We start from the raw sequence: 193310 nt of genomic DNA, 5'->3' as shown, positions 1-193310 counted from the left end.
CTGAAAAGAAATAATCAGATCATATTTTTCCAGTGCAGTATAGGCACTTTTCGCCATAGAAAAAACCCCCAATAGAGTAAACAGATTTTTTATTATTTCATCTGTCTACTTTATTGGGAGCATATCAAAATGGTATCAAACCGGCTTTTCATTATTTCTATTCCTATGTGTTACCACTTCTAGCCATTGCCCTATTTAACTTAAATAAAGCCATTTCTTTTGCAGCCACTGGAGTACTGCCATAACAATTGACAACGGTTATTATTCCATTTGAGGCTATTGCATGGTATGTATCCCCGACATCGAATATATGAAATTTAATCTTGCCTCTTCGATAATACCAAAACTGATCCCATAACTGAGTAAGCCAAAAGGTAGAATAGAGGTAAAAATAAAATCACCCTCCTCAATCATGATTCGGAACGCTTTATTTCTTTGCCTTTTGTTCATTTCGGTGCCTGTCACTCCTCGGATTTCGTTGAGGAATGACAGGTTTTATTTTTTGCTAGTTATAGTAGAGGTTTACGTAAGTTTTCATTGTATTAATTGGGTACCCGTCAAATAGGATCCAGCTATTATATAGGTAGTATGTAAGTCAATTAGAATTTTGGAAAGTTGCACAAAGAATCAAGGTGGGATACCACTAATCTTCCTCTATGACTTCAATCGTAAGAATCTTACGTATATCATCGATTTCGAGTGCATCAGCTATCTTTTCGAGATGAGCAAGGTGTACATTCTCCCTCTTTTGGTTGGCAAATTCACTCAAAGCAGAATGACGAACATCACTCTTGCGGGATAATCCACGAAGTGTGATACTTTCTTCTACTAGTAAATCTTTTATTTTAAATACAAATCTTCACATAGCGATCTCTACAATCCTATTGACTATAAGGGGAAATTAACATATACATATTTTTAAGGTGGTACGCATAGAGGTACCGTTTGTTTGTTCTTTTGATAAAAGTAGAAAAAAACACTACTTGGATGGAAGCAGCGGGCCGTATCAAGAAAAATATGAGAAAAAACCTCAATATGTGCTATATAGAGGATAAAGAAACGTATTTTTATTTAGAGAATTTCAAGTTACTATCGTAATTTCCTTAAAGCCTTACCAATGTTTCACAGGAGATACAGTTACATTCTCTATTTTTGCTATGTCTCTTAATAAAAGTGCACTCCTTGATGGATAGCAAGGAGTGCACTTTTGTTGAGCAGTTTAAGTAGTACTATAATGTATCAACAACTTCGAATTGATTTTTGATGTTAGTCTAATAAAACAAAAGGAAAAATACATTTATGTTACAATATGGGAAATAATCTATTTGGTGGGAGAAGACAATGGATAGAATTATTATTGATTTTGAGTACCATCTGCCTTTATTTATGTATTTGCCAAAAGGACAAGATAAAGAACTTAGTAAGAATGGAAGACTGCGTAAAGGAAAGAAAATTGTTCAATCGGTTACAAAAAAATATTTTGATAAGGGCCCGTTTAAAGATGAAGATGCATTAAATATTGTAACGGAAATACAAGATAAGTTAGAGGCCGCAATGAAGGAGATTATTTCAAAAAAAAGCATCTATTACTGGTTTCATTTATATCGAAGAATTGGACCGATAACCTCATTCAATGAAACGCGTCAAACCTTATGGTTATATAGAAATATAATGGAAGTTGCATTTTTAAAGCATGGGAAATTTGAAGTCTCTAATGAATTGATTTGGAGCACCGAGGATTCGCCTGTTCCTCGAGAGAAAATTGCATCTGGAAATTATCTTAAAGCAATGGAAAGATTTGAAAAGGATAAAAGTATATCAGTAAAAAATTATGGTATTTTTTTAGGAGAGTTTGGAGTTAAGGATTTTATAGAAATATATCATCTCGAGGGTCTTGCATATGAGTATTGGCGGACAACCGTTTGTATAAGAAGAATCCATAAAGGCGGCAACTTGATAGTAAAATTCCATGAGTATTATGTAGAAAATGATGAAGAAAGTAATCTTTTGATGAAAATATATGATAAGAGAGAAAATGGGGTAATTTCAACAACAACGGGGATAGCAGTATCAAAAATACTGGATAAACCTATGCTATTATCTCAATACAATATTGAAAGAGTATCCACCAAAGATTATCCCTATCAAATAATGTTTGGTTTACCTTTAGAAATAGAGGACCTAATTATGGATAAACCTGTTCCAAATTTTATTTGGCAACCATTTGATTTTACTTATTATTATTTATCACACAAGTGTTTGGAGGATGAATTTGAAGAGAAATTTGGCTTTACTCTTAAAGGATTCGTATATACATGCTATTTAATTACCTCACAGGCTATTTTTTCTTCAATCGAACAACCAAATGCTGCTTTAGAATTAATGAAGAGATCTTATAGGCACTACACTTCAATTGATGAATATGTTGATGAATTGCTTGATATGTCTCAAAATAAGGATTTCCAAGAAATTATTCCTGATGGAATAAATATTAATAGAGAAGAAATTTATACTATTTTAAATGAATTGACACTTAAAGAGGATAGGGAACATTTGTCGTTGAGGACGTTGGGGCCAAGAGCTTTAATTTTGCCTTCGTACAAAAGAGGAAATAACTTTATTATTGATTATGCAGCACTTTTGCCAATATTATTAACAATTACTCATTTCTTAAATTTTAACGAGACCAAGAAAGGGACACTGTTTGAAGATTACGTTGAAGGAGAATTAGAGGATAAAGATTTTAAATTATGGGTATGTCAAAAAGAATTAAAACAAGAAGATGAAACTTCCAAAGAAATTGATGTTAGTTTTATCTATAAAAACGTGTTGTTTATTTGTGAATGTAAGGCAAATAAAATGTCATTAGTTTATAACACAATTGGGGATAAAAAGGCACTTAACCATCGTAAAAAGAAAATGGTAAAGGCTTTAAATGAAGTTGATAGCAAAGCCGACTGGCTTATTAAGGACATTAAAGGTACTAATTATTCGATTCCAGAAGAGGTCGAGTATATTATTCCAATTGTTGTGTCCCCTTTTGAGGAGTATATTTGGGAATACTCGGAAGAACTTTGGCTTACATCAAATGTACCAAGAATTTTGCTTCCTAGCGAAATATTAGATTTAAATTATGAAGCTAAAATAGAAGACATTATTAAGAGGCCTTTTGTAAGAAAGTTATAATTCGATGCATGTTAGTCCACGATTGTTGGTGAAGATGACAGGTTATACAGAAAGAAAACTTTAGATTAGAGTTGCAACTGAAAATTAGATTGTTGATCCTTTTTTCCTTAATTAAACAGGGAAGGAGCTGATGCTCCTGATATCTTTTCTTGAAATTTTGTGAGAAGTTCTTAAGACCATGGTGACTGTTCTGCGGGCTTTTTCGCAAGGTCTTCCGTATTTGCCAAAAACAGGAGATCCATCCCTGTGGTTCCAAAAAATGAAATAATAGAAACGCGGGGACGGTTCCCGCGTTTCACTCTAGTATAGGTGCCTAGTAACTCCCCGAGTTCGGTTTATCAAAAAAATGCAGTTTTTAACACTTGAATTATTGTTTCATAATGTTTCCAATAGCTTGAATAGCAGCTTTGGTTGGATCATCGTTATCTCGACCGCTGCCAATTGGAAACTCTTCTGATAGATGTTGAACTTTACCAGGTTTTTTATTGGCAAACGCTTGGATGGTACCGTCTATAAAATGGAAAACTTCTATATAGTACAATTGGCCTTGGTACTCAAATTTTCTCCAAATGTCCATTTTAACAATTTCACTATTCTTCTTGTTCATCTGCCAAACCTCATTTACCTAAGAATAATCTCAGCCATTTACTTTAAGGATATCATTCTAGTGGAATTTTTCATTTTGGGTGATTACTCAACTTGCATGGTATGTAATGTTGAACCGCTACCAGAGTGATTCATTTGGCAACGGCTATATCATTCGAATTATATGGAATTAGGACTCGGAATGCTTAATTTCTTTGTCTTTTATTTGCGAGGTTTGTATATAATTTCATCCTTAATGTCCTTAAGTAATTCCCAGGGCTCCATCTTAAAAGCTTTTGCGAGCTTACAAATAGTGGTTCCGGAGGGAGATGTTCGATTATATTCGAGATTTTGGATCGCTCGGTAACTAAGCTCACTCATTTCAGAAAGTTTCTCTTGTGTCCAATCTCTCTCTTCCCGGATTCTTCCTAACCCAATACCAATATACATTTCTTCGCCGGCCTGTATCAAGGAAACTCTCCTTTTTAGACCATTACATAATGCCAGAAGAAAATGTAACACGCACTGCAGTGCGTGTTTTGCTGATAATGAGAATAATAGTAAGATATTTAGCTAAATAGACACCAATTAATATGTCAATGGTAGAAACGAGTATAAAGCAAGAGAATATCTAGTTAGTTCTCTGTTACTTCCAGGCTTTTGGTATCGTAGATTACGATCCCTTACAGCCCGCAATACTTGCTAAAGCATCCCCCAAAAACATCTCTCCTAAATTCGGTGCCTGTCACTCCCCGGTTTTTGTCGGAGATTGATAGGTTTTTTGAGTGTTAGTTAGTGATTGAATGGAGATGCAGTGGGGGGGACAAGCATTACTGTCAATAGACTAATTTCTCCATTGTAAAAGGACATTCCTAAACAGGAAATGTCCTTTTTGCTATGCACTGCTCTTTGTATAGGCAGGTTGACATATTTAATCTATTGTTTACCTTTTTGATGTTCAAAACAATAAATATTGCCTTGAAATTTTTTATTAGACAAACAAAATTCTTTTATTCTATCAGATACTTCAATACCGCATGTTGCACATTTTGACTTTGCATTTTTATGTGTTTTTATTGCTATTTTATGATTTTCTCTTATTTGCTTGTCGGTAATATTTGCAGCATTTAAAGTATTGAACATCTTCTCTATTTGTTTTTCAGAATAAACATGAGTTGGTGTTTGCAACTTTGAAAAACGTATTTTTCTGGTGATAAACTCAGTTAGTTCAGTATCATAGACACATAGTTCGTTTGATTTTATTTCCCTTAACTCTGGATCAACACGGAAAATTGCACTTCGAGTGAAAGAAATAACCGAAATGATACAACTATCTTCGGATAATTGAAGCTCTCTTTTAATAGTTTGAACATGACCATAGTTTTGGAGAAAGGGATTCATCATTTTGTACCTTTTGTTAACTACCCATTGTTTATTAGATTTGCTTCCTACTATTTCTCCAGCATAATTCTTCGTTTCAATTACAAATATTCCATATGGAGTTAACAATATATGATCAATTTGAGAAAATCCTGACTTAGAATTTTTATTTACTAACATAATGTCCTTTAAGTGCTTGTAATTTGAAGGAAATTGATCCAATTGGATATTAATCTTATATTCACCTAAATCACCAATGCGTTCAGGCGTAATCTTTGGAGTGACTTTCGATTTATTAATGATGACCTTTTTTTCTTTTTCCTTTTTACCAAATATCTTGGCTATAAAACCCATGAATAAATACCTCGTTCCTTATCCTCATTTTAGCACAAAACTAGGGGTGCTTGTGATTAAGGCTAAGTTTTTAACCCTTTCCAATGTCTACTTTTGGTATATCCATTCTTCCTAAGAAAGACATTTCTTCATCGGTCTGTATCAAGGGGACTCTCCTTTTTAGACCAATACATAATGCCTGAAGAAAATGTAACACGCAGAGCAGTGTGTGTTTTGCTGATAATGAGGATAATCATATGGTATTTAGTTGAAAAGACACCAATGAACATGTTTTTATGGTGCAAACGAGTATCCGGCAAGGAATTTCAAGTTAGTTGTCTGGTTACTTCCTAGCTTTATGCAAAATAAAAAACTCTTCCATTTAGAAGAGTCTCGAACGTCCACACTTTTGTTAAAGAAAATGGCTGAGTGTGTGCTACTTTACCAATTTCGTTTTTATTACCCAAGTATTTGCTAAGTCTTGTCGACTAATACTCGGAGTATTAAACTTTCCGCCTTCAGCCCCAGCGATTAATCCACTTTTGATGGCTGCTTCAACATATTTTGCTGCGTAATCATTTGCTGGAACATCAGAAAATGTTGCAGTGCTATTCGCAATTTTCGTATCAAGATTTAACGCTTTTGCCATAATAATGGCAAAGTCCTGTCGTGCAATCTTACTAGTGGGATTAACCTTTCCATCAACATTTTCATTGATGACTCCCTGTTCAACCAATTTCGTAATGGCATCCTTAGCATACGTGTTTTCAATGTCAGTTGAAGAAACTCCGTTTGCATAAGCCTTTGATGAAATGGAAGAAATGATTAAAACAGAAGAGCAAATAATTAATTTACTAAAAAACTTCATCTTGTTCATGACTTTTCTCCTCCTCTTTACTTTGTCCTATTAACACTAGACTAATAGAGTCTACCATAAATTTCTTGTGAGTATATATACCTATTTAAAAAAGATCGCCTATAGCTTTACGAATTGAGAAATGCTGAAAGGATTTGGCCCTAAGTTATCCAACATTCTTATACAATATAAAAAGCTAAAATAGAAAGACAGATGGAGGTAATCCCCATCGCGATTAACGGTTTTAGGGCTTTCGTACGGAGATCCCGAAGACTTACATTTAATCCGAGTCCGACCATTGCTGCTGTTAAACACCAAGTAGTAAAATTGGAAACACCATTCAGAAATTCACTTGAAACGGGAATAGATGCACCAAGTACATAACTTCCAAAGATGCTCATAAAAATGAAACCTACTAAAAACCATGGAAATTCAATCTTCGTTCCAGAATTTTCGTCACCAGAGCTTTTCCTTTTCATGATAAAGATGAAAAGAAAGCATAGAGGAACGAGTAAAAACACTCGCCCTAATTTTGCAAGCAGGCCAATAGCAAGTGCATCTTGCCCTCCAGGTGCCGCAGCTAAAGCTACATGAGCAATTTCATGTAAGCTAATTCCGGACCAAATGCCATATTCTATTTCTGACAATGGTAAGAAGGGCCGTAATATCGTATAAGAAATCGCAAAAATAGTCCCAACCAATGCAATAATCCCAACACCAATGGCGGTATCTTCCTCTTTTGACTTTAGGATTGGGGCAATGGCAGCAATGGCTGCTGCACCGCACACCCCTGTACCCACTCCAAGAAGTAGTGAAATATTTTTATCTGCTTTCAGCAATCGAGCTAGACAGACTGTTACCAAGATTGAAAAGATGATAACCCCAGTATCACGCACGAGTAATCCTATACCATCCTTTAAAACCATACCTATATTGAGCTTAAGTCCATACAAAATAATCGCAAACCGCAATAATCTTTTCGAAGAAAATCCTATGCCTGAGCGAAGAAGTTCAGGGTAACCAAAAAATTGCCGAAACAAGACTGCAATGACAATCGCGGATGCTAACTGACCAACATGATCAAATCCAGGTGTTTTTGCCAATAGGTAGCCCAGTAAGGCAATCATGAAGGTAAAGCCAATTCCACCAATCCATTTTCCAAAAGATAAGGCTCCTTTTTGTGGTTGGATAGGTATGTTATTTTCTTTAGAGTATTGCGCTTCCATCTCAACACCACCTTTATCTCAGACTAAACCTTTTCTAGTCATAAGGAAAATAAATATATATAATACTTATCATAAGTAAAACTATATAATGAAAATAACCCGAGAAAGGTTCGATAACCATGGATCAACAGTTACATGTCTTTGTAACGGTAGCAGAGATGGAAAATTTCTCACGTGCGGCAGAAAAGTTACATATGACTCAACCTGCAGTAAGTCAATATATTCAATCTTTTGAGCGTACCATGGGGTCGAAATTATTGGATCGCAGTAATAAATTTGTTCGCTTAAATAAAGCGGGGGTAATTGTCTATCATCACGCAAAGGAGATATTAGGTCTCTATGCAAAAATGCATTACTTAGTAGATGATCTTACGAATAAGGCGAGTGGATCTCTCTCCATTGGTGCCAGTTATACATTTGGGGAATATATTTTGCCGCATGTTATTGCAAAAATGCATGAAAAATATCCTTTGATCACCCCCACTATAGCGATTGGGAACACAAAAGAAATAGCAAAATTAGTTTTGGGGCACCAATTAGATGTTGGAATTGTGGAAGGGAATTTCAGTGATAAACATTTAGTAATCGAGCCCTTCGCAGAAGATTCCATGTATCTGGTGGCTTCATCTACACATAGATTGGCTCAAAATAATGGGGAAATGAACATAACAGATTTAGAGGAAGAAACATGGATTGTCAGGGAAAGTGGTTCTGGAACGAGAGAAGTAACGGAGAAACTGTTCAGATTATATGGAATGATTCCCCAAAAAACATTGGTGTTTGGAAGCACACAGCTCATTAAGGAATCCGTAGAAGCAGGTCTTGGTGTGAGTCTGCTTTCTTACTGGGCGGTTCGTAAGGAATGTTCAATGGGCACATTAAAAATCTTAGACGTTAAACAACTTCCAATTACTCGGGATTTTTCAGTTGTCTTACGTTCCCCATTCCAGACTAAAGCGTTAAACGTGTTTTTAGAACTATTAAGAGAAAGTAAGGACCTACCTAGTTTTTGAATCTGAACAAGATACTTACTAAATAATGAATCCAGACGGTTATTCCATTAATGGCCCGACTGTTGAAGATTATTAGCCTAATTCCTCGCTAAAAGTAATTAACATTTCTAAGAAATAAACATTACATCCACTTTTAGAATAGTTCTCATTGATGAACACCCCGTTTGGTAATATTCAATTATTCGCTAGTTTAATAAATTATGACAAAAATGTTTAAGAAAAACGTCGTATAATAATATATAAGGTCGATCATTCGACATTTATGGTTTATTGATAAAATTTTGGAGTACAGGTAAACATTGATTATAGTTACAAAAATCCCCGTAATTTAGGAAAAGGAGCCGCATATGGAAGTAGAGAAGGAGAGGGCTGTATCTAACCTGAAACAGGTATTTCAAAGATATTTGTTCCCTATTACAATTGTTTCAACAATGTTAATTTCAGGTTCAATCGGATATACCATTAATCAAATAGTAGTCAACAATAGTGTTGGTAACACAGCAGAGTTAAATACTATGAATAAGCAAGTAAATGAAGCTAGAAATAATTCGTTAAAAGTAATAGAAACAGAACTACCAAAAATAATTAGCGATCTAGATAAATACAATCAGGATATAAACTTTTTAGTTAAAAAAGTTGAGTGGCTAAAAGGAAATTTGGCTCCTATAAGGGATGCAATAGGCAAATTTGGCACAGCCATTACCGTCGTTAATGGAGTCAACACTTTTGTTAAGCTTCCTATTGTAAATGATTATTTAGATTATTTAGATTTTGCACAGAGTCAACTTAATGAAATTGATAGCATATTATTTGGTTTGGAGAAATTAACAGTTATTAAAAACGAGATGAGTGATTCTCATCAAAAGTTAAGTTTATTATTCGAAGAATATCAAAAAGAAAAAAGCATGGAACAGTTATTTCAAATTGAACAAGAGTTAAACTCAAACTTAATTTATCAGATTGAAGACTTAAGGAATACTACTATAGAAGCTCAAAAAGTTCTTGAACTATCTTCAAGTATTTTAATTACAGTAAATAAAACTAAATCTCTTTATCATTCAATAAAGGAAAAGGGAACAGATACGATAAATGCAATTCAGTTTTGGAACGAAAATGAAGGCAGTTCTGAAATTGGGGCAGATATAAAGGAAAATTTAGAAAAAGATTTAGATGCTTCTATAGAGAAGATTCAAAAGCTACCTAATGAAGTAACTCAACGATCCAGGAGTAGTATTACGTCTATAAGCAATGTTCAAAAAGAGCTACAGACTATAAAGATAGCACAAATGATTAGTAGTGAGTAAAGGGGGGATAACCCTCTTTTTATTTTTTCGCAATAGATAGTTTACAGTGAAATATATTATTCAATAGAAAATGATATTCCACAATCGGCATGATTGCGGATGACCAAAAAACCTAAGTCCTCGGAAAAATTAAAAAGAGGATTTAGGCTTTTTTACTTCAAAATCGTTAACGATTTTCTATTTCTTTGACAGCAAGTGATTGATTTTGCCTCTTCCTAGTTTCTATAGGGAATTTATGATCGGTTTCTTTTTTGTCCACAATTAATGCACTCGTCCGTATAATAGCTGTATTTATGATATTTACGAATAAAACAAAGTATCGCTTTTAATTTTGCCATCAGGTAATCTCCTCTAGTTGTTTAAATGGAATACAGCTAATCATACAGAATCAACATTAAACAACGATTACAAACAAATTAAGAACGATGACAATGCAATTAAATTAGAGTTGCAGCAATATTGAATTATTGGAAACGTGAGTTATTTGAATGACTATTTTCAAAGTCAAACTTTTGAACAAAATTACATTTCTTACATGCTCTGCCGAGGCTTTCTTTTGTTTCAGGATGTATGTAGTAAATTTCATCTGAACCACAAATTGAGCATTCCATTTCATGGAGAATTTCACGATTGCCAAAAATGGCATCTAGTAATAATTCAAAGTACATTAGATAGCACCTCTGTTATTATTTTTCTTTCTTTATAGCAGACCCAGTGAGTGAAAGTGGTCGAATCATGTGCCTTATCATGAAATGTTTTCGACAAGGAGGGTTACTACATCAAATGCGACTTATAACAGGATATCAAACCTACATCTCTCCTTGTTCACAAAAAGATTCATATAAACTTCGGATTTTCTGGTTTTGGATCGACTCCAAAACATATTGAATAAGAGAGGGATCCTCGACATCCCTTAATTCGGAGAAAATACAATCCATCACTGGTTTACTCTCGTTATAAAGGTTATGTTTCCCCCAATTCTGAATCGCAAGTTCTCTTACTTCTGGATTGTAACGAATCATCTTGTGACGTAGAGTAAATTGTTCCATTAATGACTGAACAACTTCAATGGAATAATCCAAATCAAAAGCTATTTGTTTTTTTGAAATTTGATAGATTCCTATATGATTTGTATGATCATTCGTAAGAAGATAGATGTAAAAATACTTTTCCTGCGGGGTCATCATCATCCCTTCTAAACCACTCCAAAAATCAGTATCTATCATTGTATACCTTTCCATCTTCAACCACTGCCTTTCTTCTATTAAATTCCTTTCATAGTTTATATAGTATTTAACGAAGAAAAAGGTCATATGTTTTCTAGTAGGATGTGGAGGAATTATGACAAAAGATACCCAGTGAATACAGATAAAAATTATTCAAGAAAAGGGATCAAGGTTTGTTTGTCAAAGGGGTTTATACTGAATCTCATATCGAATGTAAGAACTCATTCTTCGACAGGATTCTTCGAAGAAATAGGACGGGTTCGTTCTAACAAAAGGGTTTTCAGTGCTTTTAATCAAATGATTGATTAGTTGAGGAAATGGTTAATCAAACGTTTGATTAAAAATGCTGTTTTTCCTGTTATTAAGCACTTCCGTCCATTAAAAATAGAAAAACATTGTTGGAATTTCGGCAGGTGGACGACCGGATTCGCTTAGATTTAATCGTTGTAATCAGAATAATCGGTATAGGTCTTTTTTTGGCTTGGTGATAGGATGACGGCGATAAAAAATAAGGGGAGGATCATATTCAATTTCGGATAGATGAAGAGTAACAAGACAATACTTAAAAAAATGATGATCGAAATCATTTTTCTTATTTTTTTTATTGCCCCTCCATTGTAAAAACGATCCCACTTCTCGTTTCGTTTCATTTTGCCGGGTGCAAATATAAAAGCGGATAAAAATAACAGTGCGAAACCGGTTATTAAATAATTCATGAACATCAGAATAAAACTAACACACACGAAAAAATAAAATAACGCTTTTTTGAAGGTCATCACGTCCGGCCCCCTATGTTAAGGAAATGATGTTCCTTTATGAGTATTCGGTAAATGGGGAATTTATACTTTAGTATCGGTGCTATCACCCTCCGACTTTTGATGAGGATTAATAGGTTTTTAGATAGATAGAAAATGTTAGAATGGAGTTGCAATTGAATATTGTGAGGGTGGCTAGGTTGTTGATCTTCTTTTTCTTTATTAATTAGGAAGGAGGGGAAACTCCTGGGAGCTTTTCTTGTTATTCTACGAGAAATTCTTGTGTGAAGTAAGTGCATATTTCTTTCGGAAGACGTTCTAGACAACAAGAAAACCACCCGACGCCACACAAGCATATGAACCGTCCCTGCGGATTTTAGACAAACTTCCCGTACCTAATAACACCAAAAATTAATAACAACACTAATGCAAAGATGAATATTGTTCCGATTGATGCTAAAACATTTAGGATCGTATTTGCTTTTGTACGAAACAGCTTACAAAATACAATATAAACTCCAACTCCAATTATTCCACCTAATGTATTTCCCATAAGGTCCGTTATATCGCTGCCGCCAATAGCAAAGATGAATTGCACTACTTCAAATAACAAACTAGCTCCCGCTATGGGTACAATCTTTTTCAAGAAAGACCCACTTGGTTTTAGCATACTGATATAAATTCCAAATGGGATAAAGGCAATTACGTTATAGATTATTTCACCAATCTCTATTTGATTGTTTTTAACAACGGAACCAGCGAAAGGGATCAAGTTGATTTCCCTAAAATCCGTGAAATGACGCAGGTCTTGAAATGAAAATTGCATTTTAAAGAGTATAATCCATGTTAATACAAATAAATATACGGCCAACAAGACAGCAGTTATCTTATCTTGAATTTTTTTTGATTTTTTCATATAACTCTCCAATTTCTACTCTAGCTTGGAATATTACCCGATTCTGGACCACTTATAAATGTAGAAACGGTCTTATATAAGACGGTTCTCCAAGGATTCGATTGCTAGTTTAAGTGAAGTTAAGCGACGCTCATTTAATGTTTTTTGAGAACTGCCTTCTTTTGCTTTTGCTATCTGTCTTTCGATAGATGGAAGGACATCTTGTAGAACTTCTTTAGAAGTTAATATGATTTCTTCGTCATAACAAAAGTCTGCCCCGTTCCAAATAGCTTTAAGGCTTTCTAAACCAATTTTTACTGCGTTTCTTCTCTTATTGACAAGGGTTGTGTTTGATCCTTTTTCTGTCATGCTTTTATAAGCATTTGAAAGTTTATTAAAAGTTGACTCCAAGGATTTAATGGACAACTCTTGAATTTCTTGGCTAATAGTCTTCATTTACAGTCCTCCCTATTTTCTGCCTTTCACTCCTCGAATTTTGTCGAAGATTGATAGGTTTCAACCTAAAAGTTTAATGATAGAATTGTGTTGCAACTGAATATTGTAAGGGTGGCAAGGATGTTGATCTTCTTTTCTTTAATTATTTAGGGAAGGGGATGATACTCCTGGAAACTTTTCTTGAAATTCTACGAGAAATTCTTAAAGGAATCTTGCGTGAAGTAAGCGCATATTTCTTTCGGAAGAACGTTCTAGACAACAAGAAAACCACCCGACGCCGTCACAAGCAAAAGGGTGGTTCTCATAAAAATTAAACTTAGACAAGGTTGAGGTTGCAGGGAGAAGTGTTAGCAGCACTTCTCTTTTTTATTATATGTCCATTATACACAAATAAATTCCATATTAAAAGTGAAAGCGTTGGACCATGGGGACGGTCGGTTCTGTTGGCTTTTTTAGGAGTAAAGGTGAATGAAAAAAATCCATGTGAACCGTCCCCTGCGGTTTTATAATCGGAAACTGTCTAATAATAAACGCATGGCCTTCAAACCGATTTCAGATATGGAGTCTTCTTCTTCTAGTAAACACCATCTCATAAATACTCCACTGTAATGTTGTAGTAGTGCAAGCACTACTATTCTTCGACAGGATTCTTCGAGGAAATAGCACGGGTTCGTTTTAACAAAAGGGTTTTCAGTGCTTTTAATCAAATAATTGATTAGTTGATGTTAGATTTAATTAATCGTTAGATTAAAAATGCTGTTTTTGCTGTTATTTAGGGCTTCTATCCTTTTAGGAGGGGAGAGATTCCTCTAGTATGACAATCAGGACTCCGAGTAAAGCATTTATGCTTACTGATAAAGAATTGGTAAGAAAGAATTGCATCACGGTGGATTAGTCATAGGAATTAGATGTGGTGCCTATCGCCCTTTTAATTATGGGCGAATCTTACATTTAGCTCACCGAATGCTAAGCTAGTTCTCCTAGATCGCGATTTAATAAATTTTTTGTTAAAAACCTCCGGTTGTCTTCGTAAAATGAAGACCATCGGAGGTGAAGAAAATGAAAAAATTTAAAAAATGGTTTACAGAGTCTTGGGAAGCATACCAGGTGATAAGAGCATTAGATGACGAATCGAGCATTAAGGATTTCTTTACTATCTTGAAAAACTCGATCAAGAACGAGAGGGAGTAATCCCTCTTTTTATATGTGGAAAAGTTAAGCTGGATTTTTTTGAGAAGGTAAAAGTGAATGAAAAAAGACCATGAGAACCGTCCTGTGGTTTTTGGTTTTTTTTTGTTCTATTTAAAATAAGTGTATATTTGTTTATAATTTTCGTATTAGCTTGGAAAGGGAATTTAGACATGATTAATAACGCAGATGTTATAGAGAGATTGGGTTCACTGGTGGGGATGGAACTGACAAATGTTACTCTTCACGAAGTGATTTTTTGTGAAGAAAAACATAAGAAAATTCTCGTTCGATTTAACCTTGGTAAGCATACTTATATTCATTATAAGATTAATCAACAAAACTCAGATACATATGCCGACATTTTGATTTCAGGTAATCCAAATACTTTTCGAATTGGGGTAGAAGAGAAGGATGGAAGTATCATTGTGATTTCCGCCCCGAGGGTCTCTTATCAATACTTATAGCTGCCAAAAGCCGTTTTTCCTTATAGAAGAGCGGTTTTTCATTATTATTACTAGGCCCCCTCATTAGGATTAAGCGGAAATCCTCCGGCTAATAGGATCATCAACCATAAATACATGTAGAATTGAAAAAAGCTGAATCCCTCAACTTGGAATTCAGCTTAAAGTATTAACTATTTCGTTGTCTACGCTTTTGTACAAGTACCATGGCCGCTCCAAGGATGATGGAAATCATTCCTGTAACTAGCCAATTGTACATATTTGATGCCGTATCCGGAAGGGCGGAATCCCCTGCAGCTTGATCAGCCGCAAGTTCCTTGGGATTAAAGAGTGCAAACGTACTAAAATGGTCGGTCATTGCTTTAATTTTGCCGTCCTCAAACTTACCCCCAACCAATTCCCATTCCTGACTTGTTTCGTTCCAGTAGAAAACCCTTAATTCCTCCGGATGCGCAACCTTAAGTTGATCCGTTGGGAACACCAATTCAATTGGATGATCAAAATGATGAATGGTTTTGTCTCCTAATTTAATAGTGAAATCATACATAGAACTCACTGCTAAATTATAGGAAGGAAGCTTGCTAGAATTTTTATTGATACGCTCAAGTAGGATGCTGAAATCTTCCCCGTTAGCAAAGTTGGTTGCTGGGATAAGTAGCTCGACATCCTCTTTCACAACATTGATCTTCGCCTGTCTCTCGATTAATGTTTGTAATTGCTCAGCGGAAAAATCTACTTTTTCAATCTTATCCAAACTCTTTAAAAGTTCAACAATTAATAGTCCTTGCTGATCAAGTATATTCACCTGATTATCCGAAACGGATACACTTTCACCTTTTTTTACTTGGACAGTTGTTACCACCTTTTTTAAAAGAAGCCCATTTTCGGATTCCCCTGGTTGGGTACTGCCAGTTCCGGGATGATTATCTTGAGGAACTGGTTTTACCGGGGGCTTAACAATACTAAGTTTCCCTGTATCGACTTCGACAGAAAGAGCTTGATTTGATGGATCAGTGAAGGATAGTTTTTCTAAATCTCCTACCTGAATTTCCAAACGCTTGTCCCCAGTAAAATTAGTATCCTTTACTTGTACTTGAACCGTGAATAGGGTTAATGCCGTATCAATCGGGTGATCTCCAGCGGTTGGATCTGCCCATGCCGCTCTCAAAAATCCTTTTTCATTGTCATATTTTGACCAGAAGCAGCCTGCTGTTTCTTCCGTGCAAGTCGTGGCGTTACTTCCAAATCCTGATTTGATGCCAACTACCTTTAAGTGATTTTGATCAAAATTGATTTCTATCCCATAAGCAGCAATATCCTTCTTTGGTTGAGTGATTTTTACTGGTATATCCAATACTTCTCCAACAGAGCCTTTTGCACTATCAACCGAAATCAAGGCGTCATATTCTACTTTTTCTTCAGCAGCATTTGATTGAATCGGCAGGGCAAGTAAGGTGATGAAAAAGATAAGACTAGCAAGTCTTAAATTATTAAAATTGATTTTCATCTATGAATCTCCCTTTACTGAATAGATTTCTATTTGTCGTACCGACCGAAATTCGCTAAATAGTCGGTAGGGTAAGCAATCCATTGTTTGTTGTTATACGTGGATAATCCATCGTTTGTTCCTGGCTTCCGAACCATTGTACCTCCGTTTGGTAAAATTGGTTTCGGCCCATTATAGAGTGGATCACCAACGGTATCAATGACATTCCCATTTTGTTTTAAAACGTAAGCGTTGGTGATACGTCCGAATATTCCTATAAACAATTCGTCATTGTTGTAATACGTATTGTTAGTTATATCGAAATAATCATAGAATGCTGCACCGATCAGGATATACAGAGAATTATTAGGATTTGGAATAATAGTTGCAGTCGAAATTATTTTCTTATTGGTTGCTGGATCCCATTGATGTAAATCCACCGTTAATCCGGCTGCCATTGAATATGGTGCATAAAGTTCAAGCCCAGATCTAGTTGGATCGCTTCCCTGCAAAAACTCAGAAATAAACGGCGTTGGTGCATCGATACTTGCTTTTATTTCCAGTGGCCCAGACGTAACACCTAAGCCTTTGACCGTCGCGGTTGGCTTGGCCGTAACCGTAAAGTCAGGAATGTCTATATCGAAATCTGTTTTATCATAGTCTAGTAATAAAGTCACCGATTCTTCGTTGTTCCTTATAACCATTACAATAGTTGATTGAGCAGGAGCATTATTTAGAATAAAATCATCAGGTGAAACGGTCTCTTTAAATTTATCATTCGATAGATTCAAATCTACCATAAATCCCCCTTCGACCTTTATTGCCTTTTCTGTCATTTCTGCAGGCCAATTCGGTATTAACGTCATCTCAGGAGCTAAGACAGCTACTTTCTTATCAGCCTTGCTCACAAAGACTTGGTTATTTTGCTCACCGCTAACAGCTACCGGTGTAACTTCGAAGAATAAATAATATCCTTCATCTGTGTCTTTAATGAGATAGGATGAAGTAGTGGCATCTTGAATCATCTGTTTGTCGCTACCATCTGCTTTTGTTCCTAAATACCATTGATAGGTTGATGTACCTTCTAGGTCATTCTCAACATCTTCATAATGATATTTACCTTCAACGGTTTTGCCTGGTGCAAGTTCTCCTTCGATTTTCACATCAGAAATAACGGGAGCGTCATTCACTGCCGAAATTATAACTTCCACGGTAATAATCTCGGAATCTAGCTTTCCATCATTCACTTTATACTTAAACGAGTCTGTGCCATTTACATTCGCATTTGGCTGATACGTGTAAGCCCCAGTTGTTGGATTGATCGTTACATTGCCTTTTTTACCATCTTCAACCAGACTGAAGGTTAATGTATCTTCGTCCACATCACTAGCTGAAAGGTTGCCACTCGCAGCAACATCTTCCGTTACATCTAAGCTAGCCGGCCTCGCAACTGGCTGGTCATTGACCGCATTCACTTGAATGTTTACCGTTTGAACCAGTGAGTTTACTTTTCCATCATTGACTTTATAAGTAAAATAGGTCTGAACCATTGAAGTTAGCGGTTGGTACATACGTAAAGCTGCCATTTGAATTCAAGGTTAAGGAACCATGGGCAGGGCCACTTACTAAGGAGGCACTAAGTTCATCACCATCGACGTCCACGTCATTTGCAAGGATTCCCGCATTCGCAGCCACAACCAGCTGTTGATCCTCATCTGTTGAAAAACTGTCTGCAGTCGCGACTGGTGCATCATTTACGGCTGTAATCGTTATTTCCACGCTAATAATCTCGGAATCTACCTTGCCATCGTTCACTTTAAATTTGAAGGAGTCTTTGCCAATTTCATTTGCCTTTGGCTGATACGTATAAGCCCCAGTTGTTGGATTAATCGTTACATTGCCCTTTTTTCCATCTTCGACAAGACTAAAGGTAAACGTATCTCCATCCACATCACTAGCAGTAAGAGTACCATTCGTTGCCTTATCTTCGGTTACATTTACACTAGAGGCATCTGCAACCGGCTGATCATTGATAGATTGAACCTGAATGTTTACCGTTTGTACAGCTGAGTCCACTTTTCCATCATTCACTTTATAAGTAAATTGATCAGTACCGTTGAAATTAGCATCAGGTACATACGTAAAGGTGCCATCTGGATTCAAGGTTAAGGAACCATGGGCAGGGCCGCTCACTTTGACTGTGCTAAGTTCATCACCATCGACGTCCACGTCATTCACTAGGATTCTCGTATTCGCAGCGACAACCAGCTGTTGATCTTCATCTGTAGAATAACTGTCTGCAGTCGCGATTGGTGCATCATTCACTGCTGAGATCGCCACTTCAACCGTTACAATCTCGGAATCTTCCGTGCCATCATTCACTTTAAACTTGAAGGAATCTTGGCCATTTTCATTTGCCCTTGGTTGATACGTGTAAGCACCAGTTGTTGGATTCAGAGTGACATTGCCTTTTTTACCATCTTCAACCAGACTGAAGGTTAACGTATCTCCGTCCACATCATTAGCGATAAGAGTACCTTCAGCATCTTCGTCTTCTGTTACATCTAAGCTTGTAGCATTTGCTAATGGTTGATCGTTGACTGCTTGAACATGTATCTTCACGGTTTGTTCTTCAGAATCTGCTTTACCATCATTCACTTTATAGGTAAATTGGTCGGTTCCATTGAAATTATTCTCTGGAACATATGTAAAGGTTCCATCAGGATTTAAGGTTAATAAACCATGAGTAGTGCTACTCACTTTGGTTGTTTTCAATTGATCGCCATCAATATCCATGTCATTTGCTAGAATACTAGTTTCTGCATCCGCATCTAACGTATTGTCCTCGTCAATTGAGTATGTATCTTCCTTGACTAACGGCAAATCATTCACTTCGCGCATTTGGATAAAATAATCTTGGTTGGTTGCGGTAGTTGGCTTTTTCCCGACATAATTCGTCATTAGCGCACTAGCATCCGCATTTGTTACTTTTCCATCACCGTTCACATCCAACAGCTTCAATTGTTCGGGACTCAATGTTAATTTTCCACTGGTAACCTGATAGATTTGAAGGACATCTGCAGGATTCACGATTCCATCCCCATTGATATCGCCTTTTTGACTAATGGTTAAATGAAATTGATCAGTAATGGTTTTTCCATTTTGGTCCTTGGCTGTCACTTTAATAATAGAACTGCCGAACCCCTTTACGTCGATATTTATAGCCACTCCATGTACCGAAACGGAAACGATGTTGCTTGTAGAAATGGATTCTAATTGAATCGATCCTTCTTTTATGTAAGTGCTAAAACGCTTGCTAAAGTCGATATTTATTGTATCTCCACTCATGGAAACCTGAGATTTCATCCACTCTAAATCTTCACTAATTACGATTTTCTGATTATCAAGTTCAGCTGCTTTTACGAGATTTGAACTCGCAATTGCTGATGATGTAATTGCGACAGCGCTAAAAACGGATAAGAATCCCTTTTTACTCACCGAAAAAAGGTGATTATTTGCGTCTTTCAAGGAAAGTCCTCCTTCAATATAAGTAATAATGCTTAGATAATATATCACAAATAACATAAACAATGTCGAAATAGTAATAAAAAATACCTATGAAATTATAAATACTCACTAGTAGTAAAGTAACACGAAAGTTATTGCTGAAAAATGGTAGTTTCAACTTATAAAAAGAAGGGTACTTCAAGTCTAAGGAGTGGATGACATGGAGAAAAAAATTGCAGTTTTACTTACGAATGAGTTTGAGGATTCCGAATATGTCACACTTGTACAGGCTTTTAAGGAAGATGGGCATGAGATCACGTTAATTGAGATGGAAAAGGGAATAACGGTCAAAGGAAAGCAGGGGAAAATTGAAGTGGTCATTGATGAAAGTATCGATGATGTCTCTTCGGAGGCGTTCGATGCCCTCTTCATTCCAGGCGGATTTTCACCGGATATTCTTCGGGCAGATGAGCGTTTCGTCCGTTTCACCAAAGCCTTTATGGAAGCGGAAAAACCTGTATTTGCTATATGTCACGGACCCCAACTGCTGATTACCGCGAAAACGCTGGAAGGACGAGATGTTACCGGCTATAAATCGATTCATGTTGATTTAGAAAATGCTGGTGCTCATTTATATGACAAAGAAGTGGTGGTTTGCCAGAATCAGCTGGTGACAAGCCGACAGCCGGAGGACTTGCCGGCTTTTGTAGAAGCGTCGTTGCGATTATTAGGGTAATGAAAAGGCAGAAGGGAGTCCTTCTGCCTTTTTAAAGCTCGGTGGGGGAATTAAAATTATTTTTATAAAATATCCCTAAATGCCTTAGCATGGGCGTCCTTCGTTTCATCCCTAATTCTGCACGGTTTAGTCATTCTGTCGCGATTTCTCCCACTTGATACTCCATCGTTTTGGCAAAGTGTGATTGATGCTCCCACAAAACCTTGTGTAAAAATGTAGCTGATAAATAAGCGGAAGAATTCCGTTTAATTTATAATTTTGATAAAAAAAGGGATCAATAGACGGAGAGATTCCGCCTATTGATCGCAAAAACATGAAAATGAGGGTTTATGCCAAGCGTAGTCGGAAATTCTCCCCTTAATTACTCCAAAATGAGCTCCATCCTACATTTAACGGGAAAGTCTCCGCTTATTATGTTTGTTATTGAAAAACACGACCAAATCTATCATTCATTTTGTGATAAAAAAATTGTAGTTTATTACCAAAAATTGTAGAAATTACTAATATGCGATTGTATAATAAAAATGTTATTATTTGGATTTTTACTATGTTAATAGGGGGAAATTGAATGGAATGGTTTTTGAAGGGGTTAAAGAATTATGCAACATTTGAAGGAAGGGCTCGCCGTAAGGAGTATTGGATGTATACCTTGTTTTATGTGATTTTTGGCGTGGCACTTATGGTGATCGAACAGCTAACGGGGATTCTTTTTCTTTATGCCGTGTATTCGTTGGCTTTGCTATTACCGTCATTGGCCATCTCGGTTAGAAGATTACATGATACGGGCAGAAGTGGCTGGTGGGTTTGGATCGGCCTCATTCCGATAATTGGCAGCATAATCTTACTTGTCTTCTTATGTCAGGATAGCAAAGAAAATCAAAATAAATTTGGCGAAAATCCAAAAGCCATTTCAGCTTGATCAAATTTATCAATTGCAAGAGAAGTGTTTATTGGGCGCTTCTCTTTTTTTGTGCCGTCAATCAGACAAGTTTTACAGGAATTTTGTCTATCCTTGTCGAAATTTTTAAACTATCAATATTTCTAAAGACTATTCAATGATTTTACAAATCCAGTAAAATAGACACGAATACGATCCTAGCAGTCAAGGAGTAGATGACATGTACCCGCCAATGGAAGATTTGCTAAATTTGCTTAACAGTCCCAGTCTGGCTGATCGAAAAAAAGCCATTGATGCCCTGCAAGGTTGGAATGAACAGCTTGTCATGGAGGATGCAATTGCTTTACTAGAAGAGGCTGGGAAGATTTGGCCACTGAGTAACGAAGAATGGGATGATCCCTCACTGGCCTTAGTGAGGGCTGCTTGTGTTTTTATACACGAAGACATGGTTGGGGCATTAGAGAAAAATATGTTCCGCTTTTCATATAACGCTATCAACTTTGCATTAAGTGTATTGGTGATCCTTGGCACAGAAGAAGCCAAGCAATTATACAAGAATACTTTTCGCGAGCTTTACTTTCAGGCACCGATGATTCCCTTAAACAAAGAGCTCTATGTTATTTTTGAACAAAAAGAAAGAACCTTAACGGCGATGGAAGTATTAATCGAAAACGAGCTTTTCCTTCATCCATGGTATGATGCCTATTATCATTACCTTGCTGCCGTCGCGGTCGAGAAAAAATACATCACGAGTACGGAGGTCCCACTCAACCAGGAATTTATACGGGACCAACTCCAACAATTTATGGATCAATACTTAGAATATCATCCAGAATACACGCGAGCTTTTGTGTATGAGGCTTGGAAAAGTCCGTATTACGACTTACGGTTTTTCTTAAAGATTTATCTTAGTCTGTATAATAGTTTTTCTTCAGAGGAAGAACTCTTGAATTTGCAGACCATCTTGAAATGGAAGGATCCTGAGATCAAGCTGTATTACATTGAGCTTTTGTGGAAACGAAACATCCATCATGATGATTCCATTCAAACGGTTCAAGACATTCTGATTTCGAATGACGGAACTCATCAAGCGTATCATCTGCTTGAAACCTATAAACCAGAATTATTACCGAAGGACCCTTCTTTTCAAAGTTATTTTGTCAAGGAGGAGGCAGAAAATCTGTTTTATAATAGCAGCGGGATTGAGAAATTTCCAACGGAAGTGGAAATTATGGGGAGTTTTCAAGAAAAAGATGTGATATACGAAGGTGATTTGACTTACTATGTCCTTCGCTTCAGATCAACGGATCCTTCTTTTGCCCAGAAAGGCTGGATGCGGATGCTGATAGGTGCTTATTATACTCTCAATCTACCAAGGCCTTGGCATCCACACGAACTGGACGATGGAAATACCGATTTTCTCCCGTGGAACAGCAAATCCTATGAAGAACATGTGGTGGATTTCCGTGCTCATCTTGCGGAGAAACATGGCACAGGTGAAAAGGAGGAGGTTTTTTATCAATCAAGACCCTCTTACAAGCGTGTGAACAATACGATCGCGCTTCTCGCCTTTATTGGGTTTTTCGCCCTGATTTGGGTTAATGACTGGTTTCTATTTGGCCTGCTTATACCGCCAATTTGGCTCTTACTCAAGTATCTGCATGACAAAAGGCTTGAGAAGAATGTTTTGGTTCAAATTCGCGGCTATTCTCTCGATTATTTTTGTTTCAATGAAGGTACCTACATACCACTGAACGAAATTTCTAAAATTCATTATGAAAAAAGAAAGATTGCCAAACGCGAAAGATTCTTATCTCTCCCTATCAAAACCGGACATTATATTATATACGACCACGGGGGCCAGGAAATTTACATCATTCCTGATAAATATTTAATTGAAGAATATTTTATTCCGATCTTAAAATCTCGAATGAATCATCTATCCCAACCGGCTGTGATAACTTGGGAGGAAAAGGAAGGAGCCTGAATATAATATCAGGGCCTTTCACTCCCAAGTGAGAGCTTTCCATCTAAACCAACCCTTTTCGGAACCAGAATACAAATTTTTTTACTATATATAAGATAATAAAATTACTAATGAATCCACTATAGATATTCCAATTCTTCCAATCGGAAAGAGAACTATATTTTTCAAGTAAATAGGCATAAGTGGTTAAACCAATAGTAAAAATCAAATAATGCATGATGATTCTTAGGTTCCCTTTATTTGTGGGATAAAGCAAAATAAATAAAACTCCAAATGTAGGATAGGTAAGATAATATAAAGAAAAACTCATTTTTGTGGCATAGTCAAATTCTCTATATGGAAACTCTATAAAACCAAATAGCAATTGAAGATATTGATAGATCCATGCAATACTTTGTCCAAATATAAATGTGATGTGTGCCGTTCTTTTTCGATCGATTGGTACAAACTTTATCAATAAAATGATGGATAGGAGTGCTGAGAAGAATAGGATAAAAATTTCTTTGTTCATCGGTCATCAACCTTTATCAAACGTTTTCTAAACCAAAGATAGTAGTTATGATTGATATATAAGGAAAGAATGACGCTTATTAATGTCCAATACCACTTCCACTCGTCATATTCCACCAGTGTTGTAAACTTTTCAAGGAGTACCTCAAAACACGTAAAAAAACCAGCAAAACACACGTAATATAAAAGCGTTTTCAATCTACTTAACTTATTTGGATAATATAAACTAAAAAAAATTGCAACGATCGGAAATAAGAAAAACTCAAAAGAGAAACTTGTCCTGTTATAGCTATTTGCAACTGGAAGTAATTGAGTTGGATAATCAATCCATCCCTTTTCAACAGCAAATAAACCTGCAGGCCAAGTAATCACTTGAAGAAACAAGAATAAAACCCATGCGTCCCTTGATTTATTCTTTGGAACTAATTTTATTAACGCAAAAATACATAACAAAGAAAAGCCTATTAAAAACCCTCTTTCAAAATTCATTTGAAGAAACACCCTTAAAGTTATTTGTATTTTTTACCATCTCCTTTTTTCAAATACATATACATTTGTAAATCTGTAGATCATAGGGATGGTCTGCCGGTTCCTGAATTTATTCAGGGAATATCTTTGGGTGATAAAAATCTGGAAGAAAAATGGATGAAGAAGCTTTTGAACGGATAAAAAATTGCTCCAAAAACCTGGTGAACCGTCCCTTTGGTTTTCACCTTTGGTTTTCAAAAAGCCCACTGTAAGAAGCAGGCATGCACGAGTTTTGTCAAAAAAAAATCCGGCAAGTTGCCGGATCAAAGAAAAAGATATTTAAAAGGGGGTTATGAAAAAGTATGTTTTCCATGCTCTTATCTTACCCTCTAATGATGAATAAACTATGAATAAACGATTAAGAATGTATAAATATCTTGGCTATTTTTTTCTTCTTCTTAGGATTTTTTTGAAACATAACTTTGATTAATCCCAAGACACCACCGGACGAAACAAGATATCATCCAGCGGTGGTGCAAAGTCTTATTATGCTAACAATCTCCTAGTATGCTCTTCTTTTTAGAGCAATTAAATACATTAATACACCAATTAACAGCACAAGGGTTCCAGCCATAATCCAGTTATATTGATTGGTTGATGTATCTGGAAGTATACTGTTCTTCTTTTGAGCAACTTTCACTTCTCCATTGTCATTATGGTTTGGTGTCGTCGTTACCACTTGCTTGGCTTTCACCTTTACGAAACGTATTATTTCCGCTTTATTACCAGCAAGATCGGAGAAGATGTGTCCCATTTTCCCTAAAAACAATGTTACACCCTGAAAGAATAGCTAGCAAAACAATAAAAACACTGAATAAACTCATAAACTTCTTTCTTTGTTTCCCCTTCACGCACAAACTCCTCCAAAAAATTTAAGATTAATATTTACCAAATTGATGTTAAATTGCTAAATCTATCAAATAATACCTTTCATTAGTTTATACAAGGTTACGAATATTGTATATAAACACTATGACAATATTACTAATTCTTTTTAACTACAATATTTGGTGTGGAAGTTGGCGACGATATGGAGAAGAGTGTATCGCTAATCATAGAATGTTTATATTGCTGGTATTTATGGCAAACCAAAGACATATTGATTATTTTAGGACACTTTTCCTGAGATAGATAAGTAGGTTCAATCTAGTGCTTTAGATATAGAAATTTGTCGAAAGTTCGTGTTTTTTAGCACAAACAGTAATATAATTGAAAAGCGGCATTAGTGAGGGCTCCAGTGGTTGAAAGTAAGGGAGAAAACCTACCAAATACAGCTAATGATACGTATAACCGGTTCCTGTTCGGGACTGCCGTTCTCGTATTCGGTGTTGTCATGTTTATACGACGAAGACGTCGAGCCTAGTAATGATAGGAAAAAAATAAAAAACTGCTTCCCAAGAAATTGGGGAGCAGTTTTTTTGAATTAAATAGTAGATTATGGGGGGACGCAATAGTCAATGGATGTCATTTTGTGCATAGTCAGAAACATTGTGTACAGTTCTAAGTAAATAAGAAGATTAAAAGACTTATTATATAGCATTAATAAAATATAAACATTTTCTACTAGATTCCCAGTTATCTTCTAAGAACTTTAATACAAATGCCAGATTGATAAAATTAGAATTATAATGTGGATCGTCTAATACTGCATGAAAATGATTAATCTTTTTCCTTGGGGGATTTCGTTTTATTATTTCCCTGTCGTATCTAAAAAAATAGGTTTCTTTGTTTTTATCATAGTCCCAAACTCCATAATGGTAACTATATTCAAAACTGTAGAGTTCTTTTGTATCGACATCGTATAAAAGTATTTCTTTAACTTGCAAATAACTATAGTCTTCTAGAATAAGCCCATTAGGCTTGTCTTTCTTTTGTTTAGGATGTGGTTGGCTTATTAGGACTGGAATAAATTCTCTGTTGGAATTTGATTGTTCATCATAAACCTGTATACTTTTCTGTTTATTATATTGAAGAATGGGGTATGCCTGATCGTATTGTTCCATAGAGAGGGGGGAGCTGCTTATTTGCATACATAAACCTCTATAGTAAAGGTCAGGATGAATCTTTCCAATGAGTTGTAATTCTTCTAATACTACATCCTCTGCCTTAATAAAAAAGTCAATTTTTTTCATTCATGATCTCCTGTATTAAGTGAAAACATATACCACATTTGTAATTCAACGTTTCCTTCGTTCCCTTTGGCTTCAAACCACTGTTTGAATTTGCTAGTCTTCATTTGATATTTATTTTCACAGTATTCAATGAACTCTTCAAAATTAACTTCACTGATATCCTCAGCACCTATGGAGTCATATACTTCTTGGACATGTTTTTCTCTAGCTTTATTCTTATCCATTCGAATTTCAACCCCAAACTCCATGTATTCAGGATTAGGTTGGTCAAGTTGAGTGGAATGTATACCTTCAAACTCGTAGTATTCCTCTGTAAGGAATGACGTATCAACGGCTTGATATATAGCAAAAGTTATTGGAAGAAGACCATCCTCCACGTCTGTACTTAATCTATATTCAATGGGAGGATTGTATATGCTTTGCCGCTCAAACATCTCAATAATTTCGTGAGAACCTAAGTCAAACATTTAATTTTCCTCCAGACCGATAATTTTACTTACTTTTGGAATAACTTTTTCCATTAATAAATGCATTATAAACTGCATATCTTCACCAATATTAATAGGAATATCATTATTGTTTTTTATATTGATAGATAAATTCAATCGTTGATTTTTGTTCATTGCGGAAACATAGAAATAATAGTGATCTAGTTGAATCTTAAAACCTAACATTTCCGTTTTTACGTCCTCATGTAGATCCGAACGAAAGAGCATATTAAATCCATCTTTATAATGAATAGGTTTAAATGAGAATCTAACACTACTTAACTCAGGAGAAAAATCATTAAATAGAGGGTTTGCGGTAAAGTTTTTTATTAAATCAAAGCTATCCAAATCTTTAATATCAAAGTCTATGTTGCCGCTTCCCTTAAGAATGACCTTAATTGATTTTTCCGAGTTCTCCAACAATGTAATTAACTGGTCTGAATAGAATTTTTGTACTTCAAACAAGGATTTAAGGTTATCTATTAGTATATTTCTACTACCCTCTAAATTTTGTAATTTGAATGTAGTAACTATTCTTGTAATCTCCATATCGTATCATCCTTTTAGGTCATTATTACTTACAATTTACCATAAAAACCAATTATTAGCGATAAGGAGAAGCTCTTTAAAAGGTTGTGCAGAGTTACTGGATGATCTTTTCTCGGAATCAAAGACTACAAGCCGAAGTTTATTACTACAAATGGTGTAAATTGTACTAACCAGTAAGGAAAATAATACACATAACAAATTTCATGATAGAAAGGAAAAACCCGCTGCTAGATTGAAGCAACGGGTCGAGCATCATTATTTGTGTAGAATAAGTCCCAATCTAAGAGTTATATGTACGAAATCTATATTAAATCACTGTACCTTTTTTTCCTTTTTGCGGGATTTGGTACAGCGCCTTTTTTTCGGTTCGACGAAGTATGATGATACTGGGTTTTGTGCATTTTCGACGGTTATTTTCCGTAGCTGTTCTGCCGATTTCCATTTATGATTAAAGGCATAAAGTTTCGAATCAACGATCAGGGAGAGCCCATTTCGGAACTCCACATGGGTCTTCCGTTTTAGGCTGAGGGTCCTTAGAATTTGATTCGGGTTAAACCAAATCGTATCAACATGTTTATAGGATTTATCAGGAAAGACACAAATACTATGAATGTGATTGATCATTACCGGGCACATCACATTGTTACCAATGATTAACTTGGAGGAGTCCAGCGCTCCCTTCAAGTCAAATCCGATACAGCGAATACTATCATCTAAAATCTCTAGGGGAGACCGCTCGACGATGAATACGCGGTTAAATTCCATTACTAGGGTACACTTTTTTCCACGTCGATCATTAAAGCCAAACATGTACGTCAAATCTTGATTAATAAAGTAGTTCTTCTCGATTGTCAAATATACCACTCCTGAATCAAATAATTTTAGCACGGCCTATCAGTCTAGTTGAAAGCTTTTGGCGGTTTTTTACACGGGACTCACCTCCTTAAAAGGCATTCAGAGTTGTGTTTTATAGCGCTTACATTAAATACATTACTTTGAATAGGTATGATTGTTCAATGGTGAGCAAGAGAGAATATGGCAAAGCATTTGTCAGACGATGAAGTAATCGATGATGTTTGTCCATATGTTGAAGGTCTTAGATGAGGGAAGATAAAACTATTTTGAAATATCTTTATCAAAATAATAACATAAATAATAACAAAATTGTTATTAAAAGGAATCTAATATCGTAACTTTTTGTGTCAGACCTTCATTGTTTATGTCGAACGATTGTATGTTTTCTTTGGAGGCTACTCCCTTTAAAACCATTAAATAAGAAGGGGGAGAATGATACCACGCAGTTTACTTCCCATTTTGCTATAAAATGAAAATATTTTCTATTTTCCCCTGTCTATGTCATTCCCTATTCGAAAAAGTGATCCTGCAGCCATGACCGGATAAGAAACAGGACTCCACCATAGTGGGTCCTGTTTTAACCTTTCGTGGAAAACGACTTTTTTCTGCATTTTCCAACAATCCTAGACATGCATAAAGAACTATCTATACTGTTAATTAGACCTAAGTCGAACTTTAACGGAATATTGCAAAAATAAAGGCCGTCTCTTTAGGAGATAACCCTATCCTTTGTGCTTTTCTTGCCGCATCTTATACAAACACTGGTGTAATAGTTATATTTATGGTAGCCGCGTATAAGACAAATAAGAGCTTTCAGTTTCATTTGTCTCACCTCCAAGGTTAGGTCTATTTTACCATAATTTAACTTGTAAATAATATAAATATTGTTAAAAAATTCAAAATAACTATTTTGTTAGAAATGAGTCAGTAAACAATGTGTCAAAGAAACCATGGGAAGGTTCTCCTGGCTTTCCTCTACGATTACTGGAAGTGAGGAAAATCAGGGCACCTCTTTCAATACAGAATCAAAAACCAAAACCTTCGTCCCTGCGGTTTTCAACCTGTTCCCTTAGCTTCCGCAATGCCCCAACACGCCACTGCTTCACAGCGGATACTGACACTTTCTCTCTCTTTGCAATCTCACTGATTGGAATACAGTCCCTGCAGCTGGCGATCACCCATTTTCCCTCTTTATCTGTTAGACCTTCGCAATAGATTCCGAGCGTTTCCATCTCTAGCAAACTCGCTGGGTTCTCATCTTCAATCAATGACCAGAACTCTTCCTTTTGATAGACGCTCCGTTCCTCATGTTTATGCGATTGTTTGATGGTATCGAGCATTTTGCCCTTGATCGTTGTATAGGCATAATTGGTGAATTTCCCCTTGCTAGGATCGAAGCTCAAGCTTGCCTCCCAAAGCCCAATTAACCCAGTTTGATAGAACTCCTCGTGATTTTTATAAATGTGCAGCGTGTGGATAATCTTATAAATCATTGGTGTGTATTGGTCTACTAACTCCTCAAAATGTTCCACTTGCAGTCCCTTTTGGACAGCGCGCTTCCGGTTTATTCCTAGGTAGCTCAACCATAACGCGATTCGTAATTTTCATATAATCTGCGAAAATTTATTTTCAAGTAGAATTTGAGCTTAAAAAGTTAGATTTGCGATCGAATTGGAACAAAAAAATCAATTTTCAACCATTGTCAGAAAAATAGTAGGAAATTCAAATTTAAAGAAATTTTTTAGCTTGTTTCCCTGTGGTGGTGAAAATTGAGGGTGGTCACAAGAGGGGTTCATGTGACCAAAACTAGGGAGGAAAAGGTGAAAAGTGGTCACAAGAGGGGTTCATGTGACCAAAACGATGAAGGAAAAGTAGAAAAGTGGTCACGAGAGTGGTTCATGTGACCAAAACTACGAAGGGAAAATAGAAAAGTGGTCACGAGAGTGGTTCATGTGACCAAAACAATGTAGAAAAAATAGAGAAGTGGTTCACAAGAAAAGGTCCACTGACCACCAATAAGGAAGATTGGGGTGTTAATCACATGCTTGATTTACCTCAATGGCTAGCCCAAGAACATTATCAAAGGTTACGGAAATATAACTGAATTTTTAAAAGTGTTTGACAAATCAAAATACAGGGATTATTATTCTAAATAAGACATCATATGATGTTATATTATCTAGGAGGTATCATAATGAAAACAGAACACGTGAATCAAATTGCGGCTGCCGTTAATGCGGTGAAGGCAACGGATGTAAAAAACATTTATTTCGTGGCATGTGGGGGATCGATGGCCTCTCTTGGAACGGGGGATTATTTTTTAAACCGAGAAATTTCTATTCCTAGCCGGGTCTATACATCGAATGAATTTCTCCATGTGAATCCAAAGGGTCTTGGCAAAGGCAGTGTGGTCATTCTTCGTTCGCATTCCGGAACGACTCCAGAAACCGTGGCTGCAGCTAAATTTGCAAGAGAAAATGGAGCGGTAACGATTGCGATTTCAATGGAGGTAGAATCACCACTTTGTAAGGAAGCCGAGTATACGGTTCATTACAATTACAAAGATGGCTCAGATGTGATTGATGGAGAAGTCGGTGTTTTTTACAGTTTGATCTTCGGTATTCTGAATGTCCTTGCACCAAATGAAAAATATGATCGTGTGTTAAGCCAGTTGAATAATTTGGAAGCGCTTTTTGAAGCTAATAAGAAAGCGACCTATGACAGAGCCTTCGAATTCGGTAGTGAGAATAAGCGCGAGAAGCTTATTTATACAATGGGAAGCGGTGCTTATTACCATCAAGCCTATTCCTTTACAAGCTGTCTCTTAATGGAAATGTTATGGATTCATTCCAATGCGATTCATACTGGTGAATTCTTCCATGGTCCATTTGAGGTCACCGATTTCGATGTTCCGTTCCTAATTATTAAAGGAGAAGGAGCAACCCGTCCATTAGATGAAAGAGCGATTACCTTTGCTCAGAAATTTAGTAAGAAGGTAGAAGTCGTCGATGTGGCGGAGCTTGATTATACTGGAATTGATGAGGATTTGAAGGAATACTTTGGTCCGGCAGTAGCAGGTGTGGTGTTAAGACAATACGCTGATGGCTTAGCGGAACATACAGGTCATCCATTATCTGTAAGACGTTATATGTGGAAAATGGAATATTAATTTTTCACTGCTAGATTCGTAGACTAATAGATTTCAGCTTTTATAAAAAACAAACGGTTTTTGAAGTGGACATAGTTCAGTTGAAAGTGAATCTATTCTGCGTGGTTTCGTCCTCTAAATTGAACTCACTCCATTTATTTTCAGGTAAAATTAGAAGGATAAAAAAAGGAGTGAAATACGTGAAAAGATTAATCGCGATCGTGATGACGATTCTATTATTGGCATTAACTGCCTGTTCTTCTTCAGGTGGCAGTGAGAAAAGCAGTTCATCAAATGGAGATGTCGTTGAAATCAATTTCTTCCATCGCTGGCCGAATGAACCACGGAAATCCTTTTATGATCAAAAGATTAAAGAATTTATGGATGCTCATCCAAATGTCAAAATCAATGTCGATTCGGTTTTGAACGATTCTTACAAAGAGAAGATCAGGGTATTGGTTTCCAATGACGATCTTCCTGATATTTTCTCATCATGGTCTGACTCCTTTGCGTTAAATCTTGTATCCTCCGACCGAATTATGCCCCTAGATGATCTATTAGCAGAAGATAAAGAGTGGTCAGAGAAATTTATTGAATCTCAGTTTTCTGGCTTTACCTTTGATGATGTAACATATGGTGTTCCGTTTACGGTAGACGGAAAAGCTTTCTTCTATAATAAAGAAATTTTCAAAAAACATAATATTGAAATTCCAAAAACCTATAAAGAATTTATTGCCGTTCTCGATAAGCTTAAGGATGAGGGCTATGAGACGCCATTAGTAGAAGGGTTAACGAATGGCTGGGCGATTTCCCATTACTTAGGGACGATTTTCCAACGTGTAGTAGATCCTGCGGTAACTGCGAAGGACTATAATGAAAAAACAGGTGAGTTCACGGATGCTGGTTATATTAAAGGCTTAGAAGTCTTTAAAGAGTTAACGAAATACATGGGCGAAGTCTCCACTGCGATTGACCATGAAGCAGCAAGAAATATGTTTGCTAGCGGTGAAGCTCCGATTGTGTACATGCAATTTGCCGAAGTTAAGATGGTAGAAGATCAGAAAAAAGTTGAATTTGGATTCTTCGATTTCCCTGAAATTGAGGGCGGAAAAGGTGATGCAGGAGCACTAACTGGTGCGCCAGAAGGCTGGATGCTAAGCAAGAATGCCCCGAAAGAAGCGGTTGAGTTCTTGAAGTTCCTTACTTCCGAAGAAACGGCTTATGACTTCACCAAAACAGATGGTCAATTGAATGCTGTCAAGGGTGCAGTTGATGAAGAAAATACTTCACCTGCCCGTTTGGAAGCGTACCAAATTGTAACCGAAGCATCGGCGACCACTCCTTGGTTTGATAATGCTGTGAATATCACGATTGCCGATATTTTCATGAGAGGCGGACAGTCATTAGCCAATGGCCAGATGACGCCGAAAGAAGTCATGGAGGAAGTTCAAGCAGAAGCTAAACGTTTGAGTAAATAGGATGTGACTCCTTCCCTAAGATTCTAGCAATTAGGCCAGGGTCTTAGGGAATGGATATAATCAGTTTAATGGATGAGGGGCGGGGTCAATGCGTAGAAAGAAAGTTAAGATGATGCCTATTTTGTTTTTGCTGCCGAGTGTCGTGTTTCTGCTCGTGTTTGTCTATTTACCACTAATACAAAACTTTTACAATAGCTTCTTTGACTTCTCTGTTTTTTCAAACGAGAAAGTGTTTGTCGGCCTGGAGAATTTTAAGGTGCTTTTAACGGACAAGGTTGTTAGCGTTTCCCTTTTAAATAACGTGAAATACGCCGTTGTTTCCGTCATTTTACAAGTGGGTTTTGCTTTAATTTTAGCTTATATTTTAGAAGATAAAGTATTTAGTAGAGTGGCCCCATTCTTTCGAGTGGTTTATTTCATACCGGTTATGATTTCCATTTCCGTTATTGCATTACTATTTGGTTTTATTTACAACCCACAGATGGGTATTCTCAATAGTTTTTTAGAATTAGTGGGTCTAGAGAGCTTGGCGAAGATTTGGCTGGGCAATTCGACTACAGCCATTTATGCGGTGATCGCAATGTCGCAATGGCAAAGTATAGGATTTATTACGATGTTATTCATCGTTGCAATTCAGAAAATTCCAAAAGACCTCTATGAGGCTGCTGATATAGATGGTGCGGGGAAAATTAGAAAATTCTTTAGTATCACAGTACCGCAAGTAAGAGAGGCTATTTTTGTTAATACATTAGTGACCATTACCGGATCGATGCTGGTCTTCAACGAACCCTATATTCTGACAAATGGAGGACCAGGTTTCAGCTCCATGACGATGTCGGTACATATGTATCAGACGGGGTTTGTGAAGGATAATATGGGCTATGCGTCGACATTGGCAATGATTATCTTTCTGATAACGGCCGTGTTGGCCTTGGTTCAAATTCGACTGTCGCGTACGGGAAAGGATGATTAGAAATGGCGATCGTTAGCAAATCACCGAAAAAAATCCGCAAGTTTGGTGCCGGCGAGTCTTTCACGATGCTGATGCTCGTTGCCTTTGCCATCACCATCCTTTATCCGCTTATTTGGATGGTCATCTCCTCGATGAAAAGCTATGATGAGATTTATAATGATGTCTGGGGACTACCGAGTATTTGGCATACTGAAAACTATACCCTTGCTTGGTCGAAAGGGATTTCTAGCTATTTTCTCAACAGCGTCTTTGTCACAGGTGTGACGATTATCATGGTGTTAATTATCGGGTCGATGGCAGCGTTTGCCTTGGCGAGATATCGGACGAGACTGATTGACCTGTCCCTTATCTTCATCATCGGCGGAATGATGATGAATCCGCAAGTGGCGTTAATCCCGTTGTTTAATATTCTCAGTGCGCTTGATTTAGTGAATACCAGATGGGCGTTAATCTTGACCTACATTGCTTATCGATTACCGCTCGCGATCTTGTTGTTGCGCGGCTATTTTTTAAGTATCCCCAAAGAACTGGAAGAGTCGGCGATCATTGATGGCTGCAGCGAATTCGGGATCTATCGAAGAATCTATCTTCCGATGTCTGTTCCGATCCTCCTGACAACGCTTGTCTTAACCGCCTTTCATGCTTGGAATGAGTTCTTATTTGCCACGATCTTTATTGACTCGGAAGCGCTGAAGACGATTCCATCAGGGCTGATGAACTTTCGAGATGCACTAAGGACGGATTGGGGAGTTCTGCTGGCAGGAATGGTAATTGCCTCCTTACCGATGGTGGCCCTGCTCATTTTTCTACAAAAATATTTGGTCAGAGGATTATCTGAAGGCTCTGTGAAAGGGTGATGATGTTGAAAATCATTACGATTGGCGACAATGTCGTAGATTGTTATTTGGACCAGGGAAAGTATTATCCTGGTGGAAATTGTGTGAATGTGGCCGTCAACTGTAAGCGGTCGGGAGCAGAGGAAGTTCGCTATATTGGGATTTTCGCTACCGATGATAAAGCGGCTCATTTAAAAAATGTCCTCGATCTAGAGGGAATCTCGTATCAGGGCTCAAGGATAGTTGAGGGAATCAGCGGTCAGCCGCGCGTGAATCTGACGGAGGATGGTGACCGGGTCTTTGTCGGCGGTCCGAGGAATACGGTGCAGCATTCCATGAAGTTAAAGCTGATTGATGAGGACTTCGAAGTTTTAAAAGGATTTGATGTGTGCCATACGAGCTGCTACTCATCGCTGGAGGAAGAGCTGCCTCGTTTGTCGCAAGCCATTCCGGTGTCCTTTGATTTTTCCGATAAAAGAGATTCTGATTATCTGGAAAAGGTTTGTCCATATATTCGGCATGGATTCTTTTCAGGGGCAGATTTAAGTGAAGATGAATTAGAGGCATTAATCGATAAGGTATCCAAGTATCAACTGGAATCAGTGGGGATCACCCGTGGTTCAAAGCCTGCGCTGTTTCTCTATCAAGGTGCTCGGTATGAACAGGAAGTGCTGGAAACAGAGGTTGTGGATACGATGGGGGCAGGAGATAGTTTTATCGGCGGCTTCTTGACGGCTTACTATAATGGCCGGAATCTGCTGGAGGCGTTAGCATTTGCGGCCGAAAGAGCCAGTCTTACCTGTGGGTTTTATGGCGGCTTTGGATATCCAAAGGAGTTAGAATAGGCGAAGAACAATAGCCATGCACAATACGTGTTGTGGCTATTATTTTCTAAAAAATGAGTGGTCATTCATTTAATTCCGCTTCAAAGTAAGGTATAGTTAAAGTAAGTAAATCTTTTAAAAGAGGTAAATTATGACGAAGGAAAAGTCGGTAAAAGTGGAGAGCCCGGTGTTTCTATATGATCAAGTAAAACGTGGCATTATGGAGATGATTCAAAAAGGCGAGATTGTTTCAGGCCAGAAATTACCCAATGAGAATGAACTATGTGAGACCTTTGCGGCTAGTAGAATAACGATTCGAAGAGCGTTGAAGGAACTGGCAGCAGAAGGGGTTATTGAGATTATCCATGGCAAAGGCACCTTTGTGAAAAGTCTCAAACAGAAGCTTCATATTCTCAATTTATTAGGTTATACAGAGGGATTATCAACAGGAGAGAATGCTTTTACGAAAGAAGTACTGGAGAGTTCAATTGTAAGCGCTGACGAAGAACTAATGGAGCAATTTAACCGTCAAGAGCCATTTGATGTGGTCAAATTGGTTCGGTTAATTCGGGATGGAAACAGTGTATTTAGTGTGGACTATGCTTATTTTCCTTGTGATTTATATCCTGGCATATCGGAAAAAATCAAGGATAATGTCTCAACCTTTCAGATTATTCGTCAAGATTATGGCATCAAGTTCGGAAATGCGCGAAAGGAAATGGAGATTGTCCACCCTTCACTGGAAATGAGCAAGCTCCTTGAAATCCCGAGAATGGAAGCTATCATCCAAATTAAAAAGCTGATTAAAAATGAGAAAGGCACCCCTGTCCATTACTCGAGGTACTATCTGTTAGCAAACAAGGTGAATTTTTATATTGATGTGGATATGGATACTTGAGTTCGTTTGTTGAATAAGTTGGGCTAGTGGTGAACCACTGGCCCTTTTTTCTATGTGCATTGATAGTGGGAGATTTTCCGGCTACTTTTTCGAGAGGAAGTTTAAGAAGCGGAAATATTCCGGTTCACGTAACGAGAGGAAGCGTAATAAGCGGAAAAATTCCTGTTAATCTAAAATAGGAAGCCAAATAATTCGAAATAAGCGGAGGTATTCCGCCTAACTTCCCTAAATAAGTCAAAATCCAGGGGTTCCGGAGACTTAAGCGGAAAAACTCCCCTTATTCCTAGGGAAATAGGGGTATTTCCCAATTTAGCCGGAATTTATCCGTTTATTTTTTAAACACAGTAAAATCAACACTCCTATATAACACACATAAAAAATAATTTAGGGTGAAAATGTAAAGGGCAGGTAAGGTTTATGAATGGAAAGATATTATTGCCTTTAAATAGGTGAGTAAAACATATAGACATTCTATGTATGTTTTTACTTGTATTGGTAGATAAAGTGCATAGAAAAATAATTGTTACTCTTTTTATTTATAGGTTCAGATATATTTATAAACCTTCCTTCTCTCATTCATACCATCATTTTATTACATCATGTACAAATATCTCAAAATCAACACGAACAGCAAGATTAGGAAATTATACCTTAATCCGGATTTGTGAAATTATGACATAAGTCTTAGAAACCGCTCGGTTATCAGAGCGTATTAGAAATAATGGTATTTTTTAAAAAAGGGGAGTGGGGCAAATGGCGATAAAACTAGAAAAAGAGAAAACTAGGCCAGAGAAGCAAAAGATGCCCAGGAAGAAGAAAAAACAAGAGAAGGAAAATCTAGCGAAACAAAAAAGGTCTGGGAAAGAAATAGAGTTGGAAAAGAAAATAGTGCCAGTGGGCAATCAAAAGAAGGCAAGGCGCCGTCTTAACCTGGGTGGCAATAAGATGGAAATCATAGGTGGTATATTTGCTATGATTGGCGTTGTTTTTTTGATAATTGCGTCCATCTTATGGGGTGTTTCTGAGTTCATTGAGGAGAATTTCATTTGGTCGGAGATCGTTGGTGCGTATTGTTCTGCGAGCATGTGTCTTTGCTTCGGCCTGATTTTTATCGGATTAATTATTGGTATTCGAAACTGGCTTGGCAAGATTGTTTTTTTATTGTTCGCCGGTGTGATGATGTCTGTTAGCTATGACTTTATCGAAGTCTCGGTGCTTCTCTATGAGGATAAGGAAGTCTATGAGAATAAGCAGTTTGAAAAGTTGGTCGCGACGCCAATCGGCGAAGAATACGATGATCCCGACTATGGACCTGTGTATCTCATGGAATTGGAATTTAAGGATCTCACTATCGACGTCTATAACCTGAACATTTCAAGGAACTATTACAAAGAAAACCTATCCGGAAAACCGCTGGAAATTGCCTATCTGCCGAACAGTCGATATGCGGTGAGTGTGAATGTTGTGAATGCGAGGGATTAAGAGGTTGTAGAGAGTGAAGAAAAGCGCTTGAATGAATTAGGTTCAAGCGTTTTTCTATCTATTTCTACTTATGAGAATCCGGCTAATCTTTGACTCCCTGTAAGGCTATTATTCCGTACCTTTAACCATAACCTCACCCAATGTTGTTTGATGAAGGGCCGATATTCTATTTGCCATTTCTTCAGGTGAACTTTTAAAGTTTTCTTTTATCCAGTAGATCATCAGGCCTAAAAAGGCGTATGTATAATAGGAGTTGAAAGCTTCGATATCAAATAACACATCCTCTTTCAACTTCAAATCGTTTCGGCTGATCGTGGAAATGGAGTCACAAAAGATATTTTGCGAACCTGGAATCACCTCTCCCATTAACATGAGCGAAAATACAAATTGATTTTGATAGACAAATTCAAAGATGGGAATGTTGCGCGAGGGATCAGCTAAAGAGAAGGACTTTTTCCCCTTAAAACTCTCCCGATAATATTGGACAAGTTCATGTAAATAATCTTGAAAAATATCCGCCAATAACTCCGAATGGCTTTTATAATGCGAATAAAAGGTCACTCGATTGCAATTGGCGACTTTTGCAATTTCTGTAATCGAGATTTCTGCAAAATCCTTCTTTTTTAAAAGCTCCAACATCGCTTTCTTTAAATTGCCCCGGGTTCTGATGAAACGACGGTCTTCATTTGCCACTTGATTAAACCACCTTGCCTGAAACATTATTTCCAAAAGTATACCATGAAACATGACGAACCGCTTTTGAGTTCTCTTTCTTTGACAACTTTAAATTTATCTGTTAATTTACATTTGTAGTATAATTATATTGTAAATATATTTTACTAGTTTTTGAAACGATTTAGGGGAGGAAGTCATTTATGGCTCGTTTAGTAGGTAAGGTAGCAATTATCACTGGTGCGGCACAAGGGATGGGGGCAGCTCACGCCCGCCGTTTTGTTTCAGAAGGGGCGAAAGTGGTCATCACGGATTTAAATGAAGAAAAAGGTGCAGCATTAGCAAGTGAATTAGGTGAAAATGCTTTATTTATCAAGCAAAACGTGACAAACGCAGAAGAGTGGCAGGCGGTTGTGGCGAAAGCGGAAGAAGCATTTGGACCCGTTAACGTATTAGTAAACAATGCAGGTATTACGATGGCGAAGTCGATCCTACAAACAACAGAGGAAGAATACCGTCGTATCGTTGATATCAACCAAGTATCTGTTTTTTTAGGGATGAAAACCGTGATTCCATCGATGCAAAAAGCAGGTGGCGGTTCGATTGTGAACATTTCTTCGATCAATGGTATTGTTGGCGGCGCGGTTGGATATACCGATACGAAATTCGCGGTACGCGGCATTACAAAAGCTGCGGCAATGGAATGCTCCCACTACGGCATCCGAGTTAACTCCGTACACCCAGGCGTAATCGCGACGCCAATGGTCGTCCAAGAAGATACAAAAGCAGCGGTAGAGGAATTTGCGAAGCATATTCCGTTAAAACGAGTAGCCCAACCTGAAGAAGTGACCAACATCGTACTTTACCTAGCGTCGGATGAGTCAAGCTATTCAACAGGAGCGGAATTCATCGTTGATGGTGGAATAACGGCAATGTAATCATGTAAAAACAACTTAGGGAGAAGTCCTAAGTTGTTTTTTTTATAGAAAAAACTATTTTTATCTATCTTTATTAAGAGACTCAATACCTTATTTCGACCAAGCAAATTCCACGCAAGGTTAATCCGTTGGTAATTAATTCTATTCGTAATTGAGAAATTTTAGTAAAATAATATCAGGAATAATTTACTAGGAGTATTTTAAGATGATAAGTTTAAGGATCTGTTGTACTCATAACCAAAGAGACTCATACATTCCTTGCGTAGTTTCTTATAATAATCGGAGTAATCAAATGCCATCGCCTTGGGGGAATTTTTAATTATGTATAGTGATTTTGATGAGTTATGTATAAAGGATAACCAAGCTAAGACGGGACTTGGAGAGAAAAAAGTTAAAGAATATTATAAAACAAACGGGTATGATATTGAAAAAACTTTAAAAGATATCCAAAATAAGATCGATCTAGGAATAATTGAAATAGTAGGTTCTAATACAAGTGGGATTATTTATGGAAATGTAAGTAATGCAAGTACGTTATATGGTATGGATAAATTTAATACTCCAAGAGGACACGGGTTTGCGGCAGAAAGGGCAAACCATCTTTTTGATAAAATGACGGAAAAAAATGTCCAACTAATGGGGGAGGATTTAGATACTGCAACGGGTAAGATTATTAAAAACGGCGCAGACCGATCTGTAAATGGAGTCAATATCCAAACGAAATATTGTAACAGTGGAAGTAAATGTATCTCCGAATGCTTTGAAAGTGGAAAGTTTAGATATTTAAATCCAGATGGTACACCCATGCAAATTGAGGTTCCATCTGATAAATATGAAGCTGCTGTTCAAGCTATGAAAAATCGCATTGAAAAGGGTGAAGTTCCAGGGGTTACTGACCCCCTTGAGGCAGAGAATATTGTTCGAAAGGGTCACTTTACCTATGAACAAGCTAAAAATATTGCTAAGGCTGGAACAGTAGAGTCTATTATCTTTGATGCCGTTAATGGTGCCATTATCGCAACCACGGCCTTTGGGATAAGTACAGTATTAACCTTTGCTACATGTATTTGGAATGGGGAAGATTTTAATACAGCTATTAAATCTGCAACCTATTCAGGGCTAAAAGTAGGTGGAACCACTTTTGTAACTGCCGTATTATCCAGCCAATTATCGAAGGTTGGATTAAATAGCGCTTTGGTAGGGAGTTCAGAAGCTATCGTAAATATTATGGGGCCTAAAGCTTCAGCATTATTGGTTAATGCATTTAGAAGTGGTAGTAATATCTATGGTGCTGCTGCTATGAAAAGTGCTGCCAAAATGTTGCGAGGCAATGCCATAACTGGTGCTGTATCTGTAGTGGTTTTATCATCAGTGGACGTAGTAAATATATTTAGAGGAAGAATATCAGGAGCGCAATTGTTTAAAAATGTAGCCAATACAGCATCTACTGTAGCTGGAGGTACTGCCGGTTGGGTTGGAGGCGCAGCAGCAGGTGCAGCAATAGGTTCAGCTGTTCCAATTATCGGGACTGCCGTTGGAGGAATTGTTGGGGGATTACTTGGGTCATTTGCTGGTGGAACTGCTGCGAATAAGGTTTCAAATGTGGTTCTTAGTGAATTTATTGAAGATGATGCAAATGAAATGGTACGAACAATAGAAAAGGTTTTTACTAAACTTGCAGAAGATTATTTGTTAAATCAGAGGGAAGCGGAAAGGATTATTGATCATTTAAAAAATGACTTGACTGGATCTACTTTAAAGGAAATGTTCGCTAGTCCTGATCGGATTGAATTTGCGAGAAATCTATTAATAAAACATGTTGAAAGTGAAGTTAGTAAACGGAAAAAAATAATTATTCCTTCACAAGATGAAATGGGATCAGCCTTGAAAAGCGTTCTTGAGGAGATGTCAGATAATTTGGCTTTAGAATAGTTATTCCTAATATAAAGCTATATTATGGAAAGGATATGGTCTTGATCCTTGACTTTCCTAGTATTCAATCTCCATTATATTTATAATGGAAGTAGTTTGGAAAGAATAAGGGGTTCGTATGAAGGAATTTAATAATTATTTCAATAAAAAAAAATACTATATTGTGATTTTAGTTGTATTAGGAATGATGATTTTGGGTTTATTCATCAATAACCCACGTTTTGGTGAATGGGATACTGGTTATATCATACATAGTATATTGGTGTTTCTATTGTCAATCTTCTTAGTGCTTTATGCTAGGAATCAAGCAGATTTTTTAAGAATCTCTATCATCATTATAGCGGCTATTTACTTTTATATGCTTTTCTTCTTATATCCAGATACGTGGACTACGTTTATTTTTTTATGTTTTATTCCTACCCTTTCGATCTTGTTTTTTGATTCAAAGGCTTTTTACCTATCTTTAATTTTAAACTGTATCGTAATATCATCTTTATTTGGTTATATAGTGTTTATTGATCAAGGGCGGCTATATCCTTATATCGAACAAGATATCATGGGAAATTTGATAAACTTTATTGGCACACAAATGATTATTTATTTTATCTTTTATTTAACAGATAGGCGCGTCAAACAACAAAAACAATATTACGAACAAATTCAACAGGCAGAACGTTTAAAGATCACGGGTCAATTAGCAGCAGCTGTTGCTCATGAAATTCGAAATCCACTAACGGTTGTGAAAGGCTTCCTGCAATTATATGAGCAAGAGCCGTTATTTAATGAGAATGGAAAAAAACATTTTACGTTAATGATTGATGAATTAAATATAGCTGAACAGGTCATCAATCAATTTTTATCCATTGCTAAACCTGAAAAAGATAAAGTCTATGAAACGGTGGATGTTAACGTTATTCTCCAGAGTGTGACAGATTTGCTTCATTCCTATGGACATTTTAATGATAATCGGATCGAATTAAAGGTAATAGGTGATTGTTATACCGTTGCGAACAGCATCGAGCTAAAACAATTATTTATAAATATTATTAAAAATGCCATTGAGGCTTCCAATAAGGGTGATTTAGTTCTTGTGACTGCTGAAAGGGAAAAGCAATGTGTTGTCATTCAAGTCATTGACCATGGACGAGGAATGTCTGAATCAGAAGTAAATTCTTTAGGTACTCCTTTTTACTCATTAAAAAGTAAGGGAACGGGTTTAGGAATGATGATTTGCTTTAATATTGTTGAAAAATATAAAGGTCAGATTGATTTTCAAACTTCTGAAGGCCAAGGAACGACTGTGACGATACGGTTTCCGGCGTTGTAATTTTATAATGTTTTCTGAATTAGTCCCTTGCTTTCCACAGTGAGGGATTGCTTAATTTTGCGGGGTACCTTATATAAAAACAGTTTTTTGCACTAAGCTATAGTTGTTGGGAGGGGAACACGAGAAGAGATCAGAGAGGTTGTAAAAAGGAAAACTGGCTTCTTGAGCTAAGTGACTCAAAGAGGTGCAAAATTAAGGTTCATATAAGTCTTATTTTTTCACTAGATTACATAGAATATTTTTTGTACTTAATAGGGGGAAGAGTTGTGAGTTTTGAGGTAGTTGCAACGGTAGGTTTGTCATTAAGGATTTTGAAAGGAATTGCTTCGTTAGCTTTTTTGATATTCTTAATTTTACTTATCTTTAAGAAGAATAGAAAGAAATCACTTAAACGCCTATTGATAACCGTTCTGGTTTTGAGTTTTAGTACCTGGGGGGAAGAGAAGATGGGCCACTATATTTTTGAAAGTGGCCTTAGGCCAAAAAATGATGAGCTAGCAAAATATTTAAAAGATTATATTCAGGAAAAGCAAGATAAGCAAGACCAAAAATTTACAGTTGCACAACCACCACGTCAATTAAATCCTACGGAAGAGTTGGGAAAGGTTGCAAATATTCTTTCAGTAGAAGAGGAAACATCTTCTGAACCAACTGAAAAAATCGAGCGGAAAGAAATGATGGATCAAATTGTCGATTATAATGGAAAATATTTATCATTGGGTGCTGATTTAGATGAAATTTTGGATCTCCTTGGTCAGCCTTTGGGGGATAACCCTAATGGAAATGGTTTTGATATTGAATATGACGGTCTAATTCTTCATTTTACTTTTAATGATAGTAGTAATTACGATTACCATGATTCTGTACTTACAGAAATAATCCGTTGTGACATTTTTAAAACGAAGCAAGAGGTGTTGTCCTATTTAGGTGAACCAGATGAGGTGGGATTTGATCAAGATTTAAATATGGAGGTCATAAAGTACATTATTGATCATCATATCATTAGAGCATTTGTAACAACCGATAACGAGCTTTTTTTTAATGGAATAGGTTTATCTATGCCAGGTGAATAAGATGGATAGCTAAGGGGTGGGATATGGTTATTACCTACCCCTTCACTATAATTTTCTCCTATCTAACCTTATGTATTTTATAGAATGGTTTTAGTAATGCCGGCTGGTAAACTTCCTGTCTAGGAGAGGAATAATTATCCGAAAATGAAAACCTACTTCTCATAATCAAATCCATAACCATGGGGACGGTTTCTACTGGCTTTTCCCTACTGGCTTTTTTCATGATAGCTGAATAACCACAATGTAAAATAAACAAAAACAACTTAGGGTGGAAATCCTAGGTTGTTTTTTTGTAATAGAAAAATCTATTTGGTATCTAGTTTTCTTTCAAGCAATTCAACACGTTCTTTTAAAGAATATATTTCCCTCATTAACTCTGTATCAACGTTCCTTTTTGACTTTTGCATAGCTTTATAGATTAGGCTAACTCCCCAGTACATCATAAAAAAGCAGATTCCCAGTATAGACAAAATAATTAAGATAGCTAATATAGTTCCTAAAATAATTCGACACTCCTTATTCCTCTTCCAACTGCGGAAGTAAATAATAATCAATCCAATAGTTTTTTGTCCCTCTTATTATACCATTTTTCTCCAACTGCCTATTGTGTGTAATTCACTTACTGGGTATTAAAAAAGGATATTATTTTCTTTTATGGTATTCATTCCCTATAACATCTATAATGGAATTAGTTTGGAAAAATAAGGGGTAAGTATGAAGGAAATTAATCATCGTTTAAACAAAAAAATATATTATATTGTGGTTTTGATTGTAATAGTGATCATGATTTTGGGTTTTTTCAATAAAAACCCGCGTTTTGATGAATGGAATATCAGTTCTATCTTACATATTTTATTGGTGTTTTTCTTGTCGATCTGTTTATTGCTTTATCCTAAGAAACCTGTGGACCTATTAAGGGAACTTATTATTCTTATCGTATCCATTTACTTTTATCTGCTTTTCTTTTTATATCCAGACACATGGACAACGTTTATTTTTCTATGCTTTATTCCAACTCTTTCAATATTGTTCTTTGATACGAAGAGCTTTTACCTATCATTATGGATAAACGGTGTAACTATCCTATCTTTATTTGGTTATATACAGTTCATTGATAAGGGGCTGAAATATCCCTATATCAAACAAGATATCATGGGGAATTTGATAAACTTTACTGGTACACAAGTCATTATTTATTTTATCTTTTATTTAACGCATAGGCGCATACAAAAACAAAAGCAATATTACGAACAAATTCAACAGGCGGAGCGCTTGAAAATTACCGGGCAATTAGCAGCTGCTGTAGCACACGAAATTCGAAATCCATTAACGGTCGTGAAGGGCTTTTTGCAATTTTATGAGCAAGATAAATTATTTAGCGAGAAGCAAAGGAAAAATTTTTCCTTAATGATTGATGAATTAAATATTGCGGAACAGGTAATCAATCAATTTTTAACGATTGCTAAACCTGATAAAGATAAAGTCAATGAAACGGTGGATGTTAACGGTATTCTTCAGAGTGTAACAGATTTGCTTCATTCATATGGACATTTAAATGATAATCAGATCGAATTAAAGGTTACTGGTGATTGTTATATTGTTGCGAATCACATCGAGCTTAAACAATTATTTATTAATATTATTAAAAATGCCATTGAGGCTTCCAATGCGGGTGATGTAGTTCTTGTTAAAGCAGAAAGGGAAAAACAATCTGTCGTCATCAAAGTCATTGACGAAGGACGAGGAATGTCTGAAACGGAGGTACAATCTCTAGGGACTCCTTTTTACTCGTTAAAAAGCAAAGGGACGGGATTAGGGATGATGATTTGCTTTCAAATTGTTGAAAAATATAGAGGAAAGATTGATTTTCAAACTGCTGAAGGCCGGGGGACGACTGTTACGATACGCTTTCCGTCGTTGTAGGGGGGACGGTTCTACTGGCTTTTTTGTAAATGAAAAGTGAATGAAATGAAAAAGCCATGAGAACCGTCCCGGTGACAAGACGGTTTGCTGGCTTTTTTTGTGCCATGAGAACCGTCCCTGTGGTTCACAAGGAAAAAATAAGCCAAATTCTGTATGTAACAGAAACATAATTTGTTTAAGTTGAAACATACTAATATTGGTTGGTTTTACAATATTTTGGGAAATTGGTGGAAGCAATGTTCAAAAGGAGAAATAAACGAATAAGTGCTAGCAAGTATGAGACACAGTCGAAAACGATCGATGAGGTTTTTGAAAAGGCGAAACGATCAAGTGACTTTACTTGTTTTTCACCGATTGAGTCCAATAATCGAGTGACCATTAGTTTTTACCAGACGCTCATTAATATAGATTTATTTCATCAAACTTTCCTCCCATGCCTTTTGGAAAACATTGAATCCATCCGCAAGCTTGAGGATATCAAGCGTTATATACCCATTGAAGAAGTGAAGATATCGAACGATGGAAAAGAGGTAGAAAAGAGTCTTCATGATGGCCATGTCATGATCCAACTCAATGATGATTCACATGCTTGTGCCCTTGCTAGTTTGGTGAATTCCCGCTATGGCAAGCGGGAAACCAATGAAACAGAAAGTGAATTTAGTGTCATTGGTCCAAAAACGGGTTTTATCGAGGATCTCGCTACGAATCTTCACTTATTAAGAAGTGAGCTCGTGACAGCTGATCTTATCTTTAAAGAGTTTGAAGTTGGAACGAGAACGAAAACAAAGGTAGTGGTTTCTTATTTAGAGGGTGTCACAAATCCGGAATATGTGAAGACTGTAAGTCAGCGGATTACAGATCTTGATCTTGATATTCTATTGGATAACACTCAATTGGAACAAGTGATTTCGGATCATAGTTACACGCCTTTTCCTTTATATGTGACAACCGAGAGAGTCGATAGAGCTATTTATGCATTAGTACAGGGGAATGTAGCGCTCATAAGTGATCGATCTTGCTATGTAGTGACAGGACCATCCACTATCATGGATTTTTTTATATCTCCAGAAGATTATTATTTGCCCTGGATTGTCGCCACTTTTTTTAAACTCATCCGAATTATCGGGATGTTGTTTTCAATTTTTTCGACCTCCTTTTATGTAGCGGTCTTAACCTACCATTTTGAGGTCGTACCAAAGGATTTAATGGGACCTATTATATATTCAAGGGCCAATGTTCCGTTTCCGCCCGTTTTGGAAGTTTTGTTTCTGGAATTAACGATTGAGTTTCTGCGGGAAGCGGGAGCCAGACTGCCAACGAAAATTGGTCAAACACTCGGGATTGTGGGGGGGATTGTCATTGGGCAGGCAACCGTTGAGGCAGCATTAACCAGTAATATCCTATTAATTATTGTGGCATTATCTGCGTTGTCTTCCTTTACGACACCCATCTATAAAATGTCCAATGCGGTAAGAATCCTTCGATATCCTTTTATACTACTAGCGGCTTTATATGGGGGATTCGGAATATATATTGGAATCATCCTTTTAATTGGACATTTGATACGGTTAAAATCATTGGGTAATCCCTATATGTTACCTTTATACCCGTATCGTAAAGGTGGAATCATTCATTCCTTTAGCAGGCCGCGGTATCCTAATCTGAAAAAACGTCCCTCTTTTTTAAGACCCCTTACTCAGAAAAGGTATGAGCCCAAGGACAATCAAGATCCTGAGGAAGGTCTAAATTCTGAATAATTCCCAAAAGAAGGTTGAGATAAAGGTGAACAAAAGAACGCTTTTGTTGATTTCCATCTGTATCATCTGTCTACTCGGATGTACGAGACTGAGAATGATTGATAAGGTAAGCATGATTCATGTAATCGAGCTTGATAAGGAGAAGAATCAGTTAGTTGGGACGGGGCTTTATCCCAATTATACGAAAAGTAAAGATACGGATAATATTCAATTAATAAATGAAAAAGCAGCTTCCGGTCACTTATTTTACCAAAAATTTGATAAACATTCAGAAATGCCGATTAAGCTGGCAAAGATCAGAGTGATTGTGTTAGGGAAGAAGTATGCTGAATCCGGTATTGAGGAGATGGTACAACGGTTTATTATTAATCCAGAACTTGGAACGAACATTCAAATCGCTATTTCTGAACAATCAGCGGAGTATACAGTAAAGGAATTTAGTAAGGGTGATTCGCTTCATTTGCTTGATAGTATTCAACACAACATGACGAGGGAGCATTTACCTGAAACGAATCTGCATTTTTTTTTAAATCAATTTTACGGACAAGGGATGGACGCTTATGCCCCAGTGATTGCCCTAGATGACCAAAAAGAAGTGATGGTTAAAGGAATAGGAATATTTAAGGATGAAAAGCTGAAAAGTATGTTAAATGACGAACAAACGTTTATTTTTTCGACACTCGTTAATAGACGGAGTGAAGGCATCTTGAAAATGGATGTAGAACATAAGGGGAAAAAAGGGATAATTGTGACTCGTGCTCATAAAAATGGTCATAAATGGGAATTGAGGAATTCGGAATCGAAACGACCAGAGTTAAATCTAGCCTTAAATCTACAATGGACAGTAAGTCAGTATCCTGATTGGATCAAACCAACGCGTGCCAAGGATTATGAACTTTTAAATCAATTTATCACTGCCGAGGTAAAAAAAAGAGTAGAAGAGCTTTTGCGGACTTTAAAGGGAAATGAATTAGATCCCATCGGAATAGGCAATATTGTTCGGTCCAAAATGAGAGTATGGGATGAAAAGGAATTTTATGAGATGTATCCTCAATTACCCATTAACGTAGATGTTCAGTTAGAAATTATTAATGCAGGATTAGATGTTTAAAGAATAAGGATGATTCTTATGCAAGTTATAGTTAAGGAAAAGGCAATGGTTTCACCTTTTTTCCTGTTTTTCCTCATTCATGCGTCACAAACGGGGATTGGAGTATTAAGGTTTCAATCCGATATCATCAAGGGAGCCGAACAAGATGCATGGGTTTCAGTTTTGGCGGTCGGCCTAAGTTTACACATTATTTTCTTCATGATGCTGCATATTATGAGGAATTCCAGTCAAGGGGATCTTATCTCGTTCCATAAGGATGTATTCGGTAAATATGCTGGAGGCTTTCTAAACCTTTTGGTGGCCATTTATTTTTTTATGGTAGGACTAGCAGCTGTCCAGTCCTATATTAATATTCTTCAGATTTGGGTGTTTGATGGGATCGGTTCTTGGGAATTTTCTCTACTGATTTGTTTGGGTATTTACTATATTGTTTCTGGGGGCTTCCGGTTAATTGCAGGTATGGCGTTCTGGGGGGTGATCATACCCAGCACATTATTGCTATCGATTGTCTACTTATTTAGATATATAGACTTTACCTACATCATGCCTTTCTTTACTCATGACTGGAAGGAGTACCTGCTCTCAGCAAAAGAGAGTGGTTTTATGTATTTTGGTTTAGAGACCGTTCTTGTGTTTCTTCCTTTTATCAAAAACGGCATGAAGTCCAGCAAGTGGGGGCATTTCGGTTTACTCTACACAACCCTCTTATACTTTATCGTCACGGTATTGACTTTTACTTACTACACACAAGGTAAACTTCAGCGTTTATCATGGCCCACCTTATCGATGATAAAAAGTATCCAAATGCCTTTTCTAGAAAGGTTTGAGTTTATTTTTATCTTTACCTGGCTACTCGTTTTTTTTCCAGTTGTGTGCACCTACTTATGGTCATCCGTAAGGATCATAAAAATGACCTTTATGAGACTGACTCCAACCTTTATCCTTTTTTTTCTGCTTATAAGTTACTTTTTGATAACAAGTAACGTAGAGGATATCCTTATAAAGGAAATGGTAGAAAACGTTGCTAGTTACTCAGGCCTGTTTTTTTTATATGGTTATATTCCCCTTTTGTTTTTGATCAGCTTAATCAAGTCCATAAAAGCGAAGCGGAAGCCGGAGCGCCAGGGGAATGAATCAGCGTTGTAGAGTGGGATACCATGGGGACGGTTCCATGGGCTTTTTTGCAAAGAAAAAGTGTATGAAAAGGCCATGTGAACCTCCCCTGTGGTTTTTCTTAATGTTAAGCTCTGTTATTATTCATTGTTGATTTTCCTGTAGGGAAGAGGATTCTTAGGCGGAGAAATTCCGGTTAATGTTTGTAAAGGGAGCTAAGAAGCAGATATAAGCGGAGAAATTCCGACTAACTGCTCTAAATAAGCCAAAATCCAAAGATTTTTATATTATAAACGGAAAAACTCCCCTTATTATTAAGGAAATATAGGTATTTCCCAATTTAAACGGAATTTTTCCGTTTATTTTTCAAACACAGGAAAATCAACACTCAGTTATAACATCGCCTAATGCTAAAAAGTAAAGCGGGAAACTTGTTCGCCCCCAATAATCAGGCCCTCCATTTCTTGGAAACCCGTTTTTTCGTAGACGCGTTTTGCGTGTTCACTCGTTGGTTCATAAGATAGTGTGTGATGGTTTTTCTTCCTTTCATTAGAGCTATGAATCTATTGATATTTTCATTGTACTAGAATGCAGAACTTCATGAACTAGAATATTGATCAGTTTGTGTAATGGAGAACCGCACCACGTTTGGTAGCAATAGTAGTGCGAAATGTTATGATGAAATAGGAATAGATTTTGTATAGGAAATAAGGTGACAGGTATTGGAGATTCAGAAAAATATAGTGAAATACAACGAACTGTTAGAAGGTATGAAGAAGTTTGTACGACCGAAAAAGGAGAAAACTGTGTTCTCGATTGGGGGACGAGGACATTACGAAAATCCTATTAGTGATGTGCTATCTTTCTTCCTGGACCCAAGGGAGGAGCACCAATTTGAAACCCTATTTTTATCATCTTTTCTTAAGATTTTAGGAAAGGAAATAGATGATATTGAAGAAAATCCAATTGAAGTGATCGAGCGTGAGGCGATTACTGACGCGGGGAACAGGATCGATCTTGTTTTGGCTTCTGAAAATTGGGTGCTTCTCATTGAGAATAAAATCTATCATTCATTGCTTAATCCATTAGATGACTATGAGTTTTATGTAAAAGAGAAATATCCCGATAAAGAACCGATATTAGTCATCTTGTCCATTTTTGAATTAACCAATATTCCGTTGAATTGGCATGGTGTTTTATACCAGGAATTGATTTCTGAAATTAAAAAACAATCTGGGCCCTATATGTTTAACTCGGGAAATGCTAAATGGTCTTTCTTCTTAAAGGATTACCTAATAAATTTAGAACAATTGATTGGAGAGCAGAAAGTGGACAAGGAATTAATGGGTTTTGCACAGGATAATTATAGTAAAATTCTTGAACTTATAGAGGTAAAAGAACAGTATATTGATTCATTAAGAAAAGTATTTTCGACTGTTTTATCTGAGACGACTGGTAATAGAGTCGTAGAGAAGATTCATAATTGGTCTAGAAGAGTAGCGATCCGCTTCTACTGCCCAGATCATTGGGGCGAGAAAACAAATCTTGTTTTGGTCGCTTTACCGGAAGGGGACTTCAAAATTTATTATTATGTTTACGGAATTGACGAGCTGCAGCAAGAAGTTGAAAATAAGAAACTATTACTCGGTGATTTTTACCATTGGAAGGAAAACAAAGGAACGATTATGTGCTATAAGTCAGAAAAAAGGTTTGATTTAGAGGGGGCAAAAATTGCTTTTGCTTCTACTACTCTGCACCTTGATCAGTATTTTTTAGCTTAGGGTCAGTATAAGGAACTTCGTGTGTCTGATGCCCGTCAACATCAATTTTCATCGAATGAAAAGATAGCTCTTAATTGTAAAAGGATGATTCCTAGATTTGTGAAAATAGGAAACATCCTTTTTGTGTTGAAAAGGGGGTAAAGTTGTTGACAAAAATATCCATGCATAATTATAATGTAAAAGAATACGATAGTGTTTAACTTTGTTATATATGTTCAAGGTGATAAATGACCTTTGAAAAGAACCCCTACATTATAAAAACTTAAAGTAAATCGAGCTTTCGGGTATCAGGCGTTTTATTTTTTCAGAGGCGTGAGACAAGGTCGAAAGGACATGTGTGCCCATCCAGTTCCCTGGTAGAAACTCTGGAGGAAGCATAGGGTCTTTTTCCAGTAATTCGTTTTTCAAAGTATCGACTTTTAAATAACAAATAAATAGTTGCAGATAATCCTGTGATTTCTTGCTAACAAATTCAGCAATATGAGGCTCTGATGTTGTTTTGTAAAACTCTAGCTTTTCTTGATAGAGATCGTTTACCTCTCGAAGGTTCCAGATCCTAGATGCTTGATTGTTAGCATTGGACCCATCACGACTGATTTTATTCATAATAAAGTCATCACTGGAAAGAATCGTTACATACTCTTCGATTTCAAGCGAATCGATGATAGATAGGACAACCCTAGTTCGATCCCAAGGATATATATATACACTTTTATATAACGAGCCAAATCCTACCTCAATTAAAGACTTACGAAAGGCATCTCTTTTTTTTCGAAGGGTTTCGGGAATTTCAGAAAGTACCATGAACCATTTGTTGTCCCAAATATGGTTGTAAAAATTCTCCTTCTCGTAACGGGAGGTTATGAATTCCTTACCGGCCTCTGTTATTTGGTAAATAGAACGCCCGGTACTATGGATATAATGATCCTTTTTAAGCTTTGAAAAAATATTACGAACGGATTGCGGGGTATAGCCCATCGCCTCGTAAATTTTAATGACTTCTTTTCCTTCTATCTCCTGCACTTTGGATAGCAAATATAAGGTTTGATTTTCAATCGTCATACTCTTCACCTCATTTATAAATATCATTAGAAGTTACACTTTAGTTTAAAAGGTTATTATATTGTATCATAACAATCCCTGCAATGTTTGATGGATACCGTATTAAAGGGAGAAACGTCGATAATCGATGAACTTCTTGTCACAATCGCAAGCGAATAAAATGAACAATAAAAGGGGGAAATATTATCATGAATGAAACGATAAGTAATGTGGAGAAATTGATTTACTTAGATTCCTATCAAAATAGTCTTAAACTTTGGCCAGTCGATTATAATGCTTATTTTGTAGAAACCTCCCATGGCAAGACCCATCTAATCGAAAGTGGGCAAAAGGATGCGCCTCCGTTAGTTTTATTGCATGGTGCGCAGATGAGTTCGACGATGTGGTACGCGAATATTTTAGAGTGGAGTAAACATTACCGTGTATTTGCGATAGATATTTTGGGAGATAAAAACAAGAGTATACCTGAAAAATCGTTTACCGATAGAGCTAGTTATGCCAAATGGTTGGAAGAGGTATTGGATCAATTGGGGATTGAACAGGCCGATCTGGTTTCACTCTCCTACGGAGCATTACATACTGTAAACTTCCTGCAGTTTGCTCCTAAAAGGGTAAATAGAGCCGTGGTCATGAGCCCGGCGGAAACCTTCGTCCATTTTGACAAGGCTTTTTATGCCTATGCTTTTGGAATGGTGAAAAATCCAGAAGGTGTGGAAGCTTTTTTAGATTGGATTTTTCAAGATCGTAATCAAGTACATCCCTTTATTAAGGAACAGCTCGTGGCAGGAATGATGTGGGTGGATTCTGAGAGAAATAGTGCACCACAAAAAAATGGTTTTCCTTATGTTTTTACAGATGAGGAGTTGTCATCTATTCAAACTCCGATCCTTTTGTTGTTAGGCGATAAAGAAGTTATGTATGATCCAAAAGTGGCTTTGGAACGCGCTCGAAAATTCCTTCCTCATTTGCAATCCGAAATGGTTCAAGGTGTTGGTCATCTAATGTCGCTGGAAAATCCCGATTATATCAATGCGCGTGTATTGGATTTTTTGATGGATGAAAAATAGTCATGATAAATAAAAAGAGTTTGTCTCATTACATCGGGACAAACTCTTTTTTTTCTAAAAGAAAAATTCTTAATAGTTTGATATGATAGTTATATTGCTATTTCAAAAATGAAAGGAAAGCGGATATGTTTGGTTTAGTTATTATTCTATTATTAGTCTTACTATTGCCCTTTCTTGTGAAAAAAGTGGAACACAATTTGGAGATCTTTTTGTTTATTATGGGGATTGCGGCTTCTATCATCAGCGGCATGATGGATGGTCATCTTATTAAAAAGGCGCTGATTGATCCTATCCATATTACACTTGCGGTTTTTATTGCCGGCTTGGTTTGTAAATGGTTCCAGTCGCAAATCGAAAAATCGATCCTCTGGGGCAGTAAAAAACTGACGCCAAGAATATTTTTTGCCTTAACAGTCATTTTTCTAGGGCTTCTCTCCAGTATCATTACAGCGATTATTGCTGCCATTGTTCTTGTCATTATCGTGAATGTTCTGCCGCTGGATCGAAAATCTGAGGTGCGTTTCACGGTGCTGGCATGTTTTTCTATTGGTCTTGGTGCGGCGTTGACCCCGATTGGCGAACCGTTAGCTACCATCGCGATCAGCAAGCTTAATGAAGACTTTTTTTATTTAATGGAACTGATCGGTAAGGAGGTCATTCCTGCTGTCATCCTGTTCGGGCTCTTGTCATACTTCTTGGTAGTACCTTATGAGAATCAGGGAGGGCTTCACTCCGATAATAAAGAGGAGAGTTACAAAGAAATCGTCATTCGTTCTTTGAAAATTTACTTATTCGTGATGGGCCTAACCTTTCTCGGACATGGTTTTGAGCCTTTTATCAATGAGTATGTCATCGGTCTTTCACCTAGTCTTTTGTATTGGATTAATATGATTTCCGCTATCCTGGACAATGCTACACTGGTTGCAGCTGAAGTGAGTCCGCTCATGGATACGGAAACCATCCGTGCCGTCTTGTTAGGTCTTATCATCAGTGGTGGCATGCTGATCCCTGGTAACATTCCCAACATCATTGCCGCTGGTAAATTGAACATCACCAGCAAAGAGTGGGCTGCCTTCGGTGTTCCAGTTGGACTGGCTACGATGTTATTGTATTTTATCGTTCTGTTTATTTTTTAAACAAATCTTTTGAAAAAGCGTAAGTGGCGGTGACCAATTACGCTTTTTTATTTTTTTACCGACTTTTTACAAATCGGAGTCTGTCTGGTAATCCATTTTCGAATAATATTGGTAAATTTTCTACCGTATCCCAAACTATTCCATGTTAAAATAGAACTATTAGGAAGGTACTATTTTTATAGGAATATATGGTCATAGTGGAAGAAGGTTACAACGTAGATGAGTGAACAATTTCTAATTGGTTTCTTAATCGCTTGTATTATGTGGATATTGATGATCGTTTTAATTTGTCTAAGCTGGAAAATGCAGAGGGATATTCTTATTAATGGTCATAATCGTTTTGTTCATGTCGTAGAAAATACGAATGATTTTATTTATTATGCTCAAGTTTATCCAACGGTAAAGTTTAAGTATCTTAGTCCCTCAGCAGAAGCCTTTTTTGGGGAAGGCACGAACAAAGAGGCATACATAAATGCTGAAGTTGCCTTCAGAGACATTCATCCAGATGATTTTGAAATACTTTTTCGAAAAATCAAGGGAGAAGTAGATTTTAGCAAAGGAATCATCCAGCGTTGGAAGGACAAAGATGGCAAATATAGATGGTTTGAAGAATACGCAACGCCAATATATGAAAACGAAAAATTAGTTGCCCTTCAGGGGGTTCTTAGGTGTATTGATGAAAGAATAGAATTACAGAATCAATTAGAATATCAGCTTTATCATGATAATCTAACTGATCTCTATAATCGTGAATATTTCGAGATCGTCTTTGAGAAATATGATCAACAGATCAATACTCCGATTTCCATCATTATTTGTGATTTAGATGAGCTTAAATATGTCAATGATCATTATGGACATAAGGCCGGTGATCGTTTAATAAAAGAAACAGCGACATTCCTCAAGCAATTTACCAGCGAGAAGGTAATGGCTGCGCGATTAGGCGGAGATGAATTTGCGATTATTTTGATTGAAACCACAATCGAAGAGGTAGAGGAACTGGTTTATCAAATTTCAATACAGATGGAAAAACATAATGAAAATGCTATAAATTTAAGAATCAGTTTGTCCATTGGTCATGCATTTGCCAATCACTCAAAGGGCATCATGGAAGAATTGTTTTCTCAGGCTGATAATAATATGTACAAGAATAAGGCCGAAAGAAAGAAGTTACTTGTTTAAGGCATGATCGGATTTAGGCTGGAAGCGATTTTTTCCGCCTCATGGAATGAATCATTTCGTTTCATTCCGGTTGGCTCATTTTTTCTCACTTCATGGGAATGAATCACCTCGTTTCATTCCGGTGAAGTCATTTTTTCTGGCTTCATGGGAATGAAGTACCGCGTCCCAATGAGTACTATTTTTCCTGCTTTTTTGATTTTGATGCACGTTATCATTTTTTTTAAAAATAGCTGTTCTATTTGAATGATAATGGGGTATGTAAAACGTATAGAACCTGATAGTGGGTAAAATAATAAAACCCAAAGAGGGGATGGAAAAATGGATAATAACCAGGAAGAACTTGAAAAAGAAATGGATAAAGCCAGTAAGAATTATTCGGATGAAAAGTTTTGGGACAAGTTAAAGAAGTTTGCCAAAAAAGCGGGGGCGTCCGTCGTTTATGCGGTATTGTTGCTATACTTCACTCTGCAAAAGCCACAAGTGCCTGCAAAGGCCAAGGCGATTATTATTGGAGCTTTAGGATATTTCATTCTCCCATTTGATTTGATTCCTGATATTGCGGTTGGCTTGGGTTATACGGATGATTTAGGCGCCTTAGGCGTTGCACTGCTTCAGGTAGCCATGTATATCGATGATGATATTAAGCAAAAGGCGAAGGAAAAACTTAAGGATTGGTTTGGGGATACGGTGGATATCTCAGATATTGATGGGAAAATTGGATAGGGATTAACCCAAAAGTCGGTTTCTGCTTCTTGCAGGAAACCGACTTTTTCCTTCTATTAAGCCGTTCTCTTTTGGAGTACCCGCATAGGAAAAAGCATATATTAAAACAAGTATAAAAGCAGTGGATTTAACAACTGAAATAGAAATAGCTCTGCTTTTAGCACGTTTATAGGAAGATAATGTTGAAATTATTTATCCTGGCTTGTTCAACTGAACGGAGCAGGTTTCTTGTAGAAGGAATCCATTCAAGATACGTTGAATTATATATCAATCATATTTTAGACCGAGGTGTAACTGGTGGGAAGCGACCGATATGCGGGCAGCTGGACTGAATCAAATTTTATTGAAATCAATTGCTCGTATAGTAAGGAAAACCTTGTTGAATTGTTAAAGATTGTGGTAAATAAAACAAATCAATATACTCATCAACAAATTTGTAATTGGTGTGATATGCATTATATGAATGAGAATGGATTAAATGATGAAAAGCTATACGACATATTAGAGGATATTTCTGCACAGTGGGATTTATATTTAGCTAACACGTACTCGCTTAAAGAACTACAACAGTTGGACTTTTCTAAAGTAAAACTGCCCACCGAATGGTTCGAGGGGTGGTTAAAGGAATTAACTTAACAACTTTTTGATTAGAAGTTTGTGAAGTATTGTACTTGCGCTAACGGGTAGCATTACTTGAATAATGGTAATGCTTTTTCTTATTGAAGTACCCTGGCAGGATAGTTGAAGAAAGATTGATATAAGTCTTGAAGTTATGAATGTTAGGGTGATTAATTTGCAGTATATAAAATTGTATTTTATAGGTACACTTTTTAGTTCCATCTTTTTTCTTATTTTCTTTTGCTTGTATGCTGTGTTTCTTGGTGAAGAGATTGACTACTTATCATTACCGTTTATGTTTGTTTTTGTCTTTTCTATTTACTTGTTAATAGCTAATCCTATTACTGTCCTGGTTCAAATTTTATTGAAAAAATACTTTTGGTATCACATTATTCTTCTCACTATTATTGTGTCGATTGTGTCGCTTCTTATTAATTATGGCATGGCAGTAAATATAAATATGGATTTGTCTTTGCCAACATCTAATATTTTGGCTGGTAATTATATTCATTTTATTATCTATTCTTTTATAACAGCACTTCCTTCCGTTTTTGGAGTTGAATTTTTCAACCGAAGTTAGAAACTTTAAAATATAATGTTGAGTTTATTCTATGACAGTTTCTTCACAAACTGTGGCTTGAGAAAAGGAACAGCTGCCATTTTCGGCGGCTTTTCTTATTGAAGTAACGGTGCAGGTTAGTTGAGTAATGAATATTTTAATCCGAAATGGGTATACTTTCACCTAAATAAATATATTATTCGGAATAATAGGAATAAATTTTGACTTAGCACTCGTGTCTATGATAATTTGAAGAGGAGGCGAATAAAATGGCATTTAAATCTAAGAATATCTTTATCAATTTACCAGTAAAAGATGTAAAGAAGTCCACCAACTTTTTGACGGAGATCGGTTTTGAGTTAAACTCACAATTCAGCGATGAGAACACATCTAGTATAATCATCAATGACAATATCTTTGCTTTAATCATGAATGAAGAACGTTTCAAAGAGTTTAGTAAGAAGGAAATTGTGGATACTACTACTGCCTCAGAAGCGATTTTTTGCTTATCGGCTGAAAGTCGAGAGCAAGTGGACGAGTTGGTAAATAAGGCACTTTCAGCTGGCGGCAAAACCGATAGCGAGCCTCAAGATCATGGATTTATGTATGGATGGGGTTTTCAGGACTTAGATGGTCATTTATGGGAAGTCGTTTATATGGATGAAAATGCATTTTAATCAGGGGTAAACTTTTGGTAAAGAGTTAGATTTTTTTAGGTTTGATATTATAATGGATGATACCTTAACAGGTATCATTTTTTAATTTATTTTTTATAAGATTAGAAATATGTGAAGTAATGTACTTAAAGTAACGGGGTGCTTATGTTTAATAAGAAATTTTAATGACGACAGGCTAACTGTCGTTTTTTTGTTATCAAATTATCAAGTCTATTCGCATTGCAATTAGCAAAGGCATAATTTTTATTATGCTCGTGCTAATTTACCTGCTATTTATAATGTTAATTTTGGTATAAGAATTGTCATAAACCCCAATAAATCAACAAAATAGCAGAGCGAATTCATATGCGAATAACTCTGCTATTTTAGCTGCTTTTATATGTGTTTTTATACCTGTGGATACTCCAAAAGAGAACGGCCTATCCTTCTATTGCTGTCGCTTTTTTTCTTTTTTAAAAGTGTAAAATAGATAGAGCCCAATTAGTATATAGGCGATGGCTATACCAGCGATGGCCTGTGTCACTTCATCGAAAGAGGTATAAGATAGCAAAAAGGTCGGCAGATGAAAGGCGACTAGGATGACAGGCAAAACGGCTGTCTTCCCCCAAATGGAAAAATAGATGACAAAGCATAGAAAAAAGATGCCAATGATGGCGCTGCCGATCCAACCAAAATCAATGATTGGGGTGGTAACCATCGAATCAACGATGAGCAAACCGACGAAAAACGCCATGTTAAGGAAAATGGGTAAGCTGATGATGAAAATTTCCTTGACTCTCGAGACTTGATTTCTAGCAATATAGCGAAACGCACCGAAAACCCCTGCAAGGAACAAAAGACAAAAGACGATCGATCCGCTGATTTTTAATACACTATACTGCAATGGGCCCTCTAGGAGGTCCCCGAAAATAGTAAAGGACATACCACCGAGGATAACGAGCGGAACATATTTTGCCCAGGCACGAAAATCCGTCTTCATTTGAGTAGATATGCTCGTCATGTATTCTTTTGGAGAGGCACCGATGATCTGATCAATTGATTTACCATTTTGTTCCGCCTCATATAGATGAACCTCGAGTTCTTCCGTGATATCCTTAATCTCTTGATCGTTTTTCCCGCTTGAAAACAAGTATAGCTTTAAGTCATCAATAAATTTCGTGCTTTTCGAGGATAGTTGAATTTCCCCCATTTTCTCCACCTCAATCTTTGATTTCTTTTCTAATAATGTTGTTCACGCTTTTTTCTAATTGGCTCCATCTGGTCATGAAATCCTCTAATGCTTGCTTGCCGTCATTGGTTAAGGAATAGTACTTCCTCTTTGGACCAGCGGTTGAATCTTTGCGCACAGAGGTGACGAGTCCTTCCCGCTGCATTCTCATTAACAGGGGATAGATGGTGCCCTCACTTATTGTGCTGAAGCCATATTCGCTTAAACGCTCGGCCATCTCATAACCATAACACTCTTTCCCGTTAATGATGGCTAAGAGGCAGCCATCCAGGATTCCCTTCATCATTTGTGTATGTGACATTTCCTTTTCCACCGTTCTTATTATCTTGTTTTACAAGGTATATACTTAGTATAGTGAGGATTACCTTGTAATGCAAGGTTTTGTGGAAAGGAATGTATGATTCGACAAAATTCTTCCAAAAAACTAAGGCTGGTTCGTTTTAACAAAAGGGTTTTGATCACTTTTAATCAATTGATTGATTAGTTGCATGAAGAAGTAATCAATCGTTTGATTAAAACTATGTTTTTACCTGAAATATGGGGATTCGGGCGGTATTTAGTGTGAGGAATTTGTAAGATTATGGATTGGTTTCAATTCATGGTGAAAGATGCTCATTTCTGACTTCTATAATGTTTAGGCTCTGTTATGACTGAATGCTGATTTCACTATGTTTAGAAAATAAACGTACAAATTTCCTTTATATCGGGAAATACCCATATTTCCTTACTAATAAAGGAAGTTTTTACGCTTATATGATCCAAATCTATGGATTTTCCTTTATTTAGAGCAGATAAGCGAAATTTCTCCGCTTATATTGGCTGTTTTAGCTTTTCAGCAACATTAGCGGAAAATTCTACCCCTATCAAATCTCGTACTCCACGAAAATCAACAATGAATTATAACAGCCATCCATATAAAAAAATTGCAGATAACCAAAAAGAGCCATCAAAGGCTCTTTTCATCCACTAATTCACTAACTTTTCGGGGTTCTTTACTTTAATAGATATAACCTCCCCGCAATCCAAACAAACGGTGAAGACTCTCTCGGAACCAATTGCCATTTTCTTATCTACTGGCCGAAGATTGATATAATCCATTGCTTGTACAAAAGAAGTGCCGCCGCAACTTTTACATTTCATTTCCAAAGCATTCATGTATTCTACCCCCTTTTAACTCTTTTTTTTATACGCACTTTATATAGGAAAAGTTTCGCGATTTCCAATATTTTACTCATTGATTTCAATTGAAAATACAAAAATACTTATCTGTCAATGACAATTTGTGGTAAGGTATAATTAACAATTTTGAAAATTATAAATAGGGAGAAAGGAATGAACTAGATTTTTTTCTCCAATAACATAGATTGGTGGAGTGATTTTGATTGAGCCAGTCACGAGCCAGGATGTGATCTCATCGTGGCCTTCTTACTATATATCCTAGGGGAAAGGATTTGATAGAGATAGATGAACAGTCCTGTTAGTAAAATTAAAAGTGAGAAGAAGCTCCTATTAAAAAAATATTTAGATGAACAGAGAAACGGGAAACTGTTTTCCCAAAACCAAGATGCTATTTTTGTTTTAGACCTGGAAGGGAAAATCGTTGCGGTAAATCCAGCTTTTGAAAGCTTATCAAGGTTTTCGGCTGATGATTTTATCGACCTGAAGCTTCAATATCTTTTTCCCATTGATAGTCTTGATAAATTATTTAATCATTTTCATAAAACGGTCTTAGGGCAGGTTCAAAACTTTGATTGCAGGATGTTTATAAAAAGTGGAAATCCATGTGATTTAAATATCACCAATATTCCAATCATTGTGGATGACCAAGTGATCGGTGTGTGTGCGGTAGTAAAGGATGTTACCCAATTAAAAAAGAATCATGAAATAGGCAGGAAAATGGAAGAGGTGCAAATGTCTTTAACGGATTATGTTTTAGATATTATTGTGTGCACAAATTTGCTGGGTAATATCCTTTATATATCCCCGTCTTGTCAACAAATCCTTGGCTATGCGCCTGATGAATTACTGAATCAAAATCTTCTATCCATGGTGCATTCTGATGATATGGGAAAAACAGAGTCGGTAATGCAAGAAGTGGTGGTGAACTTAGTCAATGGAAGGACTAGCTATCAGCTGCGCAAAAAAGATGGGAGCCATGTTTGGGTTGAAGCACTTTGCCGGGCCGTAGTCGACCCTGAGACCCGTAATATCATTGAAGTGGTCAGTGTGATACGAGATATCACCGAAAGAAAAAGGGCGGAAGAAGAATTATGGAGTCGTAAAAGGGCATTTCAAAGTCTGATTGAAAACTCGCCGGATGCCGTCATCATTGCTAGAAATGAAGAGATCCTTTTCATTAATGCAACCGGTGTCCATTTATTGGGTGGCAACAGTTCAGAGGAAATTATGGCGCAATCATTATTCGATTTTGTCCATCCAGACTACCACAGCATTGAAAGGAAAAGAATGGAATCGGTCGAGAATGGCGCTATCGCAGACTTTATGGAGTATAAGTTTATTCAAATGGATGGGACGATGATGGATGTTGAAGTGAAGGCGATCCCTACTTTTTTTCAAAATCAGCCCTGTCACCATATTATTGTCCGCGATATTTCGGAAAGAAAGAAAACCCAGGAACTATTATTGAATTCGGAAAAATTATCGATTGCGGGACAATTAGCGGCGGGTATCGCGCACGAGGTCCGCAATCCACTGACTGCGATTAAGGGGTTTCTTCAATTAATGGAGGCGCAGCTAGATAATAAAACCTATTTTCATATTATCCAAGGTGAAATGGATCGCATTGAGCTCATTCTTAGTGAACTATTGGTTTTAGCAAAGCCACAGGCTACGAAATTAGGAATTGAATGTGTCAATGATTTGATTGATGATGTCAAAGCGCTCCTGGATACCCAAGCGATTATGAAGGATATTCAAATTGAAATCATCAACGAAATTGGCGATTTACGGATGAAGTGTGATAAAAATCAATTAAAGCAGGTGTTTATTAACTTCATAAAAAATGGCTTAGAGGCGATGCCGGATGGCGGAAACATCCTCATTGAACTGAAAAAATATAGTGAAGAGAAGGCGAGAATCCTCATTAAGGATACGGGGACAGGAATTCCACATTCGATCCTAAAGCGAATTGGCCAGCCTTTTTTTACAACGAAAGAGGGCGGAACAGGTTTAGGCGTCATGATTTCAAAACAAATCATTGAAAATCACAACGGAACGGTTCATTTTTGGAGTGATGAAAAGGGAACGATGATTGAGATCATTTTACCGTTTAACCTTTAAGTTATTTTACATTGCTCGCTCCCCTTTGTGGCGGCTGGTGATAATGTCAAAAACTGAGTTTACCGAAGTTTTTCAAAAAAACTGTGAAAATTTTCAATAGTTTCATATAATAGGTAATGTACTCATGCGATTCATTTTTTAAAGGCATGCAAGGGCTCGGTGCCTGAGCTTGTTGACGGGGGGAGAAAGATTCAATGGCTAATGAGAATGAGGTTTTATTCGATAAACAGAATGAGCCAAAGATAAAGGTTGAGAGGAAAGAGGGAGAGCCGACGGCCGCTTTCAAGGGAGCTTCTTGGGGAGCGCTGTTAGTAGGGGTTTCTGCCTATCTCATCGGTTTGTTTAACGCCGCAATGCAGTTGAACGAAAAAGGATATTACTTTGCTGTGTTAATCTTCGGGCTTTATGCATCGGTCTCTTTACAAAAAGCGGTCAGAGATCGAGAAGAAGGGATCCCGGTTACCAATATTTATTACGGGATTAGCTGGTTTGCGCTGATTGTCGCGATTGCCTTAATGGCGATCGGTTTATACAATGCCGGAAGTATCGTTTTAAGCGAAAAAGGCTTTTATGGGATGTCCTTTGTGCTTAGTATCTTTGCTGCGATCACGGTTCAGAAGAATATTCGCGATACACAAAGAGCTAGAGAAAGAGATTAAGTTATTCCGAAAGAGAGTGGTCCTTGGTGATAAGGGCCGCTCTTTTGTGTTATTTGTGAGGTTGGCATCATTCGTAACTTCATTAAGGGTGACGGTTATCTCGTTTTTCAGTATAATCGATTTAAAAGTAAGAGTAGGTCGGTGAGTATAGGGTGAAGAAAATAACAGTTGAAAACTTGGTTCAGAGGTTTTCATTGAAAGTACTGGCTGGCGAAGGACATTTAGAGAAAGCGATTACACAACCAAGGGTGCATCGTCCAGGCCTGGAGTTCGTGGGCCATTTTGATTTTTTTCCAACAGAACGAGTTCAAATTTTAGGAAAAAAGGAAATTACTTATTTACATAAGTTGAGTAAAGAGGAACGGAAAATCCGAATCGGAAATATCGTCCATTATCATCCACCCTGCTTTATTGTAACGGCGGGTGAGGAGGGGCTTACCTATTTAACACAGCATTGTGTCGAACAGTGTATTCCTTTGTTAATCACTAACCAGCCGGAGATCACTTCCGAGTTTATTACCAAATTGGATGCGTACTTGGTGAAGGAATTGGCACCCGAAATTGCGGTGCATGGGGTTTGTTTGAATGTGTCGGGCATTGGGATCTTACTCCGCGGAGCCTCAGGTGTAGGGAAGAGCGAGACGGCACATACATTGATTCGCCGGGGCCACCGGCTGGTCGCAGATGATATCGTGGTCCTTAAGAAACTGAGTCCGCAGACAATTCTCGGAACACATGACGAGAAAACGAAGGAGTTTTTGGCGCTTCGCAGTATTGGTTTGTTGAATGTGGTTCGCCTTTACGGGCGCAAGGCTTTTCAGGACGAAACCCGAATTGCGTTGGATATTCATTTAACGAAATGGGAAAAAGATGCCTTGTATAATGAGTTGGATCAGGAATTTCACTATACCGAATATATGGATGTGAAAATTCCCTCGATGGAGATTCAGCTCCAGCCCGGACGTGATGTGGCGGGACTGATTGAGGCCGCGGCCAATAACTGGTATTTGAAGCAGCAAGGCTACAGCGCAGCCGAAGAGTTCATGAGCCGAATTGAGGCGGATATTTCGAAGACTGGATTGGAATAAGGGTTAAGTAATGGGTGATACGTGGGGCTGTAGTAATTGATGAAGCAACGTTTGAAAAGAAGGTATATCAATGAAATGGGCAGATATGCATTTTTCATGGTTGAAACCTAGAGGAAAAGCTTCCGTGTCAGGAAGCTTTTTTTTCTCTTCTTTTTATTAAAAATAATGCATTAATCCAGGCGGTAATCGGAATAATCAGCGCTACACCGATTCCTGCACAAAGGATGGTAATCATTTCCGCACTAAAGATTTTGGAATTGATGATTTCTCCAATCGTATAATGTAAATCTTTAAACCAGATGAGCAAGGCCAGGTAGCCCCCAAAGAAGGCAAAGAATAACGTATTTGTACTGGTTCCTAAAATATCCTTACCGATACTGATTCCAAAAGAAAATAATTCTTTCCTGCTTACGTTTGGATGATGGTGAAACATTTCTCGCATCGGAGAGGAAATGGCAATGGCCGTATCTGTAATGGCACCAATGGTACTCATAATGATAACGGAAGCTCCAATTTTCACAAAATCTATTCCAATATAAAGGGAAAAGATGCTGAGTTCCTCGACTTCTTCTTCTCCAAATCCTTGTATCATGGCCGATTCTGATATGATCAAAATAAAAAAGAGCAGAATCACAACGGTGACAATGGTAGAAAGGAAGGCTGTTTTTGTCTTGCTGTTCACTTCATTAATATAAAAGAGATTAATGCAGCTGATCACGATTGATGCAATCAACGTTAAGATAATGGGATCCGCCTGTGGGATGGTCATGATAAATACTGTAAAAAGGAGCACAGCAAAGTTTAGGAAAATCGCAAAAAAAGACCGTTTCCCTTTATTGCCGCCAATTAGGATCATCAGGATAAATAAAATGGCTCCCAGCCACAGTAATGTATTCATATTCTAGCCCTCTTTCGCTTCACGAAGAAAATCGTAATATATAGTCCTATTGGGATGGTTAATACAATTCCAATTCCGCCAGCCAGGGCCCGAGCCATTTCCAATGAAAGATTCATGGAAAGGGTAAAGAACAAGGGGGAATTGTTCTTGAAATATAAGATAAGCATGGGAATGGAACCACTTATATAGGCAAAAAACAAAATATTCGTCATTGTTCCCATAATATCTTTGCCAATCTCCATTCCGGAAGCCTTAAGAGCCTTTACGGAAATATTATGGTCCTTTTCATACAGCCCAAAGATGGAAGAGGACATGGTAATGGCTACATCCATGACCGCTCCGAGTGAACCGATAAATAACCCTGCAATAAATACAGCTTTATACGGACGAGTGAGAAATTGCATTTCTTCATAGCGAAGGCCTCTTTCGGACGTTAACCACATGACAATATAAGTGATCAGCAGCGAAAGGAAGGTCCCTAATAGTGTCGCAATAATCGCTGCGTAGGTTTTTTCATTAAAGCCGTTAACAAGCAGCAAAGAAAGGGCGGTAAATAAAATGACGCTTATGCTGCAAATCCATAACAAGCTGATAGCGGAGGTATTGATGAAAACATCCAATGCATAGGATAGGATGACGGCATTGATGGCTAAGCTGATAATCGATAACAGCCCTTGTTTCTTTCCCACGATAAGGAGAATGAAGATAAAAACCCATGCGATCATTACAAGGTATTTATCCCGCTTCACTTCTATTATGTATCCGGTTAATTCCGTATCTTTTGCGGTGTCTGTATCAATGGAAACAAATAAATCATGACCAACATGGTATTCTTGATCATAGGCTCCGGATGTGGAATATTCATTCGTTAAATGGATCGTCTGCCCTTTTTTATCGCCATTTTTTATTTCGGCTAATAGTTGCTGGGTGTATTGCCGATCTTTATTTTCATGCAGGTCCGTCGTTTCTGTTGAATCTACCAGCCTCGTTTTCGTGACTTCGGCGATTGGACGTCCATAAAAGGAATGATTGTGATATACAAAAAAGAGAGAGGCAGCAAAACATAGGACTAATAGGGAATACCAAAATATTTGTTTGTATGTCATTTTTTTATAGGCGTTTACGATTACATTCAAAAAAATACCTCCGGAAAAGATGTCATTTGGTTTCTGAGCAGAGTAAAAGCGACAGCTACACACATTTCCCTCACGTTAGAACTATGGTGGATAAATGTACACTAAGAGTATTATAAATGAGGATATGGTTAGTGGACAAACTTGCCAGTGTCACCACCACCCCGAACTTTGCCAGTGTTTGGAACGTTTTAACAGCAATACGTATCAAACACCTCCTGATAATAAAACGATTGAAATTTAGCATCGGCGATTCCGTAGAAGTAAGCAATCGGGTTCTTCACTTTAGCGGATTTCATTTTGCTAATAAGCTGCTTAAAGGAATGGATCGCGATTTCTAGCACCTCTGGTTTTTCTTCACAAACATTGCGATAAGCAGCGATTTTCGCCATTTTCCAATATTCCTCAATGGTTTTTGCATCTGAATAGAAATATTTTACCTGCTGAACAAAATCCTGTGGAACTCGATCACTTACAAAATTGTGATCTAATTCCAACGGTTCTTCTGTACGTTTATTAATCTTTTGATTATTAGTTTTAGAAGGATTAATAGTTTTATTTAGGTGGTTCAATTTTTCCTGTTGGGGTGGTTCATTGGAAGGAAAACGATTAAACACGTAAAGATTACTAGACTGAGAACCATTTTTTCGTTCCGTTTCATGCATGGTCAGAATACCAATTTCCTGTGCTTTTTGTGTCATACGCTTAAAAGTTGAGCGAGAAATTCCGTTCTCGTGATACTCCTCGTTAATCGCTTTTAGAATCTTCCCGATTTTCGCATTGCAAACTCCTGGAATTTTCGCAGCAAAACGAACCAGCCGTTTTAATCCGACTAGCTCGCCTTTTGTAAAATCCTTCTTATGTTCCAACAACCACATTTCAATATGGGTATTAAACTCCTTAAGACTGCTAAATTGTGAAAACTGCTCGAACCCCTCAATATTGCCTGATTTTAAATTCATATTTTTGCACCAGCCTCTCTACCTTCTATTTAGAAAAGGAAGGCAGAATTGGGCAGGGTGATTTGAAGGTAATTGTTACAAAATAATGAACATCTTCGTATAAAGCATTTGCAGCTCAAGAAAAATTCTTTGGAAAAATTTCAGCCTGACCCTATCCTTGTTACCTCTTTTTTTCTATATAGAAAGTGAAAGGAGGTGATCGACGATGGCACAGGCACTTTTAACAGGTTCGAAACTAAAATTGTCGTTTCAAGTTGGCATGGACGATGATGGCAAGCCGATCATGAAAGCGAAGACTTTCAGCAACATTAAAAGAGAAGCAACGGTTGACCAGCTTTGGCAGGCTGCGGAAGCGATTTTCTCTTTAACTGCTGATCAGCTTAGCAATGTAGAGCGTATTGATAGCTCTGATCTGCTAGAAAACTAATGCGCTCAAAAAAATTAATAGGATAGGAGGTGAATAGAATGGCAAAAACATTAGAATTGCAGTTTTTAACAGAAAACGGGAAAACAGCGCGTATCAGCGTGGATAATCCGAAGGAACCGATTGAGGAAGCTGTCGTGAAGGCTTCGATGGAGGCGATTGTTGCATCTGGAGTTTTCTTCACTCCCAATGGAAACCTAGCTTCAGCTGAAGGAATTCGCGTGATCGAACGTAATGTGACCGACTATGAAATTTAATCATCAATGAGGCCGGGTTCCTAAAGGTGGAAGCTGGCATTTTTTAAAAAAGGAAAGGAGTGAATCATAGTGGAACAGTTAATTCCGTTCATTAGTGATGTGGGATTCCCAATCATTGTTACGCTTTATCTGCTGTATCGCATCGAGTCAAAGCTTGATTTGGTCGTGCAATCTATTCAGAATCTTCCAGAACGAATGAAGGGGTGACAAAGATGAAAAGTCAGGCTCGGGCCTGACTTTTTCTGTTACTATTAGACGAGCCGAGGAATTTATGCAACACATCACCGTCATGAATCTTGTGTATTTTTGAATGTGAGAATGAACCCTTTCCCACGATAATTTTCAATCGTAATAATATCTTTTGTTTTTTTACGAATGCGATAAATTAACGCGTTCACTTCTTCAAGGCTGACATCTGGAGTCGGATCATCATTTGATACGATTCTTTCCTTCCACACACATCTTTTTATTTCTTCCGTCGTGATAAACTGTTCCCTTTGATTGACAAAGAGCTCAATGCATTTATATTCCTTTTCAGAAAATTCATAGATATCGTCACCGACCAGCAATTCATTCGTAAGTGGATTTAATACAGGGGTGATCGGCACTGCCCCTTTTTGTAAATATCCGCTAAGATCCGCCGTTTTTTCTAGGCTGGAAGTTGAAAAGGAAAACTTAATTAAGCCATTCGCGATCGAGATTTTATCCATGTCTTTAAGTCGTATTTCTTGATTGGGTTCTAGTTGTTTATGATTAACGAATGTTCCATGTTTGCTATGTAAATCTCTGATGTAAAATATTCCGTCTTTAAGAAAGATTTCGAGATGATTTCTAGATACAAAAATATTGTGAAAGGGAATGTCCGGATGACTATCCTTGGTTTTCCGGCCAATTACTGTTTTTGGAAGGACTAATGAAAGAAATGCCCCTTTTTCATAGGGTGAACCAGTTTCAACTATAATAAAGGAATTCATCGGGATCTCCTATTAATCTACTATGTTATCAGTGATTTATTACTCTTTTACTATTGAGTAGCTTTCTAGCATTGATTATACTCTTAACATATTTATTATTCACGTAAAACCGGGAGGATTTTTAACAGTGGAATTTAAAAAAATCATAAAGAGAACACTTTGGTTCATTCTTTTCCTGGCTCTATTTATTTTCGTCAATAATAGTTCTTTCTTTACGAAGGAACGGAGCGGAGAGCCAATTCTATTAGCCCATCGGGGAATGGCACAAACCTTTTCGATGGAGGGGATTACCGGAGAAACCTGTACCGCCGAGCGGATTTACGAACCGGAGCATCCATATCTGGAGAACACGTTACCATCGATGGAAGCGGCATTTGAGGCAGGGGCCGATATGGTAGAGTTCGATATTCAACTAACGAAGGACGGAGAATTTGCGATTTTTCATGATTGGACACTCGAGTGTCGAACGAATGGCAAGGGCGTTACTCGTGAATACACGATGGAGGAACTGAAGAAGCTGGATATTGGTTATGGCTATACAGCTGACGGTGGTAAGTCCTATCCTTTTCGCAATAAGGGTGTAGGGCTCATGCCGACCATTACTGAAGTATTGAAGGAATTTCCGAATCAGTCTTTTCTCATCCATATAAAAAGTAATGATCCTGATGAAGGCAGGCAATTAGCCCAGTATCTCTCAAACTATCCTGATGAACGGCTCGAAAAACTCACCGTATATGGGGGAGATGAGCCGATTACTGCTTTAAAAGAAGAATTACCAGCTATGCGAGTCATGTCCAAAGCGACATTAAAAAGCTGCCTCCTGCCCTACATCGCCACTGGTTGGACAGGTTATGTTCCATCATCCTGTGAGAACACGCAATTACATATACCTGAAAAATATATAACATTCATGTGGGGATACCCAGCAAAGTTTCTAAATCGAATGGAAGAAGTGAATACAAGAGTCATCATAGTTGCCGGCAACGGTGAATGGTCAGAAGGCTTTGATCAAGAACACGACCTAGACCGCCTCCCTGAAAAATATAACGGAGGAATCTGGACCAATCGCATTGATGTCATTGCTCCGCTTGTACAATAGATTTGGTAGATTCGATGCCTGTCACCGGCTTGATAGGAGATTGGATACCGAAAAATCATAAAAAATAGAAAGATGGTAGCCAAAAGGGAAGATTGGATACCGAAAAATCATAAAAAGCAGAAAAGCGGTAGTCAAAAAGGCAGATTGGCTACTCAAATAACATAAAAAACAAAAAAGGGTCGCCAATCAGCTGAATTGGCGACCCGAGCATTATAAAGGAAAGTGTATCGGTCGCTAATAAGCCTTTTTACTAGATGATTTGGGTTAAAATGGTAAAATAAAGAAAAATACAAGAGGTTGTCTATGAAACTATTTGAGTCAAATAAAGCTAGTAAGACCATTGATAGGATCAGGATTATCAATGATGTTTCGATTTGTATTTCAAAAGGGGAAAAAGTGGCAATCACGGGTTCAAATGGATCGGGGAAAAGCAGCTTACTAAAGCTGATTGGTGGTTTCTATGAAGGAACCGCGGGACAAGTCAAGCGGGCCAACATAAAGATAGGATATGTTCCCGAACACTTTCCGGAAAACATCCGTTTCAAACTAAAGGAATTTTTAATACTCACAGGCAAAATGAGTGGCGCAGCCACAGAGGAAATCGAGAGAAAAATCGAAAGCTATGCAGAGCTATTTTCGATAAAAAATTTTTTACATACCCCTTTAAACAACTGTTCGAAAGGAACTAAACAAAAGGCGGGAATTATCCAAGCGTTAATAAAAGACCCGGATTTATTATTGTTAGATGAACCACTGACAGGGCTGGACGATCGAACGCAAATGGAGCTGTTGAATCAGCTCCGGTCACTAACAGGGGAGAAAACGATTATTTTCACCGCACATGATTCATGGTTGATCAAAGAGTTGGCGGATCGTATTTTAAGAGTAGACGGAGGACAAATCGTATCCGACACTATGAAAAGTGAAAAGTCTGAAAAAATTAGAATCTTGACCGCGCAAATCCCCACTAGCGAGAGCCTCCACGGTATTCCATGTATTCGTCATCAATGGATTGGTGAAAGCACCGTGGAAATGTTGGTTTCAACTATGGAGTCAGATCAAGTTTTGAAGATGTTGCTTGAGCGGGGCTGTTCCATTATTGAATTAAAGGAGATGAGGTAGGGAAATTGTCAGCTTTTATTCGTTACCAAACAGTTAGCTTTATCCGCTCGTTAAAATTTATCCCTCCCGTCGTTGTCTTTTTAGCTTGGGTATTTATCCAATATGCCTATAAAAATGTCCCGATTCTTAGCAGCTACGGTGGCTCTTCAATTGCCCTCTACTTAGCGGCGGCATGGATGACGATGGCCATTTTTACCTTACAAAAAGTGAGTGAAAAGCATATCTTATTTACACATCTCGGGAGCAAATTAAGTTACTTGATCGGCACATGGTTGGCTGCACTGGTTATGATGCTACCGCTGCTTTTGTTTGCTATCTTTTTTCCGATTGTAACGGGCAGCTTCAAAGGGAGGATGACGGTAGAACTATATGCATTTTCCTTTTACAGCCATATTGTCTTCACTTTATTTGGCTTCATCGTAGGAACTACTTTTTCAGCCACAAAGCTGGCGGTTAAAAAATATGCTTGGTTGGCTGCTGTTTTTGTCATTGTCGTCTCGCTGGCGGCCAAATCTCTTATTGAAGCTGCTCCTGTTTTAAAGGCCATTGTTTGGATTTTCCCGCCCGTGTATCAGGTGATTGACCATATGAGTGGCGGGGAACTGCTCGTGATGGGGGAATCGATGCTGGCCCATTGTCTATTTGTCTTTGGGTATATCCTGATAGGAGGATCCATGACCATGTGGTTTTTTCGAAAAAGGCATAGCTAGGTTGTAACATCTGTTTTTTTGTCGAACTTTATTTTATTCTTTTTTTGTTAGTATGTTAGTATTGTACTTTATAAAACTATTTGGAAGTTTTGTTGAACAGGTTGTAAATTTAACATTTTAAAGTAAAAGCATTTCTTTTATTAATGAGAAATGCTTTTTATTTTTGTTAAAATTAAAAGGATATTCCGATAACAATAATAATATAATGAAAAATAATATTAATTTATTGTAAAACGATAAATCGTGTGTTAAATTTGTATTGTTATTAAATATGTGAGGTGTTTTATATGAATGTTAAACGAGGTTCTACCACTTTCTTAAAGGTCATTATTTTTCTGGTTGGAATTGCAGTGCTTGCAGTGTGTATATATTTTTTACCTGAAGCAGCAAGAAGAGATATGATAGAGCGCCCAGGTGATTATTCGCTATATCCTCTTTTGGTATGTGCATATGGAATATGTATTACGTTTTCTGTGGCGTTGTATCAAGGATTTAAACTTTTAACCTATATCGAAAAGAACAATGCTTTTTCTGAATTATCTCTTCAATCTTTAAAGGTAATTAAAAAATGCACTTTTACTGTCACTTTTTTCATTTTTTTAGCAATAGTTTATTTAAGGGTGCGTGTTCAATTCATAGGTGATGATGCAGCAGGTCCAATATCTCTAGGTCTAATGGGCATCTTGGCAACAAGTATCATCGCAGCCATTATCGACGTGCTTCAAAAACCTATAAAGAGTGTCTTGGATTCGCAGCCAAAAAACAATTAACATTTTGAAATATAAGAGAGGTGTTTTTTATGAAGATCACAACCACATTATTTTTGAAGATAGCTGTTATTCTCATTGGAATTCCGGTTCTCGCTTTGTGCATATTTCTGGTTCCTGAACTGGCTGATGAAGTAGCAGATTTCTTAAGGATCCATTCCATAAAATATATCATTTTCATCCTTTTATATGGAGGGGCATTACCTTTTTACTTCGCCCTTTATCAAGCTTTTAAACTGTTAAGTTATATAGACAAGAACATTGCTTTCTCTGAATTGTCTGTTCGAACTTTAATGAGAATCAAATACTGCGCCATTACCATCTGTAGTTTGCATGTCTTAGGTTTGCCGCTTTATTATCTCGTGGCAGATAAAGACGATGCTCCAGGTCTCATATTTGTTGGAATGGTCATTCCTTTTGCTTCGTTTGTTATCGCAGTATTTGCTGCTGTTCTCCAAAGGCTTTTGCAGGAAGTGATTAACATAAAATCAGAAAATGATTTGACGGTCTGAGGTGGAGGATATGGCAATTATTATTAATATTGATGTGATGTTAGCAAAACGAAAAATGAGTGTAACGGAGCTTTCGGAGAGGGTTGGGATTACAATGGCGAATCTTTCCATTCTAAAAAATGGCAAAGCAAAAGCGGTTCGTTTTTCAACATTAGAAGCGATATGTAAGACTTTGGATTGTCAGCCAGGTGATATTTTGGAGTACAAAAGCGACGAAGAAACCCACAAATAACAGACAACAAATTTCTTAAAACAGCATGATTAGGTAGCGAAAAAAAGATGAAGGGATAGCGATTAAGCTATCCCTTCTTTGCGTTTATTTATTGTGTAGTTCCACTACCAGTCTCGGTATCCGGGCCATTACCGTTCCCGGTACCACCACCAGTTTCAGCACGATCAACAGTAACCGAAGCTGAGGCTGGTCCACTAGTACCTGCTTCATTTGCTGCTGTTACCGAAAATACATAGGTTTGGCCTGGCTGCGGGTTTGGTAATGATGCTTGTAATTCCGATGTTGTAGTTAAGGCTTGCGTACTGCCACCAACCGTATAGGTAACGGTATATTGGACGTTTTTCGAATTTCCTTTTTCCTTCCAACTAATCGTGATCAGATTCGACTTTTTATCATATTTTGCTTGTACATTCGTTGGACTGCTAGGTGCCTCTTGTTTCTCTTCCACTGTAATTGAAGCAGACACACCATTACTTTTTATATCATCCGAAATCGCAACAATCGTAAAGGTATATGCTTTTCCTTTTTCCGGATTCGGAAGAACGGCTTGCTTCTCACTGGTAGAAGTTAATGCTGTGGTATTTCCATCTACAGTATAAGAAACATCAAAGGTTGTTTCAGTCCCATTTTCAGAAGCGTGGTCCCATGATAAAAGAATACTATTGGAAGCTTCATCATATTTAGCGGAAACGTTGGTTGGCTCAGCCGTTTTCGCAGCTTGTACCTTTTCTCCACTCTTAACATAATATTCCTTCCCTGATTTCGCCACACTATCAGGTTGTTCGAACTTATCCGTACTTGTCGATACCTTAAACATAATTGCTTTAAAAAGTAATTTAGAGAAGTGCTCCGTTTTACTATCTAAATAGTCATCCGCTGTTGTTGTTTTGCTGTATCCTGTCCATACGGCTCCCGTATATTGCGGGGTATATCCGACAAACCAGGCATCTCTAACGGCATTGTTTGGCAAACCGTATTTCGATATGGTCTGTTGATCAAAGTTCGTCGTTCCCGTTTTTCCAGCCAGGTCTAGCTTCGGAAGATTGGCCTGTGTGCCGGTGCCTGAGTCGACAACCGTACGTAACATATCGGTAATTAAGAAGGCGGTGTAATCCTCCATCACTTTTTTCTTCTCAGGGATTAAGTTTTCCTCACGTCCATCTGGATAGACCATTTTTGTCACGGTATGTGGTTCAATATAGTAACCGCCATTGCCGAACGCTGCATAGGCGCCTGCCATCACCAGTGGCGAAGCGGCATCGATGCCGCCAATGGAGTTGGATTCATTCGGTTTTTGCTCATCGGTAATTGGGAATCCGAGACTTCTGGCGAAGGAAGTCGCATCATCGACCCCTACTTCTTGAAACGCTTTTAATGCCGGGATATTCCGTGACCATGCTAAGTGTTCACGCATCGTCTTATTGCCTGCATACTTGCGATTCGCATTTCGAATTGGGGTTCCATTTGAGTATTGATATTCTTCATCTTTTAACAGATGTCCCGTCGACCATTTGAATTTTTCAATCGCTGGACCGTAGTCAAGAATCGGTTTGATCGTCGAGCCAGGCTGGCGTTTCATCATCGTTGCATAGTTATAACCGCCGTTTTGATAATTTCTTCCGCCGCCAATCGCTTTTATCGCTCCCGTTTGGGTATCGGTAATCACAATCGCAGATTGCAGGTTTTCATTATCTGGAAAGTTGACATCGACATTGGTGGAAAGGGCATTTTCCGTTATTTGTTGGATTTCTGGATCAAGGGTGGTGTAAATTTCCAATCCATCTTCAAAGATGTTCGCACCCGTTTTTTCTTGAACTTCTGTCATTACAGTATCAACAAATGCCTGATAGTTATTGGCTTTTGGCATTTGAATATTTAATGTATCTTCAATTGGTGTACTTTGTGCATTCTCCATTTCTGATTTTGAAAGGTATCCATGTCGATTCATATAATAAAGAACCATATTTCTTCTTTTTTCAGCGTTAGCAAGGTTTTCTTCGACTGTTGGTTTGTATCGATTTGGACTTTGCGGAATGCCGGCTAATAGTGCTGCCTGTTCTAGTGTTAATTGATCCAGTTCATCAGGACCTAATCCAAAGTAACGTTCAGCCGCTTTGGCAACGCCGTAGACATCGCTTCCATATGGATTTTTGTTAAAATACATTTCTAGAATTTGATCTTTGGTAAATTTTCTTTCTAATTGAACAGCGAGATACCATTCTTGTATTTTTCTTGTCGGTGTTTGCTCAAGCGATAGAAATGAATTTTTTACAAGCTGTTGCGTAATCGTACTACCACCGCCGCTCTCTAAAGAGCCTGTAGTGAGCACTTTAAAAATCGCTACAAGGGTACGTTTTACATCGATTCCATGATGCTTATAGAAACGAGAATCTTCTGTCGCGATCACGGCATCCTTTAATATATCTGGTATTTGCTTCACACTTATATCATCGCGTTTTTCAGTGCCGACCTCAGCAATGAGGGTTTTCTGGTCACTAGCATAAATTTTGGATGATAACGGATCCTTTAATAATGTTTCGTCAAACTTCGGAGCGTCTTTTATTATCCATAAAAACCCACCCACTCCAGCTAAAAGCATCACGACTCCTGCGATTAAGATAAAATATAAAACCTTTTTCCAAAGACTTTTTTTAGGTTTATTTTGTTGCTTTTGCTTTTCCTGTCCTTTTTTCCTTCGCTCTACGCGAGAACTACCATTTTCTGACATTGTAAATACTGCCTCCAACTTCGTTTTTTCATAGGATAAAATGAGTTCATTATGAAGTTTACATAATAAGCCAATAATTATTCAATAGGTATTGAATGATAGAACGATGATAATTTCATTTTAACGTATAAAACAGAGAAAGGATAATCAGAAGTCTTTCGGATTTTGTTGATTGGCAGCGAAAATGGAGACCGTTCGTCCGACAAAATTTTTATGAAAAGGAGTAGGAGTTCGTTTTTTAAAAGGGGTTGAGCGTGAATTAATCAAACGTTTGATGGGCCGAGTGAATGTTGAAAACACTCGAAAGAAGGTCCGGAAATCCTTGAGGCATCAAGGATTTTGGACGCTAGTGCGGTTATTAAGGTCGTTTTGAAACGTTACTAATTGTTCGTTTAGTACGGATATATAATTTGCCATAGCAATCCTTACGACAGAAGGGTAGTAACGACTGTGGAGTTCTAGTTCACATTCCTCTAAATCCATCTTTTTTACGGCTATGAGTTTATGTAATTCTTCTATATTCATTGGCGGTTCCTCCTAATTAAGGTCCTTTTTATTAAGGATGGTCAGGAGTTTAAAATTCTAAACTTTCAGAAAAATACTTTTCCCACCAAATGTTGATCTGAAGGTACAGGTTGTGCTTTCACGCTGATCGGTAATGTCACATAAAATACCTTATCAGAAGCGGGGTGAGCACAGTGAATAAATGGGTAAAGGCAGGTATTCTAACATACCTTTCGCTGCTATTCTTTGGAAGTTTTATTGCTGTTGGGTTTTTATGGACAGGGGCCCTTGATAAATCGCTGCCGTTTTTAGTTGATATTAAAATCTTTCTTTATTATTTCTTTGCTGGAGCGATTGGTGGGTCACTACGGCATTTATATATGTTTTGCTCCCATTATATGGCCGATGAACTCCATGATTATCGAAAATGGATTATGTATATTTTTTATCCGATTTTTGCGACAGGGACTGCTGTCGTCGCGGTCACCTTAATTCAAAGCGGGATCTTATTGGTTGAGTTTGTCGATTTTGAAGATGCCCCTTTTGCTCAAATCAGTATGGCTTTTATTATTGGCTTTGGATTCAATCGTTTTGTTAATAAACTCAATGCCGTTTCGCAAAATATGTTTAAGACTGAAAATAATCATAAGAAAAATGGTCAGTAAGCGTTGTTTGAGAAAAACATGAGGCTGAATTCAAAGTTGTTTTACATAACGGCTTTTGAATCAGCCTTTTTCATACTGGCGGAAGGCGAGAAATAGTTGCGGATGGCGAGAAATACTTGCGGATCGCGAGAAATACTCTCGGATGGCAAAAAAATTATTCGCTGCTCAAAAAAATCCCCCCTGACCCTGTCCTTTTCACCTCACTTTTTCTATATAGAAAGTGAAAGGAGGTGATCAAGGATGGCACAGGCACTTTTAACAGGGTCAAAATTAAAATTGTCGTTCCAGGTAGGCATGGACGACGAAGGTAAGCCGATCATGAAGGCGAAAACTTTCAGCAACATTAAAAGGGAAGCAACTGTTGAGCAGTTATGGCAAGCAGCAGAAGCGATTTTCTCTTTATCCGCTGACCAGCTAAGTAATGTCGAGCGGATTGACAGCTCTGATTTACTAGCTAACTAATGAGCCCAAAAAATCGAGAGGATAGGAGGTGAAATAGAATGGCAAAAACATTAGAATTGCAGTTTTTAACCGAGAACGGGAAGACCGCGCGTATTAGTATCGATAATCCGAAGGAACCAATTGAGGAGGCGGTTGTGAAGGCTTCTATGGAAGCGATTGTGGCATCAGGCGCTTTCTTTACAGCAAACGGAAATCTTGCTTCTGCACAGGGAGTCCGCGTGATCGAACGCAATGTAACTGACTATGAAATTATTTAATCGAGCAAGAGGCCGGATTCTACTTTAGGAATCCGGCCTCTTTGCAAAATAAGGATAAAATTGTATAATATTAACAATTTGATATTATTAGAGTATTCTTTGGAGGTGGTTAGTTGAAATTAAAAGGTTTTATTGTTTCCTTGCTAGCGCTTGTATTAACCACAGGGGGACTATTTCTCATTGGCCATTTGTTCACCATCCCTTGGTTAATGTTTCACTCCGAGTATATAAATAATGCTGAAAAGCTTAGCATTACAACCGGTTCAATGGTTCCTTTAATTATTGGCTTGATTGTATGTTTCTTTGTGGAAAAGATTTATATGAATAGACACCGACAAAAACTTGGTTGAGGAAACCAGGTTTTTTTTCAAAAATGGTGATTAACTTCTTTATATAATAAATAAAAAATCGAGTAAGATTGCACCCGATTTTTATTAAACTAAGTAGTTGCTATTTGATTTCTCCCTAGCCGTTTGGCATGATATAATCCCCGATCCGCTTCATCAATTTGCTGATCTAAGGACTTCTCATGAGAAATGCTGCTTAATCCAATGGAAATGGTTATTTTTTCAGATGGTTGCGTTTCTTCCCATAGAGGTGATAATTTTCTACTACTTGGATGATTCCATCTATTACAGTGGGTCCCCCAAGTTTAAAACAATACAAAGCAGGTAAGAGTGTTGAAATCCAACAACCCCATTTCCATCCCTATAAATAAGAGGTATCCTTCCTTTGGTTTAATTTTCAAAATAATGATTGTATTTTCGTTATCCATATTATAAAATTATTAAGAATGATAATCATTATCAATGAAACTAAACGTAACCAGACTTACTTAAATATATTTAGTCAAACAGTGTGATAGACCTTTTCGGGGAAGGGAGCAAGGAATGATGGAGAATGAATTATATGATGTAACGATTATTGGTGGAGGACCTGCGGGGCTTTTTTCCACTTTTTATAGTGGTTTGCGAGAAATGAAGACAAAGATCATTGAGTTCCAGGATCGCCTAGGTGGAAAGGTTCATGTCTATCCTGAAAAGATGATTTGGGATATTGGGGCGATGACCCCGACTTCCGGTGAAAAATTGATCGAGCAAATGACCGAGCAGGCCTTAACCTTTAGCCCAACCGTCGTTTTAGGCGAAAAAGTCACATCGATTTCGAAGAGTGAGGAAGGCTATTTTATTCTCCAAGCCGATTCTGGAGAAAAGCATTTTTCCAAAACGGTCATTCTTGCCATCGGTGGGGGGATATTGAATCCGCAAAAGTTAGAAATTGAGGGTGCAGAAAAATTCGAGATTGCCAATTTGAATTATACGATTAAATCACTCAAACGATTTAAAGATAAAACGGTGCTGATTTCAGGCGGAGGACATACGGCGGTTGACTGGGCGAATGAACTAGAGCCGATTGCGAAAAAGGTGTACGTAACCTATCGCAAGGACGCCTTTAATGCCCATGAAGCGCAGGTAGCACAGCTCCTGAATAGTTCAGTAGACTGTATGTTTTATACAGAGATTACGAGGTTAATTGCGGATGAAAATCGCGAAGTCATTCAACAAGTAGAATTGAAGAATCATGTGACGGGAGAGATTTCCCTTGTTGATGTGGATGAAGTAGTCGTGAATCATGGCTTTAATCGCGAAACGAAATTACTTGAGGAAAGTGATTTGTCGATTAAGATGGCCAATGAGTACTACATAGCTGGAAATTCCGTTAGTGAAACATCTGTGCCAGGTCTGTATGCCGCTGGGGATATCATCAGTTATGATGGCAAGGTTCATTTAATTGCAGGTGCCTTCCAAGATGCCGTCAATGCCGTCAATAAGGCAAAGCAATTTATCATGCCAGAGGCTGAAGGATATGGCATGGTATCATCGCATAATGAACTATTTAAGAAACGTAATCGTGAATTAGTCGCGCAATTAATCAAATAAGGAACGTAGAAGGGGGACTGGATTTTCAGGGCCCCTTCTTTTTTTTCAAAATTGCGCAGGTGAAATGCCAGATCGCGCAGGTAAACGGACAAATCATGCAGGTAAACGATCGAAAATGGCAGGTACCAAGGGCCAATCTGCAGGTAAAGGGCAATGAACCCAATCCCCGAATCTAAAAAACTAGATAAAGGAACTTACCCCAGTCCCAGACTTGTTTTTTTTAAATGAATTTGGGTGCAGCATGAAAATGTGCAGGTAAAATACTAGATTCCGCAGGTAAACCTCCCAAAAATGCAGGTGCCAAAATCTAATCTGCAGGTAAAGGCCAAAGTCACCAAGCTTCGACTCTAGAAAAAGGAACCTACCCCAGTCCCAGACTTGTCTTTCTTCACATGAAGTTGGGTGTGGCATGGAAATGTGCAGGTAAAATACTAGATTCCGCAGGTAAACCTCCCAAAAGGGCAGGTACCAAGATCTAATCTGCAGGTAAAGGCCAGAGCCCCCAGGCCCCCAAGCCTCGACTCAAGAAACCAACCCCCACCCCCTCGAATGTATAATCTCCAAAAAAACCGTCCAAACTGGAAATACTAGATAAATAGGAGGCAGGGACTATGAGGAGAGATATGAAGGATCTGTTTATGGATTTGATGAATGTGAAAACGCAGGAATTGGAGCAGTGTAACCAGGAGCTGAGTCAGGAGATTCATAATCCAGTGATTCGAAAAGCTTTAATGACCTATCGTTCCGAGTTGCTGGAATGCTTGGAGACATATGATTTTTATTTGGGGAGAGATATTTCCTAGTAAAAAAAGCTGGCGACTCGACTGAAATCGCCAGCTTTCCTATTTTTAATCAAAAGACCCCACAGTTTGGAACAATTCATTTTCCTGTGGCGTGACGTAGATCGTACGGCTCGGGAAGGCGACTTCGACTCCTTCTTCCTCTAAAATCCCCATGATCTCTAAGTTGATTTCATGTTTGATTTTCAAATGCTCGGCCCAAACGGTCGAATTGGTGAAAAAGTATAACAGGATATCGAGGCTGCTTTCATTATAATGATCGAAGGCAACCATAATCGTATCCGGATGAATATCTTGATGATTCTTTAGCATCGCTTCAGTCCGAGCGACGACTCTTTGAATCTGATCTTTCGTCGTCCGATAGTTTAGCCCCAAATGAAACGTGATTCGTCTTTTTCCCATCCGGCTCCAGTTGGTAATCGGCTCGTTGGCCAGTGTCGAGTTTGGAACGGTCACGAGCGCTTGACTAAAGGTACGGATTTTTGTGCTGCGGAAGTTAATATCCTCTACGGTTCCCTCCACGCTTGGTGTTAAAATCCAATCGCCAATTGAAAAAGGTTTTTCCGTGACAATCACGATTCCGCCGATGAGATTGCCGACCGCCTCTTTCGCCGCTAAAGCGAATGCTAGACCTCCTAACCCAAGACCCGCGACCAGCCCATTGACGTCATAATCGAATTCTTGACCAATAATACTGACACTGATGGCAATGAGGATGACCCGGATCGTTCTTGAAATAAACGGAAGGAGAATTAAATCAATCTTATTGTTCATCTTTTCATTCACACTAACGAGAATTCCAGTAGTCGGAGATGACAGGTTAAACAATCCCCATGTAATCAAAACAATCACCATCGATCGCAAAAACTTTAAAAATAAGGCGTTATGCTGCTCGATAAAAGGGAAATAATCCATTGCAACATACAACCCTATAATAATAAACGCCCATCCTAAAGGACGTTCAAAGCTTAAACAGATTTGCGTTAAAATTTCCGTTGGTGTTTTTCTAGCTAATTTTACAATCAATTGAAAGACATATTTGGTAAATAGGTTTCGAAACAGGATAAATGCAGCTAAAATTCCAAGCGAAATCCCTAAATTTTTTAACATGTCGTAGTCTGTAAAAAACGATTCAAAAGACATTCTCAAACTACCTCTCTCATACAATACTTTTTTCGAAGTAAATCATTACATATCTTAACTTTTTAGGCAAAGGATTTGAATATATCAAAAGTCTTAAATTTGATCAGTAGCTTTTTTTACAAGAAATAACGAATTTCACCATATATCGATCGTAAAATTGTTGTATGATAAAATTATCCAAATTTTTAATAAAGAGGTTATGAAGTATGATCGAGCTCTTATCCAAGCTTGAGTCAGAGAAGGATAAATGGATTTACCAGGCCATCGATGTTTTTGCGGAAGGCTTTCTTCAGAGGCAGGAGCTATTAGCGGATTTAGGCGCTGACCAAACAGCGGAGAATCAAATTATCCAAATAAAAAACCAGGTACACACCATCCGCAGGCAAAAAAACCAGGAGCTGGAAGCCATGAAAAAGGTGATCCGGCAGCTGAGTGAGACGTTGAATGATGACGAAAAGAGTTATGAAAACGACGAGAAAAACTTATTTTACCTAAGAGCGGATCTAACGTTATTAACAGACAGCCTTCATCGTTTGGATGGACTACGGATGGAAAAGTTTGATTATCGGGTGGAGGATCATTTCAGCTTTGAAAAAGGGAAAGTCATTTTCAAAGATAGGAAGACTGATAAGCTGGTTGATACATATCATTTGCTAGAATTGGCGATGCTTCAACATTATGAAAAGCAAATGAGGCAGTTGGTAAAATCGCTGGAAACGGTCATGGACAATCTGGATAGGAATCTAGATTTTGAAACCACTCCGTCAATCAGCGGGCTGGCATTAAAACATGGAAGGTTATCGAATCAGTATCTTCTCTATCGGAATTTCGAGGAGGATTTCTCGATTGTCGAAGAGACATTGGACGACAATCACAAGACCATCCACCAATATTATCAGCAGCAAATCCAGCATATGGTGAAACAGGGCAAACAAGCATTTAACGATTTATTGGAATCAAAACATAGTCTTTATCGCGTAGCAGAAGAAGAAGTGGGAGCGAAGAAACAAAAGCTAGAACTGAACAAACAGGAAATGAAGGAGCTTCAAGAAAAATTAGATCAGGCAATCTGGGAATGGAATCCGATATTGGAACGGTCACGACAATTGGAGGAAATTTTAAAAGAAGAGTTTGTGAAAGCAGTCACAGCATTGCAGACGCCAATGTTATCTCCAGATGTGTCTGATTCGGAAAAATGGGCGTACCACCAGTACAGTCAAATCTTGTTAAAACAAGCGGAAAGGATAATTGGAAATGACGACATCTAATACAACCATTGATGAAAAATATGAAGCGGCGATTCAGTCGCTGAAAAAAGTTAATGACGAGCTTTTCTATGATGAGTTAAAAGAACTGATCAACGAGCGGGAAGAGGTCATTGTCGAGAAGAATGAGGCAGTATATGACAGTATTGAGAAAATGAGTGAAATACTAAGGCACTTTCCGTCACAGTTAAGTGAACAGTTTAAAGAAGAAGTGATGGATCCTCAGTCGTTATTGTTTAACCAAGGTATGGAAAGACTGAATGAAAACCTCGTGACCCTAGAAGAAAAAGCAAGCGAGTGGCAAAAGGAATATCAGGCATACTTAAAGAAAACGGAAGCGCTGCTTGCCGACCTTAATAAACTAAAAAAAGACGACCACGACTTTATCCAAGCACAAACGGAAAAAATATTAAAAACCGTTGAAAATCAGTTAGAGTCTAAAGTTGTAGCGGGCATTAAAGAGCAAGAGTCGCTGGCTAATCAACATTTTGAAATCTTTTCCCAGCAATTTCAGTATCTCTTACATGAACTACATATTTTAAAGTCCAATCAAATTTCTTTGGATGAAGAATGGACCCAAAGGTATCTAGAAGGGAAAGAAGAGCAAAAGAAGCTTGAAAAACAGCTGGACGAAAGATTTGAGCTCGCGTTTAAGAAAGATAGAAATAAAGAAAATGTCTTGAAAAAATGGCTGCTTGGTTTGGGAATCGGCCAAGGTATCACCATGATTGTTTTGATATTGCAGTTTTTCTTATAGACGGGAGTAGGTTATAACTATAGCTTCACTCTTACAAATCTAAGAAACCCGAATCATATGATTCGGGTTTCTCTTCTTTAGTCTAATATCGTCACATTGACTTGTTTTCTACCCCATTGCACTGCTGCTTCTTGTGTTGGGATGAAGATATCAATGATGTTTCCTTTAATCGCTCCACCCGTATCTCCGGCAATCGCGTTTCCATAGCCTTCTACGTAAACCTTCGAGCCTAGTGGAATGACGTTCGGATCAACGGAAATGACCTTCGCATCTGGATTCGCTCTTAAATCGATTCCTGTGCTGGTAATTCCCGAACAGCCTGCGCAATTAGCCGTGTAAGCCGTTGCGGTAACGGTGATGGTTTTACCCGCTGCTTCGGCAGGAGCCGCCGCTTCCGATGTAGTCGTACTTGCCGCCGGTGCTTGTGCCGGAGCTGGAGCAGGCGCCGTAGCCGGAGCAGGTGCCTCGATGACGTTGTTGCTCGCCGACTCTTGTGCCGGAGCTTCTGTTGTCGTGTTGGCCGCAGCCGTTTGTGCCGGCTGACCGTTTGAATTTGGATGAATAACCAGGTTTAAGCCAGGTCTGATTAGGTCGGAACTTAAGTTGTTCCATCCTTTAAGGTCTTCTACGCTTGTCTCATTTGCAAGGGCGATGTCCCATAACGTGTCGCCAGGTTGCACTATGTATTGTTTTTCTATGAAAATAGTAAGCTTGTCATTTGGATGGATCAGATCAGTAGATAACTGGTTCCATGTTTTAATATCGTCTACGGTAACATCCTGATAATTTCTAGAGATTCCCCAAAGTGTATCTCCTTTTTTAACCACTACTTCCTCCGCTTGGGCAGTTGCACCGATAGCACCCGAGATTGTAACTGCTGCTAGCATTGAATATACGTGTTTTTTCATTCCTATTACCTCCAACTTTTTTTATTCGCCTGAGTTGTTAGAGATATGATAACACGAAATACTCTCAGAAAAAGAACAGGCAGATGTTAATTAAGTAACATCATTTACAGCTTTATCACAATAATATTTCGAGGCGTCTAACTCCCTTTTTCGCAGGGAGATGGTTTTCCTGTACTGGATAGACTTCATAAGTGTCCTATTTAAGGGGAATAATGATGTAGCAAAGTATAGAAATTTCATCTATAATTTACCTTTATTGTTTGAAAAAGTTGGTGAAATGAGATTAAACGATTTAGATTAAATATACAGTTTTTAATTCTGCTATTATTGGCCTTTACAATGGTGGGCACTTTTGTAGGAAGTGTGATTTCAGGTATTTTGGTAAGTAAGAATAACATCGAGAAAAATTATTTAAGTGAAAATGAATTTTATGCGAAGAAGCTTGCTGCTTCAACCGATTCCCTTTTTAAAGATATGATCGATCAATTAACGATGGCATCAAAAAATCAAGAATTTTTATCTACTGATCCTAATGCCATTTATAAGAAGTTAGATCAACTATTGCAAGGGCCTGACTTTTTTAATTCAACTTGGTTTGTCGATGCTTCAGGTAAAGTTATCGCATCCGCACCTAAGCTAGACTTGGAAGGAAGTATACCAAATTCGCTTGGTGTTAAGGAGGCTTTATTAGAAAGAAAGCCCTTAATTTCAGTGCCTTATACCGGAATTACAGGTCAACTCATCCTGCTCATTTCTGTTCCTATATTTAAGGAGGATGGTACATACGCAGGGTTCCTTGCGGGAACGATCCATTTATATGAGAATAATAGCCTCAAGGAAGTGCTTGGAGAACATCCGAAAAGTGAAACCAATTCCTATGTATACGTCGTTGATTCAATCGGTAATATTATTTATCACCCCAATGCAAAAAGAATTAATGACAATGTGATGGAAAACATGGCGGTGAAACATGTTCTTAACGGGGAAAGTGGAAGCCGAGAAATCGTGAATTCAAAGGGAGTTTCGATGTTAGCTGGCTATGCGCCTGCAAAAGAGACAACAAAATGGGGGATTGTTTCGCAAACACCAAAGAAAGCCGAATGGGGACCGATTATGGAATATGCAAAACAGGTCTGTCTTACAATTATCCCTTTTATGGTTTTTGGTTTTATCCTAACATATGTACTGGCTCAAAAAATAGTCAATCCCATTCGAAGTTTAGCGTCTTACGCACGCAAAATAACGAAAAAAGAATCGGTACAAATACCCAAGATTCCCGACTGGTACAACGAGTTAATAGAATTAAAACGAGCCCTCCTTATGGCCTTTGAATCGTATCAGAAAAAACTGGAGGATGTTGAATATGAATCCAATCTGGACCCGCTAACTGGATTTTATAATCGGCGATCCCTTGATAAATCTCTGCATGAGTTGGAGATGTATTCGATTATCTTATTAGATATCGATCACTTTAAAAAGGTGAATGACGAGTACGGTCACCAAAAAGGCGATGAGGTATTAAAGTTTCTTGCTGGAATCATAAAAACAGAAACCAGGGAAAGTGATTTGTGCTTTCGGATAGGGGGAGAGGAATTTTTGCTTATTCTTCCTTCGACTGATATATCTACAGCCGAATCCATTGCGGAACGATTAAGAAAGATAATAGCAGAGACGATAAGTCCGATTGGAAAAGCCACTACCGTTTCTATGGGAGTTGGTAACGTTCCTGAAACAGAAATCAATTATAAGGAACTGATGAAATGGACGGATCAAGCCTTGTATAAAGCGAAACAGATGGGGAGAAATCGAGTAGTGGTGGCGAAAAAAATGGATGATTTTCCAAAAGGGAATGGTTATTGACCATTCCTTTTTGGCGGTTTGTATTTCACGTACAAAAATTGTATATCGCTACATTCCTTATGAAAGCGGTTGCGGACTGGCTGTTATGGAAGTAAAGTGATGATAGTTGATCAACAACCACATCAAGGGGGTTTAGTGATGAATACAAAGATGAAGAAGTCTTCTAAAGGGTGGGAGTTTTTCCAGGGTCTTGGGAAGACGTTTATGCTTCCTGTAGCTTTATTAGCATTCATGGGTTTGCTTTTAGGGATCGGCAGTTCTTTTACAAGCCCGACTACGATTGAGAACTTGCCATTTTTAGACCATAACATTATCCAGATAAGTTTACGGTTCCTTTCAATGGTTGGTGGGTTTGCGTTTACGTATTTGCCACTTTTATTTGCTGTAGCGATTCCACTTGGATTAGTTCGCTATGAAAAGGGTGTTGCTGCTTTTGCAGGTCTTATCGGTTATATCATGATGCATTTATCGATTCATTTTTATCTTACCGAAACCGATCAGCTTGCCGCAGCAGATGTGATGAGACAAGAAGGACAAGGAATGGTTCTTGGAATTCAAAGTCTCGAGATGGGGGTACTAGGCGGAATTATCGCTGGTATAGCGGTTTATTTGCTTCATCAGAAGTTTCATACGATTAAGCTGCCAAATGCCTTTGCCTTCTTTGGCGGACCAAGATTTGTTCCAATTATTACTTCGATTGTACTGTCTGTTGTTGGTTTAGTGATTCCAATGATTTGGCCGTTGTTTACGATGATTATTAATGGAATTGGCTCAATGATTTCGAGCGCGGGTGCATTTGGACCATTCCTATTTGGTGCCGGGGAGAGATTACTCCTTCCATTTGGATTGCATCATATATTAGTTGCAATGATTCGTTTTACAGAAGCCGGAGGAACCATGGTTGTAAACGGCGAGACGATCTCAGGTGCGCTCAATATTTTCTATGCGCAGCTGAAAAGCGGAGAGCCGATTAGTGCATCGGCTACAGCCTTTCTTTCACAAGGAAAAATGCCAACCTTTATGTTTGGTTTGCCAGCTGTCGCTCTAGCGATTTACCACACAGCAAAACCGGAGAATCGTAGTAAAATTAAAGGTCTTTTAATCTCTGGAGTGATTGCTACGTTTGTAACAGGGATAACAGAACCGATTGAGTTTTTATTCTTATTCCTTGCACCGGCTTTATATGGAATTCATGTGGTGTTAACCGGTCTAGGGTTTATGATTATGGCCCTTTTAAATGTAAAAATAGGGAATACAGATGGGGGAATTTTAGACTTCTTCATTTTCGGAATCCTACAGGGAACTGAATCCAAATGGTATTTAGTATTAGTCGTTGGCGCGATTTGGTTTGCGATTTATTATTCGGTCTTCCGCTATGCCATTACCAAATTTAATTTAAAGACTCCTGGGCGGGAAGACCAAGTGGAGACGGATGAATCGACAGCCCCAGTCAGTAAAGATGGGAAAACTAGTCACCAGGCTAGAGAATTGTTAAATGCTTTAGGCGGATCAGCGAACATTGCCTCCCTCGATAACTGTATTACTCGATTGCGATTAGTTGTCGATGATATGAAAAAGTTAGACGAACCTGCATTGAAGAAAAATGGCGCACTTGGTGTCATCAAGTTAGATGCTCATAATGTACAAGTGGTGATTGGGCCACAGGTAAACCATGTGAGAGTGGAAATGGATAAGCTGATGGCACAAATGAAAAAGAGTGGATGAGAATTTCATCCTCTTTTTTCATCCCCCACAGACAACGTGTAATGAAACACCTAGAAAAATAGTGAAAATGAGGGATAGTATGAATCGTCATTTTGATCAAACGATTAATAGAATCGGTACGTATTGTACCCAGTGGGATTATATTGAGGATCGATTTGGATCTAACGATTTACTTCCTTTTTCCATCTCGGATATGGACTTTCAAAGTCCGACGGAAATGATGGAGGCTATCAAAAAACGTACGGAACATGGGATTTTTGGTTATACGAGGTGGAACCATGCTGACTATAAATCATCGATAAGCGGTTGGTATCAAAAAAGATTTTCTGCGGATGTTTCAATGGATTGGGTGATCTATAGTCCGAGTGTCATTTATTCGATTGCAAGATTGATAGAGATTTTATCAGTTGAAGATGATCACGTAATTATGCAGGTACCAGCCTATGATGCCTTCTTCCATGTCATCAACGAGTCGAAACGTAAGCTTGTTCCGAACCCGTTGTTTTATATGAATGGACGTTATGAGTTGGATTTTGATGATTTGGAAAAAAAGCTGTCGCATTCAAAAGCTAAGGTCTTATTGCTTTGTAATCCCCATAATCCGACGGGGAGGGTATGGACGGAGCAGGAGTTAAAAAGAATCGTCCAGCTGTGTGCCCAGAATGATGTAAAGATTATTTCGGATGATATTCATATGGATATTACCTATCCTGGCCAACCATTTATTCCGATTACCAGTGTAGCGGATGATCTCCAAAATATTTATATCTGTTCATCTGCCAGTAAAACCTTCAATACACCCGGATTGGGTGGATCCTATCTATTGATTCCTAACGAAGAGACGAGAGAAAGCTTTATGAAGCTTTTAAAATACAGGGATGGAGTTTCCAGCGCCAATATTTTTGGAGAAATTTCTATTATAGAAGGATATCGACAGGGAGATCCGTGGGTTGATGGGCTTTGTTCCTATCTGTATAATAATATGAAATTAGTGAAGGAATTCATTGATCAAGAACTGCCATCTATCCAGTTTCATATCCCTGAATCTACTTATTTAGCATGGATTGACTGTACGGAGCTTGGAAAGACCAATCAGGAGCTCCAGCAAGCCCTCGTTGAAGTAGGGAAGGTCGGAATCATGTCTGGTGAAGTCTATGGTGAGGACAGAGGAGTCTTCTTACGAATGAATGTTGGTTGTCCGCAATCAAAGGTCATTGAAGGTTTGGAAAGACTCAAACGCTCCGTTCTATTTCTTACATCGTAGCTAGATTTGGTAGGGTAACTTGATCCATGGCATTTAAAGGTGATCATATGCAATCTTTTATGAAACGGCTTATCCAGCATCGGGATCAATTGAGCCAACTGGAAAAACAAGTTCTGGACTATATCATCCGTTACCCGAAGAAGCTTATCCATTTAAAACTAGAAGAGGCGGCAAAGGAAATGTACGTTTCGACGGCCACCATCAGCCGTACATGTAAAAGGCTTGGCTTTCAGGGCTTTCAGGATTTTAAACTCCAGTTACATTTAAACATTGGCGAAGAAGCTCCAGTTGAAAACCGAGGAATTTCAGAATCCTTATCTTCCCATGTCAAACGTTATGAAAGAGATATCCAAGAAGTACTAAATAGAATCGATGAAGAGAAGCTGAACAAAGCGGCTTCGATGATTGTTAAGGCAAGACATGTAGAATGGTTCGGTATGGGCCATTCTTATTCTGTTTGCTGGGATACTTCGAAAAAACTGCTCATGTTAGGCAAAAGCAGCATGGCCCGCATGGATTGGGATGACATGCGTAGTGCTGCCTTTAACCTAAGAACGGATGACCTTGCCATTTTTGTCTCTTATAGTGGTGAAACCTTACATATTTTAGAATATGCCCATATCTTAAAGGAACGCGGAATCACCATTCTATCTCTCGTTGGAACTCCATCTAACCGTTTGGCAGAGCTATCGGATTTTGTTTTTTACACCCCTATCGAACATTGCTACCTTGATGATATTGATATGTGCTCCCGAGCACCGTTTCAACTGTTTTTGGATTTACTGCTTATAGAATATCGGAAAATGAACAGCAGAAGGAACTAAGGTCTGGGTACTAGCTTCAGTTTCTGCCACACCCCTTAATCTAGTCACAGGGAGAGGACTTCTACAAATTAGTGTTGCTAAAATGGTGCCTGCTAAGGTAACTCCTGAAAAGGAAATTATAACAATGTTGCTGGATTCTTGTATAAAAAATCCTATGACACAAAGAATATGTGTAATTAACTTCCAGATTAGGAGTGGATTACATGTTAAATATATGGGAAACTGTCATGGATGCAATGAAATCATTGACCGTTCAAGATGAAAATCAACCTCTTCATGTCGGAGAAGTGATGTCATGCTGGATTTACTTAGCAGGGCTTGAATTAGCTAAAGTATCTGTTCAAGCAGGTATAAATACCACAACGGATGAAGAACTAAAAGCAATACTTGAAGAAGATATGAAACTTGGGACCAGTCAAAGGGAACGACTACATGATTTCATGGTGAAGGAAGGAATTACTTTACCTCCTGCCCCTGAAGATTTGCCTGTAGCAGACCCTAACAGTATTCCTCTTGGTGTTAAATTAACGGATGATGTGATTGCAAACGAATTGTCTTTAAAAATCGTTAGCTTAATTATGCGTGCTGCAGGTGCAGCCTCCGAATCGATTCGTACAGATGTCGGTTTATTGTTTATTCAGTTTCAAGCTGAAAAATTTGCTTTCGCAGCTAGATTAAAACATTTAATGCGCAAACGCGGATGGATTAAAGTACCCCCGTTTTACGTTCCACCTGGTTCACAGCGTCAATAAAAGCATTTTGATGGTGTATGAACAAAATACAGGACCAACCGTAATGGTACGGTTGGTCCTAACTATGTTATTTGCAGTCCTTGAAGCTTTATCTTCTTCTCCGTTTGAAAAGCGAAGGTTACGATGTTTCCGCGGTCACTATGAGCAGTTCATAATGCCCCAAGCACGAAAAGAAGAGGCTCCGCGGTCATTATGAAAGGATTATAATGCCCGAAACACGAAAAGGAAAGGCTCCGTGGTCATTATGAAAGGTTTATAATGCCCGAAACACGAAAAGGGAAGGCTCCGTGGTCATTATGAAAGGTTTATAATGCCCGAAACACGAAAAGGAAAGGCTCCGTGGTCATTATGAAAGGTTTATAATGCCCGAAACACGAAAAAGAAAGGCTCCGTGGTCATTATGAAAGGTTTATAATGCCCGAAACACGAAAAGGAAAGGCTCCACGGTCATTATGAAAGGATTATAATGCCCGAAACACGAAAAGGAAAGGCTCCGCGGTCATTATGAAAGGATTATAATGCCCGAAACACGAAAAGGAAAGGCTCCGCGGTCATTATGAAAGATTTATAATGCCTGAAATTCGAAAAGGAAAGGCTCCGCGGTCATTATGAAAGGTTTATAATGCCCGAAACACGAAAAAAAGATTTCCGCGATTTATATGGGAGATTAACCAATCCTGTCCTAATGAGCCACTGATTCAGACTCGATCATCCTTGGAATCATCATAAACCCAAAAACATTTGAAAACATTTTATATCAATAAATAAAGCAATGAGAATTCATGTGCGAATTTGATGTGACCCCCAAAAGTTAGAGTTTTATATTATGCAGCCAATTGGCTGGTATGGATACGGTATTGAACCGGACTCATGCCAGCCAATTTTTGTTTTATTCGCTTGTTATTATAATAATTGATATATTCTTCAATTCTCTTTTTTAAGTCCTCGAATGAGCACAGTGCTTCCCCATAATACATTTCCTGTTTTATTAACCCGAAAAAGTTCTCCATAGGCGAATTATCTAAACAGTTTCCTTTTCGAGATATACTCTGGAACACCTTGTTTTCCTTGAGTGTTTTTACCCATTTCTTATGTTGATAATGCCATCCTTGATCAGAATGTAAAGTAGTTCTGAACTCTGAATCTTTTACAATTTCTAGTGCTTCCTCGAGAGGTTTGAGCGCTAATTCTAAGGTCGGACGCATACTTATCCCATATGAAAGGATTTCGCCATTGAACATATCCATGATTGGATTTAGATACAGTTTTACACTGTCTGAACACTTGAATTCTGTAATATCTGTTGTTAATTTCTGATGACATACATTTGTGTGAAAACGACGATTTATACGATTCTTGGCAACAGTTCCATTAGTTCCTTTGTAAGAACTATACTTACGTGATTTTATTCTAAACTTATCACCTTTAAGACCAAGTTCATTCATGATCCGTTGAACCTTCTTATGATTCACTTTGATTTCACGATTTTTCAATTCTAGTTTGATTCTACGGTACCCATAATTCCCATTATTCTCTTCAAAAATGGATTGAATACTTTCCTCCAACTCTTGGTCAGGATTCTCCTTCCTCATCATTTTTATATGATAATGGTAGGAGGACTCAGGAATACCGACTATTTGTAAGATATCTTTTAATTTGAAGATTTCTTTGAGTTCGAATGATAACGCTGCTTGTGCTTTTCGAGATAGCTTTCCGGATCCATCTGAAAAGCTCGCAACTTTTTTAAGTATTCCACCTCTAATCTAAGAAGCTCGTTTTCCCGTTCCAATTTTTGTTCGTAAGTCATTTCTTTTTCTTCGGTGTGTTTATTTTTTCTGTTCTTAGCTTTATCAGACATGGATGGCCGTCCTTTCGGTCTATCCAGGGCCTCAGCACCACCTTCAAGAAAAGCCTTCTTCCATGAGGCTATCGTAGGGGAGTTTGTTAGCCCAAATTTAAGGGCTGTTTCAGTTTCTGAAGCACCTGTTCTTTCCATAAAGCTTAATACATCCAGCTTGAATTGAACAGAATATGTTTTCTTATGTTTCTTCCTCATTAGACCTTCCACACCGAATTTCTCGTATACTTTTACCCATCTCAAAATTGGTGTACTATCCTTCATACCATACTTTTTAGCTAAAAGGATATATCCCAATTTCCCTTCTCGATACTCTTTGACTAACATTAACTTAAATTGTTCACTATATTTAGCCATAAAAAAACACCCCAAAAATTAGATTTCACTCTAACTTTTGGGGTGCAGTACAATTCCATTGCTTTAATTTATGTTTATTTGCTGTGAAAACACCAAGTGTGAAGTCTTAGATAAATGCCATTCCTTTCTCTCAAGGTATTATCTTAGTAGACCTAGCTCTTTCCGCCGTCCGATGAATCTTCTCGCTTAAATAAGGCTTTAAAACAATCCCAATAAGCAAGCAAATTCCCATAAAAATAAGCATGTAGATGGCATCGTGTACGACGATTGACTTAATCATTCCGCCAACTGTTTCCCGTAGCATGCTGCCAGCATAGGTAAACGGCATGAATGGGTGCAACTTTTGGAAAAAGGCAGGGGTTAGGCTTACGGGAAAGGTGGCACCGGAACTGGAAATCTGCAACACCAATAAGATAATCGACAAGCCCTTTCCAATATTGCCAAACACGGAGCATAGCGTATAAATCATGATAATAAATACCATGCTGATGAAAATACTTAGCAAAACAAACCAAAGCTTGTCTACAACATAGGTATCGATTAAAAATAAATCTCCTAATGTGACAATAACCGCTTGAAGGATACCGATGGTCAAAAACGTTAACAGTCTGCCGAAATAAACTTGGTAGTTTTTATATTGATTTTCCGCGTCCTCCACATCCACTCTCAGCGAAGACACCAGAAGTGTCCCGCCCACCCAAAGGGCCAGCATCGTATAAAACGGAGACATCGCTGAACCGTAATTTGGAATGGGGAATATCCGCTTCGTTTTTAATAGAACAGGCTCTGCTAAAAAACTGCTTTCCTTTTCCGGGTCATGCTTTAAATATTGAATTAATTCATTGATATTGACACTGCTCTTAAACTTTCGCAGTCGATCTGCGGCGGTCCGTATTTTGTCCTCGAATCCTGGTAAATCGTTTCTGGCAAAGTTGGCTGCTTTATGGATAGCCTGCTCCACCGCTGGCAGCTTAGTGCGAATGAGATCGGCCGCATTCCGAATATTAGCCTCGAGTTTCGGTAAGTCGTTCCGGACAAAATCCGCTGCCCCATGGATTTTTTGTTCTATCGTTGGTAGATCATTTTTGAAAAAATCTGCAGCCGTAGCCAACCCCGTTTTGATCCTATCTACATTTTCCTGTAAGCCTGCCCGGGCATTCTGAATGTTTCCGTGTATGGTTAATAATTCATTGTACAATGCCGTCAATTGCTCCTGATTTGTTGGTGTTTCCGATTGATTGATGCTATCCATCGCTTGTTTTATTTGAGTTTCGATTTCCGTTAATGTTGTCTCCATCTCATTCATGATGGAGGTGGTGGTGGAAAGGTCTGAGAGTCTTTCTTGAATCGAGACGATCTTTTCACCCGCATCTTTTACAAGCGGCAGGTTTTCCTCGACTTTTAAAACACTTGCCCCCGCCTGTTCGAGTTCCGGTATCCGCTGTTCCAGGGCGATAATTTGTTGACCTTTTTCACGAATTTCCGGAAGTTTCCCTTCTAATTCTATTGCTTTCCGTCCCATTTCTTCGATTAGCGGTAGGGAATTTTCAAGTTCGAAGAGTTGGTTTTCCACCGACAGAATCGAAGGTAAATCCTTTTCTAATTCAACCCCGGCTTTATAAAAAGCAGAGAAAATCGCATCGCCAACCGTTTTTGTAAAAGATTCACTAATTTGTGCGGTGACACCTGTCGCACCAGTGGTGGTAATTTTCGGAGCAACCGCATTGATTTTTTCATTAACACCAAAAATGATTTCCGGCTTTTTCGGCTCTTCTTCTAAAATACTAACCATGTTTTTTGAAAAATCCTTCGGAATGAGGAGATAGGCGAAATAGTCTCCATTTCTTACGCCGCGGATTGCTTCGTCCTTGTCAACAAACACCCAGCCAAGCTTCTTATTCTTTTTCAGATTATCAACCGTTACCTTACCAACATTGATTTTCTGCTCCGTTAAATCGACGACCGCCCCTTCATCCTCATTGGCAACGGCAACGATGATTCCGGACGTATTCCCGTACGGATCCCACATCGACTTGATGTTGAACCAGGCATACGCGGAAGGAAGTAGCGTCAGTCCAGCCACCAATAACACTACGGTTGGAACCCGAAAGATATTTTTCCAATCCGTTATATAGATTCTCAGGATTTTGCCCATTGAAAAAACACACCCATTTCACAGCATAATATTTTATATTGTTGTAATTACGAGTGTTTTTATCCAGAACAAAACTTGAAATGATTTTGTATGGTTTTGTCGAAATATTTTCTTGTTTACAATCAACTTTAAATATAGTATAAAATTTAGTAATTTCTGAATTTTTTAGAAACTAAACTTTTAAAGGGGTTTTTACATGCGAAATGAAACAGTAGAGTTGCTCCAAAGTCATCGATCGATTAGAAGGTTCAAAGACAAACCCATTCCACAAAATATACTTGATGAGGTTCTAGCAACGGCACAATGGGCACCTTCATCTCACCATGTACAGGCCTATAGCATTATTGTTGTCGATGACCAGGAGAAAAAGAATATTTTTGCTGAGATCGCTGGAGCTCAAAAGTATGTATCAGAATGTCCTATCTTTTTAGTATTTTGTGCTGATTTTTATCGACTGAGTTTAGCCAGTGAAATGTGGGATATGAATTTTGAAGTGAACGAGGTTGAGAATGTATTAGTTGCGGCGGTGGATACAGCCTTGGCAGCAGAGAATGCCTTCATCGCGGCACGCTCTTTTGGACTAGGGGGAGTCATGATTGGTGGAATACGTAATAATCCTAGTAAAGTAAAAGAACTTCTCGGACTGCCGGCGTATACGATTCCCATTATGGGAATGTGTTTAGGTTACCCAGCCCAAGAACCATGGCAAAAACCTCGAACCCCAAAGAATACGGTTGTCCATTATAATCAATATCAATCAAAAGAGGAAATTGTCGAAGGATTGTCCGTTTATGAAGAAATTTCTTCAGACTACTATAACAGAAGGACCAATGGCGCTCGTACCGAAGGCTGGACAAAGCAAATGGCGCACTATTTAAGTAAGCCTAGGCGAGTTCATTTAAAAGACTTTATTAAAGAACAGGGATTTAATTTTGAGTAAAAATAATAAATAGTATTTACAAAATCAATTCTGAAAATTTATAATAATTGTAATATTCCTGTTGATACATGTAATACTCTTAGAAAACAAGTCAGATTAGAAGGTGGTGTTCCAGTAGGTTAGTAGTTTTCCTCCATCTACGCACATAACTTCTTAGAAGAGCTTTCCATCCTGTGTCTGTCATTTAGCTGCCATTATCTAAAAATAAATATCCTAGACCAGGGGTGCAGAAAAAAATTGTTTAGCCCAACTATCGCTATAAAATGGAACTATGTTCCGCTCAGAGGAACAGTTGGGAATTTCAGTAAAGAATTTAAAGGAGGTAACTATGGAGACGAATATTCAAAAGAACTCGAGTCAGGTTGAGGTTGGTTCAGGTAAGATTACCGGTTATCAGTGGAAAACACTTTGGGCTTCGACGGTAGGGTATGCGATGGATGGCTTGGATATGATGATTCTTGCTTTCACGATGCCGCTGATCATTGCTTATTTTGGAATCAATGCTGCTCAAGCGGGTAGTGTTTCAACTATCACCCTGCTAGGTTCCGTAATAGGTGGAATTGTCTTTGGTGTTTTAGCAGATAAATATGGGCGTGTACGGGTGTTTACCTGGACGATATTGATTTTCTCCGTCTTTACGGGACTTTGTGCGCTCGCGCCAAATCTTGAAACATTAGCTGTATTCCGTTTTCTAGCTGGCCTTGGACTTGGGGGAGAGTTCGGAATCGGGATGACGCTTGTCAGTGAGGCTTGGCCAAAAAAATATCGTTCACGTGCAACAGCGGTTGTAGCGACTGGTTTCCAGTTCGGGATCGTCCTAGCAACGTTGGCTGTATTATTCATCGCTCCAAAATTCGGCTGGCAAGGAGTATTCGTTGCAGGGGTGCTGCCAGCTATTTTAGCTTTCTGGTCCCGTAAGAACTTAGAAGAGCCAGAAATCTGGGTGAAATTAAAGGATCAAAATAAAAACAAAGTCGCCGTCGGCCAATTATTTTCCTCACCAAAAGTAACAAAAACTACGATCGGCTTAATCATTGCGACCAGCGTTCAAAACTTCGGGTTTTATGGAATTATGACTTGGATGCCAACGATGCTGGCTACTGAGTTAGGTGTGAGCTTTAACAAAACAACTTTGTGGACCGTTGTCACCATTGTTGGAATGGTGATCGGCATTATGGTTTTCGGAGTCTTGGCTGACAAAATTGGCCGCCGTCCTTCTTATTTAATTTTCCTTTTCGCATCCGCGATTATTGTCTGGATTTATTTCCAACAGAGCTCGATGGCGGTTTTATTGGTACTGGGAGGAATTTTAGGATTCTTCGTAAATGGAATGATGGGCGGTTATGGTGCCCTTCTTGCTGAAAACTATCCTACAGAGGCAAGATCTTCGGCAGAGAATGTGATTTTTAATATCGGAAGAGCGGTTGCTGGCTTTGCTCCTTTCATCATTGGGTATATCTCTTTAAACCATTCCTTAAGTTATGCACTTAGTTTAATCTCAGGAATTTATCTTTTATCAGCACTTGCGTTTATCTTCTTAATCCCAGAAACAAAAGGAAAAGAACTTACGTAATAAATCCATCTTCCCTATCTCTCAATCGAGTAGGGAAGATTATTTCTCTCACAAATGGAACGTTGTCCCGCACAACAGAACACTAAATTTACTGCAAAGGAAGAACGAAGATGGAATGGTTAAATCGCTTTACAGAGGTTATGGACTGCATTAGTAAAAACCCCATTGAAGGGATTGGCATCAGTGACCTTGCAAGGAAAACCAATCTAAGTAAAAGCACGATTCATCGGATGCTCAGCAGCATGATATCGCACCAGCTGGTTACGCAAAATTATCAAACAAAGCAATATGTATTGGGACCTAAGGCCTTATTTTGGGGGAGCCAATTCTTGAGGTCACAAGACCCCTTTGGACTAATGGGGCAGTACTGTGAAGAGATTTCAAGGGAAACGGGTCTCTATTCCTATTTAAGCCGCTATCAAGGAGACCAAGTTTATTGTACCCATACTCATCAGCCCTCTCAATTGCGAAATAAATTTTTTGTTCATGTTGGTCAGCGGATGCCATTCTATTGTACGGCTGCATCTAAGGCGATTTTAGCCTATCAAGAGCCGGGAATCATTCGTTCCTGTCTTGAAAGAGAAACACTTACTGCGATTACCCCCTTTACCATCACTGAACGAGATGCGTTAGAAAAGGAGTTAGCAAAAGTAGTGGAAGAACAGGCAGCTTTCTGTCTCCAAGAATTAGAAGTAGGTGTTTCAGCTATTTCTGTTCCTATTTTTCATGAAGAAGGAAAAACAGCGATGAGCCTAAGCGTGGTCGGAGAGAGTACCTTAATTGAAGCGAATAAAGAGGCGATTGTCCATCAGTTAAAGATCGTTTCGAATCAAGCAAGTGAGCATTTAAAGTCGATGCATTCGCTTACCTCTATAAAATTATAGGAAAAGCGTAGGCTACCTGGAGCTGGACAATTCTCAAAGACAAAATTTTTACTTTCTTATCTATAGAAAGGAGTTAGATGATGACTGGTCCTTTAAAAGTAGCTGTGACGGGAGATTCTTTCATCACCCAAAGGCTGCCAAGAAATGAAAATGATTTATTAGAGATCCGCGATTTCCTTCATGATTTTGATGTGAAATTCACGAATTTTGAAGTGACGGTCCATCACTTCGACCAATCCCCGGCTGCCACGAGCGGTGGAACATGGGCTGCAGCTCGTCCTGGAGTGGTAAAGGATTTAGGATGGCTTGGATTTAATCTGCTGGCATGTGCTAACAACCACAGTCTCGACTGGCATCATGGTGGATTGCTTTCAACGATCAATGTATTGGAAAAAGAGGAATGGGTCTTTGCTGGAATTGGGAGAAATCTAGCAGAAGCCACCCAGCCCAAATACCTGGAAACAAAAAATGGCAGGGTCGCAATGATTTCGGTGACATCTTCCTTTGATGAGTGGCACCGAGCAGGGGCACAGCGGCCGGATGTTCCAGGAAGACCAGGTGTTAATCCACTTGGACATAAAAAGGTTCATAGAATCAGTAAGCAGTATCTTCAGGTTTTAAAAGAAATTGATGCGAATTCCGAAGTGAACGCCAAACGGAATTTAAATGTCAAAGAGGGGTTCTGGAAGGATTCAAACGGAGGATACATTTTTGGCAATCTTTATTTTGAAGAAGGAGATTCAGGAACTTCTACTTATATGAATCTAGCGGATGCTGAACGAATTTCCAATGCGATTCAAGAGGCATCGAGGCAGGCCGATATTGTCTTTGTGAGTCTCCATGCTCATGAAATGAAGGGGGAAGAGAAGGATAAACCGGCTGATTTCTTAAAAGAGTTTAGCAGGTTTTGTATTGATAAGGGAGTTCATGGGGTAATCGGTCATGGTCCGCATATTCTTAGAGGAATTGAAATCTACAAAAAAAGACCGATTTTTTATAGCTTAGGAGATTTTATTTTTCAAAATGATACGGTTGAAAAGCAGCCTGCGGAATTTTATAACCTTTACAATCTTGACCATCGTCATACTACAGCGGATGGAATGGATGCAAGAAGTCAACATGGAACAAGAGGGCTCGCGGCTAATCCAAAGGTATTTGAATCGGTGATTGCCTCTTTTACGATCGAAGCTGGAAATATAGCGGAGATTGAACTTACACCCATCACTTTAGGTTTTGAACAAAACCGGGCAAGAAGAGGGAAGCCTAGGTTGGCAAATGAGGAGAACGGAAACAGGATTCTTGAGGAACTGAACGATTTGTCTAAGGAGTTTGGTACCATTGTCACGATAAAAAATGGCAAGGGGTATATTGCTTTGTAGTTACTTTCACTAAAATGGAGGACACTCCTATGGAAAAAAGGGAAAGATACGAAACGTTATTAAATAAAATTAATCAATATAATTCTGGTGAGAAGGGAATCACTCGGATTGCTTATTCGAACGAAGAACAAGCTTGCACCCATGCCCTAATGAGAATGTGTAAGGATGCCAAAATGACCGTCAAACTGGACCCTGCAGGAAATTTGATTGCGAGAAGAGAAGGAAAGCGAAATGAACTTCCACCAGTCGTGATCGGGTCCCATATCGATTCGGTTTATCAGGGAGGAAAATACGATGGAGTTGTGGGCGTTACGGCCGCACTTGAGATTATCAATCGCCTCAATGAAAAAGGAATTGTGACGGAACATCCGATTGAAATCATCTCGTTTGCCTGTGAAGAATCTTCACGCTTTGGTGTTTCCACTATTGGCAGTAAAGCGATGGCAGGTCGAATCGTTAAGGAGAAATATCGCCAGCTTACCGATCGTGATGGGATATCAATGGAAAAAGCCTTTTCTCTATGCGCTCTTGACTTTAATGGGATTGATCAAGCGAGTCGCGAAAATGAAAGATTTGAGGCATTCTTCGAGCTACATATTGAACAAGGACCCGTGCTGGAAACGGAAAAGAAAAAGATTGGGATTGTGACTGGCATTGCTGCTCCTGCTCGGTTTATTGTCAAGATCTTCGGAAAAGCTTCGCATTCTGGAACCACTCCGATGTACATGAGAAAAGATGCTCTTCTTGGAGCCGCAGAAATTTCATTAGCGCTTGAAAAAGCCGCCCATCTTGAAAAGGCTTTTGGGACTGTTGCAACTGTCGGAGTGCTAGGTGTTAAGGACGGTGCCATGAACGTTGTACCAGGGGAAGTAGAAATGAAAATCGATATTCGATCTTCCTCGATTGAGTCAAGACAACGTGTCTTAAACCACTTTTATCAAGCAATTACTTCGGTTGAACAGGAAAGAGAGCTTCTGATTGATTATAGGGAGATTAGTATGGAGGAACCTGTGCTTCTTTCTTCTGACCTATGCCATTTGCTAAGCCATATTTGTGAAGAGAAACAATTACCTTACAAGCTTATGCAAAGCGGGGCAGGACATGATGCAATGAATATGACAGGTTTTGGTCCAACTGGGCTGATCTTTATCCCATCAGTAGATGGTTTAAGCCACCACCCCCATGAACATACCGAAATGGAGGATATCCTAACGGGGATCGATGTTTTAGAGGCAGCTGTCCTTCATACGGCAAAGGTAATTTTAAGGGGGGAGGATTACATTGAAATTAACAAAAGCACAAATTCTCTCAAATGAACAAATTAGCCGAAGGTATTGTCATATGAAAATCAGTATTGCTGAATGGAGTGTAACCGAGGTCAAACCGGGTCAGTTTTTTCATATACGAACAACTGATAACTACTCTCCGTTGTTGAGGCGTCCGTTTAGTATCTATCGAATAAACGAAACGGATAACACATTGGAATTTCTTTACCTTGTCAAAGGTGCAGGGACAAAGAAACTGGCTGAAAGAAAACCAGGAGAGCTTCTAAACATTCTCGGTCCTCTTGGAACTTCGTTTACAGTCCCGGAAGGAAGCAAAGGCATCCTATTGGTGGCTAGAGGAGTAGGAATTGCGACTCTATCCGCACTCGCATTTGCGGCTGGTCAATCGGGGGTACCTTGCTATGCGATCTTAAGTGCCAGATCCAAAGAGGATATTTTAGTAGAAAAAGAACTTACAGAAGCTGGTATCAAAACGTTTCTCGTCAACGACCAAGATGGCTCAAGCGACCCCGTGGCGGTTAAGCAGTTGGCGGAAGACTTGATACGCAGCGGGAAAATGGATTCCGTTTATACTTGTGGTTCTAAAAGGTTATCTATATTAATGAAGGAAATCGCTGAGAGACATGTTTTATTTGCTGAAATCGCCCTAGAGGAAAATATGGGCTGTGCGATGGGAGCATGTTTCGCATGTGTTTGTGATATTCAAGAAGGCGACGAAATCCGAACGATTCGGATTTGTCAGGATGGTCCTGTGCTGCCGCTAAAGAAGGTGGTTTTGTCATGAGGAATTTAGAAGTTTCCATTGGAAAGCTTATATTGAAGAATCCGATTATGCCGGCATCCGGAACATTTGGTGAAGAAATGGCAGGAATCCTGGATTTTAATGCCTTAGGAGCCTTGCTACCAAAAAGCATTACGAAAACGGTGCGAAAAGGAAATCCCACACCAAGGATTTGCGAAACAACAGGCGGGATGATTAATTCCATTGGGATTCAAAGTAAGGGGCTTGAGTATTACCAAAAAGTGACGGTTCCTTTCTATGGGCAATTTACGAGTCCTCTTATCGCGAGCATTTCGGCAGACAGCATTGATGAATTTGCGGAGATGAGTGAAGAAATTGCCGCCATGAAGGAAGTTGCGGCGCTCGAGCTGAATATCTCGTGCCCCAATTTGAAAAATAACGGGCTGGCATTTGGGATGGATGAAAACGTCACACGCCGCTTAGTGAATCGTGTTCGCCAAGTAACAGACAAACCGATCATTGCGAAATTATCGCCGAACGTGACAAATATCGGAACGATTGCCCTGGCTGCGGAAGAAGGAGGGGCTGATGCCCTCACAGTAGCAAATACATTCATTGCCATGTCCATTGATATCCACACGAGGAAACCGAAAATTGGCAATGTCATTGGGGGAATTTCAGGTCCTGCGATCAAACCACTCGTAGTGCGTTTGATTCATCAGGTTTATCAGGTTTCCTCACTGCCGATAATCGGCTGCGGCGGTGTGATGAATGGGGAAGATGCGATTGAGATGATGCTTGCCGGTGCCACAGCGGTTCAAGTAGGGACTGCTAATTTTATCAATCCAACAGTGATGCTGACAATTATCAAAGAAATCGAAAAGTATATGGAGCAGTACGAGATTCATAGTTTAAAAGAAATCATCGGTGCGGTGGAAATAGTGGGAAGGAGTGATCAAAATGATATGGGATCATGTCATTAAGAATGGTTATATCTATAATGGAACGGATTTTTTGAAAGGAAATTTATATATTAAGGATGGAAAAATTGCGGCCATATCCGAAAATGAACTTGGCGGCGTAGCGAAAAAAACGACGGATGCAGTTGAGAAGTACGTACTTCCGGGTTTTATTGATACACATGTCCATTCGAGGGATCCGGGTGCAACGTATAAAGAGGATTTCTACTATAGTACGCAAGCAGCTGCGGCTGGCGGAATCACGATGGTTTTTGAAATGCCTAATACCAATCCGCCAATTAATAATGTTGAAAACCTTCATAAACAAAAGGATAACCTAACTCCAAAAGCGCATGTTGATTTTGGAATCTGGGCGATTTGCCTTGGTGATTTGAACATGAAAGATATTGTCCCCCTTCATGTAGCGGGCGTCATTGGCTTTAAGTTCTTCTGGGGCTATGCGATTAATAGCAACACCTTTCAGTTGATGTACAACTACAAAGATGGTGATGAAGGAGTGATCCCGCCGCTGCCAGATGGTGAGGTTTATGATATTTTCAAGGAAGTGGAAAAAACCGGTCAGCTATTAGCTATTCATGCGGAGAACAATGAGATTATTCAGCGATTGACAAAGAAAGTTGAGGATTCTGGTCGCAGGGACTATGAAGCCTTGCTGGAAGGAAGACCGAATTTAGCTGAGGAAATGACGATTCAATCAGGGATTGCGATGGCCAAAAAACTCGGGACACGTCTGCATATTCTTCATGTCAGCACAGGTGAAGGAGTCGAATTGGTCCGTCAGGCACAGCGTGAAGGCTATCCGATTACATCCGAAACATGCCCGCATTTCCTATTCTTAAGCAATGAAGATTATGAAACGATTGGGCCGCAAATGAAAGTGTATCCTCCTGTTAAATATAAAAAGGATCAAAATGAATTGTGGCAAGGAATTCAGGATGGAACGGTGAGTATCGTTTGTTCGGACCATGCCCCACATACGGAGGAAGAAAAGGATGGAGATTTATGGTCGATTCCTGCCGGGATGTGCGGTGTGGAAACCCTTGCGCCACTTATGCTTAATGCCGTAAGTGAAGGCAAAATCACACTTCAACAAGCATGTGGACTATTAGCGGAAGGTCCAGCAAAGCAGTTTGGTATTTATCCGCAAAAAGGATCTCTTGCTCTTGGTACGGATGCGGACATTACCATCGTGGATATGAACAAAGAAATGATCATCAAAAGAGAGAATCTCCACAGTAAAAGCAAGGTAACCGCCTTTGATCAGTTTTCGATTAAAGGAGTACCGGTAAATACCATCGTTCGCGGAGTTACGGTCATGGAGGATGGGCAAATTGTTTCGGAACCAATCGGGCAAATGGTGATGCCAGAAAAGAGGAGTGAATAGGATGGATAAAGTGGAGAAAGTAAAAAAAGTATCAGAATTGTTTGATCTTATTCAATATTATTATGAGTATCGTGATCAGCCGGTGAAAGAGAACCGCAATTTCTTTGAAGAAATGGAAGGGTGCTGTCGTATACTGGATTTAGATTTTGCTGAATTGAAAAAGGAATTTAAACTGTAGAAAGTAAATTCGACGCCAGCTCATCATAATAAACAAAAGATGGAGGAACCATATATGGAAAAGAAATAAAGCGAGGAGTTTTATGAAAAAGGTTATAAAGTTTTTCGTTTGTCTTCTTATCTTAATGGTTCCTTCACAAGCTTTTGCACAACGAAAAGTACCGATTTTAGTGTATCATTTCATCGACGAGTATAAAGGACTGGGCTCTAAGGAGTTATATGTAACTCCGGAGAATTTCGAGAAACAAATGAGGTATTTGCGAGAACATGGTTTCACCCTACTAACTTTTGAACGGTGGCAAGATATTGATAAGGTAAACAAGCCAATTTTTATTACTTTTGATGATGGCTACAAAAACAATCTCAACGCCTTTGCCATCTTTAAAAAATTGAAAACGGAACGATTTCAACCAACGGGAACGATTTTTGTGATTTCAGACTTTATCGGCCGTAAAATCCGATTATCGGAATCAGATATTAAAAAATTGGTGGATTCCGGTCTCATCTCGATCCAGTCGCACACGGCGACCCATCCCGATTTAACCAAAATCAATCATTATGACTATGAACTAAAAGAGTCCAAAGCTAAAATTCAGAAGATCACGGGCAAACCCGTGATTGCCCTTTCCTATCCGTATGGCACTTGGAATGACAAGGTTGTTGAAGAAACGAAGAAATCCTATTTATATGGGCTGACGACCACACCAGAGGCATTTTCGAAGAAAGGGATAAAAGATGAGCTTTATCTTCTACCGCGGATTTATGTGAAGTATTCGACGACACTGGATGAATTTGCGAAGATCGTGGAGGGAAAACGTTGAGGAGCCTGTCACCACAGCATGGTAATACTGGCGGATAGCGAGAAATACTGGCGGATGGAGGAAAATACTGGCGGATGGCGGAAAATAATTGCGGATAGCGGAAAATACTCTCGGATGGTGGAAAATACTCTCGGATAGCCCAAAATACACAATAAAAGACCGCATGAGTGAGGCAGCTTTCCTCACAAATGCGGTCTCTACTTAACACTTCTTACATCTCAATCGGCCGTTCGACGGTTTCCGCGGCCATTCTTTGTTTCTTAGACTTTCTAAAATACAGTAACTCATACACACAAGGAATAACAATCAACGTCAATAGTGTCGCGAGCGCGAGTCCGCCAATGACGACGACCGCCAAGCTTTGGGAAACTAAGCTTCCTGTTTGCGATGCTTTAAATAACAATGGAAGCATGGCGAATATGGTGGCTACGGCCGTCATGAAGATCGGACGCATTCTCGTTGCGGCAGCTTCCACCAACGCTTCGCGAATGGTCATTTTTTCCTCGTTCTGTCTGACACGGTCGATCAACACGATCGCGTTGGTGACGACAATTCCAATCAACATCAACGCTCCAAGCAGTGCCGTAATATCCACCGAAATTCGGCTGATTAAGATGCCTAAAATTGCTCCGATCGCGGCAAGCGGAAGAGAGGTTAAAATCGCGATTGGTGCTTTGATGGATTTGAACGTGATGACCATAATTAGGAACACGATTCCGATCGAAACGAGCATCGTTAAGAATAGATCAGTAAAGTCTTCTGACTGCTGTGCACTTGCACCTCCGATGAGAACTTCTACATCCTCCGGCAACTCAATCCCTTTATTGTCTTTTTTATCACCGAAGATCTCCAGATTAATCTTGCTCGAAATTTCTGAGAGTTTTGCAGGATCGACGGCTGCTGTGACGCGAAGATACGTTTCGCCATCCTTATGGAATTGGCTCGTCGATGTCTCCTTCACATCTAAGGATGCGACCTCAGAAACTGGTACCATGCCGGCTTCCGTCATTATCGGAATGTTTTTCAAATCCTCTGGTGTCTTCGTGTCCAGCAACGGCTCGAGCACGACACTCGTTTGTTTTCCATCCAGCGTCATCGTTCCAAGCGGAGTTTGATTTAACATCACTCCAAGCTGCTGAGCGATTTGTCCGGTATTGCCTTTCGCAGGGTCTACTACTAACGAGTAAACGTTTTTCTTCTCATCCTGGTTGGTTGTTACTTTTTCCACACCGTCAATGTCGGTTACTTTATCTTTGATATTGTTTGCCACTGTTTCCAACTGCTCAATATCATCACCTACAACATCAATGGTAATATTCGTTGCCGATCCACCCATCATAAACGAAGCAGTAGCCACTTCCAATACGGCATCCGGATATTCATCCTTTTTCTCTTCCAGTACTTTTAACATCCGATCTGTGTCGTCTTTATCTTTTAATAAAATACTGAAGGAAGCTTCAGTCGGAGAGCCGATATAGCCAAACTGGGCTGAATCGGCCGAAGATCCAACGGTGTTAAAAATATATTTAACTTCCTCCCTTTCTCGAATGGACTTTTCCAGTTCGATGGCCTTTTCTTTGACGGTTTCAAAAGGTGTTTCATTTGGATACTTCAACGTGGCCATTACGTAGTCTGCCGAAGAATTGTCCACTGCGCCCTTTGGTACAACAAAATATGCACCGATTGATCCGGCAAACAACAGGATCGAAATCGTGAATACAACCCATTTATGATTGAGTGACCAAGCAACTGCTTTTGGGAATCGAACCGCCGGTTTATGCTCTGGTAGTTTCGTATTTTTCAATAAGCCTGCACTCATTAATGGAACCACAGTTAAGGCGACAAGTAGTGATGCCAACAGAGAATAGGTAACGGTTAAGGCAAATGGTAACAGGAATTCCTGAAGTCCACCGTTTAACAAGCTCATCGGCAAGAATACCGCAACGGTTGTTAACGTTGAGGCCGTGATTGCCACCCCAACTTGTTTCGTGGCATCAATGACCATCTGCATCGAAAACTTCTCTGTTTGCATTTTTCGGTAAATATTTTCAATGACGACGATACTATCGTCCACTAGCCGTCCAACAGCAACGGCAACTCCGCCAAGGGTTAAAATATTTAATGTGACGCCAGAACGTGACAGCAAGAACAGGGTGAAACACAGTGAAAGCGGGATGGAAACGATCGTAATAAATGTTGTACGGATATTCCGTAAAAAGAGCATAATGACAATCGTTGCAAATAAAGCACCAAGGAGAACTTCTTTCACCATTGTGTGAACGGATGTTTCAACCATATCTGCAGATGACACATAGGTTGTAGCTTCCTGGTCCTCGTATTTTTTGTTGATTTCCTTTGTTACTTTTTCGATTTCTTTACTAATCGCCACAGCATTGGAATTACTGTCCTTGGTAATGCTGATGTCCAACGCTTCATTGCCGTTAAAACGGTTAACATAATTGGATGGTTTGGTTTCCTGGATAGTTGAAATATCCGCTAACGTGACATTTGGCGCAACCGGAAGGCTTTTTAATTTTTCCAAATTGGATAGGTCGCCAATGACCTTAATATTACTTGTTTTGCCGTCGATCGCCTTTTCACCGACGGCAACGGCCGTGTTTTGGCCTTGAAGAATGCCCATTACCGTCTCAAGGGAAACTTGTTTTTCAGCCAGCTTTTGGTGATCGATTTTTACAGAGATAATAGGGTCAACCAATCCATAGACTTGAACTTGGGCGACTCCATCTATATCCTTGTATAACGGTTCGATTTTTTCTTTTACAAATTCTAGATTTTCTGTGGTGAGGCCATCTTTAAAGGTTACAGCGATGTTTGCGATGGGAATCATGGAGGTATTGAGCTGCGAAATGATTGGCTTGGCTATGTAAGCCGGGAGTGATACATTCGTTAATGCCTCTTGAACATCTAACTTTCCCTGTTTCATGTCTGAACCAGCTTCAAAAAATAAATCTACTTTTGAAAATCCGTCTCCTGTCGTCGAGTAGACAGATTTTTTTCCTTTTATTCCGGTAACCGCTCGCTCAATGGGCGAGGTAACTTCATCTTCCATTGTTTTTGAATCGGTTCCTTGCCCCATTGTAATGATCGTTACTTGCGGGTTATCGGCGGATGGCAGGAACTCCATCGGTAAGCGGTTATAGCTGACCACTCCGATGATTAAAATTAAAATCGTCATTAATGAGACAGCAGCTTTGTTACGAAAAGCCCATTTAGTGAAAACTGACATTGGAATCTCTCCTCCTCTTTTTCCGGACACAAAGTCCGAGTAACATCGTACCACGAATTGGTAAGTACATGGTATTATTTTCTATAAATTTACAATTTTTTAAACTTCGTCATTTTACCTTTGATCAACACCGCCTTTGGATAAAGTCCAATTTGAATTTCCTACCTAAATATGCCATATTCCCCTGATCTTGAGGAGACCGAATTTTTTCTACGACTTAAGGCTTAGTTGGTGGAGGGGAATCTACAAAGTCAGCTTGTTCAGGTCCTTCAAAGGTAATCTATCTTTCATAAAGGCTTAACAATTCTAAAACATATATTCAATATTTTGTTAACAATCATGAGGTAAAGTAGTGATTAGTGGGGATAGCATGCGTGGCTATCATCGTATTGGGCGAAGGTGGAGCCGATACTTTTTAGATGAAAATCAAACCGGTATTTCCGAGTTTGGAGGGACACGATCTCATCTCTGTCTCTGGCCAAATCATTTCGTGCCGGTAGTGGAGTACAAGAACTCAAACCATTTCTCGACAAAAAATTGCTTGAGGGAGAATAGAATTCGCTTTCTTTAAAGGAGGAACTTTTTTTAATCAAACGTTAGATCAAGGTTGGAGAATAGAAATAATTGGGGAATGATGGAGACGTTTAAGAATTTGATCATTTTCTAGGGAATAATGTACTTTTTTCTGGGAAAATCGAATGCCTTTCGACAATTATTTTTTTATGAATTTAGGAGACGACGATTAGTTGTGAGCCTGTACATATTAAGTACTTCCCCCATACCTTATAGTATGTCAAGGATAAAGGGGGATTTTTTTAATGGAATTAGATTATCAACGTGCACGTCGTTTAGAGGGGAAAATGATCAAATTTAAAAACAATCAAGGGGAATGGTCAATTGGGAGAGTCACAAAGGTAAGAAAAGATGGTCTTGAGATTGAAGAATTAACCACTTCAAGTTTTGATGAGGGATATGGTTTTGGTTTCTTTGGTCCTCGACCGTTTTTTAGAAGACGCCGTTTCTTTAGACCTCCTGTTTTCTTCCCGTTTTTTGGATTTGGATTTAATCCATTCTTTTTTTGGTAAAAAGATTTATAGGAAAGATGTGCGAGATAAATAGGTGTAAGGATTTCATTACTTATATGAAGGATTTTACTTTATAGATGGCGAATTTTGTTTGAGGTAAATATTAACATTTAAGGGGTAATAATATATGAATATCTCTATAAAGGAATTGCCTGAGTATGAGGTAGCTTTTATTCGAAGGGTCGGAAGTTACTTTGACCCCGCACCAGATCACTGGGGGAAATTGATGAGTTGGGCTGTTAGGAATGGCCTTTATCCACCCAATCAAAGCATCATTGGTATATCGTTAGATAATCCAGATCTTGTTGAATCCCATCTATGTCGTCACGATGCCTGTGTGACGATTCCGGAAGGTTTTGAGAAGGAGAAACATCATGATGATGGAATTCAATTTAGAAAGTTAGCTGGCGGGCTATATGCTGTGTACCCATTTTACGATACACCTGAAAAATTGAATCTTGCCTATCGATTTATCTATGAAGAGTGGTTAGCTAAACGTGAATATGATGCTGATTACGATAGGGAAAACCTTGAATTCAATTTGAATCATCCTTCTGAAGATCCGGAAGGAAAATCCAGGGTCGATTTATTTGTGCCCATTAAAAAATGATTATAAAATGAGGCGGTTAATCTAGATCTGTTTTGATCCTTTAACCGCCTTCTTTTTATTGAGAAAGAGAAGGTAATTCAATCGTAAAAATGGTTCCAACTCCCTGTTCACTATGTACGGATATTTTTCCTTTCATATCTCGGATTATTTTGTATGTAATGGTTAATCCAACTCCAGTGCCTTTGTCCTTTGTAGAATAATAGGGTGCCCCTAATTGCTCTAGTTGTTTTTGCGACATTCCCACACCGTTATCCTTTATTTCTATCAGAACCTCACTATTTTTTTGATAGGCAGTGACCGTTAATGTCCCATTTACATGGACGGCTTCTACACTGTTTTTCATGATGTTTAAAAGCGCTTGTTTAAATTCATTTTTTTTCCCTTTCGTCAAAATACCTTCTTGAATGGAAGAATCAATTGTAATATTACGAGTGTTTGTATAGGAAGTAATAATATCAAGCATTGAGTGTAGTTCAGCGGTAACGTTTAATTCGGTTATAATTTCCGTTGTTGTGGGTTTGGCCAAGGACAAATAATCATTAATAACCGCTTCGGCCCGTTCTAATTCTGATAATGAGATTTCTATATATTTATACTGGCTGGCATTTAAATTTTTGTCTTGTCTGATTAATTGTAAAAATCCCTTAATCGACGTCATTGGATTCCGTACTTCATGAGCAACAGATGCTGCTAACTGACTGACGACATTTAATCGTTCTGCATTTTGAATATGCTTATCGTAAATGATTTGCTTATCTAGATTGTCAATGATGAAGATTAGGATAATAAGAGTTAACCAAGTTAAAAATGAAAAAATTAACATGAATGATAGCTGGTTAACCTGGTCGGTTAGGATGAGAGTTATAGCTCTCGTAATCGCTATAAGCCAGTACAAAATACTGCTAATTAGAATCCTTCTCTTTAATGTAAATGTCTCAAACTTTTTCTTTATGAGTAAAAATAGGAAGGCTGCCATTGTGTAATTGACAATCGTAATAAGAAACCCAGCTCCACCATGGAAAAACCGATAGCCTATCATAGCGATTATTAATACAATTGTCGGTCTTATGCCGCCGTATAGAAGCATAAACAGAATGGGGATCACTCTAAAATCATATAAATATTCTTCTGAAAAATGAATGGGATTAGACATTGTCAGAATCAGAGTAGTTAACGAAAGTCCCATTAATTTTGATATTACTTTTTCTCTATATTGCTTTTCCTCTCTAATAAACAAATGATAAATAATAAAAGGAAGAAGAACGATTAAAATATGATAAGATGCCTGTTCAATTGAATGCCACACAATAGTACCAACCCCTCCAAGAACATAAATTGCTGTATATATATTTCCATCTCATGAACCATAAATCCTTCAAAAATAGTAGAACTTATTCTACAAATTTCTCTGTTGCCAGTGGGAGGAAACCTTGCATCTAGAGAAAAGAGCGAGGATTTAATTAATCGTTTGATTATGACGAATCTTGTTGAAAAATATACTTCGGACCAGAAAATGAGAGTTAACTACAGGTGAAGAATTCAAAAATGATTGAAGTATAAGGATGGTTTTGATATATTTTACAAGTAATGGAAAAATAACGAGAAGTACCGTCACTAAAACTCTATATTTTAGTAGACTATTCTATATACTTAATACCCCAAAGTTCCTATCATAAACGAGGTTGAATAAGGAATGATCAAGCCCTCTACCATCCAGTCACAGAGCAAGAACTGGTACATCTATTACTGAGGAGTGAAATAAAATGTTTTTAGTGCAAGTATTGAAACGGATCGGATCGGTTAATCATTCGTCTCTATCAGGAGGAGGATGCGGAAGCTCTTTTTCAAATGACCCAGGAGCCAGGGCATTGGGAGGGTATTGAGTGAAGGAAACTTTAGTTAGGGTTGGAACCATATATATCCCCGTTTCCAATGTCGAGATTGCTTCTGAATGGTATGTAGAAAAGCTGGGAGCGAGGCTAAACTATAAAGATGCAGACAAAGCGATTCTTGATTTAGCGAACCAAAGTGTTTTTTTGGTAAAAGCAAAAGAAGACCAATGTTCAAACTTTCTTGATATACACGGACAAGAGCGTTTTTCCGTCACCTTTGAGGTGAATGGGGTAGAGGCATTGAAAGCGATCCATCGAGAGTTTACTAGCAAACAGATAAAAGTTGGGCCTATTGAGGATCGAGGACATCCAGGGATGAACTTTGTTTATTATGATCTGGATGGGAATATGTTTGATGTCTGGAGTGAGTTGAATCCAAGCTTTAAAGACAATGCTTAATTTTTAAAATGGAAATGGTTCAAACAGAACTAGGGGAACCTCTTCTTAATGATTTAATCGAAATCGCTCATCGAGGCATGGTAGAGGTGCGTGATGCCATTCACCAACTGGATGGACTCGATGTGGAAATTCCAGTGAAGGAAACCATGATGAATATAATAGAGCATGTCCGCCAAACGAGTCCCGTTACGATTGAATTCGTCATGAAAGGGGAAGAACAGGCGGTCTCGAAACAAACACTACTTACCATTAGCCGATGCCTTCAAGAATTGTTAACCAACGTGATCCAAATCGGAAAAGCGGAGATGATTCTAGTGACCTTACAATTTGGAGCGGATTATCATAAGGGAGGATGGAAGATGAACAAGAATATTTTGGTTTGTGTTTCGAATCAATGTGATGCAGAGGCAATGATTCGGAAGGGAGTTGTACTCTCCAATGCCTTTGGGGGTAAGTGTTTCGTCACAGTTTTAACGGAAAGTGGATACAACGAACTTGATTATCATGCCTATCAATTTCACTATGAATTACAACGAATTGCGGATGATATTGGGATTGGATTTTCCTATCTTCCAAAACAAAATAAAAAATTAGTCAAACTAATTGTGGAGATGGCGAAGAACAAAGAGGCACAGTGTGTGGTCTTGGCACAAAAGGTTGTCTCTAAATGGAACATGATGGTGGAAGGTACTCTAATTAACGATTTGTTTATCGAGTTAGATGGTGTAGATCTGTACATTGTTGAAACTAAGGATGAAGAAATCTCAGAAACAAAACTGTATGACAAAGGAGTCGTTGTTTCTCTTAGTGATTTTGAGGGTGTTCAAGATTTCATTCTTGACCAAGAAAATGTAAAAAAGGATAATGTTATTTTTTATCATAAAATTGATAGCGAATTTGAATCAGGGGTTCTAAAAGTAACTAAAATAAGCGGAAATAAACATGTAGACCAGTTATTTAAAGTCGTGAACGGAAAAGTTGTTTCTGTCCTGTAGGTGCCTCAGGGACCGGGGATATATTACATTTTTCTTCGAGTGCTTAGAAGCCTTATTATGAATCTACATGGGTCACTTTTCTTAGACTTTTACAGCGGCATGTTCTCCATCGACCGAATGGAAGTTACTTTTCATAAAGTAATCCTCACACGCTCTCTGCCAAATAAGGCAGAGAGTTTTTTGGTTCTGGTAAACAATTTCAATAAATAATTCCATGAATGGGAATGACTAATTATTATTACATGTGAATTTGAGGGAAAAGAATGGCTGAAATTATAGGGGGAAGTACATGGTATTGGCGGCTTTACGTTGGGGTGACCGGGAAAATGTGGTTACATATTATCCGACGATTCTTTACTTTATTCTTGGTGACCTTTTGAAGAACCCCTTACTCCATAACCACCGGATGTGGGAATATCAAGAAACGCTTGTTGGAGAGAAGATATTGTTTGGACATTTATTATCAATTTCCTTGTCATGGCATATGTCTGGTTGTATGGCTCCTCATCTACCCGTTATCTTGGATGATATATGTGAATTTAACCTGGGTGTTTTTATAATGCGATTACCTAAAAGAATGCCAACCGAAATAACGTACTTAATCATCCTTTTAGGTCTATGCATTCCAAACATCATCGATCATAGCATAGCAGACATATCTCCTTTTGATTTATATCGACTCAATGATACATGTTTAACTCCTATTTCGATATAAGTCTTTCATTGCCTTTATAAATATATTTCTCTTTTAATAGAGTATGAGCGGTCCGTTAAGAAAATTATTGCTAGTTTCATAGAAAGTCCCTGCCAAGAAAGCTGACAGGGAGTCAATAAACTTTTGTTGTTAATCGTTCAATGCTTTTTTGATGGTTGCTAAATTTTCTCTCATGATGCTGAAATAATCTTCTTTTTGCTGTTTTATCAGTTGCAACCAGGTGTTGCGGTCGGTTGCAACTATAGTTATCTTTACTTTTTGAATGAAATTTAACCATAATGGATTATAGATTACAGAAGGGTGATACTAAATGATCTTTGCTGAAAAGTTAAAAAGTGAGCGAAAGAATAAAGGCTGGTCTCAGGAAGATTTGGCTGAAAAACTCTTTGTCAGTCGACAGTCCGTTTCTAAATGGGAGAATGGCCAGAACTATCCGAGCATCGAAATCATTATTAAGCTGAGTGACCTTTTTGGTGTAACGATTGATGAATTGTTAAGGAGTGATGAGGAATTGAAGGAGAAAGTGATAAAAGACAGTAAGCAATTGGCGTATCCGAAATTGAAATTTACATTTGATGTTATATTTTTATTTGGTATTGCTCTTTTAATCATAAAATTAGGTATTCTTATTTTAAACAAATTAACCCCATTAGATATTACTTTATTGGGCGGCTCATTTTTCTGGAATTTCGGGCCTTTAATGTTCATGCTCTTGGGGGGAATTGGCTCAGGTGTAGTGAAAGAAAAATATAAAGAAGATTGACCTAGTCTACTGCTGCTTCATTTGGGGGCAGCGGTTGTTCTATGTCGAGTTCAATCGACAACTTTCTTAGTACGGAATATTTCCTCGACAATCATTTTAACGAAAAATGATTAGGAAGCTTATCACTTCAAGTATGAAAGGGAAATTAATCAAACGTTTGGATATTGGGAGGAAAAGTAGAGATTTGAAAATACTAGTAGAATCTTATGATAAAAGGGTAGTGGCTGCTTGCTTGACAAAAGGATTGTATTACTTTAAAGTTCAAATCGTAGTCATTACGATTTGTGAATTTAATACAGTGTAGCGATATACAAAGAATAAAGCATAAAGGGGATAGAGTGATCATGGAATTCTGGGAATCGAGTTTTATCGAAAAACAAACGATGTGGGGTTTTGAACCTGCAGACTCTGCAATCTTGACAAAGGACTTTTTTCTAGAGAATAACTTGAAGGACATACTGATACCAGGAATCGGATATGGCAGAAATGCAAAGGTTTTTATCGACAATGGAATAAATGTAACCGGAATTGAGATTTCAAAAACAGCGATTGAATTGGCGAGAGAAAACAGAATTGATGTTCCTATATTTCACGGTTCAGTGAGTGATATGCCTTTTGACGATACACTCTATGAAGGCATCTTTAGTCATGCACTCCTTCATTTATTGAGTCATCATGAGCGAGAAAAGTTTATACAAGATTGCTACAATCAGTTAAAACCAGGTGGATATATGATTTTTACAACGGTTTCCAAAAAAGCCCCCATGTTTGGTAAGGGAAAACAATTGGATCAGGACTATTTCGAAACACCGGATGGCGTTAAAATGTTTTTTTATGATGCTGACTCGATACAACAGGAATTTGGGAACTATGGACTGATTGAGTTTTCCGAAATCGAGGAGCCCAATAAGAATATGAAAAATAAACCTTCCATAAATTTTATCATGGTGAAATGTCAGAAAAAATAGCCATACTTTTCCTACCATAAACACGTTACGGGATCCTCCTCTTCCTCTATAATGATAGAGGAAGGGGGAATGATAGTGAGAAAAAGCCTGTTCTTATCCTTTGTATTATTGTTTATGCTTAGTGGTTGTTTGAAGCAGCCGGAAATCCTCATCAGTGGCGTAGAGCAAGGAAAAGTGTATCCAGATGAACGGACGATCACGATAAATGAGGAAAAAGCTGAATACACGATGACGTTAAATGGAAAGCCAATTGAATCAGGTCATAGTGTCAAGCAGAATGGTGAGTATCGTCTTTCTGTAACCGGCAAAAAATTATGGATGGAAAGCAAAAAAGAGATTGTTTTCACGATCGATGATCAGCCCCCTAAAGCACCTGCCTTTAAAAATGAAATTCAACCCGGATATTTTCAAGAAGCAAAATTAGAGTTACTGGAGGAAGAAGGGGTTACTTACACCATCGAACTTAATGGGGAACCCTATGATTTGAGTAAACCGATACAAACAGAAGGAGTTTATCAGCTTGATATTTTTGCAAAGAAAGAGAACGGGATGGGATCACGCCGTGTCGAATCCTTTATCGTGGATAATCAAACCTTCACCCAAGAAACGGTGGATGCCTTTCTTTCGTTTCATTTTGGCGGAGTGGGTGTAGAAAACCCATTTATGATTAAGTGGATTGGAGAAAGGGTTCCGGTGTATGTCCATGGTACGCCGACAAATCAAGACCTCAACCAATTACGTACCTCTCTCGATGAATTCAATCAATGGCTTCCCGTTCAATTTGAGATCTACGAAGAAAATCAAAAAAATTATACCGAGTACCAAATTGACGTTTACTTTGTACCAAATGAACAATTTAAGGATTATGGATATACGGATGGACTCATTCGTGGCAATGGCGAAACGATTGGCTTTACGTTGCCAACAGAAGGTAATTCAAGAGATGGATTACTAGCAGCCACCATCGCAATCGATTCTACGATTCCTCAAGCCCTACGGAACGCGACCATTTTGCATGAGTTCGTCCATGCTCTAGGGATGTTGAATCATTTTGAGGAAGATACAAGTAGCATTCTCTACCCTGAGACGGATCAAAATGTAACCAAACTCAATGAAACCGACAGGGCGTTTGTTGAAATGCTGTATCGAGCGGATATTTTGCCTGGGATGACAGAGGCGGAAATTCGGCAAATGTGGGAACCGCGGATTGTGGAATGATGGCAATAAGCAGTGCAAATCCAAACGAAAAGAAAGGGAGAACCTAGATTTGTCTAGATCTCCCTTTCTTTGTCTATAATTCCGTAGCCATTTGTACGTCCTTATGGTCTTTTTTAAATGAAAATTTCATTCGGAAAAGACTTACCGCAAAAGCAACGAATCCTAGAATTAAGACAATCGTCCAGATTTGGATCGTTGTTGGTGAATTCCAGATACCTAAAAAGTAGAGCATCGCTGGAATGGTTAGTGTCACCCATGATTGTATGAAGGCGACAATCCCAATGTAAGAATCAATGTTCTTTTTCAAAGCATTGGATAAATAGAATAAAAACCACAAAAATGCCCACATCGCCCAAGTCAGGGCATTGACCACATCATCAAAATGAATAATCGACGTCAGCGCATAAACGACCGCAACGATTGCCACCCATAAACTAAAATAACCTAGCCCGTTTCCTTCCAGACCTTTCAGGGAAATGACCCCAACATATAAATAAGTTAAACCAAACAAAAAGGTTGCGGCATTTTGATAAAAATCCCAGTTTGTTTGATTGGAAACAATGATTAAATAAGTAGGAATGAAAATTTGTAGAGCACCTACAAAAATATTAAGAACACCAACACTTTTGGCATCAGCCTTCCCTAAAAGCATCATACTGTTAAGAAACAATACGGCACCGGATAAAAATAAACCAACAAAACCCATATTAGTTGTTGTGAAACTCGCGATTCACAACCTCGCCTCCTTAAAAATAAATAGCATAATCTCCTTTAAATGAGAGGAGGTTCTCCTTCATTTAAAAAATAAATATACCACATAAAATGAACAAATGTTAACTAACGTTTGAACGAAATGTAAATTCAATTTTTACCAGTTTCTGAATCATGTAATTCAAGGATATTTTTTATCCAGGGTTTATATGATATCCTGAAGTACATTAGATTTGATAGATTAAGGAAGAAATTAACATGACAAAACCAACAACTTACCTATACACTTACGCTTGTTATGAGGAAGAACGTGATTTATGTGCCTTGGAAATGCGTTCTTTGTTTGGGCATGATACTCAAACGGGCATTTTGGAAAGCCCAATAGGCATGGACCCGAGCCGCAGTCCGTTTATCAAGGGAAGGCTTTCGGTTATCTTTGAGGCAGAGAGCCTTGAGGATCTCCTTCTAAAAATTTCGATGTTGGAAGTGGGCAATGAAACATTTAAAGTGACCTACGTGAAAAACGGTCATAAAGAGGAAGGGTTCGAGAATCGCCGTGCGATTGAGAGAAAAATCGGACTACAGATTAAAGGGGTGGCGGAGCTTCGTCATCCACAGCGATTGTTTGGGGTTATGAAGGTAAATCGAAGATGGGTGTTCGGTGATTATCGGGAAGGCGAGTCGATTTGGTTTCGTCACCAACAAAAGCCGAATCAATATTCAACTGCTCTAGGCACTCGGGTAGCACGGGCGGTTGTGAATGTAGCGATTCCGGATCCGAACGGGATCAAGGCCATTGATCCATGCTGTGGGATCGGGACGGTTGTCATCGAGGCGCTATCGATGGGGGTAGATATAGTTGGCAGTGACCGAAACCCGCTGGTTCTTCGGGGAGCAAGGGAGAACATCGCACATTTTGGGTTTTCCAGTGAAATTTCTTTAACTGATATTCGGGATATTACGGGTCATTATGATGTTGCAATCATCGACCTACCTTATAATTTGTGCTCGGTTATTACGGCTGACGATCAGCTGGAAATGCTTCAAAGTGCTCGCCGATTTGCAGAGAAAGTGGTCGTAGTCACGGTTGAACCAATCGATAAGATTCTTCAAATGGCTGGTTTTGTTATTGTAGACAGAGCTGAAGTAAGAAAGGGATCCTTTCTTCGTGAAGTGATTGTGTGTAAGTAGCAAAAACTCGTCGGCGTTTTGATGTGGCCGACGAGTTTTCTTTGTGAATCAACTTATGATGTAATAAATTGAGATAGTTCGCGGTTGAATTTCTCGCGCTCGTCATAGAATGATCCGTGGCCGCCGTGTTCGAACGGAACCAGTTTCGAGTTCCGAATTCCTTGGTGCTGTACGACCCCTAATGGGTAAGGAACCACTTGGTCATGAACACCATGGAGTATTATTGTAGGAACACGAATTTTTCCAAGATCATGAAATAATTCTTCGGCCAGCCATGTTTGCGCAACGGAAATGGTGGACCAACTGGCTGCCTGTAGTCCTAACTGGAAGAACCAGTCTGAGAAAGGCTCAGATACTTTTTGATAAAAAAACTTTTCCCCAAAGTCATGGAGCATCTGAGGTCGATCCTGGAAAGTTCCTTGAATGATTTGATCGACATCTTCTTTTTTCAACCCATAAGGGAAATGTGGCCGCTGAATCAGGCTTGGTGCTGCTGCAGCAAAAAGGGCAAGCTTAGAAACGCCATAGCCGTTATGCCTGGCCATATAGCGAATTGCGATGGCACCTCCGGTGGAGTGGCCGGCCAAGGTGAAATTCTGTAACCCCAATGCATCGACTACCGTGCGAACATCATCCGCTAACCGATCATAATGGTATCCATGTAACGGTTTATCCGACTGACCAAAACCTCTCGTATCTAGGCCAATACAACGGTGTCCTTTCTGTAGAAGGTCATTATACTGGTACTCGAACATCTTGTGATTGGCCGGCCAGCCATGAATAAACAAAATCGGATTCTTGCCCATCGGGTTCATATCATTTACAAAAATCTTAACATCCGGTTCGACTCTAATTCTATATTCCATGTCATACCCTCATTTATTTTTGATGACAGTTTATTCTTTTAACGGGAATGGGTGCCTGTCACCGCCCGGGTACTTGATTGGGTGCCTGTATAATTCCCCTTCATCCCAAATAAGAATCTGAGGATACGATGCTTTTGAATGAAGAAATGGTAGAAAAGCATAATCAGCATGAAGGCCGTTACTATGAGAAAAATAAGTTTAGCTGGAGTCTGCCAAGATAAATCACGGATAAAAAAGCCAAGAATCACAATAACCGGTTGATGTAAAACATAAAAAGCCATCGAGGCTTCACTTCCGTATTGTAAAAATCGATTTGGTGTAGATAGGTATTTATCAGCTAGATAGAAGATACATAGTAATAAGCTCCAACAATTAATCGTTCGGACAGCATAAAAAAGAATGTCTTGGATTGAACCTGGTTGCGGATAGGCCATCATGAACCAGACGATATAGGTAATAGAAGTAATTAGGGCTATAACCATGTGAATTTTTATTGTTGATTTAAGAGCTGGTTTAAAATTCGGATGGGAGTAAAAATAGTATCCATAAATAAAGATTAATAGATAAAATAGGAGATCCCATCCTCCTAACCCTTGTGTTTTGATCGCGCCAACTAGAAAAAGCAGTAGAGGTAGTAGTAAAAAATGTACTTTACGTAAGGTCTTACCTCTCGGGAGTTTTTTAAATAACGGAATGGTTAGGCACGAGAAGACCAATAACACGAGTAAATACCATAAATGCAATCCGAAAAAGGCAAAGTTTCCTGTTCCGCCAAAATCTAAATACACACCGTCGAAAAAATGCGGGAAGAATTGGATAAAGGAACCATCGAACTGGTTGTTGGCAATTCTCTCTATATAAATTTGCGGTGGCGTTAGGACGAAAACGCCAAATACTAACGGTACCCCTAAACGTATTCCTCTTTCTTTGAGATACTCCGAAGTACTCCGTTTGTTAAGAGCATGGGTCACATTCATCCCAGAAACGGCGAAAAATATCGGCATCAGCCAGGAACCAACAAAGAGTGAAAATACTAAAATACCACTTGAATCTATTACGTTATTTTTCACATGCCAAGGGAAGGGATTGAAAAACATCGAACAATGATAAAGGAAGACCGCAAGGGTCGCTAAAACCCGTATCCAATCGAGATCGTAGTGCCTGTTAATAGAAGGATTATTTTTATTCATATATTCAACTCACTTCATAGATTTTAATAGTAATATTTTACTATTATTAGAGGAATATGGATACTAGTATTGTTTGAAGGAGGTTCATAATGCCCGAAACTGGGGAAGTGGGAGCGCCACGGTCGTTATGAGAGGTTTATAATGCCCGAAAGTGGAATAGGGGAAGTGGCACGGTCGTTATGAAAGGTTTATAATGCCCGAAACTTGAGAAGTGGGAGCGCTACGGTCGTTATGAAAGGCTTATAATGCCCAAAACCGGAAAAGAGTAAGTGGCACGGTCATTATGAAAGGTTTATAATCCCCGAAACCGGAAAAGAGTAAGTGGCACGGTCATTATGAAAGGTTTATAATGCCCAAAACCGGAAAAGAGTAAGCGCCCCGGTCGTTATGAGAGGTTTATAATCCCCGAAACCGGAAAAGAGTAAGTGGCACGGTCGTTATGAGAGGCTCATAATGCCCGAAACTTGAATAGGGGAAGTGGCACACGGTCGTTATCAAAGGTTTATAATGCCCGAAACTAGAGAAGTGGGAGCGCTACGGTCGTTATGAAAGGTTTATAATGCCCGAAACTAGAGAAGTGGGAGCGCTACGGTCATTATGAAAGGTTTATAATGCCCAAAACCGGAAAAGAGTAAGCGCCACGGTCGTTATGAGAGGTTCATAATGCCCGAAACTGGAATAGGGGAAGCACCACGGTCGTTATGAGAGGTTTATAATGCCCGAAACCGGAAAAGAGTAAGCGCCATGGTCGTTATGAAAGGTTTATAATGCCCAACACTAGAGAAGGAGAATTGCAACAGTCATTATCAAATAACCGAATACATCCGTTCTGCCAATTTGTCAAAAATGATAGAAATCCCAGCAACTTATTCAGTCACTGGGCCATGATATTACTCTGCTATTTAGATTCCGCAGCTTTTCTTTCTTCGAACTCTTCTTTGATTTGCGTTAATGTTTCGCTGTCCGTAATCAATTTAAGCGCGGTTAGGGCGAGTGCTTTTGCACCCGTAATCAGGGCTTGGTCGCCTCTTGCGGAAGCGGCTGCTTCGCGAAAGGGAACTGTGTGGGCAACGAGATCACTTGGGCCGATTTTAATATACGGATGGATTGTCGGAACGACTTGGCTAATATTTCCTGCATCAGTAGAGCCAATACCTTCGCGATCTGCACCCACAGTTTCACCCAGCTCTTCCACGACTTCCTTAAAAACCGCATCATAGCTACTATTTAATAGAAGATTATCGACTTCATTTTGGAAAGCAATAATGTTTAGCTTAGCACCTGTAGCAAGAGCTGCACCCTCTGCCACCGCTTTGACTCGGCGCGTAACTTCATTCAAGCCTGCGCGCGTAGCTGCGCGAATGAAGAAACGAGCTTTCGCATATTCAGGGATAATGTTCGGTGCATCACCGCCATGGGTGATGATCCCATGGATTCGCACGTCATCAGTTAGTTGCTGCCGTAACGCATTGATTCCGTTGAACAGTTGAATGACGGCATCTAAGGCATTGATTCCTTCATGTGGAGAAGCAGCAGCATGTGCTGGCTTTCCAATAAACTCAAAGTCTAGTGGATCCACCGCTAGGGATGGGCTGGTTAGGCGGGTCTCACCATTAGGGTGAATCATCAGGGCGGCGTCGATGCCGTCGACTAGTCCGTGTTTGACAAAGCTTCCTTTTGCACTGCCATTGGGTCCACCTTCTTCTGCTGGTGTCCCGAATACCACTGCCTCACCGCCGGTTTCATCCAACACTTTACTTAGCGCGATGGCTGCCGCAACGCTGGTTGTTCCAATGATATTATGGCCGCATGCATGACCTATTCCTGGAAGTGCGTCATATTCAGCAAGGAAGGCAATCGATGGGCCTGGTTTTGCTGATTTCTTGCGGGCCACAAAGGATGTTTCATGACCAGCTACTGCTTTGATTACTTCAAAGTCTTCATTGGCCAAAATATCTGTTAACAGCGCTGAGGCGAAAAATTCCTCATTGCCAATTTCGGGCTTTTCATGGATTTGATGGCTGGTTGATAGGTACAATTCTTTGTTGCTATCTACATTAGCGACAATCGCCGCTTTTAATTCTGCTTGGGATTTAACCGATATTGTCATCTTTTTCTCCTCCTAATTTGGTTCGTTTTAAAAAATCGTCTAGTTCCGGCCTCTTCCGCTTATCTCAAGTGGAGCGCCCCAGGCCATAAGCCCCTGACCAAGGCGCTTCCGCTTTTCTAATTGTCCAGCTCCAGCGCCTAGGGGCTCGGGGTCATAAGCCAATCCGTCAAGAAGGTTAAAGAACAAACCTTCTCGCCGGCTTGTCTTATGCCTGTCGCCCCTGACCAAGGCGCTTCCGCTTTTCTGTTTACCATCCAATCTTGCTTAATGGTACGGATGTCGGGATCAAGTTGCCTTCGTACTCTTTTTCGATGAATGCTGCTGTGTCTTCCTCTTGATATAGCTCTGCGATTCTTTTAAGTGTTTTGTTGTCTTTATCTTCTGCTTTTACAGCAATGATGTTAATGTAAGGTGTTGCTGTTTCGCTTTCTACAAAAATGGCATCTTTCAATGGCTTAAGACCTGCATCATTGGCAATGCCGTTATTGATTAAGGAAGCTGCTACATCTGGCAATGCTCTAGGTGTTTGAGCTGGAACCATTGGGACAAATTCAAGGTTTTTCGGGTTATCTTTTACTTGTGTAAGGTCCCCATTAGCATCAAAATCTTTCGGTAACTTAATTAAGCCAGCTTCTTGAAGCAGTAGTAAGGCACGTCCTTGGTTAGATGCATCGTTAGGAAGAGCAATTTTAGCGCCATCCGGAATATCTTTAATATCCTTGTATTTTTCAGAGTAAATGCCCATTGGCGCAAGAACAGTCGTTGCAATTGGCACAAGGTCAAGATTGTGTTCTTTAATGAAAACATCAAAATAAGCAACCGTTTGGAAAGCATTGACGTCTAATTCTCCTTCAGCAAGGGCCGTATTCGGAGCCACATAATCGGAGAATTTAACGATTTCAATGTTAATTCCCTCCTTCTCTGCCTTTTTCGCGATAAAGTCCCAAATGCGTGTATCTGTGCCGCTAACTCCAAGCTTAATTTCCTTTGTTTCTTTGCCGGAGCTTGTTTTTTCCTCTGAGCAGCCGGCACCAAGTACCGCTAATGTAAAAATAATGATCGATAATAATAGTTTTTTCATGTTACTTCCTCCTCGTTATCTTCTTCTAATTTTCTTTGCTGCAATATTTCCTAATGACTGTAGACCTTGAACGATCACAATCAGAATTCCTACTGTAATCATCATTGTGACAGTGTCAAAACGCTGGTAGCCGTATGTAATGGCCAAATCTCCAATTCCACCGCCACCAACGGCGCCTGCCATTGCCGATGCTCCGACGAGACCGATCGTAGCAATTGTGAGTGCTAATACCAGTGAGCTAAGTGCCTCGGGAATCAAAAATTTAAAAACAATCTGTACCGGGGTTGCTCCCATTGCCTCCGCGGCTTCGATGACTCCGGGATCTACTTCAAGTAGAGAGTTTTCTACTAATCTTGCAATGTAAGGCCCGGCATAGAAGACAAGTGGAACAACGGCTGCTGCCGTTCCAATTGATGTCCCGACAATCAACCGGGTAACGGGGATCATCGCAACTAGTAAAATGATGAACGGTACAGAACGGAAAATGTTAATGATGCCATTCATGATATTGAAAAACGGTAAGTTTTCCAGCAAGTGGCCTTTTCGAGTGACGACCAACAAGATCCCAAGCGGCAGTCCCAGCGCCGTTGAAAACAAGAGAGAGAAGGCCACCATTTGGATGGTTTCAATTAGGGCAGTAATGATTTGCTCGGAATTAACTAGCATGTGCTTTCACTTCCTTTATGCTGATATTCTTCTGGTTGATATAGGTTAAGGCACGGATCACTTCTTTATCAGACCCCTGGAACTCGACAATCAGGTTTCCAAAGGGGATGCCTTGAAGCTCCGTGATGTTTCCAAACAAGACGTTGATATGGATATCAAACTGTTTCGCCAGCTCCGAAAGCAGCGGCTGTCCTGCGGAACCTCCGACAAAATTAATGCGGAACACCTTCTGTACCCCGGCGTGATTGTTGATGATGTCTTTGATTGAATCAGGAAGCTGATCGTTCATCACCGAGCTGACAAAGTTCTTTGCAGTCTGTGTTTTCGGTGCGGAAAAGACGTCAAACACCGTACCTTCTTCAATGATTTTCCCAGCCTCAATCACGGCGACTCGGTCGCAAATTTCGCGAATGACCGCCATTTCGTGAGTGATGATGAGAATCGTGATATTGTACTCTTTATTGATTTTTTTCAACAGCTGCAAGATCGAACTAGTTGTTTGCGGATCGAGAGCTGATGTTGCTTCATCACAAAGGAGGATCGATGGCTGCGTAGCCAAGGCCCTTGCGATTCCGATTCGTTGCTTTTGTCCCCCGGAAAGCTGATCCGGATAGTAGTCAGCTTTATCGGCTAATCCGACAAATTCAAGCAACTCATAGACCCGTTCTCTGATGGCATTCTTCGGAACTTTGGCTAGCGTCAACGGCATTGCCACATTGGCAAACACCGTTTTTGAGTTTAGGAGATTAAAATGCTGAAACACCATCCCAATATTTTTCTTAATCTCACGAACTTCTTTTACCGAAAGGGAAGTAAGTTCGTGACCATCGACGATGACTTTACCAGACGTCGGCCGTTCTAAAAGATTCACACAGCGGATGAGTGAACTTTTACCTGCGCCACTGAAACCAATGACTCCGAAGATTTCCCCCTTATTAATTTTTAAATTAATTCCATTTAATGCGGCTACCTGCTGTCCGCCGCTCTCATAGACCTTTTTTAAATTCTGAAATTCGATCATCCTAATCGTCTCCTTTTCGCGAAAATAAAAAACCCTCTTCTTGGAAATAAGAAGAGGGCGTGCCAATGCAAAGCAAAGGGTGAGCTCTTCTTATCTCTCAAGCATTTTGCGCTTGCTGGATTTGGCACAGTCTCCAATTGGATCCGCTGCCGAGGCTTCATAGGGCCAGTCCCTCTGCCTCTCTCGATAAGAAAGTTAGTATTTGATTGTAAATAAAAAAACCTCTTCTTGAAAAAGAAGAGGGCAAATTTTAATAAACGTATCAGCCTCTTCTTATCTATCAAGTCATACTTGCTGGATTTGGCACAGAACATTCCGTTCCGCTGCCGAGGTGTCATAGGGCCAGTCCCTCAACCTCTCTTGATAAGAAGTAATTTAATTATTTCGTTTTTCGAACTTGTGTATTAATTTAATGCAATAAAACTTAAAAGTCAAACACTTATTTTAAAAATAATCTTATTTTTTCCCCAAGATCGCTTGTAAAATATGGAGATGTTCTTGTCGCCAATGAAATCAATAACCCTCGAAAACCTTATAAATTCAAGTTTTTCATCAATAGGAATGATGTTGTAAATTTGCAAAATGATAAAGACAAACAGGAGAAAAAATTTTTTTATTATTTTTTTCTGCTGTTTATCCAAGAAAAAATAGAGAGTATTCAACAAAAGTGTGAACTTCAGATTTTAACTATCATTTATGGAGAAGAAGGATAGGGATGTTGTTGTTTTTTTGCATCATTCATAAAAACACTTCAAGATATGTAGGTTCGTCGATGAGATGGACCAAAGGGATTGGAGATAAAAGGGGTCTGTCCTCCCTCTTTTCATTCCATTACATCGCACCATTGAATTTTTATCTAATTGTGAGAGTCGCAAAATAGCTACAGAAAACAGGATAAATCTCTGTGATTTTGCGGTCATTGACGGGATTTTGGATGTGACTTACGATGTAAGTGAAATAATTCACAAACAACATATATCGAGGTAAATGAAATTTTTTTAAATAAACATGTGAAATAATTCACAAATTGGAGTGGATAAAATGTCAAAAGTAATTTCAGCCGAAAAGGCAGCAGAATTAATTAAAGATGGTGATACGGTTGCAGCAAGTGGGTTTGGATTATCCTGCTGGGCAGAAGAAATGGGAATCTCGATTGAAGAGCGGTTCCTTAAAACCGGTCATCCGAAAAATTTAACCGTCATGCATGCTAGTGCGGTAGGTAATCGTCGTGACAAGGGTATGAGTCACTTGGGATACGAGGGATTAACGAAGCGGTGGATCGGAGGAATCGCCATTGCTTCTCCAGAAATGGCAAAACTAATTGAAGAAGATAAGTGTGAAGCCTATAACCTTCCACAGGGTGTCATCACTCAGTTGTATCGTGAAATCGCCGCAAAACGCCCAGGCGTTATTACAAAGGTTGGGATGGGAACATTTGTTGATCCTCGCCTAGAAGGTGGAAAAATGTCGCCATCTACCAAAGAAGAGATTGTTAAAGTGATTGAAATTGAAGGAGAAGAATGGTTGTTCTATAAATCATTCCCGATCCAAATTGGCTTAATTCGCGGAACCGTTGCCGATGAAAATGGCAACTTAACGCTTGAGAAGGAAGGCCTTCATATGGAAGTGCTTCCGATTGCCCAAGCGGTTCATAACTCAGGCGGAATCGTTATCGCCCAAGTAGAAACCGTTGCGAAAAGCGGTACGTTAAATCCAAAGGATATTAAAGTACCTGGTATTTTAGTTGATTATATTGTGGTTGCTAAACCGGAAAATCACTATCAAACAGAAAATACCTATTACAATCCGGCATTCTCTGGTCATGTAAAAGTACCAATTGAAAATATCGAAACCATCCCACTAAATGAACGGAAAATCATTGCACGTCGTTCTGCAGCGGAGCTTGTTCCGAGCACCGTTTTAAACCTTGGTGTTGGTATTCCAGTGGATGTTGCAACGATTGCCGCAGAAGAGGGAGTGAGCGACCAGCTAATTCTTACTACAGAAGCAGGTTCAATTGGCGGTGTACCAGCCGGTTTGAAGGACTTTGGACATGCGTATAACTCGGAAGCGATTGTTGATCACGATTCCCAATTTGATTTTTATGACGGCGGTGGGATTGATTTATCTGTTCTAGGCTTGGCACAGACAGACGAATTTGGAAACGTAAATGTTAGTAAATTTGGAAATCGTGTAGCTGGCTGTGGTGGGTTTATCAATATTTCTCAATCTGCCAAAAAACTAGTATTTGCTGGTACGTTTACTGCAGGTGGTTTAAAAGTACAAGTAGAAAATGGCAAACTGCAAATTTTACAAGAAGGAAAGGCCAAGAAATTCTTAAAGAATGTTCAACAAGTTACCTTTAGCGGACCGTACGCTACGAAAGTGAATCAACCAGTTGTGTATGTAACAGAACGCGCGGTATTTGAACTCCAAAATGGTCGAGTTACGCTAACGGAAATAGCACCAGGTGTTGATTTACAAACTCAGATTTTGGATCAAATGGAATTTGTACCTGTCATATCACCAGAACTAAGAGAGATGGATCCGTCCATGTTCCAAGAAACCTGGGGGAAATTAAAAGCTGTTATAGCTGAGCGAAGTGAGAAGAATAGTGGAAGTCATTTAGTGACTAGTCTACAAAACTGATAATCAATTAGGGAAAGAAAGGGATGTAAGATATGAACGTTGAGCTTAATCGCTGGAGAATTTTAATTGCTTCAACACTAATAAACATCTGTGTGGGAGCCATCTATGCCTTTAGTATTTTTGCCTTACCATTAACGAAAGTATTTGATGCCACCATGCCAGAAATTATGATGGCCTTTACGATTAACGCAGCCATTTCTCCTATTCCAATGATACTAGGAGGGAAATTAGTCGATAAAGGTGGTGCAAAAATCGCTATTCTTCTTGGCGGTTCGATGTTTGGACTTGGATTTATCTTAACCGGTTTGGCAACAGCCCCATGGATGTTATATATCACGTACGGTGTCATCACCGGTTTAGGTCAAGGAATAGTGTATTCTGCCACAATTGGAAATTCAGTTAAGCTATTCCCTGATAAAAGAGGATTGGCTGCTGGAATTGTAACGGCAGGATATGGCGGTGGGACAATCGTGATTGCTCCAATTGCCAATGCATTAATCGTCAGTAATGGTGTCCAAGCTGCCCTTATTACGCTAGGTATCTCATTTTTAGTGATTATTTTAGGCTGTAGCTTGTTGGTTAAACCATGTCCAGTTGGTTATCTTCCGCAGGGATGGACTCCACCAGCAGCAAGTACGAATAAGGGAGGCATTAATATCCCTTGGAATGAAATGGTTAAAAAGCCTTTGTTTTATGTAATTGCAAGTTTGTTCTTAATCGGTGCCTTATCTGGAATGATGGTTACTTCTAATGCATCGATTATCGGTCAAACCATGTTTGGCTTATCAGCAGCCACGGCCGCTTTATTTGTCAGTTTATACTCTCTTAGTAACTGTCTTGGACGTGTTTTCTGGGGGGCTGTTTCTGATAAGATCGGCCGGACAAAATGTTTAATGATTATTTATATCGTCATTGCCGCGATGATGTTGACAATTGCTTTGGCGCATTCAGTAGCTGGGTTTGCGGTAGCGATTATCGGTATCGGCTTGTGCTTTGGCGGTACAATGGGAATCTTTCCATCTATCGTTGGCGAGAAATTTGGCATGAAATATTATGGTGTCAACTATGGGGTAACCTTTATCGGTTATTCAGGAGCAGCGTTCTTTGGCCCAAGGATTGCCAATGGAGTTGCAGCAGCCAATAATGGAATGTTCACGAACGCATTCTATATCGCTCTAGTGATTTCCTTAGTTGGGTTTGCCTTAACCTTTATTTTTAAAGCAATGGAAAATAAACCAATGACAACAAACCATACAAAAGCTGCTTAAAATCTAAGATTAAAAACTCTAGGAGGAAGATTAAAATGAGTATTACAAAATTATTAGGAATCAAATATCCCATTTTTCAAGGTGGAATGGCACAAATTGCCACAGCTCCATTAGTAGGTGCGGTAGCAAATGCCGGAGGTTTAGGAATTATCGGATCGGGTGGGTTTACGGCGGAACGTTTACGTGAAGAAATTCAAAAAACGAAGGCGATTACCGAAAAACCTTTCGCTGTTAATTTAATGTTAATGATGAAAAATATTCCCGAATTAATAGAAGTTATTCTGGAAGAAGGAGTAAAAATTGTTACAACGGGTGCAGGTACTCCCGCTCCTTACATGGAAACCTTCAAAGCAAATGGCATCATCGTTATTCCAGTCGTGCCGTCTGTGAAAATTGCGAAAAAGATGGAAGCTTTAGGTGTCGATGCAATTGTTGCAGAGGGGACGGAAGCTGGTGGACATGTTGGTGAAACAACGACCATGGCATTATTGCCTCAAGTTGTGAGCGCCGTTTCCATTCCAGTCATTGGAGCTGGCGGTATCGCCGATGGCCGTGGGATCGCAGCCGCATTCGCTTTAGGCGCACAGGGTGTACAAGTGGGAACTCGCTTCTTGGCAACTGTCGAATGCCCTACACACCCTCAGTTCAAACAAGCCGTCATCGATGCGGATGATACTAGTACAATCGTTACTGGCCGCAGTCTTGGTGGTCCTGTACGAAGTATTAAAAATAGCATGGTGGCTGAATTTCTTAAGCTTGAAAATCAAAATGCTTCTCGTGATGAACTAGAGAAATTAAGTATGGGCTCTTTACGTAAAGCTGTGTTTGAAGGAGATACAGATCGAGGTTCTGTCATGGCAGGGCAAATTTGTGGACTGTGTAATGAAATCACAACGGTTGAAGAAATGATTACCAGTATGTTTGATGAAGCGCAGGAAGTACTAAATCGACTTGGAAAAATAACCATTGTTGATAAAGCAAGAGAGTTAGAATTGGTGTAAGCTATACAGTCTAACAGTGCCTTTTTCATAAAGGAGCTGTTGGGCTGTTTTTTTCTATATTAAACGTGGAAAGATTTCATAAATTCGACACTGTCTTACCCTACTCCCCCATCTATAATTGGATAGTAGGGATATGAAAAATTGAGGGGGATTTTACGCTATGAAGAAAAAACCCATTAAACTTTCTGCAGATAAAAATATGAAGGATCTTCCCTCTACTTTGTTTGTAACAGATGCAGAGGGCAATATATTAATTTCGAATGAGTTTACCGCTTTGACTATAGGAATACCATTAGAAGAGTTACTAAAGTACAATGTGAACGATTTGGTGAAAGCAGGCTATTATAATCGTTCCATTACAATGGAGGCGATTCAAAGTAAGCAAAAGGTTAGCCGTATCGTGAATACCAACCGAGGATTTAGTGTTCGGTCCACATCGATTCCCATTCTTAACAAAGCTGGTGAGGTTCAGCTTGTAGTCACGACATCCATCGAAAATAAAGAAAAATTGCCGATTTTTGAAGTAAACAACCAGACCAGTGAAAAACATGAAAAGAATGAAGAAGAAACTGGATTAGAGAAAGATACAAGGATCGTTGCCGAAAGTTTAGCGATGAAGCAAATTGTTAAGGTATGTAATCAAATCGCGTCTTATGATACGAAGGTGTTAATCTATGGTGAATCTGGGACAGGTAAAGAAGTGATCGCTAAATATATCCATCAAAAAGGCGATCATCGGAATGGTCCATTTGTTACCATTAATTGTGCAGCGATACCTCCGTCTTTATTTGAATATGAATTGTTTGGATATGAAAAAGGGGCCTTTTCAGGTGCAGAAGAAGAAAAAATAGGCATGATTGAGGCGGCGAATGATGGGATATTATTTTTAGATGAAATTGCCGAAATGCCTTTAACTTTTCAAGCAAAGCTATTGCGGGTGATCGAGAACAATGAAGTAAGAAGAGTAGGGGGTATTCGTAATATCCCTATCAATGGTCGGATCATAACGGCTACGAATCGGGATTTGTGGAAAATGGTGAAAAAAGGGTTGTTCCGAGAGGATTTATATTATCGAATTAATGTCATTCCGATTCATATTCCGCCACTCCGTCAGCGAAAATCAGACCTTGTCGGACTTATTTCGTATTTCATCTCGGAATTTAATCAAAAGTATGATAAGAGTTTTGTCCTAAGTGCAGAAGTGTTTCAAAAAATGCTCTGGCAGGACTGGCCAGGTAATGCAAGAGAATTAAGAAATTATTTGGAGAGGCTGGTCATTACGGAACAGGTTTATGCGGAACAACAGTCAGAAGGAAATGTGACCGATTGGTTTACGATGGATTACTTTATTCAAAGCAACTTGACAAAGCTATCTAAATTGAAGGATTTCACTTCGATTGCAGAGGGTAGGTACATAAAACAAATGCTTGAATCCTGTCATGGTAATGGGACAGAAGCAGCAAAAAAATTAGGTGTTGATCGATCCGTTATTTATAGGAAATTAAAGAAAATGGAAAAAGTACTAGAGAAATAGGAAAACACACGCATAATGGGAGGGTCAAAAATATTTCTTCGACAAATTTTTAATAGAAACCAGGGAAGTTTCGTTATTACGAAGGGGTTTCCGCCAGTATTAAACAAACGATTGATTAGTAGAGATCAAGGTTAATCAATCGTTTGTTTAATACTGTTGTTTTTATTGCCATATAGGGCTTTTAACCGTTTAGTATGGGAGAAATTTGTTGAAATAAGAAAAACCACCATCCCAGGTGGTCAGTAACGAGGTAATTTATTTGGATTCAAAACAATATAAATCTCGTTAATTTTTTCCTGTCGAATATAAAAGCTAAGGATGCTATGAATCTTGTTATTCAGGTAAAATACGATTCCCGGCTGAGCATTGACATTTTTCACCTCAAAATAAAAGCCTTCGGGAGCCTTTTTGACGATACCCGATAAAAAGGCGCTGACGTTGGTGAGGGAGACAATGGGACGAATCGCCGCTTTGACGATTCCACCGCCATCCGAGTATAGCGTGACATTCGTAGAAATAAGCTCCAATAAGGCATCAGTATTTTGCGTTTGAAAAGCTTGAATAAACTGATGAATAAGGGACTTGTTTTTTTCATAATGCAAGCTTTCATTCTCGACATGTGCGATTCTTTGCTTTGCGCGACTATAAATTTTTCGGCAGTTTTGTTCTGTTTTTTCAATCATGTTGGCAATCTCTGAATAGGGGAAATTCAATACCTCTCTTAGTAATAATACCGCGCGTTCATCAGGTGTTAGATGCTCCATCATCCGTAGGTAGGCGATACTCAAGCTTTCTTTTAGCAAGAATACTTGGGATGGATCGAGTTCCAGTGATTTTTCTAATAAAAGCGGCTCGGGATTCCATGTTCCCACATATTGTTCGCGCTTGTTTCGGGCAGACTTTAAGACATCGAGGCAGCGGTTCGTCATCATTTTGCAAAGATAGGCTTTTTTATGCTCAATTTCTTCCTCGTTGATTTGGTACACTTTTAAAAAGGTTTCTTGCACCATATCCTCGGCTTCCGTTACGGAGCCTAACATTCGGTACCCTAATGAAAACAACAATGGTTTAAATTGCTGGTATTCTTCGTTCGAAATCTGCACTCTTCTTCCTCTTTTCGTTTAAAATGATTTCCTCCGCAGCTTGTTTCCCAGTGCTGACGGCTGCATCGGCTAAAATGCAGTCGGGAGAAGCCCAGTCTCCTGCTAGATAGAGTCCGGGAATAGCTACTTTCGCGCGCTGCAGCATATGCTCATCGCCTGCTTGTGGCAGGCGTTGGTTGACGATGATGTTAGGGAGAAAACGGCTAGTAATCTTGTATTCTTTCCAGCCTGGTTGAAGCTTTTCTAAAAATTGTTCCAGTTCAATTTTAATCATGGTTGCATCTAGGGATTGGTCTGGATGGTGATATTTAAAGACATGAAGAACGGCACTAGTTGAATCGTCTGAGAGTCGGGCATAAGGTGAATGGACGGAAAAATAGAGCGGGTCCGTGATGCCCATCGCGAATAATTGCTTTGGATTCGGGAGCTGCGTTAATGCTACATCCAACGTTGCGCCTCTAACGGGTGTGAAATTTGGCAATTGGTTTTCACCCAATATTTCGTTTAATTCGTCAGGGCTCGTGGTACAAATGACATGGTTGGAGAGAATTTCTTCGCCATTGGCAAGCTGTATTTTAAAGGGCCACTTTTCGTTTTGTTCGATTTGTTTCACCGTGGCGTGCTGTTGAACCTCGACTCCTGCGATAATGGCTTGATTATGGAGCTGGTCGATGATGGTTTGCCAGCCGTCATCGAGATATAGAACACCGCCCATGGCATTTCTCATATTGGTTAACATGATTTTTGCACTTACCATTTCGGGCGCATGGCAATAGGTTGCTAGCCTGCCAAGGACATAGAGCAAGGATTGTACCTTTGTAGAGCGGGCTGTTTGCCTCACCCATTGTTGGAAGGTCTGCTCAGTTAGCTTTCCTGTATCGATTCGCATGATTTTCGCCAACGCTGCAATCCACTCCAACCGTTCTTTGCCATTGAAAAGATTGGTTGTGAAAAGTCCTAACGGAGAAAGTGGTGCCGGGTATTGCTGGCTGTCTTCTATCAGTGTGCCAGCGAGTTTGGGTGATTTCCCCTGAAGTTCAATACGTAATTCTTCGAGAATGTCCTTGGCTTTTCCTCTTTTATAAAGGGCGTGTGGGCCTAAATTTAAATATTGGTGATTTACCTTGTTGGTTCGAGCCCTCCCGCCAACATGCTTTCCTTTTTCGAGTAGTAAAATTGATAAATCGGCTTTAGCTAAATAATTCGCCGCTACATATCCAGCCAATCCACCGCCAACAATCACAACATCCCATTTCTGTTTCATAAAATGACCTCCTTTTTTTCCTTCATACTCAAGACGAGGGAGGGGGGATCGATGTGACAGATTTTCCTTTGAATTTTTATACTTTTTTTAAATTTGATTTAGAGAGGGTTTAGACTTGGACCTTATGATGAATATCAGAAAGCTTTACAAAAAATATTCATTGGAGGGGGCATGATGAGAAAAAAGTGGATAACAGCGGGAGTAGGTTTAGGAGTCGGGGCGGTGATGTTGATGGCAAGTGGTTTTTCCGCGATGGCGAACACATCAGGCTATGATGCTTACAAAACAGCGTTGAAAAATACGAAGGCGGAAACAAGTTTCACGACCAATGTTGACTTGACGATTTCGGATAACGGAAAAGAGCTGGTCGCAGGAACCGTGGATATGAAAGTAAATAAGGAACAGAAATTGGGAAGTGTGGCTGCGACAATAGGTGATAACCTCTCTTTGAATGTGTATCGCCAAGATGGGAAGGTAGTGATTAGAAGCAGCAAAGATGATGTTTACAGGGTAAAGGAAATCACTAACCAAAATTAGAAAGGGACAGGTGATCACCATAAAGCGGTCGAGCAGGTATTCGATATTTGGGTTGCGCTTTTTGTAAATATCCTTGTCATCGAGTGGGGAATTCTCAAGCGAGTTAGTAAAGACAAATAGATAATAGATCACCAAAAAATCCCCTGAAAATTATTCTAGGGATTTTTTTGGTGATGCTCAAACTGCTTATTCCACTAATACTGTAGATTTTTTAGCTTTATTAATAAACTCATAAAAAATTAATGTGGCGGGTTGGACAATTAGATAAACAGGTAATGAATAATAGAGCTTCCACCACTTGTATTCTATAACATGAAAATAATGTGAGAGCCATTCAAAAGCTACCCCGCCAAAGGAGCTTATGACAATATAAAGAAAAAGATAAAATCCCTTTATTTTCCATTTGTCATAAAAGTACACAAAAAAGTAAGCGAAAGGTATATAAAGAAAATACGAAATGAAATCAAATAATTCATATTTATTTGTGTCCATAACATCATATAAATCTAATGTTTGTCCGGCTAAAATATGATCACATATTCTTGCTACAGTAGAAGCAAACATGCATAAAAGAATGGATATACTTAATGGAAATCGTCTAGGGAGAATTGACATGAAAGTAATAGTAATTGAAAGTGTAATGATAAGAAACAATTCATTTTGGTCAAATGATTTTGGAAGGGGCATTATCCTCTAAAATCTCCTCTCTTTTCGTGATTCTATTAAAACCCTTATGAAGCAGGGTAGAAACAAAAAGAAGAATCGTTATTACCAAAATAGACTTCCAAATGCTCCAATCATTATAAATTATCACCTTCCATTGGACGAGCAGATATTCAATTGAATATAAAATAACAACATAAAAAATGGAGAAAAGTAATCTTTTTTTAAAATCAGACATGAGGGTTACTATATTGAGATACCCAAGAATCATTAGTGGCATTACAAATACTTCTAAAAGTCGAAATATAATTAATAATTCTATCGTATTTGATAAACCCCACACATTGGTATTAGTACTTAATATTGCATAATAATTTGTAAAAAAGTACTCTAAAAAAAGGATGATAAAGATGTTATCTAATATATGAAGAGATTTTTTTAAGAAAAAAATGAAGAGGATTAGTAAAATTGTAATGACAACAAAGGTAACTAATTTCATCATAATCAGCCCAAATACCAATAATTTTTTACATATTCAATAACATATCCTTAATGACAATCATTATTCAGTTCAACATCACACACTACTTTTTAAACTAGCTAACGTGACTGTGAAACTGGGCCTAAGGTCCTGGGTTATATAAAAAAACCTTCAAGCTGCCTTTCTTGTCCAAGGTGGCAAGCAGAACGTTTTGAATCTCCGCTTGATAGTTGTTTTTTAAACTAGATATCAGCCAATCTTCATCTTTGTTCATTTGATTTAACTCTTGACGAATGAGTTTCCCTTCCTTAATGATCGTCTTTGGCATATCAAATGGCTCGGTTTTGATTTTAAGAGCAGCGGGTGTTACCGGTTCGTATTGTGGATCCAGAAAAACAGACATTTTTCCGTCCGCTTCCCACATCGCAAGGGCAACATTTTTCACATCTTCTACCTTTTCTTTTCGTAATTCTTCTAATAACACATCAATCGAGATTCTTGCTTTATTTAGACCCTTAGATAGGATTTCTCCATTCTGTATTAGGATAATCGGGGCATGATTGATCCATTTTCGAAGCCCTGGCCATTTAAGGATGCTGAAAATACTCACCAGATAAAGCGTGGTTAACACAAGGGTAGTAATCATCGACCCTTTAAGCCCAAGTTCTTCGTCAGATAACGGATGGGCGATAATGTTTCCAATCACTAAGGCCATCACGAAATCAAGCAGCCTTAATTGAGAGATAGCGCGCTGGCCCATGATTTTTGCTACTACTATTAAAAAGAAATAAGCAATAATTGCCCTAAGAATCCACTCCATAGCAGTAAGTGTTTCCTGGCCGTGGAAAAAATTCATCCGAAACACACCCTTTATTCCAATCACTTCCCAGATTAGTTTGACCTAATGACATTTTAATAACCCAAATATTAGTGAAAAAAAGAGACCTGTCACAGTTAGACGGTCTCACCCTAAATTTATAGAACCTCCACTTCACTCATTAATGCATGCGTATTCCCCTCTGTGTCTTTAAAAAATGTCATCCACGTTTCGGTTTGTCCCATTTTTGCCACCACATGTGGTTCATCGATAAAGGTAACTTCCTTCGCTATTAAATCCTCATATGTATCTTTGATATTTTCTACTTGAAAATAAATAACTGAACTGGAATGAGCAAACTCCTCTTTTTCAGGGAGGCTTAACAATAGTCTTAATCCTTCACATTCCAAGAATGCCATATTGTCCGTATTAAATAATAGAGTTAGACCAAGTTTGTTTTTATAAAAATCAATGGCCTGTTCTAAATTTTTCACCGGTATCCCAATTTGACCTACTTTTTGAATCTTCTTCGCTTCCATCTTCAAAACTCCTCTTTTAACGACTTCTTTATTAATAATATCAGAATTTTTAGAATGTAACTAACTTGTAGAAAAAAATATCAAGTGTTAGTATACTTAATATATATTAGTATATAAAAGGGTGAGTTATCATAAAAAATGAACCTCTATACCAACAAATAAAAAATAAAATAAAAGGTCTAATACAAACTGGCAAGCTGCGTGTGGGTGACCGTGTTCCCTCCGAAAAAGAGTTAATGGAGGAATATCATGTCAGCCAGATCACGACGAAAAATGCACTAGCGGGTCTTGCGGAAGAAGGGATTGTTGAGAGAATCAAGGGAAAAGGCACGTTTGTTTGTGAAAGTTACCTAACTACTTCAAATCATCAATTGAATAAACAAAAGGGATTAATCGGGCTTATTCTTCCTAGTATGAAAACGAAAATTGAACAAGAGTTTGTTAATTGTATAGAAAAGTATGTATCAAATACTGGACATAATCTGATTATCAAAATTACAAGAGAGTCTCAATTTGAAGAAGCCGATGCGATCGAGATGTTTAGAAAAATGGAAGTCAGCGGCATGATTATTTTTCCTACAGAAAAAGAGACCTATAATGAAGCTGTCCTTAGACTTTCACTGGATAAATTTCCTTTTGTGCTAATTGATCGATATATGGAAAATATTTTAACGTATAGTGTGACCTCTGAAAATGAAGCTGGAACTTTCGAAGCCATCTCCTACTTATTAAATAAAGGGCATAAAAATATTGGGCTGATATCTCCAATTATCACCAATACAGTAACAAATGAGAGATCGAAGGGATTTGAAAATGCTTTTTTAAAAAGAAGAACGACCATCAATAAGAACCTATGGCTTCTCTTAGGTTTCAATGATATTCAAACGAATAAAAGCCCGAAGCTCATTAAGGATTTTCTAGTAAATAAGCCTGAAGTGACAGCTGTATTTACTATGAATGCAGAATTAGCTCATTATACGCATTTAGCCATAAATTCTTTAAAGAATGAAAGCTGTAGAGAAATTGAATTACTGACCTTCGACCCTCCAGGTATCACTGGTGTTTCCTTTATAAAGCAAGATATTGATGAATGTAGTAAACAAACCGTGGGCCTCCTATTAGAACAAATTGACGGGATTTACAATCCGAAAAGAATTTTTGTACCTGTCCAATTAAAATCAAGTGAAAATATAGAATGGTTAGATACACTATTAACTTAATTAAAATATCCTGTGTAACCCAAACATTAGCAAAATCTTCTGCCGATGTTTGGGTTTTTATTTTATAGAAATGTCTAACTATTTGTCATTAAAGTATATTTTATACTAACCTTAGTATGTTAATGTTATTTCACTTAATATAAAATTATAGATGTAAGCACTTCCATTAACTGTATTTCCTGAATTTTTTAAATAAATACACCAAAAGGAGTTAATATAAAATGACAGAAAAAAACATTCCAAGAAAAGAATATCCACGTCCTCACTTTGAAAGGGAAGACTGGTTGAATTTAAATGGGGAGTGGAATTTCCAATTTGATCGAGAGAACAAAGGAGAAAAGGAAAAATGGTATATGGAATCCCATTTTGATAAAAAAATAATGGTTCCTTATACATACGAAACAAAAGCAAGTGGGATTGGCGAGGAAGAATTTTGTCCTTATGTCTGGTATCAAAAAACCATCACTATTCCTAGTGAATATGAAAATAAAAAGATCATCCTTCATTTCCAAGCAGCTGATTATATAACAAAGCTATGGGTGAACGGAACGTTTGTTGGTGAAAGAAAGGGAGGGCAAATCGCCTTTTCATTTAATATCACTGACTATTTAAATGGGACAAATGAATTAAATATTGTCGTAAAAAACGAAGATAGTCAAAGCTGCTTTCAGCCAAGAGGAAAACAACGATGGTTAGATAATAGCTATGAATGCTGGTATGTTCAAACCACAGGGATTTGGCAAACAGTTTGGCTTGAGTTTTTAAATGAAGCACATGTTCAAGCAGTCAAAATAACTCCAGATATCGATTCAGAATCCGTTGAGTTTGCCTATGAAGTTTCAGGTAATATCGATCAGTCCTTAGTATTAAGAACATCGATCTCTTTTAAAGGACAGGAAATAAAATCATTCGATCAAGCTGTAAGTCGTCGAAATCAATCCATTACTACTAATATTGCAAGTGAGTTTCATCATTGGAGAGTGGTACATTGGAGTCCGCAAGCTCCGAATTTATATGATGTCGAATTTACATTATTGAAGAATAGTAAAGTAATAGATCATGTAAAGTCCTATTTTGGGATGAGAAAGGTCTCGATCGAAAATGGGAATGTGCTGCTAAATAATATTCCGCTGTATCAGAAGCTTATTTTGGATCAGGGTTATTGGGAGGAGTCCCATTTAACACCACCTTCAGAAGAAGCGATTATTGAGGATATTGATCGGACATTAGAAATGGGCTTTAACGGAGTAAGAAAGCATATGAAGGTGGAAGATCAGCGATATCTCTATTGGGCTGATAAAAAGGGTTTGCTTGTTTGGTCTGAAATGGCTGCAACCTATGAGTTTTCAGATGAGGCTGTTCAAAATTTTACCGAGGAATGGATCGAGATTGTTAAACAGCATTATAATCACCCATCTATTATTACTTGGACTCCATTTAATGAATCTTGGGGTGTGAAAAATATTTATACAGACGTAAAACAGCAAAAGTTTACTGAAGGAATCTATCATCTTACAAAAGCGCTTGATAGTATGCGGCCTGTTATAGTAAATGATGGCTGGGAGCATACCATTTCAGACATTATCACCCTGCATGATTATGTAGAATACGGCGATGAATTTTTAAAGCGATATCGTGATAAAGAAAAAGTCGTTCAAAACGATCTTGCGTTTAATAATTTTAAGCATGCGATGGCCCAAGGGTATCCATATAATGGACAGCCAATCATTATAAGTGAATATGGCGGCATTGCCTTCAATTCCGAAAAAGGCTGGGGCTATGGTAATCAAGTGAAGAGTGAAGAGGAATTCTTACAACGCTATGAATCTATTACTCAAGCCATTAAAGATACTCCTTATATTAGTGGATTTTGCTATACACAAATTACGGATGTGCAGCAGGAGGTAAACGGATTACTAACAGAAACTCGAGAACCTAAAGTAGACTTAAGCAAAATTAGGTCTATTAACAATCAGTAGTTGCCAGATTGATAATAAGTTTGTATAACCCCCTCTGGCTGCAAGATATTAAAATACAGCCAAGGGGATTTATATAAAGTAACATATTTCATTAAAACAAGTGCTTACTATGAATTTTGCGGCAGTTCATTGAGAGGGGGACAAGTTTCAAGCTTTAAAGTTATCAATTAATATTAAAAAAATCAGGGGGAAAACCAATGAAGAAAATATCATTATTCATGTTCTCAATTCTTTTTGTGGTTATGACTGCTTTGTCAGGATGTAGTTCATCCAGTTCATCAAGTTCAGGCTCTTCAGGTTCATCTAAAAACGAAATTGTCTATTGGAACCCTTTTACAGGTCCTGATGGCGAGAATATGAAACAAATCGTTGAGGAATACAACAAGACAAATCCAAAATTCAAGATCAAAAATGTATCCATTGAAGCTGACGATATGTATAAAAAGATTCCAACAGTCGTTAACTCTGGAAAAGGAATTCCTGATCTAACCATTGTCCATGCTGAGAGGATTAAACAATTTGTTGATAATGACTTATTATCTACTTATGATGACCAATTAGCTGATTATCCTGAAATTAAAGCAGAAAACTATGTACCAGCAGGTTGGGAAATTGGTAACATTAATAATAGTAGATATAGCGTGCCGTTAGATGTACACAGCTTTGTTATGTATTACAATAAAGATTTACTAGAAAAATATGCGCCGAATGCACTTGATGATAATGTCATCACATTTGATGAAATTAGAGAAGCTGGAGAAAAATCTCAAAAAGACAAGATTACTGGTATTGGTATCACTTGGACGCGCCCAATTTTCCTATCGATCTACAATCAGCTTGGCGGCGATATTACTAGTGATGGTGAAAAGCCGACCCTTGATACTCCAGAAGCAAAGGAAGCACTACAATTATTAAAAGGTCTTGTTACCGATAAAATTGCTAACAAGGATGGAGAAGATCCAGGTCAATTATTCAAATCCGGTAAGGCAATCTTTTACCCTGAAGGTATTTGGATGCAAAATAGCGTGAATGAAGCGAAAAAATTAAATTGGGGTTTAACAACCTTCCCTCAAGTTTCACCAGATAAAATTGTAAACTGGACGTCCTCTCATCAATTCGTTATGTTTAACGACAAAAATCGATCTGAAGAGAAGACAAAGGGAATCATGGATTTCCTTGATTTTGTCAGAGAAAATTCACTCCCATGGGCGAAAGCCGGGCAAAACCCTGCAGCATTAGCGACATTAGAAAATCCAGAATTTAAAGAACTGCCGCAGGCATTCTTAATTGAGAATCCAGAAATGCAGCAAACTCTTAAAATCTTTGATTATAAGTACAATGGTTTTGTAGCCGAAGAAGTTGATAAATTGGTCGGCGATGCGATTTATGGAAAATTAGATATTGATAAAGGACTAAAAGCGGCTCAAAAGGCCGTTGAGGATAAAATTGCAACCAATAAATAAAATGCCTAGAAATTAGTTTATGAATATTAGGTGTTAGCAGAATTATAGAGAAATCCTTATAAGAGTGTAAGGATTTCTCTCTCTATTCGATCACATAAGTATAGGAGTTAAAAATTATGATCAATACTGGAGTGAACAAGGAAATAAATATGTCTTCAGGACTAGAAAAACATTCGGGTAAAAACCGTATTAATCTTTCTCCGTATCTTTACATCGGTCCACATCTAATATTATTTGCTATCTTTTTTCTTATTCCCACGGTATACGGTATTTATATTTCATTTACCAGCTGGGATCTAATCGGAGATCCCGAATTTGTTGGCTTCGCTAATTATCAAGAAATATTGTTTAATCAGAATTCTACCTTTTACGATCAACTGCGTACCGGCTTGGGCAATACCTTTAAGTTTGTGCTTTATACGGTGCCGGCTTGTATTATTGTTCCATTGCTTTTAGCGGCAGGGCTTAATACGAAACCAAAGGGATTAAAGTTCTTTCAAGCATTATTTTACATGCCGACTTTATTTTCGGTTTCTGCCGTTATGATTATTTTTTCTATGCTTTATAGTGTTTCTTTTGGACCGTTTAATCATTATTTAGGGGTTGAAACGAACTGGCTAGCAACGCAGCCATATTCCTGGATTACCTTAGTTACCGTTACGGTTTGGTGGACAATCGGTGCCAATATGATTATTTATCAGGCCGCTCTTAACGGTATTTCTAAAGATTTATACGAGGCTGCCTCGATCGATGGAGCCAGCAGTGTTCAAAAATTTTTCAGCATCACTCTACCTAGTATAAGATCGCAAATATTATATACAGTTGTTATTACAACCATCTCACAATTTAATGTATATGGACAACCACTCATGTTAACAAAGGGAGGACCAACCAGCTCGACCACCGTATTATTAATGTACATTCAAGAGAACGCCTTTGGTTCTGGAATATCGATTGCCGGAATTGGGGCGGCGATGGCTGTCATCCTCGGTTTATGTATTATGGTTGTTTCAGCGATTCAATTTTTCTTTTTAAGACAACGTGATTAGGAGGTGCTTCCCTTGGAGAGAAAAGGAATTTCAAAAATGATTGGCTTTATCTTTTTACTAGTAATGGCATTAATCTGGATTGTCCCTGTCCTGTATACCATGATTACCTCCTTCAAAAGTGAGGCCGATATTCAAACAAATGCTTTTACAATATTACCGATAAATTGGGTGATTGGTAATTACCAAGATGTCCTTTTTGATAACACAAGTGCTCCCGTTGCAAAATGGTTTATGAACTCGATGATTATCTCAGTGTCACAAACCATACTAGTATTGGTGCTGGTTTCCTTGGCCGCCTATGGATATTCCAGAATGAAATTTAAGGGAAGGGATGCGATCTTTGTTTTTTTAATGGCGACCATGATGTTCCCGGCCGTCGTAAATCTTATTCCACTTTATAGAATTGTGGATACCTTGGGCTGGGTAAACAATTATTTAGCAGCGATTGTTCCAGGGGCAGCGGGTGTCTTTAATATTTTTCTTGTAAGACAGTTTATGCAAGGAATTCCAATGGATTTTGATGAATCAGCGAGAGTGGATGGTGCTTCCGATTTCCAAATATTCTATAAGCTGATTTTGCCGCTGATAAAACCTGTATTGACGGTTGTAGCACTATTTACATTCACAGGTGCTTGGAATGACTTCTTATGGCCATCAATTGTGTTTAATGATGTTGAAAAAATGCCGATTACACCAGGGTTACAATTACTTCAGGGGATGTATGCACTCGATGTAGCTCATGCTTTAACGGGTGCACTGGTAGCCATTGTTCCAACCTTTATCCTCTATTTATTCACACAAAAATACTTTATGGAATCACTTTCCTTGTCATCCGGAGTGAAGGGATAATAAAACAATATCTACCTGTTAAGGAGGTTTCATGATGAATAGGAAGCTAGAGAGAAGATTAATTATGGTCGGTTCTGCATGGCAAATCGTCTCAGGGCTCCTAACCATTTTTGTATATGCGTCTTATATAAAAAATGAAGGATTGAATTCTTCGTATAACACGCTAGCAAAACTGGAGGCTGCACAATCCATTTTTGGCAGTTTGTATATGTTCACGGTTAGCTTTGGAATGCTATTTGTTATATTAGGAATCGTTAACTTTGTTTTGGCGAAGTCATTGAAGGACGATCAGGCCGAAGTTAAAAAACCGATCTGGTTTATTCTCTTGGGGGGTGCCTCCTATCTAGTAATGGATCTGTTAGGGTCATTGATGTTTTTATCGGCAGGAATTTTAGCGTTAGCTAAAAATAAATCAATCTCTAAAATGGTAAACTATCAATTTCAAAAGTAATAATACACGTATCTGTCCTATTCATTCAGTCATTATGGATCTATATAAAATCAATAGTATATAACCAAAGGAAGGGTTAACTTCTATTCGCCTTTGGTTATAGGTTGATTTTTTTTTGTCTAATTTTAACGGTTGAGTGTTGGTGGGAGAATAATCAAGGAGGAGATTTTTCTGAAAAGGTTAGTAATGACGGTCATTTTGGCTTGCTTTCTATTATCCATCCCTTTAAATGGCTTTGCCTACAGTAATCACTTTACACTATCAAATTCTTGGAAATGGGATACGGGAGTGTTTTATGGGGAAGGAGATCCCTATATTTTAAAACATAACGGTACTTATTATCTTTATGTCAGTACGGTGGATGATAAGAGTGGTGTAAAAGCTTGGAAGTCAGAAGATTTGGTGAATTGGGAGTACGCTGGTTTAGTTACGGAGGAACCAACAACAAAAGCTGCCTATGCTCCTGAGGTTGTTTATTGGAATGGTGCGTTTTATATGTATACATCACCTGGCGGGAATGGACATTATGTGTACAAAAGCTCAGACCCATTAGGTCCATTTGTGAAGCAGACAGATAACCTGGGCATGGGGATTGATGGACATGTATTTATTGATGATGATGGAAAATGGTATTTCTATAGTACCGGAGATCAAAGGATTGCGGCACGTCCGATGTCAGATCCTTATACCTTTGGACAAGCTTCAGACACGGGAGCAAAAATGAATGGCTGGACGGAAGGACCTACCATTTTGAAAAGGAATAGTAAATATTTTATGACCTATACAGGAAATCATGTATGGAACAAAGCGTATCGTGTTGACTATGCCGGCAGTGATAGTCCGCTTACTGGTTTTTCACATAACCTTGCACAGAATCCGATTTTGCTAAATACAGAAGGGGCAAATGTAGGACTTGGGCATAATTCAGTCGTTCGAGGGCCGGATCTTGATTCCGAGTATATGGTGTATCACAGCCATGCGAATCCAGGAAGGTATATGAATCTAGATCGAATCGCTTGGAACGGAGATAAAATGGTGGTTCTTGGTCCAACTACCTCAGAACAGCCTAACCCGGACTTAGCTGATTTTAGTGAGCGGTTTACCGAATCATCACTTGATAAGAATTGGCAAAATTTAAATGGGGGAAATTGGATTATTGCTTCGGATATGCCTGCGTGGCTTCAACAAACGACAATCGATCATACCGGTTCGTTTAAACAATTGACGAAGGCTTCCACTTCATCAGATTACACGGCAGAATTCAATATGAAAGTGATTGAACAAGGAACGAAAAGTAATCCGCAAATAGGTGCAGTTTTTTCTTATCAGGATGAAAACAACTACGGCTTAGCGCTATTAAATCCTAAGAAAAATCAATTAGAAACAGTCTTCTTCGTAAACGGAGTCGAACAAAGCAGGGAAGCGACAGATTTACCCGAGGGCTATGATTATACGAAACTCCATCAAATTCGCGTAGAAAAGTCTTCATCCACCTTTAAGATCTTTGTAGATGGAATGCAAAAGCAAACACGTGAAATTGCTGAGCTAAATGGAGGGAAAATTGGATATATCACTACTAATCTTCATGCCGGATTTGGCTATACCGCATTTAGTAATAAAGTGAACGGAAGCAATATATTTGATGCATTTAAACCTGTACCGGGTAAGATAGAGGCTGTTCACTATAACTCAGGTGGTAAAGGTGTAGGTTATCATGACACAACGATAGAGAAGAATACTAGTGGCAAATACAGAAGTGATGCTGTTGATTTTAAAGTGAATTCTGAAGGTGGATATAGCGTAAGCTTGAATCAATCCGGTGAATGGCTTAACTACAATGTTAATATTGCAGAGGATGCTACTTACAATGTCGACCTTAGAGTATCAGCAGCGAGCGATGATGCACAAGTTAAATTAGTGTTAGATGACTCGATTGATTTGACTGGTGTATTAAATATTCCAAAGACGGATGATTGGAAAACATTTTCGAATGAAGGAGTAGAATTACCGAAAGGTCAGCATACTCTAAAAGTTGTCGTTGAAAATGGATCATTTGATTTATCGACGATGAATTTTCAAGAAAATAAACAAGTGAATGAAATCTCTTCTAATTTTAATGATGGAACGAGTGATGATTGGGAAGAAATAGAAGGATATTGGACGGTTAAAACCAATAAACCAAGCTCCTTTGATGCCTTTAAACCAATACCAGGTTCCATAGGGGCCGCCTACTATATAACGGGTGGAGAAGGTGTTGCTTACCATGAAACGACAGCTGAAAATATTGGCGGTGTATTAAGAGGAGATGCTGTTGATATCCGTAATAATCCAAAAGGCGGTACTGCAGTTGGATGGAATCAAACAGGAGAGTGGTTTAAATACAATGTATCCATTAAAGAAGCAGGCCTCTATAATGTTCAATTAAATACGGCAACCACATTTAATGCGGCTAAGGTTCGATTATGGCTAGATGATGAAACGGATTTAACGGGTGTGTTAAATGTTCCCAACACAGGTGATTGGAATAATTGGAAGCCAGTTATTAAAGAAGGAATTACCTTAACGAAGGGTGAGCATACGATTAAGGTAGAGATCGTGGAAGGAGAATTTGACTTTACTGGTCTAGATTTTACATCGTTTGATATTCATAAACCTGTTCCTGGAATTATTGAAGCTGTCGAATACAATCTTGGTGGAGAAGGTGCAGGCTACCATGACAACACTCCTGGGAATAGCGGAGGAAAATACCGCGATGATTCTGTAGATATTCGTGTTAATCCTGAAGGTGGGTATGCGGTTACCTCCAATCAAACAGGAGAATGGCTGGCATATGATGTAAACATTGAAGAAGCAGGCACATATGGATTAGATTTACTTGCATCTGCTGCCGAAAATGGAGGGAAAGTAAAGCTCCTATTAGATGATAAAATTGATTTAACAGGAGAAATGATCATACCAAGTACCGGTGGTTGGAATAATTGGAAAAACACTTCATTAAAGGAGATTTCATTGCCAGCTGGGAAACACACCTTAAAGCTAGTAACCTTACAAGGAGAATTTGATATTTCTAGATTAACACTTCACAGGTTTGACAATTATAAAAAACTGCCAGGACAAATAATGTCGGCTGACTATATTACAGGCGGAGAAGGTATAGGATTTCATGATAATTCTCCTGAAAACATTGGCGGTAAATATCGGAGAGATTCTGTAGATATTCGCGTAAATCCTGAGGGTGGTTACAATGTTGGCTGGAACCAAGCCGGTGAATGGTTAAAATACAATGTCGATATTGAAAAAGAGGATAAGTATCAAATAGAGATAAAAGCTGCAACGGATTTAGAGGGAGGCCAAATTAGACTTTGGCTTGATGATACTGTGGATTTAACGGGTATCATAGATGTGCCAAAAACAGGTGGTTGGGATAACTGGGAAAATGTCATTAAAGAAAATGTGTCTTTGCCAGCTGGAAAACATACGATTAAAGTTGAAATGGTAAAAGGAGAATTTGACTTTAGAAGTATCAATTTTACTTTAGATAATGGGGAACAACCTCCAGCAACTGAAGGGAAATATAGTACAGCACCAGGTACTTTTGCGAAATCTGTACTCGGAGATCGTAAGTGGAAGGATTATACGGTTGAAGCAGATATTAATATTGGATCAGGTAAAGGTGATGGTGGGGTTATTTTTAGAGTGAATAATCCAGCAAATGGTATTGAACTAAATCAAAATAATCCAGATTTTATGCAAGGATATATTGCCTATATCAATAAGGATGGTGTCCATTTAGGAAAATTTAATTATAATTGGACTTACTTAAAAGGTGCTGAAATAAGTGAGCCGTTAAACACTTGGCAGCATATGAAAGTTGTAGCCAAAGGAACAAATATAAAAATATTTGTTGGCGATATGGATACTCCTAAAATAGATTATACAGACAACAGCAGCACAGCGTTTACTCAAGGGAAAGTGGGTCTTAGATCACACTATAATTACACGGAATTTGATAATTTTACGGTAAAACCAATTGAGATCACACATTCATCCATATTAAATGATCTTGATTCATTGATAGAGGCCGGTAATGTTGATCAAAGCTTGTATAAAAGATTAACAAATAAGTTGGAACAGTCCAAAAAACATTTAGAAAAAGACAAATCTACCCAATCGATTAAACATCTTAATGATTTCCGAGAGATTCTTGAAAATGACAAACACTTATCTGAAAATGTGAAGCAAGAACTAGAGGCAGATGCTTTAAGGTTATTAAAGGAAATAAATAATAAAGGAAAATAATCAATCAGTTTGCAAAAAGGCAGAAAGCTTCTTTTCTGCCTAATTTCCTGATCGTCTTGTATTATCCAACGAAGAGTTGGAATATAGTTGGCATGAAGAATAGTGTTGATTATTTCTCCTCTATTTTCGTTAAGTTTGAATTGAAAGGTGTGGAAATTACCTTTGGGGACGGTTTATTATAAAGGTCTAGAATGCAAAATTATTTTTGACTATCAAAATGGCAATTATGAGATTCTGTGTTTGGAAGAAATTCTTCTGGTAAATGAGAGCCAAATAGATTTTCTTGTTGGTAATGTGTAAGGAGTATAAATTCGACCGTATGGCTTTAAAATGACCATTTTTAGTGAAGCGTTTTACTAAAGCTAACAAATGCTGTATTCCAGTGTAACGTGAGAACGCACATTTTTCGAGCTATCGAAAATGTGCGTTTTTTTACACCGTAATAACCACTTTCCCCTGTGCATGCCCCTCTTCAAAATACCTAAATGCTTCGGGCACTTCATTCAACGGATAACATCGATCAAGAACGGGCTTTACTTTTCCGGCTTCAACCAGCTCCTTCAAATACACAAGATCCTTTTGGTTTGGCCTTTGTAAAAAGCTGCCGACTTTCTTCTTTTCCGTCATAGAAATCCAAGGGCCAAGAGTCATCGCCTGAAACATTTGCGCGCCAGCGCCTCCCACATGAATAAAGGTTCCATTAGGATTAAGAGCATGTTTGTAGACAGACATCGGTTGGTAGCCGTTCACCCCTAGAATCAGGTCGTACCGCGGATGATTCCTTGAAAAATCCTCCTTTTTATAATCGATGCAAATGTCTGCTCCAAGTGATTGCGCGATTTCAACATTTCTTGTACTACAGACAGCTGTCACCTCAGCTCCGAGTGCTTTGGCAATCTGGACGGCAAACGTCCCTACCCCTCCAGAGGCACCGTGGATTAAAACCTTTTGCCCTGATTGAAGCTTGCCTTTATCGCGAATACTCTGTAAAGCAGTGACCGCCGCCATCGGAATCGCCGCCGCTTCCTCGAATGATAGATTGGCAGGTTTTAATGCCAATGCTTTTTCGGGAACAGCGGCATATTCAGCGAAACCGCCCCAGCCACTGCCAGATAGGTCTCCAAACACCTCATCTCCCGGTTGAAATTGCGTTACATCCTTACCAACGGCTTCAACCCGGCCGGCGATGTCACCACCGGGTATGGAGTATTTTGGTTTTAGCAGACCAAATGCGAAACGGGCTAAGAACGGCTCGCCTCGCAAAAGGACCAGGTTTCCGTAGTTTACGGATGAGGCATGAATTTTGACCAGAACTTGATGATCAGCAGGGATCGGTTTCTCCACCTCTGTTAAGGCCAGAACATCAGGCGGGCCGTATTTCTCATAACGAATCGCTTTCAAATTGCTTCTCCTCAATTCCTTTGAAATTTTAGGAAAAAAGACACTCTAGTTAAAAGATATTTCAGTTGAGAGAAATTTAAGACAGGTATTTTCAAAGGTTTGTGAGAGTACTTTTCCCTTAATAAAATGCATAGGATAGTTTATAAAATCTGTAGGGGGTTAAAAAATGTACTATATACCTCATGGTTATCCTTACCCATATCCCTATTCTGTTCCTGTACCTATGTATTACGATGTCAGACAGACTTATTACGGGGTGAATCCCTATGATTATTGGGGTTATTCACCAATAGTAAATGGGAGGGTAATGGAGTTAAAGGATTATGGTCCAGAACCGTTTGTCGTGAATATTAATGAGGCATCCAAGCAAAACTCGACCTATCGTACGGCTTTGTGGACGGGAAAACATTTGCAGGTTACCTTGATGAGTCTGAATCCAGGGGAAGATATCGGTTTAGAAATTCACCCTCACCTTGACCAATTTTTACGAGTTGAACAAGGGCAAGGGAGGGTTCAAATGGGTAAGAGCAAGGACCAATTAAACTTTGTTAAAAATGTCCATGATGACTCTGCCATTATGATCCCGGCTGGAACATGGCATAATGTCACCAATACAGGGAATATCCCGTTAAAGCTTTACTCGATCTATGCACCACCACAACATCCATTTGGGACAGTTCATGTAACGAAAGCAGAGGCATTAGCTTCAGAAGAGCACTAGGCGATATTAATAAAGGGAAACCTATATGATGAGGTTTCCCATATCTTATTAAAGTGGTGGATTTTCCACTCCAAAATGAATCCAATCTTCCTTTGGCGGTCCATAAACCCCGAAAGGTTTTATTCCTGCTTGACGCATAAGAACGGTCACTTGGCCACGATGATGAACGATGTGCTTAATGAGTCCCATTAATATTTGTGCGTTGGATTCTTCTCTGCCAAAGGCAGTCTGAACTTTTGCCAACGTTTCGTCTGTCCACTGTTCCTCGACGACCTTGGCTGCATAGGAACTTATATTTTTGAAGGAATCCGCAATTTCTTTGGCAGAGGTTGGGAGATTTTCTTCATTTTCTACTTCTTCGATGTTTAACCCGAAATGAGCTAAATAACCTGGAATACTTGTGGTTAAGTGCCAGGCGATTCTTCCTATAGTACGCCCTTCCGGATGAACCTGCTGTTTTAATGAAGCATCTGTCAAACCGTCCAATACGTTCTGCGTTAATTTCGCTTCGTTGTTCCATTCTCTAATGAAATCTGAAATGGTTACATACATATTTCATTCCTCCACATTCATTCTTTTTCCTCTTTTAGTTTATACTGAATAGGTGACAACATCTGGCACCTATTAGGAGGATTTATGAAAAAATCTGAGCGCTTAAATCAGATGCTGCGGTTTATTAATCAAAAACAAAAATTCAGTTTGAAGGATCTGATGGCTGAATTTCAGATATCTAAGAGAACGGCTTTACGTGATATTGCTTCGTTAGAAGAAATGGGCACCCCTCTTTTTGCTGATTATGGACGTTATGGCGGCTATCAGTTAGTGAAGCCGATGTCATTGCCACCCATATCCTTTACCAGCCAAGAGATATTTGCGCTCTATTTTGCGATGCAAGCTTTGCAGAGTTTGGCAAGCAGTCCTTTTCGATTTTCCTATCAAACGATTCAAGAGAAATTTTTAGAGACGGTTTCCCTTGAACAACGGGAACAAATCGGACAATTTCAAAAAAGAGTTGCTTTCTATCATAACGCCAAAACGCATTACGCTGCCTATTTAGAAGTACTCTTACTCGCTGCGGTACGGAATCAGGTGGTATCGATCCAATACACTTCCACAAAACAATCACAGCGCAGGATTCAGCCAATTTCGATTTATCTCATGAAAGGATATTGGTATTGTCAGGCGTATGATTTGGATAAAACGGCCTATCGCGTTTTTCGCTGTGATCGAATCGAAAAATTAGAGATATTGGATCAACCGCCAGTGATCGATTTAAAAAATATTCATCTTGAAAATGCACATGGCCTTTGGGAACCGAGCACGCAAGCTGTTCCGTTTAAATGCCTGATTACTTCAGAAGGTGTGGAGGTTTTTCAGCAGCAGCCGTTTCCTTCTATGAGGGTAGTAGACGAAAAGTATTTGGTTGGAACGTTTGAACCTAGTGAAATGAGCTTTATCATTTCCTATTTGGCAAGCTACGGTAAGAAGCTCAAAATCATCGAACCCGTTTTTTTAAAAGAGAAACTTAAAGAATACTACTTAGATTTGATAGAAAATTTGTAAGAGGAGAGGACAATGGAAATAACCTTAATTCGACATGGGAAGTCACTGCACATTGAAAATGATAAAATCACCTGTTTGGATTTTCAGCAGTGGGTTGAGAAATATGATAACAATGGCGTGTTTGAGGAATCAACCTATCCTGCTGACACCATCGAAAAAATAACAGCTGCCAAGATCGTGGTGACCAGCGACTTAAAACGCGCAGTAGAGTCTACCCAGTTATTGAAACCAGGGGGAAAGGTCATTTCTAATCCGATTTTTCGAGAAACGGAGTTACCGAGATTAGAGATGAAGTTACTAAAATTAAGACCAAATCTGTGGGCGGTTCTTTTAAGAATCCTATGGTTAGGTGGCTATTCGAACGAGTGCGAGTCATTATCAGCTGCCAAATTAAGAGCGAAAAAGGCTGCACAGCAATTAACCGATGTGGCTGCAGAAAATGGGGCCGTTGCCTTGGTTGGGCATGGTGTCTTTAATAGATTAATTGCAAAAGAATTACAGAAACAAGGCTGGAAAGGTAAAAGAAATACAACTGCTAAGCATTGGAATGGTACGAGTTATTATTATTTCACTGAATGAAAAAGGTAGAGGGTCAGTGGGGGACAACGAAAACGAAGCGAGAATCGGTACCATGGGAATGCGCCAATGTCCTGAAAATGAAAGCGAAGCGAAATTCAGTACAATGAAAGGCCGCCAATGTCCCCAAAATGAAAACGAAGCGGAATTCGGACCATGGGAAGGCGCCAATATAAGAAAGTTATCGTACCTAAAAAAACAAAGCACCCTGGTGAGTGCTTTGTTTAATAATCTAATTGACGCAAGTACAACAGGATTTCATTTTCATTGAGTTTTGCAAATTTGTATTTTCGGATCTGGTTTTCAATCTTCTTTTGGTCATCATCTTTACTTATGATCGCATTGTATACTTGCAGGATCACTTCTGCAAAAACAGATACCAGTCCCGCAGAACCTAATTCTAGCCCTAATGTTTCTGTGTCAGAAAGCTGGGCTTCCGCGTATTTTTCTAATTCCTTTTTATACTCGCCTTTGATGACAATTCGAGATTCCTTATTTTTAAAGGCTACTAGGAGATCTTCTGCATTAAAGGCTTCGAAGTAGACATTTTCGTTTTCTAGTTGGACCAATTCATCCAGAACGGTCCCTTCACTTTTTCCTACGGTTTGAGCAATGGCCTGAAGCGTCTTAACGGAATAGCTACTGACATTTTTTTTATTGACACTTGAGAGCATCTGCTGACTGATTCCCGTTTCTTTGTACACATCGTACCGTTTCTTTCCGTTCTTTTGTAAATAAATATCTAAAAGGCTCATTGATATCAATCTCCTTTCGTTGATAAATTATTTTTTAGTAAAATATTTTTTACTTAATTATATTTTACTATATGAGTAAAAAAATGGCAATGGTCAAAGAAGAAGGAATCATCCTTACGGATGTAGAATTCTATTTCATCGATTTGAAAGGTGGTTGAAAGATGCGACAAATCATTGCTCTGGGAGGCGGAGGGTTCTCGATGGAGCCCGAGAATCCGTTGCTAGATTCCTATATTCTTCAGCAGTCAGGTAAAACAAACCCAAAAATCTGCTATGTTCCTACTGCCAGTGGGGACGCGGATATTTGTATCAACTGGTTTTATGACTATTTTAATAAGCAAGAATGCCAGCCTTCACACTTGTCTCTATTTAAACCACCGACAAGAGATTTAGAGGGATTTATTTTAGACAAAGACATTATTTATGTTGGCGGTGGAAATACCAAGAATCTATTAGCCTTGTGGAGGGAATGGGGCTTGGATGCAATCATGAGAAAGGCGTGGGAGCAAGGAATCGTCTTAGCGGGCATTAGTGCGGGTTCGATTTGTTGGTTTGAAGAAGGAGTAACCGATTCCTATGGTGATAAGCTGGAACCATTAACCTGTTTAGGATTCTTGAAGGGCAGCAATTGTCCCCATTATGATGGCGAAGCAGATCGACGGCCTACCTATCAAGAACTAGTGGCTTCTCATAAAATAAAACCTGGAATCGCAGCAGATGATGGTGTCGCGATTCATTACATCGGGGATAAAATTCATAAGATCGTAAGCTCCAGACCGAGTGCTAAGGCCTATAAAGTCGATTTTGATAAACAATTGAATGAAAGGGAACTGGAAACAGAATTTTTAGGTGTCTAATTGAAGTAATGGGGAATAGGGTGAAAAATGGATAATATCGATAAAAGGAATCGTTTAGGGGAAGAACCCTTTTGTTTTCGAGTGACTAAGGATAACACGGTCTTTTTAGATTACAATGGGAAACAAGTGAAAATCCTGAAAGGGAAAGAAGCTGAGAAGTTTCTTAAGAAAATAGAATCGGCTGAAAATGAAATGGCAAAACAGCTAATCATGGCAAAGATTACAGGGAATTTCAAGCGGGGAAATGAACGCAAATCTTGATGTTCGAGACAAAAAACGCCGTTTGAAGGAAACGGCGTTTTTCGGTTTAGTTTTTATTTATTAGTATCCGCATAGACAGCCATGGCATCGCGCATGAATTTAGCTAAGCCCTCACCAAATTGATCGATGTTTTTTGTGAAACGCTCGTCATCCACGTACATTTGTCCTAAGCCCTTGAACGCTTCTAGTGAGTAGTTGCCCATTTTGTTCAAGTACACGAACCACTCTTTAATTCCTGCTTGCGCTTCTTGGGAATCGGGTGCAAGGTGACGAATGGCGGCAAGATTACGGTAGATTTCGTTGAATTTGTCTTGATCGAACTTCCTCATTTTAGCTGCCTTTTCGTTCGCTTCATCGACGGCTTTGTCCCCCCATCTTTCTCTTGCTTCTTGTTCGTATGGGTTATGGCTAAAATCAAAGCCTTCGAATTTTTCTTTATTTGACATTTGAATTTCTCCTTTCGAATGTTGAATTGTTTTTTCGAGTGTCCCAATCATTTTATCGAGCCGGCTTCTTTTCTCCAGCAGCATTTTCCGCTGCATTTCAAGTGCTTCTTGCCGATCAAATGATGGACTCAAAAGAATTTCCTTGATTTTCTTTAAAGGGAAGCCTAATTCTTTAAAAAATAAGATTTGTTGAAGAGTCTCGAGATTCTCGTCAGAATAGACTCGATAACCTGATTCGGTGGTTTCCTCGGGGATTAATAATCCGATTTCATCATAATGATGCAGTGTGCGCACACTCACCCCAACTAAATCAGCAACTTCTTTGACTTTCATCGTGTTTCGCTCCCTTCAATATGTACTATAAAGTATCCCGTAACGTGAGAGTCAATATGAATGTAGAAATTTTTTATTCCTAAGCAACTGATCAAAAAAAAGGCTGCACTCCAATTTAACTGGGTGCAGCTAATTTTTACGTTTTGAGCATAATTGAGATCAGTGTCATGGTGAAAACGTTATCAAAATAGTTTTTGATTTTGATCAACCTCGGCCCCCTATTGTAAACCGAAAAGCATATCAATCCAAGGTTATTTCTCCATTGATCAAATAAAATGAACCTTTTGATACTATTTCAATGGGCTTCGTTATATTCTTAATCGTAATAATTGTACCTGGGTATACTTCAGACGAAGCCACTTCACCCATACCTTTAACCAATAATAAACTTGCTATTGTCTGTAATCGGTGCTCGATTTTACTACTTTCTTCTAATAAATTATCTAATTCTGATTTATTCTTCATATATTCTACTATGTACTCACGAGACTGACTTTTTAATAATTGTAACGCTTTCACTTTTTCTGATACGAATGCTATTCTTTTTGCGATATCTTCCTTTTGCTTCTCTAATGTTTCTTTTTCATTTTCTAGTATTTGTCTATCAAATCCGTCGATATGTATTTCCGTTTTTAGCTCCGTTTGGTTTCCAATAATGGCAGAAGACACCTTCCCTTGTGCTTTTATTATTCCACCAATAATTTTACCCTGTCTCTTATCTGTTGTAAAAATATTCGCTGCTTTCATGTAACTGTTAAAAATATAGGTTCCAATGGTTACATTACCACCAGCCTCAATCAATGCTTCATTTGTATGCCTAGCAAATACATTATTCTTCGCTTTTATGACCGCTTTTCCAAAAATTCCTCCTTTTATCATTACGTCACCAGTTAATGATTCTACCCTAGCAGAAGTCACACCTTGATCGCCTAATACCGAAATATCATTATTTGCCGTGACGGAATAACCAATGGCGATCGTTCCTTTAATCACAACTGAACCATCGTAATGAATATTCCCTGTTCGAATTCCTACATCTCCATCAATGGTTAATATATTTACTACCGATATTAATCCCTTGTAATCGAAAGACACTGCACCATTATTCGATGCTCTCAATACTTCCATGTTATCCTCTGTTACAGAATAGACAGTTTTTGGATCATATAACAACTTGATGTCTTTCCCTTTCTTTGCACGAATGACATGACCTAAGACATTTTTACCGTCGGTTCCATTCGTTAAAAATATCTTCTCACCTAACCAGTCACCCTTTTTTACTTCATCAATAAAGTTTATTTCAAAATGATCTACACTGCCATCCTCACGCGTACGGGGTTTTCTTTCGGATAACTGAAAATATTTAACTTTTGCATCATCCCCATAAACAGCTTCAGTGCCTTCTGCAATTAATAGGCCACATTGAACCTTTAAACCATTCTCTATGACATCTGTTAAAATTCCGTACGTAACGTTGTTAGTCTCTAACCACTGATAAATTTGATTTTTTACATTTTCGATTTCACTCTCTAACTCACTTTCTAATAAATTTATATAAACATAAACTTGCATCTTATCATCCGTAATATGGCACTGGACAAGAGGCTTCCAGATACCAATGACGATCGGCGAACTAGGAATTTCCTTTTGCTTTTTTAATGTACTTTCTATATTACTCCAGTCACTTAATAGTACTCTAGGATGGATTTTTAGTTGTTTTTTTATTGTGGATAAATTCTGATTTTTTTGTTTTATTTTCGATATAATACTAGTATCTTCAACATAAATCTCAATACTCTCATCTACGAATAAATTCATCATGTCATCCCCTAGCCGATATTATCTTATATTTATATTGTTGCATTTTTATAAAATTTCGAAAAGTGTTTAGAGTAAAATTATATGAAACTGAGTTTGATGGAACAGAAGAATCCATTGGCAACTGGCAGAAAAGGAGGAGTTATTGAAATTACTCTAGAATTATGTGGGTCATAATGCATGAAATTTAGAGGAAGTGGCGGTGCGCTATCGTAGAAAGGTTTTATAATTCCTGAAATCTTAAAGGAAGAGGCGGAAAGGTAACTATGAAAAGTTCATAATGCCCCCAACCACAAAGGAAGCAGCAAGATGGTAACTATGAAAGGTTCATAAAGCCCCCAACCGCAAAGGAAGCAGCAAAATGGTAATTATGAAAGGTTCATAAAGCACCCAACCGCAAAGGAAACAGCATGATGGTAACTATGAAAGGTTCATAATGCCCCCAACCGCAAAGGAAACAGCACGATGGTAATTATGAGAGGTTCATAATGCCCCCAACCTCTAAGGAAACAGCACGATGGTAATTATGAAAGGTTCATAATGCCCCCAACCGCAAAGGAAGCAACAAGATGGTAATTATGAAAGGTTCATAATGCCCCCAACCGCAAAGGAAACAGCAAGATGGTAATTATGAAAGGTTCATAATGCCCCCAACCACAAAGGAAACAGTACGATGGTAATTATGAAAGGTTCATAATGCCCCAAACCACAAAGGAAGCAGCAAGATGGTAACTATGAAAGGTTCATAAAGCCCCAAACCACAAAGGAAACAGTAAAACTGTCATTATGAAAAGTTCAATAATCCTCTGAAATCATCATCAAAACAATAAAGGCAGGTGGAACGAATCCATGAACAAAAAAATCGCAGTGGCGGGAACGGGTTATGTCGGCTTAGTGGCGGGAGTATGTTTCGCTGAGGTTGGCCATCAGGTAATCTGTGTCGACATCGATGAGGAAAAAGTCGCTACCATGAAGGCAGGGCTTTCTCCGATCTATGAACCTGAGTTGGAGGTTTTATTAAGGGAAAATATAGCAATGAATAGACTCCATTTTACAACTGATTATCAATCTGCTTACCGGGATGCTGATGCGATTTTTATTGGTGTCGGTACTCCAGAGCAGCCGGACGGATCGGCCAATCTTTCCTATATTGCTACCGTGGCAAGGCAAATAGCGGAATCAATCGAGAAGGGTTGTCTTGTTGTGGTTAAATCGACGGTTCCCGTTGGTACCAATGATAAAGTCGAGCAGTTTATTCACGACTTTCTAGTCCACGATGTCAAAGTAGAGGTTGCCTCCAACCCTGAATTTTTATCACAAGGTTCAGCTGTTCAGGATACGCTTCATGCCGAACGAATTATTATTGGCACCGAAAGCAAATGGGCGGAAGCGCTGCTTATGGAGATTTATGAACCGTTTCGTCTCCCGATTGTCTCTGTGAACCGGAGGTCGGCAGAAATGATTAAGTACGCCTCAAATGATTTTCTCGCCCTGAAAATCTCCTATATGAATGAGATTGCTAATCTTTGTGAACGGGTTGGAGCGGATATTCAAGATGTTGCCAAAGGGATGAGCTTTGATAAGCGGATTGGAAGTCAATTTTTACAGGCGGGGATTGGGTTTGGTGGTTCCTGCCTGCCTAAGGATACGAAGGCATTGGCGTATTTGGCGAAACAGTATGGCTATGAGCTGAAAACAGTCGAAGCGGCGATTGATGTGAACAAGGAGCAAAAGACGACCCTATATCAAAAAGCGAGCAAACGGCTGATTACCTTTCATGGACTTAAGGTGGCGGTGCTAGGATTGACCTTTAAGCCTGGTACGGATGATTTGAGAGAAGCCGCATCGCTTGAGAATGTGCCGTTGTTATTAGCGCAGGGGGCGAATATTTTTGCCTATGATCCTGTTGGCACGGAGAACTTTGCTCGGGTATATCCTGATGGAAGAATCACCTATGTTGCCACGATCGAGGAAGCGTTAGACGGTGCCAATGTTTGCTTTATATTTACGGAATGGGAGGAAATAAAAGCAGTAAGGCCGGGAACCTTTAAGGATTTAATGAGAACCCCGTTAGTCTTTGACGGAAGAAATATTTATCACGTTGAAGAAATGGAAGCAGCAGGGGTGGAGTACCATTCGATTGGCAGGAAATCTACGGTAAGGGAGCGGAAGAATCTTGAAATCTATCAATAAAGTCTATCTCATTACCGGTGCAGCTGGGTTTATTGGATTCTACTTATCTAAAAAATTACTAGAAAAAGGCTCCCAGGTAATTGGTGTGGATAATCTCAATGACTATTATGATGTTAATCTAAAATTGGCGCGGCTACAGCAGCTGGAGAGTTATGAAAATTTTACCTTTATCAAAGGGGATATCTCAGAAAAAGCGATGGTAATTGAGATCTTTGAACAGCATAAGCCCGTTGTCGTCGTAAATCTTGCCGCCCAGGCCGGTGTCCGATATTCTATCGAGAATCCAGATGCCTACATACAAAGCAATATCATCGGTTTCTATAACATCCTTGAAGCCTGCCGCCATTATCCGGTGGAGCATCTTGTGTATGCATCATCTAGTTCCGTTTACGGAGCCAATCAAAAGGTTCCCTTTGAAGAATCTGATTATGTCGATCAACCGGTATCCCTGTATGCCTCGACGAAAAAATCAAATGAGTTGATGGCGTATACATATAGCCACCTTTATAAAATCCCTGCGACCGGACTTCGCTTTTTTACGGTTTACGGTCCGATGGGGCGGCCGGATATGGCATACTTCGGATTTACCGATAAATACTTTGCAGGTGAGCCGATTCAAATATTTAATAACGGTGATTTTGAAAACGATCTGTACCGAGACTTCACCTATATCGACGACATTGTCGAGGGAATGGAACGGATTATTAATCATCTTCCTACTGAAACAGTTCTTCATAAGGTGTATAACATTGGAAACAACCGCCCTGAAAAGCTAATGTTTTTTATTGAAACGCTCGAAAAAGCGTTAAGCAAGGCTTTAGAAAAAGAGGTTATTTTTGAAAAAAGCTTTGAACCACTCAAGCCAGAGGATGTCCCGGCAACCTATGCTTCGACTGATTTATTGGAAAAAGCCTTGGGATTCAAGCCGAAAACATCCATTGAAGAAGGACTGCAGAAGTTTGCCGATTGGTATGTTGACTATTATCAAGTGAAATAGGAAACCCGCTGCTCGTTTGGGCAGCGGGTTACGAATGTTTCAAGGGTACAGTATTAAACTCTCCCCTTAGCGAAAAACCATACACAAAATAAACGTGCTAAAAATAACGCAAGACAAATGGTTATCCAAGAAACATACCAATCCCAGTGTATGTATTTGATGAGATTCGTGTATTTTTCAATAATGACTTCAATGATTGTCAACACAGAACTAAATCCAATATAATAACCCCATTGAATGAGAGTACTTCGATTATTGGGATACCATACATTAAAAGCGGCGGATATGACAGGAAATGCGTAAAACTCAAAGGTAAAGCTTGTCCGATTAATCGAAGCAAATAATCTTACGGGATACAAAAGCAGCCCCAGTTCTACAACCACTAAACCAATAAGAAAAGTAATCACCTGTTGGAACAAAAAGGCCACTGCCGCAAGACGGATTTTATTTTTGGGGATGAAAAAAAGAATTCCTGTTGCAACTAGATACACAGATAATAAAAGCCACCATTCCATTTTCATTGAATCCCCTGCTCCACTTGAAACAAAGATTGGTCTTTATAAAACCAATTACAGCAGAATTGACTCACGTAAAAGAGAAATCCAATGTAAATCCACATTCCGTACCACTTCAAGATTTCATATTCTAATAAATCTGTGTACCTTCCGATAATAACATCAAATATCGTAATGATAGAGATCCAAACAAAAAAGTAAGAAATTCTGGACCACAGACTTCCTTTTACTCTCCTATGGATGTAAAAGATGGAAAACAAAACGGGATAAAAAAAATAATCGATGGTAAGGGGGAGGTCTGTCGCTTTTGGGAACTCCCGAACAGGTGCACTTAACAAACCATATTGAAAAGCAGGCATATCGCATAGCCAGATGATGGCTTGAAACATTAAGAATGCCAAGAATCCTTTGCGCCACTCTTTGCGTGGAATAAACAGAGTAAAGCCAATAAAGCCGAACAGCCACATTGCTGCCAGAATCCAATGCTCCATCAGCATGCTTCAGGAACTCCCCCTTTCACTGTACTCCTCCTTACTTTGGCTTTCTGAAGGATTTACTATTCGATATTAAAGAAGCAATTGAATTAAAGATAAGTGGTAAAGGAAGGTTATCAAAACTGATTCATTAAAAAAAACGCCAAATGGCGTTTTATTCTTTCATCAATTTTGGTTGTTGTTTGTGTTGCCAGTTACATTGTTAACAGCGTTTTTGGTTGCATCCACTGCTTTCATGGCAATATTCTCTGTTGCCTCTAATGCATTATGCACCGTTTCAAAAGCAGAACCTGCTGTGTTTTTAATGCTTTCTGCGATACCATTATCGTCTGTATGAGAATTTCTATTATTAGCCATCAAAAGTCACCTCCTAAACAAAAATAGGATATGTATTATATGGCTAAATATTCAGATGTGAATAGTAAAAAGTAGGGAGTGGATTATTTCAAGTCGTTAGATGGCAATAATAATGGTACTTACTTTTCGCAGGAGGTATCATCATGGAGCCACTTGTATTTGACCAAATCTTCTACAACGAACCCATCTATTGGCTAGAGCAGAAATGGCAACGTAAATTAACGGATCATGAAAAACACCTTGCGATTCAAATTTACCGATTCACCAGAACGATGTATGAAGCGGAGGAGTTGAAAATTTTAGAGGCGAAATAGAAGCAGTATTTCAAGCCCTATAGGGAGGGGGGACTGCTTTTTTAGTACCTCTTAGTCTTGTGCAAAAATAACGATTACGCTTTGCTTTTCAATGTGGTATTTTAGTTAAGGTGATAAATCATGATAATAAAAGAATTTTTTTCCAATCTAGCTATTCTTGCCTCGCTTCTTTTTTTGTATAGTCAATTAACGAACAACCGTCCATTACATCGAAAGTCCTCTATCAAAAGAAAGATCATCGTTGGATTAGTAGGCGGAGTCATTGGGAATATCCTGATGCAGTATAGTATCCATATTGGAGATTCCATTGTGGATCTCCGTCATATCCCGATTATTTTGCTAGCCTTTTATGGCGGCTTGATCCCCGCCTATCTGGCAATGGTAATCATTATAATCGGCCGCTTTCTCATTGGTGTAAACTTAGCTTCCTTTTTAGCATTGGTAATCATGCTATTGGTGACAACAGGTGCTGTGGTCTTAGCAAAGAGCCGCCTTACGAGGAAAACCAAAGTCATTCTATCCCTAACCTGGAATAATCTTGTTTTCTCTATTCTTTATACCCTTGTTATTAAAGACACGGATATCCTGATGATTTTGCTTCCGATTTATTGGGTCGTTTCTTATTTAGGAGGATTAGCAGCATTTTATATCATCAACTATTTAAGATCCATTCAACTGCTTTTTGAAAAATATAAGAACGAATCCATGGTGGATGGCTTAACGGGTTTAAACAATTATCGTAAATTTGATGCTATTTTTAATGATTTATTAGAAAAGGTAGAGGGCAAAAACGAAAAACTCTCTTTGCTATATATCGACATAGATTTTTTTAAGAAAATAAACGATAAATTTGGTCACTCTCAAGGGGATGAAGTTTTAAAACAGCTTGGTGAGCTATTAAAAAATTCTACGAGGTCATTTGATATTGTCAGCAGAAACGGTGGAGAAGAGTTTACCGTATTATTATTGGATTGCCCTTTAGAAAAGGCCATAAATATCGCTGAAAACATCCGAAAAGTTGTAGAGGAAAATCAATTTAATCTATCCGCCGATACGATCCATATCAGTGTTTCGATTGGTGTGGCTTGTTACAATGAAACGACATCCGACGCGAAAAACATTATTGAAGATGCCGATAAGGCTTTGTATAAGGCGAAAAATACAGGCCGTAATAAAGTATGTGCAGCAAAGGACATAGCTGTACCCTTTTAAAAAGTGCTATTTCCAAAGTGGAAGAATAAAAGCTACCAAAAGCGAGCGTAAATCAATTAGGATTTACGCTCGCTTTGTTTTAATAATAGAAGAAGTGGATTTCAGTTTGATAATCTCCAGTAATTGTTCGGCAAGATAACTGGAACTATATTTAAACCCTCCATTAACCCATTCAATAATTAGGCCTAAAATGGCATATGCCTGATAACTAGCATGTAATTCCCGGTCGATTTTAACGTTTGGAAGAGAATCTGTAATATCATTTAATGTTAAGTCTTTTAATACATTGCAAAACTTTTGTTGGAATCCTGCTAAGGCATTTGTTTGCACGATCAGGGCGTAAAAGTTTGAATATTTACTGACATGATCAAATACTTTAATTGCTGAGGTTGTCAGTTTATTTACCTCAAAAACTTCTTTATTTTTATAAGGATCACGATAAGAATCGACTAAGCTGGTGATGACCTCATCGATGATTTCACTTAATAGATCCTCTTTAAATTGATAATGTTTATAAAACGTTCCTCTGTTAAGATCTGCAAGTCGCACGATATCCGAAATGGAAATTTCTTTGAAATCTTTCTCCTGCATTAACGAGAGCAAGGCATCTTTCATGGCTTTTTTCGATTTCATGATTCTTTTATCGATATAATCAACTTTAGTAGACATAAAAACCCCCCTGTGTTCTTTTACTTTCTTTATTGCACATTTCTAAGAGGATGTGTTTATTAAGCAACAGTTCAACCGCCTTTTGCTGATTGAAACGCCTTTTTACGGTAATTATACTATAATTAGGGTTAAGTTAATCAACAGATGTTGATTAAAGTGATCACCCTATTAAATCATTCGGGGGAATGGATATGAGACTTGAAAATAAAGTAGCCGTTGTAACAGGTGCAGCTTCAGGTATGGGGAAAGCGATTGCTGCTCTTTATGCAAAAGAAGGGGCAAAAGTGGTAGTTTCTGATATCAACATCGAGGCAGCCAATCTCACTGTCGATCAAATTAAGTCAAATGGTGGAGAAGCGATTGCGGTGATGGCCAATGTGGCCAAAGAAGATGATATTCAAAATCTGATTGATACGGTGGTAAATACGTATGGAACTTTAGATATTTTAGTGAATAATGCAGGGATTATGGACAACTTTGAACCTGCAGGTGAAATAGAAGATGAGAAATGGGAAAGAATTTTTGCCATCAATACAACCAGTGTGATGCGTTCCACTCGTAAAGCATTACCAATCTTTTTGGAGAAGCAAAAAGGTGTCATCATTAACATTGCATCTGCTGGCGGACTTCAAGGAGCTAGAGCAGGGGCAGCATATACCGCTTCTAAGCATGCAGTGGTTGGCTTTACGAAAAACACTGGTTTCATGTACGCAACAAGCGGTGTTCGTTGTAACGCGATTGCACCAGGCGGAGTGGAAACCAATATCGGTGCTTCGATGACAGGAATTAGCCAATTTGGCATGGGGCGCAGTCAAGCAGGATTAGCGGTTAATCCACGTATTGGTAAATCGGAAGAGATTGCGAATATTGCTTTATTCCTAGCATCTGACGAATCAAGTTTTGTGAATGGAACAGTTATTACTGGCGACGCTGGTTGGACAGCCTATTAAGACCGTTTAAAGGTATATATAGATAAGAAAGTAGCGCATTTGGAGAAATAACCAAGTGCGCTACTCGTTTTTTTCTACTGATTCTCCTGCTTCTCAATCAGAAAGGTAATCGGCACAAATAGTAAAAAGGCCAGTAATAGTAAGGTTCCACCCACGATGAAGAATACCATGACGAAGGTTTCGTTTAAATTGAATGGGTTAATCGTGTACATCCACATGCCTAAGGTTAAACCTGCAGCACCCACCATGCCTAAGATACTGTGAATCGATACGAGTTTTTTGTATTTAATCTTGTAAGACTTATAAAAAATTCCCCAGGCGAATACAGAAAGCCAACCTACGAGTAAGATGTGGGCATGAATCGGTCGTAAGGCATAATCCATATTTCCAGCCATATGTGAGCCTAAGAAGGTTCCAATGATACCAAAGATCGCCGCAAACCGAATTAAGCGAATGCTCCAAGTTTGTTCCATTTTTTATTCCTCCCATTTTTTATTTATATAGGGTAGTAAAATCGTGAAGGTGGTTCCTTCACCAACTAAACTATCGACTTTGATTTTTCCCCCATGCAGGTCAATAATTTGTTTGACAATTGATAGACCAAGGCCTGTTCCATCCTTTTTTCTAGACGAATCGACACGGTAAAAACGATCGAAAATCTGCGTAACGGCTTCCTTGGTCATCCCGATTCCTGTATCTTTAAAAATAATCGATAATGTGTCCTCTGTTGTCGTTAGTCCAATCCAGATCGTACCTCCGTGAGCGTTGTACTTGATGGCGTTGGTCAGTAAATTGTCCCAAACATTGCTCATAAGCTCGGCATCCACCTTCATCTTGATGGATGGCAGCTTATAAGAAACTTCTATTTCCTTTTCCTCCAGTCGCCATTGATACCTGCGAATCGTCTGTTTTATTTGTTCATTCAGTTGAACATCTGAAAGCTTCATCGGATAGGCGTTCTGATCAAGGGATGTCAAGAGCAGTAGCTGCTTCGTTAAATTGGAAAGTCGCTTTGCTTCCCCATCAATGATTTGTAGGTATTCGCTTTGCTCATGCTCGGTTACTTCCTGCGACTTTAAAAGCTCCGCATATCCTTGAATATTCATGAGTGGTGACTGAAAATCATGCGATACATTATTGATGAAGGACTTACGAGCTTCGTCATTATGCTGTAATTGCTTTTGCATCGTGTTGAAGCTTTCCACTAATTGGCCAATTTCATCGTTTCGCTCAATCTTTAAGGTGTAGTTGAAATTCTCGCGGGTAATTTCCTTCGTCGCTTCGGTTAGCTTAGTGATCGGCCGGATAAGATGCTTAGCAAACCAGATAACCCCACTAATGCTCACAACAGCAATCGCAACAAAAAACCAGGCAAGAATCATATGAATATCGGAAAACAGAAGTTTATTATTCGGACGCAGGAACAATCCGTATTGCTCCCCGTTCATGGTAAACGGCACACCTACCGTATTCTTTATATCATTTGAGAAATGCCCCATCATTAGGAATTGGTCAGAAAATTGATCCATACCATGATAGATTTCCTTTTCTTTTAGCACCTTCCTTGCTTCTTGAGGAAGTTCTTTCTTTTTAAAAGGCTGGCCGAAATAAGCTTCCTCTCCCGATTCATTTACGATATAAATCTGATACCCAAGCTTTCCAATCGATTCTAAGAAAGGCTTGTAGGAAGAAGGATGGGAATGCATCCCTTCAAGTTTTGAAGTAATTTCCTCTGTAATCTCTACATTTTGTTGATCGATTTTCTGCTTGGTCGAGGTCATGTACACAATATTGGCTAAGATAAAGCCAATCGTGATACTGATTGATAAAATCACTAGCGTTGCCACGATGAATTTTCGGTAGAGCGTCTTCATCTTGTAACCTCTAGCTTATAGCCCATTCCCCGAACTGTTTGAATTTCCACCGATGCCTCGTACTTTTTTAAACGTTCCCGAATCCGGTTAATATGGGTATTTAAGGTTTGTTCGCTTCCTTCATAATCGATCCCCCATGCTTGTTCAATGAGTGCAGCTCTAGGGGTAATTTTATTCATACGTGAGGCTAACAGACTTAGCAGTTCAAATTCCTTTAATGGAAGAAGAATGGTTTCTTGATTGATGATGACTTCAAAGCTTTTCCGATCGATCAAGAGATTCCCGACCTTGATGACGGTTTCCATTGCCCGTTCAACACGGCGCAGGACAACTGCCACACGGTATAGGAGTTCCTTCACCTCGAACGGCTTGACGATATAGTCCTCTGAACCCGCTAAGAAGCCACGTTCCTTGTCGCTGAGCTGTCCCTTAGCGGTTAGCAAAATGACGGGGATAGTTAAGTCCTCTGACAAAACTTTCGTTAATTCAAACCCATCCATCCCTGGCATCATGACATCGACAATGGCTAAATCAACGGTTTTTTCCTCCAAAAGGGCTAATGCTTCTTCGGCATGGTTTGCTTTATATACCTGAAAGCCTTCACGGCTTAAATGAATGGATACGAGCTGTTGAATATAGACATCATCGTCTACAACGAGAATTTTCATCGAATGAACCTCCTAAAAGGGAGAATACAAAGGGAGCCCCTTTGTATTCTCATTATTGACTATTATGAGAGGTTTGCTTATCTTTTTCAAATAACAGTATCAAGGCTGGCAGAAGCATTCCGCGCACAAGGAAGGTATCTAAAAGGATGCCGATTGCGACGATAAATCCAAACACGAATAGGTCGGCTATTGGCATTGTTGTCAACGCGGCAAAGGTTGCGGCGAGAATGATTCCAGCAGATGAGATGACACCGCCGGTATTGCGGATGGCGATTTCAAGCGCATCTTTCACGCGATGATTTTTCCGTTCCTCCATGAATCGAGAAGCCAGGATAATGTTATAATCGATCCCTAATGCCACAAGGAAGATGAAGGCATACACAGGGACACGACTGCTGACGGCTTCATGACCAAAGAGGACATCCACAAGGAAAATTCCAAGGCCCAAAGCTGATACAAACGAAAGTAAGATGGTTGCCATCATATAAATCGGCATCTTAATCGAACGAGTTAGGGCGAATAAGAGTACTAGTATGAGAAGGGTTTCTAGTAACACAATGATCAAGATATCTCGATTATTTATTTCACGCTCATCGGCAAGCTTTGCCGTTACTCCGCTAAGATGTGCTTCACCAGTGATTGAAAGCTTCTCTAATCGTTCGGGTGCATTATTTCGTAAATCCTCGATAAACTGAATAGATTCTTTAGAATATGGATTCATTGCTAAAGCAATGCTCAGTTTCAAGGCCTTGGAATCCTCCGATTGGGCCGTCATCCGCACGGACGCGATTTCATCCATGTCTTGGAGGTTGTCGATCAATGCCGTTTTGTCGTCCTGTGTTAGAGCTTCATCCCCAACAATTAGCAGGGTAGTAGGGGCAAGCTCACCCTTATCATATCTAGCTTCAACAATTTCGTAACCGACACGAGACGGTAAATCTTTCGGGAATTTTTTGACCGTATCAAATTCATAATCAAGATTAAACACATTCAAAGCTGTAATAACTAGAAAAACCGCAACAAATCCTCTAGAGAAACCAGGCTTATTAACCACAAACTTGGCTATTGGCCCCCAGATTCCGTGTTTCACTTCTTTATCCTGACCATACTTTGGAACCTTTGGCCAGAACGCTTTGCGTCCAAATAACGTAAATAAAGCAGGGACCAACGTAATGGAGGCTAACATGATAAAGAACATGGCCAACCCGAAGACCGGTGCAAAATTTTGATAATCTCGGAAATTAGCAAAGAAGAGGATGAGCATTGCTGCTAATACCGTTCCGCCAGCAAAAAACACAGGCTCGCCTGTTGCCCGCATGGCAACTTTCATGGCGTCATATTTACTATCCACTTTGTTGAGCTCCTCACGGTATCGGGAAAACACAAACAAGGAATAATCAATTACTGCTGCAAAAAGCAAGATACTCATGATCGAGGTGGTTGAGTTATTGATTTCTAAACCAGCCGCCCCGAGCAAGGCAACGCTTTGATTGACAACCTGATAGACAATAACGGTCGCAAGGAGAGGAATAAATGCCAGTAACGGTGAACGGTAAATGACGATTAGTAATACTAAAATAATTCCAATTGTGGAAAGCAGCAGGACAAAATCTGCTTGTTCAAATAATTTAATCGTATCGCCGGCAATCCCAGCAGGACCCGTGATATAAAAGTCAGTACTTTCAAGGGTACCGGCAATCTTATTGCCAATCTTGGAAACCTTGTCATTGATTTCGGAATACTCATCATTCCCTAGGCCTTTTTTTAACTCCATTGGGACAATCATTGTAGAATCATCTTCGGAAATAAAGCCCGCAAGAGCCTGAGGTGAAAGGGTGTTGATATCGACAATGTTTTCAATTCCGTCGATATCTTCGATGATGATTCCAGTCAAAATTTGCTTGACTTCATCGGTATCGATAGCACCATTTTCATTATGAAACACCATGATTCCTGGTGTGCCTTGCTCATTTGGAAAAAGTTCTTCTGTCTTTTTCTCCGCTATAATAGATTGGGCTTCATCAGGGAGGGATTGGAAATTGGTTACTTTATAATCGCCAAGTCTTGGTCCAGCACTTAGGCCAATCATTAGGACTAACCAGGCAATGATCGTAATCCACATCCCCCGCTTTGTAGAAACCCAATCGGTAATAGGATATAATCGCTTTCTCACTATGTATTACCTCCTTCTTTTCTTTCGTTGATTATCTTACTAGGTGAAGATAAATTTAATATCAACTTTTGTTTACATTTGTCGGGAAATTGTATTGTGGAATAGGAAAAGGACAAGATTCGGGAGGAGAGGAAAACCTCGTTTTTTATCTTAGTATGAAATTACCATTTGTAATATTTTTAGGGGTATTTTACTATATTGATTGTGTGTTATTTTAAATAAATGAGTGATTTGATGAAACGCTTGCGAATAATTCCTTTACGCTTTTGGTTACTTACGTTTGTGATGCTGTTATTTCCTATTCTTTCTGATACCCTATTGGAGGATAATTTGGAAGTAATTTTTGATGAAGATACGGTAGAAATGTTTTGGTTGATCGCTCTAGTACCATCAGTGATCTTTAGCTACTATTTAGGGCTGCGTGGTGGTTTATTCATTTCAGCCATCGCTATCTTTCTTCATTTATTTTTCGAAACTATCGAAGCTTTTCAACAAGCTGGTTTTGACAGACAAGATATACTGGTAACGATCATGGGATTATTTTTACACATTTCCATTGCCGTTAGTGTTGGAATTTTAGCAGATAAATTAAAAAGTAAAGAGCTAGAATCCGTAAGGTTAAATGTGAAACTGGAAAGATTATCATTCGAAGATGAATTAACGGGACTTTATAATCGCAGAGGATTTATTCATCTAAGCGAGCAGGTTTTAAGCAATCTTCGGCAGTCTGATGTGGCATGTTTATTTATTGATTTGGATGAATTTAAGCCGATTAATGATAAGTTTGGTCATGAAATCGGTGATGAATTCTTAAAAATCATCGCTAAAAGATTACAATACTGTGTTCGTGAGAATGATCTAATCGGTAGATTAGGTGGGGACGAATTTATCTGCTTATTAAAAAATTCAAATTCAAATGTTGCCGAACAAATTGCGACGAGAATCGTTCTTTCTTTATCGAACCCTGTCGTCATTAGAAATCAGTCTTTGTTTGTAACAGCAAGTATTGGGATTGCAATTACTCCACAGGGCGAAAACAACATCGACGAACTAATGAAAAAGGCAGATAATGCGATGTACGAAGCAAAAAAACAAGGGAAAAATAGATTTCATTTTTATGAAAAGGACCTAGAGTTAGAGGACTCACGATGTGAAATTTAATGAAAGGGCTGTCAATTGACATTGACAGCCTTTTTCTTTTCTGATTTAATCCACCGCTGTCGCTGGTTTTTCCACATAAATTCGAAATAATTGAATGTATAACCCGATACTAATCAGGGCAAACGCCAAAATGATAGTGAAAATTCCTATCGGCGGCATCCAACTAGACAGGAACACCGTCAAGGGTGCTAAAAATTTCCCGATTGTGTACTGTAAGCTATCGGCTGCCATATACTGACCTCTTGCTTTCTCCGGGGCATAGCGGCTAATAAAGCTTTGCGACACCGGGGAGCGGACCATTTCTCCAAATGTGAAGATGATGGTGACGAAGAACAAAAACCAGATATTGGTGTTCACGCCAACGAGGAATGTTCCTACTCCTGACAACAGGGCTGACAGAATGAATACATTTCGTTCTTTCCAATTGTCGAACCATTTCGTAACGGGAAGAATGAATAGGACAAACAAAAGACCGTTAAAGCCAACTAACCAACCAAATATCTCCGTACTGGACAGCGTAAGAGAAGAGCCATTCCAGTTGAAAAGAGCTTGGGCAGGGACGTGGTCGATGATATAGACTGGCAAATATAGATCCAGTTGCATAATGGCGATCAGCGAAAAAATGCTTGCCACAATATAGATCAAGAACACCTTGTCGCGAAAAATAACCCCATATCCTTTCCACTGTTCCTTGAATACATGGGTAATCGAGGTGGAACCTTTCTTGCTTCCTGCCGTTTGTGGCAATGTTTCATGAACGATAAAATAAATGGCGATGAAATAAAACAGTAACACGAATGTACAGGTCCAGAGCAATTCCTGCCTGAATTGGAAGAAGAAAATCGCTCCAAGTGCTGGTCCTAGCACGGCGCCGATGTTATTGGCCGTCATAAATGTTGCGAAGACTTGACGAAGGTTTTCCGGTGGAACAAGATCTGCGACCATCGCTGAGCTTGCAGGGCGATAAATGGCTCCACCCAGCCCAATCCCGATAAAGGCAATATAATCGATCCAGTGGGAAGGCGATAGCGCAAACAAGGCAAACATAACGGTTTGCAGTAAAGCCCCCATCAGCATGACAGGGCGACGTCCTAACCGGTCGGTTAAAGCACCACCTAGCAGACTACCGACCATGCTGAAAATCGGGGGGATCGTCATTAATATTCCTGCGACATGATTGCCTAAGGCCTCCCCAAAATAGACGGTGATAAACGGAAAGTACATCCAAAACAGCATGTTAAACAGTCCTTCACCGATTAACCGAACCTTTAAATTAGTATCCCATAAACGTACTTGCACAAGACTCCTCCTCTTCCATTGAAGCTTTCCCGGCCAGGTAACCAAATCATAAAACAATTTGATGAAAAGATATAGACTTATAATTTAGAATTGTTTATAATAAGAATATGGAGGTCGAGGATACCTCTGTCTAATTTAAATGTCACATAAAACGAACATATGTTTCGGGTTGAGAGAGGCGCATTCATTGGATGTGGCTTATTTTTTTATGAAAAAAACAGCTTCAAGTTAGAAGCTGTTTTATTATGTGAATTTATACGGCTTTTTTCATCATTTCTGCATTTTTAGTGACTACATTTGAAAATTGAGATTGTAAAATAGCTAGGTCATATTGATCCTTTTCTTTCAGACCATTAATTATTACATACGTTGAAAAAATACAAATTAAAAATATACTAATCGTCATCAACCAAGCAACAAACATTTTACTTCCCCCTTATGAACTATTCTTACTCATATTGTAAAAGGATTGTTTAAAAATTTATGTGACTTATATCACGAAAAAAGGAATTAAATGATAATGTAACTGGAGGAGAAATAGATGTCACAAAATGGAATTGTTTTAGTCGCTAGTGTATCAATATTAAGAAATGATGAAGTACTACTGATAAAGGAAAATAAACCTACTGCGATTAATAAATGGAACTTCCCGAGTGGACGAATTGAATACGGTGAAGACATTCTAGATGCAGCTCGTAGGGAGGTAAAAGAGGAAACCAGCTTAGATGTAAAACTCAACCGTACAACTGGTGTATATAATTTTATCAGTAGTACAAACAGTCAGGTTATCCTTTTTCATTTTACTGGTGAGGTTACGGGAGGTTCTTTAAATCTAGTAGAAGATGAAATTACGGACAGCAAGTGGGTTAAGGTAAAGGACCTTATAAAATTTGATGATGGAGAATTACGGGAACCAAGGGTATTAAGGCAAATTATTGATAATCTTTTAAAAGGGGAGTTGCACTCTATTCGTTTGTATAATAGCCCCCTATTAACTAAAGCTTATTGATTCGTTTAACATATATTAAAAAGCATATGAACAGGAGCATACGCTTTTTAGCAAATCTAACTTGTTTTTCTCCTTTTATTTTCGGTTAACACTTTGTTGTTACGGGTGAGGCTGATAATTAGATAACAAAGGCCCGGAATGACGATCACCGTGCCGATAAGAAAATAGGATAAACGTGTACTTATATCTAACCATGATGAAGATGCGAACAAAACCCCGAGCGGCATCGTGATTCGTAGAAAGAGCAGACGGACTGAACTCAGTTGTGATAAGCGTTCTCTTGGGGCTTCACTTTGGAAGATAGCAGCGCTTTGTGCGTTAAATAAGGGAAATAATACTCCTCCAAGTAGTTCACAAGCCCATGCAAATGGAATCGATTGAACAAAATACAATAGGAAAAAAGAAAAGCCACCGCCAACCAGACCAAGATACATCGTTTTTGGGTTTTTAGGTAACTTGGTCAGAAGCACCATCCCCAGAGCATAACCTACAGGAAACATATCCGCAAAAATGGCATATTCCCACGCTTGTCCATGCAACTCTCTGCGAATAAATAGCACATTCAAAACCATGGTAGCCCCTACCGCAAATTGCACAGTTGAAGAAAGAAGAGTGAGCCTTAATAGCTTTGGAAACTGAAAGAAGGTATGATAGCCTGCTTTCATCTCTTCCCACCAGAACTTTCTTGACCATGCTGCAACCCTTTTTGTACTTGCATATGGGATTTGTGAAAGTGATAGATAACTAAGTAAAAACATGAGGCTCGAAAAAACATAAATAATATGTAGAGGACTGACTAAAAGAAGTAAGGAAGTAACACCAGGAGCGATAAAGCTCATCAGTCGAAGGGTTCCATCTAATAAGCTATTAGCTTGAACGAGCTCTTTTTCTTCACATATATCAGGTAAAAGGGAGAATGATAGACTAGCATATATGGGCTGTAAGAGTCCTAAAGTAAATTGTAAGACAACCAATCCTCCTATCGTTCCTAGTTCAGTCCCGCTGAGATAGCCAATTAGGGGAAATAGATAGGCACCTGAACGAATCAATTGTATAGTTTTAAGCATCTTCTCCTTACGTACATGATTAAGAAAAGGTGAACTTGCTCCTTGTAAAATTAATGAAGGTAGAAAGTAAACGAGCCAGAGAGCTCCCATCCATTCCTTGGAGCCTGTTAGTTGAAATAATAAAAGGCCGTTTACAATTCCCCCAGATGCTCCTCCAAACTCAGAGATAATTTCTCCGATCCAGAGGGATTTGAACGATTTAGAATATCTCTTTTTTTTCATAGCGGTTCTCCGAGATATTGTTTGAGACGTTTAGAGAATGACTGAATTTGTACAGTGTTCGCTGAATAAACTCCTTTATCAACCCGAATGAATTTCGCTGCTTTTAGCAGGGAGAGTTGATGATGCAGCGTTGTTTTTGAGACGTTGAATTTTACGCTTAAATCTTGGAGTGAAAGTGGTCCTCTTATGATTTGATACAGTAATTTTAAGCGAAGTTCATCTCCTAATGCTTTATGACCTTGGACTAGCTCTTGAGGAGGAACACCAGGTTCTAATAATGCTCCCTCTTTTAATGGATAAAAGAACAGCTTTGTTTCCGACGTTCGCAACTCCAAAATCCAAGGACGATAGGAGACATGTGGTATGAGTTTTACCTGCCAAACAGAGGGTTCAGGTAAATACTTTGCTCCGCCTGAAATCCGTTCTATTTCTTCTACTGGCTTAGAGGGATCAATCAAACTGTGCTGTTTCTTTTCAAAAGTAAGAGCTTGCATCCACTTCTTCCAATCCTCATGTTGTCGGATCCACTCGTACCACTCAGAAGTCGTCTTGATAAATAATTCTATGATCTCGGTTTGTTTCTTCTGCCCCAGTGATAAAACATATTCCTCTAGATAATCATGATCCCTAAAATAAGACGCAAAGTGAACAAAGGAGTCTGTATTTTGATAGTCTTTAGCTGTTTTCTTTTTCAATGCTTCATGTTTACGATCCTTAAAGGGTAAGAGCGTTTCATAAAACTCTTCTGGTTCCATCGCAATAATCGCATTCGAAAAATCTTGAATATCGGAAGAGGAAAGCTTATTCTGCAACATGATTAATCCATACCATAAATTTGTCTCTTCGATTTCCTTTAAGTTCCTTACTAAAGTTTGTGACATAGTGTATTGACGGTCTGACCAGTTTTCATCTTGCTCAAAGGTGTGGCGCAGCTTGCTATGTGTGTAGCCGGCAATCCCCAAAGCTATCTCCCAAATAACTGAGAACTCAACGGATAGAGATAAACTTTCCCTTGGTAACGGTGAATAAATGTGTTTCATATAAATCCCCCCTTTTGATAAATTAATTCTAAATTATAAGAATATATAATTCAATATATTTCGAATTATATACCATCCGTAGATTGAATAAATCTATTAGAAACAAGCTTAATAAAAAGAATGGATTGACTTTCAAGTGAATGGTAGAATTAGGAAAATGGGTTTGTAGGGGATATGTATGTTGAAAAGAAAATTTGGGGACCGGACTGGTTGGAAACGAATTGTAAGTAGAAAATATGCACAATCATATCTTGATACTAGTGAGTTCAAGGGATATATAACTTTATTAAATACAATAAAAGTTACCGAACCATTAGTAGTCAATTACAATGGTAAAAATGTATGCATAGTGGATGATGGTTATATGTGGTTGCAACAATTTCCTTTGCAGAAAAATCATTCAGTAACCACGATGTTTGATGCTAATGGAGCTGTAGTTCAATGGTATATAGATATTTGTAATAAAAACTCCATTGAAAATAATATTCCTTGGATGGATGATCTGTTTCTTGATATTGTCTTATTGCCTTCTGGAGAGGTAATAGAAAAAGATGCTGATGAACTTGAAGTCGCGTATGCAAAAGGGATTATTGATAAGTCTCTTTATAACTTGGCCTGGGGCGAATTAATTAACATTAAGAAACAAATAAGAAAAGGTAATTTTGAATTGATAAATTTGTCTTATCAACATAGAGAAATCTTAGTTGATAAACTTAAATAGATTGTCTATGACAGAAATGGCTAGAGTTATAAAAGGATTTATGGAAGCAAGAAGTTTGCTGAGAAAGTTAAAACCAAGCTTGGTCTTTTCTAAAGGTGGTTTTGTATCAGTTCCTGTTATTTTAGCTGCAAGCACACTCAGAATTCCAATATACATACATGAAAGTGATATGACACCTGGTTTAGCAAATAATATTTCAAAGAGATTTGCAACTAAGATTTTTACCTCATTCGAAGAAACAAAAATGTACTTTCCCCAAAATATGACTACTGTAATTGGATCTCCTATAAGAAAAGAAATAACAAACGGTTCTTCAGAAAGAGGTAGACAGTTTTTAGGTTTTGATACAACTCATCCAATAATCACTATTATGGGTGGAAGTTTAGGAGCTAAGAAGATTAATCAAGTTGTTAGAGATTCATTAGAACATCTTTCATTAAACTTTCAGGTGGTGCATCTTTGTGGTAGAAACAACGTAGATGAAGGTTTATCCGCATTTCAAAGATATAAGCAATTTGAATATGTTCATGAAGAGTTACCGGATTTATTAGCTGCTACAGATGTGGTTATTACAAGAGATGGCTCTAATGCCATTTTTGAATTTTTAGCATTAAATATACTAATGATAGTTATCCCTTTAGGATTAGATCAGAGTAGGGGTGACCAAATACTGAATGCAGAAGCTTTTCAAAAAAAGGGATACTCACTTACATTAGAAGAATCAAAATTAAATAGAGAATCATTAGTTGAACTTGTAGAGTTAGTCTATAACAATAGGGAAATAATTAAAATGAAGCAAAGGGAAGCTTCTAAAAGCCATGCACTTGAAATGCTTATAAGAGAATTTAATAAGGTTTAGATTTACTTTCCTTCTTATTAAATTTTATCTTTCATGGGAAAGGAATTATCATAAAAGGAGAAATTGTATATGGAAAACGAAATGCTGAAGGTTTTTGACGACGAGAGAAATCCAATCGGTATTGCTACCCGTGAAGAGGTACATCGATTAGGATATTGGCATGAAGCCTTTCACTGCTGGTTCGTGAGCAATGAAAAAGGCATAAATTATCTCTATTTACAGCTTCGAAGTGATAGAAAAAAAGACTATCCAAACCTTTTAGACATTACCGCGGCTGGACATTTACTCGCTGATGAAAACGTGTACGATGGGGTAAGAGAGGTCAAAGAAGAAATTGGAATCGAAGTTTCAGCCGATGAACTGATTCCATTAGGTGTTATTGATTACTGTGTCACGAAAGAAAATTTCATCGATAAGGAATTAGCGAATGTATTTTTATATAAGAGTAAGAGCACCTTTGATGACTTTTCGCTTCAGGAGGAAGAAGTATCAGGAATGGTGAAAGTAGTATTGAATGATTTCGTTGAACTTTGGGATGGTAGAAGAGAAAAGGTTGATATTCAGGGATTTGAAGTGAAAGAAGCTGGAACTAAAGTCGTCATTGATGGCCTAGCAGGAAAAGATAAATTTGTTCCTCATCCCATTACATATTATGAAACGGTTATTCAGAAAATAAAAAAATTGATATAAACCTAAACTCTTAATTTAACAAAGGGACAGATTAGGTGTGATGAAACTATATATCTATTTCAATCGTAGTATCTAAAGAGCGCTATAAAGGATTTATTAGACGAGCAGAACATTCAAGGAGATAAGATGATTACAAGTTTACAGGATGTTATTTTAGTAATAGGAATGGCAATTTTAATAGTCTGGAATTTTACCCTACTGGTTATTCATTTTCTTAAGGAAGGCAATACAGGCGGTATAGGCGAAAGGATTATCTCTTTTATTATTTTATTATTTCTGTATGCAAAACAGGTTATTATTGCAAGTTTTGGAGTATTGGCTATAGCTTTGAGTACCATTGTATTTTCAACCGATTCAATTATTGGCTGGATAATAGCCATACTAATGCTTGGATTTGCAGGGGTAATACTCTACCATTGCTACCCCCAATTTATAGATTTAGGCGAGGCTAAAAAAAAGAAGAAAAAGTGAATCTGTCATTCAAAGGTGGTAAGACTATGTCAGAGTTTGTTCTTGTACTTTTCTTATGTCCCTTATTGGTACTTATTGCTTCTGTCATTGGATATATCATCTTTAGAAAATGGTATTTTATTCCTCTTGTGACATTGATTACTTTCACGATTCTCATGTTTACATATTTTAATGAATCTTTCTTTATATGGGTCATCATCTATACGGTTATTTCCTGTATTGTAAGTTTGATTATGAAGAAATTCACATCATAATATATCGGAGCTTTTAGCTTTTCCTCAAGGAGGAGAATGGCTCTTTTTTGTTGAAGTAAAAGGTGAAATGAACTATTGGAGGAAGTTTAATGCTACAAATCTATTTAACACGACACGGGGAAACGCATTGGAATACAGAGAATCGCCTGCAGGGCTGGAAAAATTCGGAGCTCACGGAAAAAGGGATTCAACATGCACGATTATTAGGGGCAAGGTTAAGTCAAACCGAATTTCATGCAATTTACACTAGTTCCAGTGAAAGGGCAATGCAAACGACTGAATATGTGAGTGCGGGAAGGGACATCCCTATTATCATTGAACCAAACCTGAAAGAACTTTCCTTTGGTGAATGGGAAGGAAAAACACATAATGAGATTGAGGAAATTGATCAAAAAGAATATGACCATTTTTGGAATGCACCTCATTTATATAACCATCAACCACATAACGGGGAAGGCCTGAGCGTTTTCAAAAAGAGAGTGGAGGAAGCTTTTAAGAGAATCATTGCCGAAAATACGAGTGGAAACCTCTTAATCGTCACGCACGGTGTTGCGATCAAAGCCATTTTGTCTTATGTGATGGATTTACCCACCGAAAAGATGTGGGAGACTCCTTTTATTCATGGAACCAGCCTATCCGTTTTTCAATGGGACGGAGAGAAATTTACCGTTCAGATGTTGGGGGATACAGCTCATTTCTCTAAAGAAGCCGGGGTGTTGTGATGATGGAAATTCGTAATGCTACAGGTTCAGACTATTATGAGATATCTCCGCTGATCAATGAGTGGTGGGGCGGCAGGAATATGACTGATATGCTGCCAAAATTATTTTTCGACCATTTTACCACTACTAGTTTCATTGCTGAAAAGGATGGAAAATTGGTAGGGTTTCTCATTGGCTTCCTTTCCCAATCGTATTTAAATGAGGCCTATATCCATTTTGTCGGGGTCCATCCTGATTACAGAAAGCATCATATTGGGAAAATTTTATACGATAACTTTTTTACGGTGGTTAAGCAAAATGGCCGGAATATCGTACGGTGCGTTACATCACCGGTCAATAAAGTATCTATTGCCTATCATACGAAGCTGGGGTTTGAAATTGAAGCGGGAGATAAAAATATCGATGGAGTTCAAGTAAATTCTAGTTATGATGGGATAAATCAAGACCGGGTATTATTTGTAAAACACCTAGATTCAATTAGCATTTCTTTCTAAATGATTAGCTGCCTATAACGGTAGCTTTCTTTTTTTAGGAAAAGGTGTCACAAATTTGCCCTTCGGACGACTGATAAGGTAAGGCAGAGGAAAGAAGGTGGTGTTGAGCTTGAATAGAGACAGAGAACAGCTGATTATGGACTGGTATGAATTATATTATGATGATATTTATTGCTTTATTTTGTTTATGATTGGTGACCAACAGTGCTGCGAGGATTTGGTTCATGATACGTTTGTCCGTGCGCATACAGCCTATGAGCGGTTTCATCACCAATCGAACGTAAAAACATGGCTGTTCAGCATTGCTAAACATTTGGTCATCGATGAAATTCGTAAGCGAAAGCGTAGAAGATGGTTTTCAGCTTTTGCTAATGACCGGGAGATTCCATCAACTTTTAATCTAGAACAGCTTACGGAAAATAAAGAAACGGTCATTCAATTGATGGCTGCGATTCAACAATTAAAGCCTGATTATCGGCTTGTGATTACGTTGAAAAAGATTGAGGGATATTCGACAAAGGAAATCGCTCAGGTTCTGGAGTGGTCTGAGGCGAAAGTGCGTAAAACATTATCAAGAGCGATGCTAGCATTAAGAAAGATGAATGGATTCGAAGGTGGTGATCATGTTGAGCAAACATTTTGATGACGAGCAATGGAAGCTGCTTCAAGGAGTAAGGCCAACTAGGGCCCAAAAAGAAGTGATGAGGAAGAGGATTCTGGAATCGATCCATACTCCGCCTGCACGTGTCTCCCATTTTCAATGGAAAAGTATCGCAGCAGCATGTTTGCTATTTCTCATTTGTGGAAGTTTCCTATTTTTTATTTTTCAAGAAAATACACCATCAACAACGAGCGGTGAAATGGTGTTTGATGAGGAACTTATCCGCTGGAATTTAAATGATGTGTATGCCGAGAAATCAGGTGATGACTTAGAGCTATACAAAAAGGACCAAACGGTGACGGTTGGAGTTGCCGAGCAAGTGGCAGTTGAAGAAATGAGTAAAATCATTAAAGGTGCTCCTATGTATGTAGAAAAAGAGCTTGAAAATTTTCCCTATCCGACACATATGTATATTGAGCATGTGAAAATGATGGACGTGGCCCTACGATATCACTTTTTTATCGAAGTACCAGGCCAGCCATCTATTCATTTTTCTTTTGATTATCCAAAGCTTGAGCACGCGGATATATTAAGGGCTATTTCTACTTTACAATTGAAAGGGATCAAACCTTATAAACATAAGGATCCACTTTATGTGAATCATGGGTATGGATTAATGATTTTCCCTGTAGAATTAGAGCCAATTTCGATTTCTTCCAGCAAGGAAGTGTACCATTGGGAAGATGCTTCATTTAAGGTATTTGCTGATTACTTGGAGAAAATCGAGCAAGGTGGTTGGAAGAAAACATCTAATAATGAACGTTCACATACTTTCGAATCCGGTGATGGAAACGAAGTAGTCACGATCACCATTGATGGAAAAACGATCACCTATGAGTTTTTTTATCCTAATCAAGAGGAATGATTATTTTCAAATAAAAGGGCACAATTGTGCTCTTTATTTTTTGTGTGTAAAATCCGGAAGGAAATCGACGATGAATTCCTTTTATATTTAAATAGGATTTAAGTAGTGTTTTCCTCCTCTTAATCTATCGATCTAAAATATTTCCCAATATCTAGGAAGTAGTTTCCTGTTTATTATTCAGAGTTTTCAAACTAAACTTGATGTTACAACTGGGAAATGACTGTAAAAATCAAAAAGGGGAGGAAAACAAAAATGAAAAAGAGAAAATGGTTAGGGTCTAGCATTCTAGCACTATCAATGGGGGTTTCCTTATTTGCTTCGGGAGCTTATGGGGAGGCGCAGGATTCAAAAGAAACATATCGGGTGGTAATCAAAGGACAGGGTTCAGAAAAAGCAAAAGTAAAGCAAAGTCATGGAGCACGCTGGGATTTTGGGGCGGAAGGATTTACGACCGAAGTGAATGCGCAACAATATCAAGCATTATTAAAAAATAAAAATTTACAGATTGAAAGAGTTCCAGTCGTGCAATTGGATCGGGTTGAGAATAAGTCTAAAGACAATGCTGCAAAGGCGATTTCCTCGCTTCCAAGTGATCGTACTCCGTGGGGAATTCAAGCGATTTATAACGATCCAGCTATTGCAAGTACATCTGGCGGAGCAGGGATTAAGATCGCTGTGTTAGATACAGGTGTTTATACGAATCATCCTGATTTAGTAGGAAGCAGTGAACAATGCAAGGACTTTTCGCAAGCCTCCTCATCGCTCGTAAATGGGACATGTACCGATAAAAACGGGCACGGTACCCATGTGGCGGGAACGGCGCTGGCTCATGGAGCTTCAGACGGATTAGGAATCTATGGAGTTGCACCACAAGCGAAGCTTTGGGCTTATAAGGTTTTGAATAATCGAGGAACAGGATATTCTGATGATATAGCTGGTGCAATCCGCCATGCAGCAGATGAAGCCGTTCGGACAGGCTCAAAAGTTGTCATTTCCATGTCCCTGGGCTCAAGCGCAAAAGATAGCATGATTGCTAGTGCAGTAGATTATGCTTACAGCAAGGGAACACTGGTGGTTGCGGCTGCAGGAAACAGTGGCTATGCTGATAACACAATTGGCTATCCGGGGGCATTGACAAGTGCCGTCGCTGTTGCTGCCTTGGAAAATGTCCAACAAAATGGCACCTATCGTGTAGCGGATTTCTCCTCTCGCGGTAATTCTGCAACTGACGGTGATTATGTGATTCAAGAGCGGGATGTAGAAATTTCCGCACCAGGTAAGGACATCCAATCAACCTGGTATGATGGAAATTACAATACAATCAGCGGGACTTCTATGGCGACGCCTCACGTCTCAGGCTTAGCGGCAAAAATCTGGTCATCTAATTTGTCTTTGTCCAATACCCAGCTTCGTGCTGAGTTGCAAAGCAGAGCGAAACTATACGATATTAAAGGTGGGTACGGTGCTGCTACTGGAGATGATCATGCATCAGGATTTGGCTTTGCGCGGGTGAAATAATGTAAAATTGTTGCGTTGAAAATAGTCTGGGGAAGAGAATCATAACTATATTCGGCTACTAAGGATTGGACCCTGTTCAAACAGGGCTCAATCCTTTTCGTTTTGTTTTAAATTCACAAACTTTTGAGTGGCAAGAATGAATTCTTTTACAGCAGGAGTACTATTCTTAATCGTCTTTACTGCCAATCCTATTTGACGATAGGTCTCGGGAACAAGTTCAGCAATCGAAACATGAGTTAACCAGTTTGGCAATGTTAACTGGGGAACGACTGTTAGCCCGAGTCCCTCTTGAACCATTGAGATAATCGTTTGATTATCTTCCACCTCAAATTGAATAGCAGGGTTTACCCCAAACGAATGAAACCTTTCCTTGATGAGCAGCTCGCAGCCTGCCTTGGGCATGATAAAGGGCTCCTGCGATAACTGCTCGATGTTAATAGAGGTATTAGCCTGTAATGGATGGCCATCTGGCAAGAGCACGACGAGTTTATCTTTTAGCAGAGGGATCGTCTCTACTCCTTTAATTGGCAACGAAACAAATCCAATGTCAATGACTCCATTTTCTACCCATTCCGTAATCTCAGGATAGCTCCCCTCATGAAGTTCCAACTCCATTCCTTGATACCTGTCTTTGAAATAAGAAATGATGCCGGGTAATAATTTAGCGGATGCACTTGGGAAACTCCCGATCTTAATTTTCCCAATTTCAAGTCCCTGGATGGATGCCGCCTTTTGTTTAATTTGTTCTGACTCTAAAAGGATATTTCTCATATGTCCTATGATCCGTTGTCCTGCATCTGTCAATGAAACTCCAGTTCTTCCCCTATGGAGCAGAGTAATCCCTAGTTCTGACTCCAAAGCAGATATATTATGACTGACACCTGATTGAGTGAGTCCTAGAATTTCCCCAGCTCTAGTAAACTTTCCTGTGTCTACCACTTTCACAAACACTTCATATTGAAAAAGAGTCATGGATTTCCTCCTGGTAATAACCTTGATAGTAAGTTAATTTTACATGAATTCCCCTCATGCATACTATTCATAATATTCATTTTACTTATGAGTGAATGATGAATATGATTAATTTAGAAAGAAAACGATAATCATGCGAATTTAAGGAGGAAAATAATGAAACAACTTTCGGTTTATCATATTGATGCTTTTACGGATAGATCATTTGGAGGAAATCCTGCAGGGGTCATACCTCATGCGGAAAATTTAAAAGAGGAAGAAATGCAAAAGATTGCGAATGAATTGAATCTCCCTGAATCTGCTTTTTTATTGCCTTCTTCTCATCCACATGCAGACTTTAAAGTAAGATATTTTACACCTACCGAGGAAATCAACTTTTGTGGTCATGCTACGGTAGGCCTTTCTTGGTTACTTGCAACAAAGTACAATTGGATGGAAAAAGCAGAACAGATTGTGTTTGAAACCAATGTAGGACTAATTCCGGTAAAATGGATAAAAGAAAACAATCAACTCATTCGAGTTTCCATGACACAAATCAAACCAACGGTTAAAGAGATAGAATTAGACAAAAAATCGATTGCCCAACTAGTTGGCATTCAAGAAAGCGATTTAGACGAAAGGTATCCAATCAAATTAAGTAATACAGGAAACTGGCATCTTCTTATCCCAGTTAAATCATCCGAAGCGATTGATGGTGCCGAGCCACAATTTAAAAAGTTGGCCAGCTTGAACCGAGAACATAATATTTCAACCACGCACTTATTTACTTTTCATACCAATGGGGAGTTGGACCTTTATACAAGAGATTTTGCCCCAGGTATTGGCATTGATGAGGATCCAGTGACGGGTGCGGCCAATGGTGCCTTAGCGGGATATTTGTTTTTAGAAGGAATCCTTTCTAAGGATCAAACACATCAGCTTAAAATAGGGCAAGGGCATGCTATTGGCCGGCCAGGTACCTTATATATAACGATAACACCTGAAAATAATGGACCAACCATTGAAGTGGCTGGATCGGCGATCATCACGATTGAAGGGAAGATTAATATCGTATAAGTTGTATGTTTACCAGCAATAAATGGATAGGAGAGGAGTGCACTCGCACTTCTCTCCGTAATATACATGGTATCATCAATTTTTCTGAGATTCCACAAACCACTTTAATGCTTCCTGCTCCATTTCAGTCACAAATGCCTTTTTGGCAGGGCTGTATCCACTGGTATTCTCGAAACGAGCGGCTAATTCTTCTTTAAAGCGACCATAGCGTGCCGCCTCTTCGGGATGCGAACGCAAGTAATCTCGAAAAATTAAATGCCGGTCAATTTGCGGGTTATCGATTTGGTAAAAGTGAATATGGTGAGTTCGGTTTTCTCCACCCTTTCGAAATAATCTTCTTCCTGCGATTCCCCAATCTCCTGCGACATCGTACCCCAGCGCTTCCATTTTGCTGTTAAAGGAATCGATCTTTTCGATGTCTTGTACAATACACATCATATCGATGACAGGTTTTGCTTTTAACCCGTGAACCGAGGTGCTGCCGAAATGTTCAAATCGAATAATCTCATCTCCAAATAGCTCACGTAAGAATTGTGCCTCTTTTTGAAACATTAGAGACCAATTTTCACTATAATCACTAAGTCGAACTTTCATTTGTTTTCCCCCAGATTTTTCGAAGATTCTATTATTCTTTATAAAATTTACCAAATGGTAGAGATAATGTCAGTTGTTTTTTGTATGATAGGGGAAGATTTAAGTGTGAGACAGATAAAGGTCATTCAACATTTTTATTCGCATTTAACTCATATACTACTAAGCAAAGAGTGATCCTATTGATTTTAAAAAAAGGAGTAAACAGCCGGTTAGTCTATTTAGCAGCCACCGTCATAACCATTTTATTAGGCCTAGCTTCGCGGAAATATAGCAGCCCCCTTCCTCCATTTCTCGCAGAAAATGCTGGAGATGCACTGTGGGCGATGATGGTTTATTTTGGTTTCCGTTTCTTACTTGTTCGAAAGAGCCTGTTCGCATCGATCTGCTTAAGTCTTTTGTTCAGCTTTGGCATTGAATTCAGTCAGTTGTATCAGGCTGACTGGCTGAATCAAATTCGGGCAACCACCATCGGAGCTTTGATTCTTGGCCAAGGATTTCTTATGGTCGATCTCGTTCGTTATTTAGCAGGGATCATCATCGCCACCATCATGGATAAAGCTTTAAGCAAGATTAAAAAATGATTCACGGCCTCATGAAAGTGGACCATATCTTCAATCATAATGAGCATATAACCTCATATCATTTATAGGCTCTTTCATCATTAGTAGTATTTCTATTGATTTATTGATAGGCATAGAAAACAGGAAAAAACCACCCCGATTTTTTGAGGTGGTTTTAGCATTTATGGTTCATTCCTTTTTGACACAGATTCCCCGATAATTTCTTCTGTTTTTACAATCGTCCGAGGAGGCGGATTTTTATTTTCCTTTATTTTTGAAAAAAGGATATCCGTGCCGGCTTTTCCAAGTTTTCTAATTGGAATTTCAATGCTGGTCAGCGACGGAGAGAGAAAAGGACTATAGGTAGTGTTGCTGTAACCGACAATGGATAGATCATTGGGTATCTTAATCCCCATCTCTGATGCTGCTTTATATACACTCATGACCTTCAAATCATCAGTTGCTAAAACAGCGGAAGGGCGTTTGGATAATGAGAGCAGTTGGTTCGCCGCAATACTCCCGGTCTCAACCGTATAACCACTGTCAATGATCCACTCTTTTCCTAACGGCAAATCATGATCCTGCATACAGTTTTTATAGCCCTCAAGTCTATCAATGGAAACATGGTAATCTAAAGGAGAATGTAAGCAAGCAATATCCGTATGCCCCTGGTCAATTAACCGTTTCGTTAAAAGATAACTATCCTGGTAATTATCTGTATCAACAGAGTAGATATTTTGATAGTGCCCCTCTACTTTCCCAATGACAACTATTGGTATATTGAACACATCAAGCTGTTGAAAGAAATCCTCTTTAGCTGGGGAGCTTAACATAATGATGCCTTTAATCATTTTATCTCTAATTTTGGCAATGCATTTCTCTAGTTCATCTTGACTATTTTTAGCGGTTTGCAGAATGACGTCAAAATCTTCTTCTTCTGCTTTTTCCGCAATGGTTTTAAGAATATCGGCAAAAAATGGATTATTCGTCGTGGTTTTGGCAGAACGAGATAAGACCATGATCGCATCAAACCCTGAGGAAAGAGCTCTAGCCAGCTTACTAGGCTGGTAATTTAGTTGTTCAATCGCTTTCATGACACGCTCACGTGCTGCATCAGATATATTGGTTTGGTTATTGAGCACTCGGGATACGGTAGACTTTGAAACGTTTGCGACCCGAGCTATATCATAAATGGTGTGGCTCAAAAAACTCCCTCCTCTTTCAATGGAATTCGTTCTAAATATGTGATAAGTGTGATACATGTATATGTATCTGTTTACACTTTATATAGGTAATTCGTCGGGTAAAAAAGTGGGAGCAATACAGGTACATTATAGGGATGAATTTTAAATCTATCAACTCATTTTTAAGCTAAAACGGATTTTTTAAAAATTAACCTGTGAGATGAAATTTGATTTTAGGTTTTGGTTGACATCAATCGTTATCTGTAATATATTAACCTCGTGGGAGCGGTACCACGAAATAAAATCTACTAATCTCTTTTTTTGTAGAATTTTGGGAGCGGTACCATAATAATGATTATATTTTCAGTTAAATAGAGAGGTATATATTTTTTTGCGATTAATGGGAGCGGTTCCATGGAAAAGGGGGAATAGAGTTAGCCATAAATATTTAAAAAATTCATCTTAAAAATGAACAAACTAAGTCTACGAATTGATTGGTTTCATTCCATTTATCTAAAAATAATCTGGCCCCATGATGTCAGGTCATTAGGAGGAGAAACAATGATAAAAAAAGGACTGTACATAGCCATGCTGTTGCTTTTGGTGGCAGGATTAACAGCATGCGGCGGGGATGAAGCTAACAGCGGAAAGACCACGATTGAATTCATGCATTCTTCTGTTGAACAAGAACGCTTGGCGGTCATTAATGAATTAGTTGCAAAGTTTGAAGAAGAAAATCCTGATATCAAAATCAAGCAGGTTCCCGTTGAGGAAGATTCTTATAATACCAAGATGGTTACACTGGCAAGTGCTTGGAAACTTCCTGCCGTCCTTGAAGTCGGTCAGGATTTTGCAAAAGTTTTGGATAAAGAGCAATTGATCGACCGTGAGGCTGTTAAAACGGTGTTAGATAAGACAGGGGAAGAAAACTTCTATGAGGGTGCTTTAAAACTTGTTAAAACTGAGAACGGAAAAGGATATACAGGAGTTCCAATCAGCGGTTGGGTTCAAGGGATTTGGTATAACAAGGAAATGCTCTCTTCAAAAGGATTTGAAGAGCCCAAGAATTGGGATGATGTGTTAGCCATTGCAGAAGCATTTACTGATCCAAGTAACAAAAAGTATGGAATTGCTGTACCGACGGTAGAAGGTGGCTTTTCGGAGCAGGCATTCTCTCAATTTGCCTTATCAAACAATGCAAATGTTTTGGATGAGAAAGGTAAGTTAGCGATTAATTCTAAAGAAATGAAAGAAGCCTTATTTTTCTATCAAGAATTAGCAAAATATACGATGCCAGGGTCCAACGATGTAACGGAAGTAAAGGATGCATTTATGAACGGCTCCACACCAATGGCTGTATATTCAACCTATCTTCTACCATCCGTTTATGAGGAAGGCAGTGCAGAAAATATTGGCTTTGCGATCCCGACGCAGAAAACAAAAGCCGTATTCGGAACGGTATCTGCTTTAACGATTTCAACGGATTTAGAAGAAAAGAAAAAACAGGCTGCACAAAAATTCGTGGAATTTATGGCTCAACCTGAAAACATGACGAAATGGATATTAATGTCTCCAGGAGGGGCACAACCAGTCAACAAGCTTGTGATTGAAAATGAAACTTATCAAGCAAACGAAGTAGTGAAAGCTTTTGGTGAACTTTCTGCTGAAATTGCTGCCTCTTACAACGATATTCAGGTATTTGGGTTAGTGGATGGCAAGAACTTCTTGAAAATGGGGGATATCACCAGCTCTGGTGCCATTCCACAATTAGTCAATGCGATTACGGTTGGCGGCAAGAGCATTGACAAGGAATTAAAAACGGCTGAAGATTCGATTCAGGATATTCTGGAACAAAAATAATTTGAGTGAATGATTTCTTCTTTAAGGAGGGAGAACATGAAAGCAGTAAAAAAAGAGAAATCGGATTTGAAATTGGCGGTCGTCCTGCTGTTTCCGAGTATGTTTTTAATTCTTCTTTTGGTAGCCTATCCGATGCTTTCGAATATTCAATTAAGCTTTTTTGATCAACCGATAAACCCCAGGCTAAGTGCCATTTTTGTCGGCATTAAAAATTACACAGACATTCTAACGGATGCAGCGTTTTTTAAATCATTGGGTATTACCCTTTTATACATGATTCTCGCAGTTGCTGGTAGTACGGCATTGGGCTTGGCGGTGGCGATTTTCTTTAACCGCCCATTCCGATTCCGTAAACTAGCTCGGTCACTAATAATCTTGTCTTATGTCACTCCTTCGATCTCATTGGTGTTTGCGTGGAAGTATATGTTCAATAACGGCTACGGAATCGTCAACTATTTGGGAGTAGATGTATTTGGGATTTTTGAAACAGCACCGCTCTGGTTTGATAAGCCGGTGAGCAGTTTTATATTGGTAGTTTTATATGCGATTTGGAGATACTTTCCTTATGCTTTCATTTCATTTTTGGCGATTTTACAGACAATTGATGCAACTCAATATGAAGCAGCGGAAATCGATGGGGCAAATGCTTGGCAAAAGTTTAAGATTGTCACACTTCCGGCGATCATGCCGGTGTTAATTACGGTTGTTACGCTTCGTTCCATTTGGTTGTTCTACATGTTCACGGATGTTTTTCTTCTAACAAACCAAGTGGATATTCTAGGTATTTACCTTTACGAAACAGCGTTTGCCTTCAATGATCTTGGGAAAGCGGCTTCTGTTTCTGTCATTCTTTTTATTATCCTTTCTATTGTGATCATTGCAACACGAAAGCGGGTGAAATACTAATGGCAATGGCTAGTAATAAGAAAAATAAGGTAACGAGAAAGGTTGCTTTTTACACCGGTCTCATCGCGCTTTTGGCGGTGTCTCTATTTCCATTTTTCGTCATGCTGATGACTTCCTTTAAATCATCAAAGGAAGCTGTGTCGACTAATCCGACAATCTTGCCAACAGAGTGGACGTTTAAACATTATATTGATATTTTCAACCCGGATATTTTTCCGTATATCTCTTATTTTAAAAATAGCTTAATGGTTTCACTTACCGCTTCAGTGATCTCGGTGTTAATTGGGATCCTCGGTGCCTATGCGTTATCACGTTTAAAGTTTATCGGAAGAACGACGATTAATGCCAGCTTTTATACGGTGTATATGTTCTCGGGTATCCTGCTTATTGTGCCTTTGTTCAAAATTATTTCTGGACTTGGATTATATGATACGAAAACAGCGCTCATTATCACGATGATCGTTCAGACGTTGCCGACTTCGATCTTTATGTTAAAAAGTTACTTTGATACGATTCCTGATGATCTCGAAGAAGCAGCATCCATTGATGGCCTGAACCGGATACAGATTATTTTTTATATCATTATTCCGTTATCGATATCAGGAATCATCTCTGTGTTTGTCTATTCCTTTATGGTTTCTTGGAACGACTTCTTGTTTGCTTCGATTTTCTTATCTGACTCGGTGAATTTCACATTGCCGATCGGGTTAAACACCTTGTTCAGCACACCAGATTATGTGTGGGGACGGATGATGGCGGCATCTCTTGTAACGGCACTGCCAGTTGTGATCATGTATGCTCTGTCTGATCATCTCATCAAGGGTGGAGCAACAGAAGGTGGAGTAAAAGGATAAAGTGGGGGCACATGCCCGTCTCAACAAAAATACGAAAAAAGAGGTTGCTACAATGAAAAAACTTATTGCTGCAGCACCAAGAGTCGCTGCTTTAGTGGAATATGAAGATCGTCCTTTAGAAGCAAATGAAGTCAGAATTGATGTCGAGTTCGCATCTCCAAAGCATGGTACAGAGGTCATTGATTTCCGTGGCATGACTCCCTTTATGGATGAATACTTCGATGAAGAATGGCGAATGTTTATGCCTCGAAAAGAAGGGGCGGCCCCTGGGATTGTATTCGGTGAGTTCCAGCTTGGTAACATGGTTGTCGGTAAAATTGTTGAAAAAGGCATAGAGGTTAGTGAGTATGAGATCGGTGAAACGGTTTGTACCTATGGACCAATTATGGAAACGGTGATTGTGAATGCGATTGATAACCATCGTCTGCGCAAAATGCCGGAAGGGGCAAAATGGCAGAATGCGGTTTGCTATGATCCAGCACAATTTGCTTTAAGTGGAGTGCGCGATGCCAATGTTCGTGCCGGAGACTATGTTGTCGTTGTCGGCTTGGGAGCCATCGGGCAAATTGCCATTCAACTTGCTAAAAAAGCAGGGGCGAGTATCGTCATCGGGGTTGACCCATTAGAAAAACGACGTGCGAT

General features: G+C 38.7%; 186 protein-coding genes, 1 pseudogene and 2 riboswitches (1 of these 189 cut by a window edge). Of the genes and pseudogenes, 115 read left to right on the top strand and 72 right to left on the bottom strand.

Annotated elements, in window-relative coordinates:
- Window positions 1-643 precede the first annotated feature (643 nt).
- Window positions 644-844 carry a helix-turn-helix domain-containing protein gene (locus ACWM35_RS12690; RefSeq protein WP_454818949.1) on the bottom strand — a complete coding sequence of 67 codons (201 nt, stop codon included), beginning with the start codon at window positions 842-844 and terminating at the stop codon, window positions 644-646.
- 497 nt (window positions 845-1341) lie between these two features.
- On the opposite strand from ACWM35_RS12690, the gene ACWM35_RS12685 reads away from it, so the two are divergent.
- Window positions 1342-3186, top strand: a complete 1845-nt coding sequence (locus tag ACWM35_RS12685; protein ID WP_454818927.1) for a hypothetical protein — start codon at window positions 1342-1344, stop codon at window positions 3184-3186.
- A gap of 367 nt (window positions 3187-3553) precedes the next feature.
- Here the strand turns inward: ACWM35_RS12685 and ACWM35_RS12680 are convergent, their stop codons facing one another.
- The 5 genes from ACWM35_RS12680 to ACWM35_RS12660 form a co-directional block, all read right to left on the bottom strand.
- Window positions 3554-3793, bottom strand: a complete 240-nt coding sequence (locus ACWM35_RS12680; protein WP_454818925.1) for a hypothetical protein — start codon at window positions 3791-3793, stop codon at window positions 3554-3556.
- A 200-nt stretch (window positions 3794-3993) separates the two neighbouring features.
- Window positions 3994-4242 carry a helix-turn-helix domain-containing protein gene (locus tag ACWM35_RS12675; protein WP_454818923.1) on the bottom strand — a complete coding sequence of 83 codons (249 nt, stop codon included), beginning with the start codon at window positions 4240-4242 and terminating at the stop codon, window positions 3994-3996.
- 465 nt (window positions 4243-4707) lie between these two features.
- Window positions 4708-5505, bottom strand: a complete 798-nt coding sequence (locus tag ACWM35_RS12670; RefSeq protein ID WP_454818921.1) for a nuclease-related domain-containing protein — start codon at window positions 5503-5505, stop codon at window positions 4708-4710.
- A gap of 415 nt (window positions 5506-5920) precedes the next feature.
- A complete protein-coding gene (locus ACWM35_RS12665) occupies window positions 5921-6361 on the bottom strand; it encodes an S-layer homology domain-containing protein (RefSeq protein WP_454818919.1) in 441 nt (146 codons plus the stop codon).
- Window positions 6362-6519: 158 nt separating this feature from the next.
- Window positions 6520-7566, bottom strand: a complete 1047-nt coding sequence (locus tag ACWM35_RS12660) for a YeiH family protein (RefSeq protein ID WP_454818917.1) — start codon at window positions 7564-7566, stop codon at window positions 6520-6522.
- Between the two features lie 119 nt (window positions 7567-7685).
- On the opposite strand from ACWM35_RS12660, the gene ACWM35_RS12655 reads away from it, so the two are divergent.
- Together ACWM35_RS12655 and ACWM35_RS12650 are read left to right on the top strand one after the other, a co-directional pair.
- Window positions 7686-8579 (top strand): LysR family transcriptional regulator, encoded by an 894-nt coding sequence (locus ACWM35_RS12655; RefSeq protein ID WP_454818915.1) that lies wholly within the window; start codon window positions 7686-7688, stop codon window positions 8577-8579.
- A 347-nt stretch (window positions 8580-8926) separates the two neighbouring features.
- On the top strand, window positions 8927-9883 hold the full coding sequence (locus ACWM35_RS12650) for a hypothetical protein (protein WP_454818913.1): 957 nt from the start codon (window positions 8927-8929) through the stop codon (window positions 9881-9883).
- A 464-nt stretch (window positions 9884-10347) separates the two neighbouring features.
- On the opposite strand, the gene ACWM35_RS12645 is transcribed toward ACWM35_RS12650, so the two are convergent.
- The 5 genes from ACWM35_RS12645 to ACWM35_RS12625 form a co-directional block, all read right to left on the bottom strand.
- Window positions 10348-10551: an acyltransferase gene (locus ACWM35_RS12645; protein WP_454818911.1), complete on the bottom strand. Its 204-nt coding sequence runs from the start codon at window positions 10549-10551 to the stop codon at window positions 10348-10350.
- Between the two features lie 141 nt (window positions 10552-10692).
- Window positions 10693-11124, bottom strand: a complete 432-nt coding sequence (locus tag ACWM35_RS12640; protein ID WP_454818909.1) for a hypothetical protein — start codon at window positions 11122-11124, stop codon at window positions 10693-10695.
- Between the two features lie 422 nt (window positions 11125-11546).
- Window positions 11547-11885, bottom strand: coding sequence for a hypothetical protein (locus ACWM35_RS12635; RefSeq protein ID WP_454818907.1), 339 nt, complete (start codon window positions 11883-11885; stop codon window positions 11547-11549).
- 355 nt (window positions 11886-12240) lie between these two features.
- Window positions 12241-12780, bottom strand: a complete 540-nt coding sequence (locus ACWM35_RS12630; RefSeq protein WP_454818905.1) for a VanZ family protein — start codon at window positions 12778-12780, stop codon at window positions 12241-12243.
- Between the two features lie 72 nt (window positions 12781-12852).
- Window positions 12853-13215, bottom strand: a complete 363-nt coding sequence (locus ACWM35_RS12625; protein ID WP_454818903.1) for a hypothetical protein — start codon at window positions 13213-13215, stop codon at window positions 12853-12855.
- A gap of 1059 nt (window positions 13216-14274) precedes the next feature.
- Between ACWM35_RS12625 and ACWM35_RS12620 the strand changes: the two genes are divergently transcribed.
- On the top strand, window positions 14275-14406 hold the full coding sequence (locus ACWM35_RS12620; protein WP_454818901.1) for a hypothetical protein: 132 nt from the start codon (window positions 14275-14277) through the stop codon (window positions 14404-14406).
- A gap of 170 nt (window positions 14407-14576) precedes the next feature.
- Window positions 14577-14870, top strand: a complete 294-nt coding sequence (locus tag ACWM35_RS12615) for a hypothetical protein (RefSeq protein WP_454818899.1) — start codon at window positions 14577-14579, stop codon at window positions 14868-14870.
- Window positions 14871-15036: 166 nt separating this feature from the next.
- Here the strand turns inward: ACWM35_RS12615 and ACWM35_RS12610 are convergent, their stop codons facing one another.
- The 3 genes from ACWM35_RS12610 to ACWM35_RS12600 are packed head-to-tail and all read right to left on the bottom strand — an operon-like array spanning window position 15037 to window position 19881.
- Window positions 15037-16374, bottom strand: a complete 1338-nt coding sequence (locus tag ACWM35_RS12610) for a cohesin domain-containing protein (RefSeq protein ID WP_454818897.1) — start codon at window positions 16372-16374, stop codon at window positions 15037-15039.
- 29 nt (window positions 16375-16403) lie between these two features.
- On the bottom strand, window positions 16404-17924 hold the full coding sequence (locus tag ACWM35_RS12605) for an Ig-like domain-containing protein (protein ID WP_454818895.1): 1521 nt from the start codon (window positions 17922-17924) through the stop codon (window positions 16404-16406).
- Complete coding sequence (locus ACWM35_RS12600) at window positions 17878-19881, bottom strand: tandem-95 repeat protein (RefSeq protein ID WP_454818893.1); 2004 nt, start codon at window positions 19879-19881, stop codon at window positions 17878-17880. Before ACWM35_RS12600 ends, ACWM35_RS12605 begins: the two co-directional genes overlap by 47 nt.
- A gap of 199 nt (window positions 19882-20080) precedes the next feature.
- Here ACWM35_RS12600 and ACWM35_RS12595 point away from each other — a divergent pair, with 199 nt between their 5' ends.
- The 3 genes from ACWM35_RS12595 (at window position 20081) to ACWM35_RS12585 (ending at window position 23481) form a co-directional block, all read left to right on the top strand.
- Window positions 20081-20596: a type 1 glutamine amidotransferase domain-containing protein gene (locus ACWM35_RS12595; protein ID WP_454818891.1), complete on the top strand. Its 516-nt coding sequence runs from the start codon at window positions 20081-20083 to the stop codon at window positions 20594-20596.
- 568 nt (window positions 20597-21164) lie between these two features.
- Window positions 21165-21515 (top strand): DUF805 domain-containing protein, encoded by a 351-nt coding sequence (locus tag ACWM35_RS12590; protein WP_454818889.1) that lies wholly within the window; start codon window positions 21165-21167, stop codon window positions 21513-21515.
- 199 nt (window positions 21516-21714) lie between these two features.
- On the top strand, window positions 21715-23481 hold the full coding sequence (locus ACWM35_RS12585) for a hypothetical protein (protein WP_454818887.1): 1767 nt from the start codon (window positions 21715-21717) through the stop codon (window positions 23479-23481).
- 43 nt (window positions 23482-23524) lie between these two features.
- Here ACWM35_RS12585 and ACWM35_RS12580 read toward each other — a convergent pair whose 3' ends face one another.
- From ACWM35_RS12580 to ACWM35_RS12570, 3 genes are all read right to left on the bottom strand, one after another.
- The gene (locus ACWM35_RS12580; RefSeq protein ID WP_454818885.1) at window positions 23525-23992 is read right to left on the bottom strand and encodes a CBO0543 family protein; all 468 of its coding nucleotides are present in this window, start codon (window positions 23990-23992) and stop codon (window positions 23525-23527) included.
- Window positions 23989-24480: a CBO0543 family protein gene (locus ACWM35_RS12575; protein WP_454818883.1), complete on the bottom strand. Its 492-nt coding sequence runs from the start codon at window positions 24478-24480 to the stop codon at window positions 23989-23991. Before ACWM35_RS12575 ends, ACWM35_RS12580 begins: the two co-directional genes overlap by 4 nt.
- Before the next feature lie 541 nt (window positions 24481-25021).
- Window positions 25022-25288 (bottom strand): LPXTG cell wall anchor domain-containing protein, encoded by a 267-nt coding sequence (locus ACWM35_RS12570; RefSeq protein ID WP_454818881.1) that lies wholly within the window; start codon window positions 25286-25288, stop codon window positions 25022-25024.
- 456 nt (window positions 25289-25744) lie between these two features.
- Here ACWM35_RS12570 and ACWM35_RS12565 point away from each other — a divergent pair, with 456 nt between their 5' ends.
- A complete protein-coding gene (locus ACWM35_RS12565) occupies window positions 25745-25882 on the top strand; it encodes an LPXTG cell wall anchor domain-containing protein (protein ID WP_454818879.1) in 138 nt (45 codons plus the stop codon).
- 166 nt (window positions 25883-26048) lie between these two features.
- Here ACWM35_RS12565 and ACWM35_RS12560 read toward each other — a convergent pair whose 3' ends face one another.
- From ACWM35_RS12560 to ACWM35_RS12540, 5 genes are all read right to left on the bottom strand, one after another.
- The gene (locus ACWM35_RS12560; RefSeq protein WP_454818877.1) at window positions 26049-26651 is read right to left on the bottom strand and encodes a hypothetical protein; all 603 of its coding nucleotides are present in this window, start codon (window positions 26649-26651) and stop codon (window positions 26049-26051) included.
- Window positions 26648-27118, bottom strand: a complete 471-nt coding sequence (locus tag ACWM35_RS12555) for a hypothetical protein (RefSeq protein ID WP_454818875.1) — start codon at window positions 27116-27118, stop codon at window positions 26648-26650. The genes ACWM35_RS12560 and ACWM35_RS12555 overlap by 4 nt, the downstream gene beginning before the upstream one ends.
- Window positions 27119-27688 carry a hypothetical protein gene (locus ACWM35_RS12550; RefSeq protein ID WP_454818873.1) on the bottom strand — a complete coding sequence of 190 codons (570 nt, stop codon included), beginning with the start codon at window positions 27686-27688 and terminating at the stop codon, window positions 27119-27121.
- 312 nt (window positions 27689-28000) lie between these two features.
- A complete protein-coding gene (locus ACWM35_RS12545; protein WP_454818871.1) occupies window positions 28001-28543 on the bottom strand; it encodes a competence protein ComK in 543 nt (180 codons plus the stop codon).
- A gap of 1025 nt (window positions 28544-29568) precedes the next feature.
- Complete coding sequence (locus ACWM35_RS12540; RefSeq protein ID WP_454818869.1) at window positions 29569-30075, bottom strand: sigma-70 family RNA polymerase sigma factor; 507 nt, start codon at window positions 30073-30075, stop codon at window positions 29569-29571.
- Between the two features lie 662 nt (window positions 30076-30737).
- Here ACWM35_RS12540 and ACWM35_RS12535 point away from each other — a divergent pair.
- The 7 genes from ACWM35_RS12535 (at window position 30738) to ACWM35_RS12505 (ending at window position 38182) form a co-directional block, all read left to right on the top strand.
- Complete coding sequence (locus ACWM35_RS12535) at window positions 30738-31712, top strand: SIS domain-containing protein (protein WP_454818867.1); 975 nt, start codon at window positions 30738-30740, stop codon at window positions 31710-31712.
- Between the two features lie 179 nt (window positions 31713-31891).
- Window positions 31892-33169: an ABC transporter substrate-binding protein gene (locus tag ACWM35_RS12530; RefSeq protein ID WP_454818865.1), complete on the top strand. Its 1278-nt coding sequence runs from the start codon at window positions 31892-31894 to the stop codon at window positions 33167-33169.
- 88 nt (window positions 33170-33257) lie between these two features.
- Complete coding sequence (locus ACWM35_RS12525; protein WP_454818863.1) at window positions 33258-34142, top strand: carbohydrate ABC transporter permease; 885 nt, start codon at window positions 33258-33260, stop codon at window positions 34140-34142.
- A gap of 2 nt (window positions 34143-34144) precedes the next feature.
- On the top strand, window positions 34145-34999 hold the full coding sequence (locus ACWM35_RS12520) for a carbohydrate ABC transporter permease (protein WP_454818861.1): 855 nt from the start codon (window positions 34145-34147) through the stop codon (window positions 34997-34999).
- Window positions 35000-35001: 2 nt separating this feature from the next.
- Window positions 35002-35823, top strand: a complete 822-nt coding sequence (locus ACWM35_RS12515; protein ID WP_454818859.1) for a PfkB family carbohydrate kinase — start codon at window positions 35002-35004, stop codon at window positions 35821-35823.
- A gap of 130 nt (window positions 35824-35953) precedes the next feature.
- Window positions 35954-36700 carry a GntR family transcriptional regulator gene (locus tag ACWM35_RS12510; RefSeq protein ID WP_454818857.1) on the top strand — a complete coding sequence of 249 codons (747 nt, stop codon included), beginning with the start codon at window positions 35954-35956 and terminating at the stop codon, window positions 36698-36700.
- Between the two features lie 753 nt (window positions 36701-37453).
- Complete coding sequence (locus ACWM35_RS12505; protein ID WP_454818855.1) at window positions 37454-38182, top strand: hypothetical protein; 729 nt, start codon at window positions 37454-37456, stop codon at window positions 38180-38182.
- A gap of 108 nt (window positions 38183-38290) precedes the next feature.
- Here the strand turns inward: ACWM35_RS12505 and ACWM35_RS12500 are convergent, their stop codons facing one another.
- On the bottom strand, window positions 38291-38875 hold the full coding sequence (locus tag ACWM35_RS12500; protein WP_454818853.1) for a TetR/AcrR family transcriptional regulator: 585 nt from the start codon (window positions 38873-38875) through the stop codon (window positions 38291-38293).
- Between the two features lie 182 nt (window positions 38876-39057).
- Here ACWM35_RS12500 and ACWM35_RS12495 point away from each other — a divergent pair, with 182 nt between their 5' ends.
- The 9 genes from ACWM35_RS12495 to ACWM35_RS12455 all read left to right on the top strand — a co-directional run bounded on the left by ACWM35_RS12495 (window position 39058) and on the right by ACWM35_RS12455 (window position 51809).
- A complete protein-coding gene (locus tag ACWM35_RS12495) occupies window positions 39058-39792 on the top strand; it encodes a glucose 1-dehydrogenase (protein WP_454818851.1) in 735 nt (244 codons plus the stop codon).
- Window positions 39793-40113: 321 nt separating this feature from the next.
- A complete protein-coding gene (locus ACWM35_RS12490; RefSeq protein ID WP_454818849.1) occupies window positions 40114-41724 on the top strand; it encodes a hypothetical protein in 1611 nt (536 codons plus the stop codon).
- A 118-nt stretch (window positions 41725-41842) separates the two neighbouring features.
- On the top strand, window positions 41843-43051 hold the full coding sequence (locus tag ACWM35_RS12485; RefSeq protein ID WP_454818847.1) for an ATP-binding protein: 1209 nt from the start codon (window positions 41843-41845) through the stop codon (window positions 43049-43051).
- A gap of 266 nt (window positions 43052-43317) precedes the next feature.
- Window positions 43318-44124, top strand: a complete 807-nt coding sequence (locus ACWM35_RS12480) for a hypothetical protein (RefSeq protein ID WP_454818845.1) — start codon at window positions 43318-43320, stop codon at window positions 44122-44124.
- Window positions 44125-44838: 714 nt separating this feature from the next.
- Complete coding sequence (locus tag ACWM35_RS12475; protein WP_454818843.1) at window positions 44839-46047, top strand: ATP-binding protein; 1209 nt, start codon at window positions 44839-44841, stop codon at window positions 46045-46047.
- Between the two features lie 236 nt (window positions 46048-46283).
- Entirely contained in the window at window positions 46284-47804 is a 1521-nt protein-coding gene (locus tag ACWM35_RS12470; RefSeq protein ID WP_454818841.1) for a spore germination protein, read from the top strand.
- A gap of 25 nt (window positions 47805-47829) precedes the next feature.
- Window positions 47830-48915 carry a Ger(x)C family spore germination protein gene (locus tag ACWM35_RS12465; protein WP_454818839.1) on the top strand — a complete coding sequence of 362 codons (1086 nt, stop codon included), beginning with the start codon at window positions 47830-47832 and terminating at the stop codon, window positions 48913-48915.
- Between the two features lie 18 nt (window positions 48916-48933).
- On the top strand, window positions 48934-50061 hold the full coding sequence (locus tag ACWM35_RS12460) for a GerAB/ArcD/ProY family transporter (RefSeq protein WP_454818837.1): 1128 nt from the start codon (window positions 48934-48936) through the stop codon (window positions 50059-50061).
- A gap of 689 nt (window positions 50062-50750) precedes the next feature.
- A complete protein-coding gene (locus tag ACWM35_RS12455) occupies window positions 50751-51809 on the top strand; it encodes a PDDEXK-like family protein (protein WP_454818835.1) in 1059 nt (352 codons plus the stop codon).
- 252 nt (window positions 51810-52061) lie between these two features.
- Here the strand turns inward: ACWM35_RS12455 and ACWM35_RS12450 are convergent, their stop codons facing one another.
- Window positions 52062-52871, bottom strand: a complete 810-nt coding sequence (locus ACWM35_RS12450) for a PaaX family transcriptional regulator C-terminal domain-containing protein (RefSeq protein ID WP_454818833.1) — start codon at window positions 52869-52871, stop codon at window positions 52062-52064.
- Between the two features lie 188 nt (window positions 52872-53059).
- Between ACWM35_RS12450 and ACWM35_RS12445 the strand changes: the two genes are divergently transcribed.
- The 6 genes from ACWM35_RS12445 (at window position 53060) to ACWM35_RS12420 (ending at window position 58833) form a co-directional block, all read left to right on the top strand.
- The gene (locus ACWM35_RS12445; protein WP_454818831.1) at window positions 53060-53938 is read left to right on the top strand and encodes an alpha/beta fold hydrolase; all 879 of its coding nucleotides are present in this window, start codon (window positions 53060-53062) and stop codon (window positions 53936-53938) included.
- A gap of 125 nt (window positions 53939-54063) precedes the next feature.
- On the top strand, window positions 54064-55074 hold the full coding sequence (locus ACWM35_RS12440; protein ID WP_454818829.1) for a DUF1646 family protein: 1011 nt from the start codon (window positions 54064-54066) through the stop codon (window positions 55072-55074).
- A 219-nt stretch (window positions 55075-55293) separates the two neighbouring features.
- Entirely contained in the window at window positions 55294-56256 is a 963-nt protein-coding gene (locus ACWM35_RS12435) for a sensor domain-containing diguanylate cyclase (protein ID WP_454818827.1), read from the top strand.
- Between the two features lie 318 nt (window positions 56257-56574).
- On the top strand, window positions 56575-56979 hold the full coding sequence (locus ACWM35_RS12430; protein WP_454818825.1) for a YkvA family protein: 405 nt from the start codon (window positions 56575-56577) through the stop codon (window positions 56977-56979).
- 297 nt (window positions 56980-57276) lie between these two features.
- Window positions 57277-57615 carry a hypothetical protein gene (locus ACWM35_RS12425; protein WP_454818823.1) on the top strand — a complete coding sequence of 113 codons (339 nt, stop codon included), beginning with the start codon at window positions 57277-57279 and terminating at the stop codon, window positions 57613-57615.
- An 810-nt stretch (window positions 57616-58425) separates the two neighbouring features.
- Complete coding sequence (locus tag ACWM35_RS12420) at window positions 58426-58833, top strand: VOC family protein (protein WP_454818821.1); 408 nt, start codon at window positions 58426-58428, stop codon at window positions 58831-58833.
- 427 nt (window positions 58834-59260) lie between these two features.
- Here the strand turns inward: ACWM35_RS12420 and ACWM35_RS12415 are convergent, their stop codons facing one another.
- The 3 genes from ACWM35_RS12415 to ACWM35_RS12405 form a co-directional block, all read right to left on the bottom strand.
- Window positions 59261-60022, bottom strand: a complete 762-nt coding sequence (locus tag ACWM35_RS12415) for an HAAS domain-containing protein (RefSeq protein WP_454818819.1) — start codon at window positions 60020-60022, stop codon at window positions 59261-59263.
- A gap of 10 nt (window positions 60023-60032) precedes the next feature.
- A complete protein-coding gene (locus ACWM35_RS12410) occupies window positions 60033-60362 on the bottom strand; it encodes a PadR family transcriptional regulator (RefSeq protein ID WP_454818817.1) in 330 nt (109 codons plus the stop codon).
- A 665-nt stretch (window positions 60363-61027) separates the two neighbouring features.
- Complete coding sequence (locus tag ACWM35_RS12405) at window positions 61028-61216, bottom strand: hypothetical protein (protein WP_454818815.1); 189 nt, start codon at window positions 61214-61216, stop codon at window positions 61028-61030.
- Between the two features lie 309 nt (window positions 61217-61525).
- Between ACWM35_RS12405 and ACWM35_RS12400 the strand changes: the two genes are divergently transcribed.
- The 3 genes from ACWM35_RS12400 to hprK all read left to right on the top strand — a co-directional run bounded on the left by ACWM35_RS12400 (window position 61526) and on the right by hprK (window position 65108).
- Entirely contained in the window at window positions 61526-63361 is a 1836-nt protein-coding gene (locus tag ACWM35_RS12400; protein ID WP_454818813.1) for a PAS domain S-box protein, read from the top strand.
- A gap of 194 nt (window positions 63362-63555) precedes the next feature.
- On the top strand, window positions 63556-64020 hold the full coding sequence (gene yiaA / locus ACWM35_RS12395; protein WP_454818812.1) for an inner membrane protein YiaA: 465 nt from the start codon (window positions 63556-63558) through the stop codon (window positions 64018-64020).
- 152 nt (window positions 64021-64172) lie between these two features.
- Complete coding sequence (gene hprK / locus ACWM35_RS12390) at window positions 64173-65108, top strand: HPr(Ser) kinase/phosphatase (RefSeq protein ID WP_454818810.1); 936 nt, start codon at window positions 64173-64175, stop codon at window positions 65106-65108.
- Between the two features lie 127 nt (window positions 65109-65235).
- Here the strand turns inward: hprK and ACWM35_RS12385 are convergent, their stop codons facing one another.
- From ACWM35_RS12385 to ACWM35_RS12375, 3 genes are all read right to left on the bottom strand, one after another.
- Entirely contained in the window at window positions 65236-66006 is a 771-nt protein-coding gene (locus ACWM35_RS12385; protein WP_454818808.1) for a YibE/F family protein, read from the bottom strand.
- A complete protein-coding gene (locus ACWM35_RS12380; protein WP_454818806.1) occupies window positions 66003-67142 on the bottom strand; it encodes a YibE/F family protein in 1140 nt (379 codons plus the stop codon). The genes ACWM35_RS12385 and ACWM35_RS12380 overlap by 4 nt, the downstream gene beginning before the upstream one ends.
- A gap of 188 nt (window positions 67143-67330) precedes the next feature.
- A complete protein-coding gene (locus ACWM35_RS12375) occupies window positions 67331-68101 on the bottom strand; it encodes a hypothetical protein (RefSeq protein ID WP_454818804.1) in 771 nt (256 codons plus the stop codon).
- 205 nt (window positions 68102-68306) lie between these two features.
- On the opposite strand from ACWM35_RS12375, the gene ACWM35_RS12370 reads away from it, so the two are divergent.
- The 3 genes from ACWM35_RS12370 to ACWM35_RS12360 all read left to right on the top strand — a co-directional run bounded on the left by ACWM35_RS12370 (window position 68307) and on the right by ACWM35_RS12360 (window position 68989).
- Window positions 68307-68528 carry a DUF1659 domain-containing protein gene (locus ACWM35_RS12370; RefSeq protein ID WP_454818802.1) on the top strand — a complete coding sequence of 74 codons (222 nt, stop codon included), beginning with the start codon at window positions 68307-68309 and terminating at the stop codon, window positions 68526-68528.
- Between the two features lie 38 nt (window positions 68529-68566).
- Complete coding sequence (locus ACWM35_RS12365; protein ID WP_454818800.1) at window positions 68567-68782, top strand: DUF2922 domain-containing protein; 216 nt, start codon at window positions 68567-68569, stop codon at window positions 68780-68782.
- A gap of 69 nt (window positions 68783-68851) precedes the next feature.
- Window positions 68852-68989, top strand: coding sequence for a YvrJ family protein (locus ACWM35_RS12360; protein WP_454818798.1), 138 nt, complete (start codon window positions 68852-68854; stop codon window positions 68987-68989).
- Window positions 68990-69069: 80 nt separating this feature from the next.
- On the opposite strand, the gene ACWM35_RS12355 is transcribed toward ACWM35_RS12360, so the two are convergent.
- The gene (locus ACWM35_RS12355; RefSeq protein WP_454818796.1) at window positions 69070-69756 is read right to left on the bottom strand and encodes an FHA domain-containing protein; all 687 of its coding nucleotides are present in this window, start codon (window positions 69754-69756) and stop codon (window positions 69070-69072) included.
- Window positions 69757-69883: 127 nt separating this feature from the next.
- Here ACWM35_RS12355 and ACWM35_RS12350 point away from each other — a divergent pair, with 127 nt between their 5' ends.
- The 6 genes from ACWM35_RS12350 (at window position 69884) to ACWM35_RS12325 (ending at window position 74198) form a co-directional block, all read left to right on the top strand.
- Complete coding sequence (locus ACWM35_RS12350; RefSeq protein ID WP_454818794.1) at window positions 69884-70855, top strand: glycerophosphodiester phosphodiesterase family protein; 972 nt, start codon at window positions 69884-69886, stop codon at window positions 70853-70855.
- Window positions 70856-71158: 303 nt separating this feature from the next.
- A complete protein-coding gene (locus ACWM35_RS12345; RefSeq protein WP_454818792.1) occupies window positions 71159-71977 on the top strand; it encodes an ATP-binding cassette domain-containing protein in 819 nt (272 codons plus the stop codon).
- 5 nt (window positions 71978-71982) lie between these two features.
- Complete coding sequence (locus tag ACWM35_RS12340) at window positions 71983-72687, top strand: hypothetical protein (RefSeq protein WP_454818790.1); 705 nt, start codon at window positions 71983-71985, stop codon at window positions 72685-72687.
- Between the two features lie 287 nt (window positions 72688-72974).
- Complete coding sequence (locus ACWM35_RS12335) at window positions 72975-73457, top strand: DUF2975 domain-containing protein (protein ID WP_454818788.1); 483 nt, start codon at window positions 72975-72977, stop codon at window positions 73455-73457.
- 29 nt (window positions 73458-73486) lie between these two features.
- Window positions 73487-73966: a DUF2975 domain-containing protein gene (locus ACWM35_RS12330; protein WP_454818786.1), complete on the top strand. Its 480-nt coding sequence runs from the start codon at window positions 73487-73489 to the stop codon at window positions 73964-73966.
- A 10-nt stretch (window positions 73967-73976) separates the two neighbouring features.
- A complete protein-coding gene (locus ACWM35_RS12325) occupies window positions 73977-74198 on the top strand; it encodes a helix-turn-helix domain-containing protein (RefSeq protein ID WP_454818784.1) in 222 nt (73 codons plus the stop codon).
- Between the two features lie 88 nt (window positions 74199-74286).
- On the opposite strand, the gene ACWM35_RS12320 is transcribed toward ACWM35_RS12325, so the two are convergent.
- Both ACWM35_RS12320 and ACWM35_RS12315 read right to left on the bottom strand, forming a co-directional pair.
- Window positions 74287-76926, bottom strand: coding sequence for a PBP1A family penicillin-binding protein (locus tag ACWM35_RS12320; protein ID WP_454818782.1), 2640 nt, complete (start codon window positions 76924-76926; stop codon window positions 74287-74289).
- Between the two features lie 330 nt (window positions 76927-77256).
- The gene (locus ACWM35_RS12315) at window positions 77257-77451 is read right to left on the bottom strand and encodes a hypothetical protein (protein WP_454818780.1); all 195 of its coding nucleotides are present in this window, start codon (window positions 77449-77451) and stop codon (window positions 77257-77259) included.
- A 173-nt stretch (window positions 77452-77624) separates the two neighbouring features.
- Between ACWM35_RS12315 and ACWM35_RS12310 the strand changes: the two genes are divergently transcribed.
- From ACWM35_RS12310 to ACWM35_RS12295, 4 genes are all read left to right on the top strand, one after another.
- A complete protein-coding gene (locus tag ACWM35_RS12310) occupies window positions 77625-78095 on the top strand; it encodes a hypothetical protein (protein ID WP_454818778.1) in 471 nt (156 codons plus the stop codon).
- A 240-nt stretch (window positions 78096-78335) separates the two neighbouring features.
- Window positions 78336-78557 carry a DUF1659 domain-containing protein gene (locus tag ACWM35_RS12305; RefSeq protein ID WP_454818776.1) on the top strand — a complete coding sequence of 74 codons (222 nt, stop codon included), beginning with the start codon at window positions 78336-78338 and terminating at the stop codon, window positions 78555-78557.
- 38 nt (window positions 78558-78595) lie between these two features.
- A complete protein-coding gene (locus tag ACWM35_RS12300; RefSeq protein ID WP_454818774.1) occupies window positions 78596-78814 on the top strand; it encodes a DUF2922 domain-containing protein in 219 nt (72 codons plus the stop codon).
- A 113-nt stretch (window positions 78815-78927) separates the two neighbouring features.
- Window positions 78928-79164: a hypothetical protein gene (locus ACWM35_RS12295; RefSeq protein WP_454818772.1), complete on the top strand. Its 237-nt coding sequence runs from the start codon at window positions 78928-78930 to the stop codon at window positions 79162-79164.
- Between the two features lie 89 nt (window positions 79165-79253).
- Here the strand turns inward: ACWM35_RS12295 and ACWM35_RS12290 are convergent.
- Window positions 79254-79409, bottom strand: a pseudogene (locus ACWM35_RS12290) (diguanylate cyclase domain-containing protein); the annotation flags it as partial.
- Between the two features lie 295 nt (window positions 79410-79704).
- On the opposite strand from ACWM35_RS12290, the gene ACWM35_RS12285 reads away from it, so the two are divergent.
- Together ACWM35_RS12285 and ACWM35_RS12280 are read left to right on the top strand one after the other, a co-directional pair.
- Entirely contained in the window at window positions 79705-80754 is a 1050-nt protein-coding gene (locus ACWM35_RS12285) for an NAD(P)/FAD-dependent oxidoreductase (protein WP_454818770.1), read from the top strand.
- Between the two features lie 611 nt (window positions 80755-81365).
- On the top strand, window positions 81366-81557 hold the full coding sequence (locus ACWM35_RS12280) for a hypothetical protein (RefSeq protein ID WP_454818768.1): 192 nt from the start codon (window positions 81366-81368) through the stop codon (window positions 81555-81557).
- A 45-nt stretch (window positions 81558-81602) separates the two neighbouring features.
- Here the strand turns inward: ACWM35_RS12280 and ACWM35_RS12275 are convergent, their stop codons facing one another.
- Complete coding sequence (locus ACWM35_RS12275) at window positions 81603-82697, bottom strand: mechanosensitive ion channel family protein (protein WP_454818766.1); 1095 nt, start codon at window positions 82695-82697, stop codon at window positions 81603-81605.
- Window positions 82698-82903: 206 nt separating this feature from the next.
- On the opposite strand from ACWM35_RS12275, the gene ACWM35_RS12270 reads away from it, so the two are divergent.
- Together ACWM35_RS12270 and ACWM35_RS12265 are read left to right on the top strand one after the other, a co-directional pair.
- Entirely contained in the window at window positions 82904-83965 is a 1062-nt protein-coding gene (locus ACWM35_RS12270) for a hypothetical protein (RefSeq protein ID WP_454818764.1), read from the top strand.
- Complete coding sequence (locus ACWM35_RS12265; RefSeq protein ID WP_454818762.1) at window positions 83952-84719, top strand: hypothetical protein; 768 nt, start codon at window positions 83952-83954, stop codon at window positions 84717-84719. Before ACWM35_RS12270 ends, ACWM35_RS12265 begins: the two co-directional genes overlap by 14 nt.
- Before the next feature lie 77 nt (window positions 84720-84796).
- Here the strand turns inward: ACWM35_RS12265 and ACWM35_RS12260 are convergent, their stop codons facing one another.
- A complete protein-coding gene (locus ACWM35_RS12260) occupies window positions 84797-85627 on the bottom strand; it encodes a LysM peptidoglycan-binding domain-containing protein (RefSeq protein ID WP_454818760.1) in 831 nt (276 codons plus the stop codon).
- A gap of 363 nt (window positions 85628-85990) precedes the next feature.
- Between ACWM35_RS12260 and ACWM35_RS12255 the strand changes: the two genes are divergently transcribed.
- From ACWM35_RS12255 to ACWM35_RS12235, 5 genes are all read left to right on the top strand, one after another.
- Complete coding sequence (locus ACWM35_RS12255) at window positions 85991-87487, top strand: sensor domain-containing diguanylate cyclase (protein ID WP_454818758.1); 1497 nt, start codon at window positions 85991-85993, stop codon at window positions 87485-87487.
- 138 nt (window positions 87488-87625) lie between these two features.
- Window positions 87626-89212: a maltose/glucose-specific PTS transporter subunit IIBC gene (gene malX, locus ACWM35_RS12250; RefSeq protein ID WP_454818756.1), complete on the top strand. Its 1587-nt coding sequence runs from the start codon at window positions 87626-87628 to the stop codon at window positions 89210-89212.
- Window positions 89213-89291: 79 nt separating this feature from the next.
- On the top strand, window positions 89292-90476 hold the full coding sequence (locus ACWM35_RS12245; RefSeq protein WP_454818754.1) for a MalY/PatB family protein: 1185 nt from the start codon (window positions 89292-89294) through the stop codon (window positions 90474-90476).
- Window positions 90477-90502: 26 nt separating this feature from the next.
- A complete protein-coding gene (locus ACWM35_RS12240) occupies window positions 90503-91300 on the top strand; it encodes a MurR/RpiR family transcriptional regulator (protein ID WP_454818752.1) in 798 nt (265 codons plus the stop codon).
- 203 nt (window positions 91301-91503) lie between these two features.
- Entirely contained in the window at window positions 91504-92052 is a 549-nt protein-coding gene (locus ACWM35_RS12235; protein ID WP_454818750.1) for a DUF3231 family protein, read from the top strand.
- 824 nt (window positions 92053-92876) lie between these two features.
- Here the strand turns inward: ACWM35_RS12235 and ACWM35_RS12230 are convergent.
- From ACWM35_RS12230 to ACWM35_RS12220, 3 genes are all read right to left on the bottom strand, one after another.
- Window positions 92877-93803: an IS3 family transposase gene (locus ACWM35_RS12230; protein WP_454818947.1), complete on the bottom strand. Its 927-nt coding sequence runs from the start codon at window positions 93801-93803 to the stop codon at window positions 92877-92879.
- A complete protein-coding gene (locus ACWM35_RS12225) occupies window positions 93704-94267 on the bottom strand; it encodes a helix-turn-helix domain-containing protein (protein ID WP_454818748.1) in 564 nt (187 codons plus the stop codon). Before ACWM35_RS12225 ends, ACWM35_RS12230 begins: the two co-directional genes overlap by 100 nt.
- Window positions 94268-94397: 130 nt before the next feature.
- Window positions 94398-96422, bottom strand: coding sequence for a YhgE/Pip family protein (locus ACWM35_RS12220; RefSeq protein WP_454818746.1), 2025 nt, complete (start codon window positions 96420-96422; stop codon window positions 94398-94400).
- A gap of 196 nt (window positions 96423-96618) precedes the next feature.
- On the opposite strand from ACWM35_RS12220, the gene nfsA reads away from it, so the two are divergent.
- The 10 genes from nfsA to ACWM35_RS12170 all read left to right on the top strand — a co-directional run bounded on the left by nfsA (window position 96619) and on the right by ACWM35_RS12170 (window position 106588).
- The gene (nfsA, locus tag ACWM35_RS12215) at window positions 96619-97362 is read left to right on the top strand and encodes an oxygen-insensitive NADPH nitroreductase (protein ID WP_454818744.1); all 744 of its coding nucleotides are present in this window, start codon (window positions 96619-96621) and stop codon (window positions 97360-97362) included.
- Between the two features lie 328 nt (window positions 97363-97690).
- Complete coding sequence (locus ACWM35_RS12210; protein WP_454818742.1) at window positions 97691-98935, top strand: MFS transporter; 1245 nt, start codon at window positions 97691-97693, stop codon at window positions 98933-98935.
- A gap of 110 nt (window positions 98936-99045) precedes the next feature.
- On the top strand, window positions 99046-99819 hold the full coding sequence (locus tag ACWM35_RS12205; protein ID WP_454818740.1) for an IclR family transcriptional regulator: 774 nt from the start codon (window positions 99046-99048) through the stop codon (window positions 99817-99819).
- A gap of 80 nt (window positions 99820-99899) precedes the next feature.
- Window positions 99900-101198, top strand: coding sequence for a CapA family protein (locus ACWM35_RS12200; protein ID WP_454818738.1), 1299 nt, complete (start codon window positions 99900-99902; stop codon window positions 101196-101198).
- A gap of 29 nt (window positions 101199-101227) precedes the next feature.
- Window positions 101228-102514 (top strand): allantoate amidohydrolase, encoded by a 1287-nt coding sequence (locus tag ACWM35_RS12195; RefSeq protein ID WP_454818736.1) that lies wholly within the window; start codon window positions 101228-101230, stop codon window positions 102512-102514.
- Window positions 102480-103268 (top strand): dihydroorotate dehydrogenase electron transfer subunit, encoded by a 789-nt coding sequence (locus tag ACWM35_RS12190; protein ID WP_454818734.1) that lies wholly within the window; start codon window positions 102480-102482, stop codon window positions 103266-103268. Before ACWM35_RS12195 ends, ACWM35_RS12190 begins: the two co-directional genes overlap by 35 nt.
- The gene (locus tag ACWM35_RS12185) at window positions 103265-104209 is read left to right on the top strand and encodes a dihydroorotate dehydrogenase (RefSeq protein WP_454818732.1); all 945 of its coding nucleotides are present in this window, start codon (window positions 103265-103267) and stop codon (window positions 104207-104209) included. Before ACWM35_RS12190 ends, ACWM35_RS12185 begins: the two co-directional genes overlap by 4 nt.
- Window positions 104187-105590 carry a dihydroorotase gene (locus tag ACWM35_RS12180; protein WP_454818730.1) on the top strand — a complete coding sequence of 468 codons (1404 nt, stop codon included), beginning with the start codon at window positions 104187-104189 and terminating at the stop codon, window positions 105588-105590. Before ACWM35_RS12185 ends, ACWM35_RS12180 begins: the two co-directional genes overlap by 23 nt.
- 1 nt (window position 105591) lies before the next feature.
- The gene (locus tag ACWM35_RS12175; RefSeq protein ID WP_454818728.1) at window positions 105592-105768 is read left to right on the top strand and encodes a hypothetical protein; all 177 of its coding nucleotides are present in this window, start codon (window positions 105592-105594) and stop codon (window positions 105766-105768) included.
- Between the two features lie 82 nt (window positions 105769-105850).
- Window positions 105851-106588, top strand: coding sequence for a polysaccharide deacetylase family protein (locus ACWM35_RS12170; protein ID WP_454818726.1), 738 nt, complete (start codon window positions 105851-105853; stop codon window positions 106586-106588).
- A gap of 211 nt (window positions 106589-106799) precedes the next feature.
- On the opposite strand, the gene ACWM35_RS12165 is transcribed toward ACWM35_RS12170, so the two are convergent.
- Window positions 106800-109835 (bottom strand): efflux RND transporter permease subunit, encoded by a 3036-nt coding sequence (locus ACWM35_RS12165; RefSeq protein ID WP_454818724.1) that lies wholly within the window; start codon window positions 109833-109835, stop codon window positions 106800-106802.
- A gap of 818 nt (window positions 109836-110653) precedes the next feature.
- On the opposite strand from ACWM35_RS12165, the gene ACWM35_RS12160 reads away from it, so the two are divergent.
- Together ACWM35_RS12160 and ACWM35_RS12155 are read left to right on the top strand one after the other, a co-directional pair.
- Window positions 110654-110920, top strand: coding sequence for a hypothetical protein (locus ACWM35_RS12160; protein WP_454818722.1), 267 nt, complete (start codon window positions 110654-110656; stop codon window positions 110918-110920).
- Window positions 110921-111047: 127 nt separating this feature from the next.
- On the top strand, window positions 111048-111530 hold the full coding sequence (locus ACWM35_RS12155; protein ID WP_454818720.1) for an AraC family transcriptional regulator: 483 nt from the start codon (window positions 111048-111050) through the stop codon (window positions 111528-111530).
- Between the two features lie 55 nt (window positions 111531-111585).
- Here ACWM35_RS12155 and ACWM35_RS12150 read toward each other — a convergent pair whose 3' ends face one another.
- Window positions 111586-112836: an ATP-binding protein gene (locus ACWM35_RS12150; RefSeq protein WP_454818718.1), complete on the bottom strand. Its 1251-nt coding sequence runs from the start codon at window positions 112834-112836 to the stop codon at window positions 111586-111588.
- Window positions 112837-113413: 577 nt separating this feature from the next.
- Here ACWM35_RS12150 and ACWM35_RS12145 point away from each other — a divergent pair.
- The 6 genes from ACWM35_RS12145 to ACWM35_RS12120 all read left to right on the top strand — a co-directional run bounded on the left by ACWM35_RS12145 (window position 113414) and on the right by ACWM35_RS12120 (window position 118480).
- On the top strand, window positions 113414-113821 hold the full coding sequence (locus ACWM35_RS12145; RefSeq protein WP_454818716.1) for a VOC family protein: 408 nt from the start codon (window positions 113414-113416) through the stop codon (window positions 113819-113821).
- A gap of 8 nt (window positions 113822-113829) precedes the next feature.
- The gene (locus ACWM35_RS12140) at window positions 113830-114816 is read left to right on the top strand and encodes a hypothetical protein (protein WP_454818714.1); all 987 of its coding nucleotides are present in this window, start codon (window positions 113830-113832) and stop codon (window positions 114814-114816) included.
- 289 nt (window positions 114817-115105) lie between these two features.
- Window positions 115106-115531, top strand: coding sequence for a hypothetical protein (locus tag ACWM35_RS12135; RefSeq protein ID WP_454818712.1), 426 nt, complete (start codon window positions 115106-115108; stop codon window positions 115529-115531).
- Window positions 115532-115841: 310 nt separating this feature from the next.
- Window positions 115842-116294 carry a helix-turn-helix domain-containing protein gene (locus ACWM35_RS12130; RefSeq protein WP_454818710.1) on the top strand — a complete coding sequence of 151 codons (453 nt, stop codon included), beginning with the start codon at window positions 115842-115844 and terminating at the stop codon, window positions 116292-116294.
- 344 nt (window positions 116295-116638) lie between these two features.
- On the top strand, window positions 116639-117262 hold the full coding sequence (locus ACWM35_RS12125) for a class I SAM-dependent methyltransferase (protein WP_454818708.1): 624 nt from the start codon (window positions 116639-116641) through the stop codon (window positions 117260-117262).
- 75 nt (window positions 117263-117337) lie between these two features.
- Window positions 117338-118480, top strand: a complete 1143-nt coding sequence (locus tag ACWM35_RS12120; RefSeq protein ID WP_454818706.1) for a DUF2927 domain-containing protein — start codon at window positions 117338-117340, stop codon at window positions 118478-118480.
- Between the two features lie 73 nt (window positions 118481-118553).
- Here the strand turns inward: ACWM35_RS12120 and ACWM35_RS12115 are convergent, their stop codons facing one another.
- Window positions 118554-119186, bottom strand: a complete 633-nt coding sequence (locus ACWM35_RS12115; RefSeq protein ID WP_454818704.1) for an AmiS/UreI family transporter — start codon at window positions 119184-119186, stop codon at window positions 118554-118556.
- Window positions 119187-119449: 263 nt separating this feature from the next.
- Here ACWM35_RS12115 and ACWM35_RS12110 point away from each other — a divergent pair, with 263 nt between their 5' ends.
- Window positions 119450-120382 carry a TRM11 family SAM-dependent methyltransferase gene (locus ACWM35_RS12110; protein ID WP_454818702.1) on the top strand — a complete coding sequence of 311 codons (933 nt, stop codon included), beginning with the start codon at window positions 119450-119452 and terminating at the stop codon, window positions 120380-120382.
- Window positions 120383-120435: 53 nt separating this feature from the next.
- Here ACWM35_RS12110 and ACWM35_RS12105 read toward each other — a convergent pair whose 3' ends face one another.
- From ACWM35_RS12105 to ACWM35_RS12080, 6 genes are all read right to left on the bottom strand, one after another.
- Window positions 120436-121248: an alpha/beta fold hydrolase gene (locus ACWM35_RS12105; protein WP_454818700.1), complete on the bottom strand. Its 813-nt coding sequence runs from the start codon at window positions 121246-121248 to the stop codon at window positions 120436-120438.
- 38 nt (window positions 121249-121286) lie between these two features.
- Window positions 121287-122438 (bottom strand): acyltransferase family protein, encoded by a 1152-nt coding sequence (locus tag ACWM35_RS12100; RefSeq protein ID WP_454818698.1) that lies wholly within the window; start codon window positions 122436-122438, stop codon window positions 121287-121289.
- Window positions 122439-123336: 898 nt separating this feature from the next.
- Complete coding sequence (locus ACWM35_RS12095) at window positions 123337-124548, bottom strand: M20 family metallopeptidase (protein WP_454818696.1); 1212 nt, start codon at window positions 124546-124548, stop codon at window positions 123337-123339.
- Between the two features lie 247 nt (window positions 124549-124795).
- Entirely contained in the window at window positions 124796-125629 is an 834-nt protein-coding gene (locus ACWM35_RS12090) for a MetQ/NlpA family ABC transporter substrate-binding protein (RefSeq protein WP_454818694.1), read from the bottom strand.
- A 15-nt stretch (window positions 125630-125644) separates the two neighbouring features.
- Window positions 125645-126295, bottom strand: coding sequence for a methionine ABC transporter permease (locus ACWM35_RS12085; protein ID WP_454818692.1), 651 nt, complete (start codon window positions 126293-126295; stop codon window positions 125645-125647).
- A complete protein-coding gene (locus tag ACWM35_RS12080; RefSeq protein WP_454818690.1) occupies window positions 126285-127316 on the bottom strand; it encodes a methionine ABC transporter ATP-binding protein in 1032 nt (343 codons plus the stop codon). The genes ACWM35_RS12085 and ACWM35_RS12080 overlap by 11 nt, the downstream gene beginning before the upstream one ends.
- A gap of 87 nt (window positions 127317-127403) precedes the next feature.
- Window positions 127404-127509, bottom strand: a riboswitch (SAM riboswitch).
- A gap of 77 nt (window positions 127510-127586) precedes the next feature.
- Window positions 127587-127686: riboswitch (SAM riboswitch) on the bottom strand.
- A 671-nt stretch (window positions 127687-128357) separates the two neighbouring features.
- Between ACWM35_RS12080 and ACWM35_RS12075 the strand changes: the two genes are divergently transcribed.
- The 4 genes from ACWM35_RS12075 to ACWM35_RS12060 all read left to right on the top strand — a co-directional run bounded on the left by ACWM35_RS12075 (window position 128358) and on the right by ACWM35_RS12060 (window position 133768).
- Window positions 128358-129965 carry an acyl CoA:acetate/3-ketoacid CoA transferase gene (locus ACWM35_RS12075; RefSeq protein WP_454818688.1) on the top strand — a complete coding sequence of 536 codons (1608 nt, stop codon included), beginning with the start codon at window positions 128358-128360 and terminating at the stop codon, window positions 129963-129965.
- 32 nt (window positions 129966-129997) lie between these two features.
- Window positions 129998-131233: an L-lactate MFS transporter gene (locus ACWM35_RS12070; protein WP_454818686.1), complete on the top strand. Its 1236-nt coding sequence runs from the start codon at window positions 129998-130000 to the stop codon at window positions 131231-131233.
- A 35-nt stretch (window positions 131234-131268) separates the two neighbouring features.
- Entirely contained in the window at window positions 131269-132234 is a 966-nt protein-coding gene (locus tag ACWM35_RS12065; protein WP_454818684.1) for a DUF561 domain-containing protein, read from the top strand.
- Between the two features lie 160 nt (window positions 132235-132394).
- Window positions 132395-133768, top strand: coding sequence for a sigma-54 interaction domain-containing protein (locus ACWM35_RS12060; RefSeq protein WP_454818682.1), 1374 nt, complete (start codon window positions 132395-132397; stop codon window positions 133766-133768).
- A gap of 239 nt (window positions 133769-134007) precedes the next feature.
- Here ACWM35_RS12060 and ACWM35_RS12055 read toward each other — a convergent pair whose 3' ends face one another.
- Complete coding sequence (locus ACWM35_RS12055; protein ID WP_454818680.1) at window positions 134008-134871, bottom strand: RNA polymerase sigma-70 factor; 864 nt, start codon at window positions 134869-134871, stop codon at window positions 134008-134010.
- Entirely contained in the window at window positions 134837-136135 is a 1299-nt protein-coding gene (locus tag ACWM35_RS12050) for a phytoene desaturase family protein (RefSeq protein ID WP_454818678.1), read from the bottom strand. The genes ACWM35_RS12055 and ACWM35_RS12050 overlap by 35 nt, the downstream gene beginning before the upstream one ends.
- Window positions 136136-136309: 174 nt before the next feature.
- On the opposite strand from ACWM35_RS12050, the gene ACWM35_RS12045 reads away from it, so the two are divergent.
- Window positions 136310-136672, top strand: a complete 363-nt coding sequence (locus ACWM35_RS12045; RefSeq protein ID WP_454818676.1) for a hypothetical protein — start codon at window positions 136310-136312, stop codon at window positions 136670-136672.
- Window positions 136673-137958: 1286 nt separating this feature from the next.
- Here the strand turns inward: ACWM35_RS12045 and ACWM35_RS12040 are convergent.
- Together ACWM35_RS12040 and ACWM35_RS12035 are read right to left on the bottom strand one after the other, a co-directional pair.
- The gene (locus ACWM35_RS12040) at window positions 137959-138672 is read right to left on the bottom strand and encodes a DUF421 domain-containing protein (RefSeq protein ID WP_454818674.1); all 714 of its coding nucleotides are present in this window, start codon (window positions 138670-138672) and stop codon (window positions 137959-137961) included.
- A 119-nt stretch (window positions 138673-138791) separates the two neighbouring features.
- Window positions 138792-139172, bottom strand: coding sequence for a VOC family protein (locus tag ACWM35_RS12035; RefSeq protein WP_454818672.1), 381 nt, complete (start codon window positions 139170-139172; stop codon window positions 138792-138794).
- Window positions 139173-139300: 128 nt separating this feature from the next.
- On the opposite strand from ACWM35_RS12035, the gene ACWM35_RS12030 reads away from it, so the two are divergent.
- The 7 genes from ACWM35_RS12030 (at window position 139301) to ACWM35_RS12000 (ending at window position 150482) form a co-directional block, all read left to right on the top strand.
- The gene (locus ACWM35_RS12030; protein ID WP_454818945.1) at window positions 139301-140392 is read left to right on the top strand and encodes a GntR family transcriptional regulator; all 1092 of its coding nucleotides are present in this window, start codon (window positions 139301-139303) and stop codon (window positions 140390-140392) included.
- A 221-nt stretch (window positions 140393-140613) separates the two neighbouring features.
- Window positions 140614-142371 carry a glycoside hydrolase family 2 protein gene (locus tag ACWM35_RS12025; protein ID WP_454818670.1) on the top strand — a complete coding sequence of 586 codons (1758 nt, stop codon included), beginning with the start codon at window positions 140614-140616 and terminating at the stop codon, window positions 142369-142371.
- 197 nt (window positions 142372-142568) lie between these two features.
- Window positions 142569-143834: an extracellular solute-binding protein gene (locus tag ACWM35_RS12020; RefSeq protein ID WP_454818668.1), complete on the top strand. Its 1266-nt coding sequence runs from the start codon at window positions 142569-142571 to the stop codon at window positions 143832-143834.
- A 116-nt stretch (window positions 143835-143950) separates the two neighbouring features.
- Window positions 143951-144883, top strand: a complete 933-nt coding sequence (locus tag ACWM35_RS12015) for a carbohydrate ABC transporter permease (RefSeq protein ID WP_454818666.1) — start codon at window positions 143951-143953, stop codon at window positions 144881-144883.
- A gap of 3 nt (window positions 144884-144886) precedes the next feature.
- Window positions 144887-145732: a carbohydrate ABC transporter permease gene (locus tag ACWM35_RS12010; protein ID WP_454818664.1), complete on the top strand. Its 846-nt coding sequence runs from the start codon at window positions 144887-144889 to the stop codon at window positions 145730-145732.
- A 34-nt stretch (window positions 145733-145766) separates the two neighbouring features.
- A complete protein-coding gene (locus tag ACWM35_RS12005) occupies window positions 145767-146183 on the top strand; it encodes a hypothetical protein (protein ID WP_454818662.1) in 417 nt (138 codons plus the stop codon).
- 186 nt (window positions 146184-146369) lie between these two features.
- Window positions 146370-150482, top strand: a complete 4113-nt coding sequence (locus tag ACWM35_RS12000; protein ID WP_454818660.1) for a carbohydrate-binding protein — start codon at window positions 146370-146372, stop codon at window positions 150480-150482.
- A 432-nt stretch (window positions 150483-150914) separates the two neighbouring features.
- Here the strand turns inward: ACWM35_RS12000 and ACWM35_RS11995 are convergent, their stop codons facing one another.
- Window positions 150915-151883 carry an NAD(P)-dependent alcohol dehydrogenase gene (locus ACWM35_RS11995; protein ID WP_454818658.1) on the bottom strand — a complete coding sequence of 323 codons (969 nt, stop codon included), beginning with the start codon at window positions 151881-151883 and terminating at the stop codon, window positions 150915-150917.
- Between the two features lie 166 nt (window positions 151884-152049).
- Between ACWM35_RS11995 and ACWM35_RS11990 the strand changes: the two genes are divergently transcribed.
- On the top strand, window positions 152050-152604 hold the full coding sequence (locus tag ACWM35_RS11990) for a cupin domain-containing protein (protein ID WP_454818656.1): 555 nt from the start codon (window positions 152050-152052) through the stop codon (window positions 152602-152604).
- 48 nt (window positions 152605-152652) lie between these two features.
- Here ACWM35_RS11990 and ACWM35_RS11985 read toward each other — a convergent pair whose 3' ends face one another.
- The gene (locus ACWM35_RS11985; RefSeq protein ID WP_454818654.1) at window positions 152653-153156 is read right to left on the bottom strand and encodes a DinB family protein; all 504 of its coding nucleotides are present in this window, start codon (window positions 153154-153156) and stop codon (window positions 152653-152655) included.
- Between the two features lie 84 nt (window positions 153157-153240).
- On the opposite strand from ACWM35_RS11985, the gene ACWM35_RS11980 reads away from it, so the two are divergent.
- Both ACWM35_RS11980 and ACWM35_RS11975 read left to right on the top strand, forming a co-directional pair.
- Window positions 153241-154167, top strand: coding sequence for a helix-turn-helix transcriptional regulator (locus ACWM35_RS11980; RefSeq protein WP_454818652.1), 927 nt, complete (start codon window positions 153241-153243; stop codon window positions 154165-154167).
- A gap of 12 nt (window positions 154168-154179) precedes the next feature.
- On the top strand, window positions 154180-154746 hold the full coding sequence (locus tag ACWM35_RS11975; RefSeq protein ID WP_454818650.1) for a histidine phosphatase family protein: 567 nt from the start codon (window positions 154180-154182) through the stop codon (window positions 154744-154746).
- A 221-nt stretch (window positions 154747-154967) separates the two neighbouring features.
- Here ACWM35_RS11975 and ACWM35_RS11970 read toward each other — a convergent pair whose 3' ends face one another.
- Window positions 154968-155498 carry a helix-turn-helix domain-containing protein gene (locus tag ACWM35_RS11970; RefSeq protein ID WP_454818648.1) on the bottom strand — a complete coding sequence of 177 codons (531 nt, stop codon included), beginning with the start codon at window positions 155496-155498 and terminating at the stop codon, window positions 154968-154970.
- Between the two features lie 161 nt (window positions 155499-155659).
- On the opposite strand from ACWM35_RS11970, the gene ACWM35_RS11965 reads away from it, so the two are divergent.
- Window positions 155660-156355 carry a Type 1 glutamine amidotransferase-like domain-containing protein gene (locus tag ACWM35_RS11965; protein WP_454818646.1) on the top strand — a complete coding sequence of 232 codons (696 nt, stop codon included), beginning with the start codon at window positions 155660-155662 and terminating at the stop codon, window positions 156353-156355.
- A gap of 27 nt (window positions 156356-156382) precedes the next feature.
- The gene (locus ACWM35_RS11960) at window positions 156383-156616 is read left to right on the top strand and encodes a hypothetical protein (RefSeq protein WP_454818644.1); all 234 of its coding nucleotides are present in this window, start codon (window positions 156383-156385) and stop codon (window positions 156614-156616) included.
- Window positions 156617-156669: 53 nt separating this feature from the next.
- Here ACWM35_RS11960 and ACWM35_RS11955 read toward each other — a convergent pair whose 3' ends face one another.
- Both ACWM35_RS11955 and ACWM35_RS11950 read right to left on the bottom strand, forming a co-directional pair.
- A complete protein-coding gene (locus ACWM35_RS11955; RefSeq protein ID WP_454818642.1) occupies window positions 156670-157395 on the bottom strand; it encodes a MerR family transcriptional regulator in 726 nt (241 codons plus the stop codon).
- A 240-nt stretch (window positions 157396-157635) separates the two neighbouring features.
- The gene (locus ACWM35_RS11950; RefSeq protein WP_454818640.1) at window positions 157636-159213 is read right to left on the bottom strand and encodes a FapA family protein; all 1578 of its coding nucleotides are present in this window, start codon (window positions 159211-159213) and stop codon (window positions 157636-157638) included.
- A gap of 849 nt (window positions 159214-160062) precedes the next feature.
- Here ACWM35_RS11950 and ACWM35_RS11945 point away from each other — a divergent pair.
- On the top strand, window positions 160063-161406 hold the full coding sequence (locus ACWM35_RS11945; RefSeq protein WP_454818638.1) for a UDP-glucose dehydrogenase family protein: 1344 nt from the start codon (window positions 160063-160065) through the stop codon (window positions 161404-161406).
- Window positions 161390-162403: a GDP-mannose 4,6-dehydratase gene (locus ACWM35_RS11940; protein ID WP_454818636.1), complete on the top strand. Its 1014-nt coding sequence runs from the start codon at window positions 161390-161392 to the stop codon at window positions 162401-162403. The genes ACWM35_RS11945 and ACWM35_RS11940 overlap by 17 nt, the downstream gene beginning before the upstream one ends.
- A 53-nt stretch (window positions 162404-162456) precedes the next feature.
- On the opposite strand, the gene ACWM35_RS11935 is transcribed toward ACWM35_RS11940, so the two are convergent.
- From ACWM35_RS11935 to ACWM35_RS11925, 3 genes are all read right to left on the bottom strand, one after another.
- Window positions 162457-162918, bottom strand: coding sequence for a CBO0543 family protein (locus tag ACWM35_RS11935; RefSeq protein ID WP_454818634.1), 462 nt, complete (start codon window positions 162916-162918; stop codon window positions 162457-162459).
- A gap of 2 nt (window positions 162919-162920) precedes the next feature.
- On the bottom strand, window positions 162921-163415 hold the full coding sequence (locus ACWM35_RS11930) for a CBO0543 family protein (RefSeq protein WP_454818632.1): 495 nt from the start codon (window positions 163413-163415) through the stop codon (window positions 162921-162923).
- Window positions 163416-163577: 162 nt separating this feature from the next.
- A complete protein-coding gene (locus ACWM35_RS11925; protein ID WP_454818630.1) occupies window positions 163578-163769 on the bottom strand; it encodes a hypothetical protein in 192 nt (63 codons plus the stop codon).
- 143 nt (window positions 163770-163912) lie between these two features.
- Between ACWM35_RS11925 and ACWM35_RS11920 the strand changes: the two genes are divergently transcribed.
- Both ACWM35_RS11920 and ACWM35_RS11915 read left to right on the top strand, forming a co-directional pair.
- Window positions 163913-164083: a hypothetical protein gene (locus ACWM35_RS11920; RefSeq protein WP_454818628.1), complete on the top strand. Its 171-nt coding sequence runs from the start codon at window positions 163913-163915 to the stop codon at window positions 164081-164083.
- A gap of 120 nt (window positions 164084-164203) precedes the next feature.
- Complete coding sequence (locus ACWM35_RS11915; RefSeq protein WP_454818626.1) at window positions 164204-165295, top strand: GGDEF domain-containing protein; 1092 nt, start codon at window positions 164204-164206, stop codon at window positions 165293-165295.
- 63 nt (window positions 165296-165358) lie between these two features.
- Here the strand turns inward: ACWM35_RS11915 and ACWM35_RS11910 are convergent, their stop codons facing one another.
- The gene (locus tag ACWM35_RS11910) at window positions 165359-165964 is read right to left on the bottom strand and encodes a TetR/AcrR family transcriptional regulator (protein WP_454818624.1); all 606 of its coding nucleotides are present in this window, start codon (window positions 165962-165964) and stop codon (window positions 165359-165361) included.
- A gap of 191 nt (window positions 165965-166155) precedes the next feature.
- On the opposite strand from ACWM35_RS11910, the gene ACWM35_RS11905 reads away from it, so the two are divergent.
- Window positions 166156-166914: an SDR family oxidoreductase gene (locus ACWM35_RS11905; RefSeq protein WP_454818622.1), complete on the top strand. Its 759-nt coding sequence runs from the start codon at window positions 166156-166158 to the stop codon at window positions 166912-166914.
- A 74-nt stretch (window positions 166915-166988) separates the two neighbouring features.
- On the opposite strand, the gene ACWM35_RS11900 is transcribed toward ACWM35_RS11905, so the two are convergent.
- The 4 genes from ACWM35_RS11900 to ACWM35_RS11885 are packed head-to-tail and all read right to left on the bottom strand — an operon-like array spanning window position 166989 to window position 171629.
- Window positions 166989-167387 (bottom strand): hypothetical protein, encoded by a 399-nt coding sequence (locus ACWM35_RS11900; RefSeq protein ID WP_454818620.1) that lies wholly within the window; start codon window positions 167385-167387, stop codon window positions 166989-166991.
- 3 nt (window positions 167388-167390) lie between these two features.
- Window positions 167391-168788: a sensor histidine kinase gene (locus ACWM35_RS11895; RefSeq protein WP_454818618.1), complete on the bottom strand. Its 1398-nt coding sequence runs from the start codon at window positions 168786-168788 to the stop codon at window positions 167391-167393.
- Complete coding sequence (locus ACWM35_RS11890) at window positions 168785-169456, bottom strand: response regulator transcription factor (protein WP_454818616.1); 672 nt, start codon at window positions 169454-169456, stop codon at window positions 168785-168787. Before ACWM35_RS11890 ends, ACWM35_RS11895 begins: the two co-directional genes overlap by 4 nt.
- A 52-nt stretch (window positions 169457-169508) precedes the next feature.
- Window positions 169509-171629: an MMPL family transporter gene (locus ACWM35_RS11885; protein ID WP_454818614.1), complete on the bottom strand. Its 2121-nt coding sequence runs from the start codon at window positions 171627-171629 to the stop codon at window positions 169509-169511.
- A gap of 330 nt (window positions 171630-171959) precedes the next feature.
- On the opposite strand from ACWM35_RS11885, the gene ACWM35_RS11880 reads away from it, so the two are divergent.
- Complete coding sequence (locus ACWM35_RS11880; RefSeq protein WP_454818612.1) at window positions 171960-172790, top strand: diguanylate cyclase domain-containing protein; 831 nt, start codon at window positions 171960-171962, stop codon at window positions 172788-172790.
- A gap of 45 nt (window positions 172791-172835) precedes the next feature.
- Here ACWM35_RS11880 and ACWM35_RS11875 read toward each other — a convergent pair whose 3' ends face one another.
- Both ACWM35_RS11875 and ACWM35_RS11870 read right to left on the bottom strand, forming a co-directional pair.
- A complete protein-coding gene (locus ACWM35_RS11875; protein ID WP_454818610.1) occupies window positions 172836-174089 on the bottom strand; it encodes an MDR family MFS transporter in 1254 nt (417 codons plus the stop codon).
- Window positions 174090-174342: 253 nt separating this feature from the next.
- Window positions 174343-174513 carry a hypothetical protein gene (locus ACWM35_RS11870; RefSeq protein WP_454818608.1) on the bottom strand — a complete coding sequence of 57 codons (171 nt, stop codon included), beginning with the start codon at window positions 174511-174513 and terminating at the stop codon, window positions 174343-174345.
- Between the two features lie 117 nt (window positions 174514-174630).
- Here ACWM35_RS11870 and ACWM35_RS11865 point away from each other — a divergent pair, with 117 nt between their 5' ends.
- A complete protein-coding gene (locus ACWM35_RS11865) occupies window positions 174631-175098 on the top strand; it encodes an NUDIX hydrolase (protein WP_454818606.1) in 468 nt (155 codons plus the stop codon).
- A gap of 56 nt (window positions 175099-175154) precedes the next feature.
- On the opposite strand, the gene ACWM35_RS11860 is transcribed toward ACWM35_RS11865, so the two are convergent.
- Window positions 175155-176387: an MFS transporter gene (locus ACWM35_RS11860; RefSeq protein WP_454818604.1), complete on the bottom strand. Its 1233-nt coding sequence runs from the start codon at window positions 176385-176387 to the stop codon at window positions 175155-175157.
- On the bottom strand, window positions 176384-177427 hold the full coding sequence (locus tag ACWM35_RS11855) for an ArsR/SmtB family transcription factor (RefSeq protein WP_454818602.1): 1044 nt from the start codon (window positions 177425-177427) through the stop codon (window positions 176384-176386). Before ACWM35_RS11855 ends, ACWM35_RS11860 begins: the two co-directional genes overlap by 4 nt.
- A 178-nt stretch (window positions 177428-177605) precedes the next feature.
- Here ACWM35_RS11855 and ACWM35_RS11850 point away from each other — a divergent pair, with 178 nt between their 5' ends.
- The 10 genes from ACWM35_RS11850 to ACWM35_RS11805 all read left to right on the top strand — a co-directional run bounded on the left by ACWM35_RS11850 (window position 177606) and on the right by ACWM35_RS11805 (window position 184682).
- Window positions 177606-178148 carry a DUF402 domain-containing protein gene (locus ACWM35_RS11850; RefSeq protein WP_454818600.1) on the top strand — a complete coding sequence of 181 codons (543 nt, stop codon included), beginning with the start codon at window positions 177606-177608 and terminating at the stop codon, window positions 178146-178148.
- On the top strand, window positions 178132-179007 hold the full coding sequence (locus tag ACWM35_RS11845; RefSeq protein ID WP_454818598.1) for a glycosyltransferase: 876 nt from the start codon (window positions 178132-178134) through the stop codon (window positions 179005-179007). Before ACWM35_RS11850 ends, ACWM35_RS11845 begins: the two co-directional genes overlap by 17 nt.
- A 69-nt stretch (window positions 179008-179076) precedes the next feature.
- Window positions 179077-179697 (top strand): NUDIX hydrolase, encoded by a 621-nt coding sequence (locus tag ACWM35_RS11840; RefSeq protein WP_454818596.1) that lies wholly within the window; start codon window positions 179077-179079, stop codon window positions 179695-179697.
- Between the two features lie 126 nt (window positions 179698-179823).
- Window positions 179824-180168: a hypothetical protein gene (locus tag ACWM35_RS11835; protein WP_454818594.1), complete on the top strand. Its 345-nt coding sequence runs from the start codon at window positions 179824-179826 to the stop codon at window positions 180166-180168.
- 26 nt (window positions 180169-180194) lie between these two features.
- Complete coding sequence (locus ACWM35_RS11830) at window positions 180195-180422, top strand: DUF2651 family protein (protein ID WP_454818592.1); 228 nt, start codon at window positions 180195-180197, stop codon at window positions 180420-180422.
- Window positions 180423-180511: 89 nt separating this feature from the next.
- The gene (locus ACWM35_RS11825) at window positions 180512-181144 is read left to right on the top strand and encodes a histidine phosphatase family protein (RefSeq protein WP_454818590.1); all 633 of its coding nucleotides are present in this window, start codon (window positions 180512-180514) and stop codon (window positions 181142-181144) included.
- Between the two features lie 2 nt (window positions 181145-181146).
- On the top strand, window positions 181147-181638 hold the full coding sequence (locus tag ACWM35_RS11820) for an N-acetyltransferase family protein (protein ID WP_454818588.1): 492 nt from the start codon (window positions 181147-181149) through the stop codon (window positions 181636-181638).
- A 109-nt stretch (window positions 181639-181747) separates the two neighbouring features.
- Window positions 181748-182281 (top strand): RNA polymerase sigma factor, encoded by a 534-nt coding sequence (locus tag ACWM35_RS11815; RefSeq protein ID WP_454818586.1) that lies wholly within the window; start codon window positions 181748-181750, stop codon window positions 182279-182281.
- Complete coding sequence (locus ACWM35_RS11810; RefSeq protein WP_454818584.1) at window positions 182265-183164, top strand: hypothetical protein; 900 nt, start codon at window positions 182265-182267, stop codon at window positions 183162-183164. The genes ACWM35_RS11815 and ACWM35_RS11810 overlap by 17 nt, the downstream gene beginning before the upstream one ends.
- Window positions 183165-183416: 252 nt before the next feature.
- Entirely contained in the window at window positions 183417-184682 is a 1266-nt protein-coding gene (locus tag ACWM35_RS11805; RefSeq protein WP_454818582.1) for a S8 family peptidase, read from the top strand.
- Between the two features lie 87 nt (window positions 184683-184769).
- Here ACWM35_RS11805 and ACWM35_RS11800 read toward each other — a convergent pair whose 3' ends face one another.
- Window positions 184770-185654, bottom strand: a complete 885-nt coding sequence (locus tag ACWM35_RS11800; RefSeq protein WP_454818580.1) for a LysR family transcriptional regulator — start codon at window positions 185652-185654, stop codon at window positions 184770-184772.
- 156 nt (window positions 185655-185810) lie between these two features.
- On the opposite strand from ACWM35_RS11800, the gene ACWM35_RS11795 reads away from it, so the two are divergent.
- Complete coding sequence (locus ACWM35_RS11795; protein WP_454818578.1) at window positions 185811-186710, top strand: PhzF family phenazine biosynthesis protein; 900 nt, start codon at window positions 185811-185813, stop codon at window positions 186708-186710.
- A gap of 75 nt (window positions 186711-186785) precedes the next feature.
- Here ACWM35_RS11795 and ACWM35_RS11790 read toward each other — a convergent pair whose 3' ends face one another.
- The gene (locus ACWM35_RS11790) at window positions 186786-187304 is read right to left on the bottom strand and encodes a GrpB family protein (RefSeq protein WP_454818576.1); all 519 of its coding nucleotides are present in this window, start codon (window positions 187302-187304) and stop codon (window positions 186786-186788) included.
- Window positions 187305-187474: 170 nt separating this feature from the next.
- Between ACWM35_RS11790 and ACWM35_RS11785 the strand changes: the two genes are divergently transcribed.
- Entirely contained in the window at window positions 187475-187885 is a 411-nt protein-coding gene (locus tag ACWM35_RS11785) for a ribosomal maturation YjgA family protein (protein WP_454818574.1), read from the top strand.
- Window positions 187886-188046: 161 nt separating this feature from the next.
- Here the strand turns inward: ACWM35_RS11785 and ACWM35_RS11780 are convergent, their stop codons facing one another.
- The gene (locus ACWM35_RS11780) at window positions 188047-189069 is read right to left on the bottom strand and encodes a LacI family DNA-binding transcriptional regulator (protein WP_454818572.1); all 1023 of its coding nucleotides are present in this window, start codon (window positions 189067-189069) and stop codon (window positions 188047-188049) included.
- A 540-nt stretch (window positions 189070-189609) separates the two neighbouring features.
- On the opposite strand from ACWM35_RS11780, the gene ACWM35_RS11775 reads away from it, so the two are divergent.
- The 4 genes in view from ACWM35_RS11775 to ACWM35_RS11760 are tightly spaced (at most 52 nt apart) and all read left to right on the top strand, a layout consistent with a single transcriptional unit that may run on beyond the window.
- Window positions 189610-190908: an ABC transporter substrate-binding protein gene (locus tag ACWM35_RS11775; RefSeq protein ID WP_454818570.1), complete on the top strand. Its 1299-nt coding sequence runs from the start codon at window positions 189610-189612 to the stop codon at window positions 190906-190908.
- Between the two features lie 36 nt (window positions 190909-190944).
- Entirely contained in the window at window positions 190945-191814 is an 870-nt protein-coding gene (locus ACWM35_RS11770; RefSeq protein WP_454818568.1) for a carbohydrate ABC transporter permease, read from the top strand.
- Window positions 191815-191819: 5 nt separating this feature from the next.
- Window positions 191820-192668, top strand: a complete 849-nt coding sequence (locus tag ACWM35_RS11765; RefSeq protein WP_454818943.1) for a carbohydrate ABC transporter permease — start codon at window positions 191820-191822, stop codon at window positions 192666-192668.
- A 52-nt stretch (window positions 192669-192720) separates the two neighbouring features.
- Window positions 192721-193310 carry the 5' portion of a zinc-dependent alcohol dehydrogenase gene (locus tag ACWM35_RS11760; protein ID WP_454818566.1) on the top strand. Its footprint extends 466 nt past the window's final position, so the window shows 590 of its 1056 coding nt (coding positions 1-590); it begins with the start codon at window positions 192721-192723; the stop codon falls past the right edge of the window.

The organism is Neobacillus sp. K501, assembly GCF_053749995.1.
Note: the sequence above shows the minus strand (reverse complement) of the source record. Positions and strands in the feature narration are given on the sequence as shown.

Excerpts from the sequence above, each read along its gene's own strand:
- ACWM35_RS12685 (WP_454818927.1), top strand. The coding sequence starts at position 1,342 with ATGGATAGAATTATTATTGATTTTGAGTACCATCTGCCTTTATTTATG.
- ACWM35_RS12680 (WP_454818925.1), bottom strand. The coding sequence starts at position 3,793 with ATGAACAAGAAGAATAGTGAAATTGTTAAAATGGACATTTGGAGAAAA.
- ACWM35_RS12670 (WP_454818921.1), bottom strand. The coding sequence starts at position 5,505 with ATGGGTTTTATAGCCAAGATATTTGGTAAAAAGGAAAAAGAAAAAAAG.
- ACWM35_RS12665 (WP_454818919.1), bottom strand. The coding sequence starts at position 6,361 with ATGAACAAGATGAAGTTTTTTAGTAAATTAATTATTTGCTCTTCTGTT.
- ACWM35_RS12660 (WP_454818917.1), bottom strand. The coding sequence starts at position 7,566 with ATGGAAGCGCAATACTCTAAAGAAAATAACATACCTATCCAACCACAA.
- ACWM35_RS12655 (WP_454818915.1), top strand. The coding sequence starts at position 7,686 with ATGGATCAACAGTTACATGTCTTTGTAACGGTAGCAGAGATGGAAAAT.
- ACWM35_RS12650 (WP_454818913.1), top strand. The coding sequence starts at position 8,927 with ATGGAAGTAGAGAAGGAGAGGGCTGTATCTAACCTGAAACAGGTATTT.
- ACWM35_RS12645 (WP_454818911.1), bottom strand. The coding sequence starts at position 10,551 with ATGTACTTTGAATTATTACTAGATGCCATTTTTGGCAATCGTGAAATT.
- ACWM35_RS12640 (WP_454818909.1), bottom strand. The coding sequence starts at position 11,124 with ATGGAAAGGTATACAATGATAGATACTGATTTTTGGAGTGGTTTAGAA.
- ACWM35_RS12635 (WP_454818907.1), bottom strand. The coding sequence starts at position 11,885 with ATGACCTTCAAAAAAGCGTTATTTTATTTTTTCGTGTGTGTTAGTTTT.
- ACWM35_RS12630 (WP_454818905.1), bottom strand. The coding sequence starts at position 12,780 with ATGAAAAAATCAAAAAAAATTCAAGATAAGATAACTGCTGTCTTGTTG.
- ACWM35_RS12625 (WP_454818903.1), bottom strand. The coding sequence starts at position 13,215 with ATGAAGACTATTAGCCAAGAAATTCAAGAGTTGTCCATTAAATCCTTG.
- ACWM35_RS12620 (WP_454818901.1), top strand. The coding sequence starts at position 14,275 with ATGAAAAAATTTAAAAAATGGTTTACAGAGTCTTGGGAAGCATACCAG.
- ACWM35_RS12615 (WP_454818899.1), top strand. The coding sequence starts at position 14,577 with ATGATTAATAACGCAGATGTTATAGAGAGATTGGGTTCACTGGTGGGG.
- ACWM35_RS12610 (WP_454818897.1), bottom strand. The coding sequence starts at position 16,374 with ATGAAAATCAATTTTAATAATTTAAGACTTGCTAGTCTTATCTTTTTC.
- ACWM35_RS12605 (WP_454818895.1), bottom strand. The coding sequence starts at position 17,924 with ATGTACCAACCGCTAACTTCAATGGTTCAGACCTATTTTACTTATAAA.
- ACWM35_RS12595 (WP_454818891.1), top strand. The coding sequence starts at position 20,081 with ATGGAGAAAAAAATTGCAGTTTTACTTACGAATGAGTTTGAGGATTCC.
- ACWM35_RS12590 (WP_454818889.1), top strand. The coding sequence starts at position 21,165 with ATGGAATGGTTTTTGAAGGGGTTAAAGAATTATGCAACATTTGAAGGA.
- ACWM35_RS12585 (WP_454818887.1), top strand. The coding sequence starts at position 21,715 with ATGTACCCGCCAATGGAAGATTTGCTAAATTTGCTTAACAGTCCCAGT.
- ACWM35_RS12580 (WP_454818885.1), bottom strand. The coding sequence starts at position 23,992 with ATGAACAAAGAAATTTTTATCCTATTCTTCTCAGCACTCCTATCCATC.
- ACWM35_RS12575 (WP_454818883.1), bottom strand. The coding sequence starts at position 24,480 with ATGAATTTTGAAAGAGGGTTTTTAATAGGCTTTTCTTTGTTATGTATT.
- ACWM35_RS12560 (WP_454818877.1), bottom strand. The coding sequence starts at position 26,651 with ATGAAAAAAATTGACTTTTTTATTAAGGCAGAGGATGTAGTATTAGAA.
- ACWM35_RS12555 (WP_454818875.1), bottom strand. The coding sequence starts at position 27,118 with ATGTTTGACTTAGGTTCTCACGAAATTATTGAGATGTTTGAGCGGCAA.
- ACWM35_RS12550 (WP_454818873.1), bottom strand. The coding sequence starts at position 27,688 with ATGGAGATTACAAGAATAGTTACTACATTCAAATTACAAAATTTAGAG.
- ACWM35_RS12535 (WP_454818867.1), top strand. The coding sequence starts at position 30,738 with ATGAAAACAGAACACGTGAATCAAATTGCGGCTGCCGTTAATGCGGTG.
- ACWM35_RS12525 (WP_454818863.1), top strand. The coding sequence starts at position 33,258 with ATGCGTAGAAAGAAAGTTAAGATGATGCCTATTTTGTTTTTGCTGCCG.
- ACWM35_RS12520 (WP_454818861.1), top strand. The coding sequence starts at position 34,145 with ATGGCGATCGTTAGCAAATCACCGAAAAAAATCCGCAAGTTTGGTGCC.
- ACWM35_RS12515 (WP_454818859.1), top strand. The coding sequence starts at position 35,002 with ATGTTGAAAATCATTACGATTGGCGACAATGTCGTAGATTGTTATTTG.
- ACWM35_RS12510 (WP_454818857.1), top strand. The coding sequence starts at position 35,954 with ATGACGAAGGAAAAGTCGGTAAAAGTGGAGAGCCCGGTGTTTCTATAT.
- ACWM35_RS12505 (WP_454818855.1), top strand. The coding sequence starts at position 37,454 with ATGGCGATAAAACTAGAAAAAGAGAAAACTAGGCCAGAGAAGCAAAAG.
- ACWM35_RS12495 (WP_454818851.1), top strand. The coding sequence starts at position 39,058 with ATGGCTCGTTTAGTAGGTAAGGTAGCAATTATCACTGGTGCGGCACAA.
- ACWM35_RS12490 (WP_454818849.1), top strand. The coding sequence starts at position 40,114 with ATGTATAGTGATTTTGATGAGTTATGTATAAAGGATAACCAAGCTAAG.
- ACWM35_RS12485 (WP_454818847.1), top strand. The coding sequence starts at position 41,843 with ATGAAGGAATTTAATAATTATTTCAATAAAAAAAAATACTATATTGTG.
- ACWM35_RS12475 (WP_454818843.1), top strand. The coding sequence starts at position 44,839 with ATGAAGGAAATTAATCATCGTTTAAACAAAAAAATATATTATATTGTG.
- ACWM35_RS12470 (WP_454818841.1), top strand. The coding sequence starts at position 46,284 with ATGTTCAAAAGGAGAAATAAACGAATAAGTGCTAGCAAGTATGAGACA.
- ACWM35_RS12460 (WP_454818837.1), top strand. The coding sequence starts at position 48,934 with ATGCAAGTTATAGTTAAGGAAAAGGCAATGGTTTCACCTTTTTTCCTG.
- ACWM35_RS12450 (WP_454818833.1), bottom strand. The coding sequence starts at position 52,871 with ATGACGATTGAAAATCAAACCTTATATTTGCTATCCAAAGTGCAGGAG.
- ACWM35_RS12445 (WP_454818831.1), top strand. The coding sequence starts at position 53,060 with ATGAATGAAACGATAAGTAATGTGGAGAAATTGATTTACTTAGATTCC.
- ACWM35_RS12440 (WP_454818829.1), top strand. The coding sequence starts at position 54,064 with ATGTTTGGTTTAGTTATTATTCTATTATTAGTCTTACTATTGCCCTTT.
- ACWM35_RS12435 (WP_454818827.1), top strand. The coding sequence starts at position 55,294 with ATGAGTGAACAATTTCTAATTGGTTTCTTAATCGCTTGTATTATGTGG.
- ACWM35_RS12430 (WP_454818825.1), top strand. The coding sequence starts at position 56,575 with ATGGATAATAACCAGGAAGAACTTGAAAAAGAAATGGATAAAGCCAGT.
- ACWM35_RS12420 (WP_454818821.1), top strand. The coding sequence starts at position 58,426 with ATGGCATTTAAATCTAAGAATATCTTTATCAATTTACCAGTAAAAGAT.
- ACWM35_RS12415 (WP_454818819.1), bottom strand. The coding sequence starts at position 60,022 with ATGGGGGAAATTCAACTATCCTCGAAAAGCACGAAATTTATTGATGAC.
- ACWM35_RS12410 (WP_454818817.1), bottom strand. The coding sequence starts at position 60,362 with ATGTCACATACACAAATGATGAAGGGAATCCTGGATGGCTGCCTCTTA.
- ACWM35_RS12405 (WP_454818815.1), bottom strand. The coding sequence starts at position 61,216 with ATGAATGCTTTGGAAATGAAATGTAAAAGTTGCGGCGGCACTTCTTTT.
- ACWM35_RS12400 (WP_454818813.1), top strand. The coding sequence starts at position 61,526 with ATGAACAGTCCTGTTAGTAAAATTAAAAGTGAGAAGAAGCTCCTATTA.
- yiaA (WP_454818812.1), top strand. The coding sequence starts at position 63,556 with ATGGCTAATGAGAATGAGGTTTTATTCGATAAACAGAATGAGCCAAAG.
- ACWM35_RS12385 (WP_454818808.1), bottom strand. The coding sequence starts at position 66,006 with ATGAATACATTACTGTGGCTGGGAGCCATTTTATTTATCCTGATGATC.
- ACWM35_RS12375 (WP_454818804.1), bottom strand. The coding sequence starts at position 68,101 with ATGAATTTAAAATCAGGCAATATTGAGGGGTTCGAGCAGTTTTCACAA.
- ACWM35_RS12370 (WP_454818802.1), top strand. The coding sequence starts at position 68,307 with ATGGCACAGGCACTTTTAACAGGTTCGAAACTAAAATTGTCGTTTCAA.
- ACWM35_RS12365 (WP_454818800.1), top strand. The coding sequence starts at position 68,567 with ATGGCAAAAACATTAGAATTGCAGTTTTTAACAGAAAACGGGAAAACA.
- ACWM35_RS12355 (WP_454818796.1), bottom strand. The coding sequence starts at position 69,756 with ATGAATTCCTTTATTATAGTTGAAACTGGTTCACCCTATGAAAAAGGG.
- ACWM35_RS12345 (WP_454818792.1), top strand. The coding sequence starts at position 71,159 with ATGAAACTATTTGAGTCAAATAAAGCTAGTAAGACCATTGATAGGATC.
- ACWM35_RS12335 (WP_454818788.1), top strand. The coding sequence starts at position 72,975 with ATGAATGTTAAACGAGGTTCTACCACTTTCTTAAAGGTCATTATTTTT.
- ACWM35_RS12330 (WP_454818786.1), top strand. The coding sequence starts at position 73,487 with ATGAAGATCACAACCACATTATTTTTGAAGATAGCTGTTATTCTCATT.
- ACWM35_RS12325 (WP_454818784.1), top strand. The coding sequence starts at position 73,977 with ATGGCAATTATTATTAATATTGATGTGATGTTAGCAAAACGAAAAATG.
- ACWM35_RS12320 (WP_454818782.1), bottom strand. The coding sequence starts at position 76,926 with ATGTCAGAAAATGGTAGTTCTCGCGTAGAGCGAAGGAAAAAAGGACAG.
- ACWM35_RS12315 (WP_454818780.1), bottom strand. The coding sequence starts at position 77,451 with ATGAATATAGAAGAATTACATAAACTCATAGCCGTAAAAAAGATGGAT.
- ACWM35_RS12305 (WP_454818776.1), top strand. The coding sequence starts at position 78,336 with ATGGCACAGGCACTTTTAACAGGGTCAAAATTAAAATTGTCGTTCCAG.
- ACWM35_RS12300 (WP_454818774.1), top strand. The coding sequence starts at position 78,596 with ATGGCAAAAACATTAGAATTGCAGTTTTTAACCGAGAACGGGAAGACC.
- ACWM35_RS12285 (WP_454818770.1), top strand. The coding sequence starts at position 79,705 with ATGATGGAGAATGAATTATATGATGTAACGATTATTGGTGGAGGACCT.
- ACWM35_RS12280 (WP_454818768.1), top strand. The coding sequence starts at position 81,366 with ATGAGGAGAGATATGAAGGATCTGTTTATGGATTTGATGAATGTGAAA.
- ACWM35_RS12275 (WP_454818766.1), bottom strand. The coding sequence starts at position 82,697 with ATGTCTTTTGAATCGTTTTTTACAGACTACGACATGTTAAAAAATTTA.
- ACWM35_RS12270 (WP_454818764.1), top strand. The coding sequence starts at position 82,904 with ATGATCGAGCTCTTATCCAAGCTTGAGTCAGAGAAGGATAAATGGATT.
- ACWM35_RS12265 (WP_454818762.1), top strand. The coding sequence starts at position 83,952 with ATGACGACATCTAATACAACCATTGATGAAAAATATGAAGCGGCGATT.
- ACWM35_RS12260 (WP_454818760.1), bottom strand. The coding sequence starts at position 85,627 with ATGAAAAAACACGTATATTCAATGCTAGCAGCAGTTACAATCTCGGGT.
- malX (WP_454818756.1), top strand. The coding sequence starts at position 87,626 with ATGAATACAAAGATGAAGAAGTCTTCTAAAGGGTGGGAGTTTTTCCAG.
- ACWM35_RS12245 (WP_454818754.1), top strand. The coding sequence starts at position 89,292 with ATGAATCGTCATTTTGATCAAACGATTAATAGAATCGGTACGTATTGT.
- ACWM35_RS12240 (WP_454818752.1), top strand. The coding sequence starts at position 90,503 with ATGGCATTTAAAGGTGATCATATGCAATCTTTTATGAAACGGCTTATC.
- ACWM35_RS12235 (WP_454818750.1), top strand. The coding sequence starts at position 91,504 with ATGTTAAATATATGGGAAACTGTCATGGATGCAATGAAATCATTGACC.
- ACWM35_RS12225 (WP_454818748.1), bottom strand. The coding sequence starts at position 94,267 with ATGGCTAAATATAGTGAACAATTTAAGTTAATGTTAGTCAAAGAGTAT.
- ACWM35_RS12220 (WP_454818746.1), bottom strand. The coding sequence starts at position 96,422 with ATGGGCAAAATCCTGAGAATCTATATAACGGATTGGAAAAATATCTTT.
- nfsA (WP_454818744.1), top strand. The coding sequence starts at position 96,619 with ATGCGAAATGAAACAGTAGAGTTGCTCCAAAGTCATCGATCGATTAGA.
- ACWM35_RS12210 (WP_454818742.1), top strand. The coding sequence starts at position 97,691 with ATGGAGACGAATATTCAAAAGAACTCGAGTCAGGTTGAGGTTGGTTCA.
- ACWM35_RS12205 (WP_454818740.1), top strand. The coding sequence starts at position 99,046 with ATGGAATGGTTAAATCGCTTTACAGAGGTTATGGACTGCATTAGTAAA.
- ACWM35_RS12200 (WP_454818738.1), top strand. The coding sequence starts at position 99,900 with ATGACTGGTCCTTTAAAAGTAGCTGTGACGGGAGATTCTTTCATCACC.
- ACWM35_RS12195 (WP_454818736.1), top strand. The coding sequence starts at position 101,228 with ATGGAAAAAAGGGAAAGATACGAAACGTTATTAAATAAAATTAATCAA.
- ACWM35_RS12185 (WP_454818732.1), top strand. The coding sequence starts at position 103,265 with ATGAGGAATTTAGAAGTTTCCATTGGAAAGCTTATATTGAAGAATCCG.
- ACWM35_RS12180 (WP_454818730.1), top strand. The coding sequence starts at position 104,187 with ATGATATGGGATCATGTCATTAAGAATGGTTATATCTATAATGGAACG.
- ACWM35_RS12175 (WP_454818728.1), top strand. The coding sequence starts at position 105,592 with ATGGATAAAGTGGAGAAAGTAAAAAAAGTATCAGAATTGTTTGATCTT.
- ACWM35_RS12170 (WP_454818726.1), top strand. The coding sequence starts at position 105,851 with ATGAAAAAGGTTATAAAGTTTTTCGTTTGTCTTCTTATCTTAATGGTT.
- ACWM35_RS12165 (WP_454818724.1), bottom strand. The coding sequence starts at position 109,835 with ATGTCAGTTTTCACTAAATGGGCTTTTCGTAACAAAGCTGCTGTCTCA.
- ACWM35_RS12160 (WP_454818722.1), top strand. The coding sequence starts at position 110,654 with ATGGAATTAGATTATCAACGTGCACGTCGTTTAGAGGGGAAAATGATC.
- ACWM35_RS12155 (WP_454818720.1), top strand. The coding sequence starts at position 111,048 with ATGAATATCTCTATAAAGGAATTGCCTGAGTATGAGGTAGCTTTTATT.
- ACWM35_RS12140 (WP_454818714.1), top strand. The coding sequence starts at position 113,830 with ATGGAAATGGTTCAAACAGAACTAGGGGAACCTCTTCTTAATGATTTA.
- ACWM35_RS12135 (WP_454818712.1), top strand. The coding sequence starts at position 115,106 with ATGGTATTGGCGGCTTTACGTTGGGGTGACCGGGAAAATGTGGTTACA.
- ACWM35_RS12130 (WP_454818710.1), top strand. The coding sequence starts at position 115,842 with ATGATCTTTGCTGAAAAGTTAAAAAGTGAGCGAAAGAATAAAGGCTGG.
- ACWM35_RS12125 (WP_454818708.1), top strand. The coding sequence starts at position 116,639 with ATGGAATTCTGGGAATCGAGTTTTATCGAAAAACAAACGATGTGGGGT.
- ACWM35_RS12115 (WP_454818704.1), bottom strand. The coding sequence starts at position 119,186 with ATGGGTTTTGTTGGTTTATTTTTATCCGGTGCCGTATTGTTTCTTAAC.
- ACWM35_RS12110 (WP_454818702.1), top strand. The coding sequence starts at position 119,450 with ATGACAAAACCAACAACTTACCTATACACTTACGCTTGTTATGAGGAA.
- ACWM35_RS12105 (WP_454818700.1), bottom strand. The coding sequence starts at position 121,248 with ATGGAATATAGAATTAGAGTCGAACCGGATGTTAAGATTTTTGTAAAT.
- ACWM35_RS12100 (WP_454818698.1), bottom strand. The coding sequence starts at position 122,438 with ATGAATAAAAATAATCCTTCTATTAACAGGCACTACGATCTCGATTGG.
- ACWM35_RS12095 (WP_454818696.1), bottom strand. The coding sequence starts at position 124,548 with ATGACAATATCGGTTAAATCCCAAGCAGAATTAAAAGCGGCGATTGTC.
- ACWM35_RS12090 (WP_454818694.1), bottom strand. The coding sequence starts at position 125,629 with ATGAAAAAACTATTATTATCGATCATTATTTTTACATTAGCGGTACTT.
- ACWM35_RS12085 (WP_454818692.1), bottom strand. The coding sequence starts at position 126,295 with ATGCTAGTTAATTCCGAGCAAATCATTACTGCCCTAATTGAAACCATC.
- ACWM35_RS12080 (WP_454818690.1), bottom strand. The coding sequence starts at position 127,316 with ATGATCGAATTTCAGAATTTAAAAAAGGTCTATGAGAGCGGCGGACAG.
- ACWM35_RS12075 (WP_454818688.1), top strand. The coding sequence starts at position 128,358 with ATGTCAAAAGTAATTTCAGCCGAAAAGGCAGCAGAATTAATTAAAGAT.
- ACWM35_RS12070 (WP_454818686.1), top strand. The coding sequence starts at position 129,998 with ATGAACGTTGAGCTTAATCGCTGGAGAATTTTAATTGCTTCAACACTA.
- ACWM35_RS12065 (WP_454818684.1), top strand. The coding sequence starts at position 131,269 with ATGAGTATTACAAAATTATTAGGAATCAAATATCCCATTTTTCAAGGT.
- ACWM35_RS12060 (WP_454818682.1), top strand. The coding sequence starts at position 132,395 with ATGAAGAAAAAACCCATTAAACTTTCTGCAGATAAAAATATGAAGGAT.
- ACWM35_RS12050 (WP_454818678.1), bottom strand. The coding sequence starts at position 136,135 with ATGAAACAGAAATGGGATGTTGTGATTGTTGGCGGTGGATTGGCTGGA.
- ACWM35_RS12045 (WP_454818676.1), top strand. The coding sequence starts at position 136,310 with ATGAGAAAAAAGTGGATAACAGCGGGAGTAGGTTTAGGAGTCGGGGCG.
- ACWM35_RS12040 (WP_454818674.1), bottom strand. The coding sequence starts at position 138,672 with ATGAATTTTTTCCACGGCCAGGAAACACTTACTGCTATGGAGTGGATT.
- ACWM35_RS12035 (WP_454818672.1), bottom strand. The coding sequence starts at position 139,172 with ATGGAAGCGAAGAAGATTCAAAAAGTAGGTCAAATTGGGATACCGGTG.
- ACWM35_RS12025 (WP_454818670.1), top strand. The coding sequence starts at position 140,614 with ATGACAGAAAAAAACATTCCAAGAAAAGAATATCCACGTCCTCACTTT.
- ACWM35_RS12020 (WP_454818668.1), top strand. The coding sequence starts at position 142,569 with ATGAAGAAAATATCATTATTCATGTTCTCAATTCTTTTTGTGGTTATG.
- ACWM35_RS12015 (WP_454818666.1), top strand. The coding sequence starts at position 143,951 with ATGATCAATACTGGAGTGAACAAGGAAATAAATATGTCTTCAGGACTA.
- ACWM35_RS12005 (WP_454818662.1), top strand. The coding sequence starts at position 145,767 with ATGAATAGGAAGCTAGAGAGAAGATTAATTATGGTCGGTTCTGCATGG.
- ACWM35_RS12000 (WP_454818660.1), top strand. The coding sequence starts at position 146,370 with ATGACGGTCATTTTGGCTTGCTTTCTATTATCCATCCCTTTAAATGGC.
- ACWM35_RS11990 (WP_454818656.1), top strand. The coding sequence starts at position 152,050 with ATGTACTATATACCTCATGGTTATCCTTACCCATATCCCTATTCTGTT.
- ACWM35_RS11985 (WP_454818654.1), bottom strand. The coding sequence starts at position 153,156 with ATGTATGTAACCATTTCAGATTTCATTAGAGAATGGAACAACGAAGCG.
- ACWM35_RS11980 (WP_454818652.1), top strand. The coding sequence starts at position 153,241 with ATGAAAAAATCTGAGCGCTTAAATCAGATGCTGCGGTTTATTAATCAA.
- ACWM35_RS11975 (WP_454818650.1), top strand. The coding sequence starts at position 154,180 with ATGGAAATAACCTTAATTCGACATGGGAAGTCACTGCACATTGAAAAT.
- ACWM35_RS11970 (WP_454818648.1), bottom strand. The coding sequence starts at position 155,498 with ATGAGCCTTTTAGATATTTATTTACAAAAGAACGGAAAGAAACGGTAC.
- ACWM35_RS11965 (WP_454818646.1), top strand. The coding sequence starts at position 155,660 with ATGCGACAAATCATTGCTCTGGGAGGCGGAGGGTTCTCGATGGAGCCC.
- ACWM35_RS11960 (WP_454818644.1), top strand. The coding sequence starts at position 156,383 with ATGGATAATATCGATAAAAGGAATCGTTTAGGGGAAGAACCCTTTTGT.
- ACWM35_RS11955 (WP_454818642.1), bottom strand. The coding sequence starts at position 157,395 with ATGAAAGTCAAAGAAGTTGCTGATTTAGTTGGGGTGAGTGTGCGCACA.
- ACWM35_RS11950 (WP_454818640.1), bottom strand. The coding sequence starts at position 159,213 with ATGAATTTATTCGTAGATGAGAGTATTGAGATTTATGTTGAAGATACT.
- ACWM35_RS11945 (WP_454818638.1), top strand. The coding sequence starts at position 160,063 with ATGAACAAAAAAATCGCAGTGGCGGGAACGGGTTATGTCGGCTTAGTG.
- ACWM35_RS11935 (WP_454818634.1), bottom strand. The coding sequence starts at position 162,918 with ATGGAATGGTGGCTTTTATTATCTGTGTATCTAGTTGCAACAGGAATT.
- ACWM35_RS11930 (WP_454818632.1), bottom strand. The coding sequence starts at position 163,415 with ATGCTGATGGAGCATTGGATTCTGGCAGCAATGTGGCTGTTCGGCTTT.
- ACWM35_RS11925 (WP_454818630.1), bottom strand. The coding sequence starts at position 163,769 with ATGGCTAATAATAGAAATTCTCATACAGACGATAATGGTATCGCAGAA.
- ACWM35_RS11920 (WP_454818628.1), top strand. The coding sequence starts at position 163,913 with ATGGAGCCACTTGTATTTGACCAAATCTTCTACAACGAACCCATCTAT.
- ACWM35_RS11915 (WP_454818626.1), top strand. The coding sequence starts at position 164,204 with ATGATAATAAAAGAATTTTTTTCCAATCTAGCTATTCTTGCCTCGCTT.
- ACWM35_RS11910 (WP_454818624.1), bottom strand. The coding sequence starts at position 165,964 with ATGTCTACTAAAGTTGATTATATCGATAAAAGAATCATGAAATCGAAA.
- ACWM35_RS11905 (WP_454818622.1), top strand. The coding sequence starts at position 166,156 with ATGAGACTTGAAAATAAAGTAGCCGTTGTAACAGGTGCAGCTTCAGGT.
- ACWM35_RS11900 (WP_454818620.1), bottom strand. The coding sequence starts at position 167,387 with ATGGAACAAACTTGGAGCATTCGCTTAATTCGGTTTGCGGCGATCTTT.
- ACWM35_RS11895 (WP_454818618.1), bottom strand. The coding sequence starts at position 168,788 with ATGAAGACGCTCTACCGAAAATTCATCGTGGCAACGCTAGTGATTTTA.
- ACWM35_RS11890 (WP_454818616.1), bottom strand. The coding sequence starts at position 169,456 with ATGAAAATTCTCGTTGTAGACGATGATGTCTATATTCAACAGCTCGTA.
- ACWM35_RS11870 (WP_454818608.1), bottom strand. The coding sequence starts at position 174,513 with ATGTTTGTTGCTTGGTTGATGACGATTAGTATATTTTTAATTTGTATT.
- ACWM35_RS11865 (WP_454818606.1), top strand. The coding sequence starts at position 174,631 with ATGTCACAAAATGGAATTGTTTTAGTCGCTAGTGTATCAATATTAAGA.
- ACWM35_RS11860 (WP_454818604.1), bottom strand. The coding sequence starts at position 176,387 with ATGAAAAAAAAGAGATATTCTAAATCGTTCAAATCCCTCTGGATCGGA.
- ACWM35_RS11855 (WP_454818602.1), bottom strand. The coding sequence starts at position 177,427 with ATGAAACACATTTATTCACCGTTACCAAGGGAAAGTTTATCTCTATCC.
- ACWM35_RS11850 (WP_454818600.1), top strand. The coding sequence starts at position 177,606 with ATGTTGAAAAGAAAATTTGGGGACCGGACTGGTTGGAAACGAATTGTA.
- ACWM35_RS11840 (WP_454818596.1), top strand. The coding sequence starts at position 179,077 with ATGGAAAACGAAATGCTGAAGGTTTTTGACGACGAGAGAAATCCAATC.
- ACWM35_RS11835 (WP_454818594.1), top strand. The coding sequence starts at position 179,824 with ATGATTACAAGTTTACAGGATGTTATTTTAGTAATAGGAATGGCAATT.
- ACWM35_RS11830 (WP_454818592.1), top strand. The coding sequence starts at position 180,195 with ATGTCAGAGTTTGTTCTTGTACTTTTCTTATGTCCCTTATTGGTACTT.
- ACWM35_RS11825 (WP_454818590.1), top strand. The coding sequence starts at position 180,512 with ATGCTACAAATCTATTTAACACGACACGGGGAAACGCATTGGAATACA.
- ACWM35_RS11820 (WP_454818588.1), top strand. The coding sequence starts at position 181,147 with ATGGAAATTCGTAATGCTACAGGTTCAGACTATTATGAGATATCTCCG.
- ACWM35_RS11805 (WP_454818582.1), top strand. The coding sequence starts at position 183,417 with ATGAAAAAGAGAAAATGGTTAGGGTCTAGCATTCTAGCACTATCAATG.
- ACWM35_RS11800 (WP_454818580.1), bottom strand. The coding sequence starts at position 185,654 with ATGACTCTTTTTCAATATGAAGTGTTTGTGAAAGTGGTAGACACAGGA.
- ACWM35_RS11795 (WP_454818578.1), top strand. The coding sequence starts at position 185,811 with ATGAAACAACTTTCGGTTTATCATATTGATGCTTTTACGGATAGATCA.
- ACWM35_RS11790 (WP_454818576.1), bottom strand. The coding sequence starts at position 187,304 with ATGAAAGTTCGACTTAGTGATTATAGTGAAAATTGGTCTCTAATGTTT.
- ACWM35_RS11775 (WP_454818570.1), top strand. The coding sequence starts at position 189,610 with ATGATAAAAAAAGGACTGTACATAGCCATGCTGTTGCTTTTGGTGGCA.
- ACWM35_RS11770 (WP_454818568.1), top strand. The coding sequence starts at position 190,945 with ATGAAAGCAGTAAAAAAAGAGAAATCGGATTTGAAATTGGCGGTCGTC.
- ACWM35_RS11765 (WP_454818943.1), top strand. The coding sequence starts at position 191,820 with ATGGCTAGTAATAAGAAAAATAAGGTAACGAGAAAGGTTGCTTTTTAC.